The sequence below is a fragment of the Heliomicrobium sulfidophilum genome, from assembly GCF_057715735.1.
In genome coordinates this window covers 1,727,494-1,958,179 of the sequence record NZ_JBVTZZ010000005.1, presented here as the reverse complement: position 1 = coordinate 1,958,179, position 230,686 = coordinate 1,727,494, and the positions used below count along the sequence as shown (strand labels likewise).

The following is a 230,686-nucleotide window of genomic DNA, read 5'->3' as shown; positions in this document are numbered from 1 at the left end:
CCTCGACGATCAACGAGGGGATGATGGCAAGGGTGAGGGGCAGGGTGAGCCGGAAGGTGGTGCCCCGCTCTGGCTGGGTGAAGATATCGATGCTGCCGCCGAGTTTCTCGATATTCGTCTTGACGACGTCCATGCCGACGCCGCGGCCGGACACATCGGTGATCTGCTCCGCCGTGGAGAAACCGGGCAGAAAGAGCAGGTTGAGCGTCTCTCGTTCCGCGAGTCCCTCGGCTTCATGGGGCTTCAGCAGCCCTTTTTCCAGCGCCTTGGCCTTGATCTTTTCGGACCGAATGCCGCCGCCGTCATCGGCGATGTCAATGTTGACACGACCGCCTTCATGGTACGCCTTGAGCAGGATCGTCCCTGTCTTCGGCTTGCCCAGGGCTTCCCGTTTCTCGGGCATCTCGATGCCGTGATCAGCAGCGTTGCGGATCAGGTGGGTGAGGGGGTCGGCGAGGGCCTCGATGATCGACTTGTCGAGTTCCACCTCGGTCCCTTCCATATGTAACTCCATATCCTTGCCGAGCTTTTTGGAGAGTTCCCGGATGATCCGGGGAAATTTATTAAATATTTTTGCCACTGGCTGCATACGGGTCTGCATGATCTTTTCCTGCAGTTCCGTCGTAATGTTGTCGATGTTCTGCAGGATGCCGCCAAGGCCGGCGATCTGCTTGCGGTGGCTCTCCAAACAGCGCAGGAGTTGATTGCGGCCCAGGACCATCTCGCTGGCCAGGTTGAGCAGGTCGTTGAGCAGGGATACATGAACGCGCACCGTATCATCGGCGATGGCCGCCGCCTTCTTGGCGGCCTCGACGCCATCTTCAGCGGGAGCGCCGCTTTGAACAATCTTCTCCCCTTCGGCCGGCAATCTTAGGCTATCCGCTGGGTTATGTACGGCTGATTCCTGGACAGATTCCACGTGTGCCGTCACATCCAGTGACTGTATAGAGGTGTCTTCTGTCGCCGGCAATCCTTCCCGGAGGATCTGTGCCAGGTCTTCCGGCTTGGTGTTCACATCCAGTTCCTCAATATGTTCTTCCGGGATATCGAGGGCAAGGGCGATCAGCTTTTTTTCCAGAACCGTCGTGAAGAGGAAGACAAAGTTAAGTCCAGCCTCAAGAAAATCATCAAGGCCGCCTACATCACTGATGTCTGTATAGGAATCGATGATCTGCCCGATCGAAGATATCTTCCGAAAAAACACAACCGGCGAGACGCTGGCGCTGACGTTTTCGACGAGATTGAGCCGGATCTTGTACAGTCGGTGCCCATGTTTGAGGGCGTCTGAGATAACGCTTTTTTCCTTTTCTTTCAGGGCTACCTCGTTCTGTTTGGCGTCGGTGACGATGATCGATGGTGCTGGTTCGGTGTGGGGGTGCTCCTTCGCCTTTAGAAAAGCATCCAGCGCCTGCACATGGGGAGTGATGTCAAGAGAATCGCTGTTTTCCACATCGGCGACCATGCCCTTCAAGCAGTCGTTGGACGCTAACAGGGCGTCGATCATGTCGCTGTCGATATTCAGCTTGCCGTTGCGTGCCTCGCCGAGCAGATTTTCCATGACATGGGTAATCTCGACGATATTGCGGAGAGCAAAAAAACCTGCCGTCCCCTTAATGCTGTGAACGGCCCGGAAGATGCCATGGATGGTATCCCGTTCCTGCCGGTCCTCGCCGAGCAGGAGCAGGCCATTTTCCACCGTCTCCAGATGGGATGCGGCTTCCTCGACAAACTCCCTAATAAATTCGAGATTCTGCAACTGCCGACCACCCCTTACCCGGACGCTGTCATATCAAAGATCTTGTCCAGTTTCATCAGCCGGAACAAGCCCAGGATGTCCTCATTCAAGCCGGAGAGTTTGAAGGTTTTGCCGTTGCTGCAAGTCGATTTATAAAGACCGATGATAAAAGAAATGCCCGTGGAGTCGATATACTGCACCCGGGTCAAATCGATGACAAGATGATTGTATTCCTCATGCTGGGCCACACGCTGTTTGGCCTCATCGACGATCTCTTTCGCCCGGTTGGCGGTGAGATCAGCGTCCACCAGCAGGATCATCCGGTCGCCCTCTTTTTGAAATCGCATCAGACTGATCCCCCCCTTTTCCTTCTGGAATGGCTCTATTCCTGACGAAGGACACCCTGTTGCGGCCGGTCCAGGTTGGCCCAATCCAGGCGGGCCTCCACATGGTTCCCAGTGACGGTAATGGAAAAACCCATCAACCCGATGATCTCCAGGCCGCGGTTTCTTTCCCGCATCAGGTCTTGCAGCACATCAACATCAACGGCGTTTTCCAGACAGAACCCCTTTCCCTCATCCCAGACATCCAGGCTGACCTGCTCTTCTGTGATCGAAAGCCGGCACTTGACTTGTTTGGCAGGGTTCATTTTATTTCCATGTTCTACAGCGTTGTTGAGCAGTTCCCGCAGGGCAAAGTCAACGGCAAAGATCTGTTTGCCGCCGATGTGCGGCCCCTTCTCCCGGATATCTGTCATCACCGCTTTGATCGACTGATCGACCGCTTCAAAGGTCGATTCTATAGTGAAGAGAAATTCCAATCCGGGTTCGCCCCCTTCGACCGTGGGCTTGCGGCCGAAGCCTTATTCACACAGTCTGTTGTCCCATTTCCATTATAGCCAGTGCAAAAGTCAGGCACAATGACCGCCGGCCCCTTATACAGCCGAAAGAAGAAACTTTGTTGCAGAAAAAACGAAGGAGAAGGGGTGTAGACCCCTCCTCCGCTAATGATATCGTTTTAATCCCCAAGCCAGCAAGCCCAAGGCGATAAGCGCCAGCGCCAACCGGCTGGCGTTTTCTACCGGATTCCACATGTCGTGGCCGACGACGGTCTCCAAGAGGATCGTAGGGATCTTGCCGAGGGCCGTTCCCAAGATAAAGGGAACAAATCCGACGGAACTGACGGCAGCCGCCAAGTTGATGGCGCCCGAAGGTACAAAAGGAGCCAGGCGGACGAGAAAAATGCTGCCGAAGCCATGCCTCGCCGTCCACTCGTCCCATTGGGAAAACCGCTTGTTTTTCGCCAGCCAGCGGGCGACAGGGCCGCGGCCGAAGTAGCGGAACAGCACAAAAGCTATCGCCGATCCGGCGATCTCACCGGTCCAGCCAATGAACAGACCGGGAATCCATCCGAAAACGATGACGAGGGCACCCAGCAGGAATACGGCCGGGATGACGCCGATCAAGGTTTGCAAGGTCATGATCAAAAATCCGGCGACCCAGGCAAACCAGCCGTAGGAACGGAGGACCGCCGTCAGTTCATCCATATCGGTCAAGGTCACCAGGTCGATGATCCGCCGCCCTGGCTCGGTGCCGAATAACAGCGCGCCTAGCGCGATTAGCGCCAGGAGAGCGGCGCCCTTGGGCCCGATCGATCGAAGATTCATCGTTCCGGCACCGTCAAAAACTTGATCTGCGGGTTTTGCTCGACAGCCCAGCGGACGGACCACTCGTTGCGGAAGAGAGCCACCGGCCGCTCCTTGCCGTCACGGATCACCATGCCGCTGTCCAGGCCCTTGACCGGTTTGCCGGGATCGTAGCCTTCCAGCCAGCGAGCGACGCTGAAGGGCAGGTGTTGCATGAGGATGTCGACGCCATACTCCTGTTTGAGCCGGTATTCGAGGACCTCCATCTGCAGCACGCCGACAGCGCCGACGACGAAGGACTCGACGCCGATTTCCGGCTGGCGAAAGACCTGAACGGCGCCCTCCTGGGTCAGTTGGGTCATGCCTTTGACAAACTGCTTGCGCTTCATCGTGTCTTTCGGCTGCACCCGGGCGAAATGCTCCGGAGGGAAGACGGGAAAATCCTCAAACTGGAAGTTTTTGCCTTCTGCACAGAGGGTGTCGCCAATGCCGAAGACGCCCGGATCGAAGAGCCCGATCACATCGCCGGGGTAGGCCTCCTCGATGATCACCCGCTCCTGGGCCATGAACTGCTGAGGCTGGGCCAGCTTGACGGTCTTGCCGGAAGGCACGTGTTTGACGCTCATCCCGCGGGCGAACTTGCCCGAGCAGATGCGGATGAAGGCGATGCGGTCCCGGTGGGTCGGATTCATGTTGGCCTGGATCTTGAACACGAAAGCGGTGAAGCCCTCATCGTCAGGCGCGACCAATCCGTCGATGGAGCGCCGAGCCAGCGGCGGCGGCGCCAGTTGCAAAAACTCCTCCAGGAACGGACGGACGCCGAAGTTAGTCAAGGCGCTGCCGAAGAACATGGGCGTCAGTTCGCCCTGGAGCACCTTGTCGATATCGAATTCGTCGCCGGCCATGTCGAGCAGTTCGATGTCCTCGATCAACTGGTTATGGGCGTCAGCGCCGAGCAGTTCGGCAAAGGCCGGGTCTTCGGCGCTGCCGATGGTGGAGGGCATCACCCACTGCCCGTGGGCGCCGCCGCTCTCAAAAAGCTCGATCTGGGCGAGACGGCGGTTGTAGACGCCTTTGTAGTTGCCGTCTACGCCGACGGGCCAGTTCATGGGGTAAGCGCGGATGCCCAGCACGTTCTCGATCTCTTCCATTAACTCGAAAGGGCTCTTTCCGTGCCGGTCCAGCTTATTGACGAAGGTGAAGATGGGGATCCCCCGCTGCCGGCAGACATGGAAGAGCTTTTTCGTCTGGTCCTCGACGCCCTTAGCCACGTCGATGACCATGACGGCGCTGTCGGTGGCCATCAGGGTGCGGTAGGTGTCTTCACTGAAGTCCTGGTGACCGGGGGTGTCCAGGATGTTGACACGGTAGCCGTCATAATCAAACTGCAGGACGCTCGAAGTCACCGAGATGCCCCGTTGTTTCTCAATCTCCATCCAGTCCGAGACTGCGTGCTTCGCCGCTTTGCGGGCCTTGACAGTGCCGGCCAGGCGGATGGCGCCGCCGTAGAGGAGCAGCTTCTCCGTCAAGGTGGTCTTCCCTGCGTCCGGGTGGGAGATGATGGCGAAGGTGCGGCGCCGCTGGACTTCTGATTGCAGTTCCGTCGCCGTCGTGGACATGTATTCCATTCCTCCAAAATATCAATGCTTCGTTAGATCCAGTCAAAAGGAGGGGCGAGCCCCAGAATTGCATAGTGTCACATTGTAATAGTATACCTTCTCAGGGCGCAAAGGGAAAGCCCACTATATTCAGAAAAACGGCAAAGTAAAAAGCGGCCGTCGCTCAGGACGCCGCTGGTTCCCTTTGACTTATACCGATGATCGGGAGCAAGATGGTAAAGGTCGTCCCCCGCCCCCATTGGCTCGATAGGGTGATCTCTCCGCCATGGGATTCCACAATCGCCTTGACGATGGTGAGGCCGAGACCTGTTCCTGCCGTGTTGCGGGTAACCTCGTTCTCGGCCCGGTAAAAGCGTTCGAAGAGATGGTTTATTTCTGATTCGGAAAGGCCGATCCCGCTGTCGCGCACATCAATCCGGATATGCTCTCCCTGCTGGCTGGCATAGACCCCGCAGCTTCCAACGGGAGTGTACTTGATCGCATTGGAAAGCAGATTGCTGATCGCCTGACCGAGACGGAGTTCGTCGCCATAAAGGGGCGGCAATCCCGGGACGATCTCGCATTGAAAGTGGAGCCCCTTTTTGGCGGCAAGGATGGCGTAGTTGTCGGCGATGGGGGTGATCAGCGCCTCCACGTCCAACTTCTGGAAGCGATGGCCTGGAGGACTCGCTTGTAGCTTTTCCAGGTCAAGGATGTTGCTCACGAGTTGGTGAAGGCGGGTAAGATTCGACTTGGCCTGCTTGAGGTAATGGCGCCGTTCGTCCATGGAAACACCCGGTTCCAACGCCAAATCGATAAAGCCGTCAATGCAGGCCAAGGGGGTGCGAATCTCATGGGTGGCGGCGGAAAAATACTCGCTCCGCAGGCGATGAAACTCGATCTCCTTGGTCACATCGCGGAAGATGAACAGCCAGCCGAGGACCACGCCCTCCACTTCAACGGGGTTGACATAGAGGTCGACGCCGCGTCGGGGCTCAGACAGCACCAAGATGCGCCAGGGACCCAGCGATTCAATGGCTTCCCGCTTCAACTCGTTCTGCAAGATACCGCTTAGCTTCTCCGGCTCGTCCAGTTTGCCCTGAATGGCGCGGAAAAAGAGTTCGCTGTCGTCAAAATGAAGCAACTCCTCGTCGATGCCGAACATCTCGCCGAAGGATGCGTTGCAGACCCATTCGCCATGTTTGCGCGTATAGAAGGCGATCCCGTCCTTGGTGGCGTTCATCAGGGCCACCATTCGCGCCCGATGCTCAGAGCGCCGGCGGGACAACTCTTCAAAAGGAGTTTTTACCTGTGTAATAAAGATGGCTTGATAAAAAAAGCCGTAACTGAGGACCTTCAGGATATGGTTGGTGAGGTCAAAAGCGGTGGAGGATGCGGCGTGAATGAAGAACGCTGCTGATGACATGGCGGCAAGGCCTAGACCGATGGCAATCCGTTTTCCTTGATCACTCTTTTGTTCTCTTCCCTGCTGCCAATAGAAAAAGGCGGCGACCAGGTCCAGCGCGAAAGTCATTGCCGTGGCGGTGTTACGAATCCTTGCCAAATCCTCTTCGTTCAGTCGTTCTGGCTCGGATAGAAAGAAGGTGAAGAAAGCAATCGCGACAACGCAAAAGAGCGCGATGGCCGATAAAAACCAGAAAAGACTTCCCCGCTGTGAAACCCTTTTCAGCGGAGAGATGATCAAGGCGGTCAGCAAGGCTCCGGCCAACATCAGGCGACTGCTGCATCCGAACAGCACGTAGAGATCGGCGCTCGTCAAAGAGGAAGTCAACATGGCCGGATAGGTCACCAGGTGAAGGGTATCGAACATGCCGATTACCCAGAAGCAAATACCGATGTATACCAGCCTGGCTGTCGCCTTTTCCCGCGTATGCCAGATGGTGGAGAAGATAAACAGGGAAACGACGACACCGGCGCCCTCGACGATGATATGCAGCGGCAATAAGAAATCATCGTTCCATGGCGCTTTGACTCCCGGGGGAACTAGGACGCTAGCGATGAGCAACAAAAAGACGGCGCCGATGACGATAGGGATGCCTGTCGCCAACCCTGCCGCCGGTGACATACCCTGGGGATCTGTCCTGGTCGTTTCCAAGTTGCTGCCCCCTGTCTCTCTGTAACACAATCAAGCGAACCACGGAATCCTATTTCTATCCATAAGAGGCAATTCCCTTCCATCGCCCCATTTATTTTGCTAACGCAGCAAAGAGACAATCCACGGCTGGTACAGGTAGTGCAGAAACAGAAAGAGGACGAGCCCCACGATGCCCCCCACCAGGGAGCCGTTGATCCGGATCCACTGCAGGTCATTGCCGGCCTTGTCTTCGATAAACCGGTTCAAATCGTCGTTTGTGAAGGAATCGAGGACGTTGCGCACGATGGCGCCAATTAATGAATGCTCTTTTTCGATGATCTGGAAGAGCGCCTCTTTGAGCCGTTCCTCCAGCTGCTCCCGCAGCAGCGGATCGTCGACCAGGCGTCGGACTATCGATTCCACCGAGCCTTGCAGCGGTGCAACAGGCCCCTTTTCCTCCTCGATGGTGCAGTTATTGGCGCTTGATGGGCCGAAGGCGACCGAGGGGCCAGCCTGCGCAGTAGGCCACAAGGAACGCAACCAGTCCTCAATCGGCAGCTCATCGATGATCCGCTCTTTCCAGGACTCGATCGTCTCGACCATTTCGGTCCGTTCGGCAAGACCTGTTGTCTTTTCCAGCAGGATCTCCTTCAACCGCACCCGCAAGGGATGCTGGGGATCTTTCATCTCCGCCAGGCTCTCCAGCAGCCTCCGGTGCAGCGACTCGGCGGCTTGTGACGGGTTATAGCTATTGGTGAGCAGTGCCGTCGTCAACACGAGGGCACTGAGCAACCCTTCAGACTGCCGCTTTTCCGCCCCCCGGAGGAAACGGTAGATCCGATCGCGCGTCTCCGGCCGCGCAGCCGTCTGGTGCATCTCGTCGATCAAGAGGGCGATCCATCGCTCCTCCTCTCCTTCTCGCAACGCCCGCTGTCCCCGCTGGCCCAACTGGGCCGAAAGGTCGATGCGCCGGAGCTTATCCTTCACCGGCCGCTCGATATAGCGGGCCAGCGTTTTCGGCTGCAGGTGGCTCAAAGCCTCCTGGCTGATATGGCCGATGAAATCGGTGAAGTACTGTTTCCCCTCCTGCCGGTCCAGCCAATCGATAATCCCGTCGGTCAGGCGAACATGGGCCAGTTTCGCCTTAACCACCTCTATGCCGAGGAGATTCTCTTCCACCACCTTGACGATGGCGTCGATCGTCTTTTCCCGGTTGCGCGGGATCAATTCCGTATGCCAGGGAAAACCGAGGGGGCGTCGAAAGAGGGCCGTGATGGCGAACCAGTCGGCGATGCCGCCGACGAGAGCCGCTTCGGCCACAAAAAAGCCCATCTTCGCCCAGAACCACTGCGGATAGAACCACCGCAGCCAGGCAAAGAGGAGAAAAGCCAGCGCCGCGCCGGCCAGGACGATATCCGCCTTCTTCCACTTCATACCGTCACCTCATGGCAGCCAGAGGGTCGTCAGGTGCAGGACGACGCCAGCCAAACCGCCCACAACCGCCCCGTTGATCCGGATCATCTGCAGGTCGTTGCCTGCCTTCGATTCAATCAGTTCTACCAGTTGTTCATCGCTGATCGACTGCAAGTTCTCCTGAACCAGTTTGCCGATCTCCTCATGGCGCTCGTCGATCCAGCGGAAGAGGTGGACCTTGAGCATCCCGTCGAGAGCCTGACGCCGTTCCCGATCCTGGCGCAGTTCCGTCAACAACCGCTCCAAACGGCTGCGCAAGAGTTTCAACCACCGTGGGGGTTCATCACCGGAACGGCCCCTCTGATCCTCCAGCAATTCCGTCAACAGGGGCCCCAGTTCCAGGCGCTGCAAGAAAGTCGCTTTCCATGCCTCCACCTGGCGCTGCCGTTCCCCATCGGCGCGCAGTTCATCGACCCAGCGGCGGATCTGCCCTTCCAGGCGCAACCGCTGCGGGTCGCCGGGTCTGCGAAACCCCTCCAAAAAATCTACGGCGCTGTCGATCAGTTGGGTCTCCGGCGTCTTGCCGGCCAAACCGATGACGAGGTCGTCAAAAAAGCGGCGGCGGCGCATCCCCGATTCGTAGGCGCTTCTCGTCTCCCGAACGAGGCGCGCCAGTTCCCCCTTGACCAAGGGGTGACGGACTAGGCTTACCAATTCCCCTACGGCCATGTCAATGACCCGTCCCGCCTGACCGCTGTCGAGGGCCCACTCGATGCTGTCTGCCAGCACCGGTGACAAGGGCAAGCCAGCGAGCAAGGAAGCGGCGACGTCCTCCAGAACATCCTTCACCTTCGGCTCCTTGAGGAGCGTCGACATCCCCGCCAAGGCCTCACTCAAGGGTTGTTCTCCCTTCCTCCCGTCGCCGAGGAGATGGGTGAAGATGGGCTCCGTCAGGTCATAGCGGTTCAATTGCCCTTTCAGCGTTTCCCGGGATAGCAATTCCTCTTTGACCATGGTCACGAGAGCCTCGAAAATCCGCTCACGGTTGCGGGGGATGATGGCCGTCCGCCAGGGAATGCCTAGGGGGCGGCGAAAAAGGGCCGTCACGGCGAACCAGTCGGCTAAGCCGCCGATCAGGGCGGCGCTGCAGCCGCTGGCGATCACCCCGCCCAGCAATGAATCTTGAAAAGGAGTGCTGACCAGAAAGCCGATTAGGGCGATGACGAGGACTAGGGTCGCTCTATGGCGGTTATTCATCGATCCATCCATCCATTTCCCGTAGGCGTTGCAGGAGCAACCATCTCATAAAAAGTATAAACGCTTTTTCTACATCCTTGTACGCTAAAATCCGTCGTTTCGAAAAGAAATGGGCGCTTTTTTCCTTACCGGAAGGGGAAACAGGGAATCGCGTAAAAAATAATGGGGAACAGCAAAGACGAGGAGGCGTCCTGCCATGACCATCCCCTTTGATATCGATCATTTCGCCGACCTGGCCGAGCGCATGATCGCCAATATCCCAGAAAAATTCCTCCGCCGCCTTAACGGAGGCATCCATATCCAACCGGACACGATCCAGGACGACGAGGGTTTTTTTATCCTGGGCGAGTGTTTCTTCGATGAGTACCTGGGCCACTGGATCAACATCTACCATGGCTCCTTCGCTGGCTGTTTTCCAGAGGAGCCGGCCGATGTCTGGGAGGATGAACTGTACGAAACGATCCTCCATGAACTGCGCCACCACCTAGAAGACCTGGCCGGCGCCGACGACCTCTTACAAGAAGAGATGGCGGAACTGGAAGCTTGGCGCGCTGAGAAACAAAAATAAAAAAGCCGCCGAGCCTTCACGGCGCGACGGCGTGACCGAAAGTTAGTTGTTGCAGCAACAGCGGCAGCGGATGACAGCAACTTGACCGGGTCGCAGATTGACAACTCTCACTCGACGGCGACGGCGGCATCTTCTGTGAGACATGGTGGTTCCCCCCTCTCGGTCAGGATACTGTACTATACGGCGAGAGGAAAAATTTGGTTCATCTTCCTTGCCTCCTTGGCAACAATTGCTTCGCCGCAACGGAAGACTATCTGCCATATAATCATGGTATAATCAACAATGTTCCGAATGAGTGGACAAGGCACCCATCTTCAATAGCCCACTGATCACAACGACCTCCAAGGAGCTGACCAAAGGTGAAAAAAAACCTTTCTTGGCTGCGAGAATACCTTTTGCCGGTCGCCATCGCCATCACCCTATCCCTCGTCATCCGGACGCAGGTCGGCGAAGCCAGGTACATCCCCAGTGAATCCATGCTCCCCACCTTGCAGGTCCATGACGTGGTGCTCATCGACCGTATGCATCACCAGTATGAGCGGGGCGACATCGTCATTTTCGATGCGCCGGAGGTGTTGGAAAAAGATGAGGTGCTGATCAAGCGCGTCATCGGCCTGCCCGGCGAGACGGTTGAGGTTCGAAAAGATCGTGTGTACATCGACGGACAGATGCTGGAAGAGCCTTATGTTCAAGGCTACTTTGGCCGTTTCGGCCCCCTGACCATCCCGGAAGGCGAATACTTCTTGATGGGCGACAACCGCAACAACAGCCTGGACAGCCGCTATTTTGGAACTGTAGCCGGCAAGAGCATCCTCGGCAAGGCGGTGGCGAAGGTCTTTCCCTTGGCTGAAGCCGGCTTGCTGAAAGGGGTTCCTAATGCTCACCCATAGAGAAGCCCAGGAACAGATCATTCTCGCCGTGATTCACGGAAGCCCGGAGCCGGTCGGTTCCGGGAGCATCCGCGCTGAAGCGGCCCGCCGCGGCCTGGAGATGAGCGAAGCCACCGTCGGGCGGATCCTCAAAAACCTGGACAACCAGGGATTCACCGTCCGCAAGGGGTTCCTGGGACGCCAACTGACTGTAGCGGGGCAACAGCGGCTCAACACCCTGAACCAGCGGCTGGAACAATCCTCCATCAGCATAGAACTGGTCGATACGCTAGGGCAAGAACGCAAAAAGAACCTCTTAGATATGATGGTGGCCCGCCGGGCGATCGAAGGGGAGATCGCCGCCCTGGCCGCCCTCTCGATCACAGAAGACGAAGTTGCGGAAATGGCAGCGATCATCGGCGAACAGGAGCAACTCTGCCGGCAAGGGTGCCTGGCTTTTGAGCAGGACATCGCCTTTCACAAGGTGCTGGCCCGCGCCTGCCGCAACCCCGTCCTCGCCAAGGCGTTGGAACTCATCTATCAATCAGGCCGCCACTCCCTCACCCTGGAAGAGATCCGCCGGGAAGTCTACAGCGGCATCATGGAGGATCACCAGAAAATCTTCGACGCCGTCCGGAGCGGCGCTCCCGAAGCCGCCCGCACCGCCATGGTCGACCACCTGGAAAACGTGATCGGCGATATCGAACGGCTATGGGAAAAACACCATATGGAATAAAAAGTCTGAAAATACCAAAAAATACATCCGTTAAAAAAGAGGATTTGGGATGGTTCAGGGGGAATAGAAATACTCATCAAGCGCTCATCACTGATGAGGAGCCGAATGAGCATTTCTTGAGAATCCCTTTATTGGAGCGTTTTCCGACGAGACTTCAATACCGATTTCAGCCTACCTCTTTTTGTTCCGACAATATATCGCCTCTCATCCCCCAACGGCCGGATCACCGGCCGCTTTTTTTTTTGAATACGAAGCGCATCGATTGCCTGAATGATGTGTGTCAGCTCCATCCCACAACGGTCGAAAGAATTAACCCGCTTCAAGGGTTAGCAACATTCAAGCCATAACGCCGTCCAACTTCCCGCGCCCGCTCCATCCCCTCATGATCTGGAGACGCCACGCCAGCCAGCGGATCCTCAATTCCCAACTCCCGCCGTTTCTCACTGCCTAGCGTATGAAAAGGCAGGAATGTCAAACGCCGCACGTTGCCCAGGGAGGCCGTAAACCGGCACAATCCATCGATGTCTTCAACGCTGTCCGTGTACCCCGGAACAAGCACATGGCGGATCCAGACCGGAATCTCCCGCTCCGCCAGCCGTTGCGCAAAAGCGTGGATCTTGTCGTAGTCCACGCCAGTCAACCGGCGGTGGCGAAAAGAGTCGATCTGCTTGATGTCGAGCAGAACCAGATCCGTATAAGGCAAAAACCGCTCCGCCGCCTCGCGGTCACAGTAACCGGAGGTGTCCAGGCAGGTGTGGATGCCCTCTTCCCGGCAAGCCTTGAAGAGGGCGGCTACAAAGTCGGGCTGCATCGCCGGTTCGCCGCCAGAAAGGGTGACGCCGCCGCTGGAGGCGCGAAAATAGGGCCGGTAGCGCCGGATGTCGGCCATCACCTCATCGACCGACTGCAACCGGCCTGACGCCGGATCCCAGGTGTCGCAGTTGTGGCAGTAGAGACAGCGCAGCGGGCAGCCGCTTAAGAAGAGGACATAGCGTAGACCGGGGCCGTCGACAGCCCCGCAGGTCTCGGTCGAATGGATCCGTCCGTAGACTCTCGATCTATCTGACGCCAGTTCCGGCGCTGTTCCGTACAGGGAACCCCGATGAAACGATTTCTTTGCCATCATCCCTCTTCCCTACACCCGCTCAAAGAAGGTGCGCCGGATCACGTCAAGCTGCTGTTCCCTGGTGAGCTTGATGAAGTTGACGGCATAGCCAGAAACGCGGACCGTCAACTGGGGGTACTTTTCCGGGTGGTCCATGGCGTCCAGCAGCGTCTCCCGGTCCAATACGTTCACATTAATGTGGTGTCCGCCCTGCTGGAAGAAGCCGTCCACAACGGCTGTCAGGTTGGCGCGCCGCTCCTCCGCCGTCATGCCTAAGGCCTGCGGAACGATGGAGAAGGTGTAGGAGATGCCATCCTGGCAGTCGGCATAGGGAAGCTTGGCCACCGAGTTCAGCGCCGCCAGGGCACCCCGGCGATCGCGACCGTAGACGGGGTTGGCCCCTGGCGGAAAGGCTTCGCTGGCCTTGCGCCCGTCCGGTGTAGCGCCCGTCTTTTTGCCGTAAACGATGTTCGAGGTGATCGTCAGCACGCTCAAGGTCGGCACAGCACCACGATAGGCCTTGCAGCGGCGCAGCTTCTCCATAAACCGCTGAACCACATCGACGGCGATGGCGTCGGCCCTGCCATCGTCATTGCCGTAGGCGGGATAACCGCCCTCCACCTCATAGCCAACAGCCAGACCAGCGTCGTTGCGTATGACGCGTACACAGGCGTGCTTGATCGCCGACAGGGAGTCGGCGACGACTGCCAAGCCGGCGAGGCCGCAGGCCATCGTGCGCAGCACGTCGCGGTCATGGAGCGCCATCTGTGCCCGCTCGTAGGCGTAGCGATCATGCATGGCATGGATGATGTTGAGCATGTCCATATAGAGGCGCGCCGTCCAGCCGAGGAAGAGGTCGAAGCGGGCCATCACCTCGTCATAGTCGAGAATGTCGCCCTCGATGGGCGCCAGGAGCGGACCGACCTGCTCCCCCGTCTTTTCATCGCGTCCGCCGTTGATGGCGTAGAGCAAAGCCTTGGCCAAATTGGCGCGGGCGCCGAAAAACTGCATCTGCTTGCCGAGGCGCATGGCCGATACGCAGCAGGCGATGCCGTAATCGTCGCCCCAGTAGGAGCGCATCAGATCGTCATTCTCATACTGGATCGCCGACGTGGTCACGGACAATTCAGCGCAGAAACGCTTAAAGTTGTCTGGCAGCCGCTCCGACCAGAGGACAGTCAGGTTCGGTTCCGGCGCCGGGCCGAGGTTGTTCAGGCTGTGCAGGATGCGGTAGCTGTTTTTCGTCACCAGTGTCCGTCCGTCGAGTCCCATGCCGCCGACACTCTCGGTGACCCAGGTCGGATCGCCGCTGAACAGTTCGTTGTAGGCAGGCGGGCGGAGAAAACGCACCATGCGCAGTTTGATCACGAGATCATCGATCAGTTCCTGAGCAGCTTCCTCGGTCAGGGTTCCCCGCCGCAGGTCCCGCTCCAAGTAGATGTCGAGGAAGGTGGAGACGCGGCCGATGCTCATGGCGGCGCCGTTTTGCTCCTGCACCGCTGCCAGGTAGGCGAAGTAGAGCCACTGGACCGCCTCGCGGCCATCGGCGGCAGGACGGCGGATATCGAAGCCGTAGGCGGCAGCCATCTCCGCCATCTCCGTAAGGGCGGCGATCTGTTCGCCCAATTCCTCCCGCAGCCGAATCGCTCCTTCGTCCATCCCGGAGGCGCCCACGGCATCCAGTTCTGCCCGTTTCGTTTCGATCAAACGGTCGACGCCGTAAAGAGCGACGCGCCGGTAATCGCCGATGATCCGGCCGCGCCCGTAGGCGTCAGGTAGGCCCGTGATCAGGCCGAGACGCCGGACCTGACGCATCTCCGGCGTGTAGGCGTCCATGACAGCCTGGTTGTGGGTCTTGCGGTGGTGAGTATAGATCTCTTCGATGCGGGGATTCAAGGTATAGCCGTAGGCCTCGCAGGCCTGACGGGCCATGCGGATGCCGCCCCTCGGCAGGACCGCCCGTTTCAGCGGCTCATCGGTCTGCAGGCCCACGATGCGTTCCAGTTCCTTGTCGATATAGCCCGGTCTGTGGGCGCCGATGCCCCCGATCGTCTCCGTGTCCACATCGAGAACGCCGCCCCGCTCCCGCTCCTGCCGCATCAGATCAGAAACCTTTGCCCAAAGCGCCCGCGTCCGCTCGGTCGCGCCCGCCAGAAAATCGGCGTCACCGCTGTAGGGTTGGTAATTATCCTGAATGAACTGGCGCAGGTCGATCGCTTCGCGCCAGCCTTTACCTCTAAAATCTGCCCAGGGATGCGGCGCGGCTGCCTGCGTCTTGACCTCATCTCGTTCATTCTTGAATCCTTGAAATTGCGGAACTGCCATAAAAACCGAACCCTCCCGACATCAAACATTGTTTTTGAGGATGCAAAGCACCCATCGATGTCAGGAGGGCTTTTGGTTTTTTAAAAGCAAAAACCGCCCGGACATCGATTGCCCAGGCGGTCGGCATTTTACATATCAGCCGCGCTCCCTGTGGTGAACTCCACTTCCGCCAGTCGCGCGACCCCTTGATTGTCTTGATGATTGCATTGTATCGCGGATTTGCTCTACTCGTCAAGTCAGCTACCGATATGCTCCGTGCTTCTCTCTGTAGTTCTCCATGTTGCAGCTTTGCGCAGCGGCTTTTCCATCGGTAGACGAAACAGGCTTAAGATATTTCTGAAACAGATGCCGAATTTTACTGAACCATCTTCTTAATCAGCCTATCAAGTAGCCGCAACACCTGCTCCGAATTCTGCTCCAACGTCTTGTACTGGCGTTCCGCCTCAGCGCGGTTGCCAGCCTGGAAGGCAATGACCGCCTTGACGGCGCAGTCGTGCACCTTGTGGTGCGGTCCATCCACAGCGATGAAGTCGGGGTCGCCTTTCAGCGCATTGTCGCCGAAGTACCACCGGCCCAAGCGACATTCTTTGTGGGAGTTGACCTCCTCCGGCAGGATCTCGATGACACCCTTCAACATGTTTTCGATGCGCAGCTTCCAGAGCAGGTGATCGGATTTGGCCTTAGTCAGGATCTGCACCGGCGTCAGGCTGCCGTCGTTTTCCAGCTTGAAACGGTGGATCGAATTCATCAGTTCGGAGGCGACGGCGCTTGTTTCCTCGGCTCCGGCGGCGATCGTTTCCATGGCCGCCGTCGTTTGCTGCACAGCCGCAGAAACCTCGTGGATATGTACGTTAACGTTTTCGATCGCTGTCGCCACAGAATCAATGAGTTTGACGATCTTGTCGGAGCTCGCCACATTCTCCGCCGTGACGCTGACGATATTTTCCACAGCCTGTTCTGTATGCTTCACTGCCTCCAGAATGTTTTCCAGGGCTTTGCCTGCCTGTTGGACCACATTTTCACCGGCATCCGCTTCTTCACGGCTTTGCAACGTCGCCGCGACAGCGGCCATGGTGCTCTCGGTGATTTTTCCGATCAATTGGCTGACTTCCCAAGCGCCCCGGTTGGACTGTTCGGCTAGCTTGCGCACCTCGTCGGCAACGACGGCAAAACCGAGCCCCGCTTCGCCAGCCCGGGCAGCCTCGATAGAGGCGTTAAAGGCCAATAGGTTTGTCTGTTCGGCGATCGCCGTGATCATGTCGGAGATCGTCCGGATCTGCTTCGAATGCTCCCCTAGGGTGCGCATGATCTCTTCCGTTTCGACCGACTTTTGCTTGATCTTGGCCATCCGGCCGATCGCTTCGCCGACGGTCCCTTTCCCCGTTTCTGCAGCTTCTGTCATCACATGGGAGTATTCGGCGGCCGCCTGTGCCTGGGTGCGGGCAATTTGAATCAAGGATGACAATTCCAGCAGGACGGAAGAGGCGTCGATGATCGCCTGATTGCCTTGCTCCGTCTCGTCGGTGATGGACTGGATGTTATGGGCGATATCCTGGACCGACGCCGACACCTCTTCGCTTGACGCCGCCAATTCCTCTGAACTGGCAGCGAGATTTTCAGCGGCATCGCGGATTATGCCCACCGTATCGGCTTGATTGCTCACCATCTGGTTGAAGGTGGCTGTCATCTGTCCGACCTCATCGGTCGAACGGACATTGCCGTAGGCCGTCAAATCCCCGGCGCCAACACGGGTCATGCACGACTGCAGTTCGCTGATCGGGGCAGTGAGGGACCGCGTGATCAACGAGCCGATCAGGTAGCAGACGATCATCAGCAGCGCGGTGGTGATGATGACGGTGATGTTGGTCTGGACAACCCGCTTCTCAATCTCATGATGGAGCCCCTCGGCGACCTTCTGGTTGTATTCCGCGATGTCCTGTCGCAGTGTAATCACCTTAGTAAAGGTAGGCTGATTGGCCTGGAAGACGGCTGTAGCCTCTTCCATTCTCCCTTCGAGGCCGAGTTGGATCACCATTTTGCGAACGCCCCTGGTGTATTCCAATGTCTTTTCCAACTCGGCGAGCATCTGTTGCTCATAGTCGTCCAGCTTTGTCTGTTTATACTTTTCCTGCAATTCATTGATAAGGGCTGTGTTTTTGTCGAGCTCCTTGATCAGTTCTTTTTTTCGCTCGACCTCGCGGGAGATGATGATCTCCCACATCTTCGCCTCACTATCCCGGCTCAATGTGCGAACTTCGCCCATCCACTGCACCGGCTGCAAACGGTCAACATACATCTCCTCGGCGTCCCTGGTGATCTGAGCAAGGAAGTAGTAGTTGACGCCTCCCATGATGATGAGAAACCCTAAAACGAAAAGGGTGTATACAAGCAATTTTTTGGAGATTTTCAGTTTGTTTAGCCAAGCCACAAGCCAACCTCCTTCGCTAATTCGGGAGTCTCTGTTGTCTTGCCGATTTTCTTCTGTCACGCTCGGCGGCGAAGTTCTAAGTGGAAGCGTTCAAACATTAGTAATACCTTTTTCATTATATAGGACATATCAGTAAAGTACAATTTAAGAATCGGTAACACTTTGACAACAGCAGAAAAACCGTTGTTTCACTTCATGATATTGATTTCGAGTTGATGCGATGCCACCAATAAAAAAACCGCCCCCCTTGACATCACACCGGCAAAATCCCCGGTAGTAACGGGGGGGAAACAAGCGGACAAACAGAGGAGCTGGCTTTGGGCAGGAAAAACCGTACAAAGCGTTGAGCCGCTTTTACCAGGGGGTTTTCCTGCCAGGGTACGGGGAAAGTCAGCGATGTCAACGGCCCAACCCTAAGGAAATTTCTGGCTTATCAACTCTTTTTGGTGGAACAAGAGACCAGGATATGATATACTATCAGTAATCGAAATCGTAATGGGTTTTTAGGAGGAGTCTGTCACCACGGGCTCCCTTTCTTTTTATCACTTTTTCTCCTTGGGTTTCTTATCAAATCATGAAAGGGGCGATTGTGTGGCGCTTGTTTTTCACGCCTGCAACGTAATTCGAAAGAAGCTCAAAACGAAGGAAGGACGACTGAAGCAGAAGGACGTCGATGCGGTAAAGAAACTCCCTGTGGAAAGGGGGCTTCTCCGTGACACCAAGTCAACACAAAAAGCAAACCACCTTAAAAACCCTTAAGCGCGGCCTTTTTCTCACCTTCGGCGCTATGCTTGTCGCTGTGGGCCTCGAGGTGTTCCTGGTCCCCAACCGCATCATTGACGGCGGCATCGTCGGCGTTTCGATCATTCTCTCCTACTTGTTCTCGGTGCCGCTCAGCGCCTTTTTGCTGGTGCTGAACATCCCTTTTCTCATTTTCGGTTATAAGCAGATCGGCAAGACATTTACCCTGTCAACCCTCTACAGCGTCTCTGTGATGGCGCTCGGCGTTCAGCTTATCCACGGCGCGCCGACGGTGACGAAGGACCTCTTGTTGGTTGCCGTGTTCGGCGGCATCACCCTCGGACTCGGCGTCGGACTCATCCTTCGCTACAACGGCTCACTGGACGGCACGGAGATCCTGGCTATCATACTCACCCGCCAACTCCCCTTTTCTGTCGGTGAGATCATCATGTTTTTCAACATTTTCATCCTCGGAAGCGCCGGCTTTGTCTTCGGCTGGGATAAGGCCATGTACTCATTGCTCGCGTACTTCATCGCCTTCAAGACCATCGACCTGGTCTTAGAGGGCTTGGACGAATCGAAGGCGGTCACCATCATCTCCAACACCCCCCAAGAGATCGCCGAAGCGATCATGGCACGCCTGGGCCGTGGCGTCACCTACCTCTACGGCAAAGGCGGCTTCACAGGCGAGGACAAAGAGATCCTCTACTGTGTGGTAACACGTCTCGAACTGGCCAAACTGCGGCAGATTGTCATGGATTACGACCCGGACGCCTTTGTGGCTGTCGAGCATGTGGCCGAGGTGATGGGGGGACGCTTCGCGAAAAAAGCGATCCACCCTTGACGGAAAAATGCCTGCTACTATACAATAACGGCATGATTTTCACTTAAAAACGAATACTGGGAAATCGAGGAGGAGCCTGTCACCAAGGGGCTCCTCTGTTTTTTTGGCGTTTTTTACTTTTCTTTTATCAAAAAAAGATTTTTCAAGGAGAGAGAACAATGAAAGACATGGCCTTCATCGCTTCGATCATCGTCTTCGTCGTCGCCTACGGCTTGATCATCTGGGAGAAGATCCCCCGGGCGGTGACCGCCATGCTGGGCGGCCTGATCATGATCCTCCTCGGCTTTCTGAACCAGGAGATCGCCATCAAGGATGACATCGACTTCAACACCCTCGGTCTGCTGATCGGCATGATGATCCTTGTCGCCATCACCCGCCGCAGTGGCATCTTCGAAGCCCTGGCCATCTGGTCCGCCAAAGCGACCAACGGTAACCCACTCCGCCTGCTGGGCCTCTTGTCGCTGATCACTGCCGTCATGTCGGCCTTTCTCGACAACGTCACCGCCGTGCTCCTGATCGCTCCCGTCAGCATCATCCTGGCCGACACGCTGAAGGTCAACCCCATGCCCTACCTAATCGCCGAGATCCTCGCCTCCAACATCGGCGGCACGGCCACCCTGATCGGCGACCCGCCCAACATCATGATCGGCAGTTCAACCGGTCTCGGTTTCATGGACTTCATCATCCACATGACGCCGATCGCGGTGGTGATCCTGCTGGTCACGACGGCGTTGCTCCTGGTGGTGTACCGCAAGGAATTTCCCTCGGAAATCGCAAACCGCGATACCATTTTGGCCATGGATCCAGCCGAGAAGATCAAAGACTGGGCGCTCCTTAAGAAATCGCTCGCCGTCCTCGCCTTGACGATCGTCGGCTTCGGCCTGCACAGCCTCCTGCACCTGGAATCAGCCACTATCGCCCTGACTGGCGCCATGATCCTGATGATCGTCAGCCGGGAGGAGCCGGAGGAGATCCTGCTTCTCGTCGAGTGGCCGACCATCTTCTTCTTCGTGGGGCTTTTTGTCCTCGTCGGCGGCTTGAAAGCGACCGGCGTCATCGCTGCGCTGGCCCAGTGGGCCCTCAACGTCACTCAAGGGAACACCCAGACGGCGTCGCTGCTGATCCTGTGGCTCTCCGCTATCGCCTCAGGATTTGTCGACAACATCCCCTTTGTGGCAACCATGATCCCCATGATCCATGAGATGGGCGCCCTCTCGGGGATGGAACTGGAACCGGTCTGGTGGTCGCTGGCCCTCGGCGCCTGCCTGGGCGGCAATGGAACACTAGTGGGCGCTTCGGCAAACATCATCGTCGCCGGCATCGCCGAAAAAGCGGGCGTTCCCCTCTCTTTTAAGAAGTTCCTTTTCGTCGGATTTCCCTTCATGCTCCTCTCCGTCGCCATGGCCCACCTCTATATCCTCTTTCGCTACTTCTAAGAGGGGATCGCCCGGCTGCGAAGGATTCCCGCCCCTCCGATGGCAATTTCTAGAAACCGTTTTGCTTTGGATCTCATACTCTATTAGCGGGCAAGGAATAAACCAAACGGCCTCGCCCAAGGAGGGATATCTACGATGGGCAACGCCTACTGCGGCGGTTTCAACAACGGTTTTGCAGTGGTGGCCGGCCTGGTCATCGCCCTGATCGTCATTGGCGCCTTCTATCCTGAGATTGCCGGCTTCGGTTACACAGGCCAATAAAGAGACGCACTGTTCGAAGAAAGGAGGCGACCGGCATGAGCAACGGATGCGGTTATGGAGGAAATTATATCGGGAATCGCATTGTCGCCCTGGCCATTCTAATCATCATCATCGCCATCTTGGGCACTAATTTCGGGTTCGGCTACAGCCGTTAAACAAGCGAAAGCCCTCCTTTTCAGTTCGATCATGGAGGGCTTTTAGGCCTCTGTCATCTGAGGCACACAAAAGGGGGGAGCGCCGGAAATGGCTGGCGCTCCCCCACATCTTTTCTCTTATGCAGTTCTGTAACCGTATCCGAAGCCAGTTCCCAGGATGGCAATGATGATGATCAGGATGGCCAAGGCCACAATGGAGTTGCCGATATTCACGTATCCGCCGCCGCAGCTAGCGCCCATCGAGGTCCCTCCTCTTCCGTGTTAATCAAAAACCTGTTTCTTAAGGATCTACATAACCAAAGCCGACAATGCTCGGGTAGAAAGCGCCAATCACGATTAGAGCGATGACCAGACCGGCGACAACACCGAAGCCTCCCCAGAAGCCAGCGTACCCATTAGCCATCCCTTTTCCCTCCTCATCTCCGATATCAGCTGCTTTTCACTTCACTATATGGAATTTTTTTCTGTCAGTTACAGCTTCTGCACCTTTTTTTGGAAAACACCTGGCCCGACCCATCCTGCCATGCATGAGCAATCGCCTGTTGATACAACGGCCCTGTTCTCACTGAAACATAACAATGCCACAGATCGGCCAAGGGAAAGGCGTTCATGCCTTTCCCTTCATCAAATCATCTATTTTTTAGAGGTACATGGCCGCCTTGCGCACGGCCGCCTGGTGATCGGCGTCGAGGCGGTCACCTTCGTGGGTCCGGCTGTTCAAGAAGTGGATGCAAGTCTGCCCTTGCATGTTGTTGGAGGAAATCGTGTCATAGCCGTGGGGCATGCCGTTGACGGAAGCGGCGATCCGCCATCCTTTCACAGTGACAACGACAGGCTTGCGGTTCCAACTCCAGACGCCGCCGTAGATCCGCTTCATAACCGATGTGTCCCAGGCGGTGACCGGTTCCACATCGGCGTGCTTGACGCCGCCGGTCCGTTTGATCCTGTAGGAGAGACCGGTGATGGGATCCGTCACCCTGGCGGTCACGCCGACCGGCAGAAGAAAGATGACCGAATTGAACCAATCGAGCAGTTGCGGGCGGAGGGCTTTGTAGGATTGCGGACCCACCACGCCGTCCACGAGCAGCTTGCGGTCTGCCTGAAACCGTTTGACCGCCTTGGACGTAGCATCCCCGAAATAGCCGGTTAGTTCATCGGCAAAATAGTCCATGTCTTTGAGATACCCTTGCAGTTGTTGCACATCAGCGCCGGTAACACCCCAGTAGAGTTCCCGCGAGCCAAACTGAGGCGTTGCCGCATGCGCCGTCAGGGAACCAAAGGGAAGCGTCGCGAGGACGGCCAGCGCCCCTCCTAAAAAATGACGGCGATTCATCGTTACACCTCCAAAATATAAACAGACGCGAACCTATGCATTATTATACAAAGTAAGCGAGTCTTTTTGTTGACATAAATACTTGCATCATTTCCAATCATCCACTCTACTCACAATAAAAAAGGGAGCAACCGGCGATACGGTTACACCCTTCTTCTATACATCAGCTTATTCACCAATCGTTAAAATCAATGCTCTCTGCGGCAGGTTTGGGCGCGCCCCAGTAATAACCTTGGCCGCATTCGATGCCCATGGCCTTCAGCCGTCTCCAGATCTGCTCATTCTCCACATACTCGGCGATCGTCCGTTTGCCTAGGGAATGGACCAAATCGTTGATCCCTTTGACAAGGGCCATGTTTTCCGGATTCTCCTCGATGGCCCGCACATAGGCGCCGTCAATTTTGATGTAGTCCACAGGCAATCGGAAGAGGTAAGAAAAAGAGGAGTAGCCGTTTCCGAAGTCGTCGATGGCAAAGGGACATCCCAGTTGCTTTAGCTCACAGACCCATTGCTGAGCTTTCATCAGGTCTCGGACAACGGCGGTCTCGGTGATCTCGAAGCCGAGTCGCTCCGGCGCGACGCCGCTGGACCGAATGGCATCTGCTATGAATTGGAGCAGTTCCATGTCGCCGAGGCTTTCCCCGGAGATGTTGATATACAGTTCCAGTTGCGGATGGGCCTGGAGAAACCGTAGCGCCTCCTGGACAACCCAGCGGTCAATATCGATCATCAGGCCAAAGTTCTCCGCCACCGGGATGAACTCGCCGGGGGAGATCCAATGACCATGACGGTCAGAGAGGCGAAGCAGCGCCTCATAATGGCGGATTGAACCCTCCGCAATGTTGACGATAGGCATAAAAAAGAGGGAAAACCGCCCCTCCTCGGCAGCATCTTTGAGCAATTCAATGATCTGTTGCGTCTTTTCCAGGCGAGTCAAGCCTTGCTCATCGGCCCGGGCAATCAGTCGCCGGCCCCGTCCCATCGATTTCGCCAGGTGGATGGTGCTACCGGCGCGGGCGAGAACCTGCTGGGGACTCATAGCGCCGTCGATAGGGACAATGCCCACACTGGTCGTCAAGCGCAACCCCTGACCAAAGAGCACCGGCATGGCGCCATCCTCCTGGTCCCAGCGGTTCAATTCGTCGGCCACTTGACAGGCGGCGGCCTCATCCGAATCTACCAGCAGCACAGCAAACTCATCGCCGCCGAGTCGAGCGACCACGTTCGGAGGACTGACTTTCCGGCGAAGCACTTTGGCCAGGGCGATCAATAAGCGGTCCCCTACGTCATGGCCGAGCAGGTCGTTGATCACGTTGAAGTTATCGATATCGACGAAGAGCAACGCCGCGGTGCGCTCCGGTGTTGACGCCTGAATCGTCCGGGCAAGGGCCATCTCCAGATGATAGCGGTTGGGGATGCCCGTCAGAAAATCATGGCTGGCCATGTGCTTGAGCCGCTCTTCCGCACTTTTCTGCTCATGAATATCCTGGGCCACGCCGACGAGGTACAACGGTTCCCCCTGAGCATTGCGCACAACCGACAGGCTGGCATGGTGCCACCGCGAGCCGCCGTCCGGCGTAAGCAGGCGACACTCCATCCCCTCGTTGCCCCCTTCGCCAGTTAAAACCTGTTGCTGAAACGCCTGGGCAGTCGCCCAGTCGCCAGGGTGGAGAAACCGCTCGACAGGTTGGTTCTCCCAATGCTCGGCCGAGTAGCCCAATGGATTGGTGCTGCTCGGAGACACGAAGGTCAAACGTCCATCCAAGGAGAGGGTATAGATGATTTCCCGGGTGTTGTTCAAAATCGCGCGCAGACGCTGTTCGTTGCGGTTCAACGCCTCTAAGGTTTGCTGGTGTTTGATGGCGCCGCCGAGACTGTAGGCGACGGTGAAAAGAGCCGATTCTTCCTGCTGGGTCCACTGCCTGGGCGTGCGGGACTCATCAAAGCCGATAAATCCCCATAACCGCTCGTCCGTAAAAATGGGCACGGCGATCAGAGAAAGGATCTTGTTGTGCCTTTGGAGAGGGAGTTGTTCCGATGCAGGAAAGTCCGTAACAAGGCCGCAGACGATGCCCCCCTTGAGGAAGATGTCCAGCCACCGTTGAAAACCGCTGCCCCGGTAAGAACGGTTTTGCAAATCGGGGCGATGGGGACAGGCATGGGCAGGTTCGCGGCACCACTCGTGCCGGTGGCTCATCTGCCATTCTCCCTCTTCTGGGCGCCAGGTGTTTTCGAAGAGATACACCCGGTCCACATCCACGGCCCGGCCGAGTATGGCAAGGGTATCCTCGATCGCTTCCTCGAAGGAATTGCGCGTCAACAACCGATTGGCGGCGCAGGTTACGCCGTGGAGCAACCGTTCTTGTTTTTGCAAGGCCTTTTCTAAGTCAATTTCCTTTGCGTCCACTGCGTTGCTGTTGAAAGTCATACCGTTCCTCTCCGGTCTCAATGGTTTAGGCAGGACGTGACACTCTGCTTCATTATAGCACACCCTTATTTATCGAGTGGAAAGGAAAACGGAGAGCACTTCATCGGTTGCCCTCCGTTGTTTGTTTTATCGGGTGTAGTTCCAGGACAGCTTCTTATCCATCGATCCCCGTCCGAATGATATCGATCAATGCCTGCGGGTGCCCGTAGCGTTCCATCTGGCCGATGACCCGGTCTACGTCATAAGCGACTTCCCGGAAGGTGACGGTGACAGTGTCATCAAGGTGGATGAGCGCATAGGCAGCGTTAGGGTTCCCCTGTTTCGGCTTGCCGACGCTCCCCACATTGATGACGTGAACGCCGTCGACAAGTTTATGGAAGGTCTGATGGGAATGGCCACAGATCATGACATTGGCCGGGGTGAGTCGCACCAGTTCTCGCAGTTCTTCCAGCGGGGTGCTCATCCGCAGGTATTCATTGAGCCGACGGGGCGAGCCGTGAAAGACATGAAGGAGCCATTCCCCAGAAGGAGGTTTTTGCGGGCTGACGTACTGTTCCACAGCCTCACGGTAGGACTGGATCTTCGGATCGGCATCATCCATATAATCAAAGGCCGGTTCATATATGGGGTAGAGGCCGGGGAGCGATTCCGGCGACAGCGACGCTATAATCTCCGACCTGAGACGGAGGGGGGCTTCTGCCTGGTTCAGTCCTTTCTCGTCCCCACTCGTCTTTGGCGCGGCCTTGCCGCTGGCGATCCGGTAGAACAGGTGGTAAGGCAGGCTGCGCAGACGAGCCCTGTTCTTTTCTTCCAGTTTTTCTGCGGTGAAACGAATAGAGAATTCGCCGATGGCTTGGGCTGTTTCCGACGTGTAGTCACATCCGCAGATCATGCGGGTATTCGCCACGGCATCGTCATAGTTGCCCATCACCGAAGGGATCTTCAAGTCGGCAAGCCGCTCCACCACCTCATTGGGCTGAGGACCATACCCAATGAGGTCTCCAGCGCAGAGCACCAGGTCTGGTTGTTGCGAATCCATATCGCGCAAGACGGCGTTAAGGGCTTCGTCGTTGGCGTGGATATCGGCGATAACAGCGATTTTCACTTGCTTCCCACCATAGCGTTAATTTTTTCGATGAAGGTTTCTTCACTGGGAACTTGACCAAGAGCAATTACTTCTTCGTTGATCATCAGCACCGGGATCGTGACAAAGCCGTACTTCATGACTTCCGGGAAATCATAAATCTGCTCAAGCGTATATTCTATGCCTAACGCCGGCAGAACTCTCTCTACAAGAGATGTCATTTTTTTACAGTTTGCGCACTTTTGTCCGAGGATCTTCACTTCTAGCATTTCATTTCCTCCCGCCATCTGTTTGCTTCTATCGTCGAATATGCGGAGGAGGAAGTCAATAAAGAGAAGGTTAAAAAATGGTTACGCTTCTTTGCGCTTTGCATCTGTCCATCCAAGCATGGCCGCAGTCGATCGGTTTTACACCAAAGATAGCCGGCGTTACCGGATCCAGTGCCCCGGTTCCTGTTTTTCGTCTCTCTGTTAACACGTTCGTCCATAGGTTGAACTATTTCGGGCCACTCAATCAATTGCAGTAAAATGCTTGCGCGACCATTTTTGGATCATGTCCAATGCTTGAAAAAGCTCTGCCCCTTTTTCGCTTAATTCGAACTCCACTCTCGGCGGGACTTCTGCATAGACCTTTTTACAGATCAGGCCATCCTGTTCCAACTCGCGCAACTTCTCATTCAGTACTTTCTGACTGATTCCAGCCGTAATCTTTTGAAGCTCCAAGAATCGTTTGGGGCCGTCCTGGAGATGACATAAGATGACAGGCTTCCATTTTCCGCGGATGAACTCCATCCCAAGGTCGAGGTGGCAAACAAACTTCTTGCCCTTATACCCGATCAACGGGCCTTCACTCCATTTCATTTCCATGTTATCTCGATACCGCTGTCGCGGTCTATCAGCGGACAGTCTTTCAAATCTTACTTTTCCGTTAGTCATCTGAGCAAAAAGTGCGTTCTTGTTTCCGCTTTTCCTGTGCTATATATTTTACACAAGAAAGGCCCTACGAGGAAATAGCCGAGAAAATACAGTTGGAAGGACTGGCTTATCAATGCATGTTGTCGCTTTTAACGGGAGCCCCAAGAAGAACGGCAATACCTATCATGCCTTGAAGATCGTGGCAGAAACACTTGAACAAGAAGGCATCACCGTCGACATCGTTCATGTCGGTGATAAGGTGGTTCGCGGTTGCCTTGCTTGCAATGGTTGCGCAAGAAAGCAAAACGAACAATGCCTGATCACAAACGATGACGTCAACACATGGATCCAGAAAATGAAAGACGCCGATGGCATCCTTTTGGGTTCGCCTGTTCATTACTCCGCCATCGGGGGAACCATGAAGTCCTTTTTAGACAGGGCTTTCTATGTGGCTTCTGTGAATCAATCCATGTTGCGCCATAAAGTAGGCGCCTCTGTCGTGGCCGTTCGTCGCTCCGGCGGCGTTACTACCTTTGAGCAACTCAACAACTACTTAGCTTATTCAGAAATGATTATGGCCACGTCGAATTATTGGAATGTCATCCATGGAACCCGTCCTGGAGAAGTGTTGCAAGACGAGGAAGGCCTGCAGATCATGCGCATTCTGGGCAAGAATATGGCTTGGCTTTTGAAAGTCATCGAAAAAGGCAGTCCCTTGGTTGAAAAGCCAGCTAAAGAGAGCAAGCACTTTACGAACTTTATCCGTTGAGAAGGTTTCTGCGGTATCGCGCATGTGCTTGCTGTACTTGCACGAAATCATGGGCGTGAACACCCACTGGTGTCACGCCCATTTTGCATCCTTCTATACCCCGTTTTTCCGAATTCCAGTTAGGTCACATCCCTGGTCATCACAATATAGAATGAAATACCTGTAAATAGGACGAATAGGGGGATCAGCATGGTCCAAACAAAGGGAATGAAAAACTGATTCCAACCGACATGTTGTAAAACGACAAAGGCAGGAATGGCGGTCGGAATGAATGGTCCCACACTGCTGGATACAAAAGATACGAAGTTCAGCACCACAAAAAGACCTGCACCCACCAGCGGTGGAACAAAATGCTTGGTCCATAAGCCAATGCAAATGATGATTGGAACCAGCATAAATTGCATGAGCGTCGTTTCCATGGCCAGTTGAAAATTGCGAATAAAATGGTTCCAATCCAAGGGTGTCGATGTGGCCTTCCACCCAAAAAGAAATGTCACCGCCGTCGACACCGACGATAACAGCATCACAAACAAAAATACGGTGATTATCTTTGATAAAATGATCCTGGCGCGGCTTACAGGCAATGTGAAGAGGTTGATAATGGCCCCGCCTTGATATTCCTGTACAAAAACATAGGAAGCCACTGCTCCGAAAATAAAGGGGTAGAACAACAGATGGTTAATCTGAAAAGCAACCGCAAAGAGTTCATCCCAGCTTTTGAACTGTTGGGTCTGATTCATCGTCTGGAGAGACGAGAGGAGCGCGAAAAAGGGAGCGACAACCGAGCCAAGGAACGTCATCCATACCATTCGGGAACGTTTCCATTTCGTCATTTCTAATCGGATGCTTAAGATCATCTTGTCTCCCCTCCTGTCAGACGCATGAAGCGATCCTCCAAGGTCTCTTTTTGAACGGATAAATGAAATACATCGAGCCCTGCTTCGACCAGAACTCGGTTCATTATGTGTGGTTGTTCTAGCTGCTCAAAGACCTGGATTTCACCGTTGTCAAGCAAACGAAGCTGTTGAATCCGAAGTTTTTCTTCCAATATCTGTACTGCACGATGTGGATTCGATGATTTCACCGTGAGATACTGCTTCCCCTTCCGCTCCAATTCATCCATGGCGATCTCTTCGACCAATTGACCTTGATGAATGATGCCGACCCGATCGGCCAATTGCTCAATTTCCGGAAGAATATGGCTCGAGACAAAGATGGTGATATTTCGATACTTACTCAAATCTCGAATGATGTGGCGAATTTCTCGAATCCCGGCCGGATCGAGTCCATTCGTCGGTTCATCGAGAATGAGCAATTCCGGTTCATGCAGTAATGCCCTGGCGATACCCAATCGTTGTTTCATTCCTAACGAGAACTGATTGACCTGTTTATCGGCAGCCTGCCCCAGCCCCATATAAGCTCAAATACAATTAGGGGGCTTTATAGCATAAAAGAAAGAATCTCGTCAATGGCCTTCAGATTCGGCAGGCCAATCATTCTCGCGTTATAGAGAAGGTTTTCTCGTGCCGTTAAGTGGGTATAGAACCCCGGATACTCAATCATGGAACCAATGCGGCGAAACATGTCTTGCCCGAAGGATTCCTTGGGGCGGCCAAAAAGTCGAATCTGACCCTGAGATGGGCGAATCAGGCCCATGATCATCCGTATCGTCGTCGTTTTCCCTGCACCGTTTCTCCCTAAAAAACCGTATATCTCGCCGGTCCTCACGGATAAATTCAAGCCTTTGACCGCCCAGGTTCCGTTGTAAACTTTGCCCAGATTCGAGACTTCTAAAATTGGTGTCCTCTGTTGCATGTCTTTCTCCCTCCCTTGGATAAAAGTATATCCGAGGAAGTTTACAGAGACGTTTCTCTGACCTTAACCCTGCCTTAAATTGATCGGTCTATGCGGAAGGCCATTGGATGATAAAAGAAAGGCCTCCCTCCCCGGAAGGTTCTACATACAAGTTACCCTTTTGCATGCGCAGAAGTTGCTTGCCGGGAAATCGCCAATCCCAATCCAAGGCCTTTGGACTTTCGTTGCCGTTGAAAGGGCTCAAAGATATCATCATCGATTTCGGTTTTCCCTTTCCCGTTGTCTTCAATAACCGTCCGTCTTTTATTTGCGTCCAAGCTCACACGTATCATGGTCACGTCAAGGGCATGATCGATGGCATTTTGGATAAGGTTTCGAATCACCCTTGCAACCGTGTCCGGATCAATGGTCACATGGACCACCAGCGGAATTTCCGCCATCAGTTGAGTTCCTCTCGATTCCAGCAATGGCAAAAATTCTATCAGCACTTCACGGTGGGTTTCTGCAAGATTGATGGTTCGGGGATAAATTTGCTCTTGATGCAAGTCCAGCTTGGCCCACTCAAAGAAACGGTTCAGGGTATTGAGTAACGTCAGCCCTTTATGGTAAGCCGTTTCAATATATTCGTCTTTCTTATCGGGATTCGTCAGTCAGCCCTTTGTGCACCGCTTCGAGATACCCCAATACAGATGCCAACGGGGTTCGCAGGTCATGGGTGATGGCGGTGATAAATTGCCTGCGCTGTTCATCGTCCCTACGCTTGTTGCTCTCTTGTATATGCAGTTGTTGGAGAAGGATATTGACTTGCGCTGCGATGGGATGAAGCAACGAAAGGCGCGAATAAAAGCGTACTTGTCGATTTCCCTGAATCGCTTCCGCCAACAACCGTTGCATACGCCTGACTTCTTGATAAACAACGGCCATAAACACAATGACCGTTCCCAAGAAGATGATAAAGACAACAGCAGCCCATACGTATAGGTTCATTTCCCACACACCAATCGATACCCTAATCCGCGAACGGTCTGCAGTCGCTGCGGGTTAGCGGGATCCTCTTCGATTTTGTATCTCAGTCGAGAGATGTGAACCATGACGGTATTGTCGTCATGAATAAACTCTTTTTCCCACACATTTTCGTAAATCTGCGCGATCGTTACCACTCGATTCGGACGCTCAGCCAAATATTTCAACAGGGTGAATTCTTTGGCTTTTAATGAGATCACGTTGCCCTTTACTTTTACTTCAGTAGTATCACAATTGATTTCCAAGGAGCCACAGTGAAGAATGGTTTCCTTTCCCACCTGTTTTTCGGTGATTTGATGGTTTCCCTCTGTTCGTCGCAAAACTGCTTTTACCCGAGCCGTCAATTCGATTAGGCTGAAAGGCTTTACAATGTAGTCATCGGCTCCGAGAGTAAAGTTGACAACTTTATCCATATCATTATCTTTTGCCGTTAACATGATCACAGGTTTGGATGTTTTCCGACGAATATATTGCAATACCTCACTGCCATCTATGTCCGGAAGCATGATATCCAAAATATACAAATTGAATTCATCCGCATCGATGGAATCGATGGCGCTCTTTCCATCATGAGCCAACTGAACCTGAAAACCTTCGCTTTTTAGCTGATCGGCCACCAGTTTGGCTACATCGATTTCGTCTTCGACGATTAGAATTTTTCTCATGGAAATCCCCTTTTGAAACTCATTTAAAGAATTCTATGTGACTTTATCATTTTCCAGTTTTTCCATCCAGCCGGTGGTTTTGAGCGTCGAATGTTTACGCTGGCCTAAAATGCCCAAAAGCTGCTGGGATTGCCTGACCGAGAGTTGCTGGATATAATGACCATAACCAATGAAATTGAAAGGAAAAAGACGCCCCTGTTAAGGTACTACCTGCAAGTAGCACCAAGGGCGTCCACACAAAAAAGCATGATTATTGTAGCAGACTTTACGTTGATTGAACACCCCGAAAAGGGTGTTTTTTGTAAGGAGCGCGGAGCAGATTCCCTGTCCCTGTTGTAATGGAGCACTGAACGGGATCGGAAGCCGTCGAAGGAAGTGCTATCAAGACATGGGAGAACGCATCACCTTGATCATCCGGCGGTGTCGATGCGCTGTATGCAAGCGGATTCATCATGAGCTTCCAGACATCCTGGTTCCCTACAAGCGCTACAGCAGCAGGAGCATCGAAACAGTGATCGCCGGTGATGCGGCGTTGGCCGTGCCGGCAGACGAATCCACCCTTGCCCGGTGGCGGGGATGGTTTCTGGCGATGGTCAATCACTTTTTGGGATGCCTGCTGTCCATTGCGATGCGGTTTGGCATTGCTTCTGCGGAAGAACGATCCGGCCTTCCCGAGTCCGCGCTCCAACGGATCTGGCGGTATGTGGGCGACGCCTGCGGTTGGCTGGTTCAACATGAAAGACGCAAGGAAGGCTGAGGATATCGCTTCTCAGCGGGTGCAGTTGCTGTCTCCGTTGCTGGCGGAGGGATTGGATGCAGCCCGAGCCCGCCTCATGAAACAGCAAATCTGTGAACAGGCAGGGATATCGGAGCGCACCCTGCGCCGATACCTGTCCCAGTACAGAGAAAAGGGTTTCTCGGGACTCAAACCGAAGGGAAAGGGGCGGTCGCGCTCCGAAGAAGCGATCCCCCATGCCCTATTGGAAGAAGCCATTTTGTTGCGGCGAGAGGTTCCCCGGCGCAGCATCGCGCAGATCATCCAGATCCTTGAATGGGAAGGCAAGGCAGAGCCGGGCAAGCTCAAGCGAAGCACCCTGCAGGAGAAACTGGCCGAGCGCGGCTACAGCACCCGGCACATGCAACTGTACGCCAACACCGGTGTGGCGGCGCGGCGGTTCCAGCAAAAGCACCGCAACCAACGTTGGCATTCGGACATCAAATACGGCCCCTACCTGCCGTTCGGCCCCGACGGGGCGAAGAAACAAGTCTACCTGGTCACCTTCTTCGATGACGCCACCCGTTTCGTTCTGCATGGGCAGTTCTATCCGACCTTGGACCAGGTGATCGTGGAGGATTGTTTCCGCCAAGCCATCCTCAAGTATGGGGCGCCGGAAGCGGTGTTCTTTGACAATGGGAAACAGTACCGCACCAAATGGATGCATCGCGCCTGCGCCAAAATGGGCATCCGCTTGCTGTTTGCCAAGCCCTATTCGCCGGAGTCCACCGGCAAGGTGGAGCGCTTCAACCGAACGGTGGACGCCTTTTTGCAGGAAGCCGCCTTGGAGAAGCCCCACACATTAGACAAGCTCAATCAACTCTTTTGGGTGTGGCTGGACGAGTGTTACCAGAACAAGCCCCATTCGGCATTGGCAGGGAACGTCAGTCCGGAAACCGCTTATCGCAGTGACAAGAAGGCGGTCAAATTCTTGGACCCCGATGTGGTCGCCAACGCCTTTCTTCACTGTGAATCACGCAAGGTGGACAAGTCCGGCTGCATCAGTTTCAAGGGAAGAAAGTATGAGGTGGGGCTTTCCTTCATCGGTTGCACGGTCGATGTCATCTACGATCCGGCCGATATCGCCGAATTGACCATCGAATACGCCGACCATGCGCCGTGGAAAGCGCGGCAACTCGTCATTGGCGAGCGCACCGGCCCACGGCCGAAACTGCCGGAGCGCCTCAGCCCGCAGAGCGCCGACTCATCGCGGTTGCTCGCCGCGGCAACCCAACAAAAGGAGCAACGAAAAACGCGACAAGCCCCGGTTGTTTCCTACCGAACGGTGAGAAAGGAAGGGAACAACGGTGTTTGAATCCTTTTATGGCTTCACCCAAACGCCCTTTGCGCGGGACATTCCGACGGAGCAACTGTACTCTTCGATCATGCTGGAAGAGACCTTGGGACGACTCGAGTATGCAGCCAGCCGCCAACTGTTCGCCGTCGTGACGGGCGACTGCGGCACCGGCAAAGACCACCACCATTCGCCGATTCAACAGGCGACGGTCTGTATGAGACCCTCCGAAAGGCGGTGACGGCGGGATCGCAGCATCGAGCCGGCATGTGTTGCCTTGACAGTGAAGCCGTCAAGTTTCGGACAATTAACATCGTCTATTTCTGGACGTTATACCTTAGCTGTAACAGTTCGAGTAAAAGCCTAGACGCTTCATGCCGCTTTTGGTTGATCTTTCGGAGAAGATCTTCTGCGCTCGAATACATCTGTCGTAATCCCCCATCCTTTTTGTGCTGATGGGAGACTATTCGCCTAAAAATTGTAAATTCCTGCTACGTCCGTTACTACCAACGCCGTACACCTGATTCGCATATTAGCGTCCCAAATAAAAATATTTCAAATTTTTGGGATTAAATGGGAGGTAAATTTTAGTTTGCGTTGAACCCTTAGATGAAATATATTGAGGGAGGTATTATCATGAAGAAACTGTTTGCTTCTCTTACCTGTTTAGGGCTGTTTGTCTTTATGACACCAGTTCACGCAGATTCAATCGTAATGGATACTGATATTCGAATTGTCCGTAATGTCCTGGACATTGAAGACCCAACTGAAAAAAATCGTAGTTTACCTGAAAAACCACTTGTTCTTGACGGGCGTGTTATGGTCCCAATAAGAGTTTTATTTTTACCAGAACAACTGGCCTATAATTCAAAGGATCAGACGATCATCGCCAAAGTGGAAGGACCGCGAGGCTTTGAACGGTATTCTTTCAAAATAGGTTCTACAATTCTCCATAAAGAAGTGTTTATAGACAATAAAGCAGAGACGGCAGAGACGAAAAAAGATATCCAGCTATCTAAACCTGTTCTGCTCGTTGATGGTACTACTTATGTTTCAATTAGCGACGCACCTAAATATCTAAATGGTGTTTCGGTGGATTGGGATGGTATTAATCGGAAAGTAATATTGAACTGTTATGCTATTACGGATTAAAGAATATTGATAAATCTAAAGATAGAAGAGAATATTTAACATTTCTAAAAGCATTCATTGCTAAAGACAACAGTGAAATAATTTATTAGACTCGGGGTCAACTGATGATTTGCACGAAGAAGAATTAACTTTTTCGTTAAAAGGCTACTGGGAGCAGGGCTCTTAGTAGTCTTTAATTTTTAATAGAATAACATTTTCTTGCTCAAAGCCATTCTCAAACAGGGCGTCCCGGAGCGATACTATGTCGACAATGCAAAGATTTTTCATTCCAAGCCTCTGCGGCGCATTGCGGTGATGGGCAAGCGGGTCGAAGTCCGCTACAACCCCTATGACTTGCGCCGCATCCTCGTCTATGATGAGGGCGTCTTTTGCGGCGAAGCCCACCCCTACCAAATGAAGCGGTTTGCGGAAAGACGGGTCGAAGAGCGGCAGCATCGCGCTGCCGACGCCCTCGATGGCGCCATGAGGGCGATTGTCGAGGCCCATGCCAAGCAACGGGCATTATTGCGCATACTACCCTTGGGACTATCGGGATAAGGCTGGTCAGATGCGTCGACAGGCGCCCTGAGGTTACGAAGACTTGACCAAAGCCAAGTATAAGGAGGTAAGATGATAAAAGAAAAAACGATAACAGAAACCGGATGGAACCTGGACAACAGCTACGCCAGCCTGCCAGAAACATTCTTTTCCCTCGTGAATCCAACCCCTGTGCACTCACCGAAGCTGGTCATTCTCAATCATCCGTTAGCAAAGGACCTGGGTTTGAACGCAGAGGCGCTGCAAAGCGAACATGGGGTAGAAGCGCTTGCCGGCAACCGGATTCCAGAAGGGGCTGTACCTCTCGCGCAAGCCTATGCGGGGCATCAGTTCGGCCACTTCACCATGTTAGGGGACGGACGGGCGCTGTTGCTCGGCGAGCAGATCACACCCCAGGGCGAGCGGTTCGACATCCAACTGAAGGGTTCCGGCAAGACGCCCTACTCTCGCCGGGGAGATGGCCGGGCGGCGCTGGGACCGATGCTGCGCGAATACATCATCAGTGAAGCGATGCATGGGCTGGGCATTCCGACGACCCGCAGCCTGGCGGTCGTGACGACGGGAGAGCCGGTCATCCGTGAAACGACCCTGCCAGGCGCCGTTCTGACTCGTGTCGCTGCCAGTCATCTGCGCGTCGGCACCTTTCAATACACGGCGCAATGGGGGACGATCGATGATCTCCGGACCCTCGCCGACTACACGCTCAAGCGCCATTTCCCGGAGGTGGACGCCGCCGATGCGGGACGGTATCTCTCGCTGCTCAAGAAAGTGATCCGTCGACAGGCCGCGCTGATCGCCAAATGGCAACTGGTTGGCTTTATCCACGGGGTGATGAACACGGACAATATGACCATCAGCGGAGAAACCATCGATTACGGTCCATGCGCCTTTATGAACGCTTATGATCCGGCAACCGTATTCAGTTCCATCGACGTTCAAGGACGCTATGCCTACGGCAACCAGCCCTCTATTGCCGGATGGAATCTCGCGCGATTCGCCGAAACCTTGCTGCCGCTGCTCCATGACGATCAGGAGCAGGCTGTCGAACTGGCCCAGGAGGCAGTTACGGAGTTTGCCCATTTGTATCACCGTCATTGGCTCGCGGGCATGAGAGCAAAACTTGGACTTTTTAATGAAGAGACCGAGGATAAGTCCCTTTTCGAAGATCTTCTCAAGATGATGCAGAAGCATGGCGCCGACTATACGAACACCTTCCGCGCATTCACCTTTGGCAAGGCCGAGGATACGGCCCTGTTTGGAACGCAGGAATTTACGGAGTGGCATGAGCGATGGCAAGCGAGACTGAGCCAGCAGCAGGAGCCGAAGGCAACATCAACATCCCATCAGTTAATGAAAAAGAGCAATCCTGCGGTCATTCCTCGCAACCACCGGGTGGAAGAGGCGCTGGAAGCCGCGGTGAAAGAAGAAGACTACAGCGTCATGGAACGTTTGCTAGACGCTCTGTCGAAGCCCTACGCGCATACCCCCGATCAGGCGGAGTACACCACACCGCCTGCACCATCTTGCGGCCCTTACAGGACCTTCTGCGGGACTTGATAAGCACAAAAGGCCACTGAACTGGTCAGCAGCCAGAGAAACAATTAAACGGAGATGAGGATCTCACGGATATCATTCACTGCCTCGGACTGGCCAGACATGGAACCGGCGTGTCTCACCGCCATAATGGACGGGTGATTATAAAGAAAAAACTCCACGCCAGACATTCCGGCGCAGAGCCTTGTATACCGTTTAGACCGAATCCTTTTTGCTGCTGCTGATCAACTTGGTGAGTTCTACTTTCGTATTCACGCCGATTTTGCGGTAGATGTTTTTGATGTGACTCTTGACTGTATTCAGACTGATGAAGGTTTTTTCAGCGATCTCCTTTGAGGTCAGTCCTTCGGCGATCATCAAGGCAATCTCATATTCTCGCTCCGTCAATAGACCGTAAAAGCAGGACGAAGGATCGAGGGGCGCAGTCGTTGCGGCTTGCCGGAACATGAGCGCCATCGTTTTCACATCTCTGTCTTCCGGAGAGATGCTCTGCTGCAGGTATTGGTGACAAAGGCTGACAGCGCGCATCACTGTCGGCTCATCCGAAGCTAAGTAGACAGATGTCGTCGATTGCCGGCGGCCGGGCGTAAGAACTACCCGGTCGCCTTCTTTTAAGATGTAACCGTAATCCTTCATTTTCAACGCGGGGTTTTCCCGGCATACCAGCGAAATTTCCAATAATGGATTCGTCTCCAGCAAGTCGTTGATGTAGACCAGATGCTCAAAGAAATCCGCTGAAGGGACGATTATATTTTCCGATTCAAAGAACTCCCAGCCGCCGTATGTGACGCCGCCTCGATGGGCGATTACTTCCAGCGTGTCTGTATAGTAGATCAATGAATATTTCTGCTCTTTCATAGCCCTGATGAAATCGGCATGGCGCTTGCGGTGGTAGTTGCTGCGCCGTTTCAACTCAATCTGGTCGATGTCCAAACGGCCAAGGACTTTTTCGTAGATATGAACAGGCATCGTCCATGCCGACATGGTCTGTGCAAAAGCGATACAGGTGCCGTTCTTTTTATCAAAATCAGCAATCTCCTGCATGCGTTCCAGGGGGGATGGCGACAACCGCTTCATCAGAGGCAGGCAACTCCGAACTTTTGCCCAAAAGGACTCTTCAAACATGCTAATGACATCTTTTTGAGTAAAGTAAAAGGCTTGCTGGTGTTCGGCACCCTCATAAGTTCGAGAAAAAATGCAGGCCTGCTGTTCAAGGATAAACAAGGTTGTTTTGGGACGGTCAAAGGCAAAATCGCTGTAACAATACCCGTCTAATCGACCGGTCAAATGCATCGGCAACCAATAGTCCATGATAAACAGGAGGCTGGAGAGGCTCCTGTCAAAACTGTGGATGATGACGATCTTGTGACCCGATTCAATCACTCGATGCAAAAGGGCTTTCCATGTCTCCAAAAAGTCGCGATCGCCACTTAACCAGGTCATATCCTCTTGGCTGGTGAGCAGTAACCGTGTTGGACTTTCCAATGAAAGCGCCCTTTGAAGAAACCGCAATACTGCCTCCCGCTTGCCCAAGTTCCCTCGATAAAGATCCACGCTGATGGTGCTGCAATAGCTTTGTTCCAATTCCCGCTCCGTCACACCCATCCCTCCAGCAGTGACGCACTATTCCGACATTTTACTCCTAGTATAGCAAGAATGGACCCGTTCGTGGAGGAAATATCCCTGAGACCACCGTTGAAATATTTAATTCGGGCCTTTCACCCTAGTGGCAACGCCCATGCCAAGCACACCAAAAATATCCCCCAAAAGGGGGATATACAGGTTGTTCTCTATATATAGATAATAAGCTCAAACAACTTGGAGAGAGAAAGGTTGTTTTTCTTTCACCATCTCCCTGCCTCTCGTCATCGAGATGTGCCGCTTCGATATATCATAGATGAAATGCGCGAAGCGACGAGGTGGATATCCTTACACCTATATCGTTGGGTCTGGGAGTGGGGGTTATCTACTGCTTAGCTGACAAGGGGTGAAAGGGTGGGATTGCCTATCGAAGCAAAGGTAGAAACAAGGTGTATTTTTCCATAAACGTGTGCGGGGTGAATGTGACTGTTGACTGGATAATTTAAACATTTAAAGAGGGGATTGGTATCATTCTTGATGAAGTTGCCCTTAAGGGGTCACTAATTTTCTTGGTATTATATGGATTGCGAAAGGAGCCGAATGAAAATGAAACGTCTATCAAAAGGGTTTGCGCTGGGAATCTTGTCCTTGTTTTTGACAGGAATGGTGGCAGGGATGGCAGTCCCCCCAGTTGCACACGCGCAAAACTGGGGAGAAGCAGCGCAGAGGATTCGACTGATTGTGAACGGAAGCGAAGTTCAATCAGATGTGCCTCCACAAGTCATCAACGGAAGAACAATGATACCCGCACGAGCCTTAGCGGAAGCACTGGGTGCTACTGTTACATGGGACCCTGCTCGAAATGCCGTTGTCGTGAATGGGTGCAGAGCAGGTGATTTGCCTTCAGATTTGCCTTCCTCCCCAACCAGTAGTTCGAGTCAAAAACAGACTTCTGCTACAAATCCGTCCCCGACTCCTGTCCAAAATGCAACCTCAGCACCTTGGACCGGAAAATGGTCAACCGACTTTGGAGAATTGACGCTTGTCCAAAATGGAAGTCATGTCACCGGAACCTACACTCACGATAACGGGAAAATCGAAGGCACTGTGACCGGCAACACGCTCAAAGGAACATGGTCAGAAAGCCCATCATACACAGCGCCAAATGACGCAGGAGACATTCAATTCACCTTGTCTTCAAACGGGAAGTCCTTCAACGGCAATTGGAGATATGGAAGCTCCAATGCATGGAAGAGCGGATGGAATGGGACAAAGAAATAATCTCCTACACCCTTGTTTCAAATCGTTCCGTTCCTCCAGAGAGAACGGTTCCAACTCCCCCTAACTCAAAATTGTTAAAGAAGGATGCGAAACCCCGGTACGACCTACAATCGTCCGGGGTTCGTTGTCTATGCAAATACTGCTTTTCCCCCAACGACAGCGGTCCGGTCAATGATGTCCAAGGTTCCTCATCCTGCCGAAAAAAGAGCCCATATATCCGAGAATCGTCGGAAGAACGGCGATTGATCCTGTGCTCCCATCCATCGACCGGTTTCGCGTAGGCAAAAGTATGCTGTACATCCTGAAAAAACTTTTCCCATTGAGGCCCGTCCACAACCGTCAGTCTTCCTTCTGTTTCTTCCGCAATATACCTTTCCAGTGGGAGTTTCGCCTGGACTTTTTGCTGATCTGTCCACTGTTTCATGGTTCGCTGTTGTTCACCGAAATCGACAGGCCGAACCGTCAGATAGGGCTCAAAGTCTGTTGCAACTGAAGCAGACCAGCGTCTCTCTCCCGCTCCATTGCCCGTTCCATTGTCCTTGTAAAAATCATAACGGTTCTATGCATGAAAAAAATCCCCCACCTGGGGGATTTCGCATAATAACTTTTTCCGTTCGGCAGCAATGTAACACTGAATTTTGCCACACAGCATGGAACTTATTGGGAAACCGTCGTAATCATGCAGGGCGCCAATTATCCCCCCTTTGGGTGATACCCGACGAAACCAATATCAAGCATACTGGTGTAAACCCCGTCATTACAGGAATAACCCAAGGGAAAAGAATCGAAAATGTCCCTCGCCTACGCCTTGCACAGGAAATCAACGTCTCAACTTTAACATGGCATCGCGTCAGTGATTCATGGAACGCCGTCCGCCCAGCCGTGCATTTGAAAGGCGGAATCCACGTCATATCCGGCGACGGATCAGCGAATAATCCCTATGTATTGAGTGGCCAGCCGGCAAGCCCCACTCCCTCTGCGCCACCGGTAACGCCGCCAGCCAAAGCTATAACAGTGCCCGCAACCCCTTCAACGAGCGATCAACGTCCCCAGGTCAAAAGGCCAAATGTTCGTAAATTCCCCAAGATTCCTGGCATCGACTTTGCGAACAACTATCCGCCTGCGCTTTTCAATAACCGCACCGTTAGGCTGCAAATCGGATCCTCTGAAGCCCGCATCAACGACAATCAAGTCCATATTGACGCGTCGCCGGTCATCGTCAATGGAAGAACTTTTGTGCCCTTGCGCTTTGTATCGGAAGCCTTGGGCGCACAAGTCGATTATGTCCCCAACTATCAAGGTGTCAGACAATCGTCGTCAGCGGCGCCAACGCATGGAGGTCATCCTTAAGCGGTAACGTAATAACGCAAATTAACTAACCCCTTACCGCTATGTTGAAGGTAAGGGGTTTATACGGCAAGAACCTACTCGGTTTACATTGACGGTGTGAAGAATATTTTTACTGAATTTGAAGAAAGAATTTCACGTCTTCTAGCAATCCAATGACATCGAAAGGTTTAACAATACTTCTTGTTATTAGTCCATGGGCTTCTTGAAATGATATATTTCCGAATACTTCATAAGCTGTCATCGTCTACAGCCAATAGAGTAAATTCCAAAAGCAACCCTCCATTATCAGAACTGCTAGGCATACCGCTGCAGCCCTTCCACTCTAATCTGATACTTCTCCAGCGTCCCAGCGTCTTAGGCGCCAGGGTATATTTTTTATCATCCATTTTGGTGAGGATGAGCAGATTGCCCGGCGCTGTCACCGTATAGACTGTCCGCCCGTAGCTATCGGTCCCTTCCTTTCGCCTTACATTTTTACTGTAAGCGTATATCAGGAAGGAATAACAATATATCCCCCGAACGGGTGAATTTAGCGGAACATGAACAACGGCGCAGTCCCCGATGTGAGCGCATTTATTGCGCATACTAGGTTTTGATGATTACAGACCAATGGAGGTCAGTCGCATGACCATTGCCGAAAAGGCTCCTAAAGCCAACCGCCTGGTCCACGAAAAGTCCCCCTACCTCCTCCAACACGCCTACAACCCTGTCGACTGGCATCCCTGGGCCGACGAAGCCTTCTCCAAAGCGAAGCAGGAGGACAAGCCCATCTTCCTCTCCATCGGCTACTCCACCTGCCATTGGTGTCATGTGATGGAGCGAGAATCCTTCGAGGCCGAGGAAGTGGCCGCCTACCTGAACGAGCACTTCGTCTCCATCAAGGTCGACCGGGAGGAACGGCCCGACGTGGACCATATCTACATGACCGTCTGCCAGTCCATCACCGGCCATGGCGGCTGGCCGCTGACGGTGATCATGACACCCGACAAAAAGCCCTTTTTTGCCGGCACCTACTTCCCCAAGCGCAGCCGGCAGGGGTTGGCGGGCTTGCTCGACATCCTGGAGGCCCTCGTCGATCAGTGGAAAAATGACCGAGGCAAGCTGGCCGCCGCCGGCGACAGGGTGACCCAGCACCTGCAGCGGGAGATCCAGGCCAACAACACCGGCAGCTTGAGCGATGAGACCATCATGCAGGGCTACGAGTGGCTCCAAAAGCGCTTTGACGATATCTACGGCGGCTTCGGCCATGCCCCCAAGTTCCCGACGCCTCACAATCTGCTCTTCCTGCTCCGCTGCGACAAACTGGCCGACGCACCGGAGGCTCTGCCCATGGTGGAAAAGACGCTCCGACAGATGCACGCCGGCGGCATTTACGACCACTTGGGCTACGGCTTTTCCCGCTACTCGACCGATGAGAAATGGCTCGTCCCTCACTTCGAAAAAATGCTCTATGACAATGCCCAACTGGCCATGGCCTACCTGGAGGCGTATCAGGTCACCGAAAACGACGAATACGCCGAGGTGGCCCGGGAGATTTTCGCCTATGTGCTCCGGGACATGCACTCGCCAGAGGGCGGATTCTACTCGGCTGAAGACGCCGATTCGGAAGGCGTTGAAGGCAGGTTTTATGTCTGGACGCCCCAGGAGGTCAGGGAGATCCTCGGCGAGGAGACGGGCAAGCTCTTCTGCCAGTGGTATGACATCACTGAAAAGGGCAACTTCGAGGGCAAGAGCATCTTGAACCGTATCGACGCCGATAAGCGCCCCTTCACGCCGCCCATGGGCATGGACACCTGGCACAAGATCCTGACCGACGCCGAGCAAAAGCTTTTCGTCGCCCGGGAAAAACGGGTCCATCCGTTTAAAGACGAAAAGATCCTTACCGCCTGGAACGGCCTGATGATCGCCGCCCTGGCCATGGGTTTTCGCGTCCTCCACGACCGCTCCTACCTCGACGCCGCCATGAGCGCCGCCGACTTCGTCTGGGAGAAGCTGCGCGACGACAAGGGCCGCCTGCTCGCCCGCTACCGTGACGGCGAAGCAGCCTACAAGGGCTATATCGACGATTACGCCTTCATGATCTGGGCGCTCATCGAACTCTACCAGGCCGACACGAACCCGCTTTGGCTGAAGCGGGCGCTGGTGCTCCAGGAGGACCAGAACCGGCTCTTCTGGGACACCGACCAAGGGGGTTTCTTCTTCTACGGCAGCGACAGCGAGGAACTGCTTACCCGGCCGAAAGAGATCTACGACGGCGCCACCCCTTCGGGCAACTCCGTTTCGGCCCTCAACCTGCTCCGCCTGGCCCGCATCACCAGCCGCGAGGAGTACGCCCGGCAGGCGGAGACACTCCTAGAGAGCTTTTCCGGCAACATCAACGCCCAGCCGGCCGGGTACACCTTCGCCCTGATGGCCCTCCTCTTCGCCCGCACCCCGGGCAAGGAGGTCGTCGTTGTCGCCAACCGGAAGCGGGAGACCTTCCGCCATGAGTTGGAATCACTGCACAGCCTCTTTGCCCCGGAAACAGTTTTCCTGTACCGGCTGGCCGATCCGGAGTACAAGGACCTGGCTGAGTTGGCTCCCTTCGTGGAGAAGATGGCGCCTCAGGGCGACAGTCCCACCTACTATATCTGCGAAAACTTCGCCTGCAAGCCGCCGACGACAAACCTGGGAAAGGTTCGGGAGAGCCTGGCCCAGTAACGGCGGATCTGATTTGGAAAGCCGGGAGGCGGCGCCGTGAAGCGCTCCCTCCCGGCTTTCCATTGCAATTGTTGCAATAACTTTACACAAAATCTCGACAAATTCTTGACCAAATGATGTTTCTTGTGTTTTATTATAAGGGCGTTGCCTTTACACGATTTTCCACGAGGAGGTTGTCCCATGTTTGTATCCTGGATGAAGCGTGCCATGGGCGCATCTGCGCTCCTGGTGATGAGCCCCGCTACCGCTTGGGCCGCCGAGGCCGCGAAAAATCCCCTCGCCCGACAAGTCGACATGACCGGTAAGATTCTCGTTCCGCTCATCGCCGTCGCCTTGCTGGCGGCTTTCGCCGCACGCTTTATGAAAAACAAAGGCCTCTTTACGCTGCACCGCGGGTTGGGCCTGCTCATCGGCGCCGCCACCCTCGGTCACGCCATGTACGCGCTCACCCAGATGGGCATGGAAAAACCCTTGATCAACGCCACGGGCATGCTGGCGACCGTCGGCATCGGCCTCCTAATCTTCACTGGCACACGCAACCCCGCTTCCGGGGTGCACCGCATGGCCACAGCGCTGTTGATCGCCGGGTTCGTCGCTCACAAGGTGATGATTCCGTGATCAATTTGTACGTAACATATCTGTCAGTTTTTCGTCCTCCCTTTATCTGGATGCACAGAACAAGGGAGGACGTTTGTGCTATATGACTTCGTACGTCAACAGATTGCACGCTCAATCGTACTAATCGATGAGCCTGAGTTACATCCGCGGATCGCGATCCGAAACTGGATGGTTGAAAATCCAGACTCAGTGCACGATATCTTGACAGAATGGCGTTCTTTTATTTCGATTCTTAAAGCGCTCTAACACGCTTGATAAAGGCGACTCTCAAGATAACTCTGTCTTTTAGGTGATCCCCCTGTCGTCTAGAAGGATAATCCAGTCAAGGCAATGAAAAAGTTGTCACCTGCCCTGGAAGAGGCTATCATAGGGATAAACCATTCCGCACTGAAGGGAGCGATTCTTATCCCAGTCGCACAACATATCCGCGTGCAGATCAGCCAGTCCTCCTGGATCCGCAAGATGTTCGAAGAGGGCGAGCGCCTGAAACCGATTTACGGCGAAGACAAGGTCTATGACTTTACCATCGGCAACCCGAACAACGAACCGCCGGCCGCTTTCCGAGAAGCCCTCATAGAGTTGGCCAACCACCCCGTTCCCGGCATGCACCGCTACATGAGCAACGCCGGCTACCCCGAGACCCGCCAAGCAGTGGCCGACGCCCTCAGCACAGCCAGCGGCAAGGCCTTGACAGCCGATCATGTGGTGATGACCGTCGGCGCCGGCGGCGGTCTGAACGTCGTCTTCAAGACGATCGTCGACCCCGGCGACGAGGTGATCATCTCCGCTCCCTTCTTTGTCGAATATAAAGGCTACCTCGCCAACCAAGGCGGCAAGGCGGTCATCGTCCAGTCAAAAGAAGACTTCCAATTGGACCTGGACGCCATCGCCGCTGCGGTGACGGAGAAGACGCGGGCCGTCATCATCAACTCCCCCAACAACCCCACCGGCGTCGTCTACCCCGCCGAGAGCCTCGACGCATTGAATCGCCTCCTGGAAGCCAAGGGCGCCGAGTTCGGACGAACCCTGTTCGTCGTCTCTGATGAGCCCTATGCGAAAATCGTCTACGACGGGGTGACCGTTCCTCCCGTCTTCGCCCATATCCGCAACAGCATCGTCGTAACCTCCCACAGCAAAGACCTGGCCCTGCCGGGTGAACGCATCGGTTATATCGCCATCAGCCCCGAGATCGAAGAGGCGCCCCTGCTCTTCGACGGCTTAGTGCTGGCCAACCGCATCCTGGGCTTCGTCAACGCGCCGGCGCTGATGCAGCGCCTGGTGGCCAAGCTGCAGAACGAATCGGTGAACATCGACGAGTACCGGGAAAAACGGGATCTCTTCTACGACAACCTGACCGCCATGGGCTACGAGATGGTCAAGCCCCAGGGGGCCTTCTACCTCTTCCCCAAGTCCCCCCTGGCTGATGACGTCGAGTTCGTCCGGCGCGCCCAGAAATACAACATCCTCCTCGTCCCTGGCAGCGGTTTCGGCAAACCCGGCTACTTCCGCATCGCCTACTGTGTCGAGAAGCGGAACATCGAGAACTCGCTGGAGGCTTTCCGGGCGCTGGCGAAGGAAATGGGACTGCCCGGTTAGACTAAGGGGAAGTAATAGATTGCCCTCTCAATAAAACTGACAATCAAGTTAATCCAAGAAAAACAGGCTATAATCTTTGAAGGGAAAGGGTGACACTTCTGTCATCCTTTCTTTCACAACCCCCCTTCAAATCCCTTTGCCCTTCAAGTCCCTTCTAAAGTCCCCTTCACTTCCTGAGAAACGGTTCATCTCTTGAAGCGCAGATGATTTCAGTAGGAAAGGAGCCATCGCTCGTGGATGCCCTGCACACATTCACCGACAAAGTCGCCGTCATCACCGGCGCCGGCAACGGCATCGGCCGCGGTGTCGCCCTGGCTTACGCACAGGCGGGCGCAACGGTCATCATCGCCGAACAAAACGCCGAAACCGGGAGAGAAACAGAAGCCATCATCAATGACAAAGGCGGCAAAGCCCTATTCATCCCCGTCGATGTCCGCCGCTCTGACAACATCGACGCGCTCATGGCGGAGACGGAAAAGCGTTTCGGCAGGGTCGACGTCCTGATCAACAACGCCGGCGTCTCCCGCTGGAAATCCCCCTATGATCTGACCGTGGAAGAGTGGGATGACATCCTCAACACCAACCTGCGCAGCGTTTTCCTCTGTTCCCGGTCGGCAGCCTGCGTGATGAGGACAAAAGGCGGCGGCGCTATCGTCAACATCGCCTCCACGCGGGCGCTCATGTCCGAACCGGATACAGAGGCCTACGCCGCATCCAAGGGCGGGATCATCGCCCTGACCCACGCCCTGGCGGTCTCGCTCGGTCCCGACAACATCCGCGTGAACGCCATCAGCCCCGGCTGGATAGAGACGGGCGACTATGAAGAATTGCGCCCCATCGATCACAGCCAGCACCCCGCCGGCAGGGTGGGCAAGCCGGACGATGTGGCGCGGGCCTGCCTCTTCCTCACCGCGGAGGGCAACGACTTCATCACCGGCGCCAACCTGGTCCTCGACGGGGGCATGACGCGCAAGATGATCTACGAACCGTAAAGGCAATATGCAACGGCTATCTTTCTAAGCTACTCTAATTTGTCTTCCGCCTCGTGGACCCCGCCTACCCCATCGCGACGGACATCCACATAGAGGGTCCCGTCGCTCTGCAGGGCGGCGTAAAACACCTCCGACAGATCTTCCACGCCCCGCTTTTTCAGTTCGCCGTAGAGCCATTTGAAACTGAGGTTGTGTTGGCACAGATTTTGTTCCAACACATCGCCATCCTTGATGATCTCCGTCGCCAAGCCCTTATATGCCGTCGGTTTGCCCAGATCGCTCATCGTTACCGGCAGGTGCTGCGACTTCTTCAGAACGCTCAGTTTTCCGTTAGGCTCCAACAAGGCAAACTCCACATCGGTGATGTTGAAGGCCCCCTTATTGCGTAGCTGCATCTCCAACTTATCCAGGCTGTAGCGGAGCCGCTTCATGTTTTCTTCCATCACCTTGCCGTTTTGAACGACGATGACGGGCTCCCCTTCCAGTATTTTGCGGGCGGCCAGACTTTTCAAATGGAGCAGGCTGGTGGCCACTGTGGCGATTGTCAGAATCACGGGACTCAAGAGCACCCAGGCGCCCTTCACCTCAGTGACAACAAAGGTGCCGGCTATCGTCCCCATGACGATCGCGATGACAAAATCAAAATAGGTCATTTGAGACAACAGCTTTTTTCCAATGATGCGAGTCAGGATGGTCAGCAGTATATAGGCTACCAGCGTCTGCGTTATCACCCGAAACAATTCAACCCAGCCGTTTTGCACGCGATGAGAACCACCTTTCCACGCGTGTCCTTGATTCAAGTATGTGCTTTATCCCAATGGGTCGCTCCTTTCATTCTCCCCTCAAAGTCGACTGGGAATCCCACAGGCAACCTACGCGCAGAATCCTTTTGATCAAAAACAAAACAACCATGACCCTTCGGCCACAGGTTATGATGAAAATTTCATATACAACGGTTCATGACCCGTTGGGTCACTAGCGATGATGAAAAGGGCTTTCATATAAAAAAAGCCGGGCAACATGCTCCGGCTTCCTGATAAACAGCGAATCACTATGATTGAACCCTGGTTCTTTTCCAGGGTTATTCTTTTGACCTGTCCATTTTTTTCTTCAACCGGCTCAAGTTTTTCATTCCCCGGCTGATCTCCATCGCATGAGCCTCTTCTGCATCGAGTTCCTGGGCGATGGACTCCAGCGCATCCCAAGGATTCACCCGTTCTCCACAGGTGAAAATGTCAACGGCGGCATATCCGAGTTCTGGCCAGGTGTGGATCGTCAGGTGGGATTCGGAGATGACGACAACACCGCTGACGCCTTGCGGTTCAAAGCGATGAAAGACCACTTCCCGGATATCGGCCCCTGATTTCTCGGCGGCGCGAACCATGACCTCTTCCACCGTCTTCACATCGTTGAGTTTATCGGGATTACATTCCCATACCTCGGCCAGCAACTGCACACCGAGGGGATTGCCCAACACATTCATCCACAGCAGGTCTCCTTTCAGATAGCATTATTCCTCAAGGAGCCTGCAATTATTTTTTGAACTTACTCGGCTTTCTTCGGCCGTATCTCTTCATAAGCCGCTAAAGCCTGCCGGTGAATCTCTTTGACAGGCAGATTCCCCCGGCGAGCCGCTGCCTGGCAGTCATCAAATTCGGGATGAATGTTGACGACGTGCCCCCCTAAGATGCCCCGCTTCAGTCGAACCGGACCGCCATCGGTGGTCACCGTCACCCAATCCCGGTCCAAGCAGGCCCGCCGTTCCAAGCGCGAGCGCACCCCTAGCGTCGTCGATTCGGCAAAGAGTTGCTCCAGCACGACCGTCCCGCGCTCGGGCGGACAAAGCACCGTCAGGTGACAGCCGAGACGACCTTTTTTCATCATCACCGAAACCGCTTGCACATCCAGCGCGCCGGCGTCAAAGAGCCGAGCTGTCAGGGGCGAGAGCCACTGGGGATTCATGTCGTCAACGGTCGTCTCGATGACCTGCACATCCTCCCACAGGAGCGCCGTCACACCGCCGGCCCTGTCTTCACTCCCGCCCCGTTGCATCTCCCCCAGGCAAATTCCTGCCTGTCCGACAAGGGAATGATGTACGCCATCATGACCTTGAGAACCTTGCCCAAGCGCCTGACCACGTCCCTCACCGTAACCGCCCTGGCCGCCGTGACCGACATGACCACCATGGCTGCCATGTCCCTGTCCATGCCTGTCGCTATGTCCGTGGGCATGAGCCGTTCCGCCGGTGCAGACGAGCCAGCTTTTCCCCGCTTCTTCGCGCCTGCCGAGCAGCAACCGTAACACATTGGGCCGGTCCTTCGCCGGCCGGGTGCCTGCCCCGTGGCCGATCCGCTCAATCCGCAAGGGTAACCCCTGGGAGTGGCTGTCATGGGGACGGCCCAGGGTTGTGCAGAGGGCGGCGCCAGTCGGAGTGACCAGTTCGCCCTCCCCGCCGCCGAGGTAGACGGGGAAGTCACGGACGAGGTCCGCCGTAGCCGGCGCAGGGACCGGCATCACCCCGTGGGCGCAGCGGACCGTGCCGGATCCGAGCGGCAGGGGCAGGACGAGGATCTCCTCCACCTTCAGGTATTCCAGCGCCCAGCAGGTCCCGACAATGTCGATGATGGCGTCCACAGCGCCCACTTCATGAAAGTGAACCTTTTCGACGGGGCAGCCGTGCACCTTGGCTTCCGATTCCGCTAGGCGCGTAAAGACCCGGATGGCCTTCTCCTTCACCGGGGACGCCATGGCGGAATTTTCGATAATCTGCGCCACATGATGCAGGTGGCGATGGGGCTGGGGCCGGTCATCGAGAAGGACGTTCACCTTCGTGGCCCGAATCCCTTTGGAAATGACAGAGTCACAGCGCAGTTCGTAACCGTCGACGCCGAGCCCTCGCAAGGCTTCCGTCAGTTCTTCCCAGGGAACACCCAGGTCGACCAGGGCGCCCAGCCACATGTCACCGGCTGCGCCGGAGACAGGATCAACGACGAGGATGTTATGACCATTCGTAGGCGCGTCATTCCAGTATCCGTGCGAATGTTTGCCTCGTTCTCCATGACCATGGCCGGTGGTTTGCCCATGTTTCCGAGCAGACTCGTGCGGATGTTCATGGCCGTGGTCACGGGAGTGGGCGTCGTGGCCGTGATCTTGACCATGTTCGTCGCTATTACACATCAAGGCTCCTCCCTGCTTCGCGACCGGCGCTGCGGACGATCGTCGCCGCCAAGGCCGCCGCGCCGAATCCATTGTCGATATTGACGACACCGACGCCGAGGGCGCAGGAGTTCAGCATGCCCAGCAACGCCGAGAGACCGCCGAAATTGGCGCCATAGCCGATGCTCGTCGGGACGGCCACAACGGGGATGTCCACCATGCCGGCCACGACAGAGGCCAAAGCGCCTTCCATGCCGGCGATGACGATGATGACCTGGGCCTCGCCGAGTTCATCCCGCTTGGACAACAGCCGGTGCAAACCGGCCACACCGACGTCAAAGATCCGCTTTACCCGGCACCCCATGGCGAGGGCGCTTACAACGGCTTCCTCGGCAACCGGCAGATCGGCCGTTCCGGCGGTGACGACCGCGACCGTCCCGATGGGCCGCTCATTTTCCTCGGAAACCCGCAAGGTAACGGCTTGTGCCAGTTCATGAAAGACCGCTTCGGGAACCTTGGCCTGCACGGCGGCAAAGGCTTCCGCCGTGCAGCGCGTCGCCAGCACCGGCAGACCCGTCCGGGCCAATCGCTCGAAGATGGCCGCCGTCTGTTCCGGACGTTTGCCGAGGCCGAAGATGACTTCAGGAAACCCCTGGTTGATGGCCCGATAGTGATCGACTTTGGCAAAACCGATATCCTCATAGGGCCAACCTTTCAGCCGTTCAACGGCCTCTTCCACGGGCATCTGCCCGTCCTGGACCGCCCGCAACAGATGGGTCAGCCTCGAATGATCCATGGAAACCGACTCCTCCCGACAAGTTCAATCCTTATCATACCACAAGTGTAGCAGTATGTAGTCTGCTGGCAATTATTCGGCGGTTTGTCCACTTACACTTAATGTTTGTCCCCTTACGAAAAAAAGAAGCTGAATAGAAGCGCCCTCCCTTTGCAGAGAGAGCGCACCGTTATTGGATGTTATTGTCTGAAGCATTTTCATCTCAAGCGCTTGTTCAAAGCTTTTTCTCTAATCGACCGGCCAGCCTTTCGGCAGCCTGACCGTCCTATCCGACGATGACCCCGACACCGTCGGGGATGACGGTGATCTCTGCATCATCGCCCTTGACGGCCTTGGCCATGGCCAGGGCCTCTTCGAGCGTTTCGGCGTAGTCGAGGTGCATGTCGCGGAAGCGGCCTGCCAGTTTGGGGTCGCTGACCATGATCACCTTGTACTTGATCAGCATGCGGCAGAGGATCTGCGATTCCCACTGATCCGCCGGCGTGTCTTCCTTGGCCGTCGCCAGGAAGGTGTCCATGGCGGCCTGGGGAGAGGGGAAGTCGGCCAACTGGTGATAGAAGTCCTCACCGCCGAGCCCGTCGGAGCAGCCGGCGACCATGATGATGACGGCACCCGGCTTGGCCGTTGCCTCTGCCGCCGTCATGCCTTTAACTGCCTGGTACAAGTTCTGATCCAGCGGATAGCCGCCGTTCGTCGAGATGACAATGTCGCCAGGGATCGGCTTGGCCGCCACCAGTTGACGGACAAAAGCGCAACCCTTCAAGTGAGCTTCGACGGTGTGACCGGCCACCGCGTAGATGATCTCTTTTTTCGCGTTGATCACCACGTTGAGGACGAAAGCCAGCTTCGCCTTCTCGGCGGCGAAGAGCATGTCGCGGTGGATCGGGTTGTTCTCTAGGTTGCCCGTGCGGGCATAGGGGCTGGAGATAAAGGTGGAGTTGTGATTGTACATGACCGTCTTGCGGGAGGCGACACCAGGCAGAACGCTCTTGCGGCCGCCAGAAAAGCCGGCGAAAAAGTGGGGCTCGATGAAGCCGTCAGCCAGGAGCAGGTCGGCCTCGACGGCCAGCTTGTTCACCCACAGTTCGCCACCGGAAGGCAGGATGCCCAAAAAGGCCATATCCTCATCTTTTTCCGAAAGGTGATTGACGATCTTCACCTCGTCGACGACCTTTTGGCCGAACTTGGCCAGCAGTTCCTCGTCGGTCGTCGGGCGGTGCATGCCGGTGGCGACCAGAATGGTCACATCGGCGTCAGGGTTGCCTTTTTTGATCTCTTCCAGCATGAGCGGGATATTGATATGACTCGGCACAGGGCGGGTATGATCGCTCGATATGATGACGATATTCTTTTTGCCCTTGACGAGTTCCGACAGGGGCGGTGAGGCGATGGGATTGGCCAGGGCGCGGCGGACGATCTCTTCCTGGGTGTCTTCCGGGGTGTACGCATGGTTCTCCGGTGTGAGCAAGCGGACCTTGGGTCCCGGTTCAAGGGGAAGAGCCAGGTACGTCTTATGATAGGGCAGCTTGATCAACGACATCGACCTCTTTCGTGATAGTGGTGACAAGTTTTATTATAACGAAAGAAAAGCGCTTTCGGAAGGATCGAAAAGTAGCGAAAGTACAAGAAATTGCAATAATGGCGCAATGGAGTGGGATCACCTGGCATTGGCGGCGGCCCGGCTCTTCGGCTGTGTCCTTGGCCTAGTCAACGGCGTCGACGACGGCAAGTTTGACAGGACAGTAAAAAGCGTTTGGAACCCGAGAGGTCTCCAAACGCTTTTTACTGTTTTTCCGAGGGTTAATTTTTCGCGTCCTCCTTCCCCGACCAGCGCCGGTAGAGCACCGTCATGCAGGAGAGCTTTTCCATCAAGGTCTCGTCAATCTGGCTCCAGACGAAGCGCCACGTCCAGTTCTTGTCATTGATCGTCCCCGGCAGGTTCATCCGCGCTTCTACGCCGAGGTTCAGCAGGTCCTGCATGGGAAAAAGGGCGCTATTGTAATTGGAAGCCATGGCGAAGCGGATCATCTCCCAGACAACGTCCCGGCCGTCACAGCGGAAGTAGGCAAGGAGTTGATCCCTCTCCCAGGGCTGGAGCGTCAAAAACCAACTGAGGGTCGTGTCGTTGTCGTGATTGCCCGGGTAGATGACATAGTTTTTGTCATGATCGTAAAAAAGGTGGTTGAAGCCATTCTGGCCCTCGAAAGAGAAATGCATGATCTTCATGCCTGGGAAGGCGAATCGTTCCCGGAGCGTCGTGACCTCCGGCGTGATCATGCCCAGGTCCTCGGCGATGATCGGAATCGGCCCCAAGGCCTTTTCGACGGCGAAAAAGAGCGCTTCGGCAGGGCCTTTTCGCCATTGGCCGCGGACCGCCGTCGGTTCGCCGTAGGGTACGGACCAATAGGCCTCAAAGCCGCGGAAGTGATCGACACGGATGATATCGGCCAGGGAGAGGTTATGGCGGAACCGCTCGATCCACCATTGATATCCCGTCGACTTCAAGTAGTCCCAGTTGTAGACCGGGTTGCCCCAGAGTTGCCCTGTCTCGCTGAAGTAGTCCGGCGGAACCCCGCCGACCTCTTTGGGAAAGCCCTTGTCATTGAGGGCGAAGATAGCTCGTTCGCCCCAGGCGTCGGCGCTGTCCAGGGACACATAGATGGGGATGTCGCCGACGATCCGGATCCCCCGTTCGTTGGCGTAGGCCTTGAGGGCGTACCACTGACGGAAAAAGATGAACTGCACGAACTTCTGGTAGTTGGCTTCATCGGTAAAGGTGTCCATCGTTCGCGCCCATCCCAACTCATCGGGGCAGGCGAACTCGGGGTCCCAGTCCAGCCAGCTCGTATCGCCGAAACGGTTTTTTAAGGCCATAAATTGGGCGAAGGGTTCCAACCAGCGGGCGTGCCGGTAACAAAAAGGCTCATACTCCGTTTTGAGGGAAGAACGTTCCGGCAGGGCGCGAAAGCGCTCAAAGGCGAGGCGCAGCCTGGATCCCTTATACCAACAAGCCCAGGAAAAATTGGCCCGAGAGGGGTTGGAGCGGTCCACCTCTTCCACCTCGGTGCCGGTGAGCAACCCATCCTCACGCAGCCGCTCCAGGCTGATCAGGAGGGGATTGCCGGCAAAAGCCGATTGGCAAGAGTAGGGACTGTGCCCACGCCCAGTGGGCCCTAAGGGAAGCACCTGCCACAATCGCTGCCGGGTGCGGCCCAAAAAATCGACAAACCGGTAGGCGTCAGCGCCGAGATCGCCGACACCGTGGGGACCGGGCAACGAGGTGGGGTGCAAGAGCACCCCACTGACACGTTCCTGCAACAGGGCAGTTCACCTCTCTGTTTTGATCGGTCACCTGGGCTGAACCGTATCGGGGCATAACAAGTTCCCCTGTGATCATTCTATGGATTGAACGATTTTCCTTCCCTTTCTATACAGTTCATGTTCTATACAGTTCATGCTCTTCCCTGCGCTTATGAAATATCACTTCTTTAACCGCGCCGACCGGGCGAGAATTTCCTCGTATTCCGCCTCCCACTGCGCCCGCTCTGCCTCGTCGCCTTTTTGACGCGGTTGGGACAAGCGCCCCAGCAGATCGGCCAGACGGCATTCGAGCAGCAACCGTTCCGCAGTGACTTCCCTTTCATGGCGAAGGACGCCTTGGTCTTCTTTGGCGGTCTTGCTTCGAGGCGGCTGCGGCGGTTGGCAACGATAGAACGGCTCTGAAGACGGCGACGCTTGCGTTGCCCCAACCCGCCCGTCCTCGATCCGAATCACCTCATCGGCCACCTGCTGGACGAGCCGGCGGTCGTGAGAGACGAAGAGGATCGTCCCCGGGTACTCACGAAGCAGCGATTCCAACGCTTCGAGGGCGTCGATGTCGAGGTAGTTCGCCGGCTCGTCGAGAAGCAGCGCGTTGAAGTCCTGCACCAGGGTCATCGCCAGCGACAATTTGACTCGCTCCCCGCCGCTGAGCATGGCCACCTGCTTGTGCACATCGTCGCGGCGGAAGTTCAGCCGCGCCAGCAACGTCCGCACAAAGGACTCGGGCCGCTCGGAAACCGCCCGCAACGACTCCAGCACCGTCCGGTCCTCCCGTAGAAGGGCCAGTTTTTGATCGTAATAGCCGATGCGGGCCGCCGGATGGATGGTGATCCCCGGTTCCTGGTCCAGGATCATCTTGATCAGGGTCGTCTTTCCCGCGCCGTTGTCGCCGACGAGGGCGACCTTGCGCCCCCTCCGGATCTCAAAAGAGACATCATGAAAGAGCAAGCGCTCGCCGAACCGCTTACTCACCTTCTCCACCCGGATGGCGATCTTGCCGGGCAGTTGCCCTTCTCCCGGTCGATCAAAAAGGATCCCCGGCGCCGGCTCGGGCTTTTCTTTCTTCTCCAGCCGTTCGAGGCGGGATTCGATGGCCTTGGCGCCCCGGTCGAGCTTGGCCCGCTTGCTGTTGACGCCGCGCTTGTGAAGACGCGCCTCCGAATTGCCCATGCGGGTCGGCGTGGCGCGCATCTCCTTCCCCTGGCGGGACTTATCCCGCATGGCCGCCTCCAGGCGTTCCCGTTCCTCCACATATGCCTCATACTCGGCAAGCTGTTGCGCCGCCTCAAGCTGCTTTTGAGCGCGATAGGCCGAGTAGTTGCCGACAAAGAGGCGTAGGCGGCCCTTATCTATCTCCATGATGCGGTTGCACACCTGATCGAGCAGTTCCCGGTCATGGGAGACGAGCAGGAGGGCGCCGTCGTAATCGAGCAGGTGGGCCTCCAGAAGCTGCGTGCCCGCCAGATCGAGGTTGGCCGTCGGCTCGTCAGCGAGCAGGATCCCGGAGGCGCGCCCCAGGGCGCCGGCGATCTTGCGGCGGGTCAACTCCCCGCCGCTCAGTTGATTCGGATCACCCGCTTGGACATGAAACCGCTTCGCTTTGTCCGCCTGCTCCGGGCTCGAAAGATCCACTTCGGGAAAAGCGGGTCTTGGAAAGGGTTTCTGAGGGTCCGCGTCGATACCAGTGACATCCCCAACATCACTCTGCGCGAGTTGATCGATGACGGCGTTTTCCGCATACCGCCGGATCATACCTTCGTCAGGAAGCAATCTCCCCTCGATGAGCCGGAGGAAGGTGCTTTTCCCCGCCCCGTTGCGCCCCACGACGCCGATCCGGTCGCCCCGGTAGATCTTCAATTCGTCGACGGACAGGATCAAACGGTCGCCGAAATATTTCTTTACAGAACGAAGCTCTGCTGCGAGCATAAAAAAACCTCCCTTGGGAGTCCAAGAGAGGATGGCGCACTGATGATCCGTTTCTTTGCCCTCATGCATGCGTTCAAAAGAGACCCGACGTATTCCGTCGGGTTCCCTGAGATGACGAGGAGTGCAACTCACCTTCGACCGCTCCAGCGGAAGGGGCTGTCCGCCAAGGGGAATATGGACGATCCGCTGGAAAGACGTAGCGTCAATGAGTTACGGACAAAGGGCTGTTTGCCTGATCTGCGCGATTCCATCCTGTTCTTGACTCCGAGCTGATCGCATTCCACCTGGCCTGGGCAATAGGAATCCCAGACGGCCAAGGGGCCGTTTGCATTCGGAGATCAGTTGGAACAGGATTACTTGCGCATCTCTCACATACCTTGCCCTTTCTTCGAAGTTCACCTCAAGTGTAAAAGAGATCCTGCTGGAAGTCAACACCGCCGACCTGCCGCTCGCCGGTTGTCCCGGCGGATAAACTCCAGCAGGCGGGTCAACTCCAGCCGGCCGGTCAACTCTAGCAAGCAGGTCAACTCCTGCCGGCGCTTCGCAGCCGCATCTCTACGCCGGGCTACGGCTTCGCCCGGACGATGACCGCCCGCTTCGCGCCGTCCCACTCGACGGCGCCGCCGACAGCCTCGGTCACATAGCGGGCCGGGACCATCGTCCGCCCGCCGACGATCACAGGGGTGGTGTCAAAGCGCTTCCGCTCCCCCTTGATGACGGCGAAATGGCTGCTGACCGTAAAGAGGCTCTTTTGCCCCGCCTTCTCGACGGTGATCGTGCCACTGTCGCTGTTCCAGGCGACGGACGCGCCGAGGGCCTCCACGATCGCCCGCAAGGGGACCATCACCCGGTCATTGCGATCCAGGTAAGGGGCCGAATCAAAGGCCACCTCCCGGCCATCGACAATGACCCGGATCGGTTCAATCAGGCCGGGCGGCGGACCGGGCTGGTCTTCATAAATCAGATAGCGCTTGCGTTCTTCCCGGAAGGCCTCCAGGCCGGCCCGGTAGTTCTCCTCCATCTCCTGAGGCGACAAACCGGCCTCCAGCCAGATGCCCACCTTGTCGGTGCCCATGATCTTGTCGAACATGACCACCTTGTCGCCGCTTTTGGGCACAGGGAAATGGTTGAGGGAATGGGCGTAGGCCAGGGCGTAGATGCCTGTTTTGGCCGGGTTGAAGGTATGGTAGTCGGTGATCTGAAGCCGCACCCCGCCGGCGGAGCCGCGCGGGTCGGCGACGAAGGTCACGCCGGGCAGGCCGGCCCCGTTGAGCAACGCGGCATACCGGTCCGCATCGATGCCCTTGGAACCGATCCACTTAAAGTTCGATTGAAAGACACCGGTGCCTTCGCCGAGGCCGGTCGCCATATAGCCGAAAGCGGCGTCAAGGTCAACGATCATCGGCGAGGTGTTCACCCAGGGAAGGCCCGTATCCTGGAAGACCATGGCGCGATGCCAGCCGGCCATGGGCACGACGGTGAGCTTGGCGCCGATGTTGCGGTTGAAGTAGAGGGCCAGCTCGCCGGCGGTCATGCCGTGGGACATGGGCAGGTTGTCGACGCCGACAAAGGTCTTAAAGGGGTCCTCCAGGACCGGCCCGTCGGCGATGACGCCGCCGACAGGGTTGGGCCGGTCGAGGACGACGATCGGCTTGTTGTACTTTTGAGCGGCCACCATGCAGTAGTTCAGGGTCGACATGTATGTATAGGAGCGGGCACCGATATCCTGGATATCAAAGAGCAGCACGTCCACATCGCGCAGCATCTCTTCGGTGGGCATCCGCGTCGGACCGTAGAGGCTGTAGACGGGGATGTTCAAGGTGGGGTGTTGATAAGAGGCGACGTACTCACCCGCCTTGGCGGTCCCGTCAACGCCATGTTCAGGTCCGAAGAGCGCGACGAGCTTGATCGCCGGATCGCGGGCCAGCACATCGACGGTGCGCTCGCCTCGGCTGTTGATGCCTGTCTGGTTGGTGACGAGGCCGACCCGCTTGCCGACGATGACGTTGTGGTATGTACTCATCAGGCGTTCATTGCCCAAGGTGACGTTGGCCGCCTCAACGGGAGGGAGCGCCGGATAGGGCGAGAACAGGATAGAAGTGAGTCCGAGCAGCATGGCACAAAAAAGCAACCACCGTTTTTGCATGGCCTAACCTCTTTTCGACAAAATTTATTTCGCAACAAGGACGATTCGCCTTACATATCACCACCCGGCGGGACGATTGTATTCTATTTCTTCGACAAGCCCCCAGGGATCCCCTTTTTTGGTGCCCTGTTTTGGCGCGCAAAAAAAGCCGCCGGCGTTCAGCCGGCAGCTTTCCGTCAATGTCGTTTCAACTCAAGAGACTCGATTCTACCAGTCAAGAGACTCCGTTCTTCCAGTCGGAAAAACGCCATTCATCCAGGAGGCTCAGCGCAGGGGCAGTCCGCTTACTGCATCTTCTTGATTCCGTCGACGCCCACCTTGTCGGAACCCTTGGGCACGAAGGACTTGCAGCAGGTAGACATGCAATCATTGGCCGAGACGGCGCTCAATTGGGCCGCCATCATGGCGTCCATATTGTCGGGCTCGTTGGCGCCGAACTTGTCGCTGGCGACAAGGATCTCATTGGCGACACACTTGTTCCCCGTGGCATAGTAGTGGCAGTTGCTGATGATGCAGTGAATGTGCTGTTGCGGCATCCTCTTTCATCCTCCTTCTGCGTTTTTTTTAGTTTGCCCACGCAAAAGGAGACTATCCCTCGCCGGCTAGTCGGCCGACAAGGGGCGACCCCAACGCTCCATCAAAAACTGCACGAACCGCCAGACCGGCCCTGAAGGGAAATGCTCCGGCAGGAGCGCCTCCAGCCGGTGCACCTGGACCGAACCGGGCGGCTGGACCGCTTCGACGATGCATTCCACCTGCTCCGGCCCACCCTCGGCCAAGCCGGAGGCGTATTCCTCATAGATGTCCCAGAAACGCTGCGGCGCCCGGATATGCAGCCAGATATGACCGCTGATCGGTCCGGGCAGCGATTCACGGACCAACCAGTAGACGGCTGGCGCCGTTTCAGGGATCTCCAGATAGACCCAACTGCTATGGCGCCGTTCCTCGGAGGGCGCCTTCGCGGTCCGAGGTTCCAGGGTCATGAGCCCCTGGCGAAGGAGCTTCCAGCCGAGCGGTCCCGGCTCCAGGGGCCATAAATCCGGTTTGGAGTATTGCAGGGCCACATACATGGGCAACACCTCAACCGCTTCAGCCGGCAAATTCCTCACTCTTCCATTCCTGATTGTCGAGGGGATAGGCGACGACAAAGGTCGTCCCCGAATCGGCGGAGACGGTGAAGTGGATTCGCCCGTTCAGGTATCGCTCGGTCAACAGCTTCATGCTGTAGGTGCCGATCCCGCGGCCCTCCCCTTTGGTGGAAAAGGAGCGCTTGAAGACCTGGAGCTGCACCTCCCGCGTCATGGGAACGGGGTTGTTCACCCAGAACTCCACCCAATCGCCCACCTTCCGGCAGCCGGCTGTGATCACCGCGCCAGGCGGCGACGCCTCGACGGCGTTTTTCAGCATGTTTTTCAACACCCGGCGCAGCAGCACCGGCGAGCTAAGAAAGGTGGCGTTATCCGAGTTCCCCTCCATGCGGACAGCCCAGCGCCCGTACTGCTCATTGGCGATAAACTGCCGCACCAGCCCTTCGAGCAGTTCCCGCGAGCGGATATAGGCAGGGATCACCTTGAGCTCGTCGTTTTCGGCGGCGATCAGGTCGCGCTGCTCGGCGATCTCGTCGACAAGACCGCTGGCCACCGATTCGAGCGTGCCGAGGAGACTCCGGGCCTCTTCCACATCTTCCACTTCGCGGCCCAACTCCAGCAGTCCTTGCAGACCGCTGGCTGTGTTCATCACATCATGGAAAAAAATCCGTTCCAGCATCTTGCGCCGTTTTTCGTGACTGATGTCGGTCATCGTCACGATCGAGAAGATTTTTTCGTCCACCACAATGGGGTTGGCCAAAACGCGCACATCGAGGGCGCGGAAGGATTCGCCGGCACGGACCGATATCCGGCAGTCCCGGCAATCGAGTTTGCCGTCAAGGCCGTTCATGAGGGCAAAGAAGGCGCCACAGGTCCGGCAAGATTCGGTGGTGCCGCAACCGCCCGTCTCGTTCTGGGCGTGAATGCAGCGCAATACCTCGCCAGGGCGCACCCCCAGCACCTCGTCCATGTTGACATTGCCCAGCATATCGAAAAGCACCGAATTGGCAAAGATGATCTGCCGCTGCCGGTTGAGCACCATGGTGACATGAGGCAGGGCATTGAAGGCAACCCGTACGCCTTCGAGTTTTTCGATCAGGTTCGCCTGGGCTGCCACTTCGCAACGGCTCAATCGTTCGGATAGCACGTTTCCGCCGAATTCAATGGACAGCGCAGATGATGAATCCAACAAACCCCACCTCCTCTCAAGATCGCGATTTCAGCCCGGCAAAGCCCATGGGATGCCATCATCAGCCCGGCAGTGTCCAGAGGTCAATGGTCCCCATCGGGGGTCACTCATTTTCGTTAACGCTATGTTCACAGTCAATCTTTTCGCTTTCCAACCAAGCCATAATCTCCGGCGCTTTCTTGCGCATCAGCCGGAATTCCCCTTGCGGATAGCCGACGATCAACGGCGCCACCGCCTGACAGCCCTCGGGAACGCCCAACTTCGCCTTCACCACCGGGTCATTGAGCAGACCCAGAGCGAAGCCGATCCAGCATGAGCCAAGCCCCATGTCCCGCGCCGCCAGCATGATGTTCTGAGCCGCCAGGGCGCAGTCGATGGTCGGGTTGGGACCGGCCGGTTTGGCGTAAACGACGATCAGCGTCGAAGCATCATAAAAGATATTGTAGTCAGGATCGGTAAAGAGCGACCGGTACTTCTCAAAGAGCGGCCGCGTGTCACAGAGAGCGAGCATCATCGCCTTGGCCTGATCGGAATAGGCTTTGAGCCTGTCCTTGTCCTGGATGACGACAAAAGCCCAGGGCTGGCTGTTCATGGCGCTGGGCGCCTGCACCGCCGCCTCCAGCAAGGCCTGCACCTGTTCGCGCTCCACTTTTTGCTCGGCATATTTGCGCACCGACCGGCGCCCGTAGATGACCTCTCGCAATTCCATCGGAAACTCTCCCAACCATCATTTTTTTCGCGACGATTCGCTGCTATGTTTCTGATTCACGTGACTATCTTTATTTATCGTCGGTTGCGCCCTTCCACTTGATTCGTCCGGCTATCCGCCTTCATCTAACCGGCCAACTCCTGATCCCCCCGCGCCAGCGACGCGAAGGCGCCGGCGGCGGCCAGCAGCGCGCCGGCGAGAAAAGCCGTCCGCAAGCCGGCCATAAACCCGGCCACGCCGTCAACAGCCCCCGGCGCTGCATGGACGCCGGCCTGCCAGGTGACGAGGGCGCTGCTGACGGCGATGCCGAGGACCATGCCCACATTGCGCACCGTCGCCAGCACGCCGGAACCGATGCCGAGGCGGTGGCGGGGAACGCTCCCCATGACGGCGCTGTTGTTCGGCGCCATGAAGACGCCGGCGCCCAGGCCGAAGATGCTCAAGCGCCAGAGGATATCGACGGCCTCGGCGTCAGGGCGCAAGGTCGCCATGAGCAGCAGAGAGACAGCGACGAGCGACTGGCCGGCGAAGGCCAACCGCCGCGTCCCCAGCTTATCGGAGAGGGTTCCGCTCAGGGGCGACATGACGAGCATCAGCGCCGGCGACACGGTCAGGATCAGGCCGATCCGCCCAGGGGCATAGCCGAGCACCTGCTGCATGAAAAAGGGCAACAGAAACATCATGGACGATAAAGCCATGAAGTTCATCAGACCGGCGAAGTTGGCTGACAGAAAGACCCGGTTCTTGAAAAGGTCCAGATCGAGCATGGGCTGCTCCACCCGCCGCTCCCAGGCGACGAAGGAAAGGGCCCCGGCGATGAAGACCGTACTCAGCGTCAAAATGGGGGGTGACGTCCATCCCCATTCCTCGCCATAGCTGCCGGCCAGCAAGAAGGCGCCGAGGGTGAAAAAGCCGAGGGCCGCCCCGAGCAGATCGAAGGATTGGGGGCGGCGATCGCGGCGGTCAGGCACCATGCGCAGGCAGAGGAGAAAGCCGATCAGGCCAACGGGGATGTTGATCAGGAAGATGGCTTTCCAGCCGGCCCAGGTGAGGAGAAATCCCCCCAGGGTCGGACCGAGGGCCAGGCCGACGGCGACGACCATGCCGTTCGTCCCGAGGGCGCGGCCGCGCTCTTGCGGCGGGAAGACGGAGGCGATGATGGCGGGACCGACGGCCATGAACATGCCGGCCCCGACTGCCTGCAAGGCCCGGAAGGCGACGAGGGCCCAGATGGTGGGCGCCAGGGCGCAAAGGGCCGATGCGGCGGTGAAGATGGCGATGCCGACCAGCAAGATGCGCTTAAAGCCGTAGATGTCACCGAGCCGGCCGTAGGTCAGGATCAGGCTGCCCAGCACCAGCAGGTAGGACATGGTCACCCAACTGACTGTGTGCAGGCCCACCTGAAAGAACTGGCTGAAGGTGGGCAAGGCCACATTGACGACGCTGCCGTCGATGGGTCCCATCACACCGGCAGTCATGACGGAAAAGAGGATCAACCAGCGGCGAGGATCGGGAGCGGCAGCAGCTTGGTTCAAAAAGATACTCCCCCTCGTGAAGCGCGGCGTCTGGTGATAAATGGAGCAAGGGGTATGTTAGCACAATTATAACTGACTTCGCCGCTCGCACAAAACAAGAATCTGTGAGATCGGCCCGATCATCGCCACAAGCCCCCCGACACCGCCGTTTTGAGGTCGAACCAGCCGTAGATGGCAAATTCGAGCCCTTCGTCTAGCGCCGGTTGTCGACGACCGTTCCCTGCATCTTTTCATAAAAACGGCGATAGGGGTTGCCGGCCAGGGACCAGACTGTCGATGACGTCAGGCCGGCCTGGAGCAGCCGGTCAAAAGCCGCCGTCAGGAGCCGCCCGCCGACGCCTTTTCCCTGATGTTCCAGCAATACATAGAGCGAGTAGACTTCACCGGAAAAGGGCGCGATGTCAAACCGTTCGGGGCCGCCGGAGGCGAAGCCGGCGATCACACCCGCCATGTCTGGGGCAGTCGGTTGGCCCGGCAGGTCCGCAGCAAGCAATTCACCCGGCAAGTCCGCAGCAGGCGCGTCGCCGGCTTCTTTTAATTCGGCCACCAACAGGAAGGACTTGTCTTTGCGCTGATGGAGAAATTCCTGAAAGTACTTCTCCCTTCCTTCATAAGAAAAGGCGTCGATCATCTGATCAGGCATAATCCCCCGGTAGGTTGTCCGCCAGGTGTCGACGTTAATCCTGGCGATGGCGGAGGCATCTGCGGCAGTCGCTTCACGGACTAAGATAGGACCCATTCGACTCTCGCCCCGTTTCCCCATGATTTGCCGCTGCCGGCATCTTCATATGAAAAAAATCCCTATTCATCAGTATACGGGACAAGGGGCGACTTGGGATCACCATTTGGTTCACAATTCTTACAATTCAGCGCCCGCCGGGGCGCATCGGGCAAAAAAGAACCCCGCCGGCGAAGCCAGTGAGCGCCACCAGCAGGGTTCCCACGGGGTATCCGACGGGGTATTGCTCACTTGATAAACTGACGCAGGGCGGCGACGGCCGCCTCTCCCATTTTGGCGTAACCTGCCCGGTTCGGGTGGCAGTCGCCGGAGGCGAGTTCGGGGTGAAGGGAACGGCCATCGGGCGCAACGAGGGCGGGAAAGAAATCGATCACCGGCAGGGGCGTCGGCTGTATTAGGGCTTGGGTTGGGGTTGGGGTTGGGGCTTGCGCCGGCGCCTGCCCCGACACCTGCCCCGACACCTGCGCCTTCCACTGCCGCAAGGCTGGCGCGAGCATCTCGTCCAGGTGATCAAGCAGCAAGGCCCGAAACTCCAACAGGCGCGTCTGGAAAGGCTCATCGCTCATGGGGCCGGTCAGGCCGATGATGGGCAGGCAGCGGGCGATGAGGATCCGCTCGACCATGTCCTGATAGTGGCGCAGGCTCTTGGTCGGCGAGACCAGGTTGTAGGCGTCGTTGGCGCCGCCGGTGATGATGACGGCGGAACGGGGCTCCACATCGGGGAGGATGTTGATCAACTCGCGGCGCATGTCATCAGTCGTCGCGCCGTTCACACCGAGATTGACGACAGGGCGGGCCAGGGACCGCTCCACCATGGCTGTCCAGGAATCGTCCGGACCATAAGGGTATCCGAAGGTCAGGGAATCGCCGACGGCAAAAAGGGCCGCTGTTTCGTACATGACATTTTCCACCTCGCCATTATTATCAACCATCGACGTCCCCTTCTGCAACTGACCAGGCATTTATCAGAAATCCGAACACCGTTGAAGTCGAAGGCATGGAACCCACTTTTGGTTCAGACGAAAAAAGGCCCGGCGCTTGGCCGGACCGTCGCTGCGATCTAGATGTAGGAGTCGTAAAAACTCCCGGTGCCGAACATCTGGGGCATATAGAGACCGAGATTTGCGTTTTGCATATAGAGGCCATACTGCTGGCGCAGGAGGCTGTTCGCGCCGCCACCGCCATAACGGGCCGACGGAGCGGCCAGCGACGACGGAGACATGGCGGAGACACCCTGGGCAAACTGGCCCACCTTGTAGGCGAAGCCGCCGTAGCCGGCCAACGTCTGTTCGACGCGACTCGGGTTGTCGGCCAGGGTCTGCTTCAGCTTGTCGGCGTCGATCTTCAGCTTGTTGCCGGAGGTGACGGTGATGCCCATGTCTTTCAGCGCGTTGCGGCTGTCGGAGACAAAGCGCTCCATCCCGCGGCTCAAGGTGGAACTGAGCAAGCCGGCGTTTTTCTGGAGCACGTCGCCGGTGCTGTTGAAGGACTTGACGAAGCCGTTGATCTCGCCGGTGATGGCGCTCGCATCGTAGCCGACCTTCACCGCCACGTCGCTGACGGTCGTCCCTTTCAGGGTAAGGTTGACCTTGCCCCCGTCGAGCTTCACGTCGTTGCTCTGGCTCGTAAAGGCCGCGCCGTTGACCTTGTACTGGGCGTTCTGGGCCGCCGTCGTCTCGTTGCCGGCGCCGCTGGCTGTGGCCAGGTTGCCCACCGTGTCGGCCACAGTAAAGGTGTTGTCGGTGCCGGTCTTTTGCGCCGTCAGCTTGAGCTGGCTCTTCGTCACGCCGCCGGCGGTCGTGTCGACCACCTGGGCGGTGACGCCGAGGCCGGAGGCGTTGTTGATGGCGTTGGCCATCTTCGTCAGCACCGTCTTCGCATTGTCGCCGGCGCCCACGTCGACGGAGAGGCTCCTGCTGACGCCGTTGCCGGAGATGGTGAACTTGTTCGTCCCCGCCGCAAATCCGGCGTCGCCGGAAAGGGCGGTCGCCGTGAAGGCGTTGCCGGTGTTCTGCTGGGCCTTCGCCACTTGGCTGACGCCTACGTTGTAGGTGGCAAAGGCGGCGTTTTTAGCAGCCGTGCCCGCAACCGCGGCAGACCCGCCCGCATCGACGCTCCGCTGGTCAAAAACGTTCTCGCCGCCAGCGAGATCCTTCGCCTGCTTCGCCAGATCGACGAACTGGTCGCGGGCGCTCTGGACCGTCGAGAGGTAGCGATTCCGGTTCTCCAGCAGCGTCGAACCCGGCGTAACGGAAGGCACAAAGGGCGTGGCCGCAGGGGCAGAACTCGCGACCAGCGAGCTCACCAGCGATGTCCGGTAGGCGCCGATATACCGGCTATACCCGATGGAACTGATCGAACCAACCATGACGACACCTCCTTCGTGTCGCTTCCCCCTTAGGGAAAACGGTTGTTCGCCATGGTAAAACGAGGATAGATCTCTGCAAATTTATCCTCTCACAGGTTGAGCCGGCTGTCAATCACCGGCAAGGAAAAAGATGCCCTCCCTTCCCACTTTTTATATCGTCAATAAAGCAAACGGGAATGACGGTCTTGCACCCAGAAAAAGGGAGCGGATCGTTGAAAAATCCGCTCCGCGCTGGTGATTTCAGGGGTTTCCGTCTTTAGATTAAACAGTGATGTCAACTCTAGGGTATTGGCAGAATGTTTTTTAAGGGTTACGTCAGATAGAAGTAAAAGGTGTCTTTTTTGTACCTGTCCCGCTTAAGGGGACCGATGTTGGGGTGGTTGGGCTTGTAGTGCTCATAGAGGCGCTTCGCGTCTTCATAACCGGCTGTAACGCGCACATATCCCTTTCCATCTCGGGTGGTCGACTGTTCGTGAGGCGGGAGGTCAGGCTTCGATAAGGCGGACGATGGGGCGGGTTGGTTCTGTGCAGGCGCAGGAGATGGTGTGGGTTGAGGCTGTGCAGGTCCCGTAGTGGTCAAAGAGGCCGATTGTGCCAGAACTTGCGCCGGCGAGGCTTCCTGAAGAGATGACTCGGCAAGCGTCTGGGCAGGCGAAGCCACCTTGCCTGTCGCCGATTTAACCGCCGCAGGTGAAACAGTAACGGTTTCCATATCGTTCGCCGCGGAGGGTTCAGCGCTCGCCGTCGAAGAAGATTCACCGGCACTGCCCTGAGGAGCTTGGACCGGCTTCTCCGTCGTCGCGGCGATTTCGGCTTCCACGTCGATGGAGACGATAGCCTTGCTGGAAAAGGCTTTGGCGACTCGCGGATACTGCAGCAGGGTGACAATCTTCTCCACCTGAGACGGTGTCAGCAGTTCCTGCTCAAAGAGGCGGATGTAAGCGAGCAGTTCGCTTACGCCCTGGGTGATCGGCATGGAGCAGTCGTTCGCCTTCACCCATTTGGCGCATGTAAATACGACGACCGGGCGGACCCAGTCGGCCAAAGGATAGGGAATATTCATCAAGCCCGTATCCTGAAGCCATTTGCCAACCCGCTGGGCATGACGCCAGTTCTGCAAGGTAGGGCTGTCACACTTGACCCAGTTCTTACCCTCCCGCCGCTTCCAATGATCCTTGTGGGCCAGATAAGAACCTTCCCAGGCTTTCGTTTCGATTACGAAAAGACCCTGCGGTCCGACGGCGATATGATCGTTTTGGGCGAACACCTCCGGGTCGGGTTCAACGACCACATCGTTCATCACCACCCAGTTGTCGGGCAGGCCTTTTTTCAGGGCTCTTGCCACTTCCGATTCCCCATCGTCGCCTTTGTTCTCCCGCTTGGCTTGCTCTACGTTAAAAACGAGACCGGCAAGCGGTTTGACAAACCAAGACACCAAGGGAGAAAGGTCTTCATCTATGCTTTTCTTCATGGCGTCCTTTTTTTCTTTTATCTTCTGATCGATACGCCGTTGAAACTCCCTTTTCAACACTTCATCCTGTTCCACCACGCGCGCCATTGGCTCGTCTCCCCTTTGCATCGAAACTTTACGGTTACGGCTTCCTCGCTTGCTTCCATCGAGCATCCCATTGAAAAAGAAAAACCTGCCGACAAACCCGATAAAGCGGCAGGTTTTTTAACTATGCTTTTTTCGCCGTCAGGGGGCATAACCCTTTGTTGGAAAATGTCGATTTATGACAAGTGTCAATCTTCCACCCGGATTAAGACGATTTTTTCCCGAAAAGCGCCCCGTTCCTGTCGCTTCTGATCGGCCAAGGCCTCGATTTCCGACCAGGAGAGCCCATCGGCCCCGGCCAGTGCCACCAAGACCTCCAGGATATCGGCCAGTTCCTCCGGATTACCCGAGTCAAGATATTCCTGCATCTCCTCCTGAAGCTTTTCGAGGAGCAGTTGGCGATACTCGGCGTCGTCAGCAATGCGCATTTCCGGGTACTTGCCGGCGCGGAGGATGATCTGGGGGATGAGGTCGCGGACGAGTTTGTTATGGGAAACAATAGCCATGGTGCGCGCTCCTTTCTTCTCCTGCTGGCTCTTCCCTCACACGTTAACCCTGAGGGACGACCCGCCGCGCGTAATAATCATCGATCTGCCACTGGGCCTCACGTAGGAGCATCTCTTTGTCGCTTGCAGTGAGCTTGGCCCATAGGGAGGGATGCCACTCCACTTCCGTCAATTCGCGGCAGCGGCGGAAGTATCCTTTCCGTTCAAACTTCTCGAAGGGCATTTCGAACAAGACGGCACGGATATTGTCGCTCGTCAGATCACGCACGCGGGCCATCTTCGCCTTGGGCGCTTCAACAGGCAATCCCCGCTCATCCCGTTCTCGATAAAAGCGGGCAAAGCGTTCCACTAGGCCGTCGACACGGACGCGCCCCTCTGCATCGGCCAGTTCCAGCATGGCCGTCAACAAGACCGGCTTATAGGAGAAGACCATATCGGCCTGGCGCACAAAGAGAAAAAACTCATCGTAAATCGGAAGTCTTGGCGGCGTATTCGTCGAACGCCGGATCTCCTCGGCCCGGTCAGGCTCGAAGTAGTAATAAGTCCGCTTGCCGAGAGGTACGGCATGATCGGCCTGGACCTTGCCCTTTTTCACCCAGTTGATCACCGTATCGTCCGATACGCCCAGTTCCATCGCCAGGCGGCGGTGGCTCCACATATGTTCGATGGCGTCCTGCCAGTCAAAGAGATCCACCACTTCGATGTCTTTCAGCCAAAGGTGCAGATGGGCCAGCGCCTCAGGCAGTTCCCGGCTGAGCCGGGACGCCTCCCAGGCCGCCTGCTCTTCGGCGATCTGTTTGGCTGGCGCCAGGGCCAGCCGACCGGCCATATACTCGCGAATCTTAAACAGGCGGTGCAGGTTCAACCCCTGGTTGTAACGGTTTCCGTTGTCGACGAAATCGACTACCAGCAGCGATTCTTTTCCGGGGGCTTTGCGGGTGCCCCGCCCCAACTGCTGGAGGTAGATCACCTTGGAGAGCGTCGGACGGGCCATGAACAGGACCCGCGTCTCCGGGCTGTCCCAGCCTTCATTGAGGATATCACAGGCGCAGAGCACCCGGATAGCGCCTGCAGCGTAATCGGCAAGAATCTGCTGTCGTTCCGTCCGGCCTTGCCGGCCCGACACTGCACGGGCCGGGACTCCTTCGGCGCAAAACAGTTCTGCCAAGCTTTCGGCATGGGCCACATTGACGCAAAAGACAACGGTCCGCTCCCCCGGCGTCAGTTCCAGATAGGCCTGCACAATCAAGCGGTCACGCTCGGGGATGCGCAGTTTCTCCTCCAGGTCTTTTGCCTGATAGCGAAATCCGTTGACGCGCACTGAGGACAGATCGACGTTGGTTTTGACGCGAACGCAGCGGATGGGAACCAGTTCCCCCATCTCGATGGCCATTTTCAGATCCATGCGGTGGGCCACATGCTGAAAGATATCGAGGAGCGACTGGCCGTCCATCCGTTCCGGCGTCGCCGTCAGCCCAAGCATGAACCGGGTTTTGAAGTAGCCGATGACTTCCTTGTATGTACGGGAGGCGGCGTGATGGGCTTCATCGATGACGAGATAGCCGAACTGTTCGGGTGAAAAAGAGAAAAGGTTGCGACTCACGTATTGGACGCTGCTGACGAGCACCTCTACCGGAGGAGAGATGTTCTCTTCACCCTCGACAACAACGGGGGCGCCTGCCCTTTTGCTTCCTTCCGAACTTTCTGTTGTTTTACTGAGGCTGCGGCGTCCATCGCCGTCCTCTATCGTCACCAACGCCTCCGGCCAGAGACGGGCAAAGGTGCGGGCGGCCTGCTCGACCAGTTCACGGGTGTGGGCCAGAAATAGAACCGGAAGCCCGCTGCGCTTGGCGTCCAAAACCGCCGTTGTCGTCTTTCCCGTTCCGGTGGCGTGTGTCAGCAGGGCGATGGTTTTCCCTTCCTGGCGTAGCCGGGCCAATTCATCCAAAGCAGCAGCCTGATGTTCGCGCAGTTCTAAATCCCCTGAGGTCACTTCGCCAGTCCGCTGCAAGGGCAGAAACTCCGCCCACAACTGGAGCAACGGGTTGTGTCCAAGGAACTGCACCAGCTCGCTTTTCACCTGTTCCCGACTTTGGGACAATTGCCGGTAGGCCCAACGATAGACGGTCCAACCCTGGTAGACGAGGCTGTTCTGACGGATCAGATCGTCGATAAACTTGTCTTTCGCCACCTGCAATGGATCATGATAACGCTGTCCGTCGATCTCCAGGGCAAACTTGTCCACACCGCTCATCAGCGCGTAGTCAATGCGCCTTGGATAACCGTAGATGTCCTCGAAGGCGTACTCGGGGACAAGGTATTGGAGTTTGTCGAGGCCGAAGGTTTCGGCGAAGAGTTCGAAGAAGAGGTCTTCTGAGTTCTTCATTTTTCTTTCTGACATGTTCTTACGTTCCTCAATATTTAAAAAATCAATCCACAAATTTGGTAATTGGTCAATTCGTGAAATAAACGAACATCTAGCCAATCATATCGACCTAAGCCATTTTTCAATATGGGCTCTTCTAGAAAAGGTTTTCCCTAATGGATGCTAACTCCTTAGTAGATGCAACCGTTTCCTTTCCCTTCGAACTAATCGTAATCATTTCAAATAGATGACATTTCCTATTCGCATCCAAATCCAATAAACCCCACCCTCCCTGTCCATTGAAACAGCTAAGACAAAGCAGTCCAGCGCGTTGGCTGAACTGCTTCCCTGTAATTGTTTTTGAATAAGGATAGTTGTATACTAACTAACCAATAATCTGTCTAGAAATCCGGTCGCGCAGGTTAAAAGGTCGTTCAAGATATCGTGAACCATCCCGTGTAAGAGTACAACCTGCAACGGACACATTTACTAATCCTAGTCTTATAAGGTACTCAATCTGTTCGACAAAGTCACCTTTGTTCGAAATTCCCAATGCTTGTTGAAGACGTTCACGAGAAGTTGCCCCTTGTCTACGCAGATAGCCAAGGCAATTTAAATCAAGCGCGTCTAAACCGTTAAAATCTATACCTTTTTCTTCAAACCATTGAGATACCGTTTCGGGAGTAAGTGACTGTGCAATTCGATAATAATCTACTGTTTCCTCTGTTCCTTCATGTGTTATCCCAAAGAAATAGGGAATCATTTCGTATTTAAGAACTCTTACGGCCCGACGAGGTTGACAACGTTTCCGAGCAGCAATTTCGATGCAAACTTGACGTGGTAGTTCATATCCCCCAAGGCATTCCTTCCCATGTAACCAAACGATTCCGATTCCTGCGAGTTCATGTAAAGAGTACGGAGGAAGATATATTTTATCTGGTCTACTATTAAAAGCTTCGGATAGTTTTCCAGAGTCTGTAGTGGCTAACATGATAATTACATTGCCGAAGTCATAATTTGTTCCTTCAATAGTTGTAATTCGAGCGTCATCCATTGCACTTAATAAGGCAGTAGCAACCACGGGGGATATCGCATGTACTTCATCTATAAATATCAAACATTTTTCGATCCGTACATTTCCATGCGAAGTTTTGGGTATTTTTTTCTTCTCTTGAAGTCTTGATATTATCATTTTCGGGTGGCGAAGGTCTGCACCGTTAAACAGCAGCTCCTCCTCGTTCAAAAGTTTTCTAGCAACTGCACGTACTAAACTACTTTTTCCTACTCCTGCTGGACCAACCAACAATTTGTCCGAAAACCTATGACCTGATACACGAGCAAAATTAACTTGATTTATAAGTTGTTGAACGGCTTGATCTTGTCCAATCATCCCAAGCGCGTTAACTTGGGGAGGCCAAGGTAATTCTACCTTTTCATTAGAATTTAACTGTTGAGTAGCTTGTATTGGTTGAGTTATGTTGTACGATGATTTCTGCTCTGCAACATTCTCTGTTACATTCTTTCCTTGTACATTAGAAATAGGCAAGATTTCTTCGACTGAATTTGAATATTCATCAGAGGGAAGCGTTGAAGAGCTCGGGTATTGGAGAACCTCACTTTTTGGGTTGGTTAATGGAGAAGATACAATGGAGGTGTCAACTATTTTCTCCACATTACCACTAACACCTTCAATTAAATCCTGCAACCTACTCTCTGTAAGATTTCTGGCTTTTATAAGAAAAGGTTCTGCTGTTATAACAGTCTCTTGTAGGTTATCATTACTACCTAGCAGAACACGGACAACTTCTCCTTGGAATGTAATTGGAACAGTCTCACCATCTTCACGAAAAAGTGACCGTAATAAAGTACCCCAGCGGCTTCTTAGTTCCGCATCAAAAGATCGTGATTGACATGCCGAAACAAAGACTTCCTTAAGCATCTCACAGCGAGGTGCTGACAAAGGGTCTTCCCCAGCAGTGTTGTCTGGAAGAGCTTTGGCACATGCATCTAAGGTTGCAGTAATTTGATCACATGCATGACTAATTATCTGCCCTTCGTCTGATATAGAGCGACTTTCAGTAGTTTTAACCTCTATACATTCTATAACGAAAGAACTACCCTCTCTTCGGACTGCCATTAAAACTTAATAGTCCAGCATCCCACATGTTCATGTACAAATTATAGAAACGTTCCCTTTGTCGGTTAAAACTGTTTTTACTCGTAGTACGAAGTCGCAAGTTTTTTCTACCTAAAAAATCCATGACAAGAAGCGGACTATTTTGTCCTATCTCTGATACCTTTTGCAGGTAAATAAATAACCAAATGCATAAGCCGAGAACAAGACTTCTTAACATAGTCTGATTGGAGGCATTATCCTTAAGATTTTCACAAAGGGTTGCAATCGCTTGGGTTTGTGCTTTCATTAGGCACGATAGTGTTTGCAATCTTTCTTCACTTAATTCCCCAAGTTTGACTGGGTATGGATTATCCCATAAAAAGGATACTTCATCTAGCAATGGAGTAATAATACGATCTAATGTAGATTCCTTACATGCTATACATTCCTGGGCAAAGTTCAGTATTTTTTCACCATCATCACCAGAATTTTTAAGCACTTGATAAACGAAATATCCAGCGAAACCATCTAACCGTTTTTGGGAGGTTAATACTCTATCAGAAATTACAGTATAATCATTCCCAAAAGAAGGTGAATATGGTTTGTATGTTGCAAAGACAGCATCATCGTTATCGATTATACTATTAATCTGCAAACGTAACAATTTAAGACTTCTTTCATTCAAATCTGTTCCAACACAATCTAAATCTTTTAATATTTGAAGTAGGTTTTCGTTAGTATAATCTCCCCTTAATCCACTTTTGTGTTTTATGACGGCAACCTTATTGAGCATTTCTAAAGTATAATACCGTCCCATTAAAGATAAAAAGAACCCCGTAGCAAAATGAACTGGTTTCATTCTCATTGGTTCATACCCAAGAGCTTCGAAATGAATCTTTTGTTTGTCTACTGGTATATTACTCATGAAGGGTCACCGCCATATATTTTTTCCAATCAGCGGAAAGCTGAATGCGACTAACTACTTGATGTTCGGCATTAAAGGTAATAAATACCCGTTCTTGTTTAATGTTTAAAGCATGTAATTTTTCTAAAAAAACATCAAGGGTATTAGCATCTTTTTCCGGAACGAGATGTCTAGGTAATCCATTACGAATTTTAATTAGGGTACTATATAGCGAATAGTCAATTTTTAGATTTACAATCTGGTTTTGATATTCAAATCGTAACAGAAAATGATCAGGTACATAATCAATAGCGCATGAAAGACGGCGGGGTAACCGTGGCTTTAGAATTTGAAATTGTCCCGATGGAATAGATTGATTTGCTACGTATGAGCGAGTCGGCTTTTCATGAAAACGATGACCGATCCAAAGGTACAGTGCGTCTTTCATACCATTAAACCTTAACGGACAGTAGCTTAAGTTTATAGTCTCGATAAGCTCCTTTTTTATTGTTTCATCCGGACTGTCAATATCTTCGAGTAATAACTTAAAATTACGAGCTGCATCATCTTCAAGTTCAAATACTTTGTCCCCATGAACGTGTTCAAAATAGAATAATCTTTTTATAATCTTGAACCGTTCAATCATATCACGATTTAAACTTACCAACGGTTCTTGATTTTCAACTACCCAATCAGTAGATTTTGTCCCCGACGGTGTCTCTAATAATCTGTCCCATTGGGGGTGACTAAACGAACAAGGGTCGCAGTACTTCTTAAGTGCCTGCGGGAGAGAAAAACGTCCATCTGTTTCGAAAAGTCTCTCTGAGTACCAACTTCCTGGAGAACGAGGAATAAGATTTCTCGAGTTTTTGGAGAAAAATATTCGAGCTATAATGATCCAAAGTTCCCTTATAGGTGCTCGATGACCACGAATAACGAGTCGATAAAATAGATTAAGAAACCGTCTTCGAACGATTGGATGGGAAAGGTGCTTAAAGTTGTTGCTAAATATTGGGTCTATTCCCGCACTGGCAAAATCAACCAAATCAGGATTGTCCAATATGCGTTCGAGCATTTTTGATACAAAATCAGGAACAAGCGGATTACGAATGCTCAAATCTATGACTATTACTTTTCCCTTCGCATCTTCATGTTCCAATTCAGGACCATAAGCAAAACGTTGACGACATTGTCTGTCAACTTCCGCCAATTGCGGAATCAAGTGTTTTCCTTTGGTTCGAAGTTCATATAAAGGATACTCATTTGCCGCTAAACAGTATGGTCTTCCAGTTGCTAATGCTTGACGCCATTCATCTACAATTGGTTTTACATCATTATGTCGAATAACTGCCGTTGCATCGGTTTGTATGACTGCATCAAATTTTAAGAGTTCGTTTTCCAGTCGACGAAGAATATGTGTTTTTCCATCTCCGGCGTTACCCGTTAATATTATGCTAAAGCCGTTCTTAACTTTTTCAATTATGAAAGCTTCTAAATTTTGTTCAACATGTAGTTTCTGAATATCTGCTTCTGATAATTCATCGGCGCAAACTACTGGACCTGCAACAGCTAAAGACTGCCAAAATTCAATTTCTTTAGTAGTTCTTTCATTTTCCTGAAGTTCAGTAGATTTCATAAACGAAGCATCACCGTCCTCGTTGAAGCGTTCAGGAGAATTTACCGGTAATTGTTCGGAAAGCGCCCAACTATTAGTAGTGGCTAACTTGGTTAAAGTATCGGTATTATTCAATCTACTATCTAACCATCTTTTACACCAATAATTAGCTATACGCCCAGTTGCCTCTCTATACTTTTTTGGCATAATAATATACTCCGGTAATTTAACTGATTCGCCCCGTAAGAAATCTAAAGCTTCATTGCATAAAAGTGCTGCATATATTAATCGGTGCTGATTATGTCGCATTAACGCTTCGGGACTAAATCCTAATACCTGCCTGTATACTCGACTTTTCCTTCACGAACAATGCGAGCGGTGCCCTTTTCCATGGCGATGTCTCGCCACATGTCGAGCGATTCTTGACGCAGGTTTCGTTTGATCACATAGTCGACGTTTTCTGCCTGGAAGACCGCCCGGTTATCGGCGCTGTCAAAGCCGGAGTCCATTCGCGCTACCAGCTTTTTCGCACCGCACATGCGAGCGTAGCCAATGCTTTGCTTCAAGAATTCGGGCGTTCCTTTTTGACTGTGGTCTTTGCCTGGACGCAGGTTGACATTGACACAGTACCCTTCCTGCCCAATGTAGGCCAGTATAGGCGCGTATCCATCGTGTCCTTTGTAGGTTCTGCCCACGCCTTCTTTTTTCGAATCGGAGTTGTCCAACGGCGTAACGTCGACGTCGAGCGTGAAATAGTCCACTCCGCCGACGCGAACCGGTGTTAGAGGCGCGTTGACTTTTTGAATCAGACGAGCCGATTCTTCCATCAAAATGGCATTCCATTCCGGGTGGGACGCGACGGCTTTTTCCAATCGTTGTCGTACCGTGGAACTGGATGGAACGGTGTCGATCCCCATGTAATACTGTTAAACCTGCGTTTAGTTTTCTAAATCGAGGGCTGGGACCCTCTCCGAATATACTATTTACATTTTGATAACCTAATTTTTGTTCTAGTACCTTTTCTATTGACCTAACTGTTTCAGGTGAAAACTGTACAGTGCCAAATCCACTGGTATATCCAACTTGATTGAATTTAATTTCTGGTTGATCAGGAGCTATAATTCCCGCAGGAATTCTTAGCCGGTTATATTGACTACTACCTTGAGCATAAAGACTAGTTGTGCCAATGTAAACTAGAGTTGAATCCCGATAAACATGAGCATTTTTTAATTGGGAACTTATGATCGATGGTTCGTTAGCATATCTATCTCTATAATCATCCAGCACCTGAGGGCTTAACAATAATAAAGATGTCAACTTCCCCCCTAATATAAGGTTATATGGTTTAATCGCACCGCAAGTTGTAAGTTCCAACATATTAGAACCAACTCGGGCACTTTTATTTGCCATTAGGGCAGTATTTACAGCAGTCTTGAACTCCTCTTTCTGCAATACATTCAAAGTGTTGGATGGATTTACAAAACTCTGACGGATAGTTCTGAGAGTAAGTCGACTCTGAAGTAAGCGAGCCAAATCAAAAGCTCTTTTTTTTGCTACCAGCATTTTGTGTGCTTTTATAAAAGCTTTTCTAGTAAGGCGTTTTCCTTCAAGTGCTAATAAATCCTCTGAAACCGGCGGTTCTCCTCCGTCAGTCTCTGTTTCTTGAATAAATAGGAGTTGGTCCTCATCACTTAGTAATTCTTTTAATGCATCCTCCCTCAATGAAGCAAATTGTTCACTTTTTCGACGAAGTCGGGCAATAATTTCAGGAGACGGAGTATTTACCTCATCAACATTTACTAATCCCGCGAATTCAATATTTTCTAAAGCTTGTGAAATATTGTATTCAAGCCGATGTAATAAACTTTCTAACTCAACAGTCTCGGATGGTGATTCCAGTATTTCCCTGACATGTTTTGTAAAAGCCTCATATGTCCAACCAATGTATGTATCGCGATCTTTCAATTGCATCGCACTATTGCTTAATGCCGCGATGCCAATTATTGCATGATATGGGTGCGCCGCATCTCGGACAAGATATAAGAGTTGTCGCCCCGGTATAGGAAGCTGTGGGATTACCCATGTAAACCTAAAGTAACGCCATATGTCTCTTAACAATAACCCGGTAAACTGATCTTTTTCATTCGCTTGACCATCACTAGGTACTAATTGAAGATAGGGCTTTACAACATTAAAAAGTAAGCTTTCTCTTATTTGACCATTAGCATTTACAGCTGGTTGCAAGCGAGAATATAACTCTCTACCATCTGCTATTAAATGTAGCACTGATTTTTTGCTTTGTCCTGGTTGCTCCATGTTTTGAATAAAGCGCTGAACAGAAGGATCGCATAGTTGGGCATCTCGAAGGGTAAGTAACTCTTGTCTTGTATAGCTCTTGTACTGTGCTATTTCTGCTTGAGTTAAACGTCGCTCCGGTCGGAAGTTCGGGGAATGAAGCTCAATACCATAACCATCCACATGTACTAACCATCTTAGTCGAGCTAAATCTATTAAAACACGTGCACAGGCCTCATAGACCTCACGATGCCCATTAAGATGCGGATGGCTTTTGGACCAGTTGATTTCAGAATCACATAAATCACAAAATTCAATCGGGAGTCTACGCTCTTGAAGACGCGCAAGTTGTTTTGCTAAAGCTATAAATCTTTCAGCAGCTATTCCTTCAAGCGGGGGAGATAATTGAATGATCAATTTATTACTGCCTCCATATTATGATTATCTAGAAATCTGAACCTATATGGTTAAAGAAAGAAAAATTTCGTGTCAGTCATGAACTGCAATGTTTTAATTTTATTTTTTAGCAGCTATTATATGCCAATTTCTAGTCTGTCAAATAATAATCCTAAATATTAATTGCCCATGGTTACGTTACCGCTATTCGACCTTTTCCCGCAACATCTTACTTAAGCTACTTAATTTCTTTTGCATTCTATTATTTATGTTATATTTAGTTTGTGATTAAAGTAGCCCCCCAATGGTAGTCCTTTTATCTACCATAGGGGGGCTATCAGCTTAACGGCTGTTACTTTATGAGGAAACACGTATCTCCTCACATCCTAAACTTCCCCACAACCTCCAACAACTCCGTCGACATCCCCGCCATTTTCTGCGACGTGGCGCTGATGTCCTGCATCGTCGCCGACTGCTCCTCCGTCGCTGCCGAGATGTTCTCGGTGGCCTTCTTCGAGTCGTCCGTCACGGCGGCCACATGGTTGATGACGGTCATGACAGACTGGGACTTGTTCACCAGTTCCTCTGTCGCCCGGTTCAGCTTATCGACTTCGCTCAGGAATTGGCCCACCGACTGGGCGATCTCCTGGAAGCCCTGGCCGGCCAGGTTGGCGACGCGAACGCCGTCCACGATCCGGCTGGCGCCTTCGTTGATGTTTTCCGTGATGTCACGGATCAGGGTTTGGATGCCGCTGATCCGTTCGGCGATCTGCCGGGCGGCCGTTCCCGACTCACCGGCCAGCTTGTTGACCTCATCGGCGACGACGCCGAAGCCGCGCCCCAGTTCGCCGGCGCGGGCCGCCTCGATGGCTGCGTTCAGGGCGAGCATGTTCGTTTGGGCGGCGATGGATGTGATCATGTCGACGATGGAGCCGATCTCCTGGGAGCGTTGGGCAAGCGTCTTGATCTGTTCCACCGTCTCCCGATTGGTCTCGGCGATCCCTTCCATCTTGGCGACGGCGTCATGAATCTTGGCGTTGCCGTCGTCGGTCAGGGACACCGTATGGCCGACGATCTGGACCAGGCTCGTGCGTTCCCGGTCGACGACCTGGCTGATGTCGATCATCTGTGACGCCAGGTCGCGGGCATTCACCGCCTCCTCGGCCTGTGTCGCGGCGCCTTCGGCCAAGGCCTGGGTGCTCTGGGACACCTCTTCCGTCACGTCGCTGATTTCCTGGAAGGCCGTATTCAGGTGGCGCGACAGTTCCTCCACCCGGGTCGACTTTTCGCGGATATGGGTGATCAGGTTTCGCATGTCGTTCACGTTAGCGGCGATGGCGCTCTTCAGTTCTCCGATCTCATCGTGGTTGTGCCCGTTGTCGTCGAGCAGCACATTCAGGTTTCCCGCCGCCAGTTCTTTGGCCAGGGCGCCCAGGTCGACGATGGGTCGGTAGATCAGGCGGGTCAATATGTAGATGACAGCCATGTTGATCAGGAGCACGACGCCGATCTGGAGGGCCATTTTTTTCTGCATCTCCATATAGGCCGCTGTCATGTCGCGCAGGACGATGACGGCACCCACTTTCCGATGGCCGGCGTCAAAGATGGGGAAGATGGCTTTGGTAAAGACCAACCCGTCCTGCTTGACATCCTGTAAGACCTGACCGTCGTCAGGCAGGTCCTCCACAGTGCCGGCGTAATCGAAGATCGCCGACGCCTTATCGGTCTGGTCCACCAGGACGACGCCGGACTGGTCGTCCCAGTTGTTCGCCAGGCCCCGGTTTTTCCGCAGTTTGGCCCATTCGTTCGGGTCGAGATAATTCTTCTTGATCAGCATCCCGTATTCATAGCCGGTCTGTTCCTTCAGGATGCTCAGGAAGTGGTCGATCTCCTCACCCAATTCCATGTAGCCGATCAACTGCCCCTGGTAGGTGTAGGGCGAGACGACGCGCAGGGCAAAGGCGGTCTTGCCCAGTTCCAGCCCGGCGGCTGTTTTCTTTGTCTCGATCGCCTGTAAATAGGTGACCCGTTTGATCTCGTCGTCGAAGGTCTCTTTCTGGTGGACGCGCAGGAAGGCTTTTTTCTCCGGCTCCGGCGTATGGAAATACCAGTGGGTGATGCGATAGCGTTCCCGGAGTTGTTGGAATAGGGGCGATGTGGCGGCATAGAGCGCCTCCCGGTTGCGCTGCCGGTAGATCTCGGCGATCTGCGGGTTGTTCATCAAGGCATCCATCGTCGATGACATCATGGCCACATCGCCCTGCAGCAGGCGGTCGAAATTCTCGCTGGAGATTTTCTTTTGTTCGATTCCGTAGGTTCGGATTTCGTCGTTGTAGGATTTAAAGATCAATGCGCCGACGGCTGATGTAATGAGCAGGATGGAGAACAGCGTGGCGATGACGATTTTTTTCTTAATGGTAAGGTGACTCAATCGCGGCCCCCTCTTTCATCCCGTATTTGTCGTATGTTGAAAGTATATTGTCTGAGCAAATAGGTTACAAAGGCTGTTCACCGCTTTGACGAACCGTCACAGCGTCATTCTGGGCCTTTTGCTTTCTATTTCTCCTGCATCCTCGCTGAAGATGCTTTCTCCATGCTGCCTCCCGCCTCGGCGGCAGCCAATTTCTTTTCCGACGACCACAATTTCTGACAGGATTCTTCGCTTCTTTGTGGAACAGATATATGTTACATGTTATTAGTTGTTATTATCGAAATCTCAATGCCGGCGGAATCTGCGCCCGTTCTGGGAATGGAGGCAAAACCTATGGAGAATGATTTTTACAAAGCCATTGTGATAAACGCGCCGACCGGGTATGCCTACCATAAGATCATCTGTGATGACGCAGGAAATCCCGTCGACTATGAATTCATCGAGGTAAATCCGTCTTTTGAACAATTAACAGGCTGGCAGGCAGACCAGATCATCGGCCGCAGGGTGACCGAAGTGCTGCCTGCCCTTGGCGAAACAGAATTTGATTGGATCCGCGCATACGGCGAAATTGCCATCCATGGCGGCTGCAAAGAGTTTGAACAATTCTCAGCATCTTTGCAGCGGTGGTATCGCATTACAGCCTATTCTCCGCAACCCTTCTACTTTGTTACCTACTTTATCGATGTCTCCAAAGAGATGAGGCAGTTGAATGAACTCGCTGAACGACTGCGTGTTGAAGCGGAGCTAAGGAATACGGAAGAAAAGTACCGTCTCTTAACCGAATTCGCTTCTGATGTGATCTGGGTCTTCAATATCACCTTGGGGAAGTTCACCTATATCAGTCCGGCGATTGAACATCTGCGCGGCTATTCGGCGGAAGAGGCCATGGCGCAAACGCTGGAGCAGTCTTTGACGCCTGATTCTTTAGCATTGGTCATGGAATCTATTGCCACTGACATTGCCTTTTTCCAGGAGAACCCTGACGCGCCCAATTATTACATCAATGAGATCCAGCAGCCCTGTAAAAACGGCCAAATCATCTGGGTGGAAGTATCGACGAAATTCCGCTACAACGCCACAGGGGAGATCGAGATCGTCGGCGTCAGCCGCAATATCGAACAAAGAAAAAAGTCAGAGGAACGGGTCCGCTATCTCAGTTATCATGATCAGTTGACCGGCCTGTACAACCGGCGTTTTTACGAAGAAGAACTGCGCCGGATCGATTCGATAGACAACCTGCCCATCTCCCTGGTCATTGCGGATGTGAACGGGTTAAAACTGACCAATGACGCCTTCGGACACCTAGCAGGCGACCGGCTGCTGCAGACGATCGCTGCAACACTGAGAAAAGAATGCCGCATCGGCGACGTTCTCGCCAGGATCGGCGGCGATGAGTTCGTGATTCTGCTGCCAAAAACGGATGGCGCCAGCACGGAAAAAATCGTGGAACGCTTGAAAGAAGCCTTGAGCCGTAAGAAACTGGAAAAGGCGATCCTCTCCGTTTCCTTCGGCTGGGGAACGAAGCATGATCTCCGGGAAAACATCTCAAAAGTTTTCACCTATGCAGAAGACGATATGTACCGGCGCAAGCTCTCGGAGAGCATGAGCATGAAAAGCGAGACGATCAAGCTGATCTCGAAAAGCCTCTATGAGAAGGATGTGACAGAGCAGTTCCACAGTGAACAGGTCGGCTACCTCAGCAAGGAACTTGGTGTCGCCCTTGGCTTGAACGCCAACGACATTATTGAGTTGGGCATCGCCGGCATCCTTCATGACATCGGCAAGATCGGACTCGACGCCCACGTGCTCAACAAGCCCGGCCCGCTGAGCCCGCAGGAATGGGCAGAGGTTCATCGCCATCCGGAAATCGGCTACCAGATCCTCCGTTCCGTCCATGAATTTACCCGGATCGCCGATTATGTCCTGGCGCACCACGAAAGAATCGATGGCACAGGCTACCCCAGACGGCTTGCTGCCGACGCCATTCCCTTGCCATCGAGGATTTTGGCCGTTGCCGACGCTTTTGTAGCGATGACGGCGGTAAGACCCTATCGAGATGCACTCAGTGAAGACAGGGCCATCGAGGAACTGAAAAAACATGCCGGAACCCAGTTCGACGAAGCGGTCGCCAGGGTGTTCGTCGAGAAAGTTCTCGGAAAATCCTGGGCATAAACAAGACCCCTCCTATCAGCAGCCATTTCGACGGCGTTAGGAGGGGCCATTTTTTGCCTTTTGCATTCTATGGAACCTGCTTCTCGGCTAAGATGCAATGTCCAAATCTCCACTCGCTTCAGCTTCAAGTGGAAAGGCGATAAAGAAGGTGGTCCCGTTCGGACCTGTTACATAATCGAGCCGCCCACGATGGCGCTCGGCGATGGTATAGCAGGTGGCCAGCCCCAGTCCTGTGCCATGGGCTTTCGTCGTAAAGAAGGGGGTGCCGATCTTGCTTCGGATATCCTCGGGGATCCCCTCTCCCTCGTCGCGGACGGCCAACAGGACGCGCTCGCCATCTACGTATGTTCGGATCGTCACTGTTCCCTTTTGTTTCATCGCGTCCATGGCGTTGTTAACGAGGTTTAAGAGGAGTTGGCGGATTTCATTTTCATCCAGCGCCAACAAGGGAATTCGGCCGAGATCAGTAACGAGATGTCTGTCTATTTTGAAGGCTTGCGCCATCAATAAGGGGTGCAGACTGACGATAATCTCGTTGAGATCCTGCCGCTTTAATTGCTTTGGTTTGGTTTTGGCCAGGGAGAGAAATTCGGTGATGATGTCATTGGCCCGATCCAGTTCACTGATCATCAATTGGAAATACTCGTCATAGGAGACCAAGTCGGCTTTGGCGCCAAAGAGTTGCAGGAATCCGCGCACCGTCGTCAGCGGGTTTCGGATCTCGTGGCCGATCCCGGCGGCTACCTGTCCCACCAGATTCAACCGGTCGAGGCGGGCCAACTCCCGTTCGAACTCGTTCTTTTCGGTCACATCGATGGTGACGTAAAACAAGCATGGCACGCCATCCAATTCGATGACTTCCGTGGTGATGAGCCCTTCCCGCACCTCGCCGCTTTTCGTGGTAAATTTACCGATGATGTTCTGCACCGGCTGGTTGGCGATGGCCCGGTGGGTATCCTGGTTGAGGCATCCGAATTCTTGTTGACTTTTGCCGATGACTTCCTCTCGCGAATAGCCCGTCAACCTCATCCAGGCTTCATTGACATCGACGTACCGGTATCCTTGGATGGTGATGATGGAGATGCTCGCTGGACTCGCATGAAATATTTTGTAAAAACGCTCGGAAGCCACCGACAGTTCCCGGTATGGCGACGTAATCATGTGGACGAAAAGTCCTTTGAATAAAAAGTAATAGTAACAGATTTTCAGCATGTGGATGAGTAGGCTGTTAAAGGAGCGCATGGAGTCAACGTTAGAAAGCGCTCCCACCGGCAAGGCCAGCAAGAAGGCCAAAATGACATATTGGTTATCTCCTTTTTGTTGCAGCGGTCTTTGCCGCAACTGCATGATGAGACTGGCGAAAAAAATAACCGTGATGCTGTATTCAATCACTATATTCGCCGTTGTGGCCCCGCCCTGACCTTCAATAAACAGCGTTGGAAAGAAGCCCGGAATGGAGACAATGGCGAGGGAGATCGTCGATGTTCCCAGCAGCGTCAGAAAGAGCCATGCCCACCGATTTATCCGGAAGGAAATGCCGGCAGAAGCGATAAGAAAAATCGTGGATTCAACAAGTCGCTCGGTCAACCAGAACCGGCCTGCCACATGATGGATTCCCGTGGGTATCGCCAAGATTCCGAGAAAAGCGCAGACATGAAGAATCGTCAACAAACCGACAGCCAGAAATCCGAAGCCAAAGAGATGGCTTTCCGGCCTTCCTTTATCAAAGAGAATCCATGTGATGATAAAGCCGGACAAGGCGAACAACACGCAGAGGAGTTCGAAAACTGCATGCAGGACAAAGTGTTGTCTTTCCCATAAAGGTAAAAAAATGGTCGCAACCAGACAGGCTGACAATAGCACCGCTGCATAGGTGAATCCTGTCGATGACGTAACCATGGCCTGCGCGTTCATGCGCCACTCTGGCGCTGCTGCCTCACCGCACCCTTGACTTTTATACCTCACTGTATGCCTCTCCCTAGTGTCTCATATCTTTATAATAGTTTTATTATGCCTGATATTCCGAGAAAACCTTGTCGAATTGTGGATGTAAAGTAAAAAAACACGCCCGATTCTCAGCCACTCCGGAGAATCGGGCCCAATCTGAACAGATCCCCATCGGCCGGAAAGAGGTAGTCAAACTGGGAAGAGGTACTGAAAATTGATATTGATGTGGCGGTATCTCCAAAGCCGGAGCGTTCTCTCGATGTGAAAGCGCTGGAGTAGAGGAACCATACCTTTCGAGGAACATGGACCGTCTATTCCATCCGCTACAAGTAGTATTCAGAAACAAGTCGTTTTTTTGCGCTCCTCAACAGGGCCAAAGCAAGGTTTTGCATCCTTTGTGTCTAATACGTATAGGGATTGAAGCGATCAAACCTACACGAAGTCGTATTTTATTCGCCAAAGGAGGACAAGCCATGCCGAACGAATCGGTGAACGGACGAAAATATGAGACGACCATCCAGATGATCCGCCATGAGGTCTTCCAGCAGGTCGCCAAGATGGCGATGGAAGGAACCTTGCAGGAGCATCGCGAGTTTATCCCCACTGTTGTCTTTCAAGGAAATAAGGCGCGCTTTCGCTGCTGCGTCTATAAGGAGCGGGCCGTCGCGGCCGTGCGGGTCCGCTTGGCCTGCGGGGAGGCGCCGCCTACGGAGTCGGCGACGAAGGCGTCCGAGAACGTCGATAGCGCATCCGCCAGTTCGCGATCCAGCGGGAGCGGTGCCGTGGCGGTGAACGTCAACAACGCGAAGGAGGACAGCAGACCTGCTGTGACCGACCCGCTTGTCCGCGTCATCGACATCGCCTGTGATGAATGTCCCGTTGACCGCTTCACTGTCACCGGTGCCTGCCGTGGTTGTATTACCCATCGCTGCATCGAGGCCTGCCCTGTCAACGCCATCGCCCAGATCAACCGTCTCGCCTACATCAACCAGCAAAAGTGCATCGAATGCGGCCGCTGTCATCAGGTCTGCCCCTACGGCGCCATCACCGATATGCAACGCCCCTGCATCAAGGCTTGTCCCGTCAAAGCCATCCAGTACGGCGAGGACAAAATCGCTCGCATCGACCCCAACAAATGCGTCTCCTGCGGCCACTGCGCCATCAGTTGCCCCTTCGGGGCTATCTCGGACATCTCCTACATCCCCCAGGCGGTGGAGATGCTGAAACCCCAAGACGGCACTATCCATGCCGTCCTGGCCCCCTCGGTGGCCAGCCAGTTTCCCGGCGTCACCATCGGCCAGGTCCACCATGCCTTGAAAAGACTCGGTTTTGCCGCCGTCCATGAGGCAGCCCTCGGCGCCGACATGATCCTTGACCATGAGGCGAAGGAGTTGGCGGAGAAGTTGAAGGAAGGCTCTTTCCTGACCAACTCCACCAACTCCTGCTGTCCCGCCTTCGTTTCCCTCATTGAAAAGCGTTTCCCCACGCTGACAGGGAACATCTCCACCTCGGTATCGCCCATGGTGGCGGTGGGGCGTTATGTGAAAAAGCTGCACCCCGGCGCAAAGACGGTCTTCATCGGCCCCTGCTACGCCAAGAAAGTGGAGATCGGATTGCCCAAGAGCAGCGACTATATCGACCTGGCCCTCACCTTCGAAGAGATCCTGGCCATGTTTGACGCCGCCGGCATTCAACTGTCTGAGTGCCCCGACGAGCCACTTCAGCAGGCTTCTCCCTTCAGCCGCCGCTTCGCCCGCTGCGGCGGTGTCGCGGAAGCCATCGCCCAGGCGCTGAAGGAGGCTGGCGTGTCGGTGGAGTTGAAACCGGTCCAGGTGGACGGCCTCGATGCCTGCATCAAGGCGCTCCGGCAGGCCAAGGTGGGTCGCCCGCCAGGCAACTTCATCGAGGGCATGGCCTGCGCCGGCGGTTGTGTGGGCGGTCCGGCGTCGCTCAACCACAACCGCAAAGCCCGCCAGATCATCGATACATACAGCGAGGAGACAAAAGCCAAGACCATCGCCGAAGCCCTTTCCTGCATCGACTGCGGATAAACACAGCGGCGCCAGGCTCCAAATGCGAGAGCCGGCGCCGCTGTCTTTGTTTGGATGCGCCAACGATTCCCTCTGTTTTTTCCGAAGGATTCTCTTTGTTCCTGGCGAATACCGCTCATAAGATTGAACAGAAGGGAATGCAACTGTGAGAAAACTGCTAACTTTTCTCGCCGTCGCGGCGCTGCTGCTCGCCGGTTGGCGCTTGTTCTCCCCTTTCGGGTCGGGCCTGTCCGACTTTCCGCGCCCATCGGATATGACGGATCGCTCGAATCGGCCCGGCTTGTCCGAAAAGCTTAACCTTCCTTCCTTCCAAGAAGTGCAGGCTTCCCTTCATAAGTGGACAGAAGCGGTGAAAGACCGCCTGACGGGCCTTGATTACAGCAAAGCCCAGGTCACCGTCGTCGATGGTCTCAAAAGCGGCGTCGACCGCGTCAAAGAAGCCATGGACGATCCGGAGCAGGTGAAGGAGCAACTCAACCGCCGCCTGAGCGAGATCATCAACAATGTGGAAGCGATCAACGACCAGCTACTCATTCAGGGCCGGGACCCTCGGGAACTGTTGGCCAGGCACTTCGGCAACCGCCACCTCCCCCGCCCCGCCGACCCGGAGACGATCAGCCGGAGCCAGAAGACGTCTACGGGCATCCAGATCCTTGCCGGCGACAGCGGCGTTCCGGAGAGCATCGTCCGGCAGGCCGCCGAGACGGTGCAGGCGACCGCCCTGCCGATCGTGCAAGCCAAGCTGGGCCAGGCGCCCTCCGACCAGACGGTGGTCGTCCTCTACTCGACAAAGAGCGCTTACCGCAACGCCCTGGTCGAGGCAGGCGTCGAGGCGAATCTGATCACCCCCATCGTTGAGAACACGAACGGCATCTGCATCGGAACAGACGTCTGGATCCCCCTCTACTCCCTCCAGGATAAATCGAGCCTGGCCAACGTCCTCACCCACGAGTTGGTCCATGTCGTCTTCAACGAGCAGGGCCTCGGCAGCAAACTGCCGACTTGGGTCAACGAAGGCGTCGCCTGGGACGCCGGGATGACGGCGGTGAAGAAGGTCAACCCCGCTATGGCGCGCCGGCTGGCCAAATCCCTCGACAGCCAGATCGAACGGGCCGCCAGGGAGGGTCGCATCCTCCCCCTCTCCGCCTCGGAAGAAGATATCCTGCGCGCCGATTACAATGTGGAGTGGCAGGACTATCTCGCCGTCGACCACCTGATCAAAAAATACGGCGAAGAGCGACTGCGGGCCTTTTTAGCGGGCGCCCGGAACAGCGGTGTCGCCGCCAGCTTCCAGGCCCAGTACGGTCTATCCATCACGCGCTTCGAGCGGGACTTTGCGGCAGGGTTGTAGGCGCAAGAAAAGCGTGAGGGCAGTTCCCCACGCTTTTCTTGGTTTGCCTGTTCACTGCTACATTTAACCGGCGTATCCGTAACCAAAGCCAAAACCTGTGCCCAGGATGGCGATGATGATGATCAGGATGGCGAGGGCGACGATGCAGTTGCCGATATAGCCGCCTTGTGCGCAAGCAGGACCGACAGGACCACAATGACTCATTAGGAAACCCTCCCTTCGACCTTTTTTAGAGCACTTGCTGGATCGTCACCGGGCTTTTCCCGATAAAGTTACTGAGCGGTGTAACCAAATCCGACGATGCTGGGGTAAAAGGCGCCAATCACGATCAGGGTGATGACAAGACCGGCGACAACGCCGAAACCGGTGCCCACATAACCATAACCACCCATGCCTGCAGCCTCCTTTCCGATGGAATCTGTTTGTTAGTACTGCCTCCAATAACAAGGTATGGAAAACAATGGTCCGGCGGTACAAAAGTAACCGCCGGACCATTGTTTTTTCGTATACTCCCGCCCTGATTTGGCGACACCTAAGAATGAGCTTTGTTCGACTTTTAGTCTTCCAACAGGCATTTCGTGCGTCATCCGAGGAGGATTCCCTTGGTCAGCAATCTGTCGATCCTTTCTATGTCCCTTTCGGTGCTGTTCTCCATCGGGGTCCCTGTCGGCCTGCTGATCTACCTGCACCAGCGCCACCAGATCTCCTGGAAGGCGGTCACCATCGGCGCCCTTGTCTGGTTTTTCTTTACGCAGGGCCTCGAAAAGATGGTCCACGTCTATGTCCTCGACGTGAACCCCTTCACGGCCGCCTTGATGAAAAGCCCCTTCTGGTTCGCCCTCTACGGTGCCTTGGTGGCCGGCATCTTTGAGGAGGTCGGCCGGTATATCGCCTTTACAGCCTGGCTAAAGCAACTCCGGGCCTGGAAGGACGGCCTCGCCTACGGGCTCGGCCACGGCGGCGTCGAGTCGCTCTTGATCGGCGGCATCATGGGCGTTCAGTCGGTCCTGATGGCGCGCATGATCAACACAGGAACCCTGGAAAACCTGGGGAGCAACCTGCCTCCCGCGGCGCTGGAACAGGCGAAAAACCTCCTGTTGTCGACGCCGCCCATCGCCTTCCTCGCCGGGGGAGTGGAGCGAATCATTGCCCTCGCCATGCAGATCGCCCTGTCGTTGCTCGTTCTCTACGGGGTGCGGCAAGGAAAGATCTTATTCCTCTTCGCCGCCATCGCCGCTCATGCCATCATCGACTTTCCCGTCGCCCTCTACCAATCGGCCCGCTATGACACGATCTATCTGATGCTCTACCTGATCGCGCTCTTCGGGGTCTCCCTGCTCTTTATCTACTGGTCGAGGCGGTTTTTTCCGGAAGTCGCCGAGGAACCCGCCGGCGCACCGACAAAAGAGCGCGGCCGTGGCGGAGAAAGAGGCCGGGAGAACGGCCGTGAGAAAAAGAAGAAGCGGTGACCATCCCACATACACCCTACGGCAGGTAGATGACCCCTTCATCAAAGACTGTGATCGTCTCCAAGCCGTTGGCGCGGACGACAAGGGTATCTTCGATGCCGACAGCTCCTTCCGGGAAGATGAACTTCGGTTCCAGGGCGAAGACCATCCCCTCTTCCATCGGCATGTTGACGCCTTTGGCGAGGACGGGAAGCTCGTCCAACTCGATGCCGACACCGTGGCCGACGAAGGCCACTTTTTCTTTGTGGCCCATGAAGTGATCGGCCAGGCCGTAGTCCTTCGCTTTTTCCAGGGCGAAGTCGTACAGTTCTCCGCCGGTCACGCCCGGGCGGGCCTTTTCCCGCAAACCTGCGAGGATCTCCAGGGCAACCCCGTGCGCCCGCTCCAGGTGAGCCGGCAGCCGGCCCATGCAGAAGAGGCGGGACTGGTCCACGCCGTAGCCATCGATGACGCCGACCTGGTCCACCATGACCGGCTCGTCGCGACCGATCGCCTTAGTGCCAGCGCCCATCGTGAAGGAGGGATTGAGGCCGACGCCGCCGATAGGCCCCTCAAAGAAAGACGGCACCGCCAGGTTGGCGCCGGAGAGGGTGTGACCGTAGCTGATGTCCATGTTGAACCCGCGGGTCCTCGTCAATCCCTGGTGTCCGTGGCGGCGGAAACAAGCCTCCACCTCAGCGGCCAGTTCCAACTCGGTCATCCCTTCACGCAGCCATTGAGGGACATTCCCGAAGACGATCCGGTTCAAGGCCGCCGCCTCGCCGAGCCGTTCCAATTCAAAGGGCGTCTTGACAGCCCGGGCTGTCCGGATCAGGGAAGATGCGTCCTCAATGCGGCTGGCGGCGAAGAGCTTCTGGTAGCGTTGGAAGTGGAGTACCGGCAGCACGTCCAACTCCATCCCAAGCCGCGCCGGGACGCCGAAGCCGTAAGCGGCCAGCATAGCCGGCAGTTCCTTGGGGTTGTCGAGGGGGACAATCTGTTCCAAGGCTGACTCCTGCCGCGCCCGCTCCAGGTTGCGTTTGACCATAAGCAACGCTTTGCCCTCAGCCGGGATGTAAAGGTGGGACCGCTGGATGGTGCCGGAAAAGTAAAAGAGATCGGCGTTTTGCACGATCAGTACGCCATCCAGTTCTTTCTGGCGCAGCATCGATTGGAACCGGACGATCCGTGTCTCCAATTCTTCGGCGGGTGTATAGCGCATGGGCTCATCTCCTTCTCTCTTAAAATTCAAACTGGATTCGGTTCGACGCTGTGTCTCTATTGTTCATCGATCAGTGGGAAGATCTCCGAAGGGTGGCTGATCAGCCCCTTGGCCCCGCTGGACAGCAGCTCTTCGGCCGGACGGAAGCCCCAAAGGACGCCGATGGCCGCCATGCCGGCTCCGTTCGCCGTCCTCATGTCTGTATTCGTATCCCCCAGATAGAGGATGTCCGCCGGCGCGAAACCAAAGCGCGCGGCGATCTCCAGAGCTCCGGCAGGGTCAGGCTTTTTCGGAACGGACGGACGCTGGCCGAATACCATGGCAAAAGGCCGCTGCGGGAAAAAGTGATCGGTCATCTCGACGGTCCAGTCGTGGGGTTTATTCGATAAAATAGCCATCGGAATGCCCCGGGCCGCCAGACCTTCGATCATTTCCGTCACCCCGGCGTAAGGGCCGGTTTTCACGGCCCAGTTCCGTCCGTATTCCGCTTGCATCCCGGCCAGGCAGCGCCGATGCGTCTCGTCGTCTCGTTTGTCCTCCGGCAAGACGCGCTGGACCAGCGTGACCATACCGTCTCCGACGAAATACCGGTAGGCATCGACGGGATGGGTGGGAAAACCGGCGCGGGAGAGCACACGGTTCATCGAATCGGCTAGATCGGCCAGGGTATCGAGCAGGGTTCCGTCCAGATCAAAAATAACGGCCTTGTATGCCATGAGATCACTCCCTTTACAAGATGTCCTTGCTTCCTTTTTTTATTGGCGGCTCAGGCCGGGAATCCCTTTTCCCCTCCTGAAAAAGGTTGATGCGAAGATTTTTCACAATTTTTCCCCTTTTCGCCGCGTCCCCCTCTTATTCCAGGCAAGGAAAATATGTATAATGTAATTGCGATTGCAAAAGACATGCTTGAACAGCAGGACCAAACCCTATTGCCCGTAAGGCGGTGATCTTCTTGATCATTCCATCGGATGCCTCCGAGACTCTCCTGTCGGTCCTCCGGGAGATCCCCTTGCCCTTGGCGGTCGTAAACGCCGACCATACCATCCGCTTTTTGAATCCTGCCGCCGAAGGCTTGACCGGATGGGACAGTCAAAGGGTCACCGGTCGTAAATGCAAGGATTTTTTTCACTTTGATACAAAAGAGGCAGCCGATCCGGCTGCCGGGCAGTCCGGCCCTCCGGCCGTCCCAGCCGTCTATTGCGGCCGGATTGTGACACCGGAGGGAGAGTCGCGATCCCTCTGCGCGCAGGTGAGTTCCATCGCCCTGAACGACGAAAACAAGGTATTGCTGTTCACCCTGGAAGCGGTGCCATCGGAAGATCAATGTCTGCCAACTTGCTCGCCATCCTGTTCGCCATCTAGCAAAAACACCTGTCGAAGCTTGGTTGGAAAGTATTGCTCGCTGCTCGAACAGTGCCGGCAGATGGAAAAAGACCTCCGCGAAAGGGATCAACGTTTTCGCGATGTGGAACGGGCCTTCGACGAGTTTATTTGGGAACTTGACGCAGAAGGCCGGTACACCTATGTGTCGCCCCAGATCCGTTCCATCTTGGGTGTCACCCCGGAAGAACTGATCAGCCAGCCCGTCCGGCGATACGTCTATCCTGACGATGCGGAACGATTCTGGAAGGGTTTCACGAATGCCGCCGTCAATAACGGGATGGTCCGTAACCTGGAATACCGGCGGCTCACCGCTACCGGCGACCTGCGTTGGCTGAGCGCGAATGGCGTTCCGGTCATCGATGAAAAGGGTGCGGTGATCGGTTTTCGCGGGGCTACACTCGATATTACGAAGCAAAAAACGGCGGAGGCCGCCTTGCGCGACAGCGAGGAACACTACCGATCCATTGTTTCGGCCATCGCCGAGGGCATGGTGGTCCAGGAGCGCGATGGGCGGATCGCATCGTTTAACAAAAAGGCGCAGACCATTCTGGGTTTGACGGCCGACCAGTTGCTGGGACGGACCTCTTACGACCCGCGCTGGCGAGCCGTTCGCGAGGACGGCTCGCCTTTTCCCGGCGAGGAACACCCCGCTATGGTCTCGCTGCGGACCGGGAAGCCCTGTCACAATGTGGTCATGGGCGTTCATAAACCGAAAGGAGATATGTCCTGGCTTCTCGTCAACGCCGAACCGCTCTACCGTCCGGGCGAAGACGCTCCTTTCCGGGTCGTGGCAACCTTTACCGATATTACGGAACGGCGCAAGATCGAAGAAAAATTGCTGGAAACGAGAGAGCAGTTGAAGAACCTCTTCAACAGCCTGAACATCGTCTTCTGGTCTTACGATGTGTCACAGAGCCGCCTTTTGCAGCTTTCGCCAGCCTGTGAAGGGCTTTTCGGCGTGCCGGCGAAGACCTTTTTCGATCAGCCGGGAGCCTGGATTCAGGCGATCCACCCCGACGACCTGTCTCGCTTGAAGCGCATGGCCAAACGGGTGCTTGTCGGTAAAGCCGTTCAGGATGAGTTCCGGATCGTCCGCAAGGACGGCGAGGCGCGCTGGGTGAGCGGTCATGTCATCCCGGTAACCGACACTGCTGGGACGGTGAGCCGTCTCGATGGCATGCTCATGGACATTACGGATAAGAAAGCCGTCGACGCAGAGTTGCAGTTCGCCAAGGTCCGCGCTGAAGAGGCCAGTTTGGCCAAGAGTTCTTTCTTGGCGATGATGAGCCATGAGATCCGGACCCCCATGAACGGGATCATCGGCATGAACGAACTGCTGCTCGGTACAAGACTGACGACGGAACAACTAGACTACGCCCAGGCGGTGCAGGAATCGGCTGAACTCCTGCTCAACGTGATCAATGACATCCTCGACTACTCCAAAGTGGAAGCCGGCAAGATGGAGTTGGAGACGATCGATTTCGATCCTGTATCGGTCATCGATGGCGTGGCCCGCCTGCTCCGGGGCAAAGCCAAGGAAAAGGGCCTCACCATCACCACGTCCATCGCCGAGGAGGCGCGCTTCCTCTTCCAGGGCGACCCGGGACGTTTACGGCAGGTGTTGCTCAATCTCGTCAGCAACGCCGTCAAGTTTACCGACAAGGGCGCCATCGACATCCGCGTCTTCTCAGTTTCCGAAACTGATTCCCTGGCTACGGTCCGCTTCGAGGTGTCTGACACGGGCATCGGCATTTCGCCGGAGATCCGGGACTGCCTATTCCGACCCTTCAGCCAGGGAAACACGTCGATGACGCGCAAATATGGCGGAACCGGCTTGGGTCTCGCCATCTCCCGGAACCTCGTCGAACTGATGGGCGGCAAGATCGGCGTCCAGAGCAAGCCTGGCGAAGGCTCCACCTTCTGGTTCACCTTGCCGGTGCGCAAAAGCGCCTTCACGGTTTTGCCTGTTGACACCGCCGAGGTCACCTTGAATCATCTTTCAAATCCCCCAGCTCATCCCTCGGCTGATCATCCTGCCAAGCATCCCTTCAACCATTCCACCAATCATCCCACCAATCATCCCACCAGTCACCCCCTCAACCAACCCGTGATTCAGCCTGTGGTACATCCCGCTCGTTCCCCGGCTCATCATCCCACCCATCCCCCTGCTCATCCGGCTCATCCGGCTCATCATCCCACCAATATGGATTTTCCGGCTCCCCTCCCGCCGCTTCGCAAGGTGTCCATTCTGGTAGTGGAAGACAATCCGGTCAATCAGAAGCTGATCACAGCGCTGTTGCGAAAAATGGGTCTCTCCGTCCGCTGCGCCGGCACCGGTCTCGAAGCTATCGACGCTTTGGGCGAAGAGGGTTACGCCCTCATCCTGATGGACTGTCAGCTTCCCGATCTCAACGGTTTTGAGACGACCCAGATCATTCGTGACAGTGAGATCGAAACAGGCCAGCACATCCCGATCATCGCCATGACAGCCCTGTCCATGCAGGGCGACCGCGAACGGTGCTTGCAAGCGGGGATGGACGATTACATCAGCAAGCCGATCGACAGGAGACAGTTGACGGCCATGCTCGCCCGCTGGCTGAGCCTGGGCGCTGACGAGGAAACGGGAACCGATAAAAGTGTCTCGTAGAATCCTCTAGGTTTTACAGCTTGGGCGGCAACCTAAAGGGGTCTAAATACGTCAAAATCCGCTCAATCGTTTATAGTAAAAAAGGGACTGACCCGCACACTCATTGGGTCACTCCCTTTTTTCTTACCCGTCTCTTACTCCTTCGGCGGGCGATGGTTGAAGACGACGATCCGGCTTTCCGTCATCTCCCGGACGGCGTAGGCGGGACCTTCTTTGCCGGAGCCGCTGTGTTTGACGCCGCCGTAGGGCATGTTGTCGGCGCGGTAGGTGGATACGTCGTTGATGATGACGCCGCCCACCCGGATCTCGCGGGCGCAGCGGAGAGCCACGTCGAGGGAGCCTGTAAATACGCCAGCCTGCAAGCCATATTCGGAATCGTTGATCCGGTCGAGGGCTTCATCGAGGGTTTTGTAGGTGGCCAAGCAGACGACCGGGCCGAAGATCTCCTGGCACCAGACGCGCATCCCTGCACGCACGTCGGCGAGCACCGTCGGCTGCACCAGGGCGCCCTGCCGGGTTCCGCCTGTCAGCAACACAGCGCCGCTCCGGAGGGCATCTTCAATCCAGTCGATGACCCGCTCCGCCTCTTGTTCGCAGATGAGGGGGCCCACATCGGTGGTTATGTCGAGGGGGTTGCCAACGATCAGTTCTTTCGTCCGGGCGACGAGTTCGTGGGCAAAGGCGTCGGCGATGCTTTCATGGACAAGGATGCGCTGGACGGAGATGCAGATCTGTCCGGCATTGGCAAAAGCCATGCGGGCGCATTGCCGGGCGGCCAGTTCCAGGTCGGCGTCTTTGTGTACGATGGTGCCCGAATTGGCGCCCAGTTCCAAGGTCACTTTACGCAGTCCCGCCCGCTCACGGAGCCTTTTTCCGACGGCATAGGAGCCGGTGAAGGTGTAGTAGTCGATGCCCTGGTTCTCTAAGAGCCACTCTCCGACCGTCCATCCGGGGCCGATGACCATGTTCAGCCAACCTGCCGGCAAGCCGGCTTCCTGCATGTACCGGGCAAGGGCGAGGGCAGACAGGGGGGTCGTTGAGGCCGGTTTGGCCACCACGGCGTTGCCGGCGGCGATAGCGGGGCCAACCTTGTGGCAGAGCAGCTTCAAAGGGTAGTTGAAGGGGCTGATGGCGCAGACGACGCCGACAGGCACGCGGATGGTGAAGGCCATCCGGTTTTCCGAGCCCGGAAAGGCTTCGACGGGGACCGTCTCGCCGGTAATGCGCAAGGCTTCCTCGGCAGAAAGGCGGATGGTCTCGGCAGCCCGCCCCACCTCGGCCAGGGCGTCCTTCAGGGGTTTGCCCGCCTCGGCGGCAATGAGACGGCCCAACTCCTGTTGGTTTGCGAGGAGGAGTTCCCGTGTCTTCATCAGGATGCCATAGCGCTGCTGGGCGGTCAGCGGCTGTGCCAGGGCGCGCCGCGCCGCCGTCACAGCTGACGCCGTTTCAGCCTCACCGGCCTGGCTGACACAGGCCAACAGTTCTCCCGAGTATTTATCGCGGACCTCTAGCAGGTCTTCTGTCATCACCCATGCGCCGTCGATCAGCAAGCCCATCGGTTGCGCCTTTTCCATGTGGTCTCCCTCCAGTCAAAGACTTGGTTTTCTTAAAATATCGTACCAAGTCCTACTGAAGCTGTCCAGATTTGGGATCGTTCCCCTCTGCTTTACCACATTTTTCTGTTTTTCTGAAAGGTGTTGCGCAACTACCGCCCGCCTTCGCGCAAGACTTCCCGGATGATGTTGTAATTTTCATCGCGCGTGTCGATGAACCCCTGGATCGATGATTCGGCCATGACCTTTCTCCCCTTGTCGGTGCGGGCGAGGGCCAGCAGTCCTGCTTTCAACCGGTCGACGAGGTCGCTGTTCAGCCGGCCCCGGGCAGCGATGCAGTCTTTGGGGATCGGCTCCGTTTCGGCCAGGTAGACCAGGTCGTTGACAGGCAGGTTGCGCTTGCGGGCGTCGTCGATGGCCTCGGAATAGGTGGCGCCAGCTGCGACTTCGCCTTTGAGGACCGTTTCGATGACACGGCTGTGGGTCCCCTGGAAGATGATCTCGCCCAGATCCCTGTCCGGGTTGAGGCCGGCCCGGCGCAGCAACAGGCGCGGGTAGGCGTAGCCTGAGGCGGACTGGGGATCGACGAAGGCCATCCGCTTGCCTTTTAACGCGGAAAGGTTCGCGATGCCGCTCCCCTTGCGGGCGATGATGTAGCCCTTGTAGGATGCGTGGCCGTTGACGATCGGGGTGGCCAGCGGGATGACCTTTCCCTTCGCAGCCGCGTTGACGTAGGCCAGCGGCGAAAACCAGCCCACATCGGCGATCTCATCGATGAGGCAGTCGGCCAGGGCGTTGTAGTCAGAAGCGATGAGGATGCGTGGCTTGACGCCGAGGTTGTCGCAGAGGGCGGCGATGACAGGGAGATACTGCTGGCGAATGGTGTCGGGGCTCAAGGCGGGGTTGATGCCGATGACCAGTTCGTCTTCCCCCTTGAAGCGGGCCGCCTGTTTTTGCAGATGATGGACGTTGCTGTTGAGCCCTTCCGCCAGACCAAGCAGTTTGCCATGGTGTTTCTCCTGATCGCGGACTCGGGACATGATGTCCTGCATGCCGTCGCCAAGGGAAACGAAGATGGCGGCCAGTTGTTCCGCCCCCTCGGCGTGCTGGGCCGTGGCCTCGAAGAGTTCCTTGTTCAGTTCGGTGATCTCGCCGAAGGTCTTGACTGTATGGGAGAGAACATCCCGGCCGGACCGGACATCCTCTGTGATGGTATTCAACTGTTTGGAACTGAGATCGGCGCCGGCAGCGACGATATGGATGTCTTGATTGATCTGGTCAGCCGCCTTTTGAATCCCCTGGGCTGACTGGGCGCTTTTTTCAGCTAGTTTGCGAATCTCTTCGGCCACAACGGCGAAGCCCCTTCCGGCTGTGCCGGCGCGGGCGGCTTCGATGGAGGCGTTGAGGGCGAGGAGGTTCGTCTTTTTGGCGATATCACGGGCTTCCCGGACAAAGCGGGCGATCTGTTCCGACTCTTCGCGCAATTTGAGGGCCGCCTGAGCATATGTAAGCACATCGGAGGCGATCCGTTGCAGGAGGCGTTCCGCCTCGGCGACTCTTTTTTCACCCTCACGGGCTTCTTCGAGACGGGACGCCGACAGGTCGGCCACTTTCCGAGCCCGCTCCTCAAGCAGCCGGGCCACGCCGGTCATCTCCTGCAAACGGGCCGAACCGTCGAGCAGGTCCTGGCCGTTGCGCTCGGTGATCTTGACGAGGCTGCGGGCCACTTCCGCCGTTTCGCCGACGGTCCATTTGACCTGGTGGGCGTCGAGTCCCAGTTTCTCCGATAAGGGCAGGATGTCGACGTTCGCTTCCTCACGAGGCTGGGGGCACATTGTCTTTTTCATCGTAACCTTCCTCCATGGTATACAAGAAAAAATGAGCCATGCCGATAGCTTCCCTTCTGCCCGCATTCATTGAATTAAGCGATGAAGAGCAACTGCCATGGCATGGCCCTGCAGGTGTTGTTTTTTTCTACAGGCGCAGTGTGATGGACACGTTATTAGTACAGGATGCGTTTGGCGCGGCTATCGGTGAAGTCGAGGTTGTAGAAGGCGTTGAGACCGCGGTAGCAGGCCCGTTCGCCCAGTTCCTCTTCGATGCGCAGCAACTGGTTGTATTTGGCCACCCGGTCGGTCCGGGAGGGGGCGCCGGTCTTGATCTGGCCGGCGTTGACGGCCACAGCCAGGTCGGCGATGGTGGTGTCATCTGTCTCGCCGGAACGGTGGGAGACGACAGCCGTGTAGCCGGCCCGGCGGGCCAGTTCGATGGCGTCGAGGGTCTCTGTCAGCGTGCCGATCTGGTTGACTTTGATCAGGATGGAGTTGGCCACGTTGGCGGCGATGCCCCGGGCGAGGCGCTCCGTGTTGGTGACGAAAAGGTCGTCGCCGACGAGTTGGAGTTTTTTGCCGAGGGCTTGGGTGAGTTTGGCCCAACCCTCCCAGTCGTCTTCGGCCAGGCCGTCTTCGATGGTGATGATGGGGTATTTGGCGGCCAGGTCCTGATAGAAGGCGATCATCTCGTCGGCCGTGCAGGTCGCTCCTTCGCCGGCGAGGATATATTTTCCGTCTTTGAAGAGCTCGGTGGCGGCCACGTCGAGGCCGAGATAGACGTCTTCGCCAGGCCGGTAGCCGGCTTTTTCAATGGCGTTGACGATGACGGCCAGGGCTTCTTCGTTGCTCTTCAGGTTCGGGGCGAAACCACCTTCGTCACCGACGGCGGTGTTGAGTCCCTTCGCCTTGAGCACGCCTTTGAGGCTGTGGAAGATCTCGGCGCCCATGCGCAGGCCTTCGGCGAAGCTGGAAGCGCCGACGGGCAGAACCATGAACTCCTGAATGTCTACGTTGTTGTCGGCATGGGCGCCGCCGTTGAGGATGTTCATCATCGGGACCGGCAGTTCTCGGCCGTTGATGCCGCCCACGTACTGGTAGAGGGGTAGGCCGAAGTAGTTGGCCGACGCCTTGGCCGCCGCCAGGGAGACACCGAGGATGGCGTTGGCGCCCAGTTTGCTCTTGTTGTCCGTGCCGTCCAGTTCGATCAGCTTCTGGTCGAGGGCGGCCTGATCGGCGGCGTCCATCTGGTTCAGGGCCGGTTTGATGATGTCGTTCACGTTGGCGACGGCCTGGCGGACGCCTTTGCCCAGGTAACGGCTTTTGTCGCCGTCGCGGAGTTCGACGGCTTCATACGCGCCGGTCGAGGCGCCTGAGGGAACGGCGGCGCGGCCTTTGCTGCCGTCGATGAGCCAGACATCCACTTCCAGAGTCGGGTTGCCCCGGGAGTCGAGGATTTCGCGCGCTTTAATATCGCTGATGATCGTCATGTTGCTTCCTCCATATCGTGCGTCGATGCGCCCATGATGCCCTATTCTAGTCAACTGCTGTTGCGTCCACGAGTCAAGGGAATGCTCGTCCTATCCATTCGTCGTAACACTCGTCGTATAGCGTTGACGTGCGATTCCGTATCTTGTGCTAAACCATCCTTATCGAGCGCCGTCGATGATCCCCTGAAAATCGGCGGCCTTCAGGCTGGCGCCGCCGACGAGGGCGCCGTCGATGTCGGGACGGGAGAGCAGGCTCGCCGCATTGGCAGCCTTGACGCTGCCGCCATATTGGATGCGGACTGCCGCTGCTGCCGCGTCGCCGAATTCGGCGGCCACGGTGGCGCGGATGAAGGCGATGACCTGCTGGGCGTCGTCGTCAGAGGCGGTTTTTCCGGTGCCGATGGCCCAGACGGGCTCATAGGCGATGACCAAAGAGGCGACGGCTTCGGCCGTCAGTCCGGCCAGAGCGCCGCGGGTCTGGGTGGCGACGATGGCTTCCGTCTCCCCCGCTTCCCGCTGGGCCAGGGTTTCGCCGACGCAGACGATGGGTGTCAAGGCGTGGGCCAGGGCGGCCTTCGCTTTGCGGTTGACGAGTTCATCGGTTTCGCCGAAGTACTGGCGCCGCTCTGAATGGCCGAGGATCACATAGGTGCAGCCGACGTCCTTGAGCATATTCGGCGAGATCTCGCCGGTATAGGCGCCCTGCTCTTCCCAGTGCATGTTCTGGGCGCCGAGGGCGATGGGGCTGTCTTTGATGATGGCCGCCACGGCGGCCAGGGCGGTGAAGGGCGGGCAGAGGACGATCTCCGCCCGGATTTCCCCCTGCTGCCCTTTTAATGCCTCGGCCAGTTGAACAGCCTCGGCGATGGTCTTGTGCATCTTCCAGTTGCCAGCGATGATGGGTCTTCGCATTTCGGTGCTTCGCTTCCCTTCTGTATGGAAATCCAAAATGATTGGTGATCGCATTTTTCCAGACATAGAGGCGCTTTTTTCTGTTCGTTTTCGCTATTGTTTGTCCCGCAGAACGGCCACACCAGGCAGGGTCTTGCCTTCGAGGAATTCCAGGGAGGCCCCGCCGCCAGTCGAGATGTGGCTCATCCGATCCGCCACTCCCACTTTGTTGACGGCCGCCACCGAGTCACCGCCGCCGATGACGGTCGTGCCGCGGCACTCGGCCATGGCTCGGGCTACGGCTTCCGTTCCCTTGGCGAAGTCGTCGATCTCGAAGACGCCCATGGGGCCGTTCCACAGCACCGTGGCCGCCTCTTTGACCACGTCGGCGTAGAGTTTGGCCGTCTCGGGGCCAATGTCGAGGGCCATCCAGCCGGGCTCAATGGCGTTGACACCGACCGTCTTCTGGGGCGCGCCGGCCGCGAAGGCCTGGGCGACGACGACATCGGTGGGCAGCAGCAGGTTCACCTTCTGCGCCTTGGCGCGCAGGATCAGTTCGCCGGCTAGGTTCACCTTGTCGGCCTCGACGAGGGACTTGCCTGTCTCATAGCCGAGGGCGCTCAGGAAGGTGTTGGCCATGCCGCCGCCGATGATCAGGCTGTCCACCTTGTTCAAGAGATTCTCGATGACGCCGATCTTGTCAGAGACCTTGGCGCCGCCGATGACGGCGACGAAGGGCCGCTCGGGGTTGGTGACGGCCTTGCCGAGCATGGCGAGCTCTTTTTCCATGAGAAAACCGGCGACGGCAGGCAGGAAGTCGGCGACGCCAGCGGTGGAGGCGTGGGCGCGGTGGGAGGTGCCGAAGGCGTCGTTGACGTAGATGTCGGCCAAATCGGCCAGCGCTTTGGCGTAGGCCTTTTCGTTCTTTTCTTCTTCCTTGTAAAAGCGGACGTTTTCTAAGAGGAGCACATCGCCCTCTTGCATGGCATCCACGGCGGCCTGGACTTCCGGACCGATGGAGTCGTCCACCTTGGCGACCGGTTTGCCGAGGAGCTCGGCCAGGCGCTTGGCCACGGGGGTAAGGCGGAACTCGTCGACAGCCTGGCCTTTCGGGCGTCCCAGGTGGGAGGCGACGATCACCCGCGCCCCCCCATCGATCAGGTGCTGCAGCGTCGGCAAGGTCATGCGAATGCGCGTGTCATCGGTGATGACACCGTTTTTGAGGGGGACGTTCAGGTCTTCCCGGACGAGGACGCGCTTGCCCCGCACCTCGATGTCGCGAAGGGAGATCTTCTCCATGCTTACAGCCCCTTTGCGGCCATCAGCAGGGCCAGGTCGACGACACGGTTGGAGTAGCCCCACTCGTTGTCATACCAGGCGACGACTTTGGCCATCTTGCCGTCGAGGACCATCGTGGAGGGGGCGTCGACGATGGAGGAATGGGGATTGCCGTTGAAGTCGCGGGAGACGAGGGGCTTTTCACAGAAGGCCAGGATGCCTTTCAGGGGGCCTTCGGCGGCGGCCTTCAGGGCGCTGTTGATGGCTTCTTCGGTGGCCGGTTTTTCCAGTTCAGCCACCAGGTCGACGACGGAGACGTTGGGGGTGGGCACGCGCATGGCGAAGCCATTCAGCTTGCCTTTCAATTCGGGCAGGACGAGGGCGACGGCCTTGGCGGCGCCGGTCGTGGTGGGAATGATCGACTGGCCGGCGGCGCGGGCGCGGCGCAGGTCGCTGTGGGGCAGGTCGAGGATGCGCTGGTCATTCGTGTAGGCGTGGACCGTCGTCATCAGGCCGCGGACGATGCCGAACTGCTCATGGAGCACCTTGGCGAAGGGGGCCAGGCAGTTGGTCGTGCAGGAGGCGTTGGAGACGACGTGGTGGTTGGCGGCGTCGTATGTATGGTCGTTGACGCCCATGACGATGGTGGCGTCGATGTCTTTGCCAGGGGCCGAGATGATCACTTTTTTAGCGCCGGCCTGGATGTGCTTGGCCGCATCGGGGCCTTTGGTGAAGCGGCCCGTCGATTCGACGACGATGTCGACGCCGAGCTCTTTCCAGGGCAATTTGGCGGGGTCTGTTTCGGCGCAGACCTTGATCTCGACGCCGTTGACGGTGATCGCTTTTTCGGAAACGGTCACTTCATAGGGCAGTTCGCCATGGATAGAGTCGTACTGGAGCAGGTGGGCCAGCGTCTCGGGGCTGGTCAGGTCGTTGAGGGCGACGATCTCCACGTCAGAACCGGCTTTCAGCATGTCCCGCTTCAGCATGGCCCGCAACACGTTGCGGCCGATCCGGCCAAATCCGTTGATGGCAATTTTCGTAGTCATCTTTGCATTCCTCCATCATTTTGTTCATTCTTGATTCGGGTAAAAGGAAAAGGCTTTCGCAACGAAGGGGTTTCTCTGGGGCAGGCTTGTATTCGTAAAAGGTTTTGAAAGAGAGAGCAGGCGCGGAGAATGGATCGCTTGATCCATTCAGCGGCCTGCTCAAAACCTCCGGGGCCTGATGTCAAGTTAATCGTGCGAAAGAAGGAGGCATCGAGCGGGCATCTCAACTTTTATCAGAGAGTGTTTCCCTAGAGGCGGCTACGGACAAACTTGACACCCTCGCCAACCTCGCACAGCTTCGGTGGGCTTAGAGGACTTTCGCCGTCCCCCGGTAGATGAGGCCGCGCCGTCCGTCGACGGTGATCGTCTCCCCTGTCTCGAAGAGGGACAGGGCGTTGTCGACGCCGACGACGGCAGGGATGCGGTACTCGAGGGCCATGATGGCCGCGTGGGAGGTGAGGCCGCCCTCTTCACAGATGATGGCGGCGGCGTTCTTCAGGTAGGGGACGTGCTCGGCGTCGGTGCCGATGGCGACAAGAATCTCGCCCGGTTCCAGGGCAGAGGCCTCAGCGGCAGTGCGGACAACTCTCGCCTTGCCGGTCACTGACCGGGTGACGATGCCGGTGCCCCGGGCAGCCGCTTTGCCGACGGTGTGGACCTTGAGCAGGTTCGTCGAGCCCTGCACGCCGACAGGGACGCCGGCGGTGATGACGACGAGGTCGCCGCCCTGGATCAGGTCATGCTCGACGGCCACATCGACAGCTGTCGCCAGCATACGGTCCGTGTCGGTCAACTGGAGTGACGGCAAGGGAACGACACCCCAGACGAGGGCCAAACGGCGCAGGACTTCCGGCCGGGGGGTGACGGCGACAATGGGCGCCTGGGGACGGTAGCGGGCGATCATGCGGGCCGTATAGCCGCTGGCGGTGGCGGTGATGATGGCCGCCGCCTCTAGTTGGGTCGCCGTGACACAGACGGCCTGGCCGATGGCGTCGGTGACGCTCGTCTTGCCGTTGTGGACTGTCTGGTTTCTTTGCAAGGATGATTCGGCGCGCCGGGCGATGCGGTCCATCGTCTGGACGGCGACGACAGGGTACTTGCCGTTGGCCGTCTCGCCGGAGAGCATGATGGCGTCAGTGCCGTCGAAGATGGCATTGGCCACGTCGCTCGCTTCGGCGCGGGTCGGCCGGGGGTTGTTCATCATGGAATCAAGCATCTGGGTGGCCGTGATCACCGGTTTGCCGAGGCGGTTGCATTCGGCGATGATCGATTTTTGCAGGATGGGCACCTCTTCGGCGGGGATCTCGACGCCCAGGTCGCCCCGGGCGACCATGATGCCGTCAGAGGCCTGGATGATCTCGTCGAGGTTGTCTACGGCTTCGCTGCTCTCGATCTTGGAGATGATCTCGATGTTGGCGCCGCCTTCTTCGAGGAGTTTGCGGATGGCCAGCACGTCGGCAGCCTTGCGGACGAAGGAAGCCGCGATGAAGTCTACCTTCTGCTCAATACCGAAGCGGATGTCGGCAATGTCCTTTTCGGTGACCGAGGGCAGGTTGATGGAGATGCCGGGGACGTTGACGCCTTTTTTGTTGGAGACCTTGCCGCCGTTGAGGACGCGGCAGATGACGTCGTTGCCATCGACGGCCTCTACTTCCAGTTCGACAAGGCCGTCATCGACGAGGATGCGGACGCCCGGTGACACGTCTTTGGGCAGGTCGGCATAGGTGACAGAGACCCGCGATGCGTCGCCGAGGATGGGATCGGTCGTCAAGGTGAATCGCTGACCTGCTTCCAGGAAGATCGGCGGAGCGGCGAAATCGCCCGTGCGGATCTCCGGTCCCTTGGTGTCCAGCAGGATGGCTACATTAGCGCCGAGTTCTGCAGCGATGCGGCGGATGGTCTCCATGCGGCGTCCATGTTCCTCATGGGAGCCGTGGGAGAAGTTGAGGCGGGCCACGTTCATGCCAGAACGGATGATCTCTCTCAGGGTGTCCGGATGCTCACTGGCCGGCCCGATGGTGCAGACGATTTTTGTCCTTCGCATATGATACCTCTTTCACAATAGAACTCGGTCCCATTGTAACACGTCATTCTCGTCGGCACGAATTCCCTACGTTTATAGGTCCTATGCCAAAAAACGATACTACAGCCCGTACGCCTCAGCCAGCAGTTCGATCGGATGGACCACCGGCAGGCCGGTCACATGATTGATCTGCAACTGGCACATGCCGCATTCGGTGACGGCCTGTTTGACGCTCGTGTCGGCGACGGCCCGAACGATATTCTGGCCGATCTCGCGGGCGATGGGGTACTTTTCTTTTTTAAAGCCGTAGCTGCCGGAGAGGCCGCAGCAACCGGCGTCAAGGGCGGCCACCTGGAGATCGGGGATGAGCCGCAGGATCTCCTGAGAGGGGACGCCATAGCCGACGGCGCGCAGGTGGCAGGGCTGGTGGTAGCCGTAGCGCCGGGGCAGTGGTTTCAGGTTCCTATCCAGTTGCCCCTTCTCATGGAGCATCACCAGGTACTCGAAGGCGTCGTAGGTGTTTTCCGTCACCAGGGTCGTGTCCATGTCGAAGAGTTCATGGTACTCTTGGCGCAGCATCAGGTTGCAGCTCGGGCAGGTGGTGACGACGGCATAGCCCTCGTTGATGTAGCGGTTCAGCTTGGCCAGGTTGTTGACGCCGTAGGCTTTCGCCTGATCCATGAGGCCGTTCGATACGGTCGGCAAGCCGCAGCAGTTGAAGTCGTCGACGACCATCTCGATGCCGTTGTGGGCGAAGACCTTGGCCAGCGCCAGGCCCACCTCGGGGGTGTAGTAGTTGACATAGCAGCCGGGGTAGTAGAGCACCTTCCCTTTCGGATTGGCGATCTTCTTCGGCTTGAACTGTTGCAGGAACGTTTTCGAAGCGAAGCGCGGGAAGGGCATGCCGGCGGCGACGCCGAAGAAGGCTTCTCCCATGGCCCGGAAGGGACCGACACCGGCGGCCCAGTTGACGATGGACGGTGCGATCTGAGCGGCTTTGCAGATCAGTTCGACCCGGCCCAGAACTTGGTCGCGAAGAGGAGCGCCGTTGAGGGCCACATACTCCCCTTTGGCCTTGCAGTTCATGGTGGCTACGTTGACACCAGAGGGGCAGACGAAGTCACAGGTCTTGCAGTTGCTGCAGTAGCCGATGGAGGGATGGACGGCGGCCGGTTCGTCGAGGCGGAAGCGCTCCAGGTCAGGGCCGTTCTGTTTCGGTCCGGCGTACTGGTCGGTCACCTTGACGACGGGGCAGTTGGCCACACAGATGTTGCATTTGATGCAGTTGTCGAGGATGAGATGACGGTCCTGACTCATTGTGCCACCTCCCCGGCGAGCTTGCCGGCCTTGTAGCCGGAAGCGACGGCGACGCCGTTGCCGCATTTTTCGATGGGACCATTGGCGCCGGCCAGGTTGGCGCCGGTGATCCGCACGTTTTCCAGGCAGACCCGGCCTTCCCCGTCAAGGGGCTGCAACCGGTCGTTGACAGCGATGCCGAAGCGGTTGAAACCGTGGCCGTTCATGGAGAGGAACTCGCCGGAAGCCCATTTTTCCGCCGTGCGGACGGGCAGGTTGAAGATGACTTCCCGCGCCTCGCCGATCCGGCTGTCCAGGCCGCCGCCGACGAAGGCGCCCGTAGCCAAGATATAGGTCTCGGCCGAGAAGGTGAAGGTCTTGCCTGCGCCTTCGGCCGTCACCTGGAGGCAGCGGTTGCCCTCTACCTTGGCGCCGGTGAAGGTGCAGCCGATGATCACATCGACGCCCATGTTGCGCAGATGCTTGAGCAGCAGTTGCTGCAACCGCTGACCGGGGAGGGCCGGCGGGATATTGGCCACTTCGTAGACGGGAGCGCCCAAGGCTTTCGAGAGCTGGCCGGCCACGTCGATATCGAGGCGCTCGCCGAGCACCGGCGGGAAGAGGACGACCGTTCCATTGACGATGTGGGGTTTGATCTGTTCGACTGCTTCCTGGATCCCTTCGGCTTGTTCCAAGCGGTGGGCCAGGGTGGTGGCGTAGAGTTTTTTCCAGGCGCTGCGCAGCTTGACGACGGTCAGTTTCACCGTGTCCGGTAGGTTGCCGTTGCGGGCCAGGTTGGAGGCCATCACTTCGGGGTAAAAATCCTTCAGTTCCTCATAGCCGACGATGACGATCCGCTTGGCCTTGTCCAGGTCCTTGACGGCCATCGAGGGCGGCGCCAGGAAGGAAGGCCGGAAGGTGCCGACGGCTGTCGGCAGCAGCCAGTTGGCGCCGCCGTTGTTCCGGTAGTGGCAGCCATAGCGTTCCGTAAGGCCCTGGAAGTAGCTCAGGCTCTCTTCGAGCACATCGGCCACTTTCGTGTAGGGGTGATCGGGGTTTACTTCGATCAGGCGGTCGATCTGGGCCAGCGGGTTTTGGCAGACCTGTTGCAGGTCGTCGATGTCATATCCCCAGAGATCGATGCAGCCTGAGGAGAGGCTGAGCGAGCCCATGCCCTTGGCGGCCACGGTGACCCGTTTTCCCGATTCGGCCGCCTTGGCGGCGGCCAGCAGGCCGGACAAGCCGGCGCCTATAATCAACACATCTGTCTTTTTGTTCATCATTTCATTCTCTCCATGCCGAAGAGTGTGCAGAAGATCTCCGAGGACAGTTGGGCTTCCCGCAGTTGCTGGCCCCAGAGGACCGCCCGGACGCCGCGCCAGCGGTTTTGCAAAAACTCGGCCAAGAATTCGCGATGGGTGCCGGTGAACTGCTTGTGATCGCTCATGGCCCCAAGGGTGCGGTAGCTGCAGAAGATGCCCTGGCAGGTGCCCATGCCCATGCGGGTCTTGCGGCGGATGTCGCTCAAGGTCTTGCTGTCGCCGTCGCCGGCCACATGGTCGATCTCGGCGGCGCTGACCATCTCGCATTCGCAGAACATGCGGCGCTTGGTGCGGTCTTTCTCCGCCTCGGCGACGACCTTGGCGAAATCTTGGCCGAGCCGTTCCGCCGCCTTTTTGGCGCCAGAGACGCCGAAGACCTTTTTCCCCCGCTCCATCAGTTCCGCCGGCTGGGGCGCGCTGAGGGGCTCTTCCTTCGTCCGGCAGGGGGTGCTGTTGCCAAGTTTTTTGGCAGCCAGGTCGACGGTCTTTTCGGCCATCAGACGGAAGGTGGTGAACTTGCCGCCGACGATGCTGATCAGGCCGGTCAGGCCGTCACGCTGTTCATGATCGATGAGGGCGAAGTTTCGCGTCACCGCCCGCCCGCCGGCGCCTTTGTCGGCCTGGTAAAGGGGCCGCACGCCAGCGAAAGCGCGGATGATCCGGTAGTCGTCGATGCGGGGCATCATCTCCCGGCCGACGGCGAGCATGTCTTGGACCTCTTTATCGGTCGTCTTGAAGCTGTTGGGATCGTCGACCGCTACAGAGGTGGTGCCCAACAGCGTGATGGTGCCGTGGGGGACGAAGATGTCGGCGTCGCCAGGGGGTCGCAAGCGGTTGACGACCTGGTTGGTCAACCGGTGGTTGAAGGCGAGCAGGGTGCCCTTGTCTTTGATGATGCTCACGTCGAGACCGGCCAGCGCTGTCACCTCGCCGGCCCAGGCGCCGGCGGCGTTGATCACCATCTCGCACTCGATCTGACGGGTCTCGCCGGTCAGGGTGTTGGTGATCTCCACACCAGTGACACGGCCGTTCGAACGATGCACCGCCGTCAGTTTGCTGTAGTTGGCCATCTTAGCGCCGTAGCGGCGGGCCGAGTGGACGTTGCTCCAGAGCAGACGGAAGCCGTCGACAGCCGCATCAGGCACGGTAAAGGCGCGGGTGATCTTCGGCGAGAGAACAGGGTACTTCTTGATCAGTCCTTTGACGTCGAGTTCTTCCGTTTCGATGCCCGCCTCGGCGCAAGCCTTCACCCACAGTTCGGCGTACGCCGGGTCGTCGCTCGGCAGTTGGGCGAAGAGGCCGCCCGTCGGCTCGATGCAGTCCGGTGCCAGGCGACGCAGCAGAAGATTCTCTTCGATACACTCTTTCGCCGCCTCTTTATCCTTGACGGCGTAGCGGCCGCCGCTGTGCAGCAGCCCGTGGAACCGGGAACTGGTGCCGTGGGCCAGATCGCCCTGCTCAACCAGGAGGGCCGATATGCCCCGCATGGCCAGGTCGCGCAGGATGCCTGTCCCCGTGGCGCCGCCTCCGATCACCACCACCTGAACACGTTCGGTTACCATTGGTCAACCTCCGTCCCTTTCGTCATATAGAAAACATTCACCCAATGGATAGTCATCCAATTTATGAAAAAAAGCCGCCAATGCCGGGACTCCTCCGGTACTGCTGCGGCTTCTCCAAACTCACAAGCCCGTATCAAGTTCTATGGGTTCTATCTTCGAGAGGTTGAACGAACTTGGGGTCGCTGAAATAGCTCTATCGAATTGGCCTCTCGGTCAGGTGGCAACCCTAATGGTTCGTTGACCGACGACCAGAATTGACGACGTTATCGGATTGTGCGAAAGGGAGAAAGAGGAGCCAGGAGGAAACCGCGCCGCCTGTCAAGCAGACAACACGGCCTCCCCCTACTCACTTTGCTTCTGTGACCCGATGATCTACGGTTTCGCTGCATCGCTCTATCGCTGGTTCGCTGACGCTTATTCACTACATCGCCGGTTCACGAAGCAACTGTTGCACAGGTTCTGAATTCACAGATCGCTAACCTGCGTCGCAGGCTCGTTGCTCTGTGATTAGTTTTCCGTTTCCCAGTCCATGCTGCGGGTGACGGCCCGTTTCCAGCCGCCGTAGAGCTTAGCCCGCTTTTCGTCGGCCATTTCGACTTCGAAGCGGTTGTCAAGCTGCCAACGCTTGGCCAGCTCTTCTTTGCTCTCCCAGAAACCGACAGCCAGGCCGGCCAGGTAGGCGGCGCCCAGAGCGGTCGTCTCAATGATCCGGGGGCGGTCGACAGGAACGCCGAGGATGTCAGCCTGGAACTGCATGAGCAGGTTGTTGGCGACGGCGCCGCCGTCCACTTTCAACGCTTGCAGCTTGATGTTGGAGTCGGCCTCCATGGCGCCGAGGACATCCTTGGTCTGGTAGGCCAGGGCTTCCAGGGCGGCGCGGACGATGTGGGCCTTGGTGGTGCCGCGGGTCAGGCCGACGATGGCGCCGCGAGCGCGCATATCCCAGTAGGGAGCGCCCAGGCCGGCGAAGGCGGGAACCATGTAGACGCCGTCGGTGTCATCCACTTTGCCGGCGAAGTATTCCGAGTCGGGAGCGGCTTCGATCAGTTTCAGGCCGTCGCGGAGCCACTGGATGGCGGCGCCGGCGATGAAGATGGAGCCTTCCAGAGCGTATTCCACTTTGCCTTCGATGCCCCAAGCGATGGTGGTCAGCAGGCCGTTCTTGGAGTCATACAGTTCAGAGCCGGTGTTCATGAGCATGAAGCAACCGGTGCCATAGGTGTTCTTGGCCATGCCGGGCGCGTAGCAAGCTTGGCCGAAGAGGGCGGCCTGCTGGTCACCGGCGGCGCCGGCGATGGGAACGGCGTGGCCGAAGAAGAGTTCCGTATCCGTGCAGCCGTAGACTTCGCTGGAGGGCTTCACTTCCGGCAGCATGGAGGCGGGCACGTTCAGGGCGGCCAGCAGCTCTTCATCCCACTTCAGATCGCGGATGTTGTACATCAGGGTCCGGGAGGCGTTGGAGTAGTCGGTGACATGGACCTTGCCGGCGGTCAACTTCCAGATCAGCCAGGTGTCCATGGTGCCAAAGAGCAGTTCGCCTTTTTCGGCCTTTTCCCGAGCGCCTTCCACGTTGTCCAGGATCCACTTGACTTTGGTGCCGGAGAAGTAGGCGTCGACGACGAGACCGGTCTTGGTCCGGAAGGTTTGTTCCAGGCCGCGGGCTTTCAGTTCGTCGCAGATGGCGGTGGTGCGGCGGCATTGCCAGACGATGGCGTTGTAGACCGGCTTGCCGGTAGCTTTTTCCCAGACGACCGTCGTTTCACGCTGGTTGGTGATGCCGATGGAGGCGATCTCTTCGGCGCTGACACCGGTCTTGGCCAGCAGTTCGGCGATGACGCCATACTGGGTGCTCCAGATCTCATCGGCGTTGTGCTCGACCCAGCCGGCTTTGGGGTAGATCTGGGTGAATTCTTTTTGGGCTACGGCGACGATGTTGCTGTCCTTGTCAAACAGAATGGCGCGGCAGCTCGTGGTGCCTTGGTCCAGAGCCATAACGTACTTCTTGCTCATCGAATCCGACACTCCTTTAAATCTTTTGATTCATCAAATTTGATTCGAAAGATCGCTGTACGGACTGTTCCTGTGATGAACTCGTTCACCGTCGATTTGATGGGCATTCCTTTTTTCTACAAAAGGTCCAACCGGGATGCGGCTTTAGGATGGTTCTCCCGTTTCAAGCGGCCGGCGGATGGGGCGATACCGCCAGCATCAAGGTTATGATTGCGGAAAAGGGTCGCTTCTTTTTTTCCTGTGAAGCGTGCCTTCGCGGCGGTAAGATTAAGCGCCGAAGAAGGTGGCGTAGAAGAATGCGCCGAGTACTGCGCCGATGATAGGACCGACGACGGGAACCCAGGAGTAGGCCCAGTCAGAGCTGCCTTTGCCAGGGATGGGAAGGATGGCGTGGGCGATACGGGGGCCGAGGTCGCGGGCAGGGTTCAGGGCGTAGCCGGTGGGGCCGCCGAGGGACATACCGAGTGCGACGATCAGCAGCGCAACGGAGATGGTGCCGACGCCGTCCGCCATCTTGTTGGCGCCGAGGGCGAGGATGCCCAGAACCAGCATGGCGGTGGCGATGACTTCAGTGACCACGTTGGCGCCGAAGCTGCGGATGGCCGGGCCGGTGCTGAAGACAGCCAGTTTGAGGCCGGCGTCATCGGTTTCCTTCCAGTGGGGCAGGTAGGCCAGGTAGACGAGCACTGCGCCGAGGAAGGCGCCGATCATCTGGGCGGCGATGTAGCTGGGAACCTGGGCCCAGGGGAATTTGCCGATGGAGGCGAGACCGATGGTCAGAGCGGGGTTGAGGTGGGCGCCGCTGTACTGGCCGACGCTGAAGGCTCCGATAAGAACGGCGAGACCCCAGGCGACAGTGATGACGATCCAGCCAGCGTTCTGGCCTTTCGATTTGTTGAGCAACACGCCGGCGACTACACCGTCACCCAGGAGAATCAGGATCATCGTACCGATAAGTTCTGCTGCAAACGGCGACATAGTTTGTCCTCCTCGTACTGTTTTTCCTTTTGCTTTTTCGCATGCAACCAGCGGATTCGACGCGCAGGCTTTTCGCTTACCGCTTGCCCCATTTGGTATTTCATCGCTTGAATCGGAATCATCCCCCTTGCCGGTATTATCCGGAGCGATAGGAGGTTGGCCGCTTTTTTGCAGATCACTCCCTTCCTTGCGTAAGATATCACGACCACATCTTCGCCGAAAGGTTTCGAGCGTCTAAGCGGCCGTCTCCTGAACTCCATAGCCCGGGTCCAGCGAGAAAAATAGATAACCCCCAATTCGACATCCAGTGGATGCCGCATCGGGGGTTAACTCTTTTTCTCCTAACCCGATATCAAATTGTTCTTAGTTATAACATTCTTCATCTTCGGGCAAATTCCTGCTGAAAAATCCGAATTATTTTAAATTTACTGACTAGAACCGTTTCCTCTGGCGTTTCGAAGGCCCGCATCCCTCCTTCTGGAACAAAAAACCCCCGAAAAGCATGTTACCATGCTTTCTGGGGGGTTTCACTACAGACTCCAACCCATCGATCAAATTGTCTTATCGCTTCAATCCATGGGTCCGCATCTTTGCGCTAGTTATATCATTCGCCATGCCGGCTCAAAATCCTGCTCGTCCATTAAAAAAATGTTAAGAACACTGCCAGAGATGGCGCAGGCTCGTGGACACGGCATCAATGCCTTTTTCAAAGGCCTCCTGCACATCGGCCTCTGTGCGCAACAATCCGCCGGCAAGGACGGGAATGCCAAGTGACTTTTTCAAATCGTTGATGACGAAGCGGGGCACCGTCGCCGGCAGAATCTCCACAGCGCTGGGTTTCACATCGCCGGCGACGCGAATGGCCGTCTTGATCGATTCGGAATCGACGATGAACACCCGCTGGACAACCCAGAGGCCTTCGTCATGGGTGAGTTTGACCAGGTTGGATTTGGTGGTGACGATGCCATGCACGCCCATGCGCTTGAGCAGGTGGATGCCAGCCTTGTCTTTCCCGATCCCTTCAACTAAGTCGATGTGTGCCAGTGCTTTTTTTTGGGCCGCACGGATGCGCTTGATCGCGTTGGGCAGATGGTTCACGTCGCCGCCGAGCAGAAAGATCGTGCGAATTTTGGGGTGGCTGATCAGTTCTTCCAGATCCTCTAAGCGCCGTAGGGCGCCGCCGATCTTCCTTCCTTCCATGACCGTCTCTAAAAATCCCATGCTACCTCCAGAAGTCGGTCTTTGCCGCTTTGTATTCGATCATTCATTCTCCATCTTTTGCCCCAAATCCTGCGTTCCCCCAATATCCAGCCAAGACGTACCCGGTCAGGTTCTGCCAGGCGTCATCGTCAAGCCCACTCCGAGCATGACGAGGCCGAGAAGCGACGGCTCGCCCCCCGGAAGGGCTGGAACAAAAGGGGGGGTTCAGGGCATACAGGGAAAAGAGGATGATCCAGAGGGGAAAAGAAGGGTGATGAAGTGGGCTGCTTTTCCGATGGGAAGCAAGGGGATCTTCCTTTCCCGATGAACCTCTACCGTCTAGTTTTTCGACAACAATTGTACGCTATCCCGCTTTTGCCTCCAAGAACTGCCGGTCTCATAAGACTCTGTGGATTTATCTTATTACATAGTAGTAGGGGTCAATCGCCTTTCCATCCAAACGCAACTCGAAATGCAGGTGCGGCACCGTGGTCCTACCGGTACTGCCGACCTCTGCGATAGACTGTCCTTGTGTCACAGGCTCTCCTTCCTCAACGTAGATCTTCTGGTTGTGAGCATAGCCTGTCACCATCCCATCCCCGTGATCAATCTCTAGGTAATTGCCGAAGATGGGGTGATCCCGTTGCACCTTGCTGACTGTTCCAGCGGCGGCAGCCAAAACAGGCGTCCCCCGGCGGGCCGAAAGATCGATCCCTTCGTGGAGCGCCCATTGGCGAGTGATCCCATTGCATGAAAAGCCGTAGCCCCGGGTGATGTCGATCTTTGCTAAGGGCGGAACAAGGCCGGAACGGCGCGCCGCTTCCTTCTCGATGGCGTCAGCCACGATTTCCAGTTCCACACTATGTGAGGCTTTGACCAGCAAAAGCCCTTCTTCCGGCAGTTCCTTCAGGGCTAGGTCGACGACAGTCTTTTTCTTCCAGTTCTTCGCAGCGTAGAGGACCCTTCCCCCGGCTTCCATTGCCCCGGCTGCGATGGCCTCTGCATGTTGTCCCAGCGCGATCAGGGCAAAGCCAAGTTGCGCCGCCAGCTTGCCGATGGCCCGGTGCTGCGCGGGCGCTTCCTCGCCAAGGTTGCTCATGGTTCCTAAAACCGCCAGCCCTTTCCCCTCGTCGGCGAGTCTCGACGCCGTTTCCAGGGAGGCGGTCATGGCATGGGGGTTGGTGTTGTAAGTGGCATCAATCAGCAACCGCCTCCCCGGCAGGAGGACGGGAGTAAAGCGCCCCGGTGTTTGTTCGACCTTGGCCAAACCGCCGGCGATCAATTCCGGCGAAAGCCCCACATGGTCGCCAACGGCAGCGGCCAGCAGCGCATCGATAACAGCCGTCCGCCCGAAAAATCCAGGCAGTTCCACCTCGACCTCCCTTTCCAGTCCGCAGAGGAGGAACCGGGTGCCGTTGCGGTGCACCTGGATCCGCTCGGCCCAGAGAGACAAGTCCTCCTGCTCGCGCTCCAGCCCCACCCAGCGGACAGGCGCCTTGCAGCGTGAAAGGTCGACGCTGCGGCAGCCGGCATCATCGCCGTTTAGTACCAACAGGCCCTTTTCGGGGAGGTGCTTGAGCAACTTCTCCTTTTCTTGGCGGACACCCTCTCTCCCCCCGAGGCCTTCCGCATGGCTGAGCCCGATACAGGTGATCACACCGATTTCCGGCGCAGCCAGCCGGGTGCCGAAATCAATGCTGTTGGGGATATAAGCGCCGACTTCGACGACCCCAAAGGCATGGCGTGGGCGGAGACGAAAGAGCGTGTACCCGATCCCGTAGGGGCCGTTGTAGTTTCGCCAGTTTTTTTGCACCTCTCCCGCTTCGGCCAGTACGGCGGCGATCATCTCCTTGGTGGTCGTTTTTCCCGCCGATCCGGTGACCGCCACGATGCGCGCCTTGCAGCGCCGCCGGTACGCCCTGACAAGTTTAAAATAGGCTTCACGGACAGAGTTTGCGCTGATGACAGGCACGCCGGCATTGACTGCCGCTGAAGCCGCCCGGGCAGGCAGGACGAGCACGCCCACGCTCTTGCGGGCAGCCCGGGCGACATATCCCGCAGGATCGGCCAGATTGGCCAAGGGGATCAAGACATCACCCTTACCGCAATCGGCCAATCGCTCAGTGATGTAGCGGACCGGATCCTCCGGGCGCCCGGACAGGAGTTGCCCTCCGGTGACCGCAGCCACGGCGCCAACGTTCCATTTGTTCACGGGCAATACCTCCGATGGGGTTTTCCGTTGTGATAATACCAAAATATGGGTTGCTATCCCAACTGTTACCCACCAGAGAGGCTGGTCTGATTGGAATAAAAAAAGACTGCTGACAACCAACATTGTCGACAGTCGAAGTCGTACGATTTGAAAGCGCCCTTTACCCCTAAACTTGATCGATTCTGGCAGGAGGCGCATTGCGGCGCCCTGTGACCCTGGAGAGCAGTCGTTCGGCAAACTCCTTGACCTCCGGCGTACCCAGGGCCAGGAGCGTCCCGCCATATACGGCGGCGGCGGCTGTACCGGCAAGGAGCAAGGAGAGCACCGTCGCCCACCAACCGCCTCCCGGGAAGAGAGAGAGCAGCCAGGGAAAGCCGGCAGCCAGCACGATCCCCATGAGGGCCGAGGCGATCGCGGCCCGGTAGAACACCCGCCACTGGGTCCGGAAAGACCAGCCACCCACCCGCCGGTAGAGCAGCCATCCCAGGATCACCATGTTTAAGGCGTTGGAGATGGAAGTGGCCAGGGCCAATCCGCCATGGGATAGCCAGGGGATAAAGAGGAAGTTCATAGCCACATGGATGATGACAGTCAACGCGCCGATCTTGACCGGCGTGGCCGTGTCATGGAGTGAGTAAAAACCGCGGGTGTACAAGTCCCGAACAGCGGAGGGGAAAAAGCCCAGGCCGTAAAAGACGAGAGCGAAAGCGGTCATCGCCGACAAGGTGGCGTCGAACTTCTCCCGTTGGAAGAGCACCTGGATGATCGGGCCGCTCAGAATCATCGTCACCACCATGATCGGCAGCAGGATCAGGGCGTAGTAGCTGACTCCCCGGGCAAGGGTGTTTTTGAATCCTTCTTTATCTCCGACGGCCAACAGGGCCGAAAGGGCCGGCAGCATCGGAATCGCGACAGCCGAGACGAAGACGCCCATGGGCAACTGGGCGAGCGTATTGGCGTACTTCAAGGCGACGACGCTCTCTTCAGAGATGGACGCCGCCATGTTGCTGTCGATCAGGATGTGGATCTGGCTCACGCCGACGCCGAAGAGCACGGGTAATATCATCGTCCAGAGCCGGCGGACGAGGGGATTGTCCAAACCCAGTGTCGGAGAATAGCGGAACCCTTCCTTCATCAGGCTGGGGATCATGACGACAAAGGATAGGAGCGCCCCCAGCGTCGTTCCCCATGCCAAACCATAGATGCCCCAGCGCGGGGCCAGAAGAAAGATGGACACAATGACAACCAGGCTCGATAGCAGCGGTCCGATGGAAGAGACAAAATAGCGGTTCAACGAAGCGAGGATGGCCATGGTCACGCCGCCCAGCGACGAGAGGATCAGGGTAGGAAAGAGGATGAACAGCAGTTCCCCTGTCAGGTCGAGCAATGGCGCCGAAAAATCAGTAGCCAGCAGGAAAGCGACCTGCCGGGAAAAGACCATGCCAACGGCCACGAGCAAGGAGATGCCCACCAGCACCGTGTTCAAGACAGCGCTCGCCAACCGCCAGGCGGCATCTCGATGGCCCTTTTCCATCTCCGCTGTAAACAGCGGTATAAAGGCGGCGCTAAAAGCGCCCGTCAGTGTGATGCCGACGATGTTGGGCAGGTTGAAGGCGACCACGAAGGGGCCGAGAACCTCGGCGCCGAACTTGGCGCCCACATACATCTCCCGGACGAGGCCGATGGCCCTCCCCAGCAGAGTGAGGACCATGATCAGAGCGGCGGCTTTTGCGATTCGCTGTGCAGTCAACTTCCGTGCCCCCGTAAAATAAGTATCGTTGTGCGATAAAAAATAAATCGCCTTCCAAATCGTTAGTTTTGCTGCTGCTCATCGGTAGGGACTTCTTTGTCCTTATGCGGCAATGAACTGCCCTCACCATTTTGCGGAAGGTAGCGCAGGATCAGCAATCCCGCCAAGCCGCCAGCGAGGGCCGTGAAGAGTTGGGGCAAAGAGAGCGCCTTGGCTACCGGTGGCGGAACCTGAATCAAGGCCTTCACCGCCAAGGCCAGAAAGGAAAACTTCAGCAACGATCCGATGGCGATCGCCAGCAGGTTGTTATGTTTTTTCAACAGGTAAAAGCTAACGCAGAAGATGCTGTTGCCTGCGGCGATAACCGGCAACACAGTCGGCAAGGGCATCACGCCCGCCAGAAAAGCCAAAAAGGGAGTCAGGCACCCCAGCAGGACGCCGCTCCACAGGCCGACGTATCCCGTCGCGATGAGCAGCAGCGCATTGACGGCCGGACCTGCCAGCCACTGCACCTTGATCTGTTGGACCCCAAAGGCGAGGGCGACGAGCACGGCTGTCCTGACCATCTGTGAGGTGTTCATTTCCATCACCCATTCCGTGTAATGCCGGCAAAGAGCCAGCGTCTTCATTATATCGGAAATTTGCCTGCAATATAAGAACAAGTATTAGAGAAGGTGAATCGTAGCTGTTCGTAAAGAGTCCCTTATGCGACAACAAAATCCCTCCATAAAAATCTGGAGGGAAGTGAAACCCTGCATAGACGTTCAGCCCACTTTAAAAGCCGCTCGGCTCCCCTTGTCGCTTTTCTCCAACTCAAGCCGGGCGTCGATGCGTTCCCGCAGTTCGGCCACGTGGGAGATGATCCCCACCAAGCGCCCCTCTTGTTGGAGATCGATAAGGGCCTTGAGGGCGAGGTCGAGTGATTCCGGATCAAGGCTGCCGAAACCCTCGTCAACGAAAATCGTCTCCAGGTGGATCCCGCCGGCGTAAGCCTGAACCACATCGGCCAATCCCAGCGCCAGTGAAAGGGCTGCCAGGAAGGATTCACCGCCGGAGAGGGTGGCTACCGGCCGGGTCTGGCCCGTGTAGTTGTCGAAAACAACCAGGTCCAATCCGCCGGCGGCGTTGGCTCTGGCGCGGTCTGACGTGCGCTCCAGCAGGTACCGTCCCTGGCTCATCACCTTCAACCGTTCGTTGGCTGCCAGGAGCACATCGGAGAGGAAGGCCGTCAGCACGAACCGTTGAAAGGTGAGCCCCTCGCCGTTGCGGCCGTTGGCGACGCGGGCGAGATGGCCGAGGACGCGGTAGCGCTCCTCCCGGGCTTCCCCGTCCTTTTCGAGCCGGCGGTAGCGTTCCAGCCAGCGTTGCTCCTGGGCGATCTGGTCTTTGAGGGTGGCTTCCTTTTTTAAGGCGCTGTCGCGGTGCGCCTCGACACTCGCCAGCGCCGCCGACAAGGCGTCGAGGTCCGGTGCGCCGACACCCTGGGCGGCTTTGACGGCCTCGTCGCGGCGGGTGCGGGCGGCTTCGACGCTGCGCCCGTATTCCCGGATCCCTTTCTCCAGCGCCGCCATCATTTCCCCGGTCAGTTTGGCTCGCTCGTACTCGACAACGTCCTCGAAACCGGCTTCCGTCAATCGGACGGTAAAAGCCGCCTCTTCGGCCTCGAAGCGCCCTTTCGCATCGGCGACAGCCTGGCGGGCCGCCTCCAAAGCAGCGTGAGCAGCCGCCTCCGCCTGGGCAGCCATCTGAGCCTCCCGCTGGGCTTCATCCCAGGACTTCTGCAAGAGCTGCCACGAGCGGGTTGCCATGTGGATCGCCTTTTGCAGATCTTCGGGACGCCGCAGGTCCGGCGGGACCGCCCTCTCTCGCTCTTCCAGAACAGCTGCCGCCTCGCGGGCCTTCAGTTGGAGGTCCCTCAGTTCCACCGTCGCCTTTTCGAGGGATTCCGTTCGTTCTTTCTCCTGCTTTTTGCGCGACTCCAGTTCCGCGATCAGGTCAGCCAATTCCTGTTCCGCCTTGCGCGCCCCTTCCGCGAAGGTTTGCAACCTTTTTGCCTCTGTCGCCAAGGCCTCTTCCGACAGAGCGGTCTTTTCAGCCAGTTCTGCTTGCAGCGCCTTGCCCAAGGTCAGCACCTCGGCCTTGCGGGCGGCCAGGTCAGCCAAGACGTTTTGCCGTTGGTCCAGTTCCTTCTGGAGGCGGCTGACGAGGGCCTCGGCAGACTGGAGATCGCCTTCCGTGGGCAGCGACTCGCCCCCTGCCGCCGGGCGGGGATGGGCCGTCGAGCCGCAAACGGGGCAGGCTTCCCCGGCTTTCAGGCCGCTGGCCAGGATGGCCGCCTGGCCTTTTCGCCAGCGGCCGGTCATCTCATCGAAGCGCCGACGCGCTTCGGTCAGTTTCCCCTCTGTCTCCTGCCGCTTCACCTCGGTCTTTTTCCACTCCGCTTCAATGTTGCGAAAGCGCTGGCGGGCGCCTTCCAATTCGCGCCGCTTCTCTGCCGCCCGGAGCGCCTGGCTGGCCGCCGTCTCCAAAAATTCCACCTTGCCGGCTTCGAGCAGCAGCCTTTGCCGCCGCTGTTCAATGGTATCGTTCTGTCGCTGCCATTCGGCGAGTTCCGCCCGCAGCCGGCTTTCCTTTCGTTCCGCCTCGGCGGCGCGCTGTTGCGCCTCGTCACGGGCTTGGCGAAGGGCCGCCAGCGTGGCCACCGTCCCGGCCAGTTCCTCTAGGACGGTCAACCGTTTCTGCGCCCCGTCCCTCTCGCTCTGCCGGGCCTGTTCTGCCTGGAAGCGCTCCTCGGCCTGCTGTTTGCGGATCAGGGCTTTTTGATACTCATCGTTGCGGCGGCTGCTTTGCTCGCGCTCGCGCTCCGCTTCCAGCCTCCGGCGGTTGCGGACGCTTTCCGCGTCAGTAAGCCCTGCGGCCTTCTGGGCGCGAAGCAGGCGCGCTTCCTTTTCCAGAATCCGGTCTTGTTCTTTCAGCAGCCGGGCCAACTCCGCTTCGGCCTGCGCCAACTGATCCAGCTTTTCTCGATCCCGCCGCCCCCGTTCCAGCGCCTCCCGGGCCGCCTGGACGCTGGCTGTGGCCTTTTCGATGGTCTCGGCATTTTCGGATCGCTCCCGTCGATGCGCCGCCAAGCGCTCCGCCAGGGCATCCGCCTTCTCCACGCCCGCTTCCATAAGGATGAACTGCTGTTCTTTGCGCAGGGCCGCCACTTCTTCTTCCAAGCCTTTCGCCCGGTCCTTGAAGGCTTCCTCGATCAGCCGGTACAGTTCGGTGCGGAAGAGTTTTTCCAGGATCTCCTCCCGCTCCTTCGATCCGGCCATCAGGAGCTGGCGGAACTTGCCTTGGGGAAGGATGACGACCTGGCGGAACTGAGTGCTCTGGAAGCCGAGCAGGCGCTGCACCTCGTCGCTGACCCGCTTCGGCTGGCTGGCAAGGACCGTTCCTTCCGGTCCGTCGGCGCCGGCAGGCAGGCCTGTCCGCCGCCAGAGTGTGGCCGACGTTGGCACCACCGTCATTCCTTCGCCGCGCTGGCGGGGGCGCTCCTGCTCCGGCTTGCGGGCGACCCGGTAGACCTCGCCGCCGAGGGCAAAGTCGAAGATCACCTCTGTCTCCACCTTCACCGGCCCATGATGGCTGCGCATCTGTCGTCCTTCCCGCTCGCCGCCGCTCGTATCGCCGTAGAGGGCAAAAGTGATGGCGTCAAGGATGGTCGTCTTCCCCGCGCCGGTGGGGCCATGGATCAGAAAGAGCGACCGGTCGCCCAGTTCGTCAAAATCGATCACCTGGACACCCGCAAAGGGGCCGAAGGCTTGCATGGTCAGTCTCAGCGGTTTCATGAAGCCACCTCCCGGCGCCGTCCCAGCACGTCATCGATCACACCGGTCGCCGCCTGTCGCCCTTCCTCATCGAGGGGGGACCCGGTCACCTGTTCGATGAAGGAGGCAAACAGGTCCAACTCGTTCTGGCGCCCATGATCGCCGACCCGCGACGACGCGCCGCTCCCGTTTTCGAGAAAGGGGCGCTGGATGTGCAGCACATTGGGGTAGACCTGGCGGAGCTTGCCGATGGGATCGAGGATGGCGCCCTGATCAAGTAGGGTGACCATGATGTAGTCCTGACGGTTCTCTCCGGGGGCGGGTCCCTGCAAGATATCCTTCAGGTGTCCCTCGATGCGGCGCACGTCCCGCCGGGGCGTCAATGCGATGGACTCACACTTGGCGAGGCGGCCGTCGCCATCCATTTCGACGAAGGTGATCCCTTTGACATGGTCTGCCTCGGAGAAGGAGTACTTGAGCAGGGAGCCGCTGTAGCGGATGCGGTCGTCGCCGCAGCGCTGGGGACGGTGCAGGTGCCCCAGGGCGGTGTAGTGAAAGCCCTCGAAGCTGCGGCTGTCGACGGTTCCCGTGCCGCCGACGGTAAGATAACTTTCCGATTCGCTCTGCTCGCCGCCGGTGACAAAGGCGTGGGCGACGGCAATCCTGCGTGCGCCCTCCGGCGTCTGGGCGATCATGTGACCGGCGAGGGCGCTTAAGGCGTCATGGTGACTGCGCACCGCTTCGGGAGACAACCCGAAGGTCTCTCGAACCTGGGCCGGTTCCGCATAGGGGATGGGGCAGAGGTAGACAGGACCCGCTTCGTCTTGCAGCAGGACCGGCGCCATGGTTCTGTCGAGGCGGCCGAAGAGGTGAAAGCCCCGCCCTGCCAGGAGCCGGCTGCCGAAACCGAGCCGGTCGGCGCTGTCATGGTTGCCGGCGACCATGACGACGGTTGTGCGATGGTCGAGGAGGATGCAGGTGATCACCTCGTCGAGCAATCGCACCGCATCGACGGGCGGCACCGAGCGGTCATAGATGTCGCCGGCGATGACGACAGCGTGAGGACGGATCTCCTTGATCAGATCGATAAACTGGTCCAGTACGTGAGCCTGGTCCTCGGTCAGATGGACCTGGTGAAAGATGCGGCCCAGGTGCCAATCGGCCGTATGTAAGATGCGCAAAGGCGAGCCTCCTTCTACATTGCCGAACTCAGGCGACATTTGCCGTGACTTTTGCCATGACTTTGGACGCCAATAATTTTGCCGTGACTTCTTCCGCGCCTTTTCGCCGGCAACTCTGGCTTTTTAAAGTGTATCACAAAATGCGGCGTCCTTCATTTGGAAAAGGATAGGACGGCTCTCGCTCTATCGGCTTAGTATTGACATAAAAAAGGGCGCATCCGCCTGGGAGCGCCTTTTTCATGTCCGATTCACTTCTCATTAAATCACGAATTCCAAACTACTCGGCAGGTTGGCTTTCCAGATTGCCTAATCCCATCAAGGCGTCGCTGATGATGTCGTAGCTGATGATGCAACGAATGCCCTGGGCGGCCAGCTTCTCCTGGGGACCGCAGCCGATCATGGTGACGAGGACAGCCCGGCAATCGGCGAGGGACTCGACTGCCGTTTTCACCGCCGGCGGCGGACCGCCGTCACAGGCGCAGTGGGGGACGACAGGGCGGTCTTCGATAAAACGGTACCCCTGTTCATCGATCTCGAAGATCAGAAACCTGCGGGCATGACCGAAGTGCTGGTTGACCAATTTCCCATCGCTGCTGGCGACGGCCACCTTGATCGCCATCGTCATCTTCCTTTCTTTATTGAAGAATTATTGCTGAAGATTTTTCGGGAAGCTCTGTTGCCACCCCATTGCAAACCTTTTCTGTCCAAAAACAGAAAAGGCCCCGGAAAGGTGTCCCTTTCCTGGAGCCTTCTTCGGCTGCCTTGGGCGCTGTTGCATGTCGCCTTGTTCTGTATCTACGATTATACCGATCCTGCCTGTCGCGTTCAAGCCAGTTTTCGGTTATCCGATTCGTTCAACGGCAGCGCCCTTGCCCATTGAGCAATCCCGGCGCAAAGGGAGCACGCTCATAGGGCGCGAGCCGCCAGGTTCAGAGAGCCGCTAATGCCGCCTGCTTGATAAAGGGCGGGACCAACTCCGGATCAAACTGGCTGCCGCTTCCCCGCTCCAACTCGGTCAGGGCGGCTTGGGGGCTCATCGCCTTCGCATAAACCCGGTCATGAGTAAGCACATCGTAAACATCGACGATGGCCAGAATGCGGGCCAAACGAGGGATCTCCTCTCCTTTGCGCCCGAAGGGATAGCCGCCGCCGTCCCACCGCTCGTGGATGGACAAGATGGCCTCCGCCACGGCCGGCTCGCCGATGGACTGGGCCATGCGGTAGCCGATCTCGCTGTGCTGGCGGACCAGTTCCCACTCCTCCGGCGTCAGCGGACCACTTTTGCCCAAGATTCCCTTGGGCAGGGCCACCTTGCCGATATCGTGGAGAGAGGCCAGCAGCATCAGGTTGCGCATCTCCTGCGAGTGGACAGCGATGCCGAGGCGGGCGGCGAACTCAGCCGCCATCTCCCGCACCCGCTCCACATGCCCCTCGATCTCAAAACAGGTTTCCCGTTGCAGTGATTCCAAACCGGCGACGATGTTCTGCAGGACGCGGCGGCTCTCCGGCAGCTTGTTGCTGTACATGCGGTTCTCGGCCAAGCGGAAGAGATCGGCAAAGGCCGCCGGCGACTCAGCGGTGGCGCCGCCCAGGGCCATGCTCAACTCGGTCGGCGACGGCGCCGTCTGCCGGCAGGCCGAGCGGATCTGTTCGCAAATCGCCTGGCAGGCGTCGGCGCCTGTTCGCGGCAGAAGGACAAGGAACTCATCACCGCCCCAGCGGACCGCCATCCCCCCTTCGCAGCAGCAGTCAAAGAGGATCGCGGCGGCGTTGGCGATCAGCCGGTCACCCGTCTCATGACCGAAGACATCGTTGGTCAGTTTCAACCCGTTCAAGTCGGCCACGATGACACTGAAGGGGAATTCCGACGCCGCCATCAAGGACGGGAGCAGGCGCTCGGCATAATTGCGGTTGTACAATCCCGTCAATTTGTCATGGGTGTTTAGAAAAGCCAGCCGCGCGTCGGCTTCCTTTTTCTCTGTTAAATCTGTCAGGATGAGCAGGATCGCATCATCGTCATCCCGTCGCCCCAGCGAATTGAGCATCGGTTTGACCTGCATCTGAATATGCCGTCCGCCGATGCGCAGCCCTGAGGGAACCTGCTGGACCAGCCGATTTTGACTCTCTTCATCTTCCGCAGCAAAAATCGCCTGAAAGAGGGTCTCGAAGCGGGCTCTTTCCTCCGATCCGGGAGTCGTCAACAGGTCGAGCACAGGGGAGCGGGCGATCTTCTTCCCCCCAAAAATGCGAACACATTCGGCGCTATACTCCTTTTGGACGATCAGATCGCGGCAGAAGGTCAGAAAACCTTGGTTGGAGTTATCGAGCAGCGTCCGGATCTTCTCTTCCCGCTCTTTTAAAATCGTCCCTTGGATATCGCTGATCAGAAAGGCTTTTTGGGTCTCCTTCAGCAACTTTTGATAACTCTGGACAAGGGCCTTGTATTTGGGTAACAGGGGGTTGTCGCCATGGCTCGGGTCATCGAACTCGCCAAGGGCGGCCTCGAGCACCCGTTTCTCCTGTTCAAACAAAAAACCGCCCAGTTCCTCTTTAGCCATTGCCTCCTTCACCCCCATCGGCGAAAGGAACCTGCTGGTCCCTCAGTGTAAAGCCGAGCACCGTAATGTCATCCCGCTGAGCTTCTTTTCCCATATAATCGGAAAGGGCGTCGGAGATGCGCTCCTGTTGGGTCGCAAGGGAGAGACCGGCAAGAGAGGCGAGCAGTCTTTCAAAACGCCGTTTTCCAAAGGGGTAGTCATTCGTTCCGCCGTTCTGATCGAGATACCCATCCGTCGTCAGGTAAAGACAATCGCCCTCTGCGACCTGGATGACCTGGTTTTCCAGTCCATCGCCTGTGTCGAAGCGGGGGTGGCCGACGCTCTTTCTCCCACCCTTGAACACCGTCACCGAATCGTTCACGCTCCCGTTCATGTAGAGATCCATGCCGGCGCCGGCGAAAAGGACCTGCCGTCCCTTGACACAGCAAAGTCCGATGTCCAGTCCATCAAAACGGGTCTCCCCATCGGCTTTTCTCTGGATCGTCTCCCGGACCCCCTGGTGCAAGCGCCGCAGGATCCCGGCAGGATCATCACCTTGAGCGTCGTCACTGTCACTCGTAATATGGTTCAACATGGTGTTGACGGCCATCGTCATCAAAGCGCCGGGGACGCCGTGGCCGGTGCAGTCGCCGACGGCGATCATGAAGGTGTCATCGCCGGCGCGCCGGAACCAGCAGAAGTCTCCGCCCACGATGTCCCGGGGCCGCCAGAGCAGAAAGTGTCCGGCAAAAAACTCAGTCAACTCGGCAGGCGCAGGCAAGAGGGCCTCCTGGATCCGCTTGGCGTAGTCGATGCTGTCCAGGATGTTCCGGTTCTTTTCCGACAGTTCTTGGGTCCGCTCCGCCACGATCCGTTCCAGTTCTTCGTTTAGTTCCAGGGAGCGCCGGTAGGGGTTGGCGATGCGCTGAGAGACGACGTAGAAGACGAAACAGATCAGGGCGACCGAAAAGAGGCCCGTCAAGGTCGTGTTGACCAGGATCGAGTTGAGCACCGAGAGGCTCTCGGCGCGGGGAATCCGAAAGACAAGTTTCCAGCCCGTAGAGCGGATCGGCTGGCTGATCAGATCCATCGTATTTCCAGCGCCGTCGTCGTATTCCAAGACGCTCGATCCAGTCTTATCGGCGGCGCCTTGCACCACCTGAGCGGTAACGGCTTCGGGCAGATAATCGGTAAGGTTTTTCCCGTTGGCCTCAAGGTTGTCGGAAAGGTGGATCGCGCCCTTTTCATCAACGAGCCAGAGACGGCTCCCGGCGCTGAAGCGGTATTGCCGGAATTCTTCCGCCAGGTCCTGCAGGCTAAGACCGACGCCGGCCACGCCGTAAGCCTCTTCGGCGCTACCGATGCGGGCGTTGACAAAGATGTACGTATTCTCACGGGCCTTGTTGTAGTCGAGATGGACCTGGAGCGGCGTCTTGGACGCCAGAAACTCGTAGAACCACTGGTCATAAGGGTCCTGGGGATCCAACGTCTGCAGGATCTTTCCCTCTTCGCTCCAGTAGTTGCCTGACCGGGCACTGACGATAAAGGTATTCACGTAGCCATAATCGCTGGCGATATCGATCAGCTTTCGTCGCGCCTTTTCACCGAGCGCCCCGTCGCGTTCCCCCTCCGCCACCCACTCTGCGACCGTGGGATCGCCAGCGAGCAGACGCGATGTTTCTGTAGCGCGCTCCAGCCTGCCGTCGAGGCGGGCCGCCATCGACCTAGCGATGTAGTGGAGGTCCTTCGTTTTCAGTTTCTCGATGACGCCCGTTTTGGTAATGGTGTAACCGATGGCGCCGGTCAGCAGGACGGCCAGGATGATCATGGCCGTCGCCAGAAAAATGACTTTCATCGCGCCCCGGTCAAAGAGCACGTTCTGTTCTCGCTCCTGATTATTCATCCCTACGCTCGCGGGGGATGAGCGCGAAGGGCATGGACACGTCTTCCTTGAATTCTTCGGCGCACTCCAGTTCGCTCTCGTTGTCCTCGTCATAATACCAGTTCAGGGACAAACGCTTGCCCTTTTGATAAGCTTCGTCCAGTTTCTCCAGGAGCATCATGACACACTTGGAGCTGCTCGTATTGATATAGGGGAAACTAAAATCGATGACCACGTTGACCTCCGCCGTCAATTGGTCGAGGTACCCGTCGACCCATCGCAACACTGGTTCATAAAACTTAAATGCGTTTTCCGGGTAGGACTGGCCGGAAAGTTTCATCGTATGTTGCTGCGGGTCGAAATCAACCTCCGGCGTTCCTTTCGATCCAGCGATAAAGAGCTTATCCATGGCATATACACTCCCTATATGATGGCGGTCAACGTAAAGAAAGCAAATCGCTCATCAATGCTGATGATCGAGTATTCCAAGGGAGCACTTGCCTTGCGGGCGATATCGATGAGACCAAGGCCGGCGCCCAAGCTGCCGGAAGGCACTTCTTTTTTCATCTCTTCCTTGTAGACTTTTTTCAGTTCGACCTTATTAAGGGCGATCAAACGCTCGATACGCTGCGCCAGCGCTGGCGCGTCCTTCTTTTCAATCAGGTTGCCGGAACTGACGTAGTTGCCGCCGCTCCGTTTTCCGATGATCACAATCCCCGAGTTGGCCACACGCTCATGAGCGTCTGCGCCTTCTTTGACAGTGATGTAGTTTTTGATGTTCTGCGTCTGTTCAATAAAGACGGCGAAGATGTTGAAGATATCATTTTTGGGGCGGTTTTCAATCTCCAGGTAGTTTTTCACCGCTTCGCCCAGTTCCTCAATGATCCCTTGGGTGAAACGCCCAGAAAAGCTGATCAACACGTTTTCGCTGTGAAGCGCCTGCTGCAGTTCTATCATACGGTTGCCGTTCATATCGCTGCCTCCTTTGGCGCGGATTTACTTCCATCTTATCATCAAATCGTATGTAGTGAAACCAAGGTGGGATCTGCTTTTCGTCGATGCTGGTATTACGTTCATTATAAAATGAGCCGCCAAACCTTGCTTTAAAATCGTCGCTGAAGTACCTTAAGCCTATGTAAAGTCGGTAGGGGCCGGGCATCTTCAGCAGTACTCGCTTCAAGCAAGGATGCGCTCGTCGCAAGAAAAGGATGCAGACGAATCATGTCGAATCTTAGAAGAAAAAGAATACGCAGGGAGGGGATGGGATGCAGGGGAAGAAGATCCTGATCGTAGAAGACGATGTGAAGATCCGGCAATTGTTGGTTCTCTACCTCGAAAAAAACGGGTACCGCATCTTTGCGGCAGAGAGAGGTTCTGATGCGCTTCGCCTCTTCGAGTCAGAGCAACCTGACCTGATCCTGCTGGATATCCTGCTGCCCGATATGGATGGTTATCAGGTCTGTCAGGAGATCCGCGACTGCTCCAACGTGCCGATCCTGTTCATGAGTTGTATGAAGGAAGCCGAGAACATCATCCAGGGTTTGAAACTGGGTGGCGACGACTATATCACGAAGCCCTTCGACCCCAACGTGCTGGTGGCAAGGGTGGAGGCGAAGCTCCGCAGGGCGCCCATCTTCCGGCGCGTCCCCCCTGTCGAAGAACCGTCGCCGGTCCGCACACTCGTTTTTGATGACCTGGAGATTGACCTGGCCAATTACCGCGTCTCCATCGGCGGGCAGCTTGTTTCGCTGGCGGCCAAGGAATTACAACTCCTCTTCTTCCTCGCCCAACACCCCAACCAGGTCTTTTCGGCCCAGGAACTGTACACGAGGATCTGGGGGTACGAGGATGTGGGCGACTACCGGACGGTCATGACCCATGTGAGCAACATCCGCAAAAAGCTCAAAAGCTCCCCTTCGTCGCCAGAGCGCATTCAGAACATCCGCGGTTTCGGTTATAAATTCAACGCGTAGATGTCAGCACTGCCAAAAGGCCTGGGCCTTTCGTGGTAAACCTCTGCTTTGGCGCCCTCTGCCGCTGCGGAAAGGAGCTATCCTCGTTGCTGAAAGATGGAGACGGCAACACATTATTCGGAAGGGAAAGACTCGTTCTGGAGCGGTCAAAGGAGAACGGCGACCGCTTTAGCGATCCGGATGCGAGACAAACCTTTGCCAACCTGGCTTCCGAATATGAAAAACTGTTGAAGGTGTCGGCAAAGATATTCAAGATCAGCGACATCCAAGGGCGATTGCTCAAGGAACGGGAGTATGAGATCAACGAGGCCAATGCGACATTGCACCGGTTGGAGCAGTCCCGTCGCCGCCTCGTCTCCGATATCTCCCACGAACTGGGCACCCCGATGACGGCGATCCAGGGGTATCTGCGGGCCATGCTGGATGGGATCGTGGCGCCTGACCGGGAGAATCTGACGATGATCTACGAAAAGGTGCTGCTGGTCAACCAATTGGTGGAGGACCTCTTCGACCTGTCGAAGCTGGAGTTCGGTCAGCCGAGCTTCGACAGGAAGCCGGTTATGCTCCGCCCGTTGGCCGACGATTTGATTCGCAAATACGGCGCCGATATCCGGCAACGAGGGTGCCATTTTGAATCCACCCTGGACCTGCCTTGCGCCGCAGAGGGTAAATTCACGATAACGGTGGATACGATGCGCATCGAACAGGTGATGAACAACCTGATCTCCAATGCGCTCAAATACACGCCTCCCGGCGGGACGATCAGCCTGCGCTTTTGCTGTGAAAACCAGGGCGGAGGCGATGCTTCAGGGGAGACACCTGCCGCGTCGGCGTTGAAGATCAGTGTCGTCGATAACGGCCCCGGCATCGACGAATCGGCCCTTCCCTATCTCTTTGACCGCTTTTATCGGGCCGACCGTTCGCGTCAGGCAGAAGGGGCCGGCCTCGGCCTCGCCATCGCCAAGCAGATCGTGATCGCCCATGGCGGGCAGATCGGCGTGCAAAGCCAGCCTGGCATGGGGAGCCTTTTTTATTTCACATTGCCGGTTACTGCGACGACTCCTGAATGACAGATAAAAAGAAGACAATAGAAGCAGCCTCCCAAGGTCTTTCCCCGGAGGCGGTTTTTCATTTTTTCATTCGCCCTTTATGGGGACATGACCCTTTTCATCGGCTCTTTCCTTTGAAAGATGCCCGAGGCCAGCAAAGCGCCCCCGAACACCAGCGCCCCGCCGAGCCAGTGGTAGCCATAAAGGGGTTCCTGCAATCCCCAATAAGCAATGCCGGCGGCGTAGACGGTGATTAGATTCTGAAAGAGGGACGACACGGTAGCGCCGTAGGCTTGCACCGCCTGGTTCCACCAGTAGAAGGCGATGACTGACGCGAAAAGTCCCAAGTATACGGCAGCCCCCCACATCCAGGGTGCCGCCGGCTGACGGGTGGCGGCGGAAAGGTTCCAATCGAGCAGGCCCATGGGCAGCAAGAGGAGTGCGCCGATGGCGAAGGAGTAGCCCGTCGCAGCCAGCACAGGGACCTCTTGGGCCACCTTGCGTCCGGCGATGGTGTACAGCGCCCAGAGCGCCGTCGCCAACAAGACAAGCAGGTCGCCGGGATTAAAGGACAGTTGAGCCAACTGTTCCCACGAACCATGGGCCGCTACGACAGCGATGCCTACCACCGACAAGATGATACCGGCAGCCTGATTGCGCTGAATCTTCTCCCGATCGATGAGAAAGACGAGCATGGCCGTCACCATCGGGCTCAGCGAATTGATCAATGTGGCGTTTACCGATGTGGTGTAGCGCAAACCGAGATAGAGGACCGTGTTGAAGAGGCATACCCCGGCCACCGCCATCAAGCCGATCCAGCCCCAGGAACGCCGGGAGATCTTCCGGGCAGGGTATGTGCGAAGCGCCAGGGGCAGCATGATCAGCGCGGCGATGGTGAAGCGGATGCTCGATAAGGCGAAGGCCGGGATGGCGACGACGAGGAGGCGCCCCATGACGAAATTCGTGGCCCAGATGAGCGGCGTCAAGATCAGCTTATAAAACGGATTCAATGGTTCGACTGCACTGCCTTCCTATTATGGATTGCCACGTTGCTTCATTCTTTTTGTATGATTTTATCATACCACAATCACGGTAATCGGGCGAAGTTCTTGCAGGAAAAGAAAAGACCGCAGTCCTTGACAACTGCGGTTAATGTTGGCGTTGAAGATATGATTGATTCGTAAGGAGGATCCTCCGTCGTTACATGAACCTTCCCTTCGCCCCTCGGTAGGCGACTGCAGCTAAGCCCACGTTAACGGCAGAACCGGTAACCAGGAACGGCATGACAGCCGCCACAGCGCCCCAGCCGCCCATAAGCAGCATGGTCAATGACGAGACAACACCGTTGAGAAATACGCCGACGACGAAGGCCGCCGTCAAGCCAAAGCGATCATTCATCACATAAAAGACATAAGCCCACAAGGCCATCTGCACCGCGATGAAGAGATGGATGGGCAGAGTCAGGGGAAAGCCGACCACCATGGCGGTGAGCAGGTGACCGAGAGTGATGACGATCATCCCTCCCGTGGCGCCGAGGGCCAGGGCGGCGAAAAACCCGGGAAAGGAATCGAGCCCGATCGTACCGACCGGGCTGGGGATTTTGATCATCGCCCCGACGGCGCTCAAGGCGATGAGTACGCCCATCAAAGCGATTCCACGGACGCTTTTCCAGGACGCATGCGTTTCATTATAATGCATCTGCATGTTGCTCATGAGACAGACCTTCTTTCCATTTTTGTTGAAGAACCTGAACAAATGCTGGCAATCCTGCCGTCGTCCTCAGTGGCACCCATCATCCGCCTCTCTCCGCCAATTTGCCAAGATAATGAATGGGCGCTCCGGCGACCGTCAGGGGCTCCCTCTCGGCGGTAAAGACCAGGCAAGTTGACGGACCCGCCGACTTGTCAAGATCCAAGCCGGTATCCATCTGCCAGTCGCGGATCCGGCAACCGGCGTTTGCAGCCAGGTTTTCCGCCTCTACCCGGATCCCTCTTGAGCCGACAGGGACGACTTCTCGGACACCGGGCTGAGTCAGCAGCGCCCGCACATGTCCGGCCCGGGCGATCGCCTTCCCGTCCTCCGTCACTACCTCAGCCCCCACCTTGGGCCAGCCCAAGCAGTACACTTTATCGCCAGGCCGGGAAGCGCCCACACGCAACCCTGCTTTTTCGACGGCGCCCACGACGGTGATCCCGACACCGGTCTGCCGGGTGGGTATGTTTTTTTCGGTGCTGATGACCATGGGCAGGTCACGCTTTCCAATGGCCGCCAGTTCGTCGCGGACGCCTGCAATCACCTCTCCGCTCGTCGGATAGGGCTCGTTGGCGATGGCGACTGTCAGCGCCACCGGTTCTGCGCCGATGGCGAGCACCTCCATCAGGGCCACGCGGGTGGTAAAGATCCCGACGATGTAAGGCGGGACCTGGACAACATCGAGTTCCTTGCCGCCGATGGCGCCGCAGGAGTCGCAGGCGACCACGAGGCACTGCTCCTTCGCCAGGAAGACGACTTCCACATCACGCCCCTGGTAACCCAAGGATTTCACCTCCTTGCGCTTCTTACGATTAAGATTCCTCCGGAGAAAAGAAAAAGTTCACAGCTTCTTCGCTGTTGCCGAGGCAACAACAAAGAAACCATGAACTTTGCCATCATTCATGAACGGTAATGTTACAGGCAGGTCTCCTGACTCCGAATCATCGCCACTGCGCGCCTTCCCGGTTTTCCCAGTGGCATCCTGCGCAGGGCTCCTCGTTACAGTGGCGGGACCGTCCGGGACTTTCACCCGATTCCCTATTCTCCCCCGGAGGGGCACCTGAAACATCGCACTGAACTTTGATTGTATTATAAGGGACAATCTCTATCGTTTCAATCGGCGCGCCCCCGGTTTCTTTCGCGCTAACCTACTTTCTAGTCGAAAGGTATTCGGCCATGATCCTCTTTTCGATATCTGACAGCGTTACGGCCGCCGGCATCGTCGCTTGGAGATTCTCTTGAACGGGGTTACTTAAGATACGATAGATTTTCTCTTGATCGTACTTCGATCCGATGCTTCCCAGGTTGGGGCCAATCTCCAGGCTGCCTTCCGTCCCGAATTTATGGCAGGCAATGCATGCGCCCTTGCCGTCAAAAAGCTGTTTCCCGATGCGAACGATTTGTGTATTCACATCTGTTACAGAATGGATGAAGACGGCGTTGCTCGCCTCATCCCATCGGGCGATCGCTCCCAACGATTCTGCCAGCGACCCCACCGGAACATAGATACGATCTTCCATGACTAACGGTGCCCCACTGAGACTGTCGGTGATGTCTCGGTCATTGACGAAAATGCGCACCATGGCGTTTCCCCAGGCGCTCGACTGAAGTCCCAACAGGATCAGAAGTGTGGCTGTCAGCAGGATGGCCAATCTTTTTTTCATGTGCTCTGCTCCTTTGTTTTCGTGATAAAAACCAAAGCTCCCTTGGTTAATATTACCACGAAATATACTTTAAGCCTAGCACATTCTGCAATCAGCCCGACTTCTGCTCCCGCTTCTTCCTCGATGGATGTTGCGCGTCATCGTCCAACGGGCTTCAGTACACTGTTCATCTTCTCGAACCCTCCGACCACCTGCGCCAGATCTGCGCTGGAGAGTTCCCTCAGTTGCCCCTTCAACCGTTCAAAGCGGGCCTCCTGGATCGCCTGGATCGTCTGCGAACCCTGATCGGTCAGCGAGACCATGACGACGCGCCGGTCCTTATCCGACCGCTCTCGCGTAATCAAGCCCATACCGGCCAGTTTGTCCATCATGCCGGTGACGGCGCCGGAGGTGATGCCGATCTGGTCGGCGATATCGGTCGCTTTGCAAGTCCCCGACTTCCATAATATATACAAAAGAAAGATCTGCCCCTCTCCCAGGTTGCGCTCCGGGCCGATATCTTGGACGGCGCATTTCACATTGTAGAAAAAGACCTCCAACAGGTCCTTGATCGCGTTCAACTGTTGTTCCTTAACCGCTTCTTCCCTTGACAGTTCTTGTCCTCTCCCTTACGATGATAACGTCTTAGTCGCTAAACATTTTAGCATCTAAGATAAATATTAGGCTGGTTGAGACCGGCTGTCAATGAAAGCATCATTTGCATTTGGCAGAGGAGGATTTTCGGTGAAGAAACAAATCGGCGTCGGCCTGCTCGCCGTCACCCTGCTGGCTGCGGGGACAGGCTGCGGTAAAACGCCTGAGCCGTCAGCCCAGGAAGCGACAACCCAGGCGGTGACCGTCGCCAAGGCGGAACGGGCCGACCTGTCGAACGTGCTGACCTTTAGCGGCGCTCTAGCGGCGAAAGAGGAATTGAAGCTGGTCCCGAAGGGACAGGGCAAGGTGGCACGCATCAACGCCGAAGTGGGGCAGCGGGTCAACGCCGGCGATATCCTGCTGGAACTGGATAACGCCGACATTGCAGCCCGTTTGGATGCGGCTAACGCCGGTGTCGACGTGAACAAAGCCAGCCTGGAACGAGCGCGCCTGCAATTGGACATGGACAAGATCGCCTTTGATGACGCACAACGGCACTTTGACCGGGTAAAAGCGCTCTTCGATGCGGGCGCATCAGCGAAGTCCGACTTTGATTCCGCAAAGAGCGCCCTGGACACGGCGGCGAAGCGGGTCGCCTCTGACGAGGTCTCCGTCGCGTCTGCCCAAGCGCTGCTGAACCAAAGCCTGGCCCAGGTCCGTCAGACCCAGGTGGACCTGGAAAACGCCGTCCTCCGTTCGCCCATCTCCGGCCTCGTCTCGGCCCGGAACGTGAACGTGGGCGAGTACGTCTCCAATACGGAGCCAGCCTTTACGGTCGTCCACATCGACACCGTCGAGGTGAAGGCGGACCTGACGGAGAGTGACGTCAACGCTGTCCGGCCTGGCCAGGAGGTCGATGTGAAGGTGGCTGCCGCCAGCGAACAGCCCTTCAAGGGACGCATCGCCAAGGTGAGCCCCGCCGCCGATGAAAAGGCGAAGACCTTCCCCGTCTGGATTGCTGTCGACAACAAGGACTACATATTGAAGCCCGGCATGTTCGCCGAGTTCCAACTCCCCACGGCCCATAAAACGAATGTCCTGACGGCGCCAGCAGAAGCGATCGTCGTGCGCAACGGCGCGCCCATCCTCTTCGTCATCGCCGACGGCAAGGCGATCGAACGCAAAGTCAAGACCGGCTTCTCCGACGGAAAACGGACGGAGATCGTCGAGGGGCTCAAAGACGGCGACATGATCGCCACCGGCGGCCAAATGTCCTTGGCCGATGGAACACCGGTCTCCGTGAAAGAGGCGCAACCGGCGGGCGCCCCAACCGAAAAAGGACAGGTGTAACGGATGAACCTCACACAATTCGCCGTCAAGCGACCAGTCGCCATGAGCATGATTGTCCTCATGTTCGTCGTGCTCGGCCTCTATAGCTACCGCATGCTCGGCGTCGACCTGTACCCAAACATCAACTCGCCCTTCATCTCGGTCAGCGTCTCCTACCCTGGGGCCGGCGCCGAAGAGGTGGAGAGCCAGATCGTCAAGCCCATCGAATCGGCCGTCTCCTCCATCAGCAAGGTGGACAAGATCTTCTCCCAGGCCTCGGAAGGCTTCGGCGTCGTCATGATCGAGTTCGAACTGACGGCCGATGGCGACCAGGCAGCCAATGACGTGCAGAAAAAGGTCGACTCGATTAAGGGCGCCTTGCCGGAGGATGCCGCCGATCCGGTCGTGATTAAGATGGACTTTAACGCCGCCCCTGTCATGACCTTGGCGCTGAAGAGCAACCTTCCCGCCCAGGAGACCTATGACATCGCCGAGGACCTCCTCAAGGAGCCCCTGCTCAAGGTTCCCGGCGTGACGGACGTGAGTCTCGTTGGCGGCCAGCGGCGGGAGATCCAGGTGAACATCGACAAAGCCCGCCTGCAAGGCTACGGCCTGTCCATCAACCGGGTCATCGACCACCTCAAAGACGAGAACCTCAACCAGCCGAGCGGACGCCTCGACCAGCCTGATCTGGAGTACAACGTGCGGGTCATGGGGCAGTTCAAGACAGTCAAGGATGTGGAGGAGATCCAGATCCCCCTGGCGAACGGCTCCAAGATCCCCCTCAAGGCCATCGCCACTGTCACCGACGGCCTGCACGAGGTGCGCACCATCAGCCGCGTGAACGGGGAACCGGCCATCGCCGCCGTTATCTTCAAACAGAGCGACGCCAGCATCGTCGATGTGGGCGACGGAGTCAAAAAAGTTCTGCCGGCGATCCAAAAGAGCCTACCCCCGCATGTGGAACTGATCGTGGCCCGCGACTTCTCCGATTACGTTCATAACGCCCTCAACGGGACGCGGTCATCGATCATCGAAGGCATCATCACGACGGCGCTCGCCCTCTTCTTCTTCCTGCGCGAGTGGCGTTCTATGGCCACCGTCGTCGTCGCCATCCCCACATCGCTCATCGCCACCTTGATGGGCATGTACTTTGCCGGATTCAGCTTCAACATGATGTCCCTCCTGGGGATGGCCCTCTGCATCGGCATCCTCGTCGACGACTCCATCGTCGTCCTAGAAAACATCCACCGCCACCGCGCCATGGGCAAATCGGCCATCGACGCCGCCCTGGAGGGGCGCGCCGAGATTGGCATGGCGGCCATCGCCATCACCCTCTCCGACGTGGTCGTCTTTGCGCCCATCGCCTTCATGGGCGGCATGGTCGGTCAGTTCTTCCGCCAGTTCGGCCTGACTGTCGTCATCGCCACCCTCTTCTCCCTCTTCATCTCCTTCACCCTGACACCGATGCTGTCGGCGCGGTTCTATATGGAAGAGGACCCCGAGACAAAGGAATTGAAGGCAAAAAAACGCCAGGCCTCCCTCTACGCTCTCTTGCAGCGCAAGTTCGGCCCCTATGGCGCTCGCTTCTGGTCCACCCTGGATCGGTTCAGCGACGGCTTTTCCAACTTCTACATGAAAGCGCTCCACTGGTCCCTGCGCCGCCGCTTCACCGTCATCACCGTGGCGCTCCTTGCCTTTGTCGCCAGCCTGATGCTGATCCCCATGGGTCTGGTCGGTTTTGAGTTCATGCCCAAGTCAGACCAGTCTGAGCTCAGCGTCACCCTCGAACTGCCTAACGGTACACCTCTGGCCAAGACAGACGAGGCCGTCCGCGAAATCGAGGCTTTCGTGACCACCATCCCCGAGGTCAAGTACTACCAGAGCAGCGTCGGCTTCAGCAGCGGACACGGCGGCTCCTCCTCCTCTTCCCACAAAGCCGAGGTCGGCATCCAATTGTTCAAGCGAGAGGAACGGCAGCGAACCATGTGGGAGGTGGCCGACCAACTCCGGGAATTCTCCAAAACCTTCACCAAAGGCACCATCCATGTCGTCGAATCGGAATCAGGCGGCGGCCCGCCGGGAACACCGATCCAGTTGGAGATCTCCGGCCCCGAATATGATCAATTGATGGCCATCGCCGATCAGGTGAAAACGATTGCCGCCAGCATCCCCGGCGCCAAGGAAGTGGACACCAACTTCCGCCTCGGCCAGCCGGAGGTGCAGATCAGCATCGACCGCTTGCGCGCCGCCGCCTACGGCCTCTCGGTGAACGACATCTCTCGGACGCTACGGGCCTCTTTGAGCGGCGACAAGGCCACCGTCTTCCGGACCGGCGACGACGAGTACGACATCCTCGTCCGCTTAGATGGGCTCCAGACGGCCTCCGTAGAAGACCTGAAACGGATCACTGTAACCAACTCGTCCGGCGTCCAAGTGCCCCTCAGCCAGCTCGCTGAGGTGAAAAAGGGCAGCGGTCCCACCGAGATCCGGCGCATTGAGCGACAGCGGACGATCACCGTTTCAGGGAATCTGAACAAAGACGTGCCCCAGAACCAGTACAACGCCGAACTGAACAAGCGGCTTGACCAGTTGAAGCTCCCTGCCGGCTATTCGATCAAACAGGCCGGTCTCTCTCAGGAATTGCAGGACATAGGCGTCGAACTGATCTCAGCCTTCCTCCTGTCCATCACCCTGGTCTACATGGTGCTGGCCATCCTCTATGAGAGCCTACTAACACCGATGATCCGCATGGCCTCGCTTCCCCTCGGTTTGATCGGCGCGCTTGCCGCCCTGGCCATCAGCGGCAAGTCAATCAACCTCTTCTCCGGCATCGGCATCATCATGATGGATGGTCTCGTTGCCAAAAACGGCACCCTGCTCATCGACTACACGAACACCCTGATGGAGCGAGGCAAACCCTTGCGGGAAGCGCTGATCGAGGCTGGCAAAACGCGGTTACGGCCGATCATGATGACCACCTTCACCATGGTTTTCGGCATGCTCCCTGTCGCCGCCGCCACCTCCGAAGGCAGCGAGGTCCGCTCCGCCATGGCTACCGTCTTGATCGGTGGTCTGATCACATCGACCATCTTCACCCTCGTTGTCATCCCCGTCTTTTTCACCTTGATCCGCGACTTCCTCGACTGGCGAAAGCGGCGCAAGTTGGAAAAACTGCGCAAGGCCGTCGCCAAAATCGAAGGCAAATCAGCGGCTTCCATGTAACTGTTTCACCAGAAAGGAACTCCCGGCGAAATCATCAGCCGGGAGTTCCTTTTGCATTTGCAGCACAGTATATTTTGTTTTATCATCATGGTGACTCCTGTTTTTGTTACTATTATTTTTTCTATAATTATTTTTAGTGAAAATCTGGGTCAATTTGTTCTTTTATTAGATACCATGTATTAGGGTTATGAGGGTTATGAAAAATTACAAGGTTGTCGCAAACGCGACAATCAAAATGAGGAGGATGAAGTATGTCTCGCTCTCCATACACACCGACCTATTCAACGGTGTATTCCCACGCCAGTTCCGGATCGTCCTGTGGCTCCCGTCCCCCGATGCCGCCTCAAACCTCTTGCCCCCAACTGCCAGGCACGATTCTGCGGATTTCCATCCCGCCCGGAGCCGTCATCAACCTGCTAAACCTGATCGAAGTCACCTCACCTGGCGGCATCTGCCTGATCATTCGCCTTCCCTTCCTCGGCAGCGGCGCCGCATCGACGGTGCAAAGCCTGATCCAACAGGTCCAGGCCGCCGGCGGAACGGTGGAATTCGCCAACGGCTAACCACCAACTCCAACAAAGAAACACGATGGCGTCAAGGAACTGACCAGGCAGAGTTGATAAGACACCAGGGCATGGGGACACCATGCCCCTTTTTATTATCCTGTTCTTTTTTATTATTCGAAATTAAAATCATCATCAGTCCGGCGATGCTATAATGAGATCAATTGGCTATTTTCTAAGGAGGTATCACTATTGAATCTTTCATGGCTGCGCCGAAGATCGCCGCTCTGGCGTATTGGCATGATCGCCTTTCTCCTCTTATGCATGTTTAGTGGACAACCTCTCTCAACGGCTCATGCTGCCCCGTCAGCCTCCTCGTCGTCTGCCCCTTCGACCGTCTCACCTTCAGAGCCATCAGCTACCACACAGCCTGCTCCTCCGACTTCTTCACCCTCTTCCGGCGCTCCTGCCGCCAGCGCTCGCGAAGAGGTAAAACCGCCCCAGGAGGTGTACCTGAAAGGCAAGATCACTTCCGTCCTGGCCGAATACCCTGAAGAGGATCCCCTCAACGCCGGCGATGGCAAATCATCGATGCTGCGTCAGACACTCCTGGTGGAATTGCTTGAGCCGCCTTACGTAGGACAAACGCAGGTGATCAGCAACATCGCCAATCTGCAGAATCCTTATAACGGCCTCTACCTGCATCCCGGGGAAGAAGTCGTCGTCTACGCCACTCTGGATGATCAGGGTCATCTGCAGGGCGCGGCCATCCAGGACCTGATCCGCCACCGTCCTATCTTGACCGCTGCGTCCATCTTTGTCGTGCTCATCGTCGTCCTCGGTGGTCGTCGGGGCATCGCCGCCCTTGTCACCCTGGCGCTGACAGGTCTGCTGATCTGGTACTTCCTTCTCCCGGCCATACTGGAGGGGCAAAACCCGCTCCTGGCCAGTTCCCTCGTCTGCGCCTTCATCGGTCTTGTTGGCACACCCCTTGTGGGCGGCTTGAATCGCAAATCTCTAGCCGCCGTGGCAGGCATCATCGCTGGCGTCATCGCCGCCGGACTTCTGGCTTACCTGACAGGGCAGCAGGCACGCATTACCGGCATCGAATTCGAATACGCCACGATGATGCTTGCCATCCCAGACCGCCCACCCCTCGACCTGCAGGGCGTCTACTTCGCCGGCGTGCTCATCGGTAGTCTCGGCGCCGTCATGGACACCAGCCTGACCGTCGCCTCGGCAGCCCAAGAGATCCGGTTGCTGCATAAGTCGGTGGGCCGGAAGGAACTCTGGCAGGCCGGCATGAACGTAGGCCGCGATACGATGGGCATGATGTCAAGCACCCTCATCCTGGCCTACGTGGGCGGCGCCCTGTCGCTGCTCCTCCTCTTAATGGCCTACCAGACGCCGGCGCTGAAGATCATTAATTCTGACCTGCTGGTCAGCGAAATCATCCGCTCCGCTGCCGGGTCGGTCGGGCTCATCCTCTGCATCCCTGTCACCGCCTTCTGCGCTGCTCTGCTGCTGTCAAAATCCAGCGCATCCTCTGACCATAGAAATACAGCCACCGATGAAGCCAACGCTGGCGAAGCAAGCGACATGTAACGTGCGAAAAGGCATCGAAGCGACCAGGACCTACCTCTTTTGCTCAAGCACATTTCCCACTAGGCTTCGAAATCTGGAAGTCTTTCGACATCAATGGCATTCTTGGATTGGATCTCAGTGATAGGGGCGACGATGCCCTCCACACGGGGACACATAGGACTAGTATCTAGAGACGCCTGGGATACGGGGGACGCATAGGATGCTATTCGCAGAAGAAAAGTAAAGGAAGCTGCATCGAACTCGGCAAGCAACGACGGAAAGGGTGGCGAAATCGCCCACATGAGCAAAAACCGGAACCTCTTGCTGATCGGACTCTTCCTGGCCATGTTCTTCGGCGCCCTCGACCAGACGGTCACATCGACGGCCATGCCGACGATCATCGCCCAACTGGGTGGATTCCATTTGATGGCCTGGCTGGCGACGTCCTACATGCTTAGCTCCACTATTGTCGTTCCCATCGCCGGGAAACTGGCCGATCAGTTTGGCCGCAAGCCGGTCTATCTCTTCGGCCTCGCCGTGTTCATGGCCGCCTCGGCCCTCTGCGGCCTCGCCGGTTCCATGGAGCAGCTCATCCTCTATCGCGCTCTTCAGGGGATTGGCGGCGGGGTAATGATGCCCATGTCCATGATCATCATCGGCGACATCTTCACCGGCGAGGAACGGGCCAAATTCCAAGGCGTCTTCGGCGGCATCTTCGGCCTTTCATCGATCATCGGGCCCCAGATCGGCGGTTGGTTTGTCGATCACCTGGCCTGGCAGTGGGTCTTCTACATCAATCTGCCCTTCGGCCTCCTGGCGGCGCTTTTCATCGCCCTCGGCCTGCGCGACGAGCAGGTTCGCGGAGAAGCCCGCATCGATTACCCTGGAATCGCCACCTTTACCATCGCCATGGTCAGCCTGCTGCTGGCGCTGACCTTTGGCGGAACGGATTACCCCTGGATCTCCTGGCAGATCGCCGGCCTGTTTGCCAGCTTCGCCATCTTTCTCATCCTCTTTCTCCGATCGGAAAAGGCAGCCGAGGAACCAATCCTCCCGCTCTCCCTTTTCCGCAATCGCGCCTATGTGCTCCTCAACCTGATCGGCTTTCTGATGACGATGGGCATGTTCGGCGCCATCATGTTCATGCCCCTCTTCATGCAGGGCGTCATCGGGATTTCCGCTTCCGGCGCTGGAACGGCGATGACGCCGATGATGCTGTCGATGATCGTGGCCAGCACGCTGGGCGGACGGGCGCTGCTCCGCCTCGGCGTAAGGCCGCAGGTTCTCGGCGGGCTGCTGATCATGACAGCAGGTCTCCTGCTGGTGACTACCCTGGGCGTCGGCGCCACCCGCTGGACAGCCTCCTTATTCTTGGTGATCATCGGCTTCGGTTTAGGCTTGGTGATGCCGGTCCTGACCATCGCCCTGCAAGAGATCTTCCCCCGCCACCTGCTCGGCGCCGTCACCGCTTCAGGGCAGTTCTTCCGCTCCATCGGCGGCACCTTCGGCGTGGCCCTCTTCGGCGCCGTAATGAACCAGGTATCCGGGCAATCGCTCCGGCAGGACCTGCTTCCCCTGCTCAACCAAGCGCCGGCAGCCGCCCGCCCCGCCATCGAGCCGATCCGGTCGCTCTTAGAGACGAACCCTCAGTCGCTCTATTCCATGCTGCTCCAGGGCGATGTGATGGCCCAGATGCCAGAGGCCTTTCGCACCATTATCGAACCGGTGATCAAGTCCTCCCTGGCAACGTCGATCCACGCCATCTTCTGGACAGCCGCCATCGCCACCGCGCTAAGCTTCCTCGCCACCCTCTTCCTCCCCGCCATCCGCATCTCTCGGCGGGCTGTGGCGGGCAAGGGACAAGCGATGGCTAAAGATCGGGAGAAGGAGAGGGAACGGAGACAGCGCGAAAAGGCCGAGCCTGCCCTGGATAAGGGCTGACGATAGGGCCTTATAGTTTAATATTTTCGATCAGCCGGTTCAGCGTCTTCACGCTCCGGACGTTATCGTCAGTGCGAGCGGTCATGGCTTGAACCGTCTCGGCGATAGACGCCGACTGTCCGGCGATCTCCTCGGCGCCTTTCGCCCCTTCTTCGACCGCCTGGGCGACTTCGTTAATCGCTTCTCGACGGCCCCATTGACAGCGCCGACAATCTCCTGGATATGGCCAGCCGTCCTTGAGGACTGGTCGGCGACCTGACCGATGTTTTCTTGGACAGCCAGGGCATTTTCCCGGATTGTCGCCGATGCCTCGCTGATTTGGATGCTCCTATCTCGGTTCGCCGTCCGCATGGTCAGCATGGCTCTCGCCATAGCGCCCACTTCGTCCTTGGAACGCGTCAGCCCTTCATAGCTGTCGTTCGCCTGACTGAAGTCGAAGGCGGCTGTCTGGTCGATCAGCTTGGTCATCGATACGACAGGAGAGAGGAAGCGGGTCGTCCACGCTGCCCGTCAAAACGAGCGTCCAGTCCAGCTCCGGGATTTGCACGTAAGCCGCCAATATCAGGGAGCCCTCAAAAGAGTATTCGAGGTCCCCCTGTTGCATCAATTATTATGGAATAACTGCGCTTGAAAAAACTGGTCCTTTGACGGCCGAGCGGACTCTTTGACGAGAGCGATTGACGCTTGTTATATACCTATTTTATAATTAATTGATATGCCATGCACCTTTTTGCACATAAGCAGTTTCCGCCACCCGGTCTTTTTTATCCGATGGGCAGGGTTTACCGTCTCGAGTCCAACCTGTATTCACATCTTGAAGGAGGGATTTTCCGTTGAAAAAGAGAATCCTCGTCGTCGATGACGCTTCGTTTATGCGGCTGACCATTCGAAAGATACTGGAAGAGGCTGGTTACGATGTGATGGAGGCCCCCAACGGAAGCGAAGCCGTTCGACTCTGGAAAGAGCTTGCGCCGGACCTGGCCACCATGGACATCACCATGCCTGACATGGACGGCATCAGCGTCGTCAGAGCGATCAAAGTCCTCGATCCCAACGCGAAAATCGTCATGTGTAGCGCCATGGGCCAACAGTCGATGGTGGTAGAAGCGATCACCGCCGGCGCGAAGGATTTCATCGTCAAACCTTTTCAACAAGAACGGGTACTCAAAACTATCAAGAACGCGCTCGCGTAAGGGTGTTCCCTAAAATGAGTATCAATCATGGAGATCGTAATGAACGAGTATTCAAGGAGAAGAAAAAAAGGAGGCTGCTCCATCACAGTCGATGGTCAGCCTCCTCTTATGTTCTAACCAACGGGCTTCGCCGTTGTTTCGCTGATTAACTCCCGAATTTCCAGGGCTTTTTCAGTTCGGAGATCTGGGACGTTTCTAGCGATTTCGCACGGAGCGCCTGCTCCATTTTGAATTGGGCCAGGTGATCATTGAAGAACCATTCAAACATGTTGCGTCATCCTTTCGAGGGGTGGTTCGTTGAGAAACATTTTCATTTAGAAGTATACGCCTACACCTGAAATATGTCAAGCCTGTTATTGAGAAAACAATCCAAGCCGGAGCCCCCTCTTTCTGCCTTGGTTCTTCAAATTCTTTCGTGACTTCAGTTTTGCTCATCGCGCCGTGCGCTGGAACATAGACTTTCCAGTAGTATGTACTGCTTCTATTTCAATTCCGGTTTTATCCGATTTCTTGAACCGGATTCGTTCGGCGAGCTAATGTGGGACTTGCCGCCAACGGATTTCTTCGGTATACTCAAAGCATAATCAAAGCATCAACAACCGCGATCATTGTCATAAACTCTGAATGATATTTTCTTCTATTATCATGAATAAGGTTATCAAAGGGGAGTAGCTCGCTGCTGACGGGTCAACAACCGGCTTCATAAGTCTGGCCCTCAGGGTTGAAAGGACCAGCAAGACCTTTGATTCAAAGTCGTCGCTTTGGATCAAAGGTCTTTTTCACTCAGACAGATACATATTAAAGGGAGTGCGCAAATTGGAATTTCTAGGAAGCATTAGTGGAATCGAGTGGAGTGATTTATCCGATCCCGCCTTCTGGCTGTCCATTGGGAGCATCATCCTCATCGATCTGGTCCTGAGCGGCGACAACGCGATCCTGATTGCGATGGCCTGCCGGAACCTGCCGAGAGAACTGCGGACCAAAGGCGTCATCTGGGGGACGGCCGGCGCCATCGGGTTGCGGATGGTCCTGGGCGCTGTCATCATCTATCTCCTGAAAGTCCCCCTCTTGCAAGCGGCTGGCGCTGTGCTCCTCGTCTGGATTGCCATCAAACTGCTCATTCAGGAGAACAATCACACCGATGTAGACGCCCCCAACCGCTTGTGGCAGGCCGTCAAGACGATCGTCATGGCCGACGCCGTCATGTCCCTGGACAATGTGGTCGCCGTGGCCGGCGTCTCCCATGGCAAACCGGGCCTGCTCTGGTTCGGCCTACTCGTCAGTATCCCCCTCGTCGTCTACGGCAGCCGCCTCTTCCTCACCTTGCTCGACCGCTTTACGGTCATTCTCTACGTCGGCGCCGGCATCTTAGGTTGGACAGCCGGCAAGATGCTGATTCACGACCCAGTGCTGCTGGCAAACCTGCAAGAACTGGGTGTAGCGCCTGTTTTGCTCGACGAGACCTTCGTGGCCGCCATCGTCACCGCCCTTGTCCTGATCGTCGGCTGGTTGATCAATGACCGCAAAAAAAGAAAACCCAGCGGCAGGGAAGCGCGGTTTTTATAACCGAATATCCTGATTTTTCGTTAGGTTTTTCACCGCCTTCCTCCGTCCGATGGACTGAATAATGGCCGCTCGCACGGGTATGCTACGGTCGGAGGAGGTGAGCCATTTGTCGCACATCAGATGTAATGTCGAGGAATGCCACTACAATAGCAGTGAAATCTGCCAAGCGTCGACGATCAAGGTCCGCTCCCGGGTCGCCGACCACATGACCAGCATCTCCGACGATACGGCCTGTGAAACCTTCGTTCCGAAGAAGGTGTAACATCTTTCCACGGATAACTCCCCTGCGAAACATTCTCCTTGATAAAGGAAAGGTGGGTTCTCCCCGCAGAGAAACCCACCTTTCCTTTAATTTAAACGAAGCTATTTCGTCGCTATGTTGTCTCGCTCTCCTGGCTCACAGGGCGCCCGACATTTTTACCTTCTCGCGCAGTTCCAGCGTCAAATCTTGCAACTCTTGGGCCAGTTCCTTGAACTGGTTGATCTGTCCCCGAATCTCCTTCATTTGGGCCTGATGGGATTCGACAACGCCGCCTGTCTGCCGCACCCCTTCTTCAATATCGCCCATTCCCGTCTGAATGCTGCGAAGGGTCTTGTCGATCTTGCCAGCTGATTCGATGGAGACGCTCGCCAGGCTCCCGACCTCTTTGGCGACGACGTTGAAGCCTCGCCCGGCTTCCCCAGCCCGGGCCGCCTCGATGGAGGCGTTCAGACCAAGCAGTTTCGTCTTATCGGCGACGCTGCGGATAAAACGCAGGATCTCATCGGTCTCCTTGACTTTCTTCAAAGAGGTCTCTGTGGCTGTTTTCAGCTTGTCTGTGGTCATGGTCAGATTCCCCACCTGGGAATCGACTTCTTCTACCTTATGATAGAGCAAGTCGGCGTCGTCTCGGATGGTCAGGGCCATCTCCTCAAATTCCTCAACACGCTTCATCACCTGGAGTTTCTGGTATCCGATGGAAGATAGGGCGTTGGCGACGATATAGAGCAGGTCTGCGGCAGCGCGGATGCTCTCTTCTGGAACGACACGGATCCTGCGAACAGCGGCGACATAGGTCTCCGGGTCAATCCCCAGTTCGCCAGCCAGACGGCGAAACTTCGCCTCGTCAGGTGGCTGCGGCAGCACTTGGCCGCCCAGCATGGATCCGATCTGCCTGCCCTCGACGATGATGGGCGCCGCAAAGTCCATCAGCCCGCCATGGCAGTAGTAGATGGCAGGCTTGCCGGTTTTCGCCGCCTCTTTGCCCCCTTTGAGGTCGCATTCATTGCAGCGGCGCGCTCCTTCCGGCGTATTGCGCGTCAAGTCCATGCAAAAGGTGGTGAAATGGCTCGGCGCTGTCACCGGACCTTTATCATCAACGGTGATGCTAGCCATCCCCATCGCTTTCGCAAAACTGTCCTGGAATCGTTGCAGAAAATCAAGATCGATTAAATCCTTCAGTCCATATTCGATTTCGTTTGTTCGATGTACTGACACAGGCATTTCCCCTTCATCCTTACAGTGAGATAGCGGTCAGCAAACCCAAATTCATTTGGGGTAGTCCTTTTTAGTACTTTGACATGGATAGGTGCTTTTCCTCTTTTAAAATGACTCAAGAAGACAAATTATCGATGAATTCTTGCTATTCTAACAGAGTGAGCACAGATTGGAAGATCGGCTTCGTAGCAAAGAATGCCTCAAAAAACAAAATTCCAACTGATCGTTCTCGGCAGACACAGTTTAAAGGAGTTTAAAAGAGGAACCGCATATGTTCCGCCGCGGCCTTCAGTTCCACCAGTTCTCCTGGAGAGAAGGGTCGTTGTTGCCACTCTCGCATCGACAGGCGGATCCGCCAGGTCTCCTGACTCCGGCAATTGACCAGCACATGGGCGCCTTCCATCTCAACCTGCTCAACGACCGATAACCAGCGGTTCATGGGACGCTCGGCCGCATCTGGGCTCTCATCGGAAAAAGGGGGAGCGATCTGCAGGTTTTCTCCCCGAATGCACAACCAACCCTTTTGGCTGCTCCCCTCCCCGCCGGCCTCCGCTGTTTCCTCACCGGCGCGACCGCTCTCATCCCATTTCGCGACAAACCGTCCGTCCTGACACCGGAAACAGCAAAAAGACCCGTCATGACCGTCGGGCGTCGCCGGAATCATGTTGTCGACGCCCAAAAAGCGGGCGGCAAAGACCGTTTGGGGGTCGACATAGAGTTCGAGGGGAGTTCCCGCTTGCTCGATTCTCCCCTCCCGCATCAACAGCATCTGCTCGCCCAGCCGGAGTGCTTCCCCAAAATCATGGGTCACATGAATGACGGCGATCCCTTTTTCCCGGTGGAGGCGGCGAAGCAGTCCCTGCATCATGTCGCGCGTCCGGGGATCAAGCGCTGACAGCGGTTCATCGAGCAACAACAGGGACGGTTCTGTCATCAACGCCCGGGCCAGGGAAACGCGCTGGCGTTCCCCGCCGCTGAGGTGCTGGGGATACCGTTCCAGCAGGTGATGAATGCCCATCGATTCCGCCAGTTCTTCCATCCCTCTTTTCGCGCTCTCACCGTCGAAGCCGTCTCCCTTGTGAACGCCGAAGAGTATGTTCTCGCGAACCGATAAAAAGGGGTACAACAGGCTGTCCTGGTAGGCCAGACCGAAGCGCCGCCGCTCCGGCGGGACAGCCGAAATATCGCTTCCATCAAAATGAAGCGACCCACAGTCAACGCTGCGAATGCCAGCGATGGTTTCCAGAAGCATCGTCTTTCCGCATCCCGTCGGTCCCACGATGACCAGGTATCCTTGTGGCTTCACTTGAAATGAGAAATCGATCAGACGAAAGTTTCCGACCGCCAGGGTCAGGTTTTTCGCCTCCAACATGCTTGCTTCCCCCTTTCGTTACGTCCGCGCCCCCGTCCCCGTTACTGACCGAAACAACACCAGCACCGTGAGGGCGACGATCCACAGCACCACCGCGGTGGTGAGGGCAAAGGGAAGATCGCCGATGGACATGCTCAGGTAGACGGCCGCCGAGAGGGTCTCCGTCTTCATGCGGGTTACGCCGGCCAGCATGGCCGTGGCGCCGAACTCGCCGAGGCTTCTCGCCCAAGTCATGGCGATACCGCCAAGGATCCCCTTTTTCGCCATTGGGAGTGTGACCCGCCAAAAGGTCTGCCAGGTTGTATGGCCGAGGGTGCGGGCGACCTTCTCATAACGAGGGTCGATGGCGGCGAAGGCATGGCTGAAGGTCTTGATGGCAAAGGGTGTGGCGATAAACCACTGGGCCACAGCGACGCCCCGGGCGGAAAAGACGATATCGAGACCCATCTCCGTCAAGCCGTCGCCGAGGACGGGGCCAAAGAGGATCAACAGGGCCACACCGGACACCAGGGGCGGCAAGACGATGGGGAGATCGAGCAGGGTATCGAGAAAAGCCTTGCCGGGGAAGGATTGCCGGGCCAGCACATACCCGCAAGGGATGGCCGCCAGCACGGCGGCCGCAGTGGCGATGGCCGTCGTCCCCAACGTGAAGGCGGCCGCAAACTGAAATTCGGGGTTGCCGATGACGTCTCGAAATTGCCCTGGCTCGGCATGCAGCAGCAGCACTCCGAAGACAGCGGCCATGAACCCTGTCATCATGATGAAGACCAGCCGGAAGGACCGTTCCATAAGCCCTACCTCCTCACAGCGATTCCTTAGGCGCCACAAAATAAAAAGCCCAATGGCGGGCCGGCGCCGCCATCGCGCCTCTCACCATTGAGCACCCCAACAAGGTTATCCGTTATTCATCCGGTCATCTAGGCTAGCTAGGCCATCAAGGTTTCAAGACAAAACAGTACATAAATAGACGAGACGTAGTTATGGAAACATAATAATTATCTGCCGCGAACTTGTCAATCCTTTTTTGCCCTTGACAGGGGATTCTTTTTCCCTTATCCTTTCATTAACGTATTGTTTTATCGCTTTTTTTCGTCCTGCGCTCGACGGCGAGATTCGTCGTTTCTGTCCAAACTGTACAGAAACTTGAACCTCGTCGTTTTTGTTTATCTCGGCAAAGGCGGTCACGTATAGGGGGGTAACGGATATGGTCATTGACATGGCGCCCATCTGGATCTCATTAAAAACAGCAATGGTCTCGACGGTGATCACCTTTTTCTTCGGCATCGCCGTCGCTCGCTGGATGGCCACCTACCGGGGAAGAGGCAAAAACCTGATCGACGGCCTGCTGACGCTCCCGCTGGTCCTCCCGCCGACGGTGGTCGGTTTCTTCCTGCTTTTGATTTTTGGGAAGAACGGACCCGTCGGACAGTTCCTGCACCAGATGGGGACTTCGATCATCTTCTCCTGGACGGCCACGGTGATTGCAGCGACGACGGTCGCGTTCCCGCTCATGTACAAAACAGCCCGCGGCGCTTTTGAACAGGTGAACCCCAATTACCTCCACGCCGCCCGAACCCTTGGGGCCGATGAGTGGACCGTCTTCTGGCGGATCACCATCCCCTTGGCCTGGCCCGGTATCGTTGCCGGCGTCATCCTCTCCTTCGCCCGCGCCCTGGGCGAGTTCGGCGCCACACTCATGCTGGCCGGCAACATCCCCGGGACGACGCAGACCATTCCTGTGGCCATCTTCTTTGCCGCAGAAGGCGGCGATATGGACCGCGCCTTCCTCTGGGTTGCCATCATCGTCACCATCTCGCTGGGCGTCATCCTGCTGATCAACGAATGGAACAAGATTCAAGCGGCGCTGACAGCCCGCATCCAGTCAAAGGGGCGGTTGCAATGGAGCTTACGGTCGATATCGAAAAGCGATTTCCCGGCTTCTCTCTCCAAGTAAATTTCGCAACCAACGGCGAGGCGCTGGGCCTGTTAGGCGCCTCCGGTTCAGGAAAAACGATGATCCTGCGTTGCATCGCCGGCATCGAGACGCCTGATCGGGGACGCATCACCCTCAACGGACGGGTACTCTTCGACTCGGAAAAGGGGATCAATCTGCCCAGCCGCCAGCGCAAGGTGGGCTTTTTGTTCCAGGATTACGCCGTCTTTCCCCATATGACGGTCGCCGAAAACATCCGCTTTGGCTTGAACTATCTCAACATGAGCAAGGAAGAACAGCGCCGGCGGGTGCAGGAAAAAATCGCCCAGTTCCAGTTGGCGGGGTTGGCCGATCGCTTCCCGAGCCAACTGTCAGGCGGGCAGCAGCAGCGCGTGGCTCTGGCCCGCGCCTTGTCGGTCGACCCTGACGCGCTGCTGTTGGACGAACCCTTTTCCGCTCTCGACAACCACCTGCGCAGCCAGATGGAGAGCGAACTGCTCAAGACCCTGGCTGATTACCGGGGAGCGACCCTGTTCGTGACCCACAACCTTGATGAGGCCTACCGCGTTTGCAAGAGCCTGCTCGTCCTCACGAAAGGCCGCGTCTCCGCTTTTGGTTCGAAAGCGGCCATTTTCCAGTCGCCGCCGACGATCACGGCGGCCCAACTGACGGGGTGCAAGAACCTGTCTCGCGCCCGCATCCTCTCGTCCCGTCAACTGGAGGCCCTCGATTGGGACTGCACCCTCCGCCTCACTTCTCCGATCCCGCCGTCGGCCGCTTACGTGGGGATCCGCGCTCGGCACCTGCGCATCGTCGACGCCCCCATCGGCTCCTACGACCTCAACGACCCCGACGACTCCGGCAGTTCCGACAGCTCTGCCGGCATTAATACCTTTCCGGTCCGGTTAAGCCAGGTGATCGATACGACAGAAGGGAAAACACTGCATCTCGAATTGATGCAGGTTGCCCAATCCGACCTCCCAATGGGCCATCGGAGCCATTCTGACGACATTGCCGGCACTGGCTCCATCGAGGGGCGGCCCCAATTGTCGATGTATATTGCCGAAGGGTCCTGGAATCAGCTTAAGGACCGGCCCTTTCCCTGGTGGGTTCAACTGGATCCCGAACAGCTTTTCGCAGCCTCTGAAGATCCCGAGACACCGGCGTAAAAAGCCCCGCAATCGGGGTTCTGCATATCGATAAAAATAAACGAAAAATGGAGATAGCATGGATAACAGGGATGGGAGGGCTCTGGCATGGTGTACATGACCGACGAGGCGATCGAGCGACTGATCAAGGAGGATGTTCCCTACATCGACTTGACATCGCTGATCCTGGGGATTGGCGAACAGCCTGGGGTGATTCGGTTTACTTCCCGGGAACCGGCGGTGGTCGCCGGCACGGAAGTGGCGCAACGCCTCCTGTCGAAGCTGGGAATCGAAGTTTTTGCTCAGGTGTCTTCCGGTACGGAAGTGGCGCCAGGTGAAGTCTTCCTGGAGGCGAACGGTCCGGCCAGTCGTTTACATATGACTTGGAAGGTCTGCCAGAACATCCTCGAATACAGTTCCGGCGTCGCCACGAGGACGCGAAGGCTGGTCGAAAAGGCCAAGGGGATCAACCCTCACATCCAGATCGTGACGACACGGAAGATCTTCCCCGGAACGAAGGAACTGGCGATCAATGCGGTCCTTGCTGGCGGCGGCTTTCCCCATCGCCTGGGGCTTTCGGAGACGGTGCTGATCTTTGCCCAACACCTAAACTTCACCGGCGGCCTGGACGGTCTGCTGGCGAAGATGGCGGAGATTCGCGCCCAGGCGAGCGAAAAGAAGATCATCGTTGAAGTGTCTGATCTGGAGCAGGCGCTGCGGCTCTGCCGGGCTGGCGTAGACGGTCTCCAGTTCGATAAGGTTCCTCCGGCCGAACTGGCGTCGATGGTGGATTCCATCCGCGCCGTCGATCCAGAGGTGACGCTGATCGGCACCGGCGGGATCAACGAGCAAAACGCAGAAGCCTACGCAAAGGCTGGCGTCGATGTGATTTCGACGACATGGGTCTACTTCGGCAAACCGGTCGACATCGGCGTCCGCATCACTCCCGCATAAATCTTCCCCTTAACAAAGAAGCCAGGGCTCATCGTTGCGATGTCCCTGGCTTCTTCGCTTACTGTCAGGGTTTTTTAAACCCAAACTTTTGAAATACTCCCGGTCCCTCCTTCTGCACAAAATTCAAAAAGTCCTGGGCCTGTTCCTTCTGGTTGGAAAAGGTCAGCGACGCGCAGGGGATCTCGTCGACGACATTGACGGCCGGGTCGATTTCGACAACCTCCAATTTGTCCTTTTGATTGGACATGCTGCTGTATTCGGCGATTCCGGCATCCCCTTGCCCCATGGCGATCATGGCAGGTACCTTGGGCATCGTTTCCACTGAGGCCAGGATATTCTTTTCCACGGCTGCGGTGATCCCGAGCTGATCGAAGGTTTTGAAAGCGTTCTTACCGATAGCTGTGGCCTCTTTGTCGGGAAGCACGAGTTTTAACCCAGGCCGGGCCAGATCGCGTACATCCTTGATTCCAGCCGGGTTGCCTTTAGGGGTGATGATCGCCGGCACATGGTAGGCTACCGGCCCGACCACCTTGTCAATGATCCCTTTCTTCTGGGCCATTTCTATAAAGGGCTTGCCTCCCGGCATATAGATGTCGCCTTTTTTTGCCGTTTCCGCCTGGCTGAGCAAAGCGCCGGAATTATTGAAGGTCAATTCGACCTTGATGCCGGTCTGCGCCTCATAGAGGGCGGCCAGTCCTGTCACCGGCTCTTTCAACCCGGCGCCCACATAGGCGAACAGGGGTTGCGCAAAAGACGCAGGCTTGATCTCAGCCTGGGAACTTTGCGTTGCACCCTCTCCGCTCCCCTGTCCGCCGCAGCCGCTCAATAGCAGCCCTGTCAGGGCGAGCATCACTGCGCCGCGCCCCCATCTTGCCCCTCTCCCCAAACTTCCCGAATTCCCCAACCCCCCCCGACTTCCCAAACTTCCCGAGCGCCCACTGGTTCCCGCCATTTTCATCTTTTTTCCTCCTTAAATTAAAAATATGATGTGAAAATAAAAAATCCTCAACGGCGCACCCCCTTCAACTCCTTGCGGAAGGAAGGGCTTCTCGCCGTTGAGAATTTCATAACCGGACAAGCCATGACCCGACTCTATATATAAACCATGGTTCATGGTAAGATTATGGTCAAAGAAACCGAAACGGAATGATTGGGGAGGAAACCGTTGTGCCGGAGGATACGTCGCTGACCCCAGAAGAGGTGGCCGAACGACTGCGCATCAAGAAAAACACCGTCTATGAAATGATCAAACGGGGCGATCTGCCGGCATACCGGGTGGGGCGTAAACTTCGGGTGCTCTCCGACGCCGTCGATAAGTACATACGAAAGGGGCAAGCCTCGGAGTCGCTTGGTAGTGGCCCTGCCGAAAAACCGGCGGAACCGGATGCCTCAGTCCTTTCGGTGAGTTCGTCAGGGGCGTCGCTGCCGGTCACGCTGACTGGAACATCCCCGGCAACATCGGCCGCTTCCACCGCGAACCAGTCTCCCGCCGGCCGGACCGCTTCGCCAGGCTTTTTTGCCTCTGCGCCCGTTTCCTCCGCCGTCGACGAATGGACGCCCCCTTTACCGGGATTGGTGCTCTGTGGTCAGGACCCGTTGCTCGACATCCTGGCCAACCACCTGGAACGGAATCCACGGGGGACAACCGTCTTTCGTTCCCATGTGGGCAGTTTTAACGGCCTGCTGGCCTTGTACCAGGGAACGGCGCATATGGCCTCGGCCCATCTCTGGGACGGCGATTCAGGCGAGTATAACATCCCCTATGTGCGGCGGCTAATCCCGGGGATCCCCACGGTGATCATCCGGCTGGTCCGCCGGATGCAGGGCTTTTACGTGGCGCGGGGAAACCCGAAAAACATCGTCGACTGGAAAGCCTTCACCCGCTCCGATCTCCGCTATATCAACCGGGAACGGGGTTGCGGGACCCGGGTGTTCCTCGACGAAAAACTCCGGCAGTTGGGCATTGAGAGCTACAGAATCCCGGGGTACCGGAAAGAAGTCTTCTCCCATCTCTCGGTCGCCAGCGCCATCGCCAGAGATGAGGCCGATTACGGTCTGGGCACCGAGCGGGCCGCGCGACAGGTGACCCAGGTCGATTTCGTCCCCTTGCAAAAGGAAGAGTACCATCTCGTCGTCAAGAAAGAGGACTTCGTCAAACCCCTCTTTCAGAGCCTGTTGGAGATCATCCGCTCTCCGGAGTTTCGAGCGGAACTGCAAGGGATGGGCGGCTATGACCTGGAAGGGCTCGGCGAGATCGTCGCCGAGATATAACAGTATGGATTAACCAAATCATACACGATAAAAAACAACATGACAACACATAAAAAGCAAGAAGAGGCATAAAGGCGAGCACCTAGCTAGATAATTGCTTTCACTCCCCTGTTCACCTCAATAAAAAACTGATCATAACAAGATAACACTTGACATCACGCGAATAACGTACTATTTTAAAACTATCTTATTTAGCGTCGTATGTTCATCCTTCTCGGTTTCCTAGGTAAGGTACTCATATCTCAAATCGTTAAGCAAATCTCAATGAGGAGATGGCGGTCAGACTCGGCCATCCCATTGAGATTTTTTTATTGAAAGGGGGGGTGTGCGGTTTTCCTAAAGGACATCTCTTGGAAACCCAACAAACCGAAGGAGGCGCTTGGTTTGAAACGCAAAAAATGGCTATCCCTCTTTTCACTCCTTTTATTTCTCGCAGCGACCCTGCTGTCGGGATGCGGCGCTCCGCCGGTCGCAAAAGACGCGGCTGCACCGGTCAATTTGACCGTCTCCGCAGCGGCCAGCTTGAAAGACGCTTTGACGGAGGTCAAGGAGCTCTACGCCAAAGAAAATCCGAACACAGCCATCACCTATAACTTCGGCGCATCTGGTTCCCTCCAGCAACAGATCGAACAGGGTGCGCCGGCGGACATTTTCATCTCGGCGGCGCCCAAACAGATGGATGATCTGCAATCGAAAAACCTTATCGATGCGGCCACTCGCAAAGACCTGCTGGAAAACAAGGTGGTTCTCGTCGCCCCCAAGGATTCTTCTATCACGGGTTTCTCCGACCTGGCCGGGGATAAAGTGAAAAAGCTGGCTCTCGGTGAACCTCAAAGCGTTCCCGCCGGCAAGTATGCCCAGGAGGTCTTGACGAAACTGAATCTGGCTGACGCAGTGAAAGACAAGACGGTCTTCGCCAAAGACGTGCGCCAGGTGCTGACCTATGTGGAAACAGGCAATACGGAAGCCGGTATCGTCTATGAAACCGATGCCAAGGTCTCCGACAAGGTCAAGATCGTGACCCGGGCGCCGGAGGGCTCCCATTCACCGGTGCTGTACCCAGGCGCAGTGCTGAAAGACAGCAAAAACGCCAAGACCGCAGGAGAGTTCCTGCAGTATCTGCAAGGACCGGCAGCAAAAGCCGTCTTTGAAAAATACGGGTTTACTGTGTTAAACAAATAAGAAGGAGGAACTCGCTATGAAAATCACTGCCAGAAATCAACTGAAAGGCACAGTCGTGGAAGTCAAGGAAGGTCAGGTGATGGCCGAGGTGGTATTGGACATCGGCGGTGGCAACCAGATCACCTCGATGATCTCCAAGGATGCCGTACAGGAACTGGAACTGAAGGTAGGATCGGAAGCGGTTGCCATCATCAAGTCCACTTCCGTTATGCTGATGGCTTGATCGACTCCCCCACCTAAACGTGTTCATAAAAACGCCCCGTCTTCAAACGGGGCGTTTCGTTTAGCATCAACTCCTAGTACGGCCAATGAAGGCTCTAGAAAGTGTTTGATTTTTCAATGGCTGGCGCATATGTCGGGGCCAAAGTATTAAAAAGGCCTGAATCCGTGAAGCAAAATACAGAATAAGCTCGAATTCCGACGCAAAACTCCGTATATTAAAAAGTCAAGGCGCCCCTGGGCGCGACATCGCCCTTGAAAAGGGCCCGCCCGCACGGACGCGAAGGAAAAGTCGAGTATGTGGGCAGCGTCGCTTACGGTATCAGGTTGAAGATAAGTGATGATAAAACACCAATAATAGATATAGCATCATTATACCTAAATATCGGAGTTGTGTGTATAATAATCATCTCCCCAATCACACATCATTTTTAGGATGGGCATTAAACTCTTCCCTAGGGTAGTTAATGAATATTCAACCTTAGGAGGTACTTCTGCATATACCTTCCTATTAATTAACGCATCCTCTTCAAGCTCTCTTAATTGCTGAGTCAACATTTTTTGGGTTATATTTGGAAGCAACTTTTTTATTTCATTGAATCTTTTTGTACCCTTAGTTCCTAAATGCCAGATAATCAGTGGCTTCCACTTCCCCCCTATTAAATCTATTGTAATTTCAAATGTACATGTGTAATTTTTATTTTTGAATTCTAACATGCCGCAACCTGAAGACATATTCATACTCCCCTGAGTCCGTGATAGCGAATGTTCACCATTTGAGAAAAGAGGAGCAATTCGGCGAAAGGCAGAGTTTTCGAAACATATTTCGTTTTCCGCAGATTCACCCGTGGGGTGAAGTCAAAGAATTTCACGATCGACCGGCCTTCGAAACACGGCATTCAGAATGCGCCATCTTTGTTGTATAATGGTGTTGCAAATGTTGCAATCCTATGTGACAGAGGAGGCGCCATGGATGGGCAAACCGCCGAAATTCATTTTCGAGTCGACAGGCGAGCACCTGACGGAACATGCCGGGCTGGCCATTGTCGGTGCGCTGATGCCATATACGCAACTTCGAGAACGTCTGAATGAAACGCTCCTCCCCGAGATGGAAGTCCCCATCATTTCTCATGCCGATGTGACCGTGTCATACGTAGGCTTGCTGTGCCAAGGGAAGACCGACTTTGAGTGCATAGAGGCCTTTCGGGAGGAGCCGTTTTTCAAGACCGCTCTGGGTATCCAAACGGTTCCGTCGGCAGCCACTCTGCGTCAAAGACTCGACGCGGCCGGCGTGCTGGATAGAAACCTCAAGGATGATTCCCTGAGCGAAACGGCTCGGGCGGCCCTTCGGAAGCGGAGCTGGAAATGGATTATCATGGAAGAGAACCTCCAGCTGTTGCGCAATGCCAAAGCCCCACTCACACCGATTCAAATCCGCGTCGGCGGCCGGGACCTGGACTATCATGTGCTCGACATTGACGTGTCCCCCTTTGACAACTCGAACACCAAAAAGGAAGGGGTGTCGCGAACCTATAAGGGCGTCGACGGATACGCACCCATTTTTGCGTATCTGGGGCGGGAAGGATACTTGATTCATCTGGCGTTGCGGGAGGGCAAGGTGCACTGCCAAAACGGGATGCGTGAATTTCTCACCCGGGCCATCCAGGCCGCTCGGACCGTGCTTCCCCTGCACGCTCGCTTGTTGGTCCGCCTCGATTCGGGGCATGATGCGGCGGATACCGTCCGAGTCTGCCGGGAGATGGGGGCCGATTTCATCATCAAGCGCAATCTGCGCCGGGAAGCCCCGGAGATGTGGCTGGATATCGCTAAGGAACGGGGGATCCATTGCGAGGACCGGCCGGGAAAATTCGTGTCCATGGGTACCGTCGAGTTGCGCCCATCCGAAGATGACGCCCCGGCGACCGTCGCGTTTCGCGTTGTCATGCGGAAGGTCCTGAAAAACGGCCAAGTGCTCTTGTATCCGGATATTCAAGCCGATACGTACTGGACATCCCTGTCCGTCGCCGCATCCCGGGTTGTCGATCTGTATGCGGACCACGGTACGTCGGAGCAGTTCCACAGCGAATTGAAGACGGACCTGAATCTGGAGCGTCTGCCGTCGGGAAAGTTCGCCACGAACGAGCTGGTGTTGACACTGGGGGCGTTGGCGTACAATCTCTTGCGCATCATCGGACAGGAAGGTCTGCAGGTGAATGACGCACCCCTGAAAAAGCCGGTGCATCGCCGGCGCATCCGGACGGTGATTGACAACCTGATTACGCTGGCCGCCCGTCTGATTCGTCACGCTCGTCGATGGAAGCTGGGTGTGGCCGCGCTCTGTCCTTGGCTACGGACGATTCGTCGGGTGTACGAGGCGTTTGCATAGCCACTCTGGACGGATTCAATGAAACCTGGATGCACTCGACCGTGCGAGAACTCTGCTCGACTCGGGGGGTATGGTGCGCCCATTTTTTCGTCCAGGCAAGCCATTGTGTACCACTTGTTCGAGTTATTGACCCAAGTCGCGTCGCTAGGTGCTCCACCGTCTTGTCCGGTGCCTGCTTGGCCTGTTCCTATTACCACGCGCCCCCTTGATTTCCTTTATGTGGTTTTGCAGCAGGATAACGTCACGGTTTCAGGACTCCTTCAAAGCGTTTTTTGGTTGCTATAACACTAAATAGCGCGCAGTTGCTATATTAAAACTTATTGTATAATATCATATCATAATTCCACTGCAAAAAGCAACTCCTGGAGGGTATGATCCGCTGTTCTAAACACTTTTCCGTCAATCAGGGTGAGCCGCTACAATAATAGGTATACTTTTGGTAACTATAGCACTGAATAGTGCGTACTTGTTTGCAACGAACTTTGTATTTAAAATAACAGTATGAATTGATTCGATTGCAAGAAAGGATGAAACACAAGGAAAAGAATTGGACCGGATCCGACAAAATAATTTTTAAAAAATAAAGGAGAGAATAAAATGAATGCAATATTAAACAGAAAAAGTATAAGAAGGTATAAGGACATAAAAGTAAGTGATGAAATTGTAGAGGAACTTTTAAGAGCAGGAATGCAGGCACCTTCCGCCGGAAATGAGCAACCATGGGAATTTGTAGTTTTAAGAGATAAGGAAATTATGAAGAAAATAACCGAGTTTCATCCTTACTCAAAAATGTTGATTAGGAGCTGTATGGCTTGGAGTTTATCCTATGGAAGACAGAGTAGATGCTCTTAAGAAGCTTTTAAACCTTCCAGAAAGTGTTATTCCTTTATCAATAATACCTGTTGGATATCCAGACGAAAAAAGAGAAGCAGCAAATAGGTTTAATAAGGAAAGAATTCATTATGACAAATGGTAATTAAATAATTTTTCGCAGAGAGGATCTTTATGCATCTGATAAAAAAACATGATTGTTCGGTGATGAAATCTCATATATATTAAAACCTCTTGAACAGTGCATGTTGACTTTGAACAGTAGGACGAACGTTGTTAGATAATACGTAAAATAATGATTGGAACTATGCAAGGTGGGATTAGAATGATAAAAGTAGTTGCTAGAAATTTTGCACAACAAGACAAACTTAATGAGATTATTGAGCTATACAAAGAATTGGTCGAGCTCACAAGGAAAGAAAAAGGATGCCTTAAATATGAATTGTATCAAGATGAAAATAATCCTTCAATCCTTACAATGATTGAAGAATGGGAAAGTAGAAAGGCTTTAGAGGCGCATTTTAAGACAGAGCATTTTGTAAGAATTATACCTAATGTAAAAAAATACATGTTAAAAGAAGCAGATTTAAATATTTACAATAAATTAATTTAAGGCTCTATGTCAATAAGGGGTAAAGCCAAAACGGAGATGCCTGTCTGTATGGAGGAGGCGGAGGGTTGCATACGCGCCGCCTCCTTCTTATGACCAGTACAGATGTTATATTTGCATAGCACAATTATATCGTAACGCCGATGTTTTGCTTCGCAGATATTTTTCATCAAAGATCCCCCCCATTGGCCCGGAATCGCCAAATCCTCTCATGTCAAATTCCTCTCGGCCCAAGCAGGAGTTTGTCATTTTCGTCGAAGTATTGAAGTATATTGAATCGACTTACCTGCGACTTTTAGCCGAGGGGGAACAGGCATGATTCCAAGAGATCGTCATCACTGCAAAGGCCCCGCTCACCGCATCGATGAAAGCGGTTACCAGCGTTTTTCTGTCGAAAATCAGGCCTTCGTTACGGTAGGCTTGGAAGACACCGGGAAAAAGGGGATCATGTATTTTACGGAAAAGATGTTTGCCAACATGCTGTCCAATATCTATGGCAATGTAAAGGGGAACAGTCGGCTCGACTACGCTGCCGATCTGGGCGCGAATACGCTGAATCTGATCTTGGGGGCCTACGGTTTTCCGAACAGCCAGTTCTTGGCCTGGAATCCCCTCTTTGTCCCCGAAGCGTTGCAGCGCAGGCCATGGGAAGCCGATGGCGCTCATATGACACGAATCGTGAAAGAGCAAGCATTCCTTTACGGCGCCGATCTGGTGGGCATCGCTGATCTCGATCCAAAGTGGGTCTATGCCAAGGACCTGGAAAAACCCTTTGTCTTTGAAGACGCCGACAACCCCTTGGAGGAAGCGGACCGCTTCGTCATCCCCGCCTCCATGCAAAGGGCCATCGTCATCGCCGTGGCGATGAACCGGGAGATGATCGAAACGTCACCGCTTGCCGCCAGCAGCACAGCCGCTTCGCTGGGCTATTCGCGCATGGCCATCACGGCCGTATCACTGGCAGAGTTTATCCGCTCCTTGGGCTACGCGGCCATCCCCTGCATGAACGACACCGCCTTGAGCATCCCCCTGGCCATCGACGCAGGGCTCGGCGAACTGGGCCGGCACGGACTGTTGATCACGCCCGAGTTTGGTTCCAATGTGCGGCTCTGCAAGGTGTTGACAAACATGCCTCTTGTCGCCGATTCGCCCGTGGATTTTGGCATCGCCCGTTTTTGCCGCAACTGTTTCGCTTGTGTGGACCATTGCCCGTCGCATTCGATCAGCGCCGGGGAGCCGTCCTTTCAAGTCACCTGCGCCAACAACAACCCCGGCGTGGAGAAATGGACCATCGACGCGAAGTCCTGCCTGCGCTTCTGGCAGGAGAACGGCCATAGCTGCGCCAACTGCATCGCCGTCTGTCCCTTCACAGCCGGTTTTGATTTCACCCACTGCCTGGAATGCGCCGACTGTGACTCCAGTGGCTGCGCGCTCCAGGAGGTCAGCTTTTTGCGGGATAAGCACGGTTATTCGACGAAAAAGAACGATGATGCTGATGCCAGCGTCAGTCCGCTCATCCGGCGGGGATTATGACATTTTCCCTCGGCAAGCCTTCAAACGTTGTCTTTTCCCTATCACTCCTCCGATGCCAACGGAAACGTTCACCCTTCGTTCACAGTTCGGACACATAGGCTTGCTACAATACGACCATCAAATCCAACCAACTGCTAGCAAGAACGAAGGGGGAATCAACCATGAAGTCTCAACTGTTATCGAAAAAGGTATTGGGTCTGATCGCCGGAGGAGCGCTGCTGGTCTCTGTTGGCACAGCCTACGCCGCCGACCCCTCCGACAGTTCCGGAGGAACCGCCGCTGCACCCCGCCCGCCCTTTAACGCGACCTTTGATCCGTCCAGCAGCAGCAACGACCAATTCCACCGCGGTCCCTTCGGCGGCCCTGGCCCTGACGGACAGATGGGGGATCGCCCCGAGCCGGGTCAACGGCAAAAAGAGACGCTCCGCCAGTTGGTAGAAGCGGGAACGTTGACACAGGCCCAAGCTGACGCTATCGCCGATGTGATGCCCAAACCGCCGCTACGGCCGGAAGAACGGATGCAGCAACTCGTCGACGACGGAACGCTCACCCAGGCACAGGCCGACGCCGTCCTGAAGATCTTCCCGCCCAAGCCCGATGGCGTGAAGCAGAAGCAGCAGATGCCCAACCCGTCTACACTGCTCCAGCCGCTGATCGATGCCGGCACGATCACCCAGGAACAAGCCGACGCTTTCCTGAAAACGCTCCCCCCTGCCCCGCTTCAGCTGGGGCTACTCGGTCAACCTGTCCCATCGAAAGAGGACGCGTCGGCTGCCGCGTCGAATTAATGACATAAAAATCCCCCTCAGGGAACCGTGCTCCATAGGGCTTGCCTTATGGAGCATCTTTCCCTTGCCGATACATAAACCGGACTGGGGCGCAAAGGAGTTGTTCCCATGGCAGCTAAACGGATTTTGATCGCCGATGATGAATCGCGGATGCGCAAGCTGGTCGGGGATTTTTTAAAAAAGGAAAGCTTTGTCGTCACCGAAGCGGAAGACGGCAAGGCGGCCCTCGAACGGTTCTTCTCACAGCCCTTCGATCTGGTCATCCTTGATGTGATGATGCCCGGCTATGACGGTTGGGCCGTCTGCCGGGAGATTCGCAAGCAGTCCCGTGTCCCAGTCATCATGCTGACGGCAAAATCGGAAGAAGTAGATGAACTGTTCGGCTTCGATCTGGGGGCGGATGAGTACGTGACGAAACCCTTCAGCCCCCGCATCCTGATGGCTCGTGTGCAAGCCCTCTTCCGGCGGTTGGAGAGCGACCAGAACCTTCTGCTCTCCTTCGGTGACCTCGCCATCGATGTGACCGGCCGCATTGTCAAAGTCAAAGGGGATCGCATCGAACTAACACCGAAGGAGTTCGAACTCCTCCTACACCTGGCCGAAAACGCCGGCAAAGCCCTGAGTCGGGAACAGGTGCTCAACGCCGTCTGGGATTATGACTACTTCGGCGACGCCCGGACCGTAGACACCCACGTCAAAAAGCTGCGCCTGAAACTGGGCGACGCTGGCCAGCACATCCAGACGGTGCGCGGACTCGGCTACCGCTTTGAGGCGCCATGAAACACTCTATCAAATTCAGGCTCTTTCTGGCCATGAGCGCCATGATCCTCTTCTTCATCGTCCTCTCCTCCGTCCTTGTCTCCACCAGCCTGGGAAAGTACTACGTCTACAAGAAAACATCCGACTTGCGCGAAAGCAGCCGGATGGTTGCGACGCTGGCCCAGGAAAACCCGGATGATCTCTGGGCAGCCATGGAACGGATGGAACGGACCAGCGCGATCAGCAGCATTCTCATCGACGCGAACATGAATATCTTGTATACCACCTTTCCTGGCCCTCCGCCCGAGGTTGATCCAGGGCAAGACGCTCGGACGCTCGAGGAAAAAGCGAAACCGCCCCTGCGGGAACAAGCCCTGCACGAACAAGCCCTGCCGGATCAGGCTGCGTCCCCTCCGCCTGGTCCCGCGAATCCCGACCAAAGGGCGCTTCGGAATGAAAACTCGCACCTGCGGCTCGTCGATCCTTCTCCGGGACCGGAAAAGCTTCGAAACCACCAGCTTATTTTGTTTAAGCAAGCCGTTGAATCGGGCAGCCGGCAGTTGGAACGAGGCGAGGAACTCATCGAATTCCGCGAGGATCCGCGGTTGCATACACAGTTTCTCAACGTGATCACACGCCTTCCCAACGGATACTACCTCTTCCTGAGCACCCCCCTGGCGGCTATGCAGGAGAGCGCCGCTGTGGCCAACCGTTTCTTCCTCTTCACCGGTCTGATCACCCTCCTGCTCGGCAACATCATCGTTTTTTTCTATTCCCGGCGGTTCACCCGGCCCATCCTGGAGATGAACGACATCGCCCGGCGAATGGCGACGCTGGATTTTCAGAAGAAGGTGACTGTCGGCAGCCAAGACGAGCTGGGGCAATTGGCGGAGAGCATTAATTCCCTTTCCGATCAACTGAGCCGTTCCATTACGGAGTTGCAGGAGAAAAACGCTCAGTTGCAGACCGATATCGAGCGCGAGCGCAAAATCGACGAGATGCGCAAGGAGTTCATCTCCAGCGTCTCCCATGAGTTGAAAACACCGATCGCTTTAATCCAAGGCTACGCCGAAGGCTTGAAGCTGAATGTGGCTGATGACGAAGAGAGCCGCAATTTCTACTGCGATGTAATCATGGACGAAACGCGCAAGATGAACAAACTGGTCCTGGAACTGCTCGACCTGTCTCAGATCGAATCGGGACAATTCCATCTCGAACGGAGCACCTTCGATTCCCTTGCCTGGGCAGAGTCGGTGGTGGAAAAATTCACCCCCTTGCTGCGGGAACGACAGGTATCGTGGGCGATCGAAGGAGAATCCGGTCTGATCGCCCACGCGGATATGGAGCGGATGGAACAGGTGCTGGTCAACTACCTCACCAACGCGATCCACCACATCGCCCCTCCCAACGAGTTGGTCCTGCGTATCCTGCCTCGGGATCAAAAAATCCGCGTCACCCTCTTCAATTCGGGAAAAGGGATCCCCGAGGAGGCTCTCGATCAGATCTGGACGAGCTTCTATAAAGTGGACAAAGCCCGCACCCGGGCCTATGGCGGCACCGGTCTTGGCCTCTCCATCGTCCGGGCGATTCAGCGGATGCACCAAAACGGTTATGGGGCGGAAAACGTTTCCGGCGGCATCTCGTTCTGGTTCGAACTCGACAGAGCAGAGGAAGTCGAATCTACGTAACCACAGTTGAACTACGGCCCTCTTTGAAAAAAGCCAAGTGTGGCGCCCTTTACGCCTTCACTTGGCTTTTCGCTTTTTGCTTTTTCTTTTTTATTTTTGTAGGCGCTGCGTCGAAGGCCTAAACGTCCATTTGTTAATACTTATTTCTCAATCACCTGTCGCGTCAATGTTGCCTGCCCTTGGCCGGCCCGCGCTTTGGCCTGGGCGCGCAGGTGGTGGAGGTAGCGGTTCGTCTCGGTGACGACGACGCCCGAGAGGCCGAGGAGGGCGATCAGGTTGGGAATGGCCATGAGGCCGTTGACGATGTCGGCCAGGAGCCAGATGGCCTCCAGCTTTAAGAAGGCGCCGGCCGCCACCAGGATGATGAAGATGATCCGGTAGGGTTTGATCCCTTTGACGCCGAAAAGGTATTCACAGCACCGCTCGCCATAGTAGTTCCAGCCGAGGATGGTGGTGAAGGCGAAGAGGGCCAAGCCCAGGGTCAGCATGGCCGTGCCCAGGAGGGGGAAGCCGGCGGCAAAGGCCGCCTGGGTCATGGCCGACCCGGAAAGCTCGCTCGACCAGGCGCCGGTGACGATGAGCACCAAACCAGTCATGGTGCAAATGATGATCGTGTCGATGAAGGTGCCTGTCATGGAGATGAGTCCCTGTTCGGCCGGCCACTTCGTCTTGGCCGCCGCGGCGGCGATGGGGGCGCTGCCGAGGCCCGATTCGTTGGAGAAGACGCCCCGGGCGACGCCGTTGCGGATGGCCATCATTACCGTCGCGCCAAGGAAGCCGCCAGCGGCGGCGGAGCCGGTGAAGGCGCTGCTGATGACCAGTTGGATGGCATGGGGCAGTTGGTCGGCGAAGACGACCAGAACGCCGATGCTGATGAGAACGTAGAAGATGGCCATGAAGGGGACGATCTTTTCGGAGACTTTGGCGATGCTCTGTAAACCACCTAAGGTGATCAGGGCCACCAGCAAGGTGATGACGGCGGCGGTGACGGGAATGGGAACGCCGAGTCCCGACTCACAGGCCGTAACGATGGCATTGACCTGGGGGAAGGTGCCGATGCCGAAGAAAGCAACGAGGACACCGCTAGCGGCGAACATGACTGCCAGCGGCTTGTACTTGACGCCGAGGCCGTTGACGATATAGTACATGGGACCGCCCGAGATCTGCCCGTTGGCGTCGACAGAACGGTACTTGACGGCCAGGAGGCCTTCGGCATATTTCGTCGCCATGCCGAAGAATGCGGCCACCCACATCCAGAAGAGGGCGCCCGGACCGCCGGCCTTGATGGCCGTGGCAACGCCGACGATGTTCCCCGTGCCGACGGTGGCGGCGAGGGCCGTGCAGAGGGCGCCAAAGCTGTTCACATCACCGTCGCCGTCGTTTTTAGCCGTAAAGATCAAGCGGAGGGCGAGAGGCAGTCGTGTCACCTGCAGCAGGCCGAGGCGGATCGTCAGGAAGATGCCGGTGCCAACGAGCAGGATGAGCAGCGGAGGTCCCCAGACGAGGCTGTCGATCTGGTCAAGCAGTTTGATGAAGTCCATGATGGTCAGCTCCTTGAAGTGTGTTAGAAAACGAAAAAAGCCAAATCGATGATTTGACTCTGAAGAGCGGACCGTTGGAAAAAGCCATAGCCGAAGAACTCCGACTCGCTACCACGGAGTCTACCCCGCTCCCGGCGCTTATCTGACCTGGATCAGCGGGTAGCGCGAGAGATTGCTGGGCTAGCTGGGTAGACGAGTGGACCGGTGACTTTCTCCAAATGTTTGCTCTGTCCTTTTGCCTGAGAGATTTAACGGTCAGCAGTGACCGCATTGCCCCTTCGGCGCCCTGTCTGGCAGGGTCTCTCCAGAGTTTCGTCCGCTTGCGGTTCTCCTTGCTGTGACAAGGACCTGAGAGTGTGACTCCTTCGGCGGGTCTGACGACCGCTCTCCCGTAAGCATCATCCGAATCGATATTCTGTTTTCGTACGCATTATACAATCGACGTGAAAAGTTTCGCAATGTTTTAGGGAGTTGTTCTATTTTTCAGAATCGTGATACTTTTCCACATCCATGATCAGGCCTGGCCCCAGTCACGACAATGACAACCTGGAAATAATATTGTAGGATTTCATTAGCAGCTTTCTTCCTCGGGGAGGAAAACAGATTATACCTAAGGAGGTAAAAGATGAGAGAGACAGCATTGCGGTTTATTAAAGAGACGATCCGGCGCCCGATCGAAGCATTCATCCAGACGGAATCGTCGAGCAGCATCCTCCTGCTCGTCTGCACGGCCCTAGCGCTGCTCATCGCCAACTCGCCCTGGCGTCCTCTCTATGAGTCCTTTTTCACCCAGCCCCTCACCGTCGGTCTGCCGGGATTCGGTCTCTCGAAAGCGCTGATCCTCTGGATCAACGACGGACTGATGGCCGTCTTCTTTTTTGTTGTGGGCCTGGAGATCAAGCGGGAGATCCTGGAGGGGGAGCTTTCTTCGTTGAAAAAAGCCAGCCTTCCCATCGTAGCCGCCATCGGCGGGATGGTCGCGCCAGCTGTCATTTATATCCTATTTAACATGAATTTGCCCAGCGCCGGCGGTTGGGGCATCCCCATGGCCACCGACATCGCCTTCGCTCTGGGTGCGTTGGCGTTGCTGGGGGCGCGGGTTCCCTTGGCCTTGAAAGTTCTCCTGATCGCCATCGCTATCGTCGACGATTTGGGCGCGGTGCTCGTTATCGCCCTATTTTATACAGAAACAATCCACCTGAGCTACCTTGGCCTGGCGACTGCTGTGGGCGCCGCACTGGTCCTGCTCAACATCAGCGGTGTCCGCAAGATCACGCCTTACATGCTCCTTGGGCTCATCTTATGGGTCGCCTTTCTCAAGTCAGGGATCCATGCCACCATCGCCGGCGTTCTGCTGGCCCTGACCATTCCCATGCGGACGATTATCGACACTCGGGAGTTTTCGGATCGCGTTCTGGAGACGCTCGAAGGCTTCCAAGGTCCGGAGAAATCGGGGGATACTGTCGTCACCGAGGAGGTGCACAGCCTGATCGCCCAGTTAAACAGCCTCGCTGACCGGGCCACCTCCCCCCTGCATCAGTTGGAGCATGCACTCCATCCCTGGGTAGGCTTTTTCATCATGCCTGTCTTTGCCTTCGCCAACGCCGGCGTGCCTCTCAACGACCTATCGGGCCTGACTTCTCCAGTCAGCCTGGGAATCCTGATCGGTCTGATCGTCGGCAAGCAGGTCGGTGTGACTCTTTTTTCCTGGATGGCTATCCGCTTCGGCATCGCCTCGCTGCCTGAAGGCATGACCTTCAGGCAGTTGTACGGCCTTTCCTGGCTGGCTGGCATCGGTTTTACGATGTCTCTCTTCATCTCTGGTCTCGCCTTCCCGGAGTCGCCGGAATTGTTGAATCAATCCAAAGTAGCCATCCTGCTCGCTTCCGTCACCGCTGGCACAGTCGGCTTCTTTCTGCTGAAGACCTTCCTTCCTGAAGTTCCTCCTGCCAAACTGCAAGAACCCGCGTAACCGGTGCGGTGCAGACGAAGGACTCCCTGTCAGCGCGCAGCCGAAGACACGCGTATTCCTTACTTGTTTTTTCGTTTAAGATTAAGCCCGGCTTTTACTCCCGCCATTCGAGCATCCCGGTGATTCTACGCAATATGGCTCGAAAACTTACCGGGGACATCAGCGATTCACCCTCGCCAGGATGACCGCCGATCCATCGCCGGGGCAGTCATCCACCATGTCGCGCTTATCGGCGCCCTTGCCATTGGAACTGACGATTCAGCGATTGATATCCAGACGAGGGATTACAGGACCCGCGCCACCTCTGCCAGCAGCTGCTCCTTCCTCACCGGTTTGCGTAAGAATCCGGCGCAGCCTGCCTGGCGGACGGTGGCTTCCTGGTCCCCTAGGACGGAAGCCGTCAGCACGATGACCGGAATGGCGGACAACTCGTCGTCGCCCTTGAGAATTTGCAGCACCCCATAGCCATCCAAGACGGGCATCTTCATGTCGAGGATGATCGCGTCGGGCCGGTGCTTTTCGGCCAGATCGATGACCTCTTGCCCATTGGTCGCTTCGATGAACCGGATGCCATGAGGCTCCAGAAACTCCCGCACCAGCTTACGGTTGGCCGCTTCATCGTCAGCGACCAGCACAAGGCGATCGGCGAAGTGAACAACAGACCCGGCTACAGGGGATTTCGACTTAAAGGGCTCCTCAGTTGCCGGCGCTTCTACATCGCGCAGGGTGAATTGGAAGGTGCTCCCCTTGCCCACCTCGCTCGTCAGTGCGATCTCGCCGTTCATCATCTCGACGAGGCGCTGGGTGATCGTCAGCCCCAGTCCGGTGCCCCCATAGCGCGTATCTTGGCCCTTCTGCTGCACAAAAGCCTCAAAGATCGCCTGCTTCTGCTCCTCGGGAACGCCAATCCCGGTGTCTTCGACGGAGATAACCAGATCAAACACTTCTGATGTATCGCCTGTTTTCCTATTGCTCCCGCTGACCTCATCGCGTATGATTCGGGCTGTCACTTTAATCGACCCTTGATGGGTAAACTTCACGGCGTTGCCGATCAGGTTGAAGAGGATCTGCCGCAATCTGAGCTCGTCAATCAGCAACAGCGAAGGGATGGAAGGATCCATATCCAGGATAAAATGCAACCCCTTGCCCTCCACCTGGCTGGCAAAGGCCCGCTCCATCTCCTGGAACAGCGCCTCCAGGTGTACAGGACGACGTTGGATCTCCAGCTTTCCCGCCTCGATCTTGGACAGATCGAGGATATCGTTGATGATGCGCAGCAGCGTCTCTCCGTTAGAGGAGATGTACTCCAGGTAGCGCCGCCCCTGCTCGTCGGACACATGCTCTTCGAGCAGTTCGGAAAAACCAAGGATCGCATTCATGGGCGTGCGGATCTCATGGCTCATATTGGCGAGAAACACCGACTTGGCCTTGACGGCGAGGTCTTTTTTCTCGTTCGCGGCCACCAGTTCGACATTCTTTTCCTTCAGTTCCCGGGTTCGCTCGGCCACCGTCTGTTCCTGGCTGGAGAAGAGTTCCCCCAGTTGACGGGCCATGGCCGTAAAGGTTTGGCCCAGCTTGCCCACTTCATCATCCCGCTCGATGGCCGGCGTATAGCCCCAGTTTCCCCGCCCATACTCGTAAGCGGCGACGTTCAACTCCCGGATCGGCCCGATCACCCAATGGGAGGTCTTTACACCGACCAGGATCGCCGCCAGCAGGGCGAAACCGATGAGCAGAAAGGTGGTTCGAGTATTCTCCTCGATATACCCCATAAAGTCTTTTTCCGGCACGATGACGACGATCCGCCAGTCCAGTCCGTATTCGCGGAAGGGCAGCACCTGCGCGAACAGGCGCTCGCCGTCGAGAAGAAACTCCCCCTCCTGGCGCTCCTGGACCGCATTCAAACTGCCGAAGCGGCCCTCCAAGTAACGGGCGGCCTCCCGGATCATCGGCGTCGCGGCGTCAGCGGCAAGAATCCGGTCCATCTGCCCCTCTTTGAGCAAGTAGGGCTTTTCTGGGGACGAGGAAGCCACCAGTTTTCCCGAAGGGCAGACGATGAAGGTCATGCCCGTTTGACCGACCTGTAATCCCTGTAAGAATCGGTCTAACCGTGAAAGGATGTAGTCGACGCCGAGGACGCCGATGAGTTCTCCTGTCGGCTTGTAGAGGGGATGGACAGCGGTGATCGCCAGATCCTGAAAGACAAAATGACGGTAGATTTGGCTCCATCCGGGCAGGCCTGATTTTTCGCCAGCTATGTACCAAGGCCGTTTTCGGGGGTCGAAGTTGCGGAAAACCTCTTTTAATTCCCCGGCTTCCCCATCGGCGTTGACGGCGAAGTAGTGCGAGTTGTTCTCCGTGGCGTCACTGGCCAGCACCAGTTGGATTTCCCCAGCGAGGTTCCGCCGGGCGCCCATGAATTCCCCCTGCGGCGTACCGATGAAATTCATGGCGATCTGCGGGAAAGCTTGCTGTTGCTTGAAAAAGTACCGTTCCCGCATGGGCTTGTCATGAATGTCCAGCATGCCTGTCTCAATGGCGTTGGCGTTGATCCGGTTGACGAGCCTGGGAACTTCCATGTGTGTTTTCAAGTGTTCGTCGATCCGGTCGGCGATCTCAGTGCGCAGTCGGGAGGTCACATCCTGGATGGCCCGTTCGCTGCTGTTTACCGATAGCCAAGCGACTAATCCGACAGCCAGAAGCAGTTGGAGGATAAAAGGGACAATGAACACTGTCCGCAAGGGGACTTTCCGCAACATGGCCACTCCTCCTTATGTTGAAAGAACTGGCAAGATCGGTTCGTCGAAGGTACCGCTGATGATGCTCTTATCCCAGCGCCGTCCCCAACCCCATCATGATGATCACTCCGGACAAAAAGGCGAACGTGGCCTGTTCCTCAAAACCATGGCCGTGGGTATCGGGGATCAACTCCCGGAAGGTGACATAGAGCATGGCGCCGGCGGCAAAACCAAGGGCGACCGGCAATAACCCCTGCACCTGTTCCACCAGAGCAAAGCCGGAGACGGCGAACAAGGGCTCCACTATGGCCGCGGCGAAGACGAAGGCCAGCGCCTTCCAGCGGTTGACGCCCTGCTCCAACAGCGGGGCCACGATCACCAAACCTTCCGGCATGTTCTGCAAACCGATTGTCAGCGCCATCAAGAGGCCCAGCTTGTCCCCTTCGGCATAGCCCACACCGACGACCAAGCCCTCGGGAACATTGTGCAAGGCGATCGCCGCAAAGGTAAGCCAGGCCAGGCGGCCGCCTTCTGGCAAAAAGCGCAGCAGGAGATACAAGAGGACAGCGCCGATGACCATGCCGGGGGCAGCCTGCCAAAAGTTCGACGTTTGCTGGAGCAAGGCGAAGGCGGCAGTCACCATCATGCCTGCGGCCAACCCCAACAAGATGTCCCGCAAGCGGTGTGTCACTTGGATGAAGAAAAAGGGCAATGCCCCGAGCACCGTCATCATCGCCGCCGCCAGGGATGGCAGCAACACCTCTGTCATCGCGACCGACTCCTCTTTGCATCCACATTACTCAAAAACCCCCTCAAGGCGAGGGGGTTTTCCATTGTCTCATATGATTGTGGTTCGCCCAAACCACTTCTGCTACTTTCGATTATATAGGATGGCGTTCATATGCACAATCACGACATCACCGGCTTCTTTCCGCCCTTCCTTTTTAATTACGTCGGTCACTTGAAAACTACTATCGAGTCGCCTGGAACTGATCCGCGATGAGGCGCGCCGCCTTTCGGCGTAAGCCGCAAGGTGCGGTGATAGCGCAGCCAGCCTTTTTCCCTGCTCCAGATAGTGGTTGCGGGCAATCCGGTAGGCCGAGCCGGCAAAGAACGAAAAAGCTACTAGACGTAACGCCTGCAGACTCCTTGAAACAGCGAAAGACCCCGGCGGTCCGCTCGGGGTCTTTCGTTTTTTAGATGTTATTCGAATCGTTATCCCAATGCTTCCAATACCGCAATGGTCGTTAAACCCTGGTCAAGCCCCTTCAACCGCCTTTTCCCCTTCCCCCTTCTTAAATAGCCCTTTCCAGCCGGCGGTGGAGAACTTGTCTTTCCAGCGGTGCATGGTGATGAAGATGATCGGGATGATGACCAGGGTGAAGAAGGTGGAACTGAGCAGGCCGCCGATAAGCACCCAGGCCATACCGACGCGGTTCTCGGCGCCCTCGGCGATGGCCAGGGCCGTAGGCAGCATGCCGAAGACCATTGTCATTGTCGTCATGATGATCGGCCGCAACCGCGTCTTGCCGGCTTCGATGATCGCCTCGCGAGGACTATATCCGCGCGACATGAGGGTCAAGCCGTAGTCGAGGAGCAAGGTGCCGTTTTTGGCGACCAAGCCGTCCATCATGATGATCCCCATCATGGAGAAGATGTTGAGACCGTTACCCGTCAGCGCTAGAGCCACTACGGCGCCGATAAAGCCGAGGGGCAGGGAAAACATGCGGATAAAGGGTGTCAGGAAGGATTCATAGAGCACAACGAGCACCATGTAGACGAAGATCAGCGACAAGCCTAAGGCGCTGAGCATCTGGCTGAAGGTGTCGTTCATGTTCTGCGCCTGGCCGGCCATGTTGACAGAGATGAGCGGGTCGAAGTTGCGCGCCTTCACCTTCTGCTGCACTTCCGTGATGAACTCATTCAGCGGCCGGTCGGTCAAGTTGCAGGAGATGGTGATGGCCCGCTGCTTGTCGACACGGCGGATGGAGCGCGGCCCTGTACCCTCTTTGAACTCGACGACATTGCTGACTGCGATGTTCTGTCCGCCGACGGTGACAGGGATGCTCTTCAAGTCCTGGGTGCTCATCTTGTCGCCGTCTTTGAAGCGGACATTGATGTCGATCTCATCGCCGTCTTTGCGGAAGACGCCGGCAGTACTGCCGTTGACACCCGTCTGCAACGCCGCCGAAATGTCATTTAATGAAGCGCCGTAGTACCTGGCCTGTTCCCGGTTGATGATCGTCTGGATCTCCGGTTGGCCAAGGCGCCAACTGGTGTTGACATCCTTCGATCCTGGCGTGTTGCGCAGGATGTCCATCACTTCTTCGGAGACGGCCAGCAGTTTGTCCTGATCCGAGCCCAGGACCTCGATCTGCACGTTCCCGCCACCGCCGCCGCGTGGGCCGCCACCGGGGAGGCCGGCGATCGAGGCGGTGGCTTCACTCACCCGAACGACGCCGGGCGGGAAGTTTTGCTTGCTCCAGTTGCGCACATCATCGGCGATCTCCCAGACGGTCCGCTTCCGAACCTTCTTGTTCTGCAGCTTCACCTGGACAGTCCCCTGGTTGCTGCTGATGCGGGATTGGACGTTTTCCACTTCCGGGATCGTCTGGCAGAACTGCTCCACCTTCAAGGTCTGCTTGTCTGCCTGCTCAAAGGGCGTGCCGATGGGCAGTTCCACGGTGACGCTGAAGCTGCCTTCGTCGGTCTTCGGCAGGAACTCGGCGCCGACAATCTGGAAGGGGTAGACAAGGCTCATGGAGCCGACAAAAACAGCCAGCGCGCCGGCCAGGACTTTTTTCGGGTGGGCCAGGCACCCGTGCAAGATGACTTCGTAGAAGCTCTTAAACCGCCCGCCAAAGCGGTCGATGCGCTCCCAGAAGGGATGCTGTTTTTCGTCGAACCCTTTTTTATAGAGCCTCGAGGAGAGCATCGGGGTGACCGTAAAAGAGATGAAGAGAGAGAAGAGGGTGGCGAAGACGATGGTAAGGCCGAACTGGCGGAAAAACTGACCGACCATCCCCTGCATGAAGGCGATGGGCAAGAAGACGACGACGTCACAGAGGGTGATGGCGATGGCCGCCATGCCAATCTCGCTCCGGCCTTCCCGGGCCGCCGTCTTGGCGTCTTTGCCCATGGTGAGGTGCCGGTGGATGTTCTCCAAGACGACGATCGAATCGTCGACGAGGATGCCGATACAGAGGGCCATGCCCATGAGGGACATCATGTTGAAGGAGAAGTCGAAGACATACATGACGAAGATGACGGCGATGAGGGATGTGGGAATGGCGAGAAGCACCGTGAGCATGGAGCGCCATTCCTTCAAGAAGAAGAGCAAGGCGAAGGAGGTCGTCAAGATCCCCTCGAAGATGCTCATCTGGGTGTTGTTCAAGGCCTTTTGAACATAGTCGGAGGCGTCATTGGCCACATAGATGGTGACGCCGGGAAGCTCTTTGCGCAGCTTTTCGATCTCGGCGTTGAGGCCTTTGCCGACATCGACGACACTGATGTCACTCGATTTGAAGATCTCGATGCCCACTGATTCCTCGCCGTTGAGGCGGGTCATGTTGCGGACTTCTTTGATCTGCTCTTTGATCGTGGCAACGTTCTTTAAGGGAATGGCTGCACCGTCGCCGCTGGGGATGGCCAGGTTCTCAATCTCGCGGACACTCTGGTACTCGCCCAACAGCCGCAGATCGTAATCTCGTTGGCGATACAGCTTGCCGACAGGCTTGTTGGCGTTTTCCGACTTGATCTTGCTGACGATGGAATTCAAAGAGACGTTGTAGGCGACGAGCTTCTTGGGATCCACTTCGACGGCGATTTCCTTCTGCCGCCCGCCGTAGACCTCGATCTCGGAGACGCCCTGGACGCGCTTAAGGCGCTCCTGGATCATCTCGTCGGCCAGTTTATACGTTTCCAGCTTGGACAAGCCCTCGCTGCTGACGCTGAGGGTCATGATCGCCTGGGCGTTGAGGTCCCGCTTGATGACTACCGGGTCATCGGCATCATCGGGGAGCCTGTTCTTGACGGCGTCCACCTTTTTCGTAACATCCAGCACCGCCTGGTCCGGGTCGGCGGAAAGGTCAAACTCAAGGATGACAAAACCGGAGCCGGCGTTGGCCATCGCGGTCAGCTTCTTCAGCTTCGATACAGAGGAGACGGCCTCCTCTAGGGGCTCGATGACCTGTTTCTCCACGTCCTCGGCGGCGGCGCCGGGATAAGAGACCTGCACCGTCACAAAGGGCGTGTTCATGGCTGGCAACAGTTCCACGCCGATGCGGTTGAAGCTGTAGAGCCCCAGCACGACGAAGAAGAGAACAATCATGCTGATGCCTGCCGGCCGTTTGATGGAAAAATCGGTGATATTCATGCGTTCCCCACCCTAGCGCTTAGTGATGTGAGGCCTTTCTGTCACTGCCCCTGACGCGGCGCGTCTTGGGAACGTCCTGCCGATTGTCCTTGCGGTTTGGCTTGATCGCCGGCTGTGCCGGCGTCAGGTTTGCCGCCGCGCTGGTCAGCCGTTTCCTGACCGGCGCCGCCTTGAGCGGAGCTGCCCTGGGCTGCGCCGCCTTGGCCAGAAGCGCCTTGGCCGGAACCGCCCTGACCGGGCTTGCCCTTCTGTTCTTCGCGGACAGCCATCCCGTCGCGCAAAGCCTGAAGGCCGGAGGTGATGACTTTTTCCCCCTCAGCGACCCCTTCGGAGACCTGGGTGATCCCTTCGTCCACTTTACCGATGGTCACCTTGCGTTCGACAGCCTTCTCGCCGTCGAATATGTATAGGACCTTCTGCCCTTTTCGCTCCACGATGGCCTCGGAGGGAACGGTAAGTACGTTCTCCAGTTTCTGAGTCGTCACATGAATCTCGGCGTACATGCCCGCTTTGAGCAGGTCGTCAGGGTTTTCCACGGACACCCAAACAGGATAGGTCTTGGCCTTGGCGTCCGCGGCAGGGCTGATCTTGGTCACCTTGCCTTTGAAGGGCGTCGACGATGCGGCGGGAACGAGCACGTCCACATCCATGGCGAGCTTGAACTGGTTGATGTCGCCTTCACTCACGCCAGCGTTGATCTGGACGGTCTGCATATTGATGACGACAAAAGGCGCCGTGCTGGCCGAGACGGATTCACCGGCATTCACATTCTTGCTGGCAATGACGCCGGAGATGGGGGACGCGACGCGCGTATTCTCCAGATCCACCTCGTTCTGCCGAAGGGTGGCCCGGTTTTGTTCCACGCTGGCCTCGGAAGCAGCCACAGAGGCGGCGTTCATGTCGTAGTCTTTCTTGATCGAATCATAGTTCGTCTGGGCGGTGTCGTATGCGGACTGGGAAATTGCGCCCGATTCAAAAAGAGTCTTTTGCCGGTCCAGGTTGCGCTTGGCGTCGTCCAACTGAAGCTGAGTCTTCTCCAACTGTGCCCTCGCCCGTTGTAAATTGGCTTCACCGGCAGCCAGGGTTGCTTTGGCCGCGTCGATCTTGGCCAGGATGTCATTGTTCTCCAGTTGGATCAGCGTCGTCCCGGCACTGACGCGCTGGCCCACATCGGCATAGACGCCAGCCGCCTTCCCCGAGGACTTAGGTACCACATTGACGGATTCACTCGGCTCAATCTTCCCGCTCAAGGTCACCGTGCTGGTCATGGTGGCCCGTTTCACCGGGACGGTCTTTACCGAAGTGACCGCACCGGCTGCTGTCGTCGTCGGCGCATCCGTTTTCCCGCACGCCGTGGTCAAAACCATCACGGTCAAGCATACGGCGAGAAACACCTTTCGTGTCCGCAACTTCTTCACCCCAAGTAATCATCTCGTCTCGATTATACATCCGAGATGTCAAGATTGTAACAAGTTGAAAAATTTAAATGTATACGTCAAAACCGAAAGGAAGCTGATTTGCGAATGCTATTTCAAAGAAGTCCTTTCAGGGAGCCGTCAGAAGCAAGGGGGCAACGTAAAATATGTTGAAGAAGCACACAAAGGATAATAAAGGAGAATGAAAAAGGGAAAAGCGACCGCAGGCGGAATCCCGCCTTAGGTCGCGTAGAACGGTGGGTTTGGCCTTAGGACTTCGAGGGTTGTTATTGGATGCCGATGCGACCGCCGAAGCCTTTCCGACTCAGCATGTCATCGATCCGCTTTTCCAGGTTGGTTTTGAACTGGTCGGCTTTCTCGGCAGTCAGTTTGCCATCGGCAACAGCCTTATCGACATCCGCCTTGGCCGATTCGATCAGCTTGGCCTTCAGATCTGCCTTGACGACGCCTTTCGCCTGGGCGATCTCTTCGATGGACTTGCCGTCCTTCAGCTCTGTCTTCAGTTCATCCTGGGTCATCTGGAGCACGTCGGCAATCTGCTGGAAGTGATTCACACCAGCGATGCCACGGAAGCCGTCCTTGCCTCTGTCCTTGCAACCGAGCTTATCACCGAGCTTGTCGCCAAACTGGTCAGTATGGACTTTATCGACTGCCGCTTCGATCTTTGGCTTCATCGTTTCTTGCTTCTGGGCAGCTTCTTCGGCGGTTAGCTTGCCGCTGCTGACGGCTTCATCCAGGCGGGTCTGGGCATTAGCCATCATCTTAGCGATCAGGTCTTCCTTGGCGATGCCTTTGGCTTGGGCCACATCAGCCAGCGATTTGCCACTTTGCAGTTCCGTCTTCAGAGTGGCTTCGTCGATGCCGAGAATGGTGGCGACGCCGGCAAAACCTCTGGCCAAGTCATGGCCTTTGAAGCCGCCCCGATGATCTTTGCAAAACTTCTGGAAAATCGAAGCCTTGCTGTTGTCGCCGTCCGCCGCCGAATCGGTGGCTGCATAGGCGATCGCACCGCCGCATAAGAGAGCAGCCGCTACGCTGGTGGCAACGATGGTCTTTTGCCAGGATCGATACATGGATACGCCATCTCCTTTATCCTGTTGTTTTTTGCGGGAGTTTCCTTTGACACCTTTACTTTACCCGTTAACGCTGAAATTCCGCTGAAAGAACGGTGACCCTTTCGTGAACACATTAGCGCTCATCCCGGTGCTCGTCATCGTCGCGGCTTCGCCGTGAATCTTCTTTGCGATAGGTTCGCTCTTCGCCGCGACTGTACCGTTCCGGAGGGTCGTCACCGCTAGGCTCCTGCCTAAACTGGTCAGTATGATACTCCCCGTAGGGTTCCTGCCTAAACCGATCTGTTCGATACTCGCCAAAACGTTCAGCAGATTCACGCCGGGAACGGTCTCTCGACGAGCGCTTGCCGTTGTGGCATTCGACGCAGTTCTCGATCCGGGAATAATTGGAAGTATGGTGCTCCCGCAGCATTTCGCTTTCGCTGTGACAGCTTGCGCAAGTGTAGCTTTTGTAATCCCCGCCGGGATGACACTCGGCGCAAGAGATCTTGTGATCGCCGACGAGAGGAAAGTATTTGCTGTGGTCGAATGTAGCTGGCTTCCACGCCTCTACGCCGTGGCAGGCGGCGCAGTCCTTCCCAAAGGCGTCGTGATCCTTCGGTCCTTGATGACATTCGGCGCAGCGCTGTTGGATGTCAGGGAGGCTATGATCAAACTGAGCGACCATCGCGCCTGTGGCACCCTGGTGTTCTTGATGGCAGGTCATACAGTCATCGTCTTTTTTGCTCTCGTGGTACCTCAGCAAATCGCCGCTCATCTGCTCCGACATCTTTTCCCGGCTATGACACTGCGCCGTGGCACAGGCAGCGGAGGTGACCTTCGACCATGGACGGTGACAGTCAGCGCAGCCTTGCACCACTTCCTCATGGGCTTGGGACAAATGGCCTGGCGAGTAGAAGGATTCCGGCAGCATATGTTCCTGCATGGAAAAGGCGACGGCGCTGACGGCGAGGACGACGAAGGAGAGCAGGATCACCCTTTTGATTCCGGCAGTCATGTCTTCCTCCCTCACCAACCGCGGTAGTAGATGGCAGAAACGATGTGCAGCGTCAACGACAGCACCAACGTGATATTCAAGGGAAAATGGACCCGCCGCCATCCCGAGATCAAATTCTCCCCGGCGATGGCCCAAGCGAGTTCTTCCTCTGCCTCATCGCGACTTTTTCCTGACTCCAGCAGCGCTCGCTTTTTGGCCGACAATTTCTGTTTGACATAAAAATGGATGAAATAGCCCACTTGACCGCTGATGATGACCACCAGGAAAACAATGAAGGTCAGCCAAGGCACGAGGGCGTGGGTTCGACCGCCGACATGGAGGCAGATCAGCAGGTTTCCCAGCACCGTCAGGAAGACGTGGGCCTTCAACCAGAAGGCCAGACGTCCGGGAAATTCTTTAAACCGCTTCTTAATCGAATAGCTCATGGAAAGGAGCGTCATCACCGTTCCTACAATCCCAGACCAGTAGAGAGTCTCAACCCAATGATTCCGGTACAGTTGGGCGCCGAGAAGGTAGCCCACCCACCAGAGGAAGAGAAAGCCTGCTCCAGACCAGGTGGCTCGCCAGAGCAACCCCGTTATCACCCGTCCGCCCCCTTTGTCAATTCTTCGCTCCCATACTTTACCTTGGAAAACTGAAAATGCACTGAAAGCAAAAACCGCCCCCTCCATCCCAGACAGGATGAACGAAGGGCGGTCTCTCTCAACAAAGTGAACCCCACCTCGGCGCTCAGTCTTCCCGATTGGCCGGGGCGGCGTTGTGCGGCTCTTTCACCGGCATCGTCACGATGAAGGAACTCCCTTTGCCCGGCGCGCTTTCCACCCGGATCGCCCCGCCGTGAGCTTCCACAATCCAGCGGGCGATGCTGAGCCCGAGCCCTGTGCCGCCCGCCTGACGGGATCGTCCCTTATCAACACGGTAGAAGCGATCGAAGATGCGCTGCTGGTCTTCGGAAGTGATGCCGATCCCCGTATCGTCCACCTTCACTTGCAAGGTGTCCTCTATCCGCGCCAGCGCCAGGGAGACCTTGCCATCGGCCGGGGTGTATTTCACGGCATTGTCCAAAAGGATGCAAAGCAGTTGGGTGACACGCTCCCGGTCGGCGAAAACGAGGAGGCTCGGTGGGCCTTCCATCTCTGTCGACAAACATTTGGCGTTTGCAGGGTGTTGAAAGGTGCGAAAGACCTGTTCCGCCACTGGACGCAAGTCAAAAGTCTCCTGTCGCAGTTCCAGCTTCCCCGAGTCGGCGCGAGCCAGGGTGAGCAGGTCGCTGACCAGGCGGGTCATCCGGCCGACTTCATCTTTCATGTCCGCCAGCACCTGCCGAGAAAAATCGGACAGGTTGCGCTCGTCGTCCGCCTCTATCACCTCGATGGAAGATAGCAAGATGCTCAAAGGGGTGCGTAGTTCATGGGAGGCGTCAGCGACAAACTCGCGCTGGCGGTTAAAGGAGCGGATGATCGGCACCATCGCCCTGCCAGACATGTAATAGCCGGCACCGGCGGCCAGGAGCAAGAAGAGGGCAGACATGATGCCGAGGACGAAGAGCAGGCGATAGAGGATGTGGCGAGAGTTGCTCACATCCATGCCGGCATAGACCGTGCCGACGAAACGACCGTGATCGAGCACTGGCTGAGCGCCCAGCAGGATATACATCTCATCGTCGTCACCATCAGAAAAGCGGGCGCCCCTCGTCTCAAAAGCCGTTGGTCTCCACTGCTGAATCGCTTCCATGATCTTCGGGTGCAGCGAGGGAAAATCGTCGAAGCTGCGGAGCACTCTCTCCCCCTCATCCAACAGGAGCAGGAAAACGATCCGGTTGCCACCGTTACCAGGCACATCGTCACCCTTTTCATCCTCCTCATCCTCGTCATCATGAGGCGGGGGATATCTCCTCTCACGTTTTATCTCCACCGTAAGATCGCCAGAACTGCGCAGATGGCCCCGTCGCTTCATCTCGCTCAACTGTTGATCGGCGACTTTGGACAGCATCATCCTCATGTCCTGACGCTCCTCCTGCTGAAGGATCGAGTGCAACAGGCCATAGGTGATCCCGGTAAAAGAGAACAGGATAATGATCATCAAGGCGACATAGCTCAGGGTAAGGCGCGCGCGGATCCGGGTAAACACGGCTTATTCCTCCAGTGTGTAACCGACGCCCCGGATGTTATGGATCAGCTTAGCGGCGCCGGGTGGTTCGATTTTCTTGCGCAACAGCCGGATATAGGCGTCAAGGGTGTTATCGGTCACATCGGCGTCATATCCCCAGACTCGCTCCATAATCATCTCCCGGGGAAGGACCTGCCCCTTGTTCTGCACAAGCAGGTCAAGCAGGGCAAATTCGCGGCTGGTGAGGGTGATCTCATTGCCGCCGCGCGCCACTGAGTGGCGGTTCCGGTTCAAAACCAGATCGGCCACCTGCACGATCTCTTCCTGCAAGGGAACCTTCCCGCGCCGGGAGAGCGCCCGCAACCGGGCCATTAACTCCGCCGAGGCGAAGGGTTTAACCAGGTAGTCGTCGGCGCCGGCGTCAAGGCCTTGCACACGGTCCTCTACGGCATCCTTGGCCGTCAGCATGAGGATGGGGCACTGGCGCCCCTCCTGGCGCAACCGGCGGCAAAGGGTCACACCGTCCATGACCGGCATCATCCAATCAAGGATGAGCAGGTCATAATGAGAGGTCTCCGCGTAATGATAGGCGTCGTCGCCCCGCTGCACCCAGTCGACCTCATGGCCTTCTCGTTTCAGCATGTGGTCGATCAGTTTGCCCAAACGCTGGTCATCTTCTGCCAGCAAGATGCGCAATAGAATCACCTCGTCCGTTCGGCCCTGACCGTCACCACCAGGCTCGTGACTTCGCCGGTCAGGTTTATCATCCCACTTTACCATAAGCTGCAATAATGAAAACGGGGTGAAAAGAAGGTCCCATGGCATCCTTTTCACCAAAAGGGTATCATCGATGAACAATTAGGAAAAGTCCCGAAAGGGATGGCAGCCGTTCATTGAAAAAGACCTTGACGACATTCGCGATGACGATGAGCCGCTGCAAAGAGAAACGGCCGCCTAGACAAAAACTGTTTCGGCGGCCGTTCGCATTGCTTTCCTCGATACTCGGACAGGACGGACAGACATTACGATTGACTGCTCAGTTCCTTCGCCATAACCGGCAGATTGTACAGCGGCAGGATGCACAGGATCCCCACGAAGAAGCAGGCGCCGGCGGCCAAGTACAAGGCGGTAAGGGGGAATAACTGCTTCAGCACCCCCGCCGCCGACATGGTAACGACCATCGCCCCGGTGAACAAGGGGTTGAGAATGCCGTTGACACGGCCAACGAAATCACTTTCCGTGTTCTGCAGGATCATGGTGTTGATGCCGGTGACGATGCTCGGCAAGGCCAGTCCGCTAATCAAGTGCGCCACCACCGTCAGCCAGGGCATCGTCGACAGCCCGGTGATCAACATACCGAGGGCGTCAAAGAACATGCCGACGATGAGCAGTTTCTGCGGGGCCAGCCGGCTGGCAAGGGACATCGTCAAGAAACCGCCCAAGATCGTGCCAACGCCGTAGGCAGTCAGCAGCCACTGCAAACTTTCCTTGGCCAAGCCGAGCCGTTCCGTCACCAGAAAGACGCCCAAGGGCTGAATGATGCCGAGGCCCAGACCGGCAGCAAAAAAACAGGCGCCCAGCAGGGTGAGCGATCGCCTGGCCAGAAGGTAGCGAACGCCCTCCCCCATCTCTTTCAGCACCGCCGACTGGACCCTCGTCGTTTCCTGAGGATCTTTCTCTGGCAGCAACACCAGCAGGGCCGCCGCCGCTAGCAAAAAGGCCGCTCCGGTGATGGCAAGGGACAGGTAGATCCCGAAAGCCTGGAAGATGAAAGTGCCCACGATCGGTCCGAAGACCATGAACACAGAAAACACAGTCTGATACAGAGACATGGCTTCCTGCACCTGGTCGTCCGCGACATGCAGCTTGAACAGCTTCAAACCGGAAGGCTGCGAGAATTGGGACAAAATCGCCGAAAAGAACGTCGATAAAAAGACGGCCTGCCAGGAGCCGGCCATAAGGGTCAGCAAAACGGCGAAGACCGAAAGGGCGCTAAGAAACTCGCACCAGATCATGGTCCGTTTCGGCCGCCAGCGGTCGGCAAAGGTGCCGCCGATAAAGGAAAACAGAAAAATGGGGGCAAACTCGGCGACAGAGACCATCGAGACGGCGAAGGGATCCTCGCCAGTCATCTCAACCACGTAGAGAAGAACGGCGAAATTGCGCACCCAGATGCCGATCTGGAGAAAGACGCCGGAAAGAAGGATCGCCTGCACCACGCGGTTGCGCAGCAGCGTAAGACCGGTTTTGGACATAAATTAAGCCTCCTGATCCGTCTCTGGACAGGAGGCGACGCGACAAAAGATCATGACACTGGTGAGGCCACCATTGAACACGTTCCCTTTGGCTAAAAATTCGCGCACAAATCCTATCCAGAAACAAGTTCCTTTTTCGAGAACCATTGTTTGCTTTGATAGGATTAGAAGCGCATCAAGGTCATCCTTTCCTACTCGTTATCGAATATCGTAACCCATTTAGAGCAGCGAGTCAAGCCAATCTACAGCTTTTCGTTTTTTCACCGGAAGATTTTGAATCACGCTCTGTTCCGCTTCTTAATCAGTCATGATAGCTTTAGCATCGCGTCCACTGTGTCCAACCAGTATACCTCCCTTATCCCTTACGTCACTTTTCAGTGTTACGTTTTACTCATGAGCGTACGAGGATCGAGAGCGATAAGCGAATAAAAAAAGGATAAAGCAGGCATCGGCCACCTTCATCCTTCATTATTCACCATTTATTTAGCTGCTGCGCGATTCGGTACCCCTACAGAAAAAGCAAGCCTTGCCTGCTGGTAAAACTGTCGCCACAGCGGCGCCATCCCATCAAGACAGCGGCTGTTCGGATCCTCCGGCATGACGACGGCCGTTCCGGAACGGGCGCCGGAGCCTTGCGTCCCCTCTCCTCTTGACTTCGATTTCTCCGCTTTTTCCTTTGCCGTTGCTCTTTTGCCCATTGACGCCACCTCTTATCCCTGACGCACCCTTTCCATCATAGGAAGACAGTGCGCTTTAATCCATACAACTCAATCGACCCACTGCCGGCGAAGGGCGAAGACATCCTTCAGTTCCGCCGTAGACAACTCGGTCAGCCACTGCTCGCCACCGCCGATGACCTCTTCATTCAGCCCCTGTTTGCGCTCGATCATCTCGTCGATGCGCTCCTCCAAGGTGCCTAAGGTGATGAACTTGTGAACCTGCACATTGCGACTCTGGCCGATGCGATAGGCCCGGTCAGTAGCCTGATTCTCTACAGCCGGATTCCACCAGCGGTCGACGTGAAAAACATGATTGGCCGCCGTCAGATTGAGCCCGGTCCCACCGGCCTTCAAGGACAAGAGAAAGACGCCGCAGCCTTTCCCTGGCGACGGATCGCTTCCCTGAAACCGCTCGATCATCCTTTCTCGTTGGGCCGCTGGTGTTCCGCCATGCAAAAACAGAACCTCTTCGCCAAGGGTCTCCTCAAGGACGTGCTTGAGCAGATGGCCCGTTTCCACATACTGGGTAAAAATGAGACAGCGATCGCCTTCCTGGCGCAACTCCTCCACCATCTCCAGCAGGCGCTCCACCTTCTGGGAGCGACCGCGCAGACCGGCCCCCCTCCCTTCTTTGAGCAACAAGTTGGGGTGATTGCAGAGCTGCTTGAGTCGGGTCAAGGTCGACAAAATCGCCCCCCGGCGGGCGATGCCGGTCGATTCCTCGATTTTCTCCATGGCAGCCTGGAGCACGCTCTCATAGAGCGACGCCTGTTCCGGCGTCAACTGGACATACTCCTTGCTCTCCTGCTTGTCCGGCAGTTCCAGTTCGATGGCCGGATCACGCTTCTCCCGGCGCAACAAGAAGGGGCGGACGAGACTTTGCAGACGGCTGACGGCATCGCCGTCGGCCTTGCGTTCGATCGAATGAGCAAACCGGCGGTTGAACTCCGTCAACCCCCCCAGATAGCCGGGGTTCAAAAAGTCCATGATCGACCACAACTCGGTCAGGCGGTTTTCCATTGGCGTGCCAGTCAAGGCGACCCGGTGGCGGGCAGGCAAGGCGCGAACTGCCGCCGATTGCTTCGTGTAGACATTCTTGATGTTCTGAGCTTCGTCCAAACAGATGCAGTCCCAGGCGACAGAGGCCAGGTCGGCTTCATCCATCTGAGCCAACGTGTAGGTCGTGATCACCAGATCGGCCTCCGCCGAAAGGTCTCGGAAAGCATCGCCGCGATAACGGTTGCCGCCGTAATGGAGATGGATCCGGAGCGACGGCGCAAAACGAGCCAGTTCTTTTAGCCAGTTGCCCAACACCGAGGTGGGACAAATGAGCAGCGACGGCTGCCCGGGCGCTTCCTTATCCTTCACATGGAGCAAGTAAGCGATCCATTGAATCGTCTTGCCCAATCCCATGTCGTCGGCCAGGCATCCACCGAGGCCGAAGCGGCGCAAAAAGAGCAGCCATGCGCTGCCGAGTTGCTGATAGGGCCGCAAACTCCCGCGAAAAGACGGCGGCGGCGCCAGCGGTGTCAGGCGGGCCGTTCCGGTCAGTTCATCGGCCATCCGGCGCAACGGCCCGTCCAATTCCACCTCCAGGGCAAGTGGCGCTTGCCCTGCTTCGCCATCGGTTGCCTCAGCCGACTCCTGCCCCTCCTCCGGGGAAAGCCATGGCGACCAGGCCGCAGGCGGTGTACCCCAATAGAGTTGCAGGGCTTGACCGAGCGAAAGCCCCTCTTGCGTCTTCCGTAACGACGCCAGCAGGGGCCGCCAGCGCGTGGGGTCGAGACGAATCCAGCGGTCATGGACGCGAACGAGTTGACGGCCTTTCTCCACAAGGTCGATAAATTCCGCTTCGTTCAAATCGACATCACCGATCGCCAGTTTCCAGTCAAACTGGACAAGCTGGTCCATCCCTAGCAGCGGACTGGCCGATGAACTGCCAGCCTTCGACCGCGTCTGCACCTTCAGTCGAGCCGACTGGCGCTGGAGTTCCTCCCACCAGCGGGGCAGAAAAAGAGAAAAGCCTGCCGCCATCAGAGGAGCGCTCTGTTCGTTCAAAAATGTCCATGCCGCCTCATCATCAAGCAGCCATGTTTGATACAACATCGGAGGAGATGCCATTGCCTCCCCATTCATCAGCGCACGCTCCGGCGCCAAGAGAGGAGCGATACGGGCCATCTTGGCGATATCGCGCTCCACTTCGTCCCAGTGGTCCTGCCAGTCCGACGGCAGCAACGCCAGCGACTCCGGATCGGACGGGTCGAGGGGAATCCCAGGGCTCCCTCCTTGCACCGGTTGCACCATCAGCCCCAGGGTCCAACAACCTTCATCATCGTCCGGCTCCTGCATACGCAAGGCAGCCCGCAACTGGCGCGGGGCAGACTCCCAGCCGACAGCCTCCAACCAGTCCCGCTCATCTTCGATCAAGGTCACATCCGGAACGACCTTGACCGCGTCCATCCCCTTAGCCCGGCGTCCTCTCCGTTCGCCGCCTTTGGCAGGTCCATTCGTTTCTTGCCCGATCTCTTTTGCGCTCTCCATCATCAGCAGCGGATAGGCCTGCCGCATCTCCAGCCAAAGTTCGCGCATCGGCGGCGTCCGCTCCATCATCTCGTTGATGGCCGCTGAAGCCCACTCATCCAACCACGTCAGCGACGGCGCTGCTTCGCGAACAGGCTGCGCCGCCGCCGCTTCAAGCCGCCAACCGCATCGCCCTGCTCGCCAAGCGTCATAATCGGGCCGCCACCAACCCTGGCGCAACAACTCCCGCAGCGGCCCCGCCGCCTTCGCCATTTCCGCACCCTGGCCTTCCCAGCACCACTGGACTTCCGCCAAGGCTGTCGAATCGGCAAACAGTTCCACCATCGTCATCGGCGATACAGACAGTCCCCACCTGTCATCGTGGCGAACAATCGGAATGAAAGAACCGAAAAAAGAAGGTTCATGCCAAGCAAAGAGAGTCCGGCGCAACTGGTAGGCGCCCTCTTCATAGCGGCTGCTCACAGTGCCCTTCGTCGCAAAGGTGAAAAAATCTGCGCTTTCCGTTTGCCATTGAATATTAACGCAGATCTGTTCCTTGCCGTCGCTCATGGTGTGATCAACTTCCCCTTCACCAACTCTTCCTGAAAAGCCCGCAAACGCCCATTTTCTCTGATGATTCGTTCCAGAAAAACCTCGAAGCGGCTCTGTTGCTTCAGTTTTTTATAATGGGCGCGAAGTTTTTTCAGCATTTTTGTCGCCTCTTTATAGGCCGTCCGATTTTTCTGGGCGATCTGCCCCATGATGGCATGATGATATAGGGGAAGCATGACAGATGGGTCTTCTTTCTCCACTTCTTTCCACGCCACGTCTCCCGGATCAAAGCTTCCATGCAGCAAGCACATCTCCGCCCACTGCCGGTGTCGACCAACATGAACCAACATATGCCGATAGATATAGTCCGGAACAGCCCGGCGCGCCACCGCCAGCATCTCGTCAACCACCCCACAGGGCTCGGCCACCTGAAGCCAGAACTTCACTGTTTCCGCCTGCTCATATTGGTCCAACGGCGCAAAACACGTCTTCCCTGTCGCCTCAAACCAGCGAAGCCAGGACAAAAGACGCTCCAACTGGCCCGATGGCATCAATCCATTCAGGTAGAGAAACAACTCACCCCAATGGGCGACGAATCCCTGTTCTGCCATCTCTTCGATCTCCCGCCGAACGTCGTCATCCTCATGGGCGACGAAGCGAAAGTGAATGCGCAACAAGGCCAAGACGTAGCGAAACTGCGACTCTTTCACCCCGAGGGGAGCCGATTTGCGTTGACTTAAACGATCGATCTCGGCTTGTTCCCGCAGCACCCAGGCCGTGCTGCCAAGCACATTTCCCCAAAACAGGCGGTACATATCCAGCCAGGGATAGATCGCGTGCTCAGAGGGCTTGGTCACCTGCTCACGCAAGAGAGATAGAAAATCGCTCACATCGCAATCCTCGGCAGGGGGCCACTCCTGCGGTGTCAACGTTTCCGCCACAGCAAGAAACTCCATGTCCATTTCTTGTAGCTTGAGTTGATAACGCAAGTAGGGGTCGTCTTTCGCCTTTTGTTCCAGTTGAATCAAAAAGTTCAACGTTCCCCATAAGTGAAAAAGCTTGCGGCGCCAATCGGGCCAGGCGCGGCTCACATTCTCCACTCTCTTTTTGTACTCTCCAAAGCCAGAATCGGTCAGCCGATAAAGGGTGTCATCAAAGGAATGGGACCAGCCAAAGCTAACAGAACCGCTCTGCCGCGAAGGGGCCGTGGCTTTTTCAAAGAGATCGTTGAAAAAAGGCGTCCATGTTGAACAGGGGCTGTCCGCCTTTGGTACTGTCGTTTTATGTGAATCATGGATTCGCGCCATGGGGCACCTCACATTTCCTGCTTCACTATGTCAGCGATGTTTTTAGACGTTACCCTTTCACAGTAAAAAAGTGAATTTTTAATGCTGAACCCACTCTTTCTATTGTAGCGCAAATCTGGTTTGTATTAAACAAACAATACAAACAATGTTTCTGCGGACGCCTGCTGCCACTTGGTCGTTCGGAACTTCCACCCAAAAGAACGCCCATCCCCGGACGCAACGAAAAACGAGAGAACTGACATGGACAGTACTCTCGTCGTTTTTCGCACATTTTGAATCATCGAAGCTAATCAAAAAGGAAAATTTTTAGAGGAAACCTTCTTTTCACGAACGCGAAAAAATGGGGGTCATCCCCCCATTTTTCGCTAAAGCGATCCAATTCGTCCGGTCACCCTGCAGCGGGATTTACTTCCCGAAGCAGCGGTCGAGCAGGCCCTTGAAGGCGGCGCCGTGGCGGGCCTCATCCTTGCACATCTCGTGAACGGTGTCATGGATGGCGTCCAGGCCCAGTTCTTTTGCCCGCCGGGCCAGGTCAAGCTTGCCTTGGCAAGCTCCGTATTCAGCTTCCACGCGGAGTTCCAGGTTCTTCTTGGTGGAGGGATAGACGACTTCGCCCAGCAGTTCGGCGAACTTGGCGGCATGTTCCGCTTCTTCGAAGGCGATGCGCTTGTAGGCCTCGGCCACTTCCGGGAAGCCTTCCCGGTCAGCCTGACGGCTCATGGCGAGATACATGCCGACTTCGGTGCACTCGCCGACAAAGTTCATTTTCAAGCCTTCCACCACCTGGGCATCAACGCCGGCGGCGACGCCGATCCGGTGCTCGTCAGCCCATTTGAGCGCGCCGGCTACTTTTTCTTCAAACTTGCTGGCCGGGGCCTTGCAGGTGGGGCAGAATTCAGGAGCGGCATCCCCTTCATGGACATACCCGCAGATCAGGCAGACAAACTTTTTCATGCTGATGGTTCCTCCTCTAATGTTATAATAGTTAATGATTACTACTTTCGATATGTTTTTCATTTTTCCTTCTCAAGGCGAAAAAAAATTTTTATGCCCAGACAGTCATCGGCTCGGCGCTCGCCCGGCTCGTTGCACAAGGAGAAAAAGCGGGGGCTGCCCTATCCGTCTTCGGGGAGCAGCGCGGCGTTCCATAAGAGATCAGCAAAAAGAGCACAGAATCAAAAATCGATTCTGTGCCCTTCCGTTGCCCCATTATACTGTTTTACTCACATTACTCGACATTACGTAAATCCTAAGATGAACTCTTATAATAGGTCAGAGCATAAAAAAAATCGTCGAGACAGATAAACCGGGAAGCCTTGCGCTTCAGTTGGCCGCTCACCGAGTGCTCCCAGGATGCTACATTCACGGTGAAACCCGCTTCCCGCAACCCGTCGACAGCCGGCAGGAAGTCCTTGTCACCGGCGACGATGGTGATCATGTTATGGTTGGGCGAACGCCCTTTCATATCCCAGGCAATGTCCCAGATCATTTTCGTATCGACCGCTTTTTCCTTGTTAGAGGCGCTTCTCGGTATCAATTCGACGGCGTAGCGGGACTTCTCGGCCATCCCCCACATCTGCCTCCCGCTTCCCGACGCCTCTGAGGCATACAGCTTGGCCCGGACGAATTCCCCATCGGCAGCGACAACGTACAGCAAGGCCTCAAAGTCATAGACCCACTGCGTATCAAAGATCATCCCTGCATCGGCATAGCCTTTTTTGATTGCGCTTAGGCGTTGTCCCTCAATCCAGACGTTGGAGTGGTCCACATAGACGAAGTTGGTCAGGGCTTCACCTCCTCACAGTCTTCATCATGATATACAGTCTTTCTCGTTATAGTAACTTCTACAGAATAACGTATTTTCCTTTGTTTACCATCAATAATTGAAAATATCTCAATCGTAGCGTCGTCTCCGATAATCACGACGGCAACTCAACCTTCCGTGCATCTACGCCAACAACGTAGGCATCTCTCTATTCACCGGTCAACCGGCGGAAGAGTCGTAGAAACTCTTTTTTGACAGCAGTAAAATCACGCTGCGTAAAATCATGGTCCATCGTCTTTTTCGGCGGCCGATCAAAGATCTGCTCATCCAATAAGGCCTCGAACTCCCAGAAAAGGAGCGCGTCATCGACCGCTTCGATCTGCTTCAATTCGGCCTCTGACAGATCACCCAAACCGAAGCGTTCATAGATGAGCCCTTGCAGCTTTTCCTCGATCCGGACGTACTCCGGCAGATTGCGCTTGACGGGCCGTGTCAAGTCAGAGAGGTAGCTTTCGCTGGCATCATGCAGCAGACAGCCAAGCTGCACCCGCTCGGAATAGCCGCGGCTTTTCGCTTCTTTGCAGCAGTTGAGGGCGTGCTGGGCCACCGAATAGAACTGTTTAAAGTGCCCGTTGGCCCGGGTCATCAGAGACAGGGAATGGGCGATGTCTTCAATATGGATGTCGGCGACTGCCGGTTCTAAGGGGTAGAACCTGATTTTGGAGCAGGTCAGGATGTAGTCGGCCATAGGTCACCCTCAATTCTATGTGGTAGCTTACGCGACTATTATACCTTTCCGGCACAAAAAGAACATCCATGACTGGAACTGTCCAGGCATGGATGTTTCAAAGAGACGGCGAATAGCACTTATGCTACACTATGAATGTAGCAAAGGGCGTAGACAGCGGAAAGGAGCGCCTATGTTCATCAATACTGAACTTTACCGCGCCTTTTATCTCGTCGCCAAGGAAGGCAGCATCTCGAAAGCAGCGGAGCAGTTGTACATCACCCAGCCGGCCGTGAGCCGTTCGATCCAGCAGTTGGAGGAAAAGCTCGGCTGTGTGCTCTTTTTTCGGACGCCGAAAGGGGTCAAACTGACGAAAGAAGGGGAACTCTTCTTCCCCTATGTGGAACAAGCCTTCAATTTCCTCTCCCTCGGCGAAAAGACGATCGCCCAGGTCAAGGAATTGGAAAAAGGCGAGATCATCATTGCGGCTGGCGATACGATCTGCAAGCAATTTCTCCCTCCCTACCTGAAATCGTTCAAAGAAGCTTACCCCGGCATCCGCATCCATGTGACCAATGAGAACACGCCGGCAACGATCCGCCTGCTGAAAAAAGGGCAAGTCGACATCGGTTTTGTCCACTCCCCCATCGTCAGCGACCCTTCGGCGACGGAGCACCTGTCCGTCTACGAGGTCTTTCCGATCCAGGACTGCTTTGTCGTCGGCGAAAAGTACAAGGCCCTAGCGGAACAGCCCCGTTCCCTGGAAGAACTGGCCCAGTGCCCCCTGATCCTACTGGAGAAAGGGAGCAGTTCCCGCATCTATCTGGAGAAGATCTTTGCCGAACACAATCTCGCCCTGAAGCCGGAGTTTGAGTTGAGCGACTTCGAACTGCTGATCCGCTTCGCCCGGATCGACTTCGGCGTGGCCTGCGTGATCAAAAACTTCATCACCGAAGAACTGGCCAACGGTTCCCTCTATGAGGTCAAGCCCTTGACGACCATCCCGCCGCGGCATGTCAGTGTGGCTCACCTGAAGATGCTCCCCCTGCGGACGGCGGCCAAAGCGTTCTTGTCCTTTTTGCTGCAAAACAAAGAGCCTTAGGAAAACAAATGCACCCTTAGCAGCTTTGCGAGCACGGCCAGATGGGGGATTTGTCATAACCGGGGATTATATCCCATATGCTGAATATGCATTACACTCTTGTGCGGGTTTTCGCTATAATCAAAACATCCATAAAATTAGGACAATGCTTATCCAGCCTTATGCGGCGACGATAGCATTGCCTTTTTTAACCCCCTGTAAGTGAAGATTTTAATTTATTCACCGAGTGTGGAAAGGAAGGATGAACATGCGCGAGTTTTGGAAGCGATTATTCCAAAGCAAGCCCTCGGTCCTCCGCGATTTGTTGCCGGAGCGGTTCTACGATTATATCGAGCAAAACCATGTTCATCCCGGCTATGAGACGATCGAACTGCGCCTTCCCAACGGGCAACTCGTCCATGTGATTTACCGCATGGGGTCATCGCCGAATTCCCCTTTTACTGTCACCTTGGGCAGTTGGCAATACAAAGCCTTTCCCAAACCGGATTTGTCGGCCATCGAAATGCGATTGGAAGAGAGGGATTCCTTGCGCCTTTCAGCAGCGGAATGGGTGGATTTGCTGCACCGGATTGAGACCACGCCGGTGAGGAGCAGCGAGCCGGTCTTTTGTTAGCTATTTGCCAGACATTTTGTTAGGCAGATAATTCTTTTTCGTAGATAAAAGGAAACATCCATAACTGGCGCTTTCCAGCATGGATGTTTTTTGCCTTACGGCAGGAGCATGGGCTGCTTACTTGGATGCACTCTTTTGCCATCCAACCCATCGACACTTGCTTGTGCTTATACTCTTAATGGTGTAAAGTGAACCTATAGGGACTCCGTTTTTTCTCGAGACGCTCAGATTTTGATCCTTGAGAACCGTGTTGACCTTGTTCTGCACGGTTCTTTTCGATCATTCAACAACGGTTTTTGTGACTCGCCCTGTATTCACGGATAGGCTCATTGTGATCGACAGCGAACCATGATAAAAATGTCATTTCAACATGCTGGGTGATGAGAGAAAGGAACGCATATGTTCATCAATATGGAGCTTTACAGGACCTTTTATACGGTTGCGCGGGAGGGAAGCATCTCCAAAGCGGCGGAGCAATTGTACATCACCCAACCGGCCGTGAGCCGGGCCATCCAACAGTTGGAGGAAAAAACGGGTTGTGTGCTCTTTTTCCGCACGCCCAAAGGCGCCAAGCTCACGAAAGAAGGGGAAATCCTGTTCCCTTATATTGAGCAGGCCTTCAACTTTGTTTCGCTGGGCGAAAAGTCGATCGCCGAGGTGAAAGAGCTCCAAAAAGGCGAGATCATCATCGGCGCCGGTGACACGATCTGCAAGCACTTCCTCCCTCCTCACCTGAGGGAGTTCAAAAAATCCTACCCCGGGATCCGGATTCATGTGACGAACCAGACAACGCCCTCGACGATCCAACTGCTGAAAAAGGGGGAAATCGACATCGGTTTCATCCACCTCCCCGTCGTCAGCGCAGCATCATCGGTTGACCAGTTATCGGTCTATGAAGTGATGCAGATTCAGGACTGCTTCGTGGCTGGCGAAAAATATAAAGAACTGGCCGAGTCACCGCGTTCGATCCAGGAGATTGCTCAGTATCCCTTGATCCTGCTGGAGAAAGGGAGCAGTTCCCGCATCTATATCGAAAAGTACCTGGCCCAACACAACCTGGCGATCAAGCCGGAATTTGAATTGAGCGACTTTGAACTCCTCATCCGGTTCGCCTTGATCGACTTCGGTGTAGCCTGTGTGATTAAAGATTTTATCTCCGAGGAATTGGACAATGGCTCCCTCTATGAGATCAAGCCGCTCGAACCGATTCCGCCGAGACACGTCGGCGTCGTTCATCTCAAAGCGATTCCCCTGCGGGCGGCAGCCAAAGAGTTTTTGTCTTTCTTAACGAAACAGAGGCTCGATTAGACTGCATCCCGTCATCTCAGCCGGTCTCGGCAATTGCAGCAGTTCCAGTACGGTAGGGGCGATATCCTGCAGGCTGCCCTGCTGACGGAGCCGGGTTCCCTTTGTTTTCGCCTGTTCATCAATCAGGATGAAGGGAACGGGAGAGGTGGTATGGGCCGTAAAGGGACCTCCCTCTTCATCAAGCATCTTTTCGGCATTGCCATGATCGGACGTGATGATGACGGCGCCATGTTGTTTAAGAAAAGCTGGAACGATTTCGCCGAGACAGCGGTCCACCGTCTCCACAGCCTGCCGGGCGGCGGCCAGGTCTCCCGTATGGCCGACCATATCCGGATTGGCGAAGTTGACGATATAGAGATCGTGCCTGCCCTCGGACAGTTTCTGCAATAGTGCTTCCGTCACAGACGGCGCCGACATCTCCGGTTGCTGATCATAGGTCGCCACCTTTGGCGAAGGGATCAGAAGACGCTCCTCACCAGGATACTGGGCTTCCACACCGCCATTGAAAAAGAAGGTGACATGGGCGTACTTCTCTGTTTCCGCCAGTCGAAGCTGCCGCAGGTGATACTTGGACAGCCAGGCACCGAGAGTATTTTCCATCCTCGTGGGCGGAAAGGCCACGGGGGCCGCAATCGTCTTGTCATATTCGGTCATGCAAACAAATTCGACGTAAGGCCGGTCCTTGCCACGGACAAAACCGGAAAAGTCTACGTCAACAAAGGCGCGGGTGATCTGCCGGGCGCGATCAGGCCGAAAATTAAAGAAAATCAGGGCATCACCATCGCGTACGGTGGCGACGGAACCATCGGCTTCATCGACCATGATCGTCGGCTGGACAAACTCGTCCGTCTCTCCCTGCTGATCGGCTTGTTCCAGGGCATCCAGCGGGGTTGTCGCCTTTCGCCCTTCTCCGTAGACCATAGCGCGGTACACCTTCTCATTCCGGTCCCAGCGTTGGTCACGATCCATGGCGTAATAGCGTCCTGAGATGGTGGCCACCGTTCCCACGTGGATACCCTGCAGGAAGTCCTGGAGCGCGCCTATGTAGTTGCGAGCGCTCGACGGCGGGACATCGCGTCCATCTAAGAAGGCATGGATGTAGACCCGGGAGACATCGTTCCGTCTGGCCATCTCCACGAGCGCCTTGAGATGGTCCAGGTGGCTGTGCACCCCTCCGTCAGAGAGCAACCCCATCAGGTGAAGGGCCGTCCCCCGCGCTTTGACTTTTTGGAGCGCCCCAAGGAGCACCGGATTCTCAAAAAAGTCACCATCTTTGATCGCCTTGGAGATGCGCGTCAGTTCCTGATAGACGACCCTGCCGGCGCCCATATTCAGGTGTCCCACTTCCGAATTACCCATCTGCCCCTCGGGCAGACCGACAGCTTCTCCGGAGCACGCCAGCATCGTTGCGGGGTACTCCCTTTTCCAACGGTCCATATTCGGTGTCTTCCCTTGAAAAATCGCGTTGCCGTCCTGTTCGTTCCGGCAACCCCAGCCATCGAGGATGACGAGCGCCAGGGGTCCTTTGTTGTTTTGCATGTTCCCCACCTCTTCGTTTTCAAAGTCATGGGCAATAAAAAAAGGGCTGACCCGATCGTCATTCAGATCAGCCCTTGCAGAGGGCTTAGCATGGTGATACCTGCCAGGCATTCTTGTGAATACCTTCATTTTCACTTGACACCTTCATTATAGGCGATCGTCATTTATAAATAAAATAAATGTTCGGCATGGTGGGTATAATCAATGAACATGCCTTTTGAGTAATGTCACGATTGCTACCATCTACTTCCAATTGGAATTCCCTCCAGCAGCTCTTGCTATGCCTCCCGCTTATAACCCTTATACTGAATATGCATTTCACGAATCGATGGGTTTTCAACTATAATCAATGCATCGACAAACACAAGGGCGATATTGACCAAACCTTATACTAGCGTCAATATTGCCCTTTCATACACCCCATTTGTGAAGATTTTAATTAATTCGTTTCGATGGAGGGACCTCACATGAAGAAGCCGAAACCACGCGTTGTCATTTTAGGAGCCGGCTACGCAGGCATCCTGACCGCCCGGCGGCTGCAAAAACTCCTCCGCCGTGATGAGGCGGAGATCGTCCTCGTCAACAAGCATGATTACCATTACCTGACGACATGGCTCCATGAGGTGGCTGCCGGCACGGGCGACGAAGAGCACATCAGCATCTCCATCCGGGACGTGATCGATACGGAACGAGTCCGTTTCATCAAAGACACCGTCGTGGAAGTCGAAAAAGAGACGCAACGCGTCGTGCTCGCCCATGGAGAAACCCTTTCTTATGATTACCTCGTGGTGGCCCTCGGTTTCACCCCAGCGACCTTCGGCATCCCCGGCCTTCAACAACATGCCCTTGCCATTCGCAGCATGAACAGCGCCCGAAAAATCCGGCATACGATTGAAGCTCGTTTTGCCGAGTTTGCCAAAAAGAGAACAGCAATCTCGCGAGCGGCTGAGGCGACGGACGCGAAGGCGGGGGGCGCAACAACAAAAGAAGAAACCACTATAGACGTTCGGGAAATGTTGACCTTCGTCATCGGAGGCGCTGGCTTTACGGGGATCGAGTTTGCGGCCGAATTGGCGGAACGAGCGCCTGCGCTCTGCAAAGAGCACGGGATCGATCCTCGGCGTGTACGGGTGATCAACGTGGAAGGCGGCCCCTCGATTCTGGGCGGATTTGACCCCGCCATGATTGCCTACGCGAAAGCATCCTTGGAGCGCCTGGGCGTTAACATCCGGCTCTCCACAAAAATTCAATCGGTCGATGCCGAAGGCGTCACCCTTCTGACAGACAACGGCGAAGAGCGGATCGCACCGGCGACTGTCATCTGGACCGGCGGCGTGCAAGGAAACCCGGTGGCATGCAACGGCGCTTTCGAAGCCCCTCGCGGTCGGATCCCCGTCGGCGTTGACTTGCGGACCCCCGAACATGCGAATGTTTTCGTCCTGGGCGACTGCTCCGCTTTTTTCGACGAACGAACAGGCCGCCCCTTCCCTCCGACAGCCCAACTCGCCATCCTGCAATCGAAGGTGTGCGCCGAGAATATCGCCACGTTGGTGCGCGGCGGCCGGGAATTGAAGGCCTTTGTCCCCTTCATGAAGGGCACCGTGGCCTCGATTGGAAGTCATGACGCCGTGGGCGATGTCTTTGGCATCAAACTGCGCGGCAAGCCAGCCCTGTGGATGAAAGCCATCGCCGATATCCGCTACTTCTTGCTGTTGGGGAATCCGAAGCTGCTCTTTGGTAAAGGCAAGCTTCCGGTCTACATGGCCCCGGCTGGCTACCGGCAACTCCTTAGCAGCAAATAATCAACGTACTCTAAGGGCTAACTTTCGATTTCCCCATAACTGTTTCCGCCGGCCTCTGAAGCAAACCATTGGCTACGCTCGTATGTGCGGTAAATAGTTTTATTTTTCATATGTTTTTTCTTTTTTAACTCAAACTTCGCACCTTGAAAGTGGGCTTGGAGCCTAGAAATAAAAGGCTTCATCCATGACGAAAAAGCCATCTTGACACAGAAAAAGTGCACCCCTGTTTGGTAAAATGTAAGTGACCAAACCAACATTCCAAACAGAAGGGGTGCACACTCTAATGGTACACCAAGACAATCCGTCTGAAAAGCTCATTTCCAGTTTTGAACGTTTATTTAAGACCCTAAAGATTGGGCAGACCCTGCATGCATGCGGCATTCGTAAAACCTGCGGCATCCGAGTCATGGACATATTTGGCGTTCTCTTTTCCCTCGCTTTTTTGGGGAAAAGTCTCCACCGTTACCTCGGCAGTGAACGCGGAGAAGAACTGCCGAGCAAAGACACATACTACCGTTTTTTGAATCATGCGCGCTATTCGTGGAGGAAATTCCTGCTGACACTTGCGGCGCAAGTGATTCGTTGCTTTCGTGACCTCACATCGTCTCAGCGGGTCAAGGTGTTTATCTTGGATGATTCGGTTCTTTCAAAAAACCGTTCCAAGAAAGCGGAATTGTTGGCGCGCGTATATGATCATTCGAAGGGAATCTTCGTGCATGGCTATACGCTGCTGACGCTGGGATGGTCCGACGGATTCAGCTTTGTTCCGGTGGACTTTGCCGTACTCAGTTCCGCAAAAAACACCAACCGCCTCGTAGAGAACCCGGAGCATCTGGATAAAAGAACCTGTGGATACCGCCGTCGCAAGGAAGCGGTGGAGAGGAAGCCGCAAGTGGCCTCCCAGTTACTCGATCATGCCCTAGCAGCCGATATAGCGGCGGATTATGTGTTGATGGACACCTGGTTTACCAATGAGCCTATGATTGCGTGCATATTGGAGAAGGGGCTTCATGCCATCGGCATGGTCAAGGACTTAAAGCAACGTTATTCCTTGGCAGGGGCATCCTACTCGCTTTCCCAACTGCGCTCTCGCTTCGTTGCCAAAAACGGTACGGAAATCATCGGCTCCATCTGTGTCCACACCAAGCAAGGCATCCCCGTGAAGCTTGTATTCATTCGCAACTCCTGTCCCTGTTGTAATAGAGCACTGAACGGGATCGGAAGCCGAACAGTTGGGGGCGGAATCGAAGTTCTATCGCGGTGACGCCAAGCGGCAACTTCACCGGGAAGTGGAACTGATGCGGGGGATCCATCGCCTGCAGATCGTGGTGATTGTCGACGAAGCTCACCTGCTGGACCGGGAGATGCTCGAAGAGGTCCGCTTTCTTCTGAACTTCAAGATGGACGCCCAGAGCCCCATGGCGTTGATTCTCGTCGGGCAGAGCGAGTTGGAAGAAAAGCTGCAACTCCAGGCCTATGCGGCAATCCGGCAACGAATCGATCTCCGGTGCCGATTGATGCACTACGATCGCGCGCAAGTCGGGGAGTATGTAAAACGGCACCTTGCTTATGCCGGCGCCGTCCACGATATCTTTTCCGATGGGGCTGTCGATGAGATATATCGCTTCTCCAGCGGCGCCGCCCACCTGATCAACAAGGTCTGCACCCATTGCCTGCTCTATGGCGCACAAAACGGGCGCCGAATCATTGACGTCATATGGTAAAGCTGGTGGTCCAGGGAGAATTGAACTGATTCTCCCTTTTTTCCTGCCCTGGTGTTCTCGCGAACGTGGCCCGAATCGCACACCCCGACGTCAACCGCCTAATGGATCGTCTTCCATACAGACTGGCGTCTGTCAAGGGACGCCGAAGGCGGGGCGCAGCCCTTGCCCTTGACAGGCGACGGTCTGTATGAGACCCTCCGAAAGGCGGTGACGGCGGGATCGCAGCATCGAGCCGGCATGCATTGCCTTGACAGTGAATCCGTCAAGTTTCGGACAATTAACATCGTCTATTTCTGGACGTTATACCTTAGCTGTAACAGTATCCAAGAAATCGTTTGGTTATCCATCGTATCCCCCTACGGTCTTTTCAAATGCAGGAAAAGTATTTCCCAATCATCCGCCTTCCATACCATTTACCTGATTCAAGAATAAATTGTATAAATAAGAGCAAGCAACATGGGCCAGAATCGGCCTTGTCGTCTAAAAAAACCTGCCATTTCACTCTTAGCGAGGATGGCAGGTTTACTGTAATCGTATATTCCCAACATCGATTACAATATAGTCCATCCATTCATTAACGATATGTATAATTCCAAAGGGAGAAGACTCATCAGTGGCGCCGCGAATATGGCGAGTTGAATAGTCAATAAGGTAGGCCTGCATCAATCCGTTATACCCCGACATATCTTCCGACAATAGCATATTTTCTAAAATTGACTTATAGGCGATTCTGCTGCGGTGATAAAACTCATTGGCCTCTTCGACGGACTGCCATGCCGATTCAATCATTCGAAAGGAAGAATTGTTGATCCGTTGTCGATTCTTAACGGTTTCTTGAATATTAACCCTGCTCTTACGTTCTCCGTATGTAATACCTCCAATGAGGAGCCCCAGCACAAACAGTCCCGTAAAAACAACGAAGGATAAGATCCCGTAGCCTTGAAAGTCATCCGTATTCAATGCAAAAACAAGATACCGTACGATAAGCCCACTGAGCCATGTCGCGAACGGTTTCGGTGATTCTATCGTCGCTTCGATCCAGAGAACGAAAAGAAAAAGAACGAAGAACTTCTCGATGTGGTCCAGTATGACCGCGCGGACTATTTTACTAATCCGCCGCTTCCACTGATAGAATAAGTCCATGCATATCCCTCACTCCCTACACGTTATTATAGGTCAGGATATGGGTAGATAAAAAGAACCATTTTTGTAAGACTCAGCTTCGATTGTATCTGTAACTCCTTTCATTACATAAAGGTCTGTTTCCTTTTTCATATGTACTCCTACCTAAGAAACACTTTTCAATTAGCTTTGCCAAAAACATGTAGTCATAATCATTCTCCATAAATGGGAGTTTCGATGAGGCAATCCATCGGCTATGTAACCTCAACGGATAAAAAAAGACCAACAGAAGCCTAGCTCGCTTCCATTGGTCTTTTTAACGATATCTATTTACCTTACCGGTTCTTACTCCACTGTCACACTCTTCGCCAAGTTCCTTGGCTTATCGACATCACATTCCCGCGCCACAGCCGTGTAGTACGAGAGCATCTGCAAGGGCACCACCGCCAGGATCGGCGTCAAGGCCGCATGGGTGCGCGGAATAGTGAGGACGTGTTCGGCGAACTTGCCGATCTCCTTGTTCCCCTCCTGGGCCACGGCAATGACGTAGGCGTCGCGGGCTTTCACCTCTTGGATGTTGGAGACGGTCTTGTCGAGGACCTGCTCCTGGGTGGCCAGGGCGATGACGGGGATGTTGTCGGTGATCAGGGCCAGGGTGCCGTGCTTCAGTTCGCCGGCGGCGTAGGCCTCGGCATGAATGTAGGAGATCTCTTTGAGCTTCAGGGAGCCTTCCAAGGCGACGGCGTAGTCGATGCTGCGGCCGATGAAGAAGACATCATCCCAGCCTTTGATCTGTTCGCTGATCTCCTTCACCTTGTCGGCCTGGGCCAGCACCGTTTCCACCTGGCCCGGGATAGCTTTTAGCGACTCGGCGATGGCCTTGATCTCACTGCAGGGCAGGGCGCATTGGCACTGGGCCAGGGCCAGGGCGACGGTGAGCATGGCGGCCAGTTGGGTCGTGTAGGCTTTGGTGGAGGCGACGGCGATCTCCGGGCCGGCCCAGGTGTAGAGGACCGAATCAGCTTCCCGGGCGATGGTGGAGCCGACGACGTTGGTCACGGCTAAGACTTTGGCGCCTTTGGACTGGGCTTCCCGCAAGGCGGCCAAGGTGTCCGCCGTCTCGCCGGACTGGCTCACGACGATGACCATGGTCTTTTTGTTGATGATCGGGTTTCGATAGCGGAACTCGGAGGCGATGTCCACCTCGACGGGGATGCGGGCCAGGTTTTCGATGACGTATTTGCCGACGAGACCGGCGTGGTAGGCGGTGCCGCAGGCCACGATGACCACTTTGTTGGCTTTGCGCAGCAGTTCCGTGTCGATGCCGATTTCGTCCAAGTTGACGCCGTCTTCGTTGAAGCGGCCCTTGATGGTGTCCCGCAAGGCCTTAGGCTGCTCGTAGATCTCTTTGATCATGAAGTGGTCGTAGCCGCCTTTTTCGGCTGCCACGGCGTCCCACTTGACCTCAAAGACCTCTTTGGCGATGACCTCGCCTGAACCGGCCGCTTTGATGACAGCGCCTTCGGCGGTCAGGACGGCCATCTCGCCATCGTTCAAGATGTAAGTGCGGCGGGTGTGGGCCAGGATGGCCGGGATGTCCGAGGCCAGGAAGTGTTCGCCGTCACCGAGACCGACGACGAGGGGGCTGTCTTTGCGGACAGCAACGATCTTCTCCGGTTCGAGGCGGCAGAGGAAGGCCATGGCGTAGGAGCCTTCGATGGCCCCGACGACCTTATGGACGGCCGCTTCCAGGTCGCCCTCGTAGAAGGTCTCGACGAGGTGGGCCAGCACCTCCGTATCGGTCTCCGATTTGAAGGTATGTCCTTTGGCGATGAGGTCTTCTTTGAGGGACTGGAAGTTCTCGATGATGCCGTTATGGACGACGGCGAAGTCGCCCTGGCAGTCCTGGTGGGGATGGGAGTTTTCGTCCGACGGTTTGCCGTGGGTGGCCCAGCGGGTGTGGCCGATGCCGATCTGGGAGCCGAAGTTACAGTAACTCAGCCGGCCTTCCAAGACGGCTAGTTTGCCTTTGGCCTTGCGGACTTCGATCTTGCCCGCTTCCATGACAGCGACGCCTGCCGAGTCATAGCCGCGGTACTCCAGTTTTTTGAGACCTTCTACGAGAATGGGGGCGGCTGCTTTGCCGCCGATGTAGCCAACGATACCGCACATGGGTGGATTCTCCTCTCTTCATTTGGATGCCGGGGACTGTGCTCGACTCGAAAAAAGGGTGCAAAAAAGCCGCCGCTCTCGTTAATTTCTTCACGAGACTGTGGCGGCCGAAAGGCACAGATCTATCCCGACACTCACCACCAGCCCTTTGTCCCCGCGATTGCTCCCGGGATTTGTGGCTTGGCTGCGGCCGTGAGCGGCCGAGGGGCACCCGCCGAAAACTTCGATAAACCCCTGCCTCGTCAACCGGCGATCGCCGGTTCTGGCGCTGTGCGATTCACTTGTCGTTTTAGTCATCTGACCTTACGGCCCTTTTTTGAGTCATGATCATTGTATCAGTGAGGCTTGTCCGGCGCAACCCTGCGAATGAAAAAATCAATAATGAAAGAAGTTCCCACCGGCTCTACCCGATAGGAACTTCTCATGAGTATTATCGATTTGGGCGGCTGTTTCTCATCCAAACCAGTTATTCCGCGAACTTTCGGAACACCTCAGCGATTTCCTCGACGATCTGCTTCAGTTCCTCCGGATCCGGCCCTTCCCCCATCACCCGAATCAGCGGCTCGGTGCCAGAAGGGCGGACAAGGATGCGGCCTCGGCCTTCCAGCTTCGTTTTTCCGGCTTCCACGGCGGCCTGCGCTTCCGGCGCGTCCATGCAGCTCTTGTCTTTGACGCGCACGTTGACAAGGAGTTGGGGAAGCTGCTGCATCTGGGCGGCCAGTTCAGAGAGGGGTTTGCCCGTCTCTTTCATGACCGTCAACAGTTGCAGGCCCGTGAGCACACCGTCGCCGGTGGTATTGTGCTGCAAGAAGAGGATGTGGCCCGACTGCTCGCCGCCAAAGACTGCGCCTGCTTCCAAGAGCGCCTCTAAGACGTAACGGTCGCCTACTTTCGTCTCGACGATGTGGATCCCGGCAGCTTTCAGCGCCAGGTGCAAGCCCATGTTGCTCATGACGGTGACGGCGACGGTGTCCTTGGGGAGTTGTCCTTTGGCTTTCATATGTAAGGCGCAGGTGACCATGATCCGGTCGCCGTCGATGATCTGTCCCGTCTCGTCGACGGCGATGAGCCGGTCGGCGTCGCCGTCATGGGCCAGTCCGATGTGGGCGCTGTGGGCGACGACGGCCTCGGCCAGCTTTTCCGGGTGGGTGGAGCCGCAGCCGTCGTTGATGTTCGTGCCGTCGGGCTCGCAGAAGATGGTGACGACCTCGGCGCCCAACTCCCGCAGGATCCGGGGGGCGACCCGGAAAGCGGCCCCGTTGGCGCCATCGACGACAACCTTGAGGCCGGAGAAATCGACGGGAACGGTGGACTTGAGATACTCGACAAAGAGGGTCTCTGCATCGGCGACGGGACGCACCCGGCCCACCTGGGTACCGGTCGGCGCCGGCAGCCCGTCAGCATGATGCCCTTCGGCGTCGCCGCCGACGTTGTCCAGTGCCTGGCCGTTCTCGCCGAGGACGTAGCGCTCGATCTCCTCTTCTACGGCGTCGGGGAGTTTGAAGCCGGAGGCGGAGAAAAACTTGATGCCGTTGTCGGCGACGGGGTTATGGGAGGCTGAGATGACGACGCCGGCGGTCGCTTTCAATTTCCGCGTCAGATAGGCGATGCCCGGTGTAGGCAGCACGCCCACCGGGAGCGCCTCGCCGCCGACCGAGGTGATGCCGGCGATCAGCGCCGCCTCCAGCATGTCGCCGGAGATGCGCGTGTCCTTGCCGATGACGATGCGGGGATGGGGCGCTTCCTTGCTGAGCACATAGGCGCCGGCCCGCCCCAGTTTAAACGCCAGTTCCGGCGTCAGTTCGCTGTTGGCGACGCCGCGCACTCCATCGGTTCCAAATAATCTTCCCACTTCTCAATTTCCCTCTCTTTTTTGACTAATCCGCTACAGTGGTTCGCTATAGGGGTTCGCTACAGTTGTTCGCTATAGTGGTTCCCCCATATTGGTTCCGCTTTAATTCGTTCCGCTCGTTCTGCTACAATCTACAACCATTTCTACGCTGACATCTTCATATACTCTGCTTGTCCTCGCTGTAATGAAAACGTGCTACCGCTCCATCAACCGGTAGGTGGCGATGATTGCCTCGGCGAGGCGCAAGCCGTCGACGGCGGCGCTGACGATGCCCCCGGCATAGCCGGCCCCTTCCCCGCCCGGGTAGAGCCCCTCGACACCGGGTGACTGCAGCGATTCGTCACGGCTGATGCGCCAGGGCGACGAGGTGCGCGTCTCCACGCCGGTCAGGACGGCTTTGGGCAGGTCGAAACCCTGGATCTTGCGACCAAAGTCGGCCAGGCCGGCGGCCAGCGCCTCGCCGACCCCTTTGGGCAGACAGTCGCGCAGGTTGGACGCTGTGACGCCGGGACGGTAGGTAGGTTGGACAAGGGTGTCCGACAAGTCGCCCTTTTGGTCGGCCAGAAAGTCGCCCACCGTCTGCGCCGGCGCGCGGTAATCCTCCCCGCCCAGCGCAAAAGCTTTGCGCTCCCAGATCCGCTGAAACTCGGCGCCGCCGAGGGGGCCTGGTTCCGTGTAATCGTCAGGATTTACCGATGCGACGAGAGCCGAGTTGGCGACGCTGGTGTCGCGGGCATAAGCGCTCATGCCGTTGGTGACGACGCCACCCGCTTCCGAGGCGGCGGCCACCACCTGGCCGCCGGGGCACATGCAGAAGGAAAAGACGGTTCGTCCGGCCTCAGCCAGTTTGGTGTGCAGGTTGTAGTCGGCGACGCCGAGGCGCTCATGACCGGCAAACTCGCCGTATTGGGCGCGGTCGATCAGTTCTTGGGGATGTTCGACCCGCAGACCGATGGCGAAGGGCTTTGCCTCCATCACCACCTCTTGGGCGTAGAGGTTTTTCGCCGTGTCGCGGGCGCTGTGGCCGATGGCCAGGATGACCAGGTCAGCGGCGAGTTCAAGGCCGGAACGAGGCGTTCCCGAGAGGGTAAGTCCGGAGTAGATGTTCCCTATCTTTGCGCTGTTTCCTTCCGCTTCGTTCTCCGAACCCGTGTCCGTTAGCTCAACACCCGGCGCTAGCCGCACGCCGGCCACCCGCCGGCCCAGGGCCGTTTTTTCGAGAATCAGTTCCCCCACAAGGGCGCCGAAAAAGACTTGCCCGCCGAGCGCCAACAGGCGCTGCCGCAAGTTGCGCACCACCTGGCGCAGGACATCGGTGCCGACGTGGGGTTTTGCCTTATAGAGGATCTCCTGGGGTGCGCCGGCTTCGGCAAGCCACTCGAAGACTTCGTTGATCCGGGGGTCGTGGGTGCGGGTCGTTAGCTTGCCGTCGGAAAAGGTCCCTGCGCCGCCTTCACCGAACTGGACGTTCGAATCGGCTTTCAGTTCCCCCGTCTCCCAGAAGCGGTCCACATCGGCCGCCCGCCGGTCCACGTCGTAGCCGCGCTCCAGCAGGATGGGCGTAAAGCCAGCTTCGGCAAGCTTCAAGGCAGCGAAGTAGCCGCAGGGACCGGCGCCAACGACGACGGGACGGCGCTTTAAGGGCTGGTTGCCGCGCAACAGGGGCGTCCTTTTTTCCTCCGGGACAAGGCTCACCTGGGGGTCTTTGTCCATGATTCCCGGCGGCAGTTTGACACCGGTTTTGAGGGTGACCTCTACCGTATAGACGAGGCGGATCTCCGCTTTTTTGCGGGCGTCGACGGCCTCGCGCAGGATCGTCATGTCTTCGATCTGGCCAGGCTTCAGCCCGATCCGGCGGGCTGCTTTTGGCAAAAGGCGCCCGGCGTCTTCCGACAGCCCGGCGCGCAGGTTGGCAATGCGAATTTTCAAGACCGATACGGCTCCTCACGTTATCGTTGATGAGCTTGGTTCATGCGATTTGTTTCATGGCGTTCGTCAATGGCCTGTGCCGACGGGTGGAATAATGCTTTCTAGCCTTTCTAGCGGGCTGGTCCCCCGGTCCCTGTTCCCCCTGTCGCTCCGCCCCCAGCCCCGCCTGTTGTTCCGCCGGAGGTCGCTCCACCTGTTCCGGTTCCACCGCCGCCCGGTTCCTTGCCAGGCTCGGTCGGCGTGGCCCCACTGCCAGTGGTCGGCTTCGTCTCATCGGGAGGAAGGGAGGGCGGCAGGGTGGGTGGTGGCGACGGTTGGTCTGCCGGTCCGATGGAGACCATGACCCGCACAGCCGTAAGGGCCGCATTGACGGGCCGCACACCGGCAGGCAGGGCCAGGTTTGCATCTTTGACGACATCGCCCCGAGCGCCGTTGATATCGACGGGCGATGTGGCCAAGGCGCGCAGGTCGGCGAAGCCCTCCGCCGGCATTGTGACCGACAGGCTGGACGGCTCGACCCGAGTGGACAGCACCTTATACCCCGGGGCAGGCGAACCGGTGACGAGCGGCTGGACGGTGACCGTTTTGGTCGTCATCTCCTGGATGACCGGCACGGTTACCTCGATCGATTTTGGCGAGATCTGTACGCGCGAATCGTCGCCGAGAGCTGGCTCCAAGACGCGGACCGGCAGGGAGCGGGTGAAGTTCTCCTTGGCGCCGACGGGGATCTGGACACCGACATGCTGGATCAGGCGCAGCTTGTCGCGGGGACCGCTGACGACGACCTCCGCCGGGCGGAGGGTTGGATCACCGACGCGGAAGCCGGCCGGCATGTTGCCTTTGAACTCCCAAGTCAACGGCAGCGTCCTTGTCTCCAGCACATCCACGTTCAGGTTGAGTTCAGCCGGCGTTTTGCTGATGATCTGCACATTCGGCGGCGCGTCCACGGTAACGCCGATGGTCATCGGTCCCGGCTTCACCCCGGTCAGGATGAGGCGGGCGCGAAAGTCCCGAGAGGACAGGTTGGCCATGATCGCCTTTGGCCCCTTGACGCGCAGTTCCACCACGGTGGGCGGTTCCGGGTCGAGGACATAACCGGCCTCGAGGCCCTCCCGCTCCAGTTGGACGGGAAAGGTCTGGATGCCCTGCTGTTCGGCGTTCACATAGACCCACAGCAGGATGGCGATGGCGAGGGCCGCCAGTTTATAGAGCCAGTTGCGGCGCGCTGTTCCGGCAATGTCCATCATGGGTTGCTCCTCCATTGCCAGAACGAACGGGCGTTTGTCGTTCTCGGTTGCAGCAGTTCCTCCAGCCGCGAACGGAGGGAGGTTTCATCGAGAAAACGGGTCAGCTTGCCGTCCACCGCCATGGATAGGTTTCCCGTCTCCTCGGAGACGATAACCGCGACGGCGTCGGACTGTTCCGTGATGCCGATCCCTGCCCGGTGGCGGGTGCCCAGTTCCCGGGCGAGGCCCGGCTCATCCGTAAGCGGCAGGTAGCAGGCGGCGGCAGCAACACGATCGCCGCGTACGACGACAGCGCCATCATGGAGCGGCGTTTTGGGAATAAATATGTTCACAAGAAACTCGCCGGACACCTTGCCATCGATCCATGTGCCTGTCTCGATGACATCATTGACGCCAGTCTTGCGCTCAATGATGATCAGGGCGCCGATTTTGTTTTTCATCAGGACACCAACGGCCCGCACGATCTCGCCGATCAAGAAGCTGCGGTCCTCGTCGGCCATGACGGCGATCTGGGCCGGGAAGAGTTTGCCGCGGCCCAACTGCTCCAACGTTCGGCGCAGCTCCGGCTGGAACACGATCGGCAGCGCCACGATCAAGGCGGTCCATGCCTGTTTGAGCAGCCAACTCAGGGTGTTCAAGCTCAGGGCCTCACTGAGGTATGAGGCGATGATCAACACACCGAACCCTTTGAGCAGTTGGACCGCACGGGTGCCCTTGATGAACATGGTCAGCCGATAGATGATGAAAGCGACCGCAACGATGTCAAGTACGGCCATAAAATTGAAATTCTCCAAGTTCGGTGGAAACATCGTCATCACCTCCCTGCATAGAAATTCTCTCTCAGCGGGGAAAATCCCTTGTGGCAAAATCCGGTTTGCGACTATAATGGAGGCAAAGTGACAAAGATTTTTTCTGGTCGAGGTGGTGACAAAGAAAGATGTGGCTACCGCTGGTTGGGTTGGCTCTCGGCATTTTTTTCGGATCCGTTTTATCCATTACCATCCCCATGGAGTATGCCAAATATATGTCCGTCGCCGTTCTGGCGGCGCTGGACTCGGTCTTCGGCTCCCTCCGGAGTTTCCTGGAAGACAAATTTGACGCCCTTGTCCTGCTGACCGGCTTTTTTACCAACGCCGTTCTGGCGGCCCTGCTGGCCTACATCGGCGACCGCCTCGGCGTGGACCTCTTTATGGCGGCTGTCTTCGCCTTCGGCGTGCGAATTTTCCAAAACCTCGCTGTCATCCGCCGCTACGTGATTGACCGCATCGTTCGCCCCCGGACAAAAAGCCAGCCGAATCCGATCGAAAAGATCTAATCTGATTCGAGCAGTTGATTCCTAGAATTCACCCATGTCATTATGACGAAATATGTCGTAAAAAAGTTCCATGTCGAATGGTTCTCTGAAAAAACAGAGCCTGCCCACCGGGCAGGCTCTTTCTGTTTTCTCTTTGCCGCTTTGGATTTGTCGTTTCTTTTGTCGTATTCTTTGATCGTATTCTTTTGCAGGCTCATTTCTCTCTTCCCTTTCTCACTGCAAAAACAATACGATAACATGCCGATCTTATTACGCCGGTCGGGAAGATTCGGCTTGCTCCAGAGAGGATTCCTGGGATTGTTCCTGCGATTGTTCCCGGGAGCGTTCCCGCAAGTATCCGTAGAGGAAGGAATCCATCAACGCCTGCCAAGAGGCTTCGATGATGTTGGCCGAGACGCCCACGGTACTCCAGGAGTCGTGTGAGTCGCGCGTCTCGATGAGGACGCGGACCTTGGCCTCGGTAGCATCTTTCCCGTCGAGGACACGCACCTTGTAGTCGGTAAGGTGGCATTCGCTCAGGAAGGGGTAGTAGCTGACGAGGGCTTTGCGCAGTGCGTTGTCGACGGCGTTGACGGGACCATTGCCCTCGGCGGCTGTGTGCACGACCTGGTCGTCGACGCGCAGCTTGATCATGGCTTCCGAGGTGAACTCGGCGTCGGAACGCTTCTCGATGATCAGGCGAATCGAATCAAGGACGAAAGGCACCGGATCTTCGCCGAAGGCGCGCCGCAACAACACCTCGAAAGACGCTTCTGCCCCTTCGAACTGGAATCCCTGGTGCTCCAGGTTCTTGATCTGCTCGATGATCTGCTTCGTATCAGCGTTCTGCCGGTTGACGTCGAGGCCCAATTCCTTGGCTTTGTAGATAACGTTGCTCATGCCGGACAGTTCCGACACGAGGACGCGGCGTTGATTGCCCACCGTTTCCGGCTGGATATGTTCGTAGGTGTCGGGATCCTTCAGCAGGGCGGAAACGTGAATGCCGCCCTTATGAGCGAAGGCCGAGTGGCCGACAAAAGGCATGTCGTTGCGCAAGGGCATGTTAGCGATCTCGCCGACATAGTGGGCCGTTTCGGTCAGCGAGGCCAGTTTGCCCTCCGGCAGGCACTCCATCTTCATCTTCAACTGGAGGTTAGGGATGACGGAACAGAGGTTCACGTTCCCGCAACGTTCGCCATAGCCGTTCATGGTGCCTTGCACCTGGCGGGCGCCAGCCATCACGCCCATGATCGAGTTCGCCACCGCCAGGTCGCCGTCGTTGTGGACGTGAACGCCCACTGGAGCGCGCAGGGTGAAGACCATCTCCTGGGTGATGGACAGCATATCATGGGGCAGTGTGCCGCCGTTGGTGTCACAGAGGACGATCCAGTCGGCACCAGCCTTTTCCGCCGTCATTACGACTTCTTTGGCATACTCGGGATTGCCTCTGTAGCCGTCATAGAAGTGTTCGGCGTCGAAGACGACTTCCCGTCCCTGCTCTTTTAAATAGGTGATCGACTCGCGCACCAGGCGCAGATTTTCTTCCAAGGTTGTCCGCAGGGCCGCCGTGACGTGAAAGTCCCAGGCCTTGCCGAAGATCGTGACGACCGGCGCGCCTGATTGGACGAGCGCCTGCAGGTTGGCGTCATCGCAAGCCTTGACGCCAGGACGGCAGGTAGAGCCGAAGGCGGCGATCTTGGCCTGTTTCCAGGTCATCTGCTGAGCCCGTAGGAAGAACTCCATGTCTTTGGGGTTGGATCCAGGCCATCCGCCCTCAATGTAGGCTACACCCAGTTGGTCCAAACGTGCTGCGATTTTAACTTTGTCTTCCACACTGAGGGAGATGCCTTCCCCCTGGGTTCCGTCGCGAAGCGTCGTGTCATAAATGAATACACGATCCAATCGGGGGCACCTCTTTCTCGTACTTTTACGCTTGACCGTAAGCTAGCGCGATGCAGCGGCTTCCGCGACGGTCAATATGATGTGGATGGCACGCACGTCCGTTGGACCCAAAGCGCAGGAGCGTCAGAGAAGGTTCTCTGAGGACTGCTCTGATGCAGCGTTGCGATACCGGCGGGACAGCGACGCGTACCGATAACCGTTGCTTGAACTTGTGAAGTCAAGCCAATTCGCCGGAGATAAGGAAAGAGCCGGTCAAGCCAGCTCTTCCAACACTCGGTCCGTCATCTCTTCGGTGTTGACCAGTGTTTTTCCTGCTTCCATGATGTCGCCGGTGCGATATCCTTTCGCCAACACCGCTTCCACGGCCGCTTCGATGGCGCGGGCTTCGGCGACGCGGTTGAAGGAGTACTCCAGCATCATCGCCGCCGACAGAATGGTGGCGATGGGGTTGGCCTTTTTCTGGCCGGCGATATCCGGGGCGGAGCCGTGGGCCGGTTCGTAGAGGGCGACCTGGCCGCCGATGGAGGCTGACGCCAGCATGCCCAGGGAGGCCGAGAGCATGGAGGCCTGGTCGGAGAGGATGTCGCCGAAGGTGTTTTCCGTGACGACCACGTCGAACTGGCTCGGTCTGCGGACGAGTTGCATGGCGGCGTTGTCGACGTACATATGGGTGACGGTGATGTCCGGATATTCGGCGGCGAGGCGGTTGACCGTCTCCCGCCAGAGGCGAGACGATTCGAGAACGTTCGCCTTGTCGACAGAGCAGAGCTGTTTGTTGCGCTTGCCGGCTGCTTCAAAAGCCAGGCGGGCGATGCGCTCGATTTCGGGTGTCGAGTAGACCATGGTGTCCCAGGCCTTCTGACCGCCCTCGATGTCTTCGCGGCCTTTGGCGCCAAAGTAGAGGCCGCCGGTGAGTTCGCGGATGATGACCATGTCGGTGCCGGCGAGGACCTCTTTTTTGAGGGTCGACGCGTCGGCCAGGGCCTCATAGGTGCGGCAGGGGCGGACGTTGGCGTAAAGGCCCAGTTCCTTGCGCAGGGGCAGGAGGGCGCCTACTTCGGGACGGAGGTGGGTCGGCAGGTCGTCCCATTTAGGACCGCCGATGGCGCCGAGGAGAATGGCGTCGCTGTTCCGGCACAGGTCGAGTGTCTCCTGCGGCAGGGGGTGGCCCGTCTTATCGATGGCGATGCCGCCGATGAGCCCCTCGGTGAAGGAAAAAGAGAGGCCGTATTTGGCTCCGATGGCCTCCAGGACACGGATCGCCTGGGGCACGATTTCGGCGCCGATGCCGTCGCCGGGAAGCACTGCGATGCGGTAGGTCAACAATGCTCTTCCTTTCGTGTAGCCGGGGGCGGCCGTTCGTTCGCTTAGGGCTTCGCGGCGGCTCGCTCCGGATGCTCCGCTAGGGCGCCAAACCTCTGGGCTTTTCTGCATGTGAACCATGGCGCCCTTACCGCTTCGCATCTCTCGCTCGCTTTTCGCCGCTACGCCCAAACCGCTCACGAACGGACGCCCCCGGCTGGTAATCTGCTGTTATCTGTTACGTTAGTACAAGGGCCGGAGATTCTTCGGGGGTATACGATGGAAGTCTTTGGCCAGTAATTGCGGTGACTGCAGTTATCGAGGTGACTGCAGTCATCGACTATGTGGCATGTCCGCTGTCCGCTATGTCCGGTGATTACTTCCCTGCTTCGACACGGGTTTTGACGTACTGCATGAGGCCGCCGGCGTGGATGATCGATTGCATGGAGGCCGGGAGGGCTTTGGCAGTGTAGGTCTGGCCGGTGGTCATGTTGAAGATGACGCCTGTGTCGGCGTTAACGGTGACGACGTCGCCTTCGCGGATGCCGTCAACGGCCTCGGGGCATTCGAAGATGGGGAGGCCGATGTTGATGGAGTTGCGGAAGAAGATGCGGGCGAAGGACTTGGCGATGACGCAGGGAACGCCGGAGGCCTTGATGGCGATGGGGGCGTGTTCCCGTGAGGAGCCGCAGCCGAAGTTCTTGTCGGCGACGATGATGTCGCCTTGGCGCACCTTCTGGGGGAAGGCGGGGTCAGCGTCTTCCATGCAGTGTTTGGCCAGTTCTTCCGGCGATGTGGTGTTCAGGTAGCGGGCCGGGATGATGGCGTCGGTGTCAATGTCCTTGCCGAATTTCCAAACGCGTCCGGTGAATTCCATTATTCCACCTCCCGGGGATGGACGATGCGCCCGGCGATGGCCGAAGCGGCGGCCACGTTAGGTCCGCACAGGTAGACTTCGCTTTCGGGGTGGCCCATGCGGCCGACGAAGTTGCGGTTCGTCGTCGCCAAAGCGCGCTCCCCTTTGGCCAGGATGCCCATGTGGCCGCCCAGGCAGGGGCCGCAGGTGGGCGTCGACACGGCAACGCCGGCGTCGATGAAGATATCCATCAGGCCTTCCTTGATGGCCTGCTTGTAGATGGCCTGGGTGCCGGGAAAGACGACGCAGCGGACATTCTTGTGCACCTTTTTGCCTTGCAGGATCTTAGCGGCCATGCGCAGGTCTTCGATGCGGCCGTTTGTGCAGGAGCCGATGACGACCTGGTCGATCTCGACGTGACCGGCTTCGCTGACGGGACGGGTGTTTTCCGGCAGGTGCGGGAAGGCCACGACGGGCTCCAGCTTTTCCACGTCATACTTGATGACGCGGGCGTATTTGGCGTCGGGGTCCGACTCGTAAACCTTGTAGGGGCGGGTGGCCCGCTCTTCCACATAGGCCAGCGTCTTTTTGTCCGGGGCGATGATGCCGTTTTTGCCGCCGGCTTCGATGGCCATGTTGCACATGGTCATGCGGCCGTCCATGGACAGGTCGTCGATGGCGGAACCGGTGAACTCCATCGACTGGTAGAGGGCGCCATCGACACCGATATCGCCGATGGTGTGCAGGATCAGGTCCTTGCCGGTGACGTCCTCAGGCATCTTGCCTTCATACTCGAACTTGATCGCCTCGGGAACCTTGAACCAGGCTTCGCCGAGGGCGATGCCAGCCGCCAGGTCGGTCGAGCCGACGCCGGTGGCGAAAGCGCCCAAGGCGCCATAGGTGCAGGTGTGGGAGTCGGCGCCGATGACGGTGTCACCAGGCACAACGAGCCCTTTTTCCGGTAGCAGGCAGTGCTCGATGCCCATATCGCCCACATCATAGTGGTGGGTGATGTCATGCTTACGGGCGAAGTCCCGCACGATCTTCGACTGCTCCGCCGACTTGATGTCCTTGGCCGGCACGAAGTGGTCCTGGACCAAAACGACCCGATCTTTATCGAATACCGCATCCAGGCTGGCCTTCTCCAGTTCCTTGATGGAAACGGGCGCCGTAACGTCGTTGGCCAGGACCAGATCCAGCTTCGCCTGGATCAATTCCCCCGGCTCCACCGACGCCTTCCCGGCATGCGCCGCCAATATCTTTTCTGTAATGGTCATACCCATGGCTGTCTTGAACGCCTCCTTTTATTAACGGGCTATGTTTTTTTCTGCAACTACGGGCTGTTAACGTTCAACTTACCGAAGTGCAGTTGAATAGGGGCAGTTCGTTTACTGGGGGCAGATGCATTTGGTAAGTTCACATATGGGAATGCTCATTTGAAGTAAGGCCTGGGGAGTGGATGCGCTGCGAGCGGTTTGAGCGGAGCGGCGTGATGAGCGCAGACCGCGCAGCGTCAAAGGGCGCCATCGACATGCAGAAAAGCCCGAGAGCTTTTGGCGCCCTAGCGGAGCGGTCAAAGCGAACAGCCGCGGAGCTCTTAGCGAGTGGCGCATCCACTCCCCCGCCGATTAATAATTCCTTACAAAATGGGTTAGAGCCTATGTGCTTCTGACGGACGGCTAGACAGCCCGCTCCGTCTTCACCTTCGGCAGCTTATCAAAGACGATCTTATTGACCGCATTCAGGTACGCCTTGGCCGACGCCACGATGATGTCCGTATCGACGCCGCGACCCGTGTAGAAGCGGCCTTCCCGCTCCAGCTTGACGCTGACCTCGCCTTGGGAGTCCTCGCCGGAAGTGGTGGCGTTGATGGCATAGGAGGCTAGGCGGGCGCCGGTTTCGGTGATCTTTTCGATAGCCTTGTAGGCGGCGTCGACAGGACCGTCGCCGCAGGAAGCTTCCTCGTAGGTTTCCTCTTCCCGGCGGAGGCGGACCGTGGCTGTTGGAACCAGCACGGTGCCACTGGTGATGTGCAGGTATTCCATGGTGTAGGCCTCGGGGAAGGCGCGCAGTTCGTCTTCCACGAGGACGATCAAGTCTTCATCGGTAATATCCCGCTTGCGATCGGCCAAGGCCTTGAACCGGGCAAAAGCCTTGGCGAGCTTTTCGTCTTCCAGGGTGTAGCCGAGTTCCTTGAGGCGCTCCCGGAAGGCGTGGCGTCCCGAGTGCTTGCCGAGGACGATGTTGTTCGTGAAGATGCCGATCATCTCGGGGTTCATGATCTCGTAGGTGGTCCGCTCTTTCAGCACGCCATCCTGGTGGATGCCCGACTCGTGGGCGAAGGCGTTCTTGCCGACGATCGCCTTGTTCGGCTGAACGAGCATGCCTGTCAGGTTGGAGACAAGGCGCGAGCTCCGGTAGATCTCGCTCTTGTTGATCGACGTATCCAGGTTGTAAAAAGGCTTGCGTGTGTAGAGGGCCATGATCACCTCTTCAAGAGAGGCGTTGCCGGCCCGCTCGCCGATACCGTTGATGGTGCCCTCCACCTGGAGGGCGCCATTTTCCAGCGCCGACAGGGTGTTGGCGACGGCCAAGCCGAGGTCATTGTGGCAGTGGACGGAGACGACGGCTTTATGCATGTTCGGTGTGCCGTTGATAATGGCCTTGATGAAGGCGCCGAACTCCTGGGGCGTGGCGTAGCCGACGGTGTCGGGAATGTTGATCGTCGTCGCCCCTGCCTCGATGGCCGCCGAGAAGATGCGGCAGAGGAATTCCACATCACTGCGGAAGGCGTCCTCGGCGGAGAACTCCACGTTCGAGGTGAAGGACTTAGCCAGTTTGACCGCTTCCACAGCCGTCTCAAGGACCTTGTCCGGTTCCATGCGCAGCTTGTGTTTCATATGGATGGGCGACGTGGCGATGAAGGTGTGGATCCGCGCCTCTTCAGCGCTGCGCAGCGCTTCGGCGGCCCGCTCGATGTCTTTGCGGTTGGCCCGGGCGAGGCCGCAGATGACGGGACCGCGCACCTGTTCAGCCACCGCCTTGACCGCCTCGAAGTCGCCCGGTGAAGCGATGGGGAATCCGGCTTCAATGACGTCCACGCCTAGGCGGGCCAACTGCTGGGCAATCTCCAACTTTTCATGGAGGTTAAGGCTCACCCCAGGCGATTGCTCGCCGTCTCGGAGAGTGGTGTCAAAAATGACGACTCGCTTGGACATCCGAAAGCCCCCTTTTTCAAAGTTTCTCGATTTAGACGTTACTCGCAGAGGATGATCTCATCGAGCCCTTTGCCGCCGAGCACTGTCGGGTAGACCAGGTCGTTCTCGTCGGTCATCACCTCGACGAGGACCATGCCCGGGTGGGCGAAAGCCTCTTGCAGCGTCGCCTCGACTTCCTCCAGTTTCGTGACGGGGAAGTAGCGGATACCGTAGGCGGCGGCGATAGATTCGAAAGAGGGATTGAAGGTCAGCTTCACACCGGAGTAGCGCTTGCTGCAGTAGAAGTGCTGGAGTTGGCGGACCATCCCCAGGGCGTGGTTGTTGAAGAGGATGATCTTGAGGGGCAGGTTCTCCTGGCGGGCTGTGCCCAGCTCCTGCATCTGCATCTGGATGGAGCCGTCGCCGGTGATCAAGACGACCATATCGTCCGGACGGGCCGTCTGGAGGCCGTTGGCGGCCGGGAGACCGTAACCCATGGTGCCAAGGCCGGCTGAGGTGATGAATCGCCCCGGCTTGACGAATTTATAGTGGAGCGCCGTCCAGATCTGATGCTGGCCCACGTCGGTGGCGACCCAGGCATGGTCGCGCGTCAGGTCGCCGGCCTTTTCGATGACGTACTGGGCGGTCAGGCTCTGCTTCGGATACTTAAGGGGGTTCTGGGCCTTCAACTGGGCCACCTGTTCCAGCCATTCGGCGTGGTTAGGCGCCGGTTTTAACTGATTGAGTTGTTGAAGGACCAGGCGGGCGTCGCCGACGATGGGCACGTCGATATCGGCGTTCTTGCCGATCTCGGCCGGGTCGATGTCGATGTGGATGATCTTGGCGTCGCGGGCGAATTTGGCCATGTTGCCGGTAGCGCGGTCGCCGAAGCGAACGCCGACGCCGATGAGCAGATCGGCCTTGCTGACGGCCTTGTTGGCATAGGGGGTGCCGTGCATGCCCACCATTCCCAGGGAAAGGGGATGGGTCTCCGGAAAAGCGCCGATGCCCATCAAGGTCGTCGTGACCGGGATCTGAGCCGATAGGGCGAGTTCGGTCAACTCCGGAGAGGCATTGGCGAGGATGATCCCGCCGCCGACCATGATTACGGGCCGCTTCGCTTCCTGGATCAAACGGGCGGCATTTTTGATCTGGGACGGATGGCCCTTGACGTTGGGCCGGTAGCCGCGGATGTCGACGACCGGTTTTTCGCCGCAGAGGGAGCACTCGGTCGACAGGACATCCTTGGGGATGTCGATCAGAACGGGGCCGGGCCGGCCGGTGGAGGCGATGTGGAAAGCCTCACAGACGACGCGGGGGATGTCGGCCACATCTTTGACAAGATAGTTGTGCTTGGTGATCGGCATGGTGATGCCGGTGATATCGACTTCTTGAAAAGCGTCGGTGCCGACCATGGAGGTGGGAACCTGCCCGGTGATGACCACCATGGGGATCGAGTCCATGTAGGCGTTGGCGATCCCTGTGACCAGGTTGGTCGCCCCTGGTCCCGATGTGGCCAGGCAGACCCCCGGTTTGCCGGCGGCGCGAGCGAAGCCGTTGGCCGCGTGGGCAGCCCCTTGTTCGCAACGCACAAGGATATGCCGGATGGGGGATTCGAGCAGGGCGTCATAAATCGGCAGCACCGACCCGCCGGGATAGCCGAAGATGACCTCGACGCCGTTTTCTTCCAAGCATTTCAGCAGCGCCTGGGCTCCGTTCAAGGCGTTCCACTCCCCTCTTCCTGTATCGGCCGCATCGACAAGGAAAGCCCCGCAAACGGGGCCTCCCTCATCGGATCGCGCAGGCCGGCGTCTTTTTCCGATTACTTCGCGGTTTTCAGCCAGGGCATCATGGCCCGCAGTTTTTTGCCGACGACTTCGATCTCGTGGTTTTCGTCGGCTTTGGCCAGGGCGTTGAACTTGGGACGGTTGACTTCGTTTTCAAGGAGCCATTCCTTGGCGAAGGTGCCGTTTTGGATCTCCGTGAGGACCTTTTTCATTTCCTTCTTGGTCTCTTCGGTGACGATGCGGGGCCCGATGTTCATGTCGCCCCACTGGGCCGTATCGGAGATGGAGTAGCGCATCCAGGAGATGCCGCCCTCATACATCAGGTCGACGATCAGCTTCAGTTCGTGGAGGCACTCGAAGTAGGCCATTTCGGGGGCGTAGCCGGCTTCGACGAGCGTCTCAAAACCAGCCTTGACGAGGGCCGAGGCGCCGCCGCAGAGGACCGCCTGTTCGCCGAAGAGGTCTGTTTCGGTCTCTTCCTGGAAGGTCGTTTCAATGACGCCGGCCCGAGTGCCGCCAGTGCCTTTGGCGTAGGCGAGGGCGAAGTCTTTGGCGCGGCCGGTGGCGTCCTGGTAAATGGCGATCAGGGTGGGCACGCCGGCGCCCATGGTGTACATGCGGCGAACCATATGGCCGGGGCTCTTGGGGGCAACCATGAAGACGTCCACGTTTTTGGGCGGCTGGATCTGGCCAAGGTGGATGTTGAAGCCGTGGGAGAAGCAGAGGGCTTTGCCTTCGGTCAGGTAGGGAGCGATCTCTTCCCGGTAGACCTTGCCCTGTCTTTCGTCCGGGATCAGGATCTGGATGATGTCCGCCTTGGCGGCCGCCTCGGCGACGGGATAGACTTCAAAGCCGTATGCTTGGGCTTCTTTGACACGGTTGGAGTCGGGGCGCAGGCCGATGATGACGTTGACGCCAGAATCCTTCAGGTTTTGCGCCTGGGCGTGGCCCTGGCTGCCGTAGCCGATGACGGCAACCGTTTTGCCTTCGAGCAGGGACAGATCGGCGTCGGCATCATAGTACATTTTCATTGAGAGGTTCCTCCATTCAATATTTGCAAATTTGTCATTGGGGTTGCTACTTTTCTGCAGAAGAGCCCGCCGTGCGTCCGCTTACGTGCATAGGATTGCGACGGCAGGGGACGCAGCAATGGGATGGGACGGCTCTACTTCGCCCCCCGCAACATGGAGATCCGCCCGGTGCGAGCGAATTCGCGGATGCCGAAGGGGCGAAGGCTGGTCAGGATGGCCTGGATCTTCTTCTGATCGCCCACCACCTGGATGATCACAGAACTGCGGCTCAGGTCGACGATGGTGGCCCGGAAGATCTCGCAGATCTGCATGACCTCGCTGCGGGCGGCCACGTCGGCCGTGCACACCTTGACGAGGATCAGTTCCCTGTGAACCGATTCCTCTTCCGTGATGTCTTGGATCTTGATTACGTCGATCAGCTTGTGGAGTTGCTTGGTGACCTGTTCGATGATTCGATCGTCGCCGTCGACGACGATGGTCATGCGGGACACGGTGGGGTTTTCCGTCTCCCCGACGACGAGGCTCTCGATGTTGTAACCCCGACGGGCAAAAAGGCCGGCCACGCGCGTCAGGATCCCCGGTTTGTTCTCCACCAAAACGGACAGGGTATGGCGCATCGCATTTGCCTCCTTTATCCCGCTCTTAGCGCATCCGCGCCCCGGTTGAGGCGGATAGCACGTTCTGGGCGTAACGTTTCATGTAACCTGAGGTGACTCTCGGCGCCGGCGGCTGCCACTCTTTGCGGCGTTCGGCCAGTTCGGCCTCATCCACTTCCACGGCCAGCTTGCCGGCGGGGATGTCGATGGCGATGATGTCGCCTTCGCGGACATAGGCGATGGGACCACCGTCAGCCGCTTCCGGCGAGACATGACCGATGGCGGCGCCCCGCGTCGCCCCGGAGAATCGACCGTCGGTGATCAGGGCCACATCCTTATCGAGGCCCATACCGCAGATGGTCGACGTGGGCGAGAGCATTTCCCGCATGCCTGGACCGCCGCGCGGTCCTTCGTAGCGGATGACGACGACATCGCCCTTCTGGATCTTGCCGCCTGTGATGGCCTCATAGGCCTGTTCCTCCGAGTCAAAGACGCGAGCGGGACCCTTGTGGACGAGCATCTCTGGCGCCACAGCGCCTTTTTTGACGACAGCGCCGTCGGGGGCCAGGTTGCCCCGCAGGACGGCGAGACCGCCCGTCTTCGAGTAGGGGTTGTCGATGGGACGGATCACGTCAGGCCGCAGGTTGACGCTGGCAGCGACGTTTTCGGCGACGGTCTTGCCGGTCACCGTAGGCAGGTCGCCGTCGATGAGTCCCGCGTCAAGGAGGGTCTTCATGACGGCGGGGATGCCGCCTGCTTCGTCGAGATCTTCGATATGATGCTCCCCGGCTGGGGCAAGCTTGCAGAGGTGGGGTGTTTTGGCACTGATCTCGTTGACCATATCGAGATTCAGTTCGACGCCGGCTTCATAAGCGATGGCGGGCAGGTGCAGCAGCGTGTTGGTGGAACAGCCCAGAGCCATGTCAACGGTGACGGCGTTGCGGAAGGTCCGCTCGGTCATCATGTCCAGGGGCCGCACGTTGTTGGCCAGCAGTTCCATGATCTTCATTCCTGTCTGCTTGGCCAGCAGGGTGCGGGCCGAGTAGACGGCCGGGATGGTGCCGTTGCCAGGCAGGCCCATGCCGAGGACTTCCGTGAGACAGTTCATCGAGTTGGCCGTGAACATGCCCGAGCAGGAACCGCAGGTCGGGCAGGCGTTTTCTTCGAGTTCCTGCAACTCTTCCCGTGTCATTTTGCCGGTGTTGTACTGGCCGACGCCTTCGAAGACGGTGTTCAGGTTGACCTTTTTGCCCTGGAAGCGCCCGGCCAGCATGGGGCCGCCGCTGACGAAGATGGAGGGGATGTTCAGGCGGGCCGCCGCCATCAACATGCCCGGGACGACCTTGTCACAGTTGGGGATGAAGACGAGGGCGTCGAAGCCATGGGCCATGGTCATCACTTCGATCGAGTCGGCGATCAGTTCCCGTGAGGCGAGAGAGTACTTCATCCCGGTGTGATTCATGGCGATACCGTCACAGACGGCGATGGCCGGAAATGCCAGCGGTGTGCCGCCGGCCAGGCGGACGCCTGCTTTCACAGCGTCAGCGATCGTGTCCAGATGGATGTGACCGGGGACGACGTCGTTCTTGGCGTTGACAATGCCGATGAGCGGACGGTTCATCTCCTCTGCGGTGAGACCGAGCGAGCGCAAGAGCGAACGGTGGGGCGCTTTTTCGACGCCGCATTTGACCGTCTGACTGCGCAGATTCCTTTCCAACAGGCTCCCCCCATTTCCATTCTTTCTTCTCCGTAATATACGGTTGATTTCGTCGATTATTGCTAAATCGGCGTGCCCTGATTCCGAGCGTATTCCCGGAAGGCAGCAATCAGGTCGCTCGTCATCGGACCGGGAACGCCTTCACCGATGCTCCGGCCGTCGACATTGACGACCGGGATGACCTCAGCGGCGGTGCCGGTGAGGAAAACCTCGTCGGCTGTATAGACATCGAAGCGAGTAAAGACCTCTTCGACCACCGGGATGCCTTTTTCACGGGCCAGGTCCATGACGGTATTGCGAGTAATGCCCTCCAAGATGCCCACATGGACCGGCGGCGTGAGCAAGCGCCCCTGCTTGATGATAAAGATGTTGTCGCCGGTGCACTCAGCCACATAGCCTTCCTGGTTGAGCATGATCGCCTCCAGGACGCCGGCGCGGGCTGCTTCGATCTTCGCAAGGATGTTGTTCAGGTAGTTCAGCGACTTGATGCGCGGGTTCAAGGCTTCGGGCACGTTGCGGCGGGTCGCCACCGTGACGACATCGAGACCTTTTTCATAGAACTCCGGCGGGTAGAGGGTGATGCCGGCGGCGATGCACAGCACCGTAGCCATGGGGCATTTGCGCGGGTCCAGGCCCAGATCTCCCTTCCCCCTGGATACGACCAAACGGATGTAGGCGTCGCGAAGATGGTTGCGGCGCAGGGTCTCCAGGACGACGTCAACCATTTCCCCTTTCCCCACAGGAATCGCCAGTTTGATGGCTTTCGCTGAGTCGTAGAGGCGGTCAATGTGTTCATCCAGTTTGAAGACCCGGCCGTTGTAAGCCCGGATGCCTTCAAAAATCCCGTCTCCGTACAGAAAACCGTGGTCGAAAACGGATATCTTTGCCTGCTCCTCCGGAACAAAACGGCCATCCAAGTAGATGATCAGGCTCACCTTCGCAATCTCCCCTTCCGTTAACCTGTGCCATGATGACAAAAAAGAATATAAAAAAACCTCCCGCCCAGACAGACATTGCGCCTGTCAGGGACGAGAGGACTTTCCCGCGGTACCACCCTGATTGTCGCGGCCAAAAAAAGACGCGACCTCTTGACCGGCAGCCTTTCGGCTGACGCCAGCATGATAACGGACGCTTGCGCCTATGGCGCTCCATCCGGCTCCATCTACTGCCCGCCTCTCGGCAAGGGTTCGACTGGCAACTCCCGGGAGAGACAACACCGCCGTATTAGTGCCGGTTTCCAGCTTCCCCGGCTCTCTGGAACTAAGGGACAAACGGTGTATAGTACCCCATCATCGTCTTTGGTCAAGGTTCTGTTATTGACAATTAGTATAGTCAAGCATCCCCACCGGTGTCAAGGACTGAAGGCGGTTAAAACTTCGTAAAAAAACATCGCGCTTCCCTGTTGCGCTCTTCAAACAATTGTGCTAATATGAAATCAAGCAACAGCCCTACAGTAAAGGTTCAGGTTCACCTACTCACGATGGTTGGAAACCAAGGTTTCCCGGTCAGTGCAGGTGTCGACCAGTCCAACGGTGGGGTTTCTTTCATTTCTGGCTCCCGGTTGTTTTTTATCACTCAATTGGTTGTAGGGTAGCCCGTCTCTCGGTCCTAAGTACCGGATCCCGATTCTCACTGTTAGGTTCAAGTTCCTGTGTCACCTTTCTCGGTCGAGGCCTCTAGTTCCTGGTCAATTGCCCCGGTGCTGGTAGAGACCTCTGTTCCCAGTCCAGTGTCACAGTTAATGGTTGAGGTCTCCCTATCCAGTCAAGCGCCCCGATTCTTGGTAAGAGGCCTTCAGCTCTCAGTTAAACTTCTCGGTTCCTTGTAGAGGCCTCTCGTTCCGGTCAAACGTTTCGATTCCTGGTTGAGGCCTCCGGTTTCTGGTTACGTTGCCTCCAGTCCCCGGTCAACTGTCACGGTTCTCGGATGAGTGCCACGGCTCTTGGTTCAGTGTCACAGTTCCCGCGCATTTCCCACATTCTCGGTTTGCGGAGGCACGGTTTGTCTGGTTCAGGGATTCCGGTATCGTCGACATCTCCACTCGCGTCTGTCCATTCGTTCGTATCCTATCCTCAGTGGTTCCTGGTTGGTTGTCCCGATCTTGCTACGGTTTGGGTGCCAATGTCTATGGGAACGGTTTGTACTGTAGGGGTAGTTGCTTAGTAGGGAGAAGGTTGAAGACCTTCTCCCTTTCATTTTGCCTTCAATGTGAGAGGATGCTATTTTTTTACTCTCTCAACCGCTATAATGAAAGGAAGAGCGACTTGGAGGTGGGGCGAAGATGTATGACATCGCGGTTGTGGGCGGCGGCCCCTGCGGGTTGGCTTGCGCCATCGAAGCAAAAAATCACGGCCTTGACTGTGTTGTCCTGGAAAAAGGCAATGTGGTCAATTCTGTTGCCGGTTATCCCGTTTATATGGTGCTGTTCAGCACAACCGACATGCTGGAGATTGGAGGACTCCCCTTCATCACTGGCGACTGCCGCCCGACCCGGCTGGAAACGGTGCGTTACTACTGGCGAGTGGTGCAGCATTTTGGCATTCCGGTCCATTCTTACCGAGAGGTGACGGAGATCCTCCCTGCCTCGACCGGCTTTATGTTGCACACACGGGAAAGGCTGACTGGCGAAGAGCCGGTCGTCTTCGCCAAGCGGGTGGTCGTAGCCACCGGTTGCTACGATCGGCCCAACCTGATCGGTGTGCCCGGCGAGGATTTGCCCCATGTGAGCCACTACTACAAGGAACCCTTCCCCTACATGGGGCGGCGTGTGATTGTCGTCGGCGGCGGTAATTCGGCTGCTGAAGCGGCCTTGGAACTGGCTCGCTTCGGCGCACAGACGACAATCATCCACTTTCTGCCGGAAATGGATGTGACGGTCAAGCCCTGGATCGGCGCCGAATTGACGGCGCGCATCTTAAAACGCGAGATTAACGCCCATTTTAACACCCATGTCAAGGCGATCCTCCCACAGGCGATCACCCTGTCCGCCGAGGAGGGCGAGGACACTTTTGAGCTAGAAGCCGATTTTGTCTTTTTGATGACCGGATACCGGCCTACCACTCAGTTGCTCATCCAGGCGGGAGCTGCCCTTGATGAGTCAGGCTTCCCAAAACACAACCCGCTGACGATGGAGACAACCGTTCCCGGCCTCTACGTGGCCGGCGCCATCAGTGAAGGTTGGCGGGTCACCCAAGCTAACATTGAAAAAGGACGTTTTCATGGGAAGCGGATCATCCAGTCCATTGATGGGGACCAATGAGCCTGTTCCATTACACCGCAAGGACTGACGGAAATGAGCGGCACCATGCCGAGGAGGCTCTGACATGAATCTGCCCCGGTTTTTACCTGACCCGGCTACCGTTATGCCACACTTTCAACCGATCCTCTCAATGGATACGCAGACCATCTACGCCTATGAGGTGCTCGGTCGCTACACAGGCCCCCAAGGCGTGCGTAGCCTTGGGCCTTTTTTTCACGATCCCGCTGTTTCCATGGAGGAGCACATCTTTATCGACCGGATCATCCGTCAAAAGGCGATCGCCAGCCTGGTACACGCCCCGGCGGATACACGACTTTTTCTCAACCTCAAGCCGGGTTGGATTTACAACTACCGGGACAGGCCGGACCAACTCCCCACCTTGCGCTTTCTTCGCGAACATAATGTGGATCCCTCCCGGATCACCGTCGAGATCACCGAGGACTCTTTTCAAGACGATATTGAAGAACTGGCCCGTATCACCCGGACCTACCGGGACGCCGGTTGCCAGATCGCCATTGATGACGTGGGCAGCGGCTTCGTCAATTTTGACCGCATCGCCTACATCAAACCGAACATCCTCAAGCTAGACCTGGAGTTGGTCAAGAAGTGCGGTCGCGAATCCTTTTTCCGGGAGATCCTCCTCTCCTTCGCCGTGATGGCCGAAAAAATCGGGGCTTTTTTGCTCTTCGAAGGCATCGAGACGAAGGAAGAGGTGCAGATCGCCCTTTCGCTCGGCGCCCGCTACCTGCAGGGATACTTCTTTTCGCCGCCCCAGGCAACGATGCAAAACCCCAATGCCTTTCATTCCGGTTTGAACCGCCAAATCCGGCAGTTCGTCGATCACGCTCTCTGGCAGCAACACACCGACCAGCGTGATGCCGAGGAACTGCGGGACAACCTCTTCGAATGCCTGCCTCGCTTGTCTGAGGGAGAACAGGTCACCGTTGACGACGCCGACGCTTTGATTGAGCCTTTCCTGGCGCTCCTTCCCCGGACAGTGATCCGCGTTTTTCTCTGTGATGAACGGGGATACCAGTGGTCATCGAATTTCACCCGCCAGAACGGGCACTGGGAACAGGATCCCCACTTCGTCGGCCGCAACTGGGCCTGGCGCCCCTACTTCTTAAACAACATCGTCAAGGCCACCTATCAGGAGGCGGGGAAACTGTCCGCCGTCTACACCGATGCCCACACCGGCGAGAAGATGCGGACCTACATCTACCCTATCCCGGACAACCTGTTCCTCTGCCTCGATCTGACCATTGAGGCGTAGCCGATTGAACTTCACCGATGAGTCTTCTCATTTTCCCATGGTTCTTGCTCGTCGGTGATTCGACGTTTCATACAACTTTTCGAATGGATCGAGGAGGAGGCGGCTAACCCCCGTCTCCAGGTAGGAAGGGCTGCGCAATTCGCAGCCCACACCCCCACAGAACCAGGCGTGCGGATTTCCCGCACCTGGCTACTTTCGTCCCATGCACCTGCCCAAGTCTACTGTCACATCCCTTGGCTGTATGGGGCATCACCTTGTGATGTAGGCTCGCCCGAATGTGGCAGCCTCAAATGGGGTTCGTGTACCTCAGGTCGGGACTTTACCTCCGGCTTCCTTCAGATTCGGCCTCGCAGTCGACACCCTTGCCCTTGGCTAACGGTTGGTACAGCCAACCCCCGTTCAGGACTTTCACCTTAGCGTTATCGCCCATGCCGGGCGCACATCGAGAAAAGCGGCCCCGCCGAGGGACCGCTTTTTCTTATCAGTTGGTTTAGGGAACGAAGCGAAGGGGGCTGTCGGGGATCTTATCAGCAGGCAGTCGCTTCGGTTCGCCGGGCAATCCTTCTAGGATAGGGGCAGGCGGCGTTGCGTCGTTGTTTTCTGCCGACGAGGCCTTTGGCTGGGTCGCCGGCGTTCCTTGGGGGGCAATCGGCTCGGGCACCGGTTTTACGACCGAGGCCGCCTTTTGGTCCGGCAGCGGGAACTGGCGGATGATCATGACTTCGACGCGCCGGTTCTGGGCGCGCCCTTCCGGCGTATTATTGGACGTCTTAGGATGGTATTCGCCGTAGCCGACGGCAGTGAACTTGACTGGGTTGTTCTGCTTGTCATTGAGGATATGCTTCATCACGTTCAAAGCGCGCTTGGCGCTTAAGTCCCAGTTGGAGGGGAACTCAGCCGTGTTGATGGGCAGGTTATCGGTGTGGCCGGCGATGCGCACCTCGTTGTTCAGGTTATGCAACGTTTCAGCGATCAGGTCGAGGGCCGGCAGCGCCTCCCGCTTCAGATCGGCCTTTCCAGAGTCGAAGAGGGCCGCGTCGCGAAAGCTGATCTGCAAGCCTTCGCGGACAAGGTTGGTTTCCACCTGTTTTTCCAGACCCTTTTCTTGAATGAATTGATCGATGCGGTTTTTGACTTCCTGCAAGTCCCGCGTCTCTTTCAGCGATTCCATGAGCTGAACCTCGGGCGGCGCGTCGCTGACACCCTCCGTCGGCATGGGAGAGGCGTTCATCATCAGCCCGGAACCGCCTTTAAAGACGGTTTCCATCGCTTTTTTCAGGGCTTCAAACTTCTTCGTGTCCACCTGGCTGACGGCGAACATGACGATGAACAGGGCCAGAAGCAGCGTCAGCATGTCCGCATAAGGGATCAGCCATGTCTCATCGACATGCTCCTCATGGTGCTGTTTCTTCTTCGACATTAGACATTTCCTTCTTTCTCAAGGGCTGCTCGCTCCGCTTGAGTCAGGTGGATCATCATCTTCTCACGGATCTGGATGGGGCTGCTGCCGACCTGGATCGACAGGATGCCTTCCAGCATCATCGTTTTTAACTTGACCTCTTCAGCGGACTTCCGCTTCAACTTGGTAGCGAAGGGGTGCCAGAGGACGTAGCCAGTGAAAATCCCGTAGAGGGTGGCGACGAAGGCAGCGGCGATCATGGTGCCGAGCTTGTTGACGTCGTTCAAGTTGCCCAAGGCGCCGATCAGTCCGATAACAGCGCCGAGAACGCCGAGTGTCGGGGCATAGGAACCGGCTGAGGTGAAGATCGAGGCGCCGACACGGTGGCGTTCTTCCATGGCGGCGATCTCCGCTTCGAGAAGTTCTCGGACGAAATCTTCGCCTTGGCCGTCAACGATCAGGCGTATGCCGTTGCGCAGGAAGCTTTCTTCCAGCTTGTCGATGGAGGCTTCGAGGGAGAGCAAGCCTTCGCGGCGGGCCTGCTGCGCCATGTCGGTCATCTGTTGAATGATCACCTTCGGCTCCGTCAGCTTTTGCTCCTTGAAGATGATCCCGAAAAGGGTCGGCATTTTCTTGATCTCTTTCATCGGGAAGGAGTTGAGCAAGGCGGCGAAGGTGCCGACGAAGATGATGATGATAGCGGCCGGGTTGATGAGAACAGCCACGTTGGCCCCTTTGGCAATCATCCCGCCGACGACGGAGAAGACACCCAGCGATATCCCTAGAATAACGGCGATATCCATGTTTCGCACCTCAACAAACCAGAATTTTGCCTATCAAATAATCCCATCTGCTTATTCGAACAGCGTCTATCCCATTGAGCCATTGGAAGCTATTCGACATCGTCCTGACGCATCCCTTCTACCTTTTGGTGTTAAAAATATAGAAAAAAAGCACCCCCAAAGGGATGCCTTCTGTGATTGTCATTTATCGGATGTCTCCGCTGTGTCCTATCGCTTGTTGCTGCGCCGCCAGATGCCCATGCCCTCGGCTTTGGCGATCAGCTCCTCCCGGAAATCGGGATGGGCGATGCCGATCAGTCCCTCGGCCCGCTGCCAAGCCGATTGGCCTTTGCAGTTGAACATGCCGTACTCAGTGACGACGTACATCGTTGTCGCCCGCGTGTCGGTGATTATCCCGCCAGGGGTGATCGTCGGCAGGATACGCGACTTGCTGTTGCCGGCCTTGTCCCGGTAGGTGGAGGAGAGGCAGATGAAGCTGCGCCCGCCCCTCGATTGGTAGGCGGCGATGACGAAGTCGAGTTGGCCGCCAGTGCCGCTGATCTGGCGGGTGCCCGACGACTCGGCGCAAACCTGGCCGAAGAGGTCGACTTCGACGGCGTTGTTGATGGTGACCAGGTTGTCGATGGAACCGGCGATCTCGGTAGCATTGGTATAGTCGACGGGATAGCTGGCCACGAAGGGGTTTTCATCGAGGAAGTCATAGAGCTTCTTCGTGCCCAGGGCGAAGGTGAAGGCGATGCGTCCGCGATCGATGGCCTTGCGCAGGCCATTCATGCGTCCGGCCTGGAACATGTCGACGAAGCTGTCAGCGATCATCTCCGTGTGGCCGCCCAAGTCTTTTAGGTCGGATTCGGCGATCATCGTGCCGAGGGCGTTGGGCATGCCACCGATGCCGAGTTGGACACAGTCGCCGTCGGTCATCTTCTCCAGCACCTGAGCCGCGATGGCCCGGTCCACGTCGCTGACTGGCGCCGGCGGCAGTTCAGCCAGGGGCAGATTGTCGCCTTCGATGATGTGATCGACCTGGTCGATGTGGATGCCGTGGCCATGGCCGCCGTGGACACGGGGGAAGCGTTCATTGACTTCGATGATGATCTTTTTGGCCCGGGCGATCAGGCCGTAGTGGTGGCTGTTGCTGACGCCGAAGTTGAAAAAGCCATGTTTGTCCATGGGGGCCGCTTGGGTGACGAAGACATCGGTAGGTTGGTTCTCGAGAACATAGCGGGGCAGTTCGCAGAAACGCATCGGGCTGTAGAAGGCCGAGCCTTGAGCGGCGTAGCGCCGGTCAAGACCAGTAAAATGCCAGGAGTTCCAGGTGAAGCGCTCGCCCGTAGAATCGGCTTCGAAAGCCAACGACGGGTACACAGAGACGCCTGTCCGGATGTTCACGCCGAAAAGTTCATCGCCGCGCTCGGCCAGGGCGGCGTCGAAGGCGCGCGGCGCAGCCAGACAAAAACCATACTCGATCCAGTCGCCCGACTTGACCATCCGGGCCGCTTCGCTTGCCGTGGTTCGTTTCGAACGGTACTGCTCTTGAAGACTCATCGGCGTAAACCCCTCCTATTCACTGTTCCATGGGCATGGGGAACCAGCTTCCTGTGTAAAGCGCGCCTGGCATCGAATTCTGACAATTTCGATTATACTGATTTCCGTTCTGCCGGTAAATAGCCACTTTTCCCTTTTTCGGCAACGGGGGCTTCCCTTTCTCAAAGAAAAATCACTCCTTGCCCCACGGCATCTCCGCCGTGACATAAGGGGTGATCCGAAATTAACAGCCAAATACAGCCATCGAAAAATGAAACGTGCCTATTCTCAGGCGTTACCGGGAGCCATAAGGGAACAGCAAACAAAGCCGCCTTTGTGTCAGTCCAGGTTTTTCCGAAACTTTTTCGCCGCCACGAAAAAGAGCCCGATGGCGAAGACAGAGAGGACCAACGTCTCCTTCCACAGGTAGTCGAGGCCGACGCCTTTCAAGAAGATCCCCCGCACGATGACGAGGAAGTAGGTCAAGGGAAGCATCCCGCCAAGGCCTTGCAGGAAAGCCGGCATCGTCTCGCGGGGGAACATGAAACCAGAGAGCAGGATCGAAGGCAGGATGAGCAGGAAGGTCATCTGCATGGCCTGGAGCTGTGTTTTGGCCACTGTCGAGACGAGGAGCCCGATGGCCAGGACGGTGATCAGAAAGAGGGTGGACAGGAAAAAGAGCAAGGGCACGTTGCCTTTTGGCGGCACCTCAAACCAGTACATGCCGAGGAGGAGCACCATCGTCAAGGAGACGAAGCCGATGAAGACAAAGGGCAGCAGTTTGCCCAGCATCAATTCGGCCGGGCGGATCGGCGTGACGACCAGTTGCTCCATCGTACCCCGTTCCCTTTCCCGGACCATGGTGAAGGAGGTCAGCATGGCGATCACGTTTTGCAGGATGAGGCCGATCAGACCGGGGATGTTGAAGACGGTCGACTTCATGTCCGGGTTGTACCAGACGCGCGTCTCCACCTGCACAGGCAGGCGCGGCGTCTCTCCCCCCTGGGCGGCCAGGCGCTGGGCTTGCACATCCCAGCCGGCATTAAAGCCGACTGTCTGGACGGCGCTCATGGCCGCCCGGGCCGCCGTCGGGTCGGAACCGTCCACCAGCACTTGGATGGTGGCGCTACCGTTGCCCTGCACCTCTTTGCCATAATCCGGCGGGATGATCACAGCGACGCGGGCGCCGGCGCTGTCCAGGTAATGACCGATCTCATCGTATCCCCGAACATAGAAGTCTGGGTCGAGGTAGGTGGAATTGCGCAAGGCGCTGATGAATTGTCGGCTATCCTGTCCCATCGACTGGTCCCAGACGACCGTGGGCAGGTGATCCACGTCGGTGTTGACGGCATAACCGAAGAGCATCAGCAGCATGACGGGCATGCCGATAGCCAGGCCGAGGCTCGGCCGGTCGCGGATGATCTGCTGGAATTCCTTGCGCAGGATGGCCTGAAAGCGGGTCCAACTGAACTGTTCCATCATCGCCGCCCCCCTTTGATGCCGGCGTTGCGCGGGTCGTCGGTGGCTTCGCGCTCGACGTAGTAGATGAAGAGGTCGTCAAGACTCGCCTTGTTTTCGCGGACCTTCATCTCCGCCGGCGTGCCAAAGGCGATCAGCCGCCCATAGAAGACAAAGCCCAGGTAGTCGCAGGTGTCCGCCTCGTCCATGTAGTGGGTGCTGACGAGGATGGTCATGCCCTCGGCGCGCAGTTGATGGATGATCTGCCAGAAGACGCGGCGGGAGACAGGGTCGACGCCGGCCGTCGGTTCGTCGAGGACGATCAGCTTCGGCTCATGGAGCAAAGCGCAAGCCAAAGCGACGCGCTGCTTCCATCCGCCCGATAGGGAGTGGACCAGTTGGGGCAGCCGGCCTTCGAGGCCGATCCGCTCGACGACGCTCCGCTTGCGCTTGGCCGCCTCGGCGCCGCGCAGGTTGTAGACGCCCGCGTAGAAGTCGATGTTCTCCTGGACGGTCAGGTCGTCGTAGAGGCTGAACTTCTGGGACATGTAGCCGATGCGCTGCTTGATCTCCTCGGGGTGGGTGCGCACATCATAGCCGAGGACCGTGGCCTGGCCCTCTGTCGGCATGAGCACCCCGCAGAGCATGCGGATCGTCGTCGTCTTGCCGGCGCCGTTGGGACCGACGAAACCCATAATCGAGCCGGCCGGCAGTTGGAAGGTCACACCCTCGACGGCCGTATAACTCCCAAAGCGTTTGATCAATCCCTGGCAGTCGATAGCCAGATCCATGGTTGTCACCTCCGTCGGACCGTTAGTTCGTCTTTTGGAAGACCACGTCGGCGGGCATGCCCGGCTTCAGGCGGTCCAAGCCCTCGGTCAGCTTCGTCTTGACGCCGAAGACAAGGCTTGTCCGCTCTTCCTTCGTTTGCACGTTTTTGGGCGTGAACTCGGCCTTGTCGTTGATCTGGGCGACAGCGGCGGCGAAGGACTGGCCGGGATAGGCGTCGACGCTGACACCGCCGGCAGTTCCAACCGAGAGGCCGCCCAACTGGGCCTCGGGCACATAGACCTTCACCCAGAGATCGCTTTCATCAAGGACGGTGACGATGCGGCTGGCTGTGTTGACCACCTGGCCTGTTTCCACATGCTTATAGAGGACGCGTCCCCGGACAGGGCTTTTGACGATCGCCTTGTCGGCGTTCAGCCTGGCCAGCCGCACTTTTTCCTTCAGACCGTCGACAACCGCCTTCTGGGCCTCGATGGTCGGCGCCGTGTAACCGGCCAGGGTGAGATCGAGGCCGGCCTGGGCGCCGTTGCGCTGCGCCTCCGCCGATTGAGCCTGGGACTGGGCGGCCTCCATCTGAGCCTTGGTGGCCTCCA

At 56.5% G+C, this 230,686-nt stretch carries 183 protein-coding genes, 4 pseudogenes and 3 riboswitches (2 of these 190 running past the window's edge); of the genes and pseudogenes, 57 read left to right on the top strand and 130 right to left on the bottom strand.

What is annotated here, in order from left to right; translation table 11 throughout:
* From AC0CW1_RS14870 to AC0CW1_RS14835, 8 genes are all read right to left on the bottom strand, one after another.
* Nucleotides 1–1,756: the 5' portion of a hybrid sensor histidine kinase/response regulator gene (locus AC0CW1_RS14870; RefSeq protein ID WP_488183783.1), read on the bottom strand. It extends 1,280 nt beyond the left edge of the window; the window shows 1,756 of its 3,036 coding nt (coding positions 1–1,756); the start codon lies at nt 1,754–1,756; its stop codon lies beyond the left edge, outside the window.
* A 14-nt stretch (nt 1,757–1,770) separates the two neighbouring features.
* A complete protein-coding gene (locus AC0CW1_RS14865) occupies nt 1,771–2,082 on the bottom strand; it encodes an STAS domain-containing protein (protein WP_488183782.1) in 312 nt (103 codons plus the stop codon).
* A gap of 35 nt (nt 2,083–2,117) precedes the next feature.
* A complete protein-coding gene (locus tag AC0CW1_RS14860) occupies nt 2,118–2,555 on the bottom strand; it encodes an ATP-binding protein (RefSeq protein ID WP_488183781.1) in 438 nt (145 codons plus the stop codon).
* 183 nt (nt 2,556–2,738) lie between these two features.
* The gene (locus tag AC0CW1_RS14855) at nt 2,739–3,401 is read right to left on the bottom strand and encodes a TVP38/TMEM64 family protein (protein WP_488183780.1); all 663 of its coding nucleotides are present in this window, start codon (nt 3,399–3,401) and stop codon (nt 2,739–2,741) included.
* Nucleotides 3,398–4,999 (bottom strand): peptide chain release factor 3, encoded by a 1,602-nt coding sequence (locus AC0CW1_RS14850; RefSeq protein WP_488184173.1) that lies wholly within the window; start codon nt 4,997–4,999, stop codon nt 3,398–3,400. The genes AC0CW1_RS14855 and AC0CW1_RS14850 overlap by 4 nt, the downstream gene beginning before the upstream one ends.
* Before the next feature lie 163 nt (nt 5,000–5,162).
* Nucleotides 5,163–7,094: an MASE3 domain-containing protein gene (locus AC0CW1_RS14845; RefSeq protein ID WP_488183779.1), complete on the bottom strand. Its 1,932-nt coding sequence runs from the start codon at nt 7,092–7,094 to the stop codon at nt 5,163–5,165.
* Nucleotides 7,095–7,193: 99 nt separating this feature from the next.
* A complete protein-coding gene (locus tag AC0CW1_RS14840) occupies nt 7,194–8,507 on the bottom strand; it encodes a DUF445 domain-containing protein (RefSeq protein ID WP_488183778.1) in 1,314 nt (437 codons plus the stop codon).
* A gap of 9 nt (nt 8,508–8,516) precedes the next feature.
* Nucleotides 8,517–9,743 carry a DUF445 domain-containing protein gene (locus tag AC0CW1_RS14835; protein ID WP_488183777.1) on the bottom strand — a complete coding sequence of 409 codons (1,227 nt, stop codon included), beginning with the start codon at nt 9,741–9,743 and terminating at the stop codon, nt 8,517–8,519.
* A gap of 196 nt (nt 9,744–9,939) precedes the next feature.
* Here AC0CW1_RS14835 and AC0CW1_RS14830 point away from each other — a divergent pair, with 196 nt between their 5' ends.
* The 3 genes from AC0CW1_RS14830 to AC0CW1_RS14820 all read left to right on the top strand — a co-directional run bounded on the left by AC0CW1_RS14830 (nt 9,940) and on the right by AC0CW1_RS14820 (nt 11,916).
* Nucleotides 9,940–10,311 (top strand): metallopeptidase family protein, encoded by a 372-nt coding sequence (locus AC0CW1_RS14830; RefSeq protein WP_488183776.1) that lies wholly within the window; start codon nt 9,940–9,942, stop codon nt 10,309–10,311.
* A gap of 359 nt (nt 10,312–10,670) precedes the next feature.
* On the top strand, nt 10,671–11,201 hold the full coding sequence (gene lepB, locus AC0CW1_RS14825) for a signal peptidase I (RefSeq protein ID WP_488183775.1): 531 nt from the start codon (nt 10,671–10,673) through the stop codon (nt 11,199–11,201).
* Nucleotides 11,188–11,916: a FadR/GntR family transcriptional regulator gene (locus AC0CW1_RS14820; protein WP_488183774.1), complete on the top strand. Its 729-nt coding sequence runs from the start codon at nt 11,188–11,190 to the stop codon at nt 11,914–11,916. Before lepB ends, AC0CW1_RS14820 begins: the two co-directional genes overlap by 14 nt.
* Nucleotides 11,917–12,235: 319 nt before the next feature.
* Here AC0CW1_RS14820 and pflA read toward each other — a convergent pair whose 3' ends face one another.
* The 3 genes from pflA to AC0CW1_RS14805 all read right to left on the bottom strand — a co-directional run bounded on the left by pflA (nt 12,236) and on the right by AC0CW1_RS14805 (nt 17,774).
* Entirely contained in the window at nt 12,236–13,039 is an 804-nt protein-coding gene (pflA, locus tag AC0CW1_RS14815; RefSeq protein ID WP_488183773.1) for a pyruvate formate-lyase-activating protein, read from the bottom strand.
* 12 nt (nt 13,040–13,051) lie between these two features.
* Nucleotides 13,052–15,346 (bottom strand): formate C-acetyltransferase, encoded by a 2,295-nt coding sequence (gene pflB / locus AC0CW1_RS14810; protein WP_488183772.1) that lies wholly within the window; start codon nt 15,344–15,346, stop codon nt 13,052–13,054.
* A 103-nt stretch (nt 15,347–15,449) separates the two neighbouring features.
* A riboswitch (ZMP/ZTP riboswitch) is annotated at nt 15,450–15,533 on the bottom strand.
* A 168-nt stretch (nt 15,534–15,701) separates the two neighbouring features.
* Nucleotides 15,702–17,774, bottom strand: coding sequence for a methyl-accepting chemotaxis protein (locus AC0CW1_RS14805; RefSeq protein WP_488183771.1), 2,073 nt, complete (start codon nt 17,772–17,774; stop codon nt 15,702–15,704).
* A 712-nt stretch (nt 17,775–18,486) separates the two neighbouring features.
* Here AC0CW1_RS14805 and AC0CW1_RS14800 point away from each other — a divergent pair.
* From AC0CW1_RS14800 to AC0CW1_RS14790, 3 genes are all read left to right on the top strand, one after another.
* Nucleotides 18,487–19,359, top strand: coding sequence for a YitT family protein (locus AC0CW1_RS14800; protein ID WP_488183770.1), 873 nt, complete (start codon nt 18,487–18,489; stop codon nt 19,357–19,359).
* A 167-nt stretch (nt 19,360–19,526) separates the two neighbouring features.
* Complete coding sequence (locus AC0CW1_RS14795; RefSeq protein ID WP_488184172.1) at nt 19,527–20,795, top strand: ArsB/NhaD family transporter; 1,269 nt, start codon at nt 19,527–19,529, stop codon at nt 20,793–20,795.
* A 135-nt stretch (nt 20,796–20,930) separates the two neighbouring features.
* A complete protein-coding gene (locus AC0CW1_RS14790; protein ID WP_488183769.1) occupies nt 20,931–21,056 on the top strand; it encodes a hypothetical protein in 126 nt (41 codons plus the stop codon).
* A 272-nt stretch (nt 21,057–21,328) separates the two neighbouring features.
* Here the strand turns inward: AC0CW1_RS14790 and AC0CW1_RS14785 are convergent, their stop codons facing one another.
* The 7 genes from AC0CW1_RS14785 to AC0CW1_RS14755 form a co-directional block, all read right to left on the bottom strand.
* Nucleotides 21,329–21,451: a hypothetical protein gene (locus tag AC0CW1_RS14785; protein ID WP_488183768.1), complete on the bottom strand. Its 123-nt coding sequence runs from the start codon at nt 21,449–21,451 to the stop codon at nt 21,329–21,331.
* A 40-nt stretch (nt 21,452–21,491) separates the two neighbouring features.
* Entirely contained in the window at nt 21,492–21,614 is a 123-nt protein-coding gene (locus AC0CW1_RS14780; protein ID WP_488183767.1) for a hypothetical protein, read from the bottom strand.
* Nucleotides 21,615–21,851: 237 nt separating this feature from the next.
* Nucleotides 21,852–22,544, bottom strand: a complete 693-nt coding sequence (locus AC0CW1_RS14775) for a peptidoglycan-binding domain-containing protein (RefSeq protein ID WP_488183766.1) — start codon at nt 22,542–22,544, stop codon at nt 21,852–21,854.
* A gap of 172 nt (nt 22,545–22,716) precedes the next feature.
* The gene (locus AC0CW1_RS14770) at nt 22,717–24,972 is read right to left on the bottom strand and encodes a putative bifunctional diguanylate cyclase/phosphodiesterase (protein ID WP_488183765.1); all 2,256 of its coding nucleotides are present in this window, start codon (nt 24,970–24,972) and stop codon (nt 22,717–22,719) included.
* A gap of 154 nt (nt 24,973–25,126) precedes the next feature.
* On the bottom strand, nt 25,127–26,077 hold the full coding sequence (locus tag AC0CW1_RS14765; RefSeq protein WP_488183764.1) for a metallophosphoesterase family protein: 951 nt from the start codon (nt 26,075–26,077) through the stop codon (nt 25,127–25,129).
* Entirely contained in the window at nt 26,074–26,325 is a 252-nt protein-coding gene (locus AC0CW1_RS14760) for a thioredoxin family protein (RefSeq protein ID WP_488183763.1), read from the bottom strand. The genes AC0CW1_RS14765 and AC0CW1_RS14760 overlap by 4 nt, the downstream gene beginning before the upstream one ends.
* 240 nt (nt 26,326–26,565) lie before the next feature.
* On the bottom strand, nt 26,566–26,895 hold the full coding sequence (locus AC0CW1_RS14755; RefSeq protein ID WP_488183762.1) for a winged helix-turn-helix transcriptional regulator: 330 nt from the start codon (nt 26,893–26,895) through the stop codon (nt 26,566–26,568).
* Between the two features lie 208 nt (nt 26,896–27,103).
* Between AC0CW1_RS14755 and AC0CW1_RS14750 the strand changes: the two genes are divergently transcribed.
* Nucleotides 27,104–27,739 (top strand): flavodoxin family protein, encoded by a 636-nt coding sequence (locus AC0CW1_RS14750; protein ID WP_488183761.1) that lies wholly within the window; start codon nt 27,104–27,106, stop codon nt 27,737–27,739.
* Between the two features lie 119 nt (nt 27,740–27,858).
* Here the strand turns inward: AC0CW1_RS14750 and AC0CW1_RS14745 are convergent, their stop codons facing one another.
* The 6 genes from AC0CW1_RS14745 to AC0CW1_RS14720 form a co-directional block, all read right to left on the bottom strand.
* The gene (locus AC0CW1_RS14745) at nt 27,859–28,596 is read right to left on the bottom strand and encodes an ABC transporter permease (protein ID WP_488183760.1); all 738 of its coding nucleotides are present in this window, start codon (nt 28,594–28,596) and stop codon (nt 27,859–27,861) included.
* Nucleotides 28,593–29,153, bottom strand: a complete 561-nt coding sequence (locus AC0CW1_RS14740) for an ATP-binding cassette domain-containing protein (protein WP_488183759.1) — start codon at nt 29,151–29,153, stop codon at nt 28,593–28,595. The genes AC0CW1_RS14745 and AC0CW1_RS14740 overlap by 4 nt, the downstream gene beginning before the upstream one ends.
* Before the next feature lie 26 nt (nt 29,154–29,179).
* Complete coding sequence (locus AC0CW1_RS14735; protein ID WP_488183758.1) at nt 29,180–29,554, bottom strand: ATP-binding cassette domain-containing protein; 375 nt, start codon at nt 29,552–29,554, stop codon at nt 29,180–29,182.
* A 152-nt stretch (nt 29,555–29,706) separates the two neighbouring features.
* Complete coding sequence (locus AC0CW1_RS14730; protein WP_488183757.1) at nt 29,707–30,099, bottom strand: sensor histidine kinase; 393 nt, start codon at nt 30,097–30,099, stop codon at nt 29,707–29,709.
* Between the two features lie 88 nt (nt 30,100–30,187).
* The gene (locus AC0CW1_RS14725) at nt 30,188–30,541 is read right to left on the bottom strand and encodes a histidine kinase dimerization/phospho-acceptor domain-containing protein (RefSeq protein WP_488183756.1); all 354 of its coding nucleotides are present in this window, start codon (nt 30,539–30,541) and stop codon (nt 30,188–30,190) included.
* A complete protein-coding gene (locus AC0CW1_RS14720) occupies nt 30,538–31,242 on the bottom strand; it encodes a response regulator transcription factor (RefSeq protein WP_488183755.1) in 705 nt (234 codons plus the stop codon). The genes AC0CW1_RS14725 and AC0CW1_RS14720 overlap by 4 nt, the downstream gene beginning before the upstream one ends.
* A gap of 292 nt (nt 31,243–31,534) precedes the next feature.
* Between AC0CW1_RS14720 and AC0CW1_RS14715 the strand changes: the two genes are divergently transcribed.
* From AC0CW1_RS14715 to AC0CW1_RS14690, 6 genes are all read left to right on the top strand, one after another.
* Nucleotides 31,535–31,999 carry a DUF6431 domain-containing protein gene (locus AC0CW1_RS14715; protein ID WP_488184171.1) on the top strand — a complete coding sequence of 155 codons (465 nt, stop codon included), beginning with the start codon at nt 31,535–31,537 and terminating at the stop codon, nt 31,997–31,999.
* A complete protein-coding gene (locus tag AC0CW1_RS14710; protein WP_488183754.1) occupies nt 31,977–33,332 on the top strand; it encodes a DDE-type integrase/transposase/recombinase in 1,356 nt (451 codons plus the stop codon). The genes AC0CW1_RS14715 and AC0CW1_RS14710 overlap by 23 nt, the downstream gene beginning before the upstream one ends.
* On the top strand, nt 33,325–33,552 hold the full coding sequence (locus AC0CW1_RS14705) for a hypothetical protein (protein ID WP_488183753.1): 228 nt from the start codon (nt 33,325–33,327) through the stop codon (nt 33,550–33,552). Before AC0CW1_RS14710 ends, AC0CW1_RS14705 begins: the two co-directional genes overlap by 8 nt.
* 395 nt (nt 33,553–33,947) lie before the next feature.
* Nucleotides 33,948–34,463, top strand: a complete 516-nt coding sequence (locus AC0CW1_RS14700; RefSeq protein ID WP_488183752.1) for a stalk domain-containing protein — start codon at nt 33,948–33,950, stop codon at nt 34,461–34,463.
* 198 nt (nt 34,464–34,661) lie between these two features.
* On the top strand, nt 34,662–35,000 hold the full coding sequence (locus AC0CW1_RS14695; RefSeq protein ID WP_488183751.1) for a Mu transposase C-terminal domain-containing protein: 339 nt from the start codon (nt 34,662–34,664) through the stop codon (nt 34,998–35,000).
* A gap of 72 nt (nt 35,001–35,072) precedes the next feature.
* Complete coding sequence (locus tag AC0CW1_RS14690; protein ID WP_488183750.1) at nt 35,073–36,557, top strand: protein adenylyltransferase SelO; 1,485 nt, start codon at nt 35,073–35,075, stop codon at nt 36,555–36,557.
* A gap of 192 nt (nt 36,558–36,749) precedes the next feature.
* Here the strand turns inward: AC0CW1_RS14690 and AC0CW1_RS14685 are convergent, their stop codons facing one another.
* Nucleotides 36,750–38,153, bottom strand: coding sequence for a helix-turn-helix transcriptional regulator (locus AC0CW1_RS14685; protein ID WP_488183749.1), 1,404 nt, complete (start codon nt 38,151–38,153; stop codon nt 36,750–36,752).
* Between the two features lie 588 nt (nt 38,154–38,741).
* Between AC0CW1_RS14685 and AC0CW1_RS14680 the strand changes: the two genes are divergently transcribed.
* From AC0CW1_RS14680 to AC0CW1_RS14655, 6 genes are all read left to right on the top strand, one after another.
* The gene (locus AC0CW1_RS14680) at nt 38,742–39,416 is read left to right on the top strand and encodes a copper amine oxidase N-terminal domain-containing protein (protein WP_488183748.1); all 675 of its coding nucleotides are present in this window, start codon (nt 38,742–38,744) and stop codon (nt 39,414–39,416) included.
* 660 nt (nt 39,417–40,076) lie between these two features.
* Nucleotides 40,077–40,766 carry a copper amine oxidase N-terminal domain-containing protein gene (locus tag AC0CW1_RS14675; RefSeq protein ID WP_488183747.1) on the top strand — a complete coding sequence of 230 codons (690 nt, stop codon included), beginning with the start codon at nt 40,077–40,079 and terminating at the stop codon, nt 40,764–40,766.
* A gap of 624 nt (nt 40,767–41,390) precedes the next feature.
* Entirely contained in the window at nt 41,391–43,466 is a 2,076-nt protein-coding gene (locus AC0CW1_RS14670) for a thioredoxin domain-containing protein (RefSeq protein WP_488183746.1), read from the top strand.
* A gap of 180 nt (nt 43,467–43,646) precedes the next feature.
* On the top strand, nt 43,647–44,084 hold the full coding sequence (locus AC0CW1_RS14665) for a hypothetical protein (RefSeq protein ID WP_488183745.1): 438 nt from the start codon (nt 43,647–43,649) through the stop codon (nt 44,082–44,084).
* 405 nt (nt 44,085–44,489) lie between these two features.
* Nucleotides 44,490–45,680 carry a pyridoxal phosphate-dependent aminotransferase gene (locus AC0CW1_RS14660; protein ID WP_488184170.1) on the top strand — a complete coding sequence of 397 codons (1,191 nt, stop codon included), beginning with the start codon at nt 44,490–44,492 and terminating at the stop codon, nt 45,678–45,680.
* A gap of 233 nt (nt 45,681–45,913) precedes the next feature.
* Nucleotides 45,914–46,672: an SDR family NAD(P)-dependent oxidoreductase gene (locus AC0CW1_RS14655; RefSeq protein ID WP_488183744.1), complete on the top strand. Its 759-nt coding sequence runs from the start codon at nt 45,914–45,916 to the stop codon at nt 46,670–46,672.
* Between the two features lie 29 nt (nt 46,673–46,701).
* On the opposite strand, the gene AC0CW1_RS14650 is transcribed toward AC0CW1_RS14655, so the two are convergent.
* From AC0CW1_RS14650 to AC0CW1_RS14530, 25 genes and pseudogenes are all read right to left on the bottom strand, one after another.
* On the bottom strand, nt 46,702–47,433 hold the full coding sequence (locus tag AC0CW1_RS14650; protein WP_488183743.1) for a YetF domain-containing protein: 732 nt from the start codon (nt 47,431–47,433) through the stop codon (nt 46,702–46,704).
* Between the two features lie 320 nt (nt 47,434–47,753).
* Nucleotides 47,754–48,155, bottom strand: coding sequence for an adenosylmethionine decarboxylase (gene speD / locus AC0CW1_RS14645; protein WP_488183742.1), 402 nt, complete (start codon nt 48,153–48,155; stop codon nt 47,754–47,756).
* A gap of 62 nt (nt 48,156–48,217) precedes the next feature.
* Nucleotides 48,218–49,849 carry a nickel pincer cofactor biosynthesis protein LarC gene (gene larC / locus AC0CW1_RS14640; protein ID WP_488183741.1) on the bottom strand — a complete coding sequence of 544 codons (1,632 nt, stop codon included), beginning with the start codon at nt 49,847–49,849 and terminating at the stop codon, nt 48,218–48,220.
* Nucleotides 49,842–50,624: a nickel pincer cofactor biosynthesis protein LarB gene (larB, locus tag AC0CW1_RS14635; protein ID WP_488183740.1), complete on the bottom strand. Its 783-nt coding sequence runs from the start codon at nt 50,622–50,624 to the stop codon at nt 49,842–49,844. The genes larC and larB overlap by 8 nt, the downstream gene beginning before the upstream one ends.
* A gap of 265 nt (nt 50,625–50,889) precedes the next feature.
* Nucleotides 50,890–52,164 carry a nickel-dependent lactate racemase gene (larA, locus tag AC0CW1_RS14630; RefSeq protein ID WP_488183739.1) on the bottom strand — a complete coding sequence of 425 codons (1,275 nt, stop codon included), beginning with the start codon at nt 52,162–52,164 and terminating at the stop codon, nt 50,890–50,892.
* 260 nt (nt 52,165–52,424) lie between these two features.
* Nucleotides 52,425–53,942, bottom strand: coding sequence for a 4-alpha-glucanotransferase (gene malQ / locus AC0CW1_RS14625; protein ID WP_488183738.1), 1,518 nt, complete (start codon nt 53,940–53,942; stop codon nt 52,425–52,427).
* A 162-nt stretch (nt 53,943–54,104) separates the two neighbouring features.
* Nucleotides 54,105–55,871 (bottom strand): ribosomal protection-like ABC-F family protein, encoded by a 1,767-nt coding sequence (abc-f, locus tag AC0CW1_RS14620; RefSeq protein WP_488183737.1) that lies wholly within the window; start codon nt 55,869–55,871, stop codon nt 54,105–54,107.
* A 565-nt stretch (nt 55,872–56,436) separates the two neighbouring features.
* Nucleotides 56,437–58,017 carry an exo-beta-N-acetylmuramidase NamZ domain-containing protein gene (locus AC0CW1_RS14615; protein ID WP_488183736.1) on the bottom strand — a complete coding sequence of 527 codons (1,581 nt, stop codon included), beginning with the start codon at nt 58,015–58,017 and terminating at the stop codon, nt 56,437–56,439.
* 284 nt (nt 58,018–58,301) lie between these two features.
* Nucleotides 58,302–58,553: a DUF1540 domain-containing protein gene (locus tag AC0CW1_RS14610; protein ID WP_488183735.1), complete on the bottom strand. Its 252-nt coding sequence runs from the start codon at nt 58,551–58,553 to the stop codon at nt 58,302–58,304.
* A 66-nt stretch (nt 58,554–58,619) separates the two neighbouring features.
* On the bottom strand, nt 58,620–59,126 hold the full coding sequence (locus tag AC0CW1_RS14605) for a hypothetical protein (RefSeq protein ID WP_488183734.1): 507 nt from the start codon (nt 59,124–59,126) through the stop codon (nt 58,620–58,622).
* The gene (locus tag AC0CW1_RS14600; RefSeq protein ID WP_488183733.1) at nt 59,107–60,294 is read right to left on the bottom strand and encodes a sensor histidine kinase; all 1,188 of its coding nucleotides are present in this window, start codon (nt 60,292–60,294) and stop codon (nt 59,107–59,109) included. Before AC0CW1_RS14600 ends, AC0CW1_RS14605 begins: the two co-directional genes overlap by 20 nt.
* Before the next feature lie 103 nt (nt 60,295–60,397).
* The gene (locus AC0CW1_RS14595) at nt 60,398–61,003 is read right to left on the bottom strand and encodes a nitroreductase family protein (RefSeq protein ID WP_488183732.1); all 606 of its coding nucleotides are present in this window, start codon (nt 61,001–61,003) and stop codon (nt 60,398–60,400) included.
* A 125-nt stretch (nt 61,004–61,128) separates the two neighbouring features.
* Entirely contained in the window at nt 61,129–62,538 is a 1,410-nt protein-coding gene (locus AC0CW1_RS14590; protein WP_488183731.1) for a DHA2 family efflux MFS transporter permease subunit, read from the bottom strand.
* Between the two features lie 193 nt (nt 62,539–62,731).
* Complete coding sequence (locus AC0CW1_RS14585) at nt 62,732–63,277, bottom strand: GNAT family N-acetyltransferase (RefSeq protein WP_488183730.1); 546 nt, start codon at nt 63,275–63,277, stop codon at nt 62,732–62,734.
* Between the two features lie 227 nt (nt 63,278–63,504).
* Nucleotides 63,505–64,209 carry a GDSL-type esterase/lipase family protein gene (locus AC0CW1_RS14580; protein ID WP_488183729.1) on the bottom strand — a complete coding sequence of 235 codons (705 nt, stop codon included), beginning with the start codon at nt 64,207–64,209 and terminating at the stop codon, nt 63,505–63,507.
* Nucleotides 64,210–64,337: 128 nt separating this feature from the next.
* Entirely contained in the window at nt 64,338–65,645 is a 1,308-nt protein-coding gene (gene fliD, locus AC0CW1_RS14575; RefSeq protein WP_488183728.1) for a flagellar filament capping protein FliD, read from the bottom strand.
* 310 nt (nt 65,646–65,955) lie between these two features.
* The gene (locus AC0CW1_RS14570; RefSeq protein ID WP_488183727.1) at nt 65,956–67,203 is read right to left on the bottom strand and encodes a nuclease-related domain-containing protein; all 1,248 of its coding nucleotides are present in this window, start codon (nt 67,201–67,203) and stop codon (nt 65,956–65,958) included.
* A 185-nt stretch (nt 67,204–67,388) separates the two neighbouring features.
* The gene (locus AC0CW1_RS14565) at nt 67,389–67,706 is read right to left on the bottom strand and encodes a phosphoribosyl-ATP pyrophosphohydrolase (RefSeq protein ID WP_488183726.1); all 318 of its coding nucleotides are present in this window, start codon (nt 67,704–67,706) and stop codon (nt 67,389–67,391) included.
* A 43-nt stretch (nt 67,707–67,749) separates the two neighbouring features.
* On the bottom strand, nt 67,750–70,107 hold the full coding sequence (locus tag AC0CW1_RS14560; RefSeq protein WP_488183725.1) for a DEAD/DEAH box helicase family protein: 2,358 nt from the start codon (nt 70,105–70,107) through the stop codon (nt 67,750–67,752).
* A gap of 349 nt (nt 70,108–70,456) precedes the next feature.
* Nucleotides 70,457–72,031, bottom strand: coding sequence for an AAA family ATPase (locus AC0CW1_RS14555; RefSeq protein WP_488183724.1), 1,575 nt, complete (start codon nt 72,029–72,031; stop codon nt 70,457–70,459).
* Between the two features lie 154 nt (nt 72,032–72,185).
* Nucleotides 72,186–73,112 carry a hypothetical protein gene (locus AC0CW1_RS14550; RefSeq protein ID WP_488183723.1) on the bottom strand — a complete coding sequence of 309 codons (927 nt, stop codon included), beginning with the start codon at nt 73,110–73,112 and terminating at the stop codon, nt 72,186–72,188.
* Nucleotides 73,105–74,913: a hypothetical protein gene (locus tag AC0CW1_RS14545; RefSeq protein WP_488183722.1), complete on the bottom strand. Its 1,809-nt coding sequence runs from the start codon at nt 74,911–74,913 to the stop codon at nt 73,105–73,107. The genes AC0CW1_RS14550 and AC0CW1_RS14545 overlap by 8 nt, the downstream gene beginning before the upstream one ends.
* Nucleotides 74,914–75,044: 131 nt before the next feature.
* Nucleotides 75,045–75,632 (bottom strand): annotated as a pseudogene (locus AC0CW1_RS14540) (transposase); the annotation flags it as partial.
* 52 nt (nt 75,633–75,684) lie between these two features.
* Nucleotides 75,685–77,022 (bottom strand): annotated as a pseudogene (locus AC0CW1_RS14535) (Druantia anti-phage system protein DruA); the annotation flags it as partial.
* Between the two features lie 754 nt (nt 77,023–77,776).
* A complete protein-coding gene (locus AC0CW1_RS14530) occupies nt 77,777–79,828 on the bottom strand; it encodes a methyl-accepting chemotaxis protein (protein ID WP_488183721.1) in 2,052 nt (683 codons plus the stop codon).
* A gap of 333 nt (nt 79,829–80,161) precedes the next feature.
* Between AC0CW1_RS14530 and AC0CW1_RS14525 the strand changes: the two genes are divergently transcribed.
* Nucleotides 80,162–82,000 carry an HD domain-containing phosphohydrolase gene (locus AC0CW1_RS14525; RefSeq protein WP_488183720.1) on the top strand — a complete coding sequence of 613 codons (1,839 nt, stop codon included), beginning with the start codon at nt 80,162–80,164 and terminating at the stop codon, nt 81,998–82,000.
* An 87-nt stretch (nt 82,001–82,087) separates the two neighbouring features.
* Here the strand turns inward: AC0CW1_RS14525 and AC0CW1_RS14520 are convergent, their stop codons facing one another.
* Nucleotides 82,088–83,161, bottom strand: coding sequence for an ATP-binding protein (locus tag AC0CW1_RS14520; protein WP_488184169.1), 1,074 nt, complete (start codon nt 83,159–83,161; stop codon nt 82,088–82,090).
* Between the two features lie 45 nt (nt 83,162–83,206).
* Nucleotides 83,207–83,899, bottom strand: a pseudogene (locus AC0CW1_RS14515) (MASE3 domain-containing protein); the annotation flags it as partial.
* A gap of 521 nt (nt 83,900–84,420) precedes the next feature.
* On the opposite strand from AC0CW1_RS14515, the gene AC0CW1_RS14510 reads away from it, so the two are divergent.
* Both AC0CW1_RS14510 and AC0CW1_RS14505 read left to right on the top strand, forming a co-directional pair.
* The gene (locus AC0CW1_RS14510; RefSeq protein ID WP_488183719.1) at nt 84,421–85,998 is read left to right on the top strand and encodes a 4Fe-4S dicluster domain-containing protein; all 1,578 of its coding nucleotides are present in this window, start codon (nt 84,421–84,423) and stop codon (nt 85,996–85,998) included.
* Nucleotides 85,999–86,143: 145 nt separating this feature from the next.
* A complete protein-coding gene (locus AC0CW1_RS14505; protein WP_488183718.1) occupies nt 86,144–87,349 on the top strand; it encodes a gluzincin family metallopeptidase in 1,206 nt (401 codons plus the stop codon).
* A 63-nt stretch (nt 87,350–87,412) separates the two neighbouring features.
* Here AC0CW1_RS14505 and AC0CW1_RS14500 read toward each other — a convergent pair whose 3' ends face one another.
* Nucleotides 87,413–87,553, bottom strand: coding sequence for a hypothetical protein (locus AC0CW1_RS14500; RefSeq protein WP_488183717.1), 141 nt, complete (start codon nt 87,551–87,553; stop codon nt 87,413–87,415).
* Between the two features lie 398 nt (nt 87,554–87,951).
* On the opposite strand from AC0CW1_RS14500, the gene AC0CW1_RS14495 reads away from it, so the two are divergent.
* Nucleotides 87,952–88,818, top strand: a complete 867-nt coding sequence (locus tag AC0CW1_RS14495) for a YhfC family intramembrane metalloprotease (RefSeq protein WP_488183716.1) — start codon at nt 87,952–87,954, stop codon at nt 88,816–88,818.
* A 16-nt stretch (nt 88,819–88,834) separates the two neighbouring features.
* Here the strand turns inward: AC0CW1_RS14495 and AC0CW1_RS14490 are convergent, their stop codons facing one another.
* Together AC0CW1_RS14490 and AC0CW1_RS14485 are read right to left on the bottom strand one after the other, a co-directional pair.
* Entirely contained in the window at nt 88,835–90,019 is a 1,185-nt protein-coding gene (locus AC0CW1_RS14490; protein ID WP_488183715.1) for a M24 family metallopeptidase, read from the bottom strand.
* A 56-nt stretch (nt 90,020–90,075) separates the two neighbouring features.
* The gene (locus AC0CW1_RS14485; RefSeq protein WP_488183714.1) at nt 90,076–90,735 is read right to left on the bottom strand and encodes an HAD family hydrolase; all 660 of its coding nucleotides are present in this window, start codon (nt 90,733–90,735) and stop codon (nt 90,076–90,078) included.
* A 236-nt stretch (nt 90,736–90,971) separates the two neighbouring features.
* Between AC0CW1_RS14485 and AC0CW1_RS14480 the strand changes: the two genes are divergently transcribed.
* Complete coding sequence (locus AC0CW1_RS14480; RefSeq protein WP_488183713.1) at nt 90,972–94,049, top strand: PAS domain-containing hybrid sensor histidine kinase/response regulator; 3,078 nt, start codon at nt 90,972–90,974, stop codon at nt 94,047–94,049.
* Nucleotides 94,050–94,183: 134 nt separating this feature from the next.
* Here the strand turns inward: AC0CW1_RS14480 and AC0CW1_RS14475 are convergent, their stop codons facing one another.
* From AC0CW1_RS14475 to AC0CW1_RS14365, 23 genes are all read right to left on the bottom strand, one after another.
* On the bottom strand, nt 94,184–95,623 hold the full coding sequence (locus AC0CW1_RS14475) for an aldehyde dehydrogenase family protein (protein WP_488183712.1): 1,440 nt from the start codon (nt 95,621–95,623) through the stop codon (nt 94,184–94,186).
* A gap of 131 nt (nt 95,624–95,754) precedes the next feature.
* On the bottom strand, nt 95,755–97,449 hold the full coding sequence (phnD, locus tag AC0CW1_RS14470) for a phosphate/phosphite/phosphonate ABC transporter substrate-binding protein (protein WP_488183711.1): 1,695 nt from the start codon (nt 97,447–97,449) through the stop codon (nt 95,755–95,757).
* Between the two features lie 155 nt (nt 97,450–97,604).
* Nucleotides 97,605–98,921, bottom strand: coding sequence for a phosphopyruvate hydratase (gene eno / locus AC0CW1_RS14465; protein ID WP_488183710.1), 1,317 nt, complete (start codon nt 98,919–98,921; stop codon nt 97,605–97,607).
* A 159-nt stretch (nt 98,922–99,080) separates the two neighbouring features.
* Nucleotides 99,081–99,833 carry a triose-phosphate isomerase gene (gene tpiA / locus AC0CW1_RS14460; RefSeq protein WP_488183709.1) on the bottom strand — a complete coding sequence of 251 codons (753 nt, stop codon included), beginning with the start codon at nt 99,831–99,833 and terminating at the stop codon, nt 99,081–99,083.
* A gap of 93 nt (nt 99,834–99,926) precedes the next feature.
* Complete coding sequence (locus tag AC0CW1_RS14455; protein ID WP_488183708.1) at nt 99,927–101,111, bottom strand: phosphoglycerate kinase; 1,185 nt, start codon at nt 101,109–101,111, stop codon at nt 99,927–99,929.
* 2 nt (nt 101,112–101,113) lie between these two features.
* Nucleotides 101,114–102,139, bottom strand: coding sequence for a type I glyceraldehyde-3-phosphate dehydrogenase (gene gap / locus AC0CW1_RS14450; RefSeq protein WP_488183707.1), 1,026 nt, complete (start codon nt 102,137–102,139; stop codon nt 101,114–101,116).
* Nucleotides 102,140–102,446: 307 nt separating this feature from the next.
* The gene (pyk, locus tag AC0CW1_RS14445; RefSeq protein ID WP_488183706.1) at nt 102,447–104,183 is read right to left on the bottom strand and encodes a pyruvate kinase; all 1,737 of its coding nucleotides are present in this window, start codon (nt 104,181–104,183) and stop codon (nt 102,447–102,449) included.
* A gap of 99 nt (nt 104,184–104,282) precedes the next feature.
* Complete coding sequence (locus tag AC0CW1_RS14440) at nt 104,283–105,479, bottom strand: anaerobic glycerol-3-phosphate dehydrogenase subunit C (protein ID WP_488183705.1); 1,197 nt, start codon at nt 105,477–105,479, stop codon at nt 104,283–104,285.
* Entirely contained in the window at nt 105,476–106,738 is a 1,263-nt protein-coding gene (glpB, locus tag AC0CW1_RS14435; RefSeq protein ID WP_488183704.1) for an anaerobic glycerol-3-phosphate dehydrogenase subunit GlpB, read from the bottom strand. Before glpB ends, AC0CW1_RS14440 begins: the two co-directional genes overlap by 4 nt.
* Nucleotides 106,738–108,342 (bottom strand): anaerobic glycerol-3-phosphate dehydrogenase subunit GlpA, encoded by a 1,605-nt coding sequence (gene glpA / locus AC0CW1_RS14430; protein WP_488183703.1) that lies wholly within the window; start codon nt 108,340–108,342, stop codon nt 106,738–106,740. The genes glpB and glpA overlap by 1 nt, the downstream gene beginning before the upstream one ends.
* A 507-nt stretch (nt 108,343–108,849) precedes the next feature.
* The gene (gene glpK, locus AC0CW1_RS14425; RefSeq protein ID WP_488183702.1) at nt 108,850–110,352 is read right to left on the bottom strand and encodes a glycerol kinase GlpK; all 1,503 of its coding nucleotides are present in this window, start codon (nt 110,350–110,352) and stop codon (nt 108,850–108,852) included.
* Nucleotides 110,353–110,619: 267 nt separating this feature from the next.
* A complete protein-coding gene (locus tag AC0CW1_RS14420) occupies nt 110,620–111,330 on the bottom strand; it encodes an MIP/aquaporin family protein (RefSeq protein WP_488183701.1) in 711 nt (236 codons plus the stop codon).
* Nucleotides 111,331–111,981: 651 nt separating this feature from the next.
* On the bottom strand, nt 111,982–112,551 hold the full coding sequence (locus AC0CW1_RS14415) for a glycerol-3-phosphate responsive antiterminator (protein ID WP_488183700.1): 570 nt from the start codon (nt 112,549–112,551) through the stop codon (nt 111,982–111,984).
* 394 nt (nt 112,552–112,945) lie between these two features.
* Nucleotides 112,946–114,742, bottom strand: a complete 1,797-nt coding sequence (locus AC0CW1_RS14410; RefSeq protein ID WP_488183699.1) for a peptidoglycan DD-metalloendopeptidase family protein — start codon at nt 114,740–114,742, stop codon at nt 112,946–112,948.
* 166 nt (nt 114,743–114,908) lie between these two features.
* Complete coding sequence (gene murJ, locus AC0CW1_RS14405; RefSeq protein WP_488183698.1) at nt 114,909–116,492, bottom strand: murein biosynthesis integral membrane protein MurJ; 1,584 nt, start codon at nt 116,490–116,492, stop codon at nt 114,909–114,911.
* Between the two features lie 62 nt (nt 116,493–116,554).
* A complete protein-coding gene (locus tag AC0CW1_RS14400; protein ID WP_488183697.1) occupies nt 116,555–117,073 on the bottom strand; it encodes an ECF transporter S component in 519 nt (172 codons plus the stop codon).
* Between the two features lie 183 nt (nt 117,074–117,256).
* Nucleotides 117,257–120,328: an AAA family ATPase gene (locus AC0CW1_RS14395; RefSeq protein ID WP_488183696.1), complete on the bottom strand. Its 3,072-nt coding sequence runs from the start codon at nt 120,326–120,328 to the stop codon at nt 117,257–117,259.
* Entirely contained in the window at nt 120,325–121,488 is a 1,164-nt protein-coding gene (locus AC0CW1_RS14390; protein ID WP_488183695.1) for an exonuclease SbcCD subunit D, read from the bottom strand. Before AC0CW1_RS14390 ends, AC0CW1_RS14395 begins: the two co-directional genes overlap by 4 nt.
* A 277-nt stretch (nt 121,489–121,765) precedes the next feature.
* Nucleotides 121,766–122,107: a NifB/NifX family molybdenum-iron cluster-binding protein gene (locus tag AC0CW1_RS14385; protein WP_488183694.1), complete on the bottom strand. Its 342-nt coding sequence runs from the start codon at nt 122,105–122,107 to the stop codon at nt 121,766–121,768.
* Between the two features lie 310 nt (nt 122,108–122,417).
* A complete protein-coding gene (locus AC0CW1_RS14380) occupies nt 122,418–124,046 on the bottom strand; it encodes a bifunctional diguanylate cyclase/phosphohydrolase (RefSeq protein ID WP_488183693.1) in 1,629 nt (542 codons plus the stop codon).
* Nucleotides 124,039–125,928 carry a SpoIIE family protein phosphatase gene (locus tag AC0CW1_RS14375; protein ID WP_488183692.1) on the bottom strand — a complete coding sequence of 630 codons (1,890 nt, stop codon included), beginning with the start codon at nt 125,926–125,928 and terminating at the stop codon, nt 124,039–124,041. The genes AC0CW1_RS14380 and AC0CW1_RS14375 overlap by 8 nt, the downstream gene beginning before the upstream one ends.
* A complete protein-coding gene (locus tag AC0CW1_RS14370) occupies nt 125,921–126,316 on the bottom strand; it encodes a DUF1987 domain-containing protein (RefSeq protein ID WP_488183691.1) in 396 nt (131 codons plus the stop codon). Before AC0CW1_RS14370 ends, AC0CW1_RS14375 begins: the two co-directional genes overlap by 8 nt.
* Before the next feature lie 14 nt (nt 126,317–126,330).
* Nucleotides 126,331–126,879: a SiaB family protein kinase gene (locus tag AC0CW1_RS14365; protein WP_488183690.1), complete on the bottom strand. Its 549-nt coding sequence runs from the start codon at nt 126,877–126,879 to the stop codon at nt 126,331–126,333.
* A 293-nt stretch (nt 126,880–127,172) separates the two neighbouring features.
* Here AC0CW1_RS14365 and AC0CW1_RS14360 point away from each other — a divergent pair, with 293 nt between their 5' ends.
* Nucleotides 127,173–127,880, top strand: a complete 708-nt coding sequence (locus AC0CW1_RS14360) for a response regulator transcription factor (protein WP_488183689.1) — start codon at nt 127,173–127,175, stop codon at nt 127,878–127,880.
* Between the two features lie 86 nt (nt 127,881–127,966).
* On the top strand, nt 127,967–128,950 hold the full coding sequence (locus AC0CW1_RS14355) for a sensor histidine kinase (RefSeq protein WP_488183688.1): 984 nt from the start codon (nt 127,967–127,969) through the stop codon (nt 128,948–128,950).
* A gap of 77 nt (nt 128,951–129,027) precedes the next feature.
* Here the strand turns inward: AC0CW1_RS14355 and AC0CW1_RS14350 are convergent, their stop codons facing one another.
* The 5 genes from AC0CW1_RS14350 to AC0CW1_RS14330 all read right to left on the bottom strand — a co-directional run bounded on the left by AC0CW1_RS14350 (nt 129,028) and on the right by AC0CW1_RS14330 (nt 132,905).
* Nucleotides 129,028–129,939, bottom strand: a complete 912-nt coding sequence (locus AC0CW1_RS14350) for a DMT family transporter (RefSeq protein ID WP_488183687.1) — start codon at nt 129,937–129,939, stop codon at nt 129,028–129,030.
* Between the two features lie 190 nt (nt 129,940–130,129).
* Nucleotides 130,130–130,642 carry an ECF transporter S component gene (locus AC0CW1_RS14345; RefSeq protein WP_488183686.1) on the bottom strand — a complete coding sequence of 171 codons (513 nt, stop codon included), beginning with the start codon at nt 130,640–130,642 and terminating at the stop codon, nt 130,130–130,132.
* 79 nt (nt 130,643–130,721) lie between these two features.
* Entirely contained in the window at nt 130,722–131,474 is a 753-nt protein-coding gene (locus AC0CW1_RS14340) for an AIR synthase related protein (RefSeq protein ID WP_488183685.1), read from the bottom strand.
* A gap of 110 nt (nt 131,475–131,584) precedes the next feature.
* A riboswitch (cobalamin riboswitch) is annotated at nt 131,585–131,760 on the bottom strand.
* 69 nt (nt 131,761–131,829) lie between these two features.
* Nucleotides 131,830–132,345 carry a stalk domain-containing protein gene (locus AC0CW1_RS14335; RefSeq protein ID WP_488183684.1) on the bottom strand — a complete coding sequence of 172 codons (516 nt, stop codon included), beginning with the start codon at nt 132,343–132,345 and terminating at the stop codon, nt 131,830–131,832.
* Between the two features lie 137 nt (nt 132,346–132,482).
* Nucleotides 132,483–132,905, bottom strand: a complete 423-nt coding sequence (locus tag AC0CW1_RS14330; protein ID WP_488183683.1) for a MarR family transcriptional regulator — start codon at nt 132,903–132,905, stop codon at nt 132,483–132,485.
* A gap of 163 nt (nt 132,906–133,068) precedes the next feature.
* Between AC0CW1_RS14330 and AC0CW1_RS14325 the strand changes: the two genes are divergently transcribed.
* The 5 genes from AC0CW1_RS14325 to AC0CW1_RS14305 all read left to right on the top strand — a co-directional run bounded on the left by AC0CW1_RS14325 (nt 133,069) and on the right by AC0CW1_RS14305 (nt 141,500).
* Complete coding sequence (locus AC0CW1_RS14325) at nt 133,069–134,268, top strand: efflux RND transporter periplasmic adaptor subunit (RefSeq protein WP_488183682.1); 1,200 nt, start codon at nt 133,069–133,071, stop codon at nt 134,266–134,268.
* Nucleotides 134,269–134,271: 3 nt separating this feature from the next.
* Nucleotides 134,272–137,472, top strand: a complete 3,201-nt coding sequence (locus AC0CW1_RS14320) for an efflux RND transporter permease subunit (RefSeq protein WP_488183681.1) — start codon at nt 134,272–134,274, stop codon at nt 137,470–137,472.
* A 251-nt stretch (nt 137,473–137,723) separates the two neighbouring features.
* Nucleotides 137,724–138,035: a hypothetical protein gene (locus AC0CW1_RS14315; protein ID WP_488183680.1), complete on the top strand. Its 312-nt coding sequence runs from the start codon at nt 137,724–137,726 to the stop codon at nt 138,033–138,035.
* A 192-nt stretch (nt 138,036–138,227) separates the two neighbouring features.
* Nucleotides 138,228–139,580 carry a YibE/F family protein gene (locus AC0CW1_RS14310; RefSeq protein ID WP_488183679.1) on the top strand — a complete coding sequence of 451 codons (1,353 nt, stop codon included), beginning with the start codon at nt 138,228–138,230 and terminating at the stop codon, nt 139,578–139,580.
* Nucleotides 139,581–139,859: 279 nt separating this feature from the next.
* On the top strand, nt 139,860–141,500 hold the full coding sequence (locus tag AC0CW1_RS14305; protein WP_488183678.1) for an MDR family MFS transporter: 1,641 nt from the start codon (nt 139,860–139,862) through the stop codon (nt 141,498–141,500).
* An 81-nt stretch (nt 141,501–141,581) separates the two neighbouring features.
* Here AC0CW1_RS14305 and AC0CW1_RS14300 read toward each other — a convergent pair whose 3' ends face one another.
* Nucleotides 141,582–141,968, bottom strand: a complete 387-nt coding sequence (locus tag AC0CW1_RS14300) for a hypothetical protein (RefSeq protein WP_488183677.1) — start codon at nt 141,966–141,968, stop codon at nt 141,582–141,584.
* A gap of 365 nt (nt 141,969–142,333) precedes the next feature.
* Here AC0CW1_RS14300 and AC0CW1_RS14295 point away from each other — a divergent pair, with 365 nt between their 5' ends.
* A complete protein-coding gene (locus AC0CW1_RS14295) occupies nt 142,334–142,693 on the top strand; it encodes a response regulator (protein ID WP_488183676.1) in 360 nt (119 codons plus the stop codon).
* Between the two features lie 145 nt (nt 142,694–142,838).
* On the opposite strand, the gene AC0CW1_RS14290 is transcribed toward AC0CW1_RS14295, so the two are convergent.
* Nucleotides 142,839–142,961 carry a hypothetical protein gene (locus AC0CW1_RS14290; protein WP_488183675.1) on the bottom strand — a complete coding sequence of 41 codons (123 nt, stop codon included), beginning with the start codon at nt 142,959–142,961 and terminating at the stop codon, nt 142,839–142,841.
* 548 nt (nt 142,962–143,509) lie between these two features.
* Here AC0CW1_RS14290 and AC0CW1_RS14285 point away from each other — a divergent pair.
* Both AC0CW1_RS14285 and AC0CW1_RS14280 read left to right on the top strand, forming a co-directional pair.
* Nucleotides 143,510–144,259, top strand: coding sequence for a TerC family protein (locus AC0CW1_RS14285; protein ID WP_488183674.1), 750 nt, complete (start codon nt 143,510–143,512; stop codon nt 144,257–144,259).
* A 106-nt stretch (nt 144,260–144,365) separates the two neighbouring features.
* Nucleotides 144,366–144,521 (top strand): DUF1540 domain-containing protein, encoded by a 156-nt coding sequence (locus AC0CW1_RS14280; protein ID WP_161257964.1) that lies wholly within the window; start codon nt 144,366–144,368, stop codon nt 144,519–144,521.
* 135 nt (nt 144,522–144,656) lie between these two features.
* Here the strand turns inward: AC0CW1_RS14280 and AC0CW1_RS14275 are convergent, their stop codons facing one another.
* The 3 genes from AC0CW1_RS14275 to AC0CW1_RS14265 all read right to left on the bottom strand — a co-directional run bounded on the left by AC0CW1_RS14275 (nt 144,657) and on the right by AC0CW1_RS14265 (nt 147,897).
* The gene (locus AC0CW1_RS14275) at nt 144,657–145,736 is read right to left on the bottom strand and encodes a PocR ligand-binding domain-containing protein (protein WP_488183673.1); all 1,080 of its coding nucleotides are present in this window, start codon (nt 145,734–145,736) and stop codon (nt 144,657–144,659) included.
* Between the two features lie 253 nt (nt 145,737–145,989).
* The gene (locus AC0CW1_RS14270) at nt 145,990–147,108 is read right to left on the bottom strand and encodes an ABC transporter ATP-binding protein (protein WP_488183672.1); all 1,119 of its coding nucleotides are present in this window, start codon (nt 147,106–147,108) and stop codon (nt 145,990–145,992) included.
* An 18-nt stretch (nt 147,109–147,126) separates the two neighbouring features.
* The gene (locus AC0CW1_RS14265; RefSeq protein WP_488183671.1) at nt 147,127–147,897 is read right to left on the bottom strand and encodes an ABC transporter permease; all 771 of its coding nucleotides are present in this window, start codon (nt 147,895–147,897) and stop codon (nt 147,127–147,129) included.
* Nucleotides 147,898–148,312: 415 nt separating this feature from the next.
* On the opposite strand from AC0CW1_RS14265, the gene modB reads away from it, so the two are divergent.
* From modB to modD, 3 genes are all read left to right on the top strand, one after another.
* On the top strand, nt 148,313–149,062 hold the full coding sequence (modB, locus tag AC0CW1_RS14260) for a molybdate ABC transporter permease subunit (RefSeq protein WP_488183670.1): 750 nt from the start codon (nt 148,313–148,315) through the stop codon (nt 149,060–149,062).
* Nucleotides 149,008–150,210: a sulfate/molybdate ABC transporter ATP-binding protein gene (locus AC0CW1_RS14255; RefSeq protein ID WP_488183669.1), complete on the top strand. Its 1,203-nt coding sequence runs from the start codon at nt 149,008–149,010 to the stop codon at nt 150,208–150,210. The genes modB and AC0CW1_RS14255 overlap by 55 nt, the downstream gene beginning before the upstream one ends.
* An 87-nt stretch (nt 150,211–150,297) precedes the next feature.
* The gene (gene modD / locus AC0CW1_RS14250) at nt 150,298–151,143 is read left to right on the top strand and encodes a ModD protein (RefSeq protein ID WP_488183668.1); all 846 of its coding nucleotides are present in this window, start codon (nt 150,298–150,300) and stop codon (nt 151,141–151,143) included.
* 64 nt (nt 151,144–151,207) lie between these two features.
* On the opposite strand, the gene AC0CW1_RS14245 is transcribed toward modD, so the two are convergent.
* A complete protein-coding gene (locus AC0CW1_RS14245) occupies nt 151,208–151,993 on the bottom strand; it encodes a substrate-binding domain-containing protein (protein WP_488183667.1) in 786 nt (261 codons plus the stop codon).
* Between the two features lie 296 nt (nt 151,994–152,289).
* Between AC0CW1_RS14245 and AC0CW1_RS14240 the strand changes: the two genes are divergently transcribed.
* The 3 genes from AC0CW1_RS14240 to AC0CW1_RS14230 all read left to right on the top strand — a co-directional run bounded on the left by AC0CW1_RS14240 (nt 152,290) and on the right by AC0CW1_RS14230 (nt 154,819).
* Entirely contained in the window at nt 152,290–153,414 is a 1,125-nt protein-coding gene (locus AC0CW1_RS14240; RefSeq protein ID WP_488183666.1) for a helix-turn-helix transcriptional regulator, read from the top strand.
* A 384-nt stretch (nt 153,415–153,798) separates the two neighbouring features.
* Nucleotides 153,799–154,596, top strand: coding sequence for a molybdate ABC transporter substrate-binding protein (gene modA, locus AC0CW1_RS14235; protein WP_488183665.1), 798 nt, complete (start codon nt 153,799–153,801; stop codon nt 154,594–154,596).
* A gap of 16 nt (nt 154,597–154,612) precedes the next feature.
* Nucleotides 154,613–154,819 carry a TOBE domain-containing protein gene (locus AC0CW1_RS14230; RefSeq protein ID WP_488183664.1) on the top strand — a complete coding sequence of 69 codons (207 nt, stop codon included), beginning with the start codon at nt 154,613–154,615 and terminating at the stop codon, nt 154,817–154,819.
* Nucleotides 154,820–155,193: 374 nt separating this feature from the next.
* On the opposite strand, the gene AC0CW1_RS14225 is transcribed toward AC0CW1_RS14230, so the two are convergent.
* Entirely contained in the window at nt 155,194–155,550 is a 357-nt protein-coding gene (locus tag AC0CW1_RS14225; protein WP_488183663.1) for a winged helix-turn-helix transcriptional regulator, read from the bottom strand.
* Nucleotides 155,551–155,788: 238 nt separating this feature from the next.
* Between AC0CW1_RS14225 and AC0CW1_RS14220 the strand changes: the two genes are divergently transcribed.
* From AC0CW1_RS14220 to AC0CW1_RS14190, 7 genes and pseudogenes are all read left to right on the top strand, one after another.
* Nucleotides 155,789–157,201 (top strand): IS1380 family transposase, encoded by a 1,413-nt coding sequence (locus AC0CW1_RS14220; RefSeq protein ID WP_488183662.1) that lies wholly within the window; start codon nt 155,789–155,791, stop codon nt 157,199–157,201.
* A 597-nt stretch (nt 157,202–157,798) separates the two neighbouring features.
* Nucleotides 157,799–158,177: pseudogene (locus AC0CW1_RS14215) on the top strand (nitroreductase family protein).
* A gap of 180 nt (nt 158,178–158,357) precedes the next feature.
* Complete coding sequence (locus AC0CW1_RS14210) at nt 158,358–158,645, top strand: putative quinol monooxygenase (RefSeq protein WP_488183661.1); 288 nt, start codon at nt 158,358–158,360, stop codon at nt 158,643–158,645.
* Between the two features lie 312 nt (nt 158,646–158,957).
* The gene (locus AC0CW1_RS14205; RefSeq protein ID WP_488183660.1) at nt 158,958–160,175 is read left to right on the top strand and encodes a reductive dehalogenase; all 1,218 of its coding nucleotides are present in this window, start codon (nt 158,958–158,960) and stop codon (nt 160,173–160,175) included.
* 161 nt (nt 160,176–160,336) lie between these two features.
* The gene (locus AC0CW1_RS14200; protein WP_488183659.1) at nt 160,337–160,963 is read left to right on the top strand and encodes a hypothetical protein; all 627 of its coding nucleotides are present in this window, start codon (nt 160,337–160,339) and stop codon (nt 160,961–160,963) included.
* A gap of 108 nt (nt 160,964–161,071) precedes the next feature.
* Nucleotides 161,072–161,743, top strand: a complete 672-nt coding sequence (locus AC0CW1_RS14195; RefSeq protein WP_488183658.1) for a response regulator transcription factor — start codon at nt 161,072–161,074, stop codon at nt 161,741–161,743.
* Nucleotides 161,740–163,410, top strand: coding sequence for a sensor histidine kinase (locus AC0CW1_RS14190; protein WP_488183657.1), 1,671 nt, complete (start codon nt 161,740–161,742; stop codon nt 163,408–163,410). The genes AC0CW1_RS14195 and AC0CW1_RS14190 overlap by 4 nt, the downstream gene beginning before the upstream one ends.
* Nucleotides 163,411–163,550: 140 nt before the next feature.
* Here the strand turns inward: AC0CW1_RS14190 and AC0CW1_RS14185 are convergent, their stop codons facing one another.
* The gene (locus tag AC0CW1_RS14185; protein ID WP_488183656.1) at nt 163,551–164,951 is read right to left on the bottom strand and encodes an alanine/glycine:cation symporter family protein; all 1,401 of its coding nucleotides are present in this window, start codon (nt 164,949–164,951) and stop codon (nt 163,551–163,553) included.
* Between the two features lie 217 nt (nt 164,952–165,168).
* Nucleotides 165,169–165,269, bottom strand: a riboswitch (glycine riboswitch).
* A 307-nt stretch (nt 165,270–165,576) separates the two neighbouring features.
* Between AC0CW1_RS14185 and nhaA the strand changes: the two genes are divergently transcribed.
* Complete coding sequence (gene nhaA, locus AC0CW1_RS14180) at nt 165,577–166,923, top strand: Na+/H+ antiporter NhaA (protein ID WP_488183655.1); 1,347 nt, start codon at nt 165,577–165,579, stop codon at nt 166,921–166,923.
* A 284-nt stretch (nt 166,924–167,207) separates the two neighbouring features.
* On the opposite strand, the gene AC0CW1_RS14175 is transcribed toward nhaA, so the two are convergent.
* The 16 genes from AC0CW1_RS14175 to AC0CW1_RS14100 form a co-directional block, all read right to left on the bottom strand.
* Nucleotides 167,208–169,682 (bottom strand): hybrid sensor histidine kinase/response regulator, encoded by a 2,475-nt coding sequence (locus tag AC0CW1_RS14175; protein ID WP_488183654.1) that lies wholly within the window; start codon nt 169,680–169,682, stop codon nt 167,208–167,210.
* 67 nt (nt 169,683–169,749) lie between these two features.
* Complete coding sequence (locus AC0CW1_RS14170; protein ID WP_488183653.1) at nt 169,750–170,430, bottom strand: ZIP family metal transporter; 681 nt, start codon at nt 170,428–170,430, stop codon at nt 169,750–169,752.
* Nucleotides 170,431–170,919: 489 nt separating this feature from the next.
* Nucleotides 170,920–174,036: an efflux RND transporter permease subunit gene (locus AC0CW1_RS14165; protein ID WP_488183652.1), complete on the bottom strand. Its 3,117-nt coding sequence runs from the start codon at nt 174,034–174,036 to the stop codon at nt 170,920–170,922.
* Between the two features lie 41 nt (nt 174,037–174,077).
* Nucleotides 174,078–175,403 (bottom strand): efflux RND transporter periplasmic adaptor subunit, encoded by a 1,326-nt coding sequence (locus tag AC0CW1_RS14160; RefSeq protein ID WP_488184168.1) that lies wholly within the window; start codon nt 175,401–175,403, stop codon nt 174,078–174,080.
* A 335-nt stretch (nt 175,404–175,738) separates the two neighbouring features.
* Entirely contained in the window at nt 175,739–176,545 is an 807-nt protein-coding gene (locus tag AC0CW1_RS14155; protein ID WP_488183651.1) for a hypothetical protein, read from the bottom strand.
* A 115-nt stretch (nt 176,546–176,660) separates the two neighbouring features.
* Complete coding sequence (locus AC0CW1_RS14150; protein ID WP_488183650.1) at nt 176,661–177,542, bottom strand: cytochrome c3 family protein; 882 nt, start codon at nt 177,540–177,542, stop codon at nt 176,661–176,663.
* 11 nt (nt 177,543–177,553) lie between these two features.
* Nucleotides 177,554–178,126: a hypothetical protein gene (locus AC0CW1_RS14145; RefSeq protein WP_488183649.1), complete on the bottom strand. Its 573-nt coding sequence runs from the start codon at nt 178,124–178,126 to the stop codon at nt 177,554–177,556.
* Nucleotides 178,127–178,271: 145 nt separating this feature from the next.
* Nucleotides 178,272–179,672 (bottom strand): sensor histidine kinase, encoded by a 1,401-nt coding sequence (locus AC0CW1_RS14140; protein WP_488183648.1) that lies wholly within the window; start codon nt 179,670–179,672, stop codon nt 178,272–178,274.
* A gap of 3 nt (nt 179,673–179,675) precedes the next feature.
* Complete coding sequence (locus AC0CW1_RS14135) at nt 179,676–180,356, bottom strand: response regulator transcription factor (RefSeq protein WP_488184167.1); 681 nt, start codon at nt 180,354–180,356, stop codon at nt 179,676–179,678.
* Between the two features lie 317 nt (nt 180,357–180,673).
* Entirely contained in the window at nt 180,674–181,906 is a 1,233-nt protein-coding gene (locus tag AC0CW1_RS14130) for an MFS transporter (RefSeq protein WP_488183647.1), read from the bottom strand.
* Between the two features lie 479 nt (nt 181,907–182,385).
* Nucleotides 182,386–182,604, bottom strand: a complete 219-nt coding sequence (locus AC0CW1_RS14125; RefSeq protein ID WP_488183646.1) for a hypothetical protein — start codon at nt 182,602–182,604, stop codon at nt 182,386–182,388.
* A 69-nt stretch (nt 182,605–182,673) separates the two neighbouring features.
* Nucleotides 182,674–185,715 (bottom strand): DEAD/DEAH box helicase, encoded by a 3,042-nt coding sequence (locus AC0CW1_RS14120; protein WP_488183645.1) that lies wholly within the window; start codon nt 185,713–185,715, stop codon nt 182,674–182,676.
* Complete coding sequence (locus tag AC0CW1_RS14115; protein ID WP_488183644.1) at nt 185,712–187,004, bottom strand: hypothetical protein; 1,293 nt, start codon at nt 187,002–187,004, stop codon at nt 185,712–185,714. Before AC0CW1_RS14115 ends, AC0CW1_RS14120 begins: the two co-directional genes overlap by 4 nt.
* A 405-nt stretch (nt 187,005–187,409) precedes the next feature.
* On the bottom strand, nt 187,410–187,958 hold the full coding sequence (locus AC0CW1_RS14110) for an NADH peroxidase (RefSeq protein ID WP_488183643.1): 549 nt from the start codon (nt 187,956–187,958) through the stop codon (nt 187,410–187,412).
* A gap of 295 nt (nt 187,959–188,253) precedes the next feature.
* Nucleotides 188,254–188,772 carry an NYN domain-containing protein gene (locus tag AC0CW1_RS14105; protein WP_488183642.1) on the bottom strand — a complete coding sequence of 173 codons (519 nt, stop codon included), beginning with the start codon at nt 188,770–188,772 and terminating at the stop codon, nt 188,254–188,256.
* A gap of 205 nt (nt 188,773–188,977) precedes the next feature.
* Nucleotides 188,978–189,517: a phosphohydrolase gene (locus AC0CW1_RS14100; protein WP_488183641.1), complete on the bottom strand. Its 540-nt coding sequence runs from the start codon at nt 189,515–189,517 to the stop codon at nt 188,978–188,980.
* 172 nt (nt 189,518–189,689) lie between these two features.
* Here AC0CW1_RS14100 and AC0CW1_RS14095 point away from each other — a divergent pair, with 172 nt between their 5' ends.
* The 3 genes from AC0CW1_RS14095 to AC0CW1_RS14085 all read left to right on the top strand — a co-directional run bounded on the left by AC0CW1_RS14095 (nt 189,690) and on the right by AC0CW1_RS14085 (nt 192,519).
* Complete coding sequence (locus AC0CW1_RS14095; protein WP_488183640.1) at nt 189,690–190,598, top strand: LysR family transcriptional regulator; 909 nt, start codon at nt 189,690–189,692, stop codon at nt 190,596–190,598.
* A 247-nt stretch (nt 190,599–190,845) separates the two neighbouring features.
* Nucleotides 190,846–191,211, top strand: coding sequence for a hypothetical protein (locus AC0CW1_RS14090; RefSeq protein WP_488183639.1), 366 nt, complete (start codon nt 190,846–190,848; stop codon nt 191,209–191,211).
* A gap of 399 nt (nt 191,212–191,610) precedes the next feature.
* Nucleotides 191,611–192,519, top strand: coding sequence for a LysR family transcriptional regulator (locus AC0CW1_RS14085; protein WP_488183638.1), 909 nt, complete (start codon nt 191,611–191,613; stop codon nt 192,517–192,519).
* Here the strand turns inward: AC0CW1_RS14085 and gpmI are convergent.
* Nucleotides 192,496–194,058 carry a 2,3-bisphosphoglycerate-independent phosphoglycerate mutase gene (gene gpmI, locus AC0CW1_RS14080; RefSeq protein ID WP_488183637.1) on the bottom strand — a complete coding sequence of 521 codons (1,563 nt, stop codon included), beginning with the start codon at nt 194,056–194,058 and terminating at the stop codon, nt 192,496–192,498. The genes AC0CW1_RS14085 and gpmI overlap by 24 nt on opposite strands.
* Nucleotides 194,059–194,525: 467 nt before the next feature.
* Between gpmI and AC0CW1_RS14075 the strand changes: the two genes are divergently transcribed.
* The 3 genes from AC0CW1_RS14075 (at nt 194,526) to AC0CW1_RS14065 (ending at nt 197,584) form a co-directional block, all read left to right on the top strand.
* Complete coding sequence (locus AC0CW1_RS14075; RefSeq protein WP_488183636.1) at nt 194,526–195,860, top strand: NAD(P)/FAD-dependent oxidoreductase; 1,335 nt, start codon at nt 194,526–194,528, stop codon at nt 195,858–195,860.
* Nucleotides 195,861–196,143: 283 nt separating this feature from the next.
* The gene (locus AC0CW1_RS14070) at nt 196,144–197,124 is read left to right on the top strand and encodes an IS4 family transposase (RefSeq protein ID WP_488183635.1); all 981 of its coding nucleotides are present in this window, start codon (nt 196,144–196,146) and stop codon (nt 197,122–197,124) included.
* The gene (locus tag AC0CW1_RS14065) at nt 197,093–197,584 is read left to right on the top strand and encodes an ExeA family protein (RefSeq protein WP_488183634.1); all 492 of its coding nucleotides are present in this window, start codon (nt 197,093–197,095) and stop codon (nt 197,582–197,584) included. Before AC0CW1_RS14070 ends, AC0CW1_RS14065 begins: the two co-directional genes overlap by 32 nt.
* A 522-nt stretch (nt 197,585–198,106) precedes the next feature.
* On the opposite strand, the gene AC0CW1_RS14060 is transcribed toward AC0CW1_RS14065, so the two are convergent.
* From AC0CW1_RS14060 to cdaA, 6 genes are all read right to left on the bottom strand, one after another.
* Nucleotides 198,107–198,727 (bottom strand): hypothetical protein, encoded by a 621-nt coding sequence (locus AC0CW1_RS14060; protein WP_488183633.1) that lies wholly within the window; start codon nt 198,725–198,727, stop codon nt 198,107–198,109.
* A 324-nt stretch (nt 198,728–199,051) separates the two neighbouring features.
* Nucleotides 199,052–200,878, bottom strand: coding sequence for a glutamine--fructose-6-phosphate transaminase (isomerizing) (glmS, locus tag AC0CW1_RS14055; RefSeq protein ID WP_488183632.1), 1,827 nt, complete (start codon nt 200,876–200,878; stop codon nt 199,052–199,054).
* A 466-nt stretch (nt 200,879–201,344) separates the two neighbouring features.
* Complete coding sequence (gene glmM / locus AC0CW1_RS14050; protein ID WP_488183631.1) at nt 201,345–202,730, bottom strand: phosphoglucosamine mutase; 1,386 nt, start codon at nt 202,728–202,730, stop codon at nt 201,345–201,347.
* Nucleotides 202,731–202,925: 195 nt separating this feature from the next.
* The gene (locus AC0CW1_RS14045) at nt 202,926–204,659 is read right to left on the bottom strand and encodes an NAD(P)/FAD-dependent oxidoreductase (protein WP_488183630.1); all 1,734 of its coding nucleotides are present in this window, start codon (nt 204,657–204,659) and stop codon (nt 202,926–202,928) included.
* A gap of 110 nt (nt 204,660–204,769) precedes the next feature.
* Nucleotides 204,770–205,906: a CdaR family protein gene (locus AC0CW1_RS14040; RefSeq protein ID WP_488183629.1), complete on the bottom strand. Its 1,137-nt coding sequence runs from the start codon at nt 205,904–205,906 to the stop codon at nt 204,770–204,772.
* Nucleotides 205,903–206,715: a diadenylate cyclase CdaA gene (gene cdaA, locus AC0CW1_RS14035; RefSeq protein WP_488183628.1), complete on the bottom strand. Its 813-nt coding sequence runs from the start codon at nt 206,713–206,715 to the stop codon at nt 205,903–205,905. The genes AC0CW1_RS14040 and cdaA overlap by 4 nt, the downstream gene beginning before the upstream one ends.
* A gap of 128 nt (nt 206,716–206,843) precedes the next feature.
* Here cdaA and AC0CW1_RS14030 point away from each other — a divergent pair, with 128 nt between their 5' ends.
* Nucleotides 206,844–207,221, top strand: coding sequence for a small basic family protein (locus AC0CW1_RS14030; protein WP_488183627.1), 378 nt, complete (start codon nt 206,844–206,846; stop codon nt 207,219–207,221).
* Between the two features lie 249 nt (nt 207,222–207,470).
* Here AC0CW1_RS14030 and cimA read toward each other — a convergent pair whose 3' ends face one another.
* The 10 genes from cimA to ilvE all read right to left on the bottom strand — a co-directional run bounded on the left by cimA (nt 207,471) and on the right by ilvE (nt 220,523).
* Nucleotides 207,471–209,102: a citramalate synthase gene (gene cimA, locus AC0CW1_RS14025; protein ID WP_488183626.1), complete on the bottom strand. Its 1,632-nt coding sequence runs from the start codon at nt 209,100–209,102 to the stop codon at nt 207,471–207,473.
* A gap of 252 nt (nt 209,103–209,354) precedes the next feature.
* Nucleotides 209,355–210,425: a 3-isopropylmalate dehydrogenase gene (gene leuB, locus AC0CW1_RS14020; RefSeq protein WP_488184166.1), complete on the bottom strand. Its 1,071-nt coding sequence runs from the start codon at nt 210,423–210,425 to the stop codon at nt 209,355–209,357.
* 355 nt (nt 210,426–210,780) lie between these two features.
* On the bottom strand, nt 210,781–211,281 hold the full coding sequence (gene leuD, locus AC0CW1_RS14015) for a 3-isopropylmalate dehydratase small subunit (protein WP_488183625.1): 501 nt from the start codon (nt 211,279–211,281) through the stop codon (nt 210,781–210,783).
* Entirely contained in the window at nt 211,281–212,543 is a 1,263-nt protein-coding gene (leuC, locus tag AC0CW1_RS14010; RefSeq protein WP_488183624.1) for a 3-isopropylmalate dehydratase large subunit, read from the bottom strand. Before leuC ends, leuD begins: the two co-directional genes overlap by 1 nt.
* Before the next feature lie 396 nt (nt 212,544–212,939).
* Nucleotides 212,940–214,478 (bottom strand): 2-isopropylmalate synthase, encoded by a 1,539-nt coding sequence (locus tag AC0CW1_RS14005; RefSeq protein WP_488183623.1) that lies wholly within the window; start codon nt 214,476–214,478, stop codon nt 212,940–212,942.
* Between the two features lie 38 nt (nt 214,479–214,516).
* Nucleotides 214,517–216,178, bottom strand: coding sequence for a biosynthetic-type acetolactate synthase large subunit (ilvB, locus tag AC0CW1_RS14000; protein WP_488183622.1), 1,662 nt, complete (start codon nt 216,176–216,178; stop codon nt 214,517–214,519).
* 101 nt (nt 216,179–216,279) lie between these two features.
* Nucleotides 216,280–217,275 carry a ketol-acid reductoisomerase gene (gene ilvC / locus AC0CW1_RS13995; protein ID WP_488183620.1) on the bottom strand — a complete coding sequence of 332 codons (996 nt, stop codon included), beginning with the start codon at nt 217,273–217,275 and terminating at the stop codon, nt 216,280–216,282.
* A gap of 134 nt (nt 217,276–217,409) precedes the next feature.
* Complete coding sequence (gene ilvN / locus AC0CW1_RS13990; RefSeq protein WP_488183619.1) at nt 217,410–217,892, bottom strand: acetolactate synthase small subunit; 483 nt, start codon at nt 217,890–217,892, stop codon at nt 217,410–217,412.
* A 25-nt stretch (nt 217,893–217,917) separates the two neighbouring features.
* Nucleotides 217,918–219,576: a dihydroxy-acid dehydratase gene (gene ilvD / locus AC0CW1_RS13985; protein ID WP_488184165.1), complete on the bottom strand. Its 1,659-nt coding sequence runs from the start codon at nt 219,574–219,576 to the stop codon at nt 217,918–217,920.
* Nucleotides 219,577–219,650: 74 nt separating this feature from the next.
* The gene (gene ilvE, locus AC0CW1_RS13980) at nt 219,651–220,523 is read right to left on the bottom strand and encodes a branched-chain-amino-acid transaminase (RefSeq protein ID WP_488183618.1); all 873 of its coding nucleotides are present in this window, start codon (nt 220,521–220,523) and stop codon (nt 219,651–219,653) included.
* A 1,346-nt stretch (nt 220,524–221,869) separates the two neighbouring features.
* Between ilvE and AC0CW1_RS13975 the strand changes: the two genes are divergently transcribed.
* Both AC0CW1_RS13975 and AC0CW1_RS13970 read left to right on the top strand, forming a co-directional pair.
* Complete coding sequence (locus AC0CW1_RS13975; protein WP_488183617.1) at nt 221,870–222,847, top strand: YpdA family putative bacillithiol disulfide reductase; 978 nt, start codon at nt 221,870–221,872, stop codon at nt 222,845–222,847.
* A gap of 64 nt (nt 222,848–222,911) precedes the next feature.
* Nucleotides 222,912–224,120 carry an EAL domain-containing protein gene (locus AC0CW1_RS13970; protein WP_488183616.1) on the top strand — a complete coding sequence of 403 codons (1,209 nt, stop codon included), beginning with the start codon at nt 222,912–222,914 and terminating at the stop codon, nt 224,118–224,120.
* Nucleotides 224,121–224,610: 490 nt separating this feature from the next.
* Here AC0CW1_RS13970 and AC0CW1_RS13965 read toward each other — a convergent pair whose 3' ends face one another.
* The 6 genes from AC0CW1_RS13965 to AC0CW1_RS13940 form a co-directional block, all read right to left on the bottom strand.
* On the bottom strand, nt 224,611–225,540 hold the full coding sequence (locus tag AC0CW1_RS13965; protein ID WP_488183615.1) for a flagellar motor protein MotB: 930 nt from the start codon (nt 225,538–225,540) through the stop codon (nt 224,611–224,613).
* Complete coding sequence (motA, locus tag AC0CW1_RS13960) at nt 225,540–226,322, bottom strand: flagellar motor stator protein MotA (RefSeq protein WP_488183614.1); 783 nt, start codon at nt 226,320–226,322, stop codon at nt 225,540–225,542. The genes AC0CW1_RS13965 and motA overlap by 1 nt, the downstream gene beginning before the upstream one ends.
* Before the next feature lie 207 nt (nt 226,323–226,529).
* Complete coding sequence (locus AC0CW1_RS13955) at nt 226,530–227,867, bottom strand: acetyl-CoA hydrolase/transferase C-terminal domain-containing protein (protein WP_488183613.1); 1,338 nt, start codon at nt 227,865–227,867, stop codon at nt 226,530–226,532.
* Nucleotides 227,868–228,185: 318 nt separating this feature from the next.
* Complete coding sequence (locus tag AC0CW1_RS13950; protein WP_488184164.1) at nt 228,186–229,325, bottom strand: ABC transporter permease; 1,140 nt, start codon at nt 229,323–229,325, stop codon at nt 228,186–228,188.
* Nucleotides 229,325–230,095 carry an ABC transporter ATP-binding protein gene (locus tag AC0CW1_RS13945; protein ID WP_488183612.1) on the bottom strand — a complete coding sequence of 257 codons (771 nt, stop codon included), beginning with the start codon at nt 230,093–230,095 and terminating at the stop codon, nt 229,325–229,327. The genes AC0CW1_RS13950 and AC0CW1_RS13945 overlap by 1 nt, the downstream gene beginning before the upstream one ends.
* Before the next feature lie 22 nt (nt 230,096–230,117).
* A protein-coding gene (locus tag AC0CW1_RS13940) for an HlyD family secretion protein (protein ID WP_488183611.1) crosses the window boundary here: on the bottom strand, nt 230,118–230,686 show its end. It continues 580 nt past the right edge of the window; 569 of the gene's 1,149 nt are visible here — the last part of the coding sequence; its start codon lies off the right edge, out of view; its stop codon occupies nt 230,118–230,120.

Bases quoted from the DNA above. Each gene is read 5' to 3' on its own strand.
- AC0CW1_RS14865 (WP_488183782.1), bottom strand. From the start codon at position 2,082: ATGCGATTTCAAAAAGAGGGCGACCGGATGATCCTGCTGGTGGACGCT.
- AC0CW1_RS14855 (WP_488183780.1), bottom strand. From the start codon at position 3,401: ATGAATCTTCGATCGATCGGGCCCAAGGGCGCCGCTCTCCTGGCGCTA.
- AC0CW1_RS14850 (WP_488184173.1), bottom strand. From the start codon at position 4,999: ATGTCCACGACGGCGACGGAACTGCAATCAGAAGTCCAGCGGCGCCGC.
- AC0CW1_RS14840 (WP_488183778.1), bottom strand. From the start codon at position 8,507: ATGAAGTGGAAGAAGGCGGATATCGTCCTGGCCGGCGCGGCGCTGGCT.
- AC0CW1_RS14835 (WP_488183777.1), bottom strand. From the start codon at position 9,743: ATGAATAACCGCCATAGAGCGACCCTAGTCCTCGTCATCGCCCTAATC.
- AC0CW1_RS14830 (WP_488183776.1), top strand. From the start codon at position 9,940: ATGACCATCCCCTTTGATATCGATCATTTCGCCGACCTGGCCGAGCGC.
- AC0CW1_RS14820 (WP_488183774.1), top strand. From the start codon at position 11,188: ATGCTCACCCATAGAGAAGCCCAGGAACAGATCATTCTCGCCGTGATT.
- pflA (WP_488183773.1), bottom strand. From the start codon at position 13,039: ATGGCAAAGAAATCGTTTCATCGGGGTTCCCTGTACGGAACAGCGCCG.
- pflB (WP_488183772.1), bottom strand. From the start codon at position 15,346: ATGGCAGTTCCGCAATTTCAAGGATTCAAGAATGAACGAGATGAGGTC.
- AC0CW1_RS14795 (WP_488184172.1), top strand. From the start codon at position 19,527: ATGGCCTTCATCGCTTCGATCATCGTCTTCGTCGTCGCCTACGGCTTG.
- AC0CW1_RS14790 (WP_488183769.1), top strand. From the start codon at position 20,931: ATGGGCAACGCCTACTGCGGCGGTTTCAACAACGGTTTTGCAGTGGTG.
- AC0CW1_RS14785 (WP_488183768.1), bottom strand. From the start codon at position 21,451: ATGGGCGCTAGCTGCGGCGGCGGATACGTGAATATCGGCAACTCCATT.
- AC0CW1_RS14780 (WP_488183767.1), bottom strand. From the start codon at position 21,614: ATGGCTAATGGGTACGCTGGCTTCTGGGGAGGCTTCGGTGTTGTCGCC.
- AC0CW1_RS14775 (WP_488183766.1), bottom strand. From the start codon at position 22,544: ATGAATCGCCGTCATTTTTTAGGAGGGGCGCTGGCCGTCCTCGCGACG.
- AC0CW1_RS14770 (WP_488183765.1), bottom strand. From the start codon at position 24,972: ATGACTTTCAACAGCAACGCAGTGGACGCAAAGGAAATTGACTTAGAA.
- AC0CW1_RS14760 (WP_488183763.1), bottom strand. From the start codon at position 26,325: ATGCTAGAAGTGAAGATCCTCGGACAAAAGTGCGCAAACTGTAAAAAA.
- AC0CW1_RS14750 (WP_488183761.1), top strand. From the start codon at position 27,104: ATGCATGTTGTCGCTTTTAACGGGAGCCCCAAGAAGAACGGCAATACC.
- AC0CW1_RS14745 (WP_488183760.1), bottom strand. From the start codon at position 28,596: ATGATCTTAAGCATCCGATTAGAAATGACGAAATGGAAACGTTCCCGA.
- AC0CW1_RS14740 (WP_488183759.1), bottom strand. From the start codon at position 29,153: ATGGGGCTGGGGCAGGCTGCCGATAAACAGGTCAATCAGTTCTCGTTA.
- AC0CW1_RS14735 (WP_488183758.1), bottom strand. From the start codon at position 29,554: ATGCAACAGAGGACACCAATTTTAGAAGTCTCGAATCTGGGCAAAGTT.
- AC0CW1_RS14725 (WP_488183756.1), bottom strand. From the start codon at position 30,541: ATGAACCTATACGTATGGGCTGCTGTTGTCTTTATCATCTTCTTGGGA.
- AC0CW1_RS14720 (WP_488183755.1), bottom strand. From the start codon at position 31,242: ATGAGAAAAATTCTAATCGTCGAAGACGAAATCGATGTAGCCAAACTG.
- AC0CW1_RS14710 (WP_488183754.1), top strand. From the start codon at position 31,977: ATGAAAGACGCAAGGAAGGCTGAGGATATCGCTTCTCAGCGGGTGCAG.
- AC0CW1_RS14700 (WP_488183752.1), top strand. From the start codon at position 33,948: ATGAAGAAACTGTTTGCTTCTCTTACCTGTTTAGGGCTGTTTGTCTTT.
- AC0CW1_RS14690 (WP_488183750.1), top strand. From the start codon at position 35,073: ATGATAAAAGAAAAAACGATAACAGAAACCGGATGGAACCTGGACAAC.
- AC0CW1_RS14680 (WP_488183748.1), top strand. From the start codon at position 38,742: ATGAAACGTCTATCAAAAGGGTTTGCGCTGGGAATCTTGTCCTTGTTT.
- AC0CW1_RS14670 (WP_488183746.1), top strand. From the start codon at position 41,391: ATGACCATTGCCGAAAAGGCTCCTAAAGCCAACCGCCTGGTCCACGAA.
- AC0CW1_RS14665 (WP_488183745.1), top strand. From the start codon at position 43,647: ATGTTTGTATCCTGGATGAAGCGTGCCATGGGCGCATCTGCGCTCCTG.
- speD (WP_488183742.1), bottom strand. From the start codon at position 48,155: ATGAATGTGTTGGGCAATCCCCTCGGTGTGCAGTTGCTGGCCGAGGTA.
- larC (WP_488183741.1), bottom strand. From the start codon at position 49,849: ATGTGTAATAGCGACGAACATGGTCAAGATCACGGCCACGACGCCCAC.
- larB (WP_488183740.1), bottom strand. From the start codon at position 50,624: ATGGATCATTCGAGGCTGACCCATCTGTTGCGGGCGGTCCAGGACGGG.
- larA (WP_488183739.1), bottom strand. From the start codon at position 52,164: ATGTCGTTGATCAAGCTGCCCTATCATAAGACGTACCTGGCTCTTCCC.
- abc-f (WP_488183737.1), bottom strand. From the start codon at position 55,871: ATGCTCGCAGCAGAGCTTCGTTCTGTAAAGAAATATTTCGGCGACCGT.
- AC0CW1_RS14615 (WP_488183736.1), bottom strand. From the start codon at position 58,017: ATGCAAAAACGGTGGTTGCTTTTTTGTGCCATGCTGCTCGGACTCACT.
- AC0CW1_RS14610 (WP_488183735.1), bottom strand. From the start codon at position 58,553: ATGCCGCAACAGCACATTCACTGCATCATCAGCAACTGCCACTACTAT.
- AC0CW1_RS14595 (WP_488183732.1), bottom strand. From the start codon at position 61,003: ATGGAATTGCGAGAGGTCATCTACGGGCGCCGGTCGGTGCGCAAATAT.
- AC0CW1_RS14585 (WP_488183730.1), bottom strand. From the start codon at position 63,277: ATGGGTCCTATCTTAGTCCGTGAAGCGACTGCCGCAGATGCCTCCGCC.
- AC0CW1_RS14580 (WP_488183729.1), bottom strand. From the start codon at position 64,209: ATGGTTGATAATAATGGCGAGGTGGAAAATGTCATGTACGAAACAGCG.
- fliD (WP_488183728.1), bottom strand. From the start codon at position 65,645: ATGGTTGGTTCGATCAGTTCCATCGGGTATAGCCGGTATATCGGCGCC.
- AC0CW1_RS14570 (WP_488183727.1), bottom strand. From the start codon at position 67,203: ATGGCGCGCGTGGTGGAACAGGATGAAGTGTTGAAAAGGGAGTTTCAA.
- AC0CW1_RS14565 (WP_488183726.1), bottom strand. From the start codon at position 67,706: ATGGCTATTGTTTCCCATAACAAACTCGTCCGCGACCTCATCCCCCAG.
- AC0CW1_RS14560 (WP_488183725.1), bottom strand. From the start codon at position 70,107: ATGTCAGAAAGAAAAATGAAGAACTCAGAAGACCTCTTCTTCGAACTC.
- AC0CW1_RS14550 (WP_488183723.1), bottom strand. From the start codon at position 73,112: ATGAGTAATATACCAGTAGACAAACAAAAGATTCATTTCGAAGCTCTT.
- AC0CW1_RS14545 (WP_488183722.1), bottom strand. From the start codon at position 74,913: ATGCCAAAAAAGTATAGAGAGGCAACTGGGCGTATAGCTAATTATTGG.
- AC0CW1_RS14525 (WP_488183720.1), top strand. From the start codon at position 80,162: ATGGAGAATGATTTTTACAAAGCCATTGTGATAAACGCGCCGACCGGG.
- AC0CW1_RS14520 (WP_488184169.1), bottom strand. From the start codon at position 83,161: ATGATTACGTCGCCATACCGGGAACTGTCGGTGGCTTCCGAGCGTTTT.
- AC0CW1_RS14510 (WP_488183719.1), top strand. From the start codon at position 84,421: ATGCCGAACGAATCGGTGAACGGACGAAAATATGAGACGACCATCCAG.
- AC0CW1_RS14500 (WP_488183717.1), bottom strand. From the start codon at position 87,553: ATGAGTCATTGTGGTCCTGTCGGTCCTGCTTGCGCACAAGGCGGCTAT.
- AC0CW1_RS14490 (WP_488183715.1), bottom strand. From the start codon at position 90,019: ATGCGCTATACACCCGCCGAAGAATTGGAGACACGGATCGTCCGGTTC.
- AC0CW1_RS14485 (WP_488183714.1), bottom strand. From the start codon at position 90,735: ATGGCATACAAGGCCGTTATTTTTGATCTGGACGGAACCCTGCTCGAT.
- AC0CW1_RS14475 (WP_488183712.1), bottom strand. From the start codon at position 95,623: ATGGAAAAGGCGCAACCGATGGGCTTGCTGATCGACGGCGCATGGGTG.
- phnD (WP_488183711.1), bottom strand. From the start codon at position 97,449: ATGAAAAAGACAATGTGCCCCCAGCCTCGTGAGGAAGCGAACGTCGAC.
- eno (WP_488183710.1), bottom strand. From the start codon at position 98,921: ATGACGATCATCAGCGATATTAAAGCGCGCGAAATCCTCGACTCCCGG.
- tpiA (WP_488183709.1), bottom strand. From the start codon at position 99,833: ATGCGAAGACCCATCATCGCTGGCAACTGGAAGATGCACAAGACCATC.
- AC0CW1_RS14455 (WP_488183708.1), bottom strand. From the start codon at position 101,111: ATGGAGAAGATCTCCCTTCGCGACATCGAGGTGCGGGGCAAGCGCGTC.
- gap (WP_488183707.1), bottom strand. From the start codon at position 102,139: ATGACTACGAAAATTGCCATCAACGGATTTGGCCGGATCGGCCGCAAC.
- pyk (WP_488183706.1), bottom strand. From the start codon at position 104,183: ATGCGAAGGACAAAAATCGTCTGCACCATCGGGCCGGCCAGTGAGCAT.
- AC0CW1_RS14440 (WP_488183705.1), bottom strand. From the start codon at position 105,479: ATGAGTCAGGACCGTCATCTCATCCTCGACAACTGCATCAAATGCAAC.
- glpB (WP_488183704.1), bottom strand. From the start codon at position 106,738: ATGAACAAAAAGACAGATGTGTTGATTATAGGCGCCGGCTTGTCCGGC.
- glpA (WP_488183703.1), bottom strand. From the start codon at position 108,342: ATGGTAACCGAACGTGTTCAGGTGGTGGTGATCGGAGGCGGCGCCACG.
- glpK (WP_488183702.1), bottom strand. From the start codon at position 110,352: ATGAGCAAGAAGTACGTTATGGCTCTGGACCAAGGCACCACGAGCTGC.
- AC0CW1_RS14420 (WP_488183701.1), bottom strand. From the start codon at position 111,330: ATGTCGCCGTTTGCAGCAGAACTTATCGGTACGATGATCCTGATTCTC.
- AC0CW1_RS14415 (WP_488183700.1), bottom strand. From the start codon at position 112,551: ATGGGATTTTTAGAGACGGTCATGGAAGGAAGGAAGATCGGCGGCGCC.
- AC0CW1_RS14400 (WP_488183697.1), bottom strand. From the start codon at position 117,073: ATGAACACCTCACAGATGGTCAGGACAGCCGTGCTCGTCGCCCTCGCC.
- AC0CW1_RS14395 (WP_488183696.1), bottom strand. From the start codon at position 120,328: ATGAAACCGCTGAGACTGACCATGCAAGCCTTCGGCCCCTTTGCGGGT.
- AC0CW1_RS14385 (WP_488183694.1), bottom strand. From the start codon at position 122,107: ATGGCGATCAAGGTGGCCGTCGCCAGCAGCGATGGGAAATTGGTCAAC.
- AC0CW1_RS14380 (WP_488183693.1), bottom strand. From the start codon at position 124,046: ATGGCTAAAGAGGAACTGGGCGGTTTTTTGTTTGAACAGGAGAAACGG.
- AC0CW1_RS14375 (WP_488183692.1), bottom strand. From the start codon at position 125,928: ATGAATAATCAGGAGCGAGAACAGAACGTGCTCTTTGACCGGGGCGCG.
- AC0CW1_RS14370 (WP_488183691.1), bottom strand. From the start codon at position 126,316: ATGGATAAGCTCTTTATCGCTGGATCGAAAGGAACGCCGGAGGTTGAT.
- AC0CW1_RS14365 (WP_488183690.1), bottom strand. From the start codon at position 126,879: ATGAACGGCAACCGTATGATAGAACTGCAGCAGGCGCTTCACAGCGAA.
- AC0CW1_RS14360 (WP_488183689.1), top strand. From the start codon at position 127,173: ATGCAGGGGAAGAAGATCCTGATCGTAGAAGACGATGTGAAGATCCGG.
- AC0CW1_RS14345 (WP_488183686.1), bottom strand. From the start codon at position 130,642: ATGAGCAACATGCAGATGCATTATAATGAAACGCATGCGTCCTGGAAA.
- AC0CW1_RS14335 (WP_488183684.1), bottom strand. From the start codon at position 132,345: ATGAAAAAAAGATTGGCCATCCTGCTGACAGCCACACTTCTGATCCTG.
- AC0CW1_RS14320 (WP_488183681.1), top strand. From the start codon at position 134,272: ATGAACCTCACACAATTCGCCGTCAAGCGACCAGTCGCCATGAGCATG.
- AC0CW1_RS14315 (WP_488183680.1), top strand. From the start codon at position 137,724: ATGTCTCGCTCTCCATACACACCGACCTATTCAACGGTGTATTCCCAC.
- AC0CW1_RS14305 (WP_488183678.1), top strand. From the start codon at position 139,860: ATGAGCAAAAACCGGAACCTCTTGCTGATCGGACTCTTCCTGGCCATG.
- AC0CW1_RS14300 (WP_488183677.1), bottom strand. From the start codon at position 141,968: ATGACCAAGCTGATCGACCAGACAGCCGCCTTCGACTTCAGTCAGGCG.
- AC0CW1_RS14290 (WP_488183675.1), bottom strand. From the start codon at position 142,961: ATGTTTGAATGGTTCTTCAATGATCACCTGGCCCAATTCAAAATGGAG.
- AC0CW1_RS14270 (WP_488183672.1), bottom strand. From the start codon at position 147,108: ATGTTGGAGGCGAAAAACCTGACCCTGGCGGTCGGAAACTTTCGTCTG.
- AC0CW1_RS14265 (WP_488183671.1), bottom strand. From the start codon at position 147,897: ATGGAACGGTCCTTCCGGCTGGTCTTCATCATGATGACAGGGTTCATG.
- modB (WP_488183670.1), top strand. From the start codon at position 148,313: ATGGTCATTGACATGGCGCCCATCTGGATCTCATTAAAAACAGCAATG.
- AC0CW1_RS14255 (WP_488183669.1), top strand. From the start codon at position 149,008: ATGGAGCTTACGGTCGATATCGAAAAGCGATTTCCCGGCTTCTCTCTC.
- modD (WP_488183668.1), top strand. From the start codon at position 150,298: ATGGTGTACATGACCGACGAGGCGATCGAGCGACTGATCAAGGAGGAT.
- AC0CW1_RS14245 (WP_488183667.1), bottom strand. From the start codon at position 151,993: ATGCTCGCCCTGACAGGGCTGCTATTGAGCGGCTGCGGCGGACAGGGG.
- AC0CW1_RS14240 (WP_488183666.1), top strand. From the start codon at position 152,290: ATGATTGGGGAGGAAACCGTTGTGCCGGAGGATACGTCGCTGACCCCA.
- AC0CW1_RS14230 (WP_488183664.1), top strand. From the start codon at position 154,613: ATGAAAATCACTGCCAGAAATCAACTGAAAGGCACAGTCGTGGAAGTC.
- AC0CW1_RS14225 (WP_488183663.1), bottom strand. From the start codon at position 155,550: ATGTCTTCAGGTTGCGGCATGTTAGAATTCAAAAATAAAAATTACACA.
- AC0CW1_RS14220 (WP_488183662.1), top strand. From the start codon at position 155,789: ATGGGCAAACCGCCGAAATTCATTTTCGAGTCGACAGGCGAGCACCTG.
- AC0CW1_RS14210 (WP_488183661.1), top strand. From the start codon at position 158,358: ATGATAAAAGTAGTTGCTAGAAATTTTGCACAACAAGACAAACTTAAT.
- AC0CW1_RS14205 (WP_488183660.1), top strand. From the start codon at position 158,958: ATGATTCCAAGAGATCGTCATCACTGCAAAGGCCCCGCTCACCGCATC.
- AC0CW1_RS14200 (WP_488183659.1), top strand. From the start codon at position 160,337: ATGAAGTCTCAACTGTTATCGAAAAAGGTATTGGGTCTGATCGCCGGA.
- AC0CW1_RS14195 (WP_488183658.1), top strand. From the start codon at position 161,072: ATGGCAGCTAAACGGATTTTGATCGCCGATGATGAATCGCGGATGCGC.
- AC0CW1_RS14190 (WP_488183657.1), top strand. From the start codon at position 161,740: ATGAAACACTCTATCAAATTCAGGCTCTTTCTGGCCATGAGCGCCATG.
- AC0CW1_RS14185 (WP_488183656.1), bottom strand. From the start codon at position 164,951: ATGGACTTCATCAAACTGCTTGACCAGATCGACAGCCTCGTCTGGGGA.
- nhaA (WP_488183655.1), top strand. From the start codon at position 165,577: ATGAGAGAGACAGCATTGCGGTTTATTAAAGAGACGATCCGGCGCCCG.
- AC0CW1_RS14175 (WP_488183654.1), bottom strand. From the start codon at position 169,682: ATGTTGCGGAAAGTCCCCTTGCGGACAGTGTTCATTGTCCCTTTTATC.
- AC0CW1_RS14170 (WP_488183653.1), bottom strand. From the start codon at position 170,430: ATGACAGAGGTGTTGCTGCCATCCCTGGCGGCGGCGATGATGACGGTG.
- AC0CW1_RS14165 (WP_488183652.1), bottom strand. From the start codon at position 174,036: ATGAATATCACCGATTTTTCCATCAAACGGCCGGCAGGCATCAGCATG.
- AC0CW1_RS14160 (WP_488184168.1), bottom strand. From the start codon at position 175,403: ATGGTTTTGACCACGGCGTGCGGGAAAACGGATGCGCCGACGACGACA.
- AC0CW1_RS14155 (WP_488183651.1), bottom strand. From the start codon at position 176,545: ATGTATCGATCCTGGCAAAAGACCATCGTTGCCACCAGCGTAGCGGCT.
- AC0CW1_RS14150 (WP_488183650.1), bottom strand. From the start codon at position 177,542: ATGACTGCCGGAATCAAAAGGGTGATCCTGCTCTCCTTCGTCGTCCTC.
- AC0CW1_RS14130 (WP_488183647.1), bottom strand. From the start codon at position 181,906: ATGTCCAAAACCGGTCTTACGCTGCTGCGCAACCGCGTGGTGCAGGCG.
- AC0CW1_RS14125 (WP_488183646.1), bottom strand. From the start codon at position 182,604: ATGGGCAAAAGAGCAACGGCAAAGGAAAAAGCGGAGAAATCGAAGTCA.
- AC0CW1_RS14120 (WP_488183645.1), bottom strand. From the start codon at position 185,715: ATGAGCGACGGCAAGGAACAGATCTGCGTTAATATTCAATGGCAAACG.
- AC0CW1_RS14115 (WP_488183644.1), bottom strand. From the start codon at position 187,004: ATGGCGCGAATCCATGATTCACATAAAACGACAGTACCAAAGGCGGAC.
- AC0CW1_RS14110 (WP_488183643.1), bottom strand. From the start codon at position 187,958: ATGAAAAAGTTTGTCTGCCTGATCTGCGGGTATGTCCATGAAGGGGAT.
- AC0CW1_RS14100 (WP_488183641.1), bottom strand. From the start codon at position 189,517: ATGGCCGACTACATCCTGACCTGCTCCAAAATCAGGTTCTACCCCTTA.
- AC0CW1_RS14095 (WP_488183640.1), top strand. From the start codon at position 189,690: ATGTTCATCAATACTGAACTTTACCGCGCCTTTTATCTCGTCGCCAAG.
- AC0CW1_RS14090 (WP_488183639.1), top strand. From the start codon at position 190,846: ATGCGCGAGTTTTGGAAGCGATTATTCCAAAGCAAGCCCTCGGTCCTC.
- AC0CW1_RS14085 (WP_488183638.1), top strand. From the start codon at position 191,611: ATGTTCATCAATATGGAGCTTTACAGGACCTTTTATACGGTTGCGCGG.
- gpmI (WP_488183637.1), bottom strand. From the start codon at position 194,058: ATGCAAAACAACAAAGGACCCCTGGCGCTCGTCATCCTCGATGGCTGG.
- AC0CW1_RS14075 (WP_488183636.1), top strand. From the start codon at position 194,526: ATGAAGAAGCCGAAACCACGCGTTGTCATTTTAGGAGCCGGCTACGCA.
- AC0CW1_RS14070 (WP_488183635.1), top strand. From the start codon at position 196,144: ATGGTACACCAAGACAATCCGTCTGAAAAGCTCATTTCCAGTTTTGAA.
- AC0CW1_RS14060 (WP_488183633.1), bottom strand. From the start codon at position 198,727: ATGGACTTATTCTATCAGTGGAAGCGGCGGATTAGTAAAATAGTCCGC.
- glmS (WP_488183632.1), bottom strand. From the start codon at position 200,878: ATGTGCGGTATCGTTGGCTACATCGGCGGCAAAGCAGCCGCCCCCATT.
- AC0CW1_RS14040 (WP_488183629.1), bottom strand. From the start codon at position 205,906: ATGATGGACATTGCCGGAACAGCGCGCCGCAACTGGCTCTATAAACTG.
- cdaA (WP_488183628.1), bottom strand. From the start codon at position 206,715: ATGTTTCCACCGAACTTGGAGAATTTCAATTTTATGGCCGTACTTGAC.
- AC0CW1_RS14030 (WP_488183627.1), top strand. From the start codon at position 206,844: ATGTGGCTACCGCTGGTTGGGTTGGCTCTCGGCATTTTTTTCGGATCC.
- leuD (WP_488183625.1), bottom strand. From the start codon at position 211,281: ATGGAATTCACCGGACGCGTTTGGAAATTCGGCAAGGACATTGACACC.
- leuC (WP_488183624.1), bottom strand. From the start codon at position 212,543: ATGGGTATGACCATTACAGAAAAGATATTGGCGGCGCATGCCGGGAAG.
- AC0CW1_RS14005 (WP_488183623.1), bottom strand. From the start codon at position 214,478: ATGTCCAAGCGAGTCGTCATTTTTGACACCACTCTCCGAGACGGCGAG.
- ilvC (WP_488183620.1), bottom strand. From the start codon at position 217,275: ATGAAAATGTACTATGATGCCGACGCCGATCTGTCCCTGCTCGAAGGC.
- ilvN (WP_488183619.1), bottom strand. From the start codon at position 217,892: ATGCGCCATACCCTGTCCGTTTTGGTGGAGAACAAACCGGGGATCCTG.
- AC0CW1_RS13975 (WP_488183617.1), top strand. From the start codon at position 221,870: ATGTATGACATCGCGGTTGTGGGCGGCGGCCCCTGCGGGTTGGCTTGC.
- AC0CW1_RS13970 (WP_488183616.1), top strand. From the start codon at position 222,912: ATGAATCTGCCCCGGTTTTTACCTGACCCGGCTACCGTTATGCCACAC.
- AC0CW1_RS13965 (WP_488183615.1), bottom strand. From the start codon at position 225,540: ATGTCGAAGAAGAAACAGCACCATGAGGAGCATGTCGATGAGACATGG.
- motA (WP_488183614.1), bottom strand. From the start codon at position 226,322: ATGGATATCGCCGTTATTCTAGGGATATCGCTGGGTGTCTTCTCCGTC.
- AC0CW1_RS13955 (WP_488183613.1), bottom strand. From the start codon at position 227,867: ATGAGTCTTCAAGAGCAGTACCGTTCGAAACGAACCACGGCAAGCGAA.
- AC0CW1_RS13950 (WP_488184164.1), bottom strand. From the start codon at position 229,325: ATGGAACAGTTCAGTTGGACCCGCTTTCAGGCCATCCTGCGCAAGGAA.
- AC0CW1_RS13945 (WP_488183612.1), bottom strand. From the start codon at position 230,095: ATGGATCTGGCTATCGACTGCCAGGGATTGATCAAACGCTTTGGGAGT.